The sequence below is a fragment of the Aporhodopirellula aestuarii genome (assembly GCF_023701485.1).
GTDB lineage: Bacteria > Planctomycetota > Planctomycetia > Pirellulales > Pirellulaceae > Rhodopirellula > Rhodopirellula aestuarii.
Window position 1 is genome coordinate 230687 of record NZ_JAMQBK010000039.1, and the last position, 230686, is coordinate 461372.

A 230686-nucleotide genomic window follows, 5' to 3' on the forward strand; every position below is an offset into this window, starting at 1 on the left:
CGACGGTCAGCGATTCTCAAGTGGATGCGTTGTTTCAAGGGGTACCGTTTGTCCGTGTCGATCGTGAGGCGGGCAGCGGAAGTTCGCTCGTCGAAGAGGTTTGGCGAGCGTTCTTGATCGTGATGTTGATCGCGATGATCGGGGAAGCCTGGTTGTGTTTGCCTCGCCAGCGGCCTGTTGAAAATGCGGGTCTTCCGGGAGGTGTCTCGGCATGATTCAAACCAACTCCATTTCTTTTGCGTGGACGCCTTGGACGATTACAATTGCGGTTGCCGCGGTGGTCGTCACCGCGGTCGTCGGCGTGATCGCGTGTCGTCGCACGGGTTGGCGAAGGTCAACGGTTGGATTGGAGTTGTTGCGATTGGCGATGGTGTCGATCGCCGCGTTCCTGTTGGGCGGACCAGAGTGGGTAGAGCAATATCGACCGGATGAGAAACCCGTGGTCGCGGTGTTGTGGGATGATTCGGCGAGTATGCAGACTCGTGACGCATCGGTTGCAGCGGAGTCTCGACACGACGCGATCTTGCCGCTGACGACGACGGAAGCATGGTCGTCGCTGAGTGATCGCGCGGACGTGGTGATCGAGTCGTTCGCGGAGACCAAAGAGGACGTTGCATCACCGGTCGCGGTTCATCCGATCTCCAATACTTCCGCGACGGTTGTGTCAGCGGAAATGCCGAATAGCGAAATTGGTACGGATTTGTCGAGTCCGTTGGTCGACGCGGCGCGGAAACACGAACATCTGCTCGGTGTGGTGTTGGCGTCGGACGGGGATTGGAACCAGGGTGCCGCGCCGGTTCAGGCGGCAGGTCGGTTGCGTTCTCTCGGTATTCCCGTGTTCGTGTTCCCGGTCGGCAGTGATACGCGGTTGCCCGATGTGGAATTGTTGAGCTTCGATGTGCCAACGTTTGCGATTCTCGGCAAGCGGGTTCGTATTGGTTTCTCGATCGACAGTTCGTTGCCACGCGATCATGTTGCGACGGTGACGATGAAGAATGCAGGCGGTGAGGAGATCACGAAAGAGGTGCGGGTTTCCGCGATGGGGCGAACGAACGACTCGATCGACTGGGAGCCCACTTCGCTCGGGGATACTTCGTTGACTTTGTCCGTTTCCTCCCACGCGGGCGAAGTTCGTGACGACAACAATACGATGTCTGCGCCGATTTCGATTCGCGAGGAAAAATTGCGAGTACTCGTGATCGAGTCTTTGCCTCGTTGGGAGTATCGCTATTTACGGAACGCGTTGTCACGTGATCCTGGAGTCGATGTTTCGTGTTTGTTATTCCATCCCGGACTCGATAAACGGGGTGGCGGCAATTCAGATTACATTAGCGAGTTTCCGGCCACCAAAGAAGAATTGGCTCGATACGACGTTGTCTTTCTCGGTGATGTTGGGATCGATGACGGCCAGCTCACGCTAGAACAATGTGAGTGGTTGCGAGGGTTGGTCAGCCAGCAGGCGAGTGGTTTGGTTTTCATGCCTGGTTGGCAGGGGCGACAATTCAGCTTGCTCGATACCGAACTGGCGGATCTTGTCCCGGTGGTGATGGATGAATCGCAGCCTCGTGGTTGGGGATCACGAACGGCGCAACATTTTGAATTGACGGAACTCGGGCGTCGCAGCCTGTTGACCAAGTTATCCGACACCGCGGACGAGAACCTCGAGGTATGGGGCAATTTGCCGGGGTTCCAGTGGCACGCTCCGGTGCTGCGTGCGAAACCGGGGACGGAAACATTGTGCGTCCACCAGGAAACCAGTAACCGGTTCGGTCGCTTGCCGTTGTTGGTGACACGAACGTTTGGCGCCGGGAAGGTGTTGTTCATGGGCACCGATGGTGCATGGCGTTGGCGTAAGGGCGTCGAGGACTTGTACCACTATCGGTTTTGGGGGCAAGTCGTGCGTTGGATGGCGTATCGCCGCAACATGGCCCAGGGCGAGAACATGCGTTTGTATTATTCGCCTGAGCGACCGCAGGTGCGGCAGACTGTAACGGTGAACGCCAACGTGATGGAATCCAGTGGTGAACCGTTGAGTAAGGGTAATGTGACGTTGCGGATCGTATCACCGAGCAATCACATTGAAACGATTCGGATGGAGTCCAGCGGTGAGCAGTGGGGAGCGTTCTCGGGGCGAGTGACGCCACGCGAGCCCGGCACCCATCAGCTCACGTTGTTTTGTAAACAAACCGGTGACACGCTCGAGACGACTGTGTTTGTACAGGGAGCGAGTCTCGAGCAGATCGGCAAACCGGCTCGTCCGGAAGTTTTGGAAGAAATCGCCCGGGTGACGCGTGGCCAAGTACTCGCCGTTGACCGGATCAATGATGTGGTGCAGTGGCTCTCGGCGATGCCCGATCCGCCGCCCTCAGTACGCCGGATCTCGTTGTGGAGTCATCCGGTGATGGTTGGGTGTTTCGTCGCTTTGTTGGCGTTGTTTTGGATCGCACGTAAGGGAGTTGGGTTGATATGAGTGTTGCAACAGAATCAACAGCGTTGCGCGTTCCCGATTCGCTGGAGCATCAATTGCTCGCCTATCGTCGTCGCGTTTGGCAAATCAAGATTGCCGAAGCCGTTTCGATTGCGGTGTTGGGAATCGGTGTCGCGTTTCTGCTGGTGTATGGCTGGGATCGTTTGGCGGACACTCCGCGGGGCGTTCGCGGATTGCTGCTCATCGCTGCGGGGACGCTAACTGCGATCATTCCGTTGTTTGCGTATCGATGGGTTTGGCGGCATCGCAAGCTCGAACCGCTTGCCCGATTGCTCAGTCGCCAGATGCCAGCCGTTGGCGATCAATTGTTGGGCGTTCTCGAGCTGAGTCACAGCGACAGCGAACAGGCACGTTCACCAGCGCTCTGCCAAGCTGCGATGAAACAGGTTGCCGAGGACGCGGAGAAACGTGATCTCAACCAAGCGACACCACCGTCGGCCTATCGTGTTGTTGGCGCTGTGGCGACAATGATCGTGATCGCCGTATTCGCATTAGCGGTTCTCTATCCCGCCGCATCAGCCAACGCGTGGTCACGGTTGATGATGCCATGGAAAAACACACCTCGCTACACCTTCACCCGGATCCAACCGTTGCCTGTTGAGTTGGTCGTACCGCATGGTGAAGCGACCACGCTTCCGATTTCACTCGCTGATTCGACACGTTGGCAACCCGCAACCGCGACGCTGCAGATTGGCGGCCAACCGGTAGCGGAGGCGACGCTGAACGACGGACGATATCTGTTCAATGTTCCTCCGCAAATTACGGTTCAGGAAACGACGTTACGGGTTGGTGATGTGACGCAAACGGTCTCGCTCAATCCCACCCTGCGTCCTGAACTCGCATCGGTTGTGGCGGATGTTCGTTTGCCAGAATATCTCGGACAAGCCAACGTCCGACGCGTCGATTCACGTGGCGGTAGCGTCACGATGGTTCGCGGCAGCGAGGCCGTTTTTACCGCGACGGTGAATCGCAATCTCGCAGCGGGGAAAGTCAATGCGGAGGAACGTGACGTCGTGGGGGCAACTCTCGCGAGTCGTCCGGTTGCCGTCGACGATGTTTCGACGTTGCAATTTCAATGGAAAGATCAGTTCGGATTAACTCCTCGAGAACCGTTTGAGCTCACCGTCAACGCGGTCGATGACGAAGCACCGACGTTGATATGTGACGGTTTGCCTCGTCAGGCGGTGGTGCTCGATAGCGAGACGTTGAAGTTCACCGCTCGAGCCAGCGATGATTTTGGGATTCGCCGCATCGGACTGGCGTGGCGCGGGCTCGACATGGGGTATGTCCAACATCCCGCCAAAGGCGAACGTGCTCTTGCTGCCGGCGATCATGACGCCGCGGATGTCGAGGCGATCGGAACGTTTTGTGCAAAAACGCTCGGCATCGAACCGCAACCGATCGAGCTGTTCGTGTGGGCGGAAGATTACCTGCCGGGCCGAAACCGTATCTATTCACCACCACACGTACTCTATGTGTTGACGCCCGATCAGCACGCCATATGGATGACCGAGCAGCTTAGTAAATGGCATCGTCGAGCACTCGATGTTCGCGATCGAGAACGTCAGCTTTATGAGAAGAACAAGGAACTGCGAGATTTACCTCCCAGTGAACTCGACTCGGAAGAAATCCGCCGTGAGATCGAACGTCAGGCGTCGGCGGAGCAGTCCAACGGTCGTCGGTTAGATCGGCTCGGCATGATCGGGGATGACCTCGTGCGGGCGGCGTCACGCAACCCTGAAATCGGCGTCGGGCATCTCGAACGTTGGGCGGAGATGCTGCAGGTTTTGCGTGATCTGTCGGAGAACCGGATGCCATCGGTCGCCGATTTGCTCGATGGTGCGGCCGAACAACCCACGCAATTGGCGGAATCCAAGAGTGGCAAGCCGTCCGAGAGCAGAGGCGGTCCGAAGGCGGGGCAATCTCGCGCTGGCGGTGCGGGTGCGGGCAACAAACCTTACGAAGGGAAAACTCCACCGCTGCGTAACGCACCGTCACTCGTCGATATGGAATCGTCCGCAAATTCACCTGATGAGGCGATCGCCGAACCGGGCGCACCGAAGAAACCGAGCAGCCCCGCACTGCGGCTTCCCGTCACGACGGTGATGGGAAAGAGCCAGCCTAAGAAGGACGCTCCGCCTGCCAATCAGCAGGACAGCATGCAGCAGGCGGTCGAGGAACAGGAAGGTTTACTCGCCGAATTTGACAAGCTCGCCGATGAACTCAACGCCGTGCTCGCGAATCTCGAAGGCAGCACTTTAGCCAAGCGACTCAAGGCGGCTTCGCGGCAACAGAACGTCGTTGCGGGCCGTTTGACCGATCAATTGCAGCCCGCCTTTGGTGTCGACAGCAAACAGATCGGAAAAGAGGTTCGCGAAGAACTCAGCAAATTGAAAGAGACCGAAGAAGCGTCCGTGACGAACGTTTCCTACATCATGGACGACCTCGCGGCTTACTTCGAACGTCGGCGATTCATGAATTTCAAAGCGACTCTCGATGAGATGAAAGAGTCCGACGTGATCGGCGGATTGAGGCAACTCGCTACTAAAATCGATGAAGAGCAAGGTCTTTCCGTGGCTGAAGCGGAATACTGGTCCGACGCGTTGGACCGGTGGGCAGAGAACCTCGTGGATCCGGCTTGCAGCGGTTCGTGTCCGGGTGGAAAGTCGCCGGAAAGTTTGCCGCCATCGATCGTCTTGGAGGTGTTGCAAATCCTCGAGGCTGAGGTCGATCTGCGCGAGGAGACCCGGGTTGCTGAGCAGGCGAAAACGGCAATGAAGGACGGTGAGCACGCCAAGGTCGCGAGTGGATTGTCGGACACGCAGTCCGGGATCAACGAGCGAGTCGTGAAAGTCATTGCCCGCATCGGTGAACTGCCTGACGCGAAAAAACACTTTGGCAAAGAACTTCAAATGCTCGCTCAAGTCGATGCCGTGATGGGCGAAGCTGCGGGGATTTTGGGGCGTGCCGACACCGGGGCGACGGCGATTGCCGCGGAGACCGAGGCGATCGAGTTGATTCTGCGTTCAAAACGAATCAACCCCAATGGCGGCGGTGGCGGCGGATCGACACCAGGCGGCGGAGGTGGTGGCAACACAACCGATTCGGCGCTCGCGTTGGTCGGTAAGGGACGCAACGAGAAAGCTGTCCGTGAGAGTCGCGATGTCGGCCAAACGACCGGGGACACCGGGGTTGTGTTGCCAGAAGAATTCCGACGCGGACTCGATCAATACTTTAACCGCATCGGAGGTTCGTGATGTGGATTCGTAGCTGGATGTTGATCGTATTGGTCTGCTGCTCGATGCAACTTGCTCGCGGGCAAGAGGAAGAAGTGGTGGAAGTGATCGAGGCTGACATCGAAGCGGCCGTTGAAGCTGTTGTTGTTGAAGAGTTCCTTGCGGTGCCTCCCGCCGCTGCTCCCAAGAACGCGAAGCCGCTGACGTTCATGAAACCGCTCTTCAATTTGGAAATTTCGTTCATCAACCGGGTTTGCGATCCGACCGACGACCAAATGAAGGAGATCGTCAAAGCGGCGACTGTGGCGTACCAAGCGACGGGGGATATGGTGAAGGACGCGGGCGGAGCTCAGATTCAGATTCGAGCCAATGAGATTCAGGTCAGGGGCCCCCGTAACGAACACCTCAGCGTGAACCCCTACGCTCGTGTTCGCGATGACGCGAGGGCATTTCTCAAACCGATTCTTTCAGAGCAGCAATTTGATACTTATGTGAAAGAAGCGGATGCACGAGACCATTTCGAGCGTGCCACCGTCGTCGGCATCGCGATCGGGATGCTGGACGCCAAGGTCGGACTGAGTGAGACGCAGTATGCCGAGTTGACGGATTTGATGATGGAAGGATGGACTGCGATCGACCTCCAGTCGATGATGTCGTACATGCACAACGAGCAGTATTTGCCGCCCATACCGAGTGAGATGCTCAAGAAAGTGCTGTCGGCGAAACAGAAGAAAGTGGTCGATTCCACTCAACAGATCAACCTTACCGTTCACTTCGGAAATCAATTCGGTGCGAATGCCGATTTCGACGAGGAGTGGATCAAATGACGTTCAGTGAACTGAGCAGGTCTCCACGACCACACGGAGCAAGGCAACGAGCGGTTCGTCGAAGCATCCGAGACGTCAATGAGATGTCGCCCAAAGGCTGGTCGCTCCTGTCGAGCGAAGCTTGGTGCCAGGGACGGGATGTTGCCTTTGAGCTGTTTCGAGCGAGGCGTCTCAGAGCCGTTCTTATCTGTCTCGTGTTTTGTTGTGTTTCTCATCCCGCAGTCGCAGACGGGATTGAACTGAGTCAGTTTGAACGATGGATTTTCTCCTCAATGCAGAATGCGGAAAATGCACGTCGCGTTTTGAACGATCGGATCGAAATGGAGATTGATCTGCTTGATCAAGTGACGCCGCTGAAGGAGCCCCAAAAGGAGATGATCCGCCTCGCCGGAAAAGGGGACATAGCACGTTTTTTAAACGAAGTCGATCGTGCGGTCCAAGAGTTCAAAATCCGCGAAGCAAACGGCGCGAACGGTCAGCAAGCAGTGAATGAACTCTATCAGCTCGCAATGCCGCTGCAGCAACGGCTCAATAAAGGGCTATTTAACAAGGATTCATTGTTGCGGAAGGTCGCCCGCACGGCAATCGACGAGCACCAAGCGGTGGAGTTGAGGAAACGTGAGGCCGAGCAAGCGAAACGCAAGGTGGAACTTGCCTACGCGACGTTTGTGGCAAACCTCGGACGACAGGTTCCGATGACGATGCAACAGCGTGACGCGTTGATGGATTTGCTGCGAGACAAAGCGAAGATCAACAACACTTCGGGGCCGTACGTTGCCTATGTCGTGATGGTTAAGTTGAGTGAGATGCCGGAGGCTCAGATCAAGGCGATCTTTGACGAACCTCAATCGAAGGCGATCCAGAGTACGTTCGCGCAAGCCGCAGCGATCAAACAAAGCTTGACGCAGATGGGGGCATGGGATGAGTAAATTTTGGCTGCGTCCGGCGATTCTCTCCGCTCTCGCTGTATTGATGCTGGTGGATTCGACATGGGCCCAGTTTCCCACCGCGCAAATGGGTGAGGTCGTCCCGCGTGATGTTCGCGAGGTTTATGAGAAGGGATTGAAGTACCTCGCCAATTCACAAAGTGAAGAAGGGGATTGGAAGAGCGGACAGACTGGGCCAGGTATCACTGGCATGGCAGTGATGGCATTCCTGGCCTCAGGGGAAGATCCAAATTTTGGTATTTACAGCGGCAACATTCGGCGTGGATTGCGAAGTGTGTTGAGTAGCCAGGACAAGACGACGGGAATCTATGGTGGCAGTCAAGGCCACACGAGTATGTACAATCATGGATTCGCCATGCTGGCGGTCGCGGAAGCGTACGGTGCCGTCGATGATTCCGATTTGTGGAGCGGTGGTTCGGGCAGCACCGGAAGCAATGACTCTCCACTGACGCTAGGTCACTCGCTCGAATTGGCCGTGCGTGGGGCGGTGACCTCGCAGAAAAAGAATCGTTTTGGCGGTTGGCGATATGGTCCCGACGCCAAGGATGCGGATACGTCGGTCAGCGGCGCGGTGATGGTCGGATTGCTCGCCGCCCGCAATGCTGGTATCGAGGTTCCTGACGAGGCGATTGATCGCGGCGTGGCCTATTTCAAATCGATGACCAGTCCCTCGGGGCAAGTGGCTTATTCGGGGGTCGGCGGTTACGACGACTCGATCCCGCGGATGTCGATCGGGGCACTCGTTTATGCGGTTTCCCGCCGAAAGGACATGCCCGAGTTTAAGGCAACGCTCGGTGCGCTGACGAATCGACTTGAGGCGACCACCAGCCATTATCTGCGATATGGCCAATACTATCAGGCACAGGCACTGTTCCAAGGCGATGTCGAAGCGTGGGAGAAATGGAACAAGCAACTCATTCGTGAACTCAAGGCTGATCAACAGGAGGACGGCAGTTTCACCGGATCACTTGGTAAGTCGGCCGACACCTCGATGGCGTTGCTCGCGATGGCTCTCAATTTCCGCTTTCTGCCGATCTACGAACGATGATGAGTATGTTTCGACAACAGATGGTAGATGGAAGGCGTCGATACGACCGTGGATTGCGGTCGTCATCATTTCACAACGCTGCTCGGCGCGGGGACCGACGGTTGGTGGTGTGGCTTCACGTGATGTTTTGCCTTGTCATATACGTATCCACGACGGTTCACGCTCAGTCCACTCCACCGCTCGGATTGTTGCGATTGGTCGGTGGGGATTATCTGCCGGGGACGTTAGCAAATTCTTCTAGAGACTCCGGACAATCTCACCAGTTGGCGTGGCAATATCCTCACTTCGCGGCACCTGTTTCTTTCGATCTGAAATCCGTGGTGACGGCGTCGTTTCCACCTCCAATTCCGTTCAAGCCCGAGGCGGGGGAGTTTGTGATCGATCTCGTTCAGGGGGACCAGTTGTTCGGCACAATCTTGGGCGTTGATGAATGGTCGGTCCACGCATCGCTTCCCGCGTTTGGTGAGATCACGTTGATGAGGTCAGCGGTACGCCGCATCTCCCAATGGCGTGACGGAGAATCGATGCTGTTCGTCGGTCCTGGTCCGATCAACGATTGGATTGTGGATGGCGAGCGAGACGATTGGCAATCGGGAGGCGGTCAAATCCGAACCGAGCGGGCTAACGCGTCGGCGTATCGTGATATTGGTTTATCAAACGTGGTTCAACTGAACGCTGAATTGAGTTGGGAGGGCAATCCAAACTTTGTGTTCGCGATCGGTGTCGACAAGGACAACAGCGATGAATCGGCCGCGAGCGCTTATCGCGTCGAGGTTTGGGACGATCAGGTTGTTCTGGTGCGTGAACTCGCTGAGGTCGCCGACGTGATTCAGCTTGGGGCTCACAAGGACCTCGGAGGTCACCTGAGTTTACTGTTGCAGATTCATCAAAATGACGGTCATGTCGTGGCTTTATCGCCGCAGGGCGGACGGTTGGGAGAATTTGAGTTACCTGCCAACGACTATCCCGATGTTCGTCCTGGTATTCGCTTAACTAACCTCAATGGCAGCGTCAGTTTGGATTCGCTGCACGTACGACAGCTCTCGGATATACCAGCTCAACAAACCGTACCGGACCATGATGTGCTCGTTCTCGAAGATCATACGATCTTGTCGGGAAAACTGATCGGCGTTCACGATGGCCTCTGGGGATTCCGTGCCGACGATACGGTTTATCAGATCGCGACGAAGCAGATTTCGTCGTTTGAGGTTGCCCAACAAACTGGGACAGTTCCGTCCGAACCGAACGTGGCGGTCGAGCAAACACCGGCAACGGGTGAGGATGATCGGACGCAGTTGCAAGTCGTCTCCCATGGCGGTATCCGGTTGACCGGAGCAATTCACTCGATCGCTGACGGTCGACTCGTTTTACGATGTGATGCGATCGCGGAGGAGCTCGAGTTCGATAACGAGCAGATCGGTCGGCTCACGGTTTCTAATTCCACGCGAGCGAGTCGTGGGACGTCTCCGTTTATTCTTGGGCGGATGGAGGTTCCGGGCGGTCGATTCAAAGGACGGTTTGTTGACACGGAAGAGCAGGCGACTCCGACGCCGTTGCGATTTGCTCTTTACGCGGCGGACCCGGTGAATCTCCGCCCCAGTTTTACCGGTCGCATGGTCTACCGGGAAACGCCACCACCTGAAACACAGCAGCAACGACAAATACGAGAGAAACGGGAAGCACTTGCGAGGCGGAATGCTCAGCGACAGGCACAACAAGGCGGCGTGTGGAATGTGCTAACACGTGCGTTTGGCAACAACGCGGCCAACAATGTTAAGCCTGTCACACCTCGTTCGATGCATTTGCGTTCCGGTGAAATCATTCCTTGCGTGGTGGGTTCGATCGATGAATCGGAAATCCGATTTGTATCCGATGTGACAGGCAAGACGCGATTGCCGGCCGATCAAGTCCGAGCGATTCAATTCGTTGCCGATTGTCGTGACCCCGAAATCGAAGTTGCACGGCGTGATCGTTTATTGACCCTGCCGCGGATCCGTAAGAAGAATCGACCCACGCATCTGGTCGTGGCGGTCAACGGAGACATTTTGCGTTGTCGGCTCCTGCGGTTGGATGATGACTCGCTGGTCGTGGAGACGCGTCTTGAGGAGATCGAGATCGATCGTTCCGTTTTGGCTCAAATCATTTGGCTCAATGATGCCGAAGAGGTCGATGCGCAAGACGATCCGGAATCGGATAAAGAATCAACTGAGTTATCGGTGCGGGCGATACTGCGAAATGGAAATCGAATGTCGATGATTGCCCGCGGGCTCGATAAAAGCATTTTGAGTGGCGAGCACCCGTTGTTAGGGGAATCGCGAATCAAGCTCGGTGACGTGAACGAATTATTGATCGGGATTGATATTGATCAGCCGGATGAGAATCAGCCCTACGGCAGTTGGCAACTCAAAGACGCCCCGGAACCGATCATTCCTGAATCGGGTGGTGAGGGTGGCAGTGGTGCGGGAACGCATTCGGCGTTGGTTGGGAAGCAGGCTCCCGATTTCACTTTGGATTTGCTCGAAGGTGGTCAGTTTTCCATTTCAGGACAGCGCGGGAAGGTCACGGTTTTGGATTTTTGGGCGACGTGGTGTGGCCCCTGTTTGCAGGCGATGCCATTGATTGAAGAGACGGTTTCGGAATTCGACGAGAACGACGTTCGATTAGTTGCTGTCAATTTGCAAGAAACCGCCGAACCGATTCGAGACACGCTCGAGCGGTTGAAAATTGCGCCCGAGGTAGCGTTGGATATCGACGGAGTGGCAGCGGCCCGTTATCAGGCAGATGCGATTCCCCAAACGGTGGTGATTGGGCGTGACGGGACGATCACGCATGTCTTTGTGGGCGGAGGTCCAAGTTTGGCGGGTAATCTCCGCGAGGCGATCACCAAAACGCTCGCCGACGCCAATTCGGATTAAAACCGGAGTCTTTGCAGACGGCGGGACTGAATCTAGCGGAGGAGATCATCTCAGGTGGACACCGCGTCCATTGGGATTCCATTCGGTCTCGCTCTAGGGTGGTGTACGCGTTCCGTTAAGAGCGATTTGGCGACAAAGACGTTTCCCTCCGCGCGGTTGGTCTGAATTGGCGAACGGGCGACCATGTCCCCCATCGCCATCACGCCTATAATGCGAGCATGACCGAAATCTCCCTCGAATCTGCTGTTTGTCACTCTCGCGTTTACGCTTCCGGCGGACGCAATCGCGGCACCGTTTTGGCGATGCTGATCGCGATCTGTGCTGGCGTTCTGGGCGGATGGGGATTGTTGGACGCGTCGGTCGGGGGAGCCCAGTCAACCGCAGTGACGGCGTCGGAGGAACCGGTTGACGGTTTTTTGATCGAAGTCCCTCGTCCGCTCACGTCGCGTGATGTTGAACGGATCCTTTCGCAATTGACGCGTCTTTCGTTGGCCGTTCGTCAGTCTTCGCCAGATGCCGAAAATGCGAGCGGGCGACGGGTGAGCGTGGTACTGCATTTTCGTCAATCCGAGGTCGACAGTGGCAGCGGAGAGGACGCCGGTGACGCCAGTGGACGCGTTGGGCAGCAAAACGCTACCTCGTTGGAGGATTCCTTGAAGCTTGCCCGCGCGATCTCGGGCGGTGATCTCAAGCGGATTCGACCGGTGGCATGGATTGACGCCCCGGTTCGCGGCAGCGACGTGTTATTGGTGCTCGCCAGTGAGTCGATTCTAGTATCCCCATCGGGATCGATCGGCGACGCCACGTATGGAGAGACGTCGGGTGACGAAACGACCGAGTTGATCTATCAGTCGATCGCCAAACGTCGGAGCTTACTGGCGCCGGAGATGGTGGCCGCTCTGGCCAATCCCGATATTGCGATCGCAAGGGTCAGGGGCGCCGAAGGACCGACGCGTTTTGCCAGTGGTGAGGAACTCGAGACTCTGCGTCGCGACGGTTTGATCGTTGAAGAAACGATCTGGTCGGATGCCGGCCAGCCGTTGGTGCTGAACGCGGATCGTTTGCGAGAGTTGCGTGCGGCGACGGCAATCGTCGATTCGCAAGACGATGTCGCCGATCGGCTCGGGCTCGCCAGACTGCGGAGCGAGTCAGTCGATGCGGCTAGCGAAGCGGTTGGTGTGCTGTTGCGGATCAACGGGCCGGTTCGTCGTGATCGCGTCCGTCGATGGCAAACCAACTTGTCAGCGACGATCGAGTCAGGAGAAACGAACACTTGGCTTGTCGAGATCGATTCACCTGGCGGGTATCTCGCCGGCAGCGCCTCGATGGCTGCATTCTTAGCGGACCCGGGACCGTCCATCCGCAGCGTGGGCGGTTACGTTTCGCGAGAAGCCCGAGGCGACGCGACCTTGCTCGCGTTGGCGTGCCGACCATTGGCGATGCACAAGGACGCGACGCTCGGTGGTAGCGGCGCCGATGCGATCGGTCCCGAGGATGTGCGCAACCAACGTGAACTGATCGCGTTGATTTCGGCGGCCACGGGACGCAGTGAAACGTTGATGCGTGGATTGCTCGATCCTAGTCTCACGGTTCATCGTTATTCAAATCGTCGTACGGGCCGAATTCGTTATGCCGTGCCAAGCGAGTTGGCAGCGGAAATGCAGGACGGCGATGCGTCGGAATGGAAACGAGAAGAGCGGATCGAGCTGGAAGAAGGCCTGTCGGCGCAAGCTGCGACTGAGTTGGGGTTGGTCGACGAAACGGTGGACTCGTTGCAAGCGGTCGCAAAACGCGTCGGATTAACCGACGTGCCCGAGCAGCTTTCCGATCGCGGTCTGGTTCGCTGGGTTGAACGTCTCGGTCGTAACGACGGGCTGGCGTTCGGGCTGTTATTGCTGGGGTTCATGATGTTATCGACCGAAGCAAGTGCACCCGGTTTGGGCCTGCCCGGGTTTATCGCGATGCTTTGTTTCGCGTTCTTTTTCTGGACGAAATTCTTGGCCGGAACTGCCGAGTGGGCCGAATTGCTCGCGTTCGGATTAGGGATCGCTTGTCTGGCGATCGAAATCTTTGTGCTGCCTGGCTTCGGCGTATTTGGGATCGGGGGCCTCGTGCTGACGGTGTTGGGCGTCGTGTTGATGAGTCAAACTTTTGTGATCCCTCGCAATAGCTACCAAGTCAACGAGTTGGCTCAAGGTGTTTGGATGGCGATCGGCGGGATGGGGGGATTGGTCATCGGGTTCTTGGTGATGCGAGCTTTTTTGCCTCAGGCGGCTAGCGTTGCGGGTTTGGCGATGGACGATCCGCCAACCGATATCGATCGACTCGAACGTGTCGCCGATTACGATCATTTGGACGGCCAAACGGGAGTTGCCGCCACGCGATTGCGTCCGTCAGGGAAAGCTCGTTTCGGGGAACAGTTGGTCGCTGTGGTCAGTGACGGATCAGCGATCGATCCGGGGCAATCGGTACGAGTCGTTGCCGTACACGGAAATCGGATCGTGGTCGAAGCGGTGGACGAGTAATGCCTGCCTTCTATGCGATTGCGTTGCTGATTGCGTTCTATGCACTCGTAGCGGCCGAGGTTCTCATACCCAGCGGCGGAATCCTCGGTTTGGCTGCGGCGGTGGTCGCCGTCACGTCAATCATCATCGGAACCACATACAGCGTTTCGATGGGGATGACGCTGTTGTTGATCTATCTGATCACCACACCGGTCCTGTTTGTGGTGATCATTCGATTGTGGCCGAAGACGCGGATCGGGCGAAAGATGCTCAACCGCGACACGCTTCAATCCGACACAACTCTGCCACCCCCGACCACGCTTGACGGCACACCGCTCGATGAACTCGTGGGTCGGGTTGGGATCGCGGTCTCCAATCTTTTACCCAGCGGGCAGGTCAAAGTTGATGGGCATAAAACCGATGCCGTCAGTACGGGGTTGCCGATCGATGCGCAATCACGGGTAATGGTGGTGCGGGTTTATGGGGGAAAGCTGCAAGTGCGAGCGGCGCACCCGGACGAAATCGAAGCCGAGCGGGCGAGAGTGCGGACGGACACGAATGCGATCGAGGTGCCCGTGTCGGTGGTCGAGCCGTTGTCGGACCGATCACCTGCAACCGGCACATCGGAAGCAACGACATCGGTGGTTTCGCCGCTCGACGACGTTGATTTCGAGGTGCTCGAAATTGAAACACAGCCTGAGAACACTCACGGACGGTCAGAGGCAAACTGATCGCATCGCATCGATACACGCGATCCGTGTCGTTAAATACATTCTGTGTCGTTGCCACTAAAATGGGTGATCGACCGGCGGCGACGATGCGACAATACGACTATCACGCTGACGTCACCGCGTCGTTGACCGTTCTGTTAAAATAAACAACGAGGGTGTTGTCTCAACGAAACACACGTGTTTAAGGAATCGATGATGAAAGTTCTGCTCGCAGTGGATGGATCTGTTCACGCGTTACATGCGTGTAAATATTTGACCGCGTTCCCGTTGCCGCATCCGTTGCAAGTGGAAATTTTGACGGTGGTGAATCCGCCCGAAGTTGTGCTCAGCGCCCAGAGTGAATTGTGGTATCCACAATTTATTGAACATCAAGAAGAGATCGCCAGACAAGCGACAACGGCCAGTCAGCGGGCGATACAAGGAATGGACGCTGAGGTGACGACTCATCAAATGATGGGGCACATCGGTCACTGTATCGTGGAACGTGCCAGGGATGAAAAGTTTGATCTCGTGGTGGTCGCTGCGAAGGGCCATTCTGCGTTTGAGCGTGTGTTGTTGGGTAGCGTTAGTGATTATGTCTCCACGCACGCGACATGCAGTGTTTTGGTCGTGCGGCAAGAGGTCCCCGAGGGTGACAAACCGGTCGATCAATCTCTGCCGCCGCGTCTGCGTCGTGGCATGATCGCGGTCGATGAACGAGGCGTTTCCGACGCGATGATGGGACAGTTATGCCGCTTCGCGTGGACAAAGGAACTCCAACTGACCACGGTAACCGCGTCGGTGAAGCTCGAAGTGTTTCGCGAGGATATCTTAGCGACGACAATGGAAGAGGGCGCCCGGCGACGCGCAGAGGCGAGGCGGTGTGCCGATGCCGCTGCGGCGCGTTTGAACACGTGTGGCGCCAACGCGAGCGGTGCCAGTATCGAGGTCGAGCACGTCGGTTACGGTTTGGTTCAGTATGCCGACGAGATCAAGAGTGATCTCGTCGTCGTCGGAGACAGCGGTCGAGGGCTGATTTCACGCATGCTGCTCGGCAGCACGTCTCGCTACGTATTGCATCATGTTCATTGCAGCGTGCTGGTCGTGCGTAAAGGTCGGGAATCAGCAACGTAGGGGTACGCCGATTCAGGACGCCCCGTCGCTCGAAACTTCACTTCCGCGCCCGTGGCGAACAATGTCACCGCTGACTAGGTAGATCGTTTCCTCGGCGACGTGAGTGGCCATGTCCGCGATCCGCTCGAGGTGTCGGGTGGCGCTGAAGCAGTGCAACCCCGGTTCCACCAACTCGGGATCTTCCCGCATCTTTCCTTCGAGTTCCCGGATCATTTCGACATTCAGGAAATCGACTTCGTCGTCCTTTTTGATAACACGCCGAGCCAATTCGGGATCGTGTTCGAGAAACGAATCGAGTGCCGATCGGACCATGTCGATGACCGCACCGACCATTTTGGTGAGGTCGTCAGGAACGCGAAATAGTGGGTAGTAATCCAATGAGACGCTGCGGTCGGCAATGTTGCACGCCAAGTCGGCCATCCGTTCGAGGTCGCCGTTGATTTTCACCACGGTGATCAACCACCGGAGGTCTTCGGCAACTGGTTGGTGGAGCGCCAGTAGTTTGAGGCAGTCTTCTTCGATCCGAATTTCTTGAGCATCGACTTGATCGTCGGTGTTGATCACCGTATGAGCCAATTCAGGACGGCGTTCGACAAGCGACCGAACCGACAAACCGATCATCTGCTCGACAACGCCAAATTGTTCGACGAGGTCGGATCGTAGTTGCGTCATCGCGCGATCGAGATGCTTGCTCATAAAGGTCAGTCGATGAAAAACAGAATGTGTGTGGAAGCGATAGGTCGAAAATGAATGCTTAGCCGAAACGGCCGCGGACATAGTCGTCCGTTCGTTTCTGCTGTGGTTTGGTAAAGACGTCGTCGGTAGGCCCCGATTCCACGAGCCGGCCTTCAAAGAAGAACGCTGTTCGATTGCTACACCGACTCGCCTGTTGCATGTTGTGAGTCACCATCACGATGGTGTACTGCTCACGCAATTCATAAAGAAGATCTTCAATCGCAAGAGTGCTGGCTGGATCCAATGCGCTGCACGGTTCGTCCATCAACAAGATTTCCGGACCAACCGCGATCGCGCGAGCGATACACAAGCGTTGTTGTTGGCCACCGGACAATCCGAGTGCGGGTGCATGAAGTCGATCTTTGACCTCATCCCAAACCGCAGCTTTGCGCAGCGACCATTCGACCAGTTCGTCGAGTTCGCCTCGTCGCAATTTGAGGTGCAGTCGAGGACCGAAGGCGACATTTTCGTAGATGGATTTCGGGAATGGGTTGGGTTTCTGAAAAACCATGCCGACTTGCCGTCTCAAATGAACGACGTCGGTCGAAGGGCTGAGTACGTCGAGGTCGTGAATCCGCAATGTGCCTTTGCTGTGAGCGGTTGGCACGATGTCGTTCATGCGGTTAATCCACCTCAGCAACGTGCTCTTACCGCATCCACTCGGTCCGATAAACGCGGTGACTTGATTTCGAGGGATCTTCAGGGTGAGGTCGTCAATTGCCTGAAACGACCCGTACCACGCATTGAAATTGGCGATTTCGATGCAAGTTTCATCCGCCAATTGAGGGGCGTTTGATGGGTTGCTCGTCGGATCGCTCGTGACGCTAGCGGATTGAGGCATGTCGCTCGGCAGCTTGATAGGCCGCGTATGTTCGGGGATCGTGGCCGAATGATTGTTGTGGAGAGTCATTGTAATGGTATCAAATCGGCGAATCAGTGGGGGCCCTTTATGAAACACCTGGGCGTCGCGGGGCAAAATACGTGCGGGGTGTTCTCTTTTCCCGGGAGGGGTAAATCGGAATGGACGAGACCGATCACTCAATTCTCATCTTTTGACGCAAGTAGATCGCCACGGAGTTCATGAGCAGCAGGATCAGCAACAGAACGATGATGGCGGCGGCGGCGAGTTGTTGGTAGGTGAACTGAGGGTCTCCCGCCCAGTGGAAAATAAGTACCGGCATGGTGACAACCGTGTCCATTAAGTTTTGCGGACCGGAGTTTTTAGCTACCGTGGCACCCAGGACCACGAGGATCGGGGCTGCTTCGCCGATGGCCCGCCCCATGGCCAAAATCGCTCCGGTCATGATTCCCGGAATGGCTGCCGGCAATGAAACATTGCGAACGGTTTGCCACTTGGTTGCACCGAGCCCGTAGGAGGCTTCCCGGAGCGAAGGCGAAACGCTGCGGAGCGATTCTTGGGAGGCGATGATCACGATGGGCAAAATCACCAGCGACAACGTCAAACCCGCGGCGAGGAAGCTTCGGCCGAACGGCAGTCGGAAATAGTACCAGGACGTTTTGGCGTAGGCTCCGCCGCCCTGCCCTAACCGCACGGTGCGGTGGCGGATTGCCGGATCCGATGGCTTGGGGGTTTCCGATTTCGGATCCCAAACCTCGAGTTGAAAGGTATTGCCCTGACGATCCACCGCCGGCATGGGTTCGGTGATCGTGATGGTCGGCTGTGACAGATCGGATTGCGGAATCAGTACCGAATCGCCACCGCCGGCCAGCGTGAGGACTTGGTAGTACCGCTCGACACCCATGATCTCAGTGCCGCTGGACTCATTCACTTTGATCTGGCCGAACGCGTTGAACATGAACACGAAGAGGCTCAGTCCCAACAATCCGTAAACGATCGACGGCACGCCAGCGAGGTTCGAGATGTTGAGGTTGATGAACCCGTGGAGTCGTCGCAGCCAGATGTTGGTGGGTTGGAATTCTTCGAGAAAAATCGCTGTCCCGATGCCCAGTGGCAAGGCGGAAAGGGCACAGACGAAGCAAATCGCGAGCGAACCGATGATCGCCGGATACATTCCCGAACTCGCGGGCTCGGAAGTGCTGTGTGACCCCGTAAGCAGCGTCGGCGTGAGTCGCGAATGTCCCTGGACCGCGATGGAGATCAACAGCACCACCAACACGAGGACGCTCAAAAGTGAAATCGCGACACATAACCCATAAAAGGCTTTGCTAACGCGTTTGCGATGTCGTGAATTAAGGGTTGATTCCGCGGTCGCTGATGCGCCTTGCCGGATCGCTTCGGGGATTGGTCGCTGAACACCGGGGTCTTGCGGCGCGTCCTGTGAGATTGAATCGATACTCATTGTGCTGTTTTCCTGCGGATCATGAGTAAGACTCTCGATAACGCCGCCGCACCAATTGTCCGATTAGCGTCATTCCGAACGTAATGACAAACAGGGCAATCGCCACTCCATACAGGCTGAAGTATTGAACCGTTCCGTATTCGTTTTCGCTCTTGATCATTTCGACGATAAAACCAGTCATGGTTTGTGACTGTGTCCGCGGGTCCATCGTGTACGTGGCCTGTGTTCCGGCGGCGAGGGCCACGACCATCGTTTCGCCGACGGCGCGACTGAAGGCGAGTAAGAACGCGGAAACGATTCCCGAGAGAGCTGCCGGGATGACCACTTTGACGGAAGTTTCAAATGGCGTGCAGCCGAGTCCGTAGGCGCCTTCGCGTAGGGCTCGCGGAACGGCGTGCAGGGCGTCTTCGGACAAACTGCAAACCATCGGCAGGCACAGAATGCCGACCGCGATCCCCGCACTGGTCGCGTTGAACGCATCGAACCCGCCGTCGGTCAACCATTGCAGCGAAGGTCCGATGACCAGCACGGCGAAATATCCCAACACCACCGTTGGGATTCCCGCGATGACCTCGAGGGTCGGTTTGAGGACCGCACGAACCTTCTTGGAAGCGAATTCACTAAGGTAGACGGCGGTGATCAGACCGCTGGGCAAGGCGATCAACATTGCAATCGCGGTGACGCGAAACGTGCCCGACAATAAGGGCAAAATGCCAAACTTGGCATCGTCGATGTTCTTGCTCTGTAGAGCGGTCCATTCGGTCCCGGTAAAGAACTCTTTAAACGAGACGTGTTCACTGTTGAAGAAGTTCCAGCTTTGTCCAACCAACATCACGATGATGCCAACCGTGATTCCGACCGTGGCCAGGGCGCACATCGCGAGTACGGCGACCATCAGTCGCTCTTGCAATACGCCCGCACCGGTCGATCGGAATTGTCGATTTTCGAGAGCTGCAGGTCGACTCACTTCACTAAGTTCTCATTCTGGAACAACTCGGCGAACGCCCCTTCGCGGCTCTCACCGTCTTCGGTGACGAAGTGCGTGCCGAGTTCGCGGGCGTCGAGGTTTTGTTGAGCATGGTCGATGATCTCTTGTGGCAAGCGAACCGAGTTGGCAGCTTCGCACAGATCGGAAACGTTTTCGATGTAAAATTCGACAAACGTTTGAACTTCCGCACGGTTGAGCGATTCGGAGTTGACGTAGATAAACAGCGGGCGGCTAAAGGGAGCGTATTTGTTCGACGAGATGTTTTCGACCGAAGGTTCGTAGGCGGTGTTGTCTTTCGGGTTGACGATCGGCACGGCACGCAACCGGTCTTTGTTGGCAGCATAGTAAGCAACGCCGAAGAAGCCGATGGAGTACTTATTGCCGGCGACACCTTGCACCAAAATGTTGTCATTTTCGTTGAGGGTCATATCACCGCGGAGTTCGCTGTCGTTTGCCTTGGCGAGCACTTCGTGGAAGTAATCATAGGTACCCGATCCGGTGCCGGGAGCGAAGATCTTGATCGGTTCATTCGGCCAACTTGGGTCAACGTCGCTCCAATTCTTGGCGGCGTCGTCGCCAACAAACATCTTCGTCAGTTGTTCAATCGTCAATTCCTTGACCCAGTCATTTTCTGGGTTCACGGCGATGGTCAATCCGTCGTAGGCGACCGGCAGTTCGATGAACGAGACGCCGTTGGCTTGGCATTTTTCAAATTCGCCGGCTTTGATCGGCCGCGACGCGTCGGAGACATCGGTGCCTTTGTCGTAGAAGCTCCTGAAACCGTTTCCGGTTCCGTTGCCGCTGACGATCACGTTGACCTGCGGGTGCAATTTGATGAACTCTTCTCGTACCGCGTCACTGATCGGTTGGACCGTGCTGCTGCCGTCGATCTTGATTTCACCGACGAGGTTGGATTCGGGAATGGATGCGTCGGCGGCGGGGGCGTCGGAATCCGTCGTCGTGGAACTGCTGCATCCGGCAGCGAAAAGGGCCGCGAAACACGCGAGCCAGAAAATGTTTTTCATCGGAACACGCCTGATGGGGAGGGTCGAGGATGTTGAGTTGTGATAGTTGTTGGCCGTCAGTTTATCTTGCGGCAGCTGAATCCTAAATGGATTCCGTCGCCGTCCGGTTCGACCCTCGCTGACACCGCGATCTGGCCATTTTCCCCGCGTATTCGCAGAAAAACAACGTTCTTATGCGTCTGAGGCAGGACGCCGGAGTGTGAAGATCAGGTTAAAAAAGCGGGGCCGGCGATTCGAGAGGGTCGCGAAGCGGATTTTGACCCATGGCAGGTAGGTCGTCGAATTGGTCATTGCCCGTATAATGCCGCGAAAACTATCTTCCCGAACATGGGCCGGCCGCGAGAAATCGGCAGGCCAGATCGGATTATTTCTTACTTAGCACACCCTTCCTTGCGAGATCCCTATGTCTGCGACGTCAGATGCCCCCCGCCCAGTCGGTAGCGACGGCCCCGAAAAAACCATCATTATCGGTAGTGGGCCGGCCGGCTGGTCTGCAGCGATCTACGCCGCCCGCGCCAACCTCGAACCGGTACTCTACGAGGGCACGTTCAAACAGGACATGATGCCCCTCGGGCAGCTCGCCTACACGACCGAAGTCGAAAATTATGCCGGGTTCCCCGCGGGGAACGTTCAGGCATTCGTGAAATCGGCTGTCGACAAGAGCCGGCACTACAACTTGCCCGAGCCGCCCGCCGGTCACACCAAAGATGACCAGCCACATTATGCCGTTCAGGGCACGGAGCTGATGGAGCTGATGAAACAGCAGGCGTTGAACTTCGGAACACGCGTCGTCAGCGACGATATCGAACGCGTTGATTTTTCAGGTCCACCCCACACGCTGTTTCCCGCTGCGGGCGAACCCGTTCAAGCACAGACGGTGATCATTGCGACCGGAGCACGCGCGAATTACTTGGGATTGCCCAGCGAAGAAGTGTACAAAAACAAAGGTGTCAGCGCGTGTGCCGTGTGCGACGGAGCGTTGCCGATTTTCCGCAGTAAGCCTCTCGCCGTTATCGGTGGTGGTGACTCGGCGGTCGAAGAAGCGACCTACCTCGCCAACCTCAAAGGGGCAGACAAGATTTATCTGATCGTCCGGCGTGACGAGATGCGAGCGAGCAAGGTGATGCAGGACCGTGCTTTGAACCATCCAAAAATTGAGATGAAGTGGAATAGCGTTGTCGAAGAAGTGCTCGGTGATGGAAAAATTGTCACTGGCCTACGTCTCAAGAGTACAGCCGACGGTTCGACGAGTGAGCTCACCGTCGGCGGCATGTTTGTGGCGATCGGCCATACACCGAACACGGCATTCCTCGGCGGTGCGGTCGAAATGAATTCAGCTGGCTATATCCAGTGGACGCGTCCATTCCGGACCAACACCAGCGTGAAAGGTGTGTTTGCCGCAGGCGACGTTGCCGACGACTACTACCGTCAAGCGATCACCTCGGCAGGCACCGGTTGCATGGCGGCTCTCGATTGCGAACGGTTCCTCGTGGATCACGAAGAGATCATTGGTGCTTCGTCCGCTCGCTAGCAACTTGTCTGCTCGTTAGGACAGTTGCCCGCAGAAGCTCAAGCCAAGACGTCGCCCGGTGATTCACTCACCGGGCGACGTATCGTATTCAGGCGGACAGGCGGACTAAGAGCGTTCACGCTCACTCCGTTTCTGACTTAGGCTGCATGAATTTTGGCATCTGCGGTTTCAAGAACCCCGAATTGTCTTCATAGGAGATCGGTTTGGGTTTCATGAAGTCTTGCATCGTACGCCGTCCGGGTGAACTCAATCCGGCGGCGTCGAGCACGTTGTTGATTCGTTGGGTCGTCGAGGCGGTGCCGTCCGCGGATTGCGTTTTTTTCGTCGGCGGGAGATCGTGCAGCAACGAGCGAACGTTGCGATGCATCGTCAGGAGCTCTGTTTTTACGACGTCATAAGACGCTTGGTTGCGAATCGCAGCGATCAACGCATCGTCCACGTCGCCCGGCAATTGAGCGCGTTGTGCTCGACTCTCGATGACGCCGGCAATGGTGAGTCCGAGGCTGTCGCCGGGGCTGTACATCGTCGTCAGGATGTAGGACTTCAGTCCCAATTCCATGAGCGCGGCTGCCGGTTCACCATGTTTTTTTCCGAGGGCACGTGTTGCCGGCGCGAGGTCTTTGAGCAGGTAATGGAGTACGGACGCACCGTATGCGGCGCGGTCGGTATTTTTGGTTGGCAACGCCGGCAATTCGATGTCTAGCGACTTGGCCAGTTGTTGCGATTCCGACATCAAGTTTGAAATCGCTTGCGGGTCGGCGTCGTGAATGGAAGCGGACGCGGCGAGGCCAATTTTTCCCGCCAAAACCCAGGTCGCCTCGCGGGCATTCATGGCCGGCGGCGAGTCTTGCGAATTCGCGGGTTGGGCGGCGGCGAACATCAGCACGCCGATCAAAGGGAAGATCAAATCGTTTCGCATCGGGGCACCTTTGGCTGCGAGTGTGCTGGAATCGCAAGTTTCGATTACGACAAACACGAGATCACCCCGTGTCGCTGTTTATTCTATGACGAAAACAGGACGCGATCGGACAGAAATTCGGCAGCAAAAGATTTGGCCCGTGTGGAACCGACGGCGACGGCGAATGTGTCACCGTCAGGTTACGAGCCTATTGTTTGCTCGGTTGCACGGTATCGGCGGCCGGTTTAGGCACTGCGAAGAACGTGTTGGCCCGCCGTACGCTATCGGGGTCCACTTTCTTGAGTTCTTCCATGGCCTCGGCGGCTTCGGGTTTGGGGCACGCTCGCAGATAGTTAACGACGGGGACGCGAACCCAGTTGTTTTCGGCGTCGGCGTTGAGGAATAGTTCTTTGAGCTTGTCGACTTGGCTCCAATCCTGCCAACGTGCCAAATCGGGGATGACCAAATCGGCGAGGTCTTCGCGATCGAGGATATAGTGCAGTGATTCCACCAAGGCGCTTCTGGCGATGACGCCGCCTTCGGTTCCATGGAATCGAATCGCCATGATGGCCGCGTACGTGTCGGCGTAGGAGGCTTGTTTGTTTACCAGGAACTCTTTGTTGACGAGATCGAGGCCGGGTTCACCGGCCAGGGTCAGGTAACAAGCGATGAGGGCATCGAGTCCCGTGCGAGCGGTCTTCTGCGTACTCATGAGCATCTCTTCGAGCATCGGCAAGTCATCTTTGCTGCCGCACACGCCGAGCATCGTCAGGTACAAACGCTTGCGATCCGGTGAGAGCGTGTCGTCGTTGAGCCACTCGATGAGTTGGTCATGGTCCATTTCCGACTTGATCTTTTGCAATGCCTCGTAGGGAGCGACCGCGAATTCATCGTATGCATCACGTGACAGCATTGAGTCTTCGTCTTGGAGATAATCCATATAGAAACGCAGTCGATCGGCATCGTCCTTTTCAGCGAGTTCCGGAATGCGGACGACGTATTGTTCGGCACGCGGCGTTAGCGGGAGGCATGACCACTGCATGTCGCTCGGGTCGACGCCGGAAAGCAGAAAGCGACGGCCCTTGGCGATATCGCCGAAGTAAACCGCCTTCACGGTTTGGCCGGGTTCGACATGTTTTTCACCTTTAAGAACCATGGCGATTTTCATTTCGACCTCGCCGGTGTCCGCGTTTCGGGTCGCGTCGCTCTGCATCGCCGAGGCGATCACGACGGCATCCATCGCTTCCATTTCCTGTCGCAACGTTTGAGCGACCGCGCTGCAAAACGGACAGGCGGCTGCGTAGCGAATCGACGGCATGCTGAGTAAAGACGCGATCACGGCAACCACGAGCGTAGTGCGGAACCATGGGCGATGCCAAAAGGTCTTCGCGGCGAGTTTCAAGTGCATTGGGATGTTTCGGCTGGGAGGAGGTAGGTGGATGGGCGGCGGGAAGTCGCGATTCGAGGTGGGGGCGGTAAAACTTGCAGACGCATCGCAGTGGGCGAATGTTATGGTGGCGGACACGTTTTGAGGTCGATGCCACGGTGTCGCGTGCATTCGTATTTTGCTCTGCGAACCTCAAGCCTACTACGGGGGATCGATGCTTGAATATCGGATCCGGCGTCGAGGCTGTCGGTCACTCCCCCGGCGGGTTGATTCCGATGCCGCGGCTACGCGTCCTGACGACAAATTGCCACGGAAATTTCGAGACGCCGAGGGGTGGTTTTGTTGCGAACGTCCGCTCCGTTGTCCGAGCAATCAGGCTCTTATGGCTATTCTACGATCTCGACGAGATCTAGTTCCCAAACAGTTTGTCAAATCTTAGCTTTTCGAGGCCCTTGTTGAGGCCCTGTTCGAGTTGTTGTTGGCCGCGGCCGAGTTGTTGTTGCAGAAAATTGCCAGCTGCGTCTTGGGCCGCTTGCTGGGCAGCTTGGACACCGAAGTCAGCGACGACCCGCCGAATCCCCGCCGAATCCAGGCTCGGCCGGCTGAGCGTTCCATCGATCGGGAGTGTCATCGTTTGACCGGCAAGGCCGCGCAGGTCGCTGCCGAGCCATTTGGCGTCGAGCGGAATTTGCGCGATCAGATCGAGCCGCCCGTCAAAGTCGACTTGCCCGCTTGTCACCACGCGGGCGCGGTCGATGTCGAACATCAGTGCCCGGTGGTTGACGACTCCTTGGGCGACTTGAAACTCGACCGATTGAGCCGGGAGCGTGATCAGGGTTCGGCCAGTGCGTGGAGGATTGGCGGCGGACCCGATTGCGGCGAGTGCCTGCAACTGACGAGCGCTCGCGATCACTTGGTCGGCAAGCGGACCGGCGTTCATTTGCACCCGCTCGATGTCGAGGCGGCCACGAATTTCACTGCGTCGCGGATTGTCGATCCAAACCACCGCCTGTTGCAAATCGGCGCTAAAGGTGCCTTCCACCCGGGCGGCATCGGCCGCGATCGGGGCCAGGTATTTCAGCCATTTGCCCGTCATGTCAGGCGTCAACGCGATTCCGCGAGCGATCGGTCCGGGGCGGACATCGATATACAGTTCCGGCCGATAATGGACGTCACCGGCCAGCAAAATTTCGCCGGTCGCGAGGTTGGTCGGTTCGTCGCTGAGTGGTGCGACTTGCGGACCAATCATGCGAGGTGTCAGGCGGCTCGGCCCGAGAACTGGGATGCGGCTCGGATTGATGGTGACGACGCTTTCGGTCATCCGAAACGGCACCTCGGCGGGGCCGAATAGCATTCCCGCCGTATCAACGGTCTCCCAGCCGAGGTTGCCTTTGATGGTGAACGCGTATTCGGAGGAATTGTTTTGGGCGTAGAGAATCTCCAGCGGTGTCTGATGGAGACCTTCGGCAACGATGGTGGTTCCCGAGAGCTTGGTCAAACGCCGAGCGACCTCATCCATTTTAAAACGAGCCGGACCCCGCAACTGCAGATCGACGGCATCGTTGTTCCAGGACGCCGTTCCAGCGAGAGTGGTGCCGCACCAATCGGTCGAGATCTGGACCGAGTCGGTTTTGACTGCCATCGTGGGCAGGTTCACGTCAAAACTGCCTTCGATTTGAATTGCCGGTTCGGACCAAACGACGGTTGAGTTTGCGGGCGTGCCATTGGCGAGCGGTTCGCTCAGCATGACGTCTCGGCCGCTGATTTTGGTATCGATGTGAAACAGCGCGGTGTCCCCGACGACGATCGTATTGCCTTCTAGTTTCCCGGCGACATTCCACTGCGTGGCGGCTGCCGGTGATTGGTTGCGGCTAAACGCGACGGAGCGAGTCTGGGATCCTTGGCCGGCGGATCCGCGGTTGATGGAAGACGTGCGGGTGCGATTTTGTGGATCGGACGCGACGCGTTTGTTGGAGCTTGTTTGCAATCGATCGAGATCCGCCAACCATGCGATCTCGAGGTCCGTTCTGTTGTTGATCCACTCGCCTTGAATTGCGGCGGAAACCGCATCTCCCGTGACGGTCATCGTCCGAATCATGATTTCTTGGCGAGGCCAGAACGCATTGCCGTCAAAGTGCAGCTTGACGAGTTCTTGTTCGAGTTCGTTGCCGCTGATGGGAAGACGCAGTGAACGGAGTTGTCCATCGAGTGCCTGCATCAAAACTTCTCCGGCGCCGTTCACGCTCGCGCGTGCGGTGAACTCAAAACCTCCCCGGCAGTCGCTGAGTGTTTCGGGCATCCAGGGATCCAGCATCTCCGTGATGGATTCGATTCGTCCTTGTCCCTTCAAACGCACGGGGATCATCAAGTTTTGATTCAGTCCTCGGACCGTTTGCACGAGGTCGACGTCGGTTTGCATGCCGTCGCCTTGGATCCGCAGAGATCCGCGTGAAAGCTCATCGAGTGACCAGCCGTTGCCCGTCGTTGACCATCTTCCTTCCACGTCGAGCGTTGAGATTAATTGCTGTTGTTGGAGTCGTTGGTCCGGTGCGAGTTCGATCGCGAGGTTATCGATTCGGCTGTTGCCTTGCAGTCGCCACAATCCGTTAGCTTCCGCATCCCAGCGGACATTGGCTCTGACGTCACCTTGGAGGTCTTGGTTATCGAGTTCAAAAATCGGCTGCAGCATTCTCGCGAGTTTGCCAAAGTTGACGTCGACTTCCGCGGATCCCGATGCGATATCGCCGTGGCCTTTGATTTGAGCGAACGGACTGTTCATTTCAAACTGTTCAGCGGATAGTTGCGTCGCATCGCTGGCGACAATCGCGGTTGCGTCCATGGGGGCGATCTGGACCGGTTTGCCATCGGCGGTCGCTTCGATCGTGTCACTGTGAATGACCAGTCGTCGCCGGCGTTGTCCCGGACGCGAGTTGCGAGAACCGAGTGTTGGGAGCGGTTCGATGGTGGCACGCACGATTCCCCGGTGCAACGTGGCGCTGCGCCGCATCGGCAGCACGCTCGGCATGGCGGCGTGGAGACGTGGCAAGTCGATCAATATGTCCAACGTCGCGTCAACTCGATCCAACCACGCGAGCGGGTTGGAGTTGGAACCGGACAAAGAAAGCGAGTCGGAAAATTCACCGTTCATCGCAACCGTGGCGAAGTCCGTCTTGGCTGACACTTGGCGAGCCACGATGCGGCCGGGTTGCCACATCCAATCGCCATCAAGTTGGGTGAGTTCGTTGCTCCACAATCGTTGATTCGTTTTCGGGTCGAACGCCGCCAGGCCACGCACCTCGATCTTGCGAAGTGAGATGCTCGGATTGCCCGTGACCGGTAGGTCGAGCAGGGTGCTTCCCGAAACGTCGCCGGTGATTTCAGCGGGCACTTGGCTCTCGGGGAACCGACGGGCGACCAAGGTCAAGACGGACAGCGGTAGTGAATCGGCGTCCATCTGCAATTTGACTGGTGTGGTCGCTCCGGTGAGCAGTCCCACCGTGACCTCGCCCTGCAGCGAGCCTTCTCCGCCGCCCGGTTGGCCGAGCACGCCCTGCCATTTCGAACGCAGTTCCGTGGCGTCGAGGATGACCGACGCGTTTGATTGTTTAAGTGACCATGTTGCTTGGGTGACCGCATCGGTAACATCGACCTGCAGGCCTTGAATCTGTACGGATCCTTCCGCCGTCACCTCGGAGGGCGAGTCCGCGGGGGCCAGCAACAGGGCAAGGTCTTTTTCGATCGAACTGGTCGAGGAGTCGACCGAACATGCGATTTGGACATCGCGTAAAACGAGTTCGCCAAAACGTCCGCGTTTGAGTTCGCTGGAAAAGAGCTGTGGCAATGTGAGCGATGTTTGCACTTCGCCGATGTTAATCGTTGATCCGGCGTGGTCACCGACGAGGCGAAGCCCGGTCAAACGAATTGGGGTCACCCATCCGATTTGGATACTCTCCGAATCGACCTGCCATCCATATGGGCTAAGCGACTGAGACAGCAGGGATCGCCCGATCGGCGAGTGACTCACGAGGCTCGGCGCCGCAGCAACCGCCAATGCGATGAAGACAAACGTCATCGCCCCGATCATCCGCCGACGTCGCGATCGATCGGCGCGACGATGCAGGGTGCGTTCGGTTTGCGTACGTTCGCGAACCTGAAGATCGTAACTGTTGACCGTTTTGCGTCGCATCCGTACGTCTCGCTCAATGGGATGGATCGAATCGGCGCCGAAGGATGACAGAAAAGGGGCGCGCGTGGATTCGCTTATAGCTGCAATGCACGAGCTGGCGCAAGAGAGGTTTCTGTCGGCGCATAAAAAAAGCTCCCGGAAAGTACGAGGTCCTAGGGGGGCGGAGGACAACGCGCTTCTGTTCCGGGAGCCGGTGGTCGGTTTCGATTTTTGAGTTTGCGATCGATCGGAGTCTACGTCTCGAAGACGTCTTCAATCTTCGCTGTTTTGCGTTTTGATTTCAAGTCGAATCGGGAAGCAAAAAAATGGTTCGAGGGAGTGCTTCGCATCCATGCTAGCACTTCTCGAACGATCCGAACATAGAGCAACTTGACGATCGTTGCGGAGTCATCCGTGACTCCGATTCAACCGCAATCTTCGCAGTCAAGAAGACGTAAAACGTTTTCCAACCAGTGCAAAGAGCGTCACATCCATGAACATCTTTCGCCGGTTCAGGTTGCCAAGACAACCCGTTCACGACGATGCGGGGAACTTAGCCGGGGTGGCTTTCTTGGGTCAAGCCAAGTTTCGAAAAGTTTTGAAAGCTGGTTTGCAGGTTCGTAGCTTGCGCCGCTGCAATCCCCTGAAAATACGAGTAAACTGGCCGTTAGAAAAAATCAAAATGAATGTCGTTCACATTCAACTTCGTTCCTCTGCGTTGTTCCTCTTCCCGTCGGAATTCTTAGTCATATGCGCGTCAGCTCACTCGTCACGGTCACACTCGGATTTGTTTTGTGTTGCGTCGTCGGATGTCATCCGCCCAAAGAAGAAAGTGGACAACCGAAAGCGGGGACTCCGGCAACGGGCGACCTGTTGCACATCGCGGTGATTCCCAAAGGTGAGAACCACATTTTCTGGCAATCGGTACGAGTGGGAGCGGAGCAAGCCGGGAAAGAAGTCGGTGCGCGGATCACGTTCAAAGGGCCGACAAAGGAAAGCGACCGCAGCGAACAAATCGACGTCTTCCAAGGCTTCCTCAACGCCCAGGTCGACGGAATTTGTCTCTCGCCACTCGACGCCGACGCATTGGTTCGCCCGGTTGAAGAAGCAAAACGCGCCGGTGTGCCGGTGGTGATCTTCGACAGCGGGCTCAACGCCGATCCCGAAGACTATGTCGCGTTTGTTGCAACGGACAATTTTCGTGGCGGACAGCTCGCCGCCGATGCGATGGCTCAGAGTTTGGGAGACGAAGGCGGGAATGTGATCTGTTTGCGTTACCACCAAGGCAGCGACAGCACACATCGACGGGAAGAAGGATTCCTCGACGGGATCGCCAAGTATCCCAATATCGAGGTGATCAGCAGCGATCAGTATTCTGGTACGACCACCGAGTCGGCGGTCAACAAGGCACAGGCGTTATTCAACCGGTTTGGCGACGACGTTGATGGTGTTTTCACCGCGTGCGAACCCAACGCGGAAGGGGTTCTGCGAGCGATCCGAGACCGAGGATTGGCCGGAAAAGTCAAATTGGTCGCGTTTGACAGCAGCGATTCACTTCGCGAGGCCATGTCGACGGGGCATGTTGCGGCAATTATTTTGCAAGATCCGGTGCGGATCGGATATCTCGCCGTCAAAACAGTGGTGTCAGCGATCCGGGGCGAGCCCGTCGAGAAAATGGTAGATACCGGAATTTTTGTCGCGACCCGAGAAAATCAAGAGGATGAAACCATCGCCCGGTTGCTCAATCCCCCGCAATCTTGAGCCTTGTGAAGCATCTGAATTTCACAAATCCCCGAAGAATTGTCGATTGTTAATGAACTGTTAATTTGCGTTGAACTAAAAGGAACCCTTCATTTTTAGCGATTCCCTTGCTCCAGGCATCGTGTTAAATATCCGTTCACTATCTAGTGGTTTGCCTCCGCGACCTTCATCACATCAGTTCATTTGACGCTGCTCAGTGGTGAAACATGTTGGTTTGGAGGGAATCGGCATTTTGGGTCGTTTCTGTTGTTTGCAGGGGTATCGCCCTTGTCACACCTGACTTCATGCGATTCAATCACGCGAAATATTTGAGTAATCAGGTGAGCTTATGCGTTGCATGCCCCGCAGCGTTGTTCACCTGATCGGCGGTCCTGTGGGGGTTATCTTGTGCCCCTTGTGTAACTTCCACAGGCCGCCACTTTTTTTGCCTCGCACATTCATGCATCTGCATGAATAAACTTCTTCAGCGAGCTGGCCGATCTCGCTTAGCATGCTGGCAGTTCACGCGTGCCCCGCATATCTTTTCGCGGTATTGCTTGTTACCACGAACATGATGGCGTAGTAAAAATGTCGAGTCTGGATACCGAAAAGGCTGTCCGCCAACGCTATTCCGGGGCCGCACTGGCGCGAGAATCCGCCCTGTGTTGTCCGGTCGACTATGACGCCAAGTACCTCGACGTAATCCCTCAAGAGGTGATTGATCGAGATTACGGCTGTGGTGACCCGTCCCAACACGTTCGTCCCGGCGAGACCGTTTTGGATTTGGGCAGCGGCGGGGGCAAAATTTGCTTTATCGCGTCGCAGGTCACCGGACCTCACGGCCGCGTGATTGGCGTCGACATGAACGATGAGATGTTGGCTCTGGCGCGTCGATCGCAAGTCCAGGTCGCGATGGCGATCGGGTATGACAACATCACGTTCTACAAAGGCAAAATTCAGGATCTCGCCGTCGACCGGGATGCCGTCGATCGCTTTCTCTCGGGAAATCCCGTAGTAGACGAAGCGAGCCTACGCACGCTGGAGTCGTTTCTTGCGGAGATACGCGCCGAGCAGCCCATGATTGCGGATGAGTCGATCGACATCGTGGTCAGCAATTGCGTTTTGAACCTTGTCGATCCCGACGAGAAAGAACTCTTGTTCGACGAAATTTTTCGCGTGTTGCGGCCCGGCGGGCGGGCCGTGATCAGCGACATCGTTTGCGATGTGGAGGTGCCCGAAGAGATGCAGGCGGATCCAGAGTTGTGGAGTGGTTGCATCTCAGGGGCGTTCGAGCAGTCCGCGTTCGTTGAAGCGTTTGAGCAAGCCGGCTTCGTCGACATCCGTATCGATAGCCTTCAGCAGCAGCCTTGGCAGATCGTCGAGGGGATCGCGTTCCGTTCAGCGACCGTAGTCGCCTATCGACCCCATTTGATCAGCGAAGGAGACGGGGTTATCGAGCAAACGGAGGAATATTTGCAGACGCGTGGCTCGTCGCGACGAGTTTACCGCGGTCCGTTCAAATATGTTGTCGACGACGAAGGGCGGATGTACACGCGTGGGGAAACCTGTCAGGACGCACTGGCTCAGGCGGCGGAACGCGAGTCGATCGCCGAGCATTTCGCGGTATTTGATGACGTCAGCCAGGGCGGTTCGGCGGTGAACGCCGGGGGGAAACCGCTGAGCCTGCCGACGGCCGATGGCGGAGGTTGTTGTTCGAGTGGCGATTGCTGCTAACGCTTTGTCCAACCTCAACTTGGGGTAGGCTCGAACCGGAGGACTCGTGGCCTGCCGCGAAACAGCCTACCGGTCCCGCCCCAAAGGTTCATGCCGGCAAAGCTCTCTTTTTCGTGACCAAGACAGCGCACAGCCTCACTTTTTGTGTCTGGTTTCCCTGCTGGTTTCCCATTTAGCGGGCAGGCGGGAGGCGAACCCAACGCGTGACGGTTTAAGTTGATCCTGCCCCGCCAAAGCTTTAGGATGAAACTGGCTTGCAGAGGGGGGGGTTGTTGTTTGCCTCGTTCTAGTGGCTGCAAGCGACTCCTCTTTCGAAGGGCAAAGTGATGAAATTCGGCGAAAACGTTACTCAAAGGTTTCAGGAGCTAACTTTGGGTTGTTTAGTCGTTGTTGTGATTGGGACGTCGACGTCAGTCGTCGTTGCCAAAAGTCCGTTCCACGCGTTGTTGATCGGAAACAACGCCTATGAAGCAGGAAAACTGAAGAACCCGATCAACGACGTCGAATTGTTGGGCACGGCTCTGCGAGATCTCGGATTTGAAGTCACCATCAAAACAGATCTCGGACATCGCGAAATGGACGATGCTCTGTTCGACTTTACGCAACAGGTTCCCAAAGGCGGACTGGCGTTCTTTTACTTTGCAGGCCATGGCATTGGGTTGCAGGACGATCACTTTTTGATCCCAGTCGATGCACGGCTGCGCGACTCCGCGGCATTGAAATACCAAGCCGTCTCGCAGGATTTTGTACTCGATGCCCTCAACAATTCGGGCGCGAATACAAAAGTCTTGATGATGGATTGTTGCCGCAATAACCCTTTTGAAAGAAGTTGGCACGCGACGCAGCGGAACGCTTCGTCTGACTGGTCGCCCCGCACCGAGGCTCCCGATGGAACTTTGATCGCGTACGCGACGGCCGAAAATCAACCGGCTCTTGATGGCGTGGGTGACAACTCGCCTTTTGCGTTCAATCTATCCGAAAAGCTTCGCGAACGTCCCTCATCGGGTCTGTATTTGCTCGATGCCATTCGGAGTGCCAGTGAAGCTGTCAAGCTGCAGACCGGCCAACGAGCGTGGGTGCACTTCGATTCTTCCATGCCAAGAGTTTGTTTGACAACAAGCCCGTACGCCGAGACGCAGGTCGTCGCTGTCACGACTCAAACGGCCGAGCGGCCGACAGATTTAAAACATGGATTGCCGACACTCAAGCCAAACAGGAAGAAGGCGGGTGTGGAGTCATCGTTGATTTCGCAAGCCCGGATGTATCTCAAGCAAGGGGACTATGACCTTGCGATTGAAGCCTACACGATGGTTGTGTTTGATCCCGAGGTGTCCAAATCGGATCGGACGGCGGCGCTGAGAGATCGAAGTTCTGCTTACATTCGACGCGGCATCGGGAACGACTTGGAGCGGGCTTTGATTGACGCTCAGGCGATTGGTCAACCGGGAATCCAATTGCCGCATCTTGCCGAGTCATCACGGATGCGAATTGAGTCGCAGCAAACGGGCACCATCTACCGTCATGAAATAGCGAGCATTACTTCGGCGTCGGGTGACTTGTTCTACGTGCAGTCTGTCTACGGCGCCCCGGATAAATATGGTTGGGTTGAGAAAACGGCATTCCGCCGCGATCAGTCGACCCAGGTGATTTCGGTGCCCAAGGCGACCCAAGAGCCGCGGGTGAATTCGCAGAATGGGAAAGTCGCGAGTCCGGTGGAGAGTTCGGTTGTGGCGGCCCCGATAGCCCAGCCCGCCAGCGTTTCGAACTTTGCCAGCATTTCGAATTCAGAAAGTGTCCAGCTGACGAGTCCGATTTCGAGCACGCCGAGTCGGTTTGTTCAACCGATGCCAGTCACACCGTCCTACACGTCGACCAACTTCCGCACCCCCTCTGTACTGAATCCTTACCAAAGTCAGTCGAATCGGAATTCGCAATCGGCGTCGTCCAGTATGCAACCCCGTTATCAATTACGGAATTCCAGTGGAGGGTTCGCACCTCGGTCCGGCAGTGGTGGTCGCTCGGGCGGCGGTCTGGGGGGCGGGTGTCCGCATTGCAAGCTGGGACGACGTTAGCGGTGGTCCGGAGCGGTGCCGGGTGAATTGCGGCGATACCGCCTCCAGCTGCACATTTACCCCCGGCTTTGTATTATTCTAGCGAGTGGTTGGCGTGCGAGGTTTGCTTGCCTCCATGCCGATGAGAGTCATTCGGAACCAGGCCACTGGTTTGCCCGATGACGATCAATTCTTCTAACCCGCTCGGCTATGACCAAAAAAAACAACTCCTACGATTTCTTGGAGCCCTCTGAGCACGAAGGTGACTTGGGCATGCTCGGATCGTATCGGATCTTGGGTGAGATGGGTCGTGGCGGGATGGGGTACGTGTTCCGCGCTGAGGACACCGTTCTTGAGAGACCGGTTGCTCTGAAGGTGATGAACAAAAAGATCGCGTCGACGCCCAACAGTCGTGATCGGTTTTTGCAGGAAGCCCGCGCGATGGCGGCGGTGCATCACGACAACGTGGTCGTGATCTTCGAAGTCGGCACGCACAAAGGCACGCCGTTCATGGCGATGGAGTTGTTGCGTGGCGAAACGCTCGAGGCGGTCAACGCTAGAAAGGAAACACGAGATTACGAAAAGGTTATCGATTATGCCCGGCAGATTTGCCGAGGCCTTGCCGCTGCTCACGCGAAAGGGATCGTTCATCGTGACATCAAACCGGCCAACATCTGGGTGGAAGAAGGCAGCGGTCGGATCAAGATTCTCGACTTCGGTTTGGCTCTCGCATCCTCACCCACCAGTGACACTACGGGCGTCGGTTCGGTGTGTGGGACGCCGGGCTATCTGACGCCCGAGCAGGCCCGCAGTGATCCGTTAGATGACCGCAGCGACTTGTATAGCTTGGGCGTTGTTTTGTACGAAATGTGCACAGGGAAACTGCCCACGGCCCAGCCGGCGATTGCCGAGCAGTTGGTTGCCCTGTTGACGCGATCCCCCACCCCGCTGCGCGAACTCAACCCCGATATCCCGCAACCACTCGCCGATTTGATCCATAAGTTGCTCTCAAAGGAGCCGGCGGATCGGCCTGCCAGTGCGCTCGAGTTGGAGAAGCAGCTCAAAAAGGCAGCACAGGAGTGCGAGGCGAAATCGGAAGTTGCCCTTTCGCTCGGTAAGCTGCAAGAGAGCTTGAAGGAGGTCGTCAGCAAGCAAGAGGAAGTCAAGCCTGAGACGGTGGAAGTTGTTGAAATACCCGAGTTTGAATCGTTGGCGTTGCCCGCGCCCGCACCGCTGCCTCCGTCAAGTAATCTCCCCAAACCTGCTGGCGCGGGTGGGCATCTCCGGCCTGGGCATCCGGCGAGACGTCCCAGCCCGGCTCCGGTGCAGAAGCAGGTTAGCCCGATCGTTTGGATGGGAGCGGGCGTGCTGGCAACGTTGTTTCTCGTTCTCGGTATCGTGTGGATGATCATTCCGCGGCAAGGCGAAACCTACGTCGTGACGGCACCGGAAGGTGGCACCCCCACCAACGCGAATCAACCAACAACTTCTCCGCCCGTTACGCCGCGCACGACTGCAACACACAATACGAGTGCCGGTACACGGGGGCCGACGAAGACGGGACAGCCCAAAGGAAAATCGCCTGGGGGCGATAAGCCCAAATCGCCAAGCGGGGCTCAGGCGAATCAAGATCGCAATCCGTCGGGTAATGCCCAAGCCAACGCAAACAACACTCCCACAATCGATGCTAGTTCGAACACGCCTGAGGATCCGACGCGGTCGACGGAGAATTCCATGGCATCAGTGGAAAACAATCCGGCTGAAGTTGACTCGACCGCGCCCGCCGAGAACGTGAATGCAGATCCACCGGTGATGGATGATGTGCCCGCGAGTGCCGACGAAACGATATCCCCTGAAGTCGATGCACCTCCAGTGGTCAGCGTCGTCAAGCACATTTCAAATACGATCGGAATGGGGGCAGACACCACAACACATAAAGGTGATTCGAAAGGGGATAATCAAGGAACAAAAGACTTGTTGATCGTGCAAACGAGAAACGACCAGGACCTAAAACACATTTATGTGCGGTTTGATCTCCGCTCGCCCGAGTTCAAGCGTGACGACGTCCAACGCGTCACGTTGAGTCTGGCGTTCCTGATTGGTCAGAAGATCAACAATACCAACTTGAAGATCTATGGATGGGGTGACCCGGATGCTGGGGCATGGAAAGAAGACGAAAAAGAGCGCTCGCCATTGCTATGGAAAAATTCCCCGTCGCAAAGCGACGTCGCATCGTTGCCTTTGCTGGCGACGTGGTCGAGTGACGCCGTGGATGCCGAGGAGCTAAGACGCAAGCAAGAGTTTGTTGATTTCTCCAGCGACGAACTCATGCAGTTCGTTTTGGATGCGTGGGGAAGATCCGCGAGTTTTGTGATCGCTGGCGGAAACGAACGAGGAATTCCGATTCGTTTTTTGAGCAAAGAACGTGATGCCGAGTTGGCACCTGCGTTGCGGTTCGACGTTGCCGAGTGAACGCGATTTGCCGTGGGGGGAATGCTTGCGGTGCTTCAAGTTTGACGTCGTACCCAAGACATCGCTTCGTCTTGAGTGTGCAGTTCATCGTCGAGTTGCATGCGGCGGATTTGGGTCAACCAATCGCGGAAGTGCGGACCAGGTGTCATGCCTTCCGCGATCAAATCGTCGCCGGTTAACAAAGGGTGGGGATCGAGTGACGACGGATCACGTTGTCGTTCCATGATCGCCCGTCGAACGCCCGAGTCGTCTTCCGCCAGTGCCCCGGCGACGGGAAGGACAACGTCGATGTCACGGTCGATGAGGATGGGTTGCAGACTCGACCATGCCGCGTCCCGACAATCGATGATTTGCGGTGTCAGCCGGATCGCGGCGGTGATCGCACGCTGCTCAGCCGTCGACAGTTTCCAACGCTTCGTTAATCCCTTTAAGTTTTGAAGAGCGTCTTTGGAGCAACGGTGGAGGGTCAATAGTGTCGTCGCCATGCCTGTTTCAAACGACGGATTGGTGAGGCGCTTGAAACGGGTTCGAAGCTCAGGCCACGCGATCTTTTCGAGCTGCGGCCAAACATGGCTGTGGAGCCCCGTTTCCACGAGCAGTCGTAGCCCCCGGACCGCGTTGGGGTGAGTGATCACGCGTCGCATTTCGGCGCCGATCCGCTCACCACTTACCAACGAGATGCTGTCGGCGTGCGCGACAATCGCTGACATAGTGGATGCTTCGACCGACAAACCCAGCGTGGTCACAAAACGGACGGCACGGAGCATCCGCAGCTTGTCTTCGTCGAACCGCCGATGTGCGTTGCCGATCGTGCGCAGGTGCATTGATTTCAGGTCGGTAATACCGTCGACATAGTCCAGTATCTCTTTGGCTGCGGGATCGTAGAAGAGACCATTGATCGTGAAGTCGCGGCGGGCGGCATCGGCTTCCGCGGTGCCGTAGGTCACGTGGTCGGGGCGACGTCCGTCGCTGTAATTGCCATCGGCGCGAAACGTGGCGACCTCGGTTGGAGCACCACCGGTATCGTGGTTATCGCCGCTGCGGGTGTCGCGTTTGGGCGGGAGCACGCCGATCACGCCAAAGGAGGCTCCGAACGCGACCGTTTGGCGGCGACCAAAAACCTGTTGAACCGAGTCGGGTGTAGCGTCCGTGGCGACATCAAAGTCTTTCGGCGTACGGCCGAGCAAGGCGTCACGCACGCAACCACCTGCTAAAACGGCGATGAAACCGGCATGACGCAGTCGGTCGATGATTCGGATGGCTTCACGCCCGGCGGGCGTCTCGAGGGCGATGTCCGGAAATTGCATGACGGTGATGCTAGCACGGGTGAGTCGGGGTTCGCGAGGGGCAGTTTGGTGTTAAGTCCTGTACACCACCGCATCCCCGTACCTCGACGAACGGCGTCCCTGGTCAAACGTGCAGTGGCAGGGCGCCAAAGTGTCACCTTTGGAGGGGGGGAAAACCAGATCAATCCGGGAGGTCATCGTATTTCAGCCTCCAACGGCTTGGACTCGCCCGAAACTGAGTCAACCAACACAAGAAGGTTTGCCAATGACCTGTCTCTCTGAGACGGTCGATTGGACACAATCTGTCCAGAAGTATCGCCCCAGCCCACCGGGTGAGTAAAATGGGAGCCTCAGACTATGCTGGTGACGTAGACCAGAGTAAGGGGCCTGTTCTCGGAATGAAAAAGGTCAAAAATCACTACTGCTTTATCAGCACTGAAAATGGGGTGAGACCGGACGGCTTGCGCGGTTTCGCTAAGTCTTTTAGCGGCAGGACGCGAGGCCTTCGGTTCAGGCAAGACCCCAAGCTCAGGTTTGACGAAGCACTACTCATTCGATCTTTCGGACCACACGAGGACACTGAGATTCGACGTAGGGACTCAGTAAAGGGGGCACTTGAATCGAAAGTCCCGATCAGACCGGTTAGTCCGGCTGAGTCGCTCGACCTGTTCGTGGGGGGGGTGGTGAAGGAGCGTGCTCGGAACGACGATTTGCACCGTATCGGAATGCGTATTGTGACGAACACTTTCGAAGTTGCCCGGAATTCGGGGATCGGAACTCCGTTTTGCGGGAAAACGCGTTCAAAATCCCGTGTTACCTCGATTGATGCCGCAAACAGATCACTTTAAAACGACACTATGAGCTCCCCTCTTACCACAGACGAATTCATCAATCGCGTTGTCTCTGTAGGCGTGGCAGAACGCCTCGAGGTCAACCGCGCCATTGGGGAACTCGGCGTCGGGGAAGTGCCCCTGGTCGACGTGATCGATCAGCTCCAGCGGCGTGGACTGATCACGACGTTGCAAACCGAGAAAGTGTTGCGGGGCGACCGGACCGGATACTTTTACGGCGATTACAAGGTGCTGTATTTGATCGGTGCCGGTACGTTCGCTCGTGTGTATCGGGCCGAGAAAGGCGGTCAAGTTTTTGCGGTCAAGGTACTGCGCAAACGTTTCCGCGATGAACCCAAAGAGCTCGAACAGTTCTTGCGTGAAGGCAAGATGGGTTTGAAGCTCAAGCACCCGAACATCGTCCGGATTTTCGACGTGATTGCGGATCGACACAATCCGTTCTTGGTGATGGAGTTCATTGAGGGGCAAACGCTTCGAGAACTCGTGAAGATTCGTGGCAAGTTGCCCGTCGAATTGTCATTGAAGCTGATTTATGAGATTGCGCAGGGTTTGGCGTTTGCCGCTGACCTCGGAATTTCTCACCGAGACTTGAAGTTGTCGAACGTGTTGATCAGTTCCGACGGCATCGCGAAGTTGGTGGACTTCGGGTTGGCTGCACTCGCCGATCGTGGCAATCCGGAGGCGGTGGCCGACTGCCCGAACGCCCGCGCCATCGATTACGCGGCTCTCGAGCGAGGTACCAATGTTCGCAAGGACGATCCACGCAGTGACGTGTTCTTTGCCGGGAACATGCTTTACCACATGCTCGCCGGAACTCCTGCCCTGACGGAAACTCGCGACCGAATGGCGCGGCTGAACATCTCGCGTTTTCAAGACATTCGCCCGATTCAAGACTACGTTCCTGATATTCCAGGCCTCGTTAACCAACTCTTGCTCAACGCGATGGAGTTCAACCCTGACCGGCGGATTCAGTCGTGCAAGGCTCTCGTGTCTGCGGTCAAAGGTGTGATCGAGGACATGAAGCGGGGGGGACAGGACCGTGTTGACCACCCGAGCATGAAGGTCAATGCAGAAGATGTCGGCGACGACCGTATCATCACGAATGAAGGCGAAGGATACGTGGTGATGTATGTCGAATCGAAAGCCGATCTGCAAAATGCGATCCGCGAGCGGCTCAAGGCGCGTGGCTACCGGGTGCTGATCATTTCTGATCCGCGTCGGGCGTTGGCCCGGTTTGACGACTCTGTCGACCAGCCCGCAGATTGCGTGATCTTTGGGGCGGCGGAGTTAGGCAATGATGCTTTGGATGCCTACAACGCATTTGCCGAGAACGCAGACACGCGAGACATCCCCGCGGTCATGTTGGTCGACCCACGGCAAAAGCACATTGTCGAAAAAGCGGTTCGTGGTTCCAATCGAACACTGCTGCCGTTACCTTTGAGCGTCAAGAATCTTCGCGTCGCATTGATCAAATTGCTCTCGGGTGTCAAACAACGCCCTGCCGGGACGTACTAGAGGCGGGAATCGATCGATTCGTTGTCTTCCAGAAATCGAGCATTGTGCCCCTATTGATATCGGCCCCGTCCTGTGGGAAGACGGTCGCGTGGTGCGATGGTTGTTGGTCGGCACAGCATTCGTCGAATATCGCTCGATCCTTGGGCCAAAGTGATCTCGCCCACCCGCTGTGTATTAGCGAACCGACGTTTCATCCCGATGGTGATTCGTTGGAAATGAATTCTTGGCGTCGACCTCCGCCGGAGCTTGTTCACGCTCCATTGGCCGATTCCGTGCTCCCACTACCCTGCCTACAAACTGATATTTTCCATCTATGAAACTTCCTCAAATGACCGTCGTTGGTGGTGGCCAAATGGCCCGAGCTCTCGTCGGCGGAATGATCGAAAAAGGTATCTTCGACGTCAGCAAGCTGACGATTGTGGATCCTTCATCTCCATCGCTGCAGTGGTGGGTCGAGAATCATCCCGGGTGTCGTGTGATGTCGGGTAGCACGGACGAGTCGGGGGAGAATGCTTTTGCCGCGTCCGAGATCGTGTTGCTGGCGGTGAAGCCGCACATTGTGGCGCCCGTGCTCGCCGATCCGAACGCCGACATGAGCGGAAAACTGGTGATTTCGATTGCCGCCGGGGTTCCACTGTCGAGCATCACGAAAGGGGCCGGGCATGCTCGCGCCGTCCGCGTCATGCCGAACACCCCGAGCCTGGTGGGAGAGGGCGCCGCGGCGTTTTGCACAGGCGAAAGTGTGACCGATGTGGACGTTGAATGCGTGGAACGGATGCTCGGCAGCGTCGGGTACGTGGCCCGGGTGAGTGAAAACCAGCTCGACGCGGTGACCGGGCTGAGCGGTTCGGGGCCGGCGTACGTTTATTTGATGATCGAAGCCCTCGCCGACGGCGGGGTCGCGGCGGGATTGCCACGGAAAACAGCGATGGATCTCGCCGTCCAGACCGTTCGAGGGGCCGCAACCATGGTTCGTGACACCGGTGATCACCCCGGGCTCCTCAAAGACAATGTGTGTAGTCCCGGGGGAACGACTATTGCCGCAATGCGTGTGCTGGAACAGAATGCGGTGAGGGGCGCGTTGATTGACGCGGTCACCACATCCGCAGCCCGCAGTCGCGAATTGGCCAAATAATCGATGAAGAGAGCCTTCGCACGCACGAACATGCGAGACCATTGATGCACAAACCATTGATCAAGATCGACGACAAACACGTTCCCCTGTATCGCATTGTGTGGGTGGCTGACCTTCCGCATTTCTGTGGCGAAGAGGATTGCGTCCGCGAGGGATACTACGAAGTTCGGCTGGACGTCGATGATTCGATCTGGACGCATCATGCCGATCGTGACCGCGTCATCGAGGCGTTGAATCAGTGGTGCGGGGATCCGCGGGATGACGGTGACATGGACGGCGAGGCGGATTTTTAGGCTCGTGAAATTAGCCACTTTGACTCCCCGGCACGACATCGCTACGATTCGCGGGCTATGAACGAGCCTATCACTGTTACCGCGACCACGATCCTCTTCCGATTCACCGGTGAAGACCGACCCGGCCTGACGGCGTCGCTGTCGGACCACTTTGCCCGATTCGGATGCAAAATCATTGACGTTAACCAAGCCGTCATTCACCGGTCACTGTTGCTCGGGTTGATGGTCCGGATCCCCGCAGAGGCGGATCCTGACAAGGTCATCCAGAAAATGCGGAAGCAGGCGGAAAAGCTGGGCCTGAAGTGCAAGCACACCGAAATCGAGGATTCGGCCTACGACGTCTGGGTCAGTGGCGAAGGGAAGTCACGATACATTCTTACGTTGCTCTCCAGAGCGGTGACGGCCGAGCAGTTTGCCGCCGTGAGTCGACTCGTCGCGGACCAAGGTTTGAACATCGACGTGATCACGCGTTTGTCAGGGCGACCCAAACGCGTATCGGACGGAAAACCGACGCGAGCTTGTATCGAATTTTCGCTCCGCGGTGATCCGGAGGATCCCAATCGACTCAAGGCGAGTCTTCTCGATCTATCAAGTCGTCTCGATTTGGATTTAGCATGGCAGCAGGATGATGCGTTTCGCCGAAACCGCCGCGTCGTTGCGCTCGACATGGACTCCACGCTATTGCAAGCCGAAGTCATTGATGAGATTGCGAAAGAGGCCGGCGTCGGCGAACAGGTGTCCGCAATCACGGAAGCGGCCATGCGAGGTGAAATCGATTTTGACGAATCGCTCCGTCGACGCGTCGCGTCGCTTGAGGGGTTGCCGGAATCGGTCCTGCCGAAAATTGCCGAGCGGTTGGAATTGACCGAGGGTGCCGAACGCCTGTTGTCGAACTTGAAGCGGTTCGGATACCGCACCGCGATCATCTCGGGAGGCTTCCGTTACTTCGGTGAGTATCTGCGCTCTCGATTGGACGTGGACGATGTGCACGCCAATGATCTCGAAATCATTGACGGTAAATTGACCGGGCGAGTTGTCGGTGAAATCGTCAACGCGCAACGTAAAGCGGCGCTGCTCGAGCAACTCGCCGCGAGCATTGGCATCGATTGCGAACAAACGATCGCGATCGGCGATGGTGCCAATGATTTGCCGATGCTTTCACGAGCCGGACTCGGGATTGCATTCCATGCCAAACCGATTGTTCGGGAATCAGCTCGCCATCAGGTTTCCACCCTGGGCCTTGATGCGGTGTTGTATCTGCTCGGCGTTCGTGACCGGGATTTGATCTAGCCGATCAGCGCGGGGCCGTTGCGGTGCAGTGACGTCGATCGATGCTAATTGGGGTGCCGACACGCGGATCGTTTCTTTGCGATTGATTTCCGCTTAAGTGACTTTTGCCGTCACATCACGAGCGACCGCGAAGATGAGGTGTTCGCCCTCAAGTGATTTAGCCGTCCATTCGAGCGTGATGTAGTCGCCGCGGGCGGTAATGTATCGGTTGCGAAATCGAATCACGGGGCGACCTCCAGCGAGTGCGGAGACCTGAGCGATTGTCCGTTCAATATCCTCTTCATGAACGAATGAAAGGAACGGTCGCGACAGCAACGTTTCTTTGGAATGCCCAAGTACCTTGCTGAAGTTGTCGTTGATGCGGACGAAGAATCCGTTGTGATCGGCGATGCAGAACATGTCTGGTGAGAGCTCGAAAAAACGATCCATGTCACTGCGGACACTTCGCAGCGTCGACGCTTGGTGAGCCATCATGATTTGAGACAACGCCATCGCATTGATGGGTCGTTTCGACGGGTCAACGTGTAGACAATTGATCGTGAGGCGGACGAGAGCGTCGCCGAAACCACAGGTGCGAAGTCGTTCAAGGCTTTGCAACGTCTCGCCTCGCACGGCAGAGCGATACACCTGTTGAAGATCTTCGCCTTCGTAGGGGGCGTGGCCGCTCAAAATTTCGCAGAGGATCCCGCCGAGGCTAAAGACGTCTGCGCGGGCATCGAGATTTGACCCACGGGCCTGTTCCGGTGACATGTATTCCGGCGTGCCGTTGATATTGTTCTGACGCGTGGTCCAGGGACCCGCTTCGGCCTCGGCACTCGCTAGGGTTTCGTCGTCGCTAGTCGATACCGTCTCCCCGCGTCCGTGCGAGGTTGATTCCGTTGGCAGTGATTGCTCTGGCGGCGATTGCGAGGTGTCATGATGAATGTGCCGGGCCAGTCCCCAGTCCATCACGTTCACTTCACCAAACTCGCCCACCATGATGTTGGAGGGCTTTAGATCGAGATGGATGACGCCTCGTGAATGGGCAAATGCCATCGTTTGGCAGACATCGGTAAAGACGTTTAGCAACTCAGCTTTTTCGGTGTTCTCGTCGTCGAGCATTGCTCGCAGTGTGATTCCGCCGACCAGCTTCATCACATGATACGGTTGTCCATTGACGCAAACCCCCGTTTCATAAATGGGAGCCACTCCCGGGTGCGAGAGGAAGCTCATGATCCGAGCTTCTTTCGCAAAGTCTTCTTGATAGGAATTGGTGGCCCGGTCGCGACGCAGGACTTTGATAGCGACCTCTCGTTCGAGCAGCCGATCAAACGCTTTGTAGATGATTCCCATCCCACCGGTTTCGATCCACTCAAGGATCTCGTATCGCCCGGTGAGCAATCTCGGGTGAGCGGGGATTTCGGTGTTCTTGGCGACGTCAGCCGAGTCGATGCGATCGGATCTGACATCGTCTGCTGTTGTCTTCGATGCGTGGCATTTGTGGGCGGCATCCGATTCCGAGTCAATCGGTATCGTTATGTGTGTCCCGGCTCTCGTTGTCTGCTTGGAACGCTGCATCGAATCGTGATCACTCCGTTCGGCGCGGAAGTGGGCAGACCGCCTACCCACGTAGCGGGATGAAGTTTCATCATAACAATTCCCGTGAACAGATGCGCATCAAAATGGCTGCTGGGCCCCTTCTGCAGGGCGGTTCGTTCTTGGCTCCACTAGTTTCTTACTTTACCGCGGGCTGGCATTGACACTGGGCCAAGAAAATTCATAGGACGGGGGGAATCATTGCGGGACGCGTTCCGTTTTGCCGTCACCGATGCGATTTGGATGGCATCGGTTTGTCAGTCATCCCGATGGCCGAATCTGTAACGAATTTTCAGATTTGACTCGATTTGCGTGTTGAAACGGTCGATCGCAGAGGATGGACGTCAAGATGAATTACGAAGAACCCGCTCCCTTGCCTAAGGATGCGACGATGAAGCGAACGGAAATCGCCGAAAACAAAATCACCCGTTATGCACGCCGTGCAGCGATTGCTGCATGTGTGTTGGCAACGCTCCCGTCTATCGGATGCCGCAGCGGTAAACCAGGTTGGAACATGTTTGGTCGCCGGGGCGAGCCTTCTGCCGAGATGCTCGCCGGCAGTGGTCCGACCACCACTTACCCCACCCCGCCATCGGCTCGAGCCACACCGGAAGCGATCGCATCGATTGCTGGTGGAACCGCGCCGGTCAATTCAAACGCAACTCCGTCAACGCCTAGTCCACCTACCGGAACCAATCCGTACGCGTTGGCTGGCAATCGGATGAAGGGGCCTGAGGACGGAGTCCCGACCGGTTTCCCGACCAGTATGCCGTCGACGTCATCGACGAACCCCACGCCTTCGACTTCGTTGGCGGCGGGCAACCAATCTGTTCCACCGGCCTATGCGCTGCCGGGGCGAACCAGCACGGCACAACCTAGCTACGCAGCGGCAGCATCAAACGGTTACGCCGTCACCGCACCTTCGTCGACGCCATCAACCCCACCATCGGCAACGTCGATGCCATCGGGGTACCAACTCGGAACTAAGTCACCTACGGCTTCATCGACGTCGGTAGCAAATACCACGAGTGTGTCGCCTCAACAAACCAAATCGGCGTTTGCGATGCCGCCTTTGAATGAGATGACACCAACGCGACTTGCAGCGGGAACATCGAGTTCGTCCGGATCCACCGGTTCGAGTTCCGGTGGCTTCACGCTCCCAAGCGGTATCGTGCCATCGGTAACTAGCGCGGTCGCTTCAAATCCAAGTTCATCGTCGCCTGCGGTTTCGAGCCCGAACGCTCCTGCGAATGCTTCCACCGGAGCTTCACAATCCGCGGTCGCTTCGTTAACTCTGCCGCCTTCGAGTGCGGCACCGGCGGGTGCGTCGACACCGATCGACAGCACAAAATCCGGTTATGGAAGTTCGGCTGAATACCAAACCGCGACAGCTGGCAACTCAACGACCAGTAGCACTTCGAGTAGCGGCAGCGTCCAGCCGGCCGGATACATGCCCGGAAGCACGAGCAAGGCGTCCAGCTATCCGACCACGAATTTGATGGTTCGGTAGTCACGTCTAATCGCGACGCGAGTGGCTTTCGTTATAGAACTTCGTGGCCGCGATGCGCCACGCCGACCAGCTGAGCACGATGATCGCGACGAGGTACCAGAATGCCAACGAGGCTTCGTGGTACCTCGAGCCGCTGTGCAGGAGCCCGAAGAGACGGGTGCCTACCGTGGTCACACCCGGTGGCAGTACCGGCAACGCCGCAGGCACATCTCCGCTGGCAACGACAGCGGCGATGATCAATGCCGCCAAGCCGCTCGTCCATATCAGCGGTAGTTCGATGCGAAACAAACGCGTCGCCCAATTGCCGTCGAGTCGGCTCGACTGCCATACCGGTTGGCTGATCTGGCCATAGCCGATTCGCAGGAGGATGTAGGCGATCACGCCGCTGCGGACACCCACAGAGAAGATGGTCGGTATCAACGTTTGTGTTGCCAGCAGCTCGCCGCCTGGTATTCCGGATGCGAACAAATGAACGACTGCCATGGCGACAACCGGTCCCGGGATCAGAAACAACATGGTCATCGCGCAGTCGATGAGCCAGCCGACGCGGGCGTCACCCCGTCCCCATCTCGCCAACGCCCAGGCCAGCGGTGTGACCGCTAACGAGGTAAACAACGCGAGTTGCAGCGTCCACGCGTATTCGCTGGCGAACATTGAGGGCGCGTTCCCGATCGAACGCACACATGCCTGCCACGACCAACTTGCGACAGGGATTCCCCCTTCGACTTCAACGAGATGGCCCGCTTGCACAATCAGTCCCGCCGCGATCGCGCCTTGGCAAACTAGCAGCGACGCGAGCATACCGACGATCGATGCGGCCACTCCAACGCGTTGCCACTTGTTCGCGTCGAATTGCACTTCGCCGTCACTGTCTCGAAAATCGGTTGACGCGCGATCGTGGTGACTTCTACCTGGGGTGTGCAATTGTCGGTGACGCAGTCGCAGCCAGACGATCGCGGGAATGCCACCGACGATCATGGGCAACCAAGTCGTCACGGTGATCGCGGTCATGTTCGGATCGAGGGCGTAGAAAAGATAGAACTGATCGGCAACCGTTCGGACGCTGTGCAGATCGGCGACGCTCATTTCTGTCGCCGCGAGCATCCAGACGATCACGACCGAGGCGAGTACCCAGGGGCGCGCGATTGGTAGTCGCACGCGAAACCACGCCGCCATGTTCCCGTAATCCAATGCGGAATGTTGGATGATTTCGGGGGCGATGTTGCGGGTCGCCCAGAACGTTGCCATCGCGACGATGGCGGCGCCATGAACGCCGTGAATCCAACCAACCCACAGCAGATTGCCGCCGGTCATGGTCTTGACCAACCACCCGAATTTTCCCGCGGTCGATTCCCAAACCGCCGCGTGCAGGATCAGGGGCGTCGCGATGGAAAACATCATCGCCAGGATCCAGGTTGACACCAGTCCTTGGCGGAGTCGGTCGAGGATGCGTGCTTTGGCGCGGAACTGGGCGAGCATCGCGGTGCTCGCGGCGGCTGGAATTCCGATCACGATGGCGATTGTCGATGAGACCAGCATCAACGCGAACGTCGTCCTGATCGCAGCGGTCCAGTCGTCGGCAAACGCGTCCATCGGCAAAATCGATACCTTCCTAAATATGATGAGAATCGCCAGAGTGTAGCCGAGCGGATTCTGCTTTTAACCGTCCCGAAACGACAACCCGGTGGTTAATGTAACGCTAGTGATGAAATTGACCTCCATTCCGAGCCTGTACCGCAATCTACGTCGTGGACGTGAGATTCTGGTGGTGCTGCGCCGCTACGGGTTGGCCGATTGGCTGAGCCGCTCGCAACGGTTGCCGTTTCGAGATTGGATCAAAGATCGATCCGGCGTGCCATTGACTCAGTACTCGCGGGTCGAGCGGATTCGGATGGCGATCACCGAATTAGGTCCGACTTTCATCAAAGTCGGCCAAGTTCTCGCCTCACGTCCCGACTTGGTCGGAGTTGAACTCGCCGATGAGCTCAAACGACTTCGCGGCCGCGTCGAGCCCGACTCGGCCGATCAGGTGCGAGCGACGTTGCGGTCTGAACTCGGCGACGACTTTGAGAAAGACTTCTCGTCGATTTGCTACACACCGCTGGCGACCGCTTCGATCGGTCAAGTTCACCGGGCCGTGCTGCTCGATGGCAGCCGTGTGGTGTTGAAAGTCCAACGGGCCGGGATCGACCGGTTGATGCGACAGGACCTCGAAGTTCTCGAAGGTCTCGCGCAGTTGGCTGCCAGGGTTGACTCCATCGCGGTGTGGGGGCCGAGGGAAATGGTCCGGCAATTACGCCCGATGGTGTTGCACGAACTCGACTTCAATCGCGAACGGGGCAGCTTGAAACAGTTCGCCGAGATGCTTTCTGGGGACCAAGGCGAAGTCGTTGTCCCGACGGTGATCGATCACCTGTGCACGCGACGCGTACTCGTGATGGAAGAAATGATTGGCGCCCCTTTGGCGACGCTTTTTGCCCATCATTTGCCGGCTACGGAGTATCCCGAATCGCCGTCGGAGGAGCGTTCGGACACGCCGCGAATCACGAAAAAAGACCTGCCACCGGACATCGGCTCGCGACTGGCGAAAATCTATTTGAAGATGGTTTTCGAAGATGGGTTCTTTCACGCCGATCCGCATCCGGGGAACCTGATTTTTCTGACAGACGGACGGCTGGGGATTCTTGATTTCGGGATGACCGGCCGGATCGACGAGACGCTGAGAGAGTCAATCGAAGAAATGCTGTTTGCAATCAACTCGGGTGACCGCAGACGATTGACCCGGTTGATACGCGGAGTTGGAAACCCACGTCTGGATCTCGATCAAGCGGCGTTGGAAATCGATGTTGCCGACTTCGTCGATACGTACGGCCGACAAACGCTCGATCGCTTTGATTTAGGTGGGGCGCTGAACGAACTCACCGAGATCTTGCATCGACACGGCATCACGTTACCGAATCAGTCCGCGTTGCTATTGAAGATGCTGATCTCGTTAGAGGGAACGCTGCGTGAACTTGGTGTCGGTTTTGATTCGCTCGACATCGTGCAAACGTACCTGCGGCGGGTGATGCTCAGGCGGCTGACCCCGCGACGCCGGCTCCGTCAAGCTCGACGGATTTATCTAGAAAACGAAGCCTTTCTCGAGGAGGCTCCCGAGCAGATTCTCGCGGTCCTTAATCAGACGCGGCTGGGAAACCTGCAATTGCGACTCGATCCGAAACGGATCACCCCCGCGGTGAACCGGTTGGTGGTCGGGCTGATGGCGAGCGCCGTTTTTCTCGGTTCTTCGTTGCTGCTGGCATACGAGGTGCCTCCGGTCTTATTTCCAGAAACGAAGGTTGCCGGGATCGAGCGACTCAGCGTGTTGGGCCTGATCGGAATTCTCGCCAGCATGTCGGTGATGACGGCGCTATGCATCACGATCTTGAGTAGCGACCGAGATTAGACGGCGATTCTTGGCTGGGCGTTTTCGGTGTCGATGTGATCCTGGAAATGACGCGTTACGCCGCGATTCGCTTGGCCGAGGTGCTGGGGACGATATGGCTACCGAGCGTTTGAATCTCGAGCGAGAGCAATCTCCGCACGACTTCACTGACCGCGGGACGCTGCGCCGGGTCAGCGGCCACCATGTGTTCGATCAGTTCGGCGACCGGTTCAATCGTGCTCTGAGCTACCGGTGCGGTTGCAGAAAGACTCTCCCACAACACACGTCCGAGCGCAAAGACGTCCATCGCGGGAAGTGCGGCGGTTTTTCCGCTCATCAACTCGGGTGAAGCATAATCAGGCGTCCCGCGGAACACGCGGTGCATGGGGCTGTGCGTTTGCGTTGCAAATCCGAGGTCGACGAGTGTCGCGTGGCCTTGGGAATCGATCAGGATATTGTCGGGTTTGACGTCGCAGTGGACCCATCCGGCACTGTGCATCTTCTCCAGCGCCTGGGCAACTTGGCGGGTCCACCAAAGCGCAACCGGCACGGCAAAATGCGGGATTTGGCGTGTCCTTTCGTCCATCGAAACGGCAGCTAATCGCGGCATCACCACGTAAGGTGCATGGGGAGAACCGGATGCATCGAGAATCGCGATCAAGTTCGGATGTGTGATCCCGGAAGCCTGAATGGCTTGCCCGATTTGTCGCTGAGCTTCACGGACCGCGTTCGGGTTGGGTGACTCTGCTTGGCTGGAGGGAACGACGCCCGCGACGGTCTTCAACACGTAGTCGTAACGAGGGTTTCCCTGACTGTCGGCGGGTTGCGCGAGGAAAAGATCGGTTCCCGCTCCGCGAGTCAACCGTGCGCCCAGTCTCCAGATCCCAAGGATTTGTCCTGTTCCTTGTGGGGATTCGGTATCCGGGGACACTGCAGGACGGTCGAACATCGTGACACTCTTGGGCGATTAGTCGGGACGGGTTTCCGATTACGATCATCGTCCCGCTAAGCCGGAGCAGGCAAATCGGCTGCAGCCAACCGAGATAACCGCTACAGCCGTCACAGTCAGGCGATCTCCCAACCGGCGAGATCCACCGGGACGCGTCGGCCCCCTACCCACTAACGAAACGCACACAGGCTTCGAGGGTTTCGGCAGCACATCGCGTCAATGTGATTCCTGCGGGAAGCGGGGCGGGTGATGTTTTGTGCTTCCGTTGGAGGGAGGCGAGGCGATCAAAAAGGACGCACCTACGCGGCGAGCGGTCCCGTTGTGGAAAAAACTAGGTTCTTCCGCTCCCAGTGAGGGGGTTTGGTTGGTGCCGAATGCGGCCTGAGGTGCGATTATGCGGGTTGGGCGGGCAAAGGCCGCAAACACCGGGAACTTTGTGGGCTTCAATCGCGTCGGAAACGTTGCATTTCGTTGACAGCGTAGCGCGCCGAATTAGACTCGCTGATTCGCGGACGTGGATTTAATCAAAATTCGCATCCGGGTTGCTCCAGCCGCCTTGGTAACGCTTACTGGCTGCGAGATGAGAAATTCTGCACCGTTGTCTGCCACTGCTTTTCCTATTCTGGTCCCACGGGCCCCCTCCGCCAGAGACCCTCGATGAATCTTCGTCAGTCCTTCCAAACGTCGTCGGATCGGTCACACTCCTCGACCTCCTCGTCCGATGCCACTGGCCCCTCACAAACTCGTCGATCTCGTCGGCGCGACAAGACGAACACCCGCCGCAAGTCGTCCCGTCGGTTAACGATGGAAGGACTCGAGCGTCGGCAACTGCTCGCGGCAAACTCGCTAATCTCGATTCCCGGAATCGATGACTACGATGGCGCCCGCAACATCGGCAGTGTTTCGTCATTTCGGTACCAAGAAAAAGAATCGCCCCAACTCAACGGGGTGAATGATTTTTACCAGAATGCGGAGTTCGTGCCGTTGGGCAACGGTACGGGCCAGCGTGACACGATCGACATCACCGGTTCGGTGGGCTTCACGCAGTTCGGTACTCAGTTCATCAGCGATATCGACTACTACAGTTTTGATTTGAAAGCGGGTGACATTCTCGATATCGCCACGCTTGGCGCGGTGACGACGTTCGATGTCTTCTTGCCAAGTGCGTTTGATTCAAGCCAAGCGAGCGGACGTTTTTGGTTTGCGCAAGACGACCCTTTTTCGAGTTACCCGATCGATTCGCCACTGCAAACTCTTGGCAACGCCAATGCAGCTCAGGTGGTTCCGTTCGATGGACGTTACACGATCGCCGTTTCGGCAGAGTCGGGACTTTCAAGTTATACAATTGGTCTACGAACTTACCGTCCAGTGACCGAAAGTCTACCGATTGGTCAGGGACAAATTGTGTTCTTGGACTTCGACGGCGGCAGTTTCGCACGCGATGATTTCAACGCCTTTTTGGCAAATCCCGGCATCCCAACGGGAGGACGATTCCGGATTCCGGACATCAGTCAAACGCTCGACGATGCGGGGGTCGTTGTTTCCTCCATTAATCAGTACCAACAAATTGCTGACCGGATCGTCAGTACGGTCGAACAGCAGTTCGCAGACATTGGAGTCTACGGTTCCAATGGATCGTACAGCAGCACGGGCAATCCCGGTGAATATGGCATCACGATTCTCAACAGTTTCGACCATCCCGACCCGGGCGACAATCCGCTGGTAACACGTGTTGTTTTCGGTTCGACAAACTCGTTTGAAGACATTGCTCCCGCGTTGGGACTGGCTCAAACACTCGACGTTGGTAACTTTGATTTAAGTGAGAGCGTACTCGTTTGGTTGGACGAAGAAGTCACTGCTTCCGAAGCTGTCGAAACGAGTGCCGCATTCAGCTTGTTTGATGTCCTTGGACTCGAAATCGGTGCAACGACGACCCACGAACTTGCTCACGTCTTTGGGCTCTACCACACCGACGGTACCAACCTCACTCCATCGTTGATCGATGGTGGTGGCGCACTGAACGAAGAGAACGGACTGGGTGTCGGGCCAGACGGAATCCTCGGCACGATGGATGATATTCCCGTTCGCTTCCGAACGGACTTTGTCGATCCAGGTGGAGTGATCTCGTTTGGAACACTTTATAGTGCAGATGCGATCTCCCACACGCTGGCAACTGGTACCAGAGGCGGTTCGCTCACGGGACGCGTCTTTAATGACCTCAACAGCGACGGCGTGGGCACGAGCGACCCGGGACTTTCCGGCGTTACCGTTTTTGCGGACGCCAATAACAACGGCTTGCTCGACGCGACCGAAGCAAATGCGGTGACAGGCGCAGACGGATCGTATTCACTGAACGTCGCCGCTGGCACCTACACCGTCATTGCGATGACGCCCTCTAACTTCACCGCGACGACTAGCACTTCGCAGACGGTAACAACGACGACAAGTGGCGCCGTCGCACCGACGTTTGGATTTGGACAAGTCAATCCGGACATTACTGGTAAAAAGTTTGCCGACTTAAACGGCAACGGTGCACTCGATGCGGGTGAACCGGGCGTGGAAGGAGCCTATATCTACGCCGACCTCGATGGCGACAACCGGCCCGACCTCGGCGAGCCTTTTGACATTACCGACGCCAACGGTTTTTACACACTCGACCTTCCGATACTTGGTCGTGCCTATGCAATTCGTGAAGTCGAAGAACCCGGCTTCATTCGGACGTTGCCGTCGAACGCCGAAGGTGAATGGGTTATCAACTACACCGGCGGACCACTCGGCAACAACTATCACTTCGGTGGTTTGCCCTCGCGTGACTACGGTGACGCTCCAGACACGTACTCGACCAGCATCGCAGCAGGTGGACCGAGTCACGGGACGCTCACCGGTTTGACGATCGGTACGCAAATCGATCGTGAATCGGACGGCGTTCCGACTGCCGACGCTAGTGGCGACGATGTTGTGAACACCACCACTGGGCAATTCGATGACGAAGACGGCGTCGTGCAAACCGTTGCTCTGCGACCCGGTGCGACAGGAATCATCACTGTCACCTTGACTAACACCACCGGCAGCACCGGCTACCTGCAAGCTTGGCTCGATCTCAATGCCGACGGCGATTTCCTGGATGCCGGCGAGCAGCTTCGTACCGATGCGATTCTGGGAACCGGAACCCACAACATCAACGTGACATTGCCGTCCACGTTTGACGTTAACATTGATGGCACTGCCGATGGCGTGCTCAATACGTTTAGCCGTTTCCGATACAGTCTCACGCCAGGCCTCGGTGTGGGCGGTGGTGCCGACACCGGAGAAGTAGAAGATCATCCGATCCGGATTCTGGCAGCGGGCAACAACGACGATGCGGCAACGGATGATTTTGTCACCGTGCCCCAGAATGCGATCGCATTTCCAATTGACGTCCTCGCCAATGACTTCAGTTTGCCGACGAACCCGTTGACGATTACCAACCTCAACGTGAACGGTACGAAAGGGATCGTGTCGATCTCGGGGTCAGCAGGGAATCAGGTCATCCTGTACTCGCCTCCTTCCAACTTCACTGGGATCGATCGATTCACCTATTTCCTTAGCGACGGCAGTTTCGCAGTCGTGACCGCATCGGTTCAGTTCGCTACGAGTGCCCCGATCGCTGTCGATGATATTTTTGAAGTTGCCAGCAACGAGACGAGCGTCCCGCTCAACCTGCTCGACAACGACATCGCGTCGGTCGCCGGCGGACTGCGAATCACGCAGGTCTCACGCGGTACCGGCGGGGGTATCTTGTCGATCGATCCAGGCAGTCGCGGTGTGCGATACACGCCATTGGATGGATTCGTCGGAACAGAACAATTCTCGTACTCGATCAGCGATGATTCGGGACAGACTTCCGCTCAAGCCGTCGGCACGGTTGTCTTGACCCCGCAGTCGCTGGTCGACGACAAGGCGGAATTCAAGATCGAAATCCTCGACCGTAACAATGACACCGAACTGTTGACGTTGCAGGCTGGTCAAACCTTCCGCGTGCGGGTTTCGGTCGATGACATTTCAAAGGCCGACTCAGAGGCGATTCAAGGGTTGCAATCGGCTTTTATCGATCTGCTCTACACGTCCGAACTCGTTACGCCAGTCGACACGAACACGACTGATGCGTTCCCGTTTGACATCACATTCGGACCTCAGTTCCAAACCGGTGCGTTCCAACTCGGTAACGCATTGACGCCAGGATTGATCGACGAGGTGGGCAGCACTCAATCCTTCAGCGATCTGGATACCATCGGCAGTTCGAACGACCTCGCATCGTTCACCGGGTTTGCCGAAGTCTTTACCTTGACCATGCAAGCAACCGGTTCCGGGCTGGCGATCTTCAAGACCGATCCGACCAATGCCGCAGTCAGTGAGACGACCCTGATTACACCGACGGGTCCGGAAGTTCTCGATTACGACGAAATCCGATACGGATCGACGCAGATTGAAATCGCACCGCTCGGTGACGGGTTCCCGGTCGCGTTGGATGATTCATTCCCGGTTGGCGTGGATTCGCTCGGGGCGACGATTCGGTCCAGCGCCGTAGCTCGATTCAACGTGCTCACTAATGACCTGATCGGTGCCAATGACATCGTTACGGAATTGACGCTGAAAGAATCGGCACTCAACGGTACCGTTCAGCGAGTCGACGTCGGCAATGACAATAATTTTGCCAACGATTATTTCTCCTACACACCAAAGGTCGGTTTTGCCGGGTTTGATCGGTTCTCTTACATCCTAACCGTCGAGAGTCCGCAATTCGGAACCGTCCGCAGTATCGCCGAGGTCACGATGACTGTCGGTGCGGTACAAAATCCGCTCGTGAATTTCGACTTCACGTTTGTGGACGAAGCCGGTAATGCAATCACATCGGTGCCGGTCGGTCAGCGTTTCGGATTGCGAATTGACGCGATCGATTTGGGAACCGGCCGTCCGCCTACGGAAGCCGTTTTCGCCGGCTTCTTGGATATCCTCTACAACACGAACTTCCTTTCGACGATTCCAGTTGACAACGGTGGGAACCCAGACCTGTTCGATTTTGATGTCGAATTTGATCCGCAGTTCTTGCTCGATCCTGCTGTCGGCGTCAACGATCGTCCAGGGTTGATTGATGAGTTCGGTTCGAATCAAGGCAGTTTGGGTGGATCAGGCCTGACCCTGGCTACGATCTACTTCCGCGGCACCGCGGCGGGAACGACGACGGTGACCGGGGGACCTGCGGACAGATTCCCATTCCAAGACACGCTGCTGGACCAGAACGACGATCCTGTGCCGATCGAAAACATCCAGTACGATGCGGCCACGATCACGATCCTTGGATCAGGTGAACCATTGCAGAACACTGCGATGCCAGCCGACGTCAATGGTGACAATCTCGTTACGGCGATCGATGCGTTGATCGTGATCAACGAAATGAGTCGTCGCGAAGCATCCGGTGAGACCGCTTCTTCGAGCGATCGAATTTACTACCACGACGTCAACGGTGATGGATACGTGACCGCAGTCGATGCGTTGCAGGTCATCAACCAACTCAACACTCTGACCAGTCCGAGTGGCGAAGCGATTGCTCCTGCCCCGGTTCAACAACCGGTTACGCAAACGGATGAAACGACTGATCGTGTAATCGTTGATCTGTCCTCGGACGCGAAAGTGATAAGCGAGTCCGGTTCCGATGACACCTCGGTTCAGTCACCAGTTCAATCCGCTGCGGAGTCGACTAGCGGAAGCGATGGCGATGATGACGATTTGCTGTCGTTGTTGGCCGACGATATCGCGAATCAGTGGAGCTAAAGTTTCTTGCTGACGAGGATATCGTCCTCGTTGCTCGAATCTCGGATAAAACCGCGGTGTGAGAACATTTGCAGCATGCGGTGATTGCGAGGATCAACCTCTGCCGTCACCGTGCTGATTCCCCAACCGTCGCAGATCGATAAACACTCATCGGTTAACACCGATCCGAGTCCGCGTCCTTGCCATGGATCGGCAATCATCACGGCGAACTCGGCTTGATCGTGATCGGCGTCTGCCACGAGTCTTCCCACGCCTGCGATCTCGGTTTTCCCATCCTGGTGAGTTTCTGCGACGATGGCGAGTTCACGCTCATAGTCGGTAAAGCAGAACCGGGCGGCCAGATCATGGTTGCTCGATTGCAGGAGATATCGAAACCGCATGCGGATCGATTCCTCTGAACAGGTGGCCAACATCTGACGCCACAATGGTTCGTCTTCGGGCATGATCGGTCGCAAGATGAACTGCGTTCCATCAGTCAACCGGCATCGTCTCACGTATTCGTCTGGATACGGACGGATCGCCAAGTGAGAGAACTCTCCGGGCCTCGAACGGGCATCGGTCGAGGTTGGCATCTCCATATCAATGACGATGTTTGCGTCCAACGCGATTGTCCGTTCGGGAGTGACGAGTAACGGGTTGACGTCCAGTTCGACGATTTCTGGGTGATCGGCGATGAGGTAGGAAACGCGGAGAAGGACGCTGATCAATTGGTCCAAGTCGACGGCTGGTTTTCCACGATAGGCACCGAGCATCGGCCAGCATTGCAAACGTTCGAGCATTCGTCTGGCGAGCCGTTCGTTCAGTGGTGGGAGTTCGAGCGAACGGTCTTGCAACAGTTCAGCGTCGACACCGCCGGCACCCACCAACATCACATCACCAAAAACCGGGTCCCGCCGTACCCCAATTAAGAGTTCACGACCGTCCGGGTCCACAACCATCGGCTGAACGGTCACGCCGCGGAACTCCGCATCAGGTCGTATCGTTTGGCAACGTTCTCGGATGGTTTTGAAAGCGTTTTGCACGCCGGTTTGGTTGCTCACGTTGAGGATCACCCCGCCCACCTCTGTTTTGTGGACGATATCGGGCGAATAGACCTTCACCGCAACCGGGAAACCAACTTGTTCAGCGTACCGAACTGCTTCATCGACGGTAATCGCGACGATCGGTCGTGTAGTGGCGATACCGTAGGCTTCTAAGAGTGCTTTCGAATTTGATTCCGATAGCAATTCCGAATCGCTGAGCATCAACGAAGCGAACGATTCACGCAGCGAAGCGCGGTCGCGATGAAACTCGATCGGCATCGTTCGAGGCGTTTCCTGCAAGACCTCGCGGTTACGTGAGTACCGAACGAGATAGGAGAACGCTCTCACCGCTTTCGCGGGTGTGTCGTAAACGGGGATGCCGGCCTGAGCGAGTCTCGCGGCTCCGTCTTGGATGCGTTGACCGCCCATCCAAACGGCGAGAACCGGTTTGCTGGACCGACGCGCCGCAGCAATCAACGCATCGGCGGTCTCGGTAGGTGCCGTCAGCGCTTGCGGAGTGAGAACGGCAATGGCCGCATCGACGTCGTCGTCAGCAAGCACCGTTGTGATCGCTTCGGCGTACCTTTCGGGAGTCGCGTCGCCGAACAAATCCACGGGGTTGGATATTCGGGGGTCGTCCGATAAAGGTTGCGCATGATTTTCGGAGTTGACGGAGCCAACTGGCATGGACGTCGGACCGTCTACCGGAGAATCTTCCGGGGTTTCGATATGGGCGTGGTGACGTTCCGCTGCAGCAAGTCGATCCGTCGTCTGTTTTGAAAACGTCGCGAGTTTGCATTTGTTTTGTAGGACAGCGTCGGCTGTCATCACGCCGGCCGCACCCGCATTGCTAATGACGGCGAGCCGAGAACCTTTGGGACTTTTTCGATGGGCCAATAACTCGGCACAGTGAATCAGGTCGTCGAATTCCTCCACCCGCACGATGCCTGCCCGAGCGAACGCGGCATCGTAGACCGCATCGACGCCGACCATTGCCCCGGTGTGAAGCGCCGCCGCTTGGGCAGTTGGTGCGAACCGTCCTGACTTGTAAGCAAGAATCGGCTTTTGGCGAGCGAATGCGCGGGCGGCCGACATGAAACTCCGTGCGTGCGGAATCGACTCGATGTACATCACGATCGAATCGGTATGCGGATCTTCGGCGAGGAAATCGATCAAGTCTGCGATCGTGACGTCGATCAGGTTTCCTAGCGAAACGAAATGAGAAAATCCGACTCCCTCCTTTTCCGCCCAATCCAATATCGCCGTACCGAGTGCGCCTGACTGTGACAACAGTGCGATTCGTCCCGGACGTGGGCACGTGTCGGCAAAACTCGCGTTCAAACCCACATGCGTAGAGATGATTCCGAGCGAATTCGGGCCGATGATTCGCATGGTCGGGAAACGTTTGGCTGCGGCGAGCAGTTTCAGTTCGAGTTCTCGGCCGGGGGCACCCGTTTCCCGAAATCCCGCTGCGAGAATCACCACACCGCGAACATTCGCGTGTCCGCACTGGTAGACCAGTTCCGGGGTAGATTCAGCGGGTGTGCAGATCACCGCGAGATCGATCGGACCTTCCACATCGGCGATACTGCCGACGCATCGCACCCCTTCGACTTGGTCATAGTGGCGGTTGATGGCAATGATCTCGCCGCCATAACCCGCACCCAACAAATTGCGGACCACCGTATTGCCGACGCTTCCGACTCGTTGGCTCGCACCGATAACCACCACTCGTTTTGGAGAGAAAAGGCGACGTAAGTTGCGAGTGGGCATGAGGACACTTTCGAAGGATTGAGTCGGTCTATTCGACCATAGCGGAGTCGAAAGTTTCTATCCAGACCGCGGTGGGAGACGCACCATCGAGAAGCCGTTCTTTCGTTCGAATGGGACGAAAGGCCGCACTGCGAAAAGCCGTGAGAGGTCGGACATCTTGTCGCATACCGTCTGACACAACACGTAGACAGGAAAAACGGACGTCCACGCGGATGAACCACCGGGGATCGAAATCTATCGCCGCGATTGCGACTAAGAATCGAAGCAAACCTTGCGCGGTCGTGTTTTCCACGTCCCAGCAAAGATTTGGCCGACCAAGCTAATGCCGAGTACCCGAGGAGATGACGTTCGATCGTGTTCGAAAACTCGCCTTGGGCGAACAGGGCACCTAATCAGTTCACGTGGGGACGGACGAGGCGAGGTGATTAGTGCGACTCTTGATGCCCTAGCAGTGTCATGCCTCAGGATGCGCGAGTTTGAATCGGCTCGACGCTACTTTTCTGTCTGAGGCGGATCGAGTGCCGCTTCGACCTGCTGGTAAGTTTGCATCATTTGATCGAGCTGTTTGAGAAGGCGGTCGATATCTCGGCCGTTGTCGATCGATTCGTTTAGAAGAGGACGCATCCACTCCTGCATCAAATGAAACTGTCCTTTGATCAATTCCGCCATGACTCGTGGAACTTTGTGTTGGACCAACACTTTTTGTTCCACCGGCGTGGTTGCTTGTTGGCGCGTCAATTCTTCAAGTTGATTGCCGGTGTTCTGTATCCGTTGACTCAAAGAATCCCCGATTGCGACGAGCGATTGTCGAAGCGAATCGACGCGGGCGTCCATCCGCTGTTCGGCTGAATGATCTTCCATCGCGATGGCTTTCGCGATCACTTGGCGGATCGATTCGAGACCGTCTCGCATGGACGCGAGTTGCCGCATCACTTGGCCGACTTGATCTTCGCTGTCCATGCCCGCCATCCGGACGCTTTCGACGAACGCATATTTGATCGAGTCCCAACGGGCACTTTCTTCGGGTGTCAAAATCCCCATCAGTTCTTTGAACTTTAGTACGTTGGCTTCGTTGTCGGTCGTCAACGTTTGGGCATCTTGTTCGTAGTTGCTGACGATCAGCGTTTGCAGTTCGGCGTCGTTCATCACCGGTGCAACGCGTTCGGCGATCCGGTTCATGTTCCGATAACTGCCCTGCAATTTGAATGGCGGTTCGGTTCGGTAGGCGTCGGCCTGTGCCGCGGATCGAATATAGGCGCGGTTGACTCGTAACACGACGTCGCGGACCCGCAGCAGTTTGCGTGTCACTTCGAACATATCGCGTACCTGATCGAGCGAGAAATTGCTTTCCAGCTCGATGCCTTCGATCGAATCTCGCTGCGCCGCCATGGCAATCTTTCGGGCGTCCGACAGCGGGGCCGTCGATAGCGGAGCGAGCGTTACGTTGCTCGACAAGCAGTTTTCGAGATAACTCATCTCGAACGCGTCGGCGCGGTCGCCGATGATTTCGCCGAGGTTGTATACATCGGCGCGGTTGGACAACATGTCTGGTATTTGGAACCGGTCTCCACTCTCGGTATACGGGTTGCCCGCCATCACGACGGCAACGCGTCGTCCGCGCAGATCGTACGTCCGGGTTTTGCCTCCACGAACGCCTTCGATCTTGCGGGTGGCATCGCAGAGTGAGATGAACTTCTGCAACAGTTCCGGGTGAGTGTGCTGAATGTCATCGAGATACAGCATCACGTTGTCGCCCATTTCCAAGGCGAGATTGAGACGCTCGATTTCCTCGCGTGCCGCTGCGTTGGGGGCCTCGGCGGGATCGAGTGAAGTGACACCGTGCCCGATCGCGGGACCGTTGATTTTCATGAAGACCAATCCGAGCCGATTGGCGACATACTCCATCAACGTTGTTTTTCCATAACCCGGTGGCGAGATCAACAGTAGCAATCCCATCCGATCGGTTCGTTTGTCTTCGCCCGCCGTTCCCATTTGCTTGGCAAGGTTATCGCCAATGAGCGGAAGATAAACTTCGTCGAGCAATTGGTTGCGGACAAAACTGCTGAGCACCTTTGGCTTGAACTCATCCAATCGCATCGAATCGCGAGCGGCCTTCACCAGGTCCGCTTTGGCTTGGTGCAAGGCGTGGAAACGGGGGACCACGGATTCACGATAATCGCTGAGTCGCTGCTTGAATTCGTGATAATGAACGGTCATCTTTCCATCGACAATCCTTTCGTGGCTGCCGACGAGAGAGGGGACGGAGACAGCGACGGGAACGTCAACGATCTGTAGATGACGATCAATGCCGCGAGCCTTGGCTGCGGCGGTGTCGTCCATCTCGGTACCGGTTTCTTGATCGATCTCACTCAGGACCAACCACGCTAGTTCGTTCCGATATCCTTCTGCCGCGTCGACGTCGGGCTTGGGATTTTCCGCTTCAATCTTTTTAATAAAGGCGTCGCTCCAGTTGCGAGCGAGCACGAAGGATCGAATCGGATCGTCTGAGTTTGGTTTGATTCCTCCGACCAACCATTTTTGCCGATCCGTTTGTGGCAATGCGTTCTTGAAGTCACTGAGCAAGTGCATTGCACGCCCGCTGACGGTGGCTTTGTTCGGCGAGACAAGGAGTTCGTGGAACAGGTAGTCAGCGATTCGAGGTGGCGTGACGGTTTTGCCAAACAGCGGTTTCCAGACAGATTCATCCGCGAGGGCGAGTTGTGCGAGGTGTTCCCGGAATTGCACCGCCGGTTCTGCTTGTGGGTACGCCCGCGCGAGTTTGGCAAACCCGGCGATCCATTGTTTCATCTCCGTTCGGGGTTTCGCCCCAAGAATTCGGGTCCACCAGAATTGGCTGCAGGCTCGCAGCGTCGGTTCGTAGCGGAGGAGGCCGAGTTGACGATCGATCGAGATCAGCGCGTTCAAGATGGCAGCCGTATCGCGATCGTGTACACCCTTGGCATAGCCCTCGTCGAATCGCCCGTTCATCTTCTCGCCAACCCAAGACGCATCGACGGATTGGCGTGTTACCGCTTCGGTGAACAGATCCAAGGCGAGATACTCGGCGCGATAGACGTGCCGGTTTTCGCTAACGAGCGGTTGGTCCCACAATTCGCGTGAGGATTCGAGCCGCGGGTCGTGCATCGGTTCGAAAAACTGCGTTCCGGTCAAATGCAAACACAGTTCTCCGCCACGCAAGACGGTGGTGAGATCGAGAGGTTGCGTATTGACCGCAAACTTGCGTTCACCGAGCCGAATGATATCGCCGCCATCTTCGAAGAGATCTTGGCGATCCTTGAGTCCGCGAGTGGCGTCTTCACGGATGACCTTCAAGCGTCCTTGGAGATCGCCGACACGGACGGCATCGCCGAGATTATCGAGTTCGTCAATGAGGCCGCGGATTTTGCCGACCATCAAATCGCCGGCAAAGTAGGCGGCAATCGCATCGGTCGAGTCCATCGTCGCGACACGGGATGCGATCGCTTTCAGGATTCGATCTGCGGCCGCGGCGAGCGATTCGGCGCGACGGTTCCGCTTCTCAACCAACGCAACTTTGCGAGATTCAAACGCTGTGTAAACCTCTTCGCGTCGTTCGGCGAGGGTTTCGATGAACTCATCAAATTCGGCGAATCGTCCCTCGAGTTCTTCGAGGCTGACCATCACCTTAGTGAGATACTCGTCACAACGTGCCGGGGTGTCACAGACGTCGAGATACCCGGACGTGGACTGCTGAAGCAACTTCATTTGCGAGGCAAATTCGGCACGACCTTCGACGCCGATGAGATCGCGACGACGGTTCTTCAGCCCGCTTCGCACACGATTGACATCGGCAAAAATATCGCCGATTGCGTCGATGATTTGCGTTCGTTGGGTCGCGTCTTCGATCTCGAGATTGCTGACGGTTTCGGTCAGAAGCTCAAGTTCAGAAGCCGCTTGGTCGATTTCCGCTTCGAGTTCTTTGGCAACCGCGACACTGCCGACACCGGCGATCTTGTCTTCGGCAGTAGCGATCGCGGTTCGATACGGGGCCAAGGAGTTATCCGTCAGCAGAAAGTCGACGCAGCGACGGCTTAGCCGCTGTGTGGCTTCGGCAAGGCGTGTTTCCAATGCTTCTGCGAGCGAGAGATCCGCAAACTTCAGATCCCGCAACGTGATTGCGTGCCCACGATGTTCGCGTAGCTCGGTCAGCGAGGAAACGAATTCTTGAATACTCTCAAATCGCGATCGTTCGGTTTCCTTCAGCGTTCGATCGATCGCTGATTTAACTTTCTCGGTCTGTTTCTTCGTCTCGGTGCGGACCCGGACGACTTTTTCGAATTCTTCGACGGCAGCGGACGCGGCGCTACGAATGTCGTTGAGCGGTTTGTCGAGATGGTGGGTCTCGTCTTTTCCGATCCAAAAGTAGCTGTCGAGAATGTCGCCGGATTTTTTAACGAGGTCCTGGTAGAGTCCATCATAACTGTCGTCTTTTTCGATCAGTTGCAGCACTTCGCTGCATTCAGCCATCCCCCGCACGAGATCTTGGTTGCCGATTTTAAAAAGCAACGAGTCGGTTTGGCTCGACGGTAGAAAGTTTTCGCCGACAAAGGGTGTCTGCCAAATTTGGATGGGATGGTGTTTTTGTGGCGTTTCGTGTGCTTTGAAACACACCATCTCGCCGGCTTCGAAGAAGGTTTGACCGTGACACACCAGTGGCGTTTCGACGGTTTGCCGGATTTGGTTGTACCGTAGTTGGACGTACGTCCCGTGTTCGATGTTGCTGAACAGGTACAGGTAATCTTCGCCGTTGGATGACGCGATCGTACGTTCGTAACGCATGTCCGCGAGTCCATGATCGAACCGTTTGAACTCGCCGGATTGCAAGTAGTATCCGCCGGGGAAAATCAAGCCTTGATCACCGGGCAACATCACGCAGGCATGTTGGATTTCGTCGAGCCGAACGGCTTGGTTGATCTTGCCGCTGAAGACGATGTAGCGAAATCCGGTTTCCTGATACGGTTTGATTTTCATCAACACCAAATTGCCGACGATCGCGTAATAGATCTCCGCGTCGTCGAGTTTTTGGTCTGGGTTATCGACTGGCTCGGCGTAGATGCCTTCGCCGCTGCTGGTGTTGTTTTCAACTTTGACTGTCAAGTCGCCGCCGACAGTTTCGACAAAGACTTTGTCTTCGATCGAAATGTGGGGATGGTCGCCGTAGCGGTGCATGTCGCGGGTTGCCCGCTGCCACATGAATGCGTGTTGGGGCGGTTGTTTGACCTCGTGGTCACTTCGGTTGTCGATGTACTCGATTTCAGAACCGGTGATTCGCCATTTGAACGACTTGATGTCGCCCGCCGTTTTCCCGACTTGGAAAACCATGTGCAGGATCGGGCCTTTAACGAAGAACCGCAGAAACGTGGTCCCCTTGTAGAATCGATAAAGTTCTTCGAAGTCTTTAACGAATTGCGGATCGCTGATCAGGTCCAAAGCCGAAGCGTGGAACTCATGGTTTTCCATCCGGTAAACCGAGAACACATCGGGAAGATGGATCTCGGTTTTTAAGCCGAACTGAACGTTGTACCCGAAAACGAAATGATCGCCGATCGACACAATGTCCCGTGGGACACAGTTGTGGTCGGTGGTAATCCGCTGCGTTGCGATCAGCCGAGTTTCGATGTTGCCGAAAACGTCGTTGCGATCGGAGTTGAGTTTGCCGAGCCGATCACGCAAATCTCCCGCAGCGTCGCGAAGACGATTGCGAAGGATTTCGTAGGTCCCGCCGGTGAGTTGGGTGTCACTCATAGAATGGTTGTTGGCGATTGGCAGTGCGGACGCTTCCGTAAATGATGTTCCGGTTGTGATCGCGGTGATACGAGCCAGAACATTTGGCCTTGTGGGACGTGAACGTCCCGCCGCAGCCTCTGTGATCCGCTATCGAATTGCGATGTTGGAAATGCAGGCCTGCGGCATCAGTCATTCATCAAAGGCTCAGCTCTTCGAGGAAGGTTTCACCCGTTTGGCGGCGACAGTCGTCTCGCCGTTTTTACCCGGGCTCGCGAGGAGTCGTCCGGCTTTTTGATCCGTTACGTTGGCGGTCGCGGCGATGCTGAGCAGACTCGTTAGCTGGTTTCTCACATCATCGGTCGATGCCATTCCCATCATTTTGGCGATGAGGGCGGCGATCGAGAGGTCTTTGACACCGTCGGTATCCAGTCCGAACTGACCGATCAGGTCCTGCACTTGGCTGCGGAAATAGTCCGCGTTGCCATCGAAGAACGTGTCCTTAATATCGGTCGCGACCTTGCTGTTGTAAACGAATCGGTCGATCGCCTTGCCGCCCTTGACGGCCGAAGTGATCTGTTCGAAGAACTCACCGTCACCGCCGACGATGTCAATTCGAGCTGCCTTGAGGGCATCGCCGATGACGCTGGCTTGGCTCTCGGCGATTCCACGTTGAGCATCGATCGCGGCGATTTCGACGTCTTTCTCTTTGTTGAGCGAGAGTTTGAATTCTTCGTGCTCTTTGCCGACGCCGTCGAGTTTCTTCATCGCTTCGGCCTTCTCGGTGATACCCGTTGCTTCGGCACTGTATTTCTCGCGTGAAACCTTCGCTTCGGCGAGGCCTTCCTTCTCGAGCGAGGCAGCCTTGGCTTCTTGCACTTGGGCTTCGGCCAATCCGATCGCGGCGGCTTGGGCCGACTCGGCTTCGGCGAGCATCTTGGCCGCTGCGGTTTCTTTCTCCGCCGCGTCGCGTTTCGCTTCGGCTTCGATCCGAATCTTCTGAGCGTACAGTTCGCTGGATTCTTTCTCTGCCTGGGCAAGTTTCGTCTGGCGAATCAATTCCTCTTGTGCGGTCATCTCGGCAGCGGTGACTTGCACCTTCTTGGCCCGGTCGGCCTTGGCGATTTCCACGGTGTCTTTGATCCGTTCCTGCTCTTCGACAACCGCTCGTTCGACGGCAACACGTTCGCGAATCACTTCTTGGATGTTTCGCTTTTCGACTTCGATCGCTTTTTCCTTCTCGACGTCGGCGACGCCAACGACTCGCAAACGTTCGGTCGCTTCGAGGTCGCGATCGCGAGTAACGCGTTCTTGCTCGACGGCATCGGTCTTCTCTTTGTTTCGCTGAGCGACCAAGACTTGGCGCGCTTTATTTTCTTCTGCGATGCCGATTTCTTCTTCGGTCGTAATGCGTGCCCGTTCGGATTCGAGCCGTTGTTCTTCGCGGACCTTGGCAGCAGCGGCTTGTTCGCGAGCGGAAATCTCGGCGATTTCACGTTTTTGCTTCTCGACCGCTTCGACGCGTTGACGTTCCAAGGCGAGAATTGTTTCTTCCGCTTCGACGTCTTGTTTCTTGAGTGTTTTTTCTTTGTCGCGGGTGAACTGGTTTTCCTTCACCTTCTCCATCGACGTCAGTTCGGTGATCTTCTTGATACCTTCGGCGTCGAGAATATTGCTCGGGCTGAGCATTTCCAACGGAGTTTGTTCGAGATAGTCGATCGCCGCATCGTCGAGACGGTATCCGTTCAGGTCGGTACCGATCACCTTGAGGATTTCGTCTTTGAACTTGTCGCGTTGATCGTAGAGGTCGATGAAGTCGAATTGCTTGCCGACCGTCTTCAGGGCTTCACTAAATTTGGCGTCGAACAATTCACGCAACGTTTCGAGTTGACTGCACCGTTTCGCTCCGATCGCCTCGGCGACCTCTTTCATTTCGGCGGGCGAGTTGGCGACGCGAATGAAGAAGGCGACTTTGATGTCGGCTCGGATGTTGTCTTTACAAATCAATCCGGCGCTGCCTTCGCGGTGGATCTCGAAGCTTTTCAGCGTCAGGTCCATGAACTCGTATTGCTGGATCAGTGGAATGACCATCATTCCTTGACCGCATACGGCTTCCACACCGCCACGTCCGGATCGCACGATCGCACGATCGGGGCCGACCTTGATGTAGTACTTCTGCAAAAGGACGACTACAAACAGCAAACAGAGCAGTGCGCCGGCGATCAGCACGATCGCACCGTCCGCCGCATAGCTGTCGGTGATGAAAGCGGAGAGCATGGGAGAGTCCCTTAGTTACAGTGAATCAGAAGGAGGAGTGGGCAAGGAACAGGGCCGACAGGCGAGCGCAACCGGGCGCCAAAACTCTCAAAATTAAGCATTTCAGTGGAAATGGGTCGGGGAGAGCGAGTTGCGGAAGGACGCCAGTCTAATTACAGCCCCGCTCTAGGGTAGAATACGGCTTGCCTGACTGCCGGAACTACTGGCAAGAATTTTCGAATGATCGCGGATCGCGACGCGATTAACAAGAATTTTCGACTGATGCCCTGGCGCGAGCAACACGAGCCAGGGCAATCGAGTCAAACGATCGGGATGCTGTTGTGCCCCAATTTCGCCGGAAGTCGGCGATGATCGAGCTATTGTGACGAGTTTAACTGGGCTCAAACCGCCTCAAAACTCGATGACGACCTTCCCAACGTGTTTTTGTGAGGCAAAGTACTCATACGCCGCAATGGAATCTGCGAACGAGAAGGACCGGTCGATCACCGGTTTGATTCCATTGCCGACGACGGCCGCGACGGTTTGTTCGTGCATCAACCGGCTGCCCACGTAGATGCCACGAATGGTCAGCAGATTAAAAACGCTCAGCAGCGGGCCAACTTTTGCACCCGGAGAATCGAGTACGCCGATCAAATGAATGTACCCGCCGACGCTGGCGGATTTTAATGATCGTTCGAGCGTTCCCGGCCCGCCGACTTCGACGACATGATCAACGCCTTCGCCTTGGGTCAGTTGCTGAACCGCTTTGTGCCATTCCGGGGTCTCGCGGTAGTTGATGCCCTCGTCGGCTCCGAGCGAACGGGCTTGTTCGAGTTTGTCGTCGCTCGACGATGTCACGATGACGTGTGCGCCGGCGGCTTTGGCCAGTTGCAGGGCGAAGATCGAAACTCCACCTGTACCCAACAGCAGTACCGTCTGTCCTGGTTGCAGTTGTCCGCTGGCGAAAAGTGCATGCCAAGCCGTCACGGCCGCACAAGGCAAGGTGGCTGCTTCGGCAAAGGATAATTCGTCCGGGATCGCCACGAGCGATTGTTCGGGAGCGACGATCGTCTCTGCCAACACGCCGTCGATGCCGCCGCCGAGGCTTGTCTTGAGTTTGGCGTTGGTCGCGGGGCCTTCGATCCAGTCACGCACAAAGTTTGGGCTGACCCGATCACCCACTTTCCATCGGGTCACATTTTCACCAACCTCCACCACTTCACCTGCCCCGTCGGACAGGGCCACAACCGGACGGGTGTCGTTACGGAGGTAGCCACCCGACGCGACGCCGAGGTCGCGATAGTTGAGGGACGCCGCACGCATCGAAATCTTGACTTCGCCGGAACCGACGGTGGGTTCGGGGCGGTCGATCAACTCGATCGCTTGAATACCGTCTCCGGATTGGATCGTAAATGCTTTCACTGATTCTCTCGTGACTGAAGTGGGATGGTGGACTATTGGATGGTGTCAACCTCCGCCGAATCGCTTGCTGATGCTATGACGGCGAGGCGTGCTTTTTGACGTCAGTTCACCGGATGAGTGTGCGAGCGGGGGATCGATTCGTTCAATCGAAACGGACGTACCTGCCGGCAGCAGAGGACGTATGATTTCTCTGATTCGATCTTGATCGATTGAGTCGGCTTGGATCGCAACGAGGAGGGACTGGTTGACGGATAACAAAACGGCGTACTCACAGCCGGTTTTTCGCTGAAGAGTTTGTTCGATGGCAAGCGGATGGACTTTGTAGCCGTTTTCGAGAACGATCACATCATCCGCTCGGCCGATGATTTGCAGTTGGCCGTTTGGGGCGGATTCGACGAGGTCACCGGTATCGAGCCAGCCCTCATGGTCAATCTTGAGGGCCGTCGAAGCGGGATCATCGAGATAGCCTAGCATCACCAGCGGACCGCGAACGAAAAGCCGCTGGTCAACAATCCGGGTTTCACAGCCCGCGACCGGCGGCCCCACACATCCAACTGCGGTATCGCCCGGCGATGAGCTACAGATGACTGGTGAAGTTTCCGTGCAACCGTATCCCTGAATCACCTCAATCCCATGGAGTCCGAATCGTTCAAACAGATCAACGCTCATTGCCGCGCCACCACAGCCTAGTACGCGGAGTCGGCTTAGGTTCGGATCGCCCGCGTCCAATCGCTCCACGATCTGTCTCGCCAGCATGGGGACACCGTTAATCATTGTGGGAAGGGATTCGGTGGCGATCCGATCCAGGCCCCTTCGTCCGTAGTCGAGCGTCCACTGGCAACCCGAGAGCAGCCACGTCCCCATATCACATGTTCGTGCGTAAGCATGAGAGAGCGATAAGAGGGTGAGTCGCACGTCGTCGACATTCTGAGGCACGGCAGCTAGTTTTGCGGCGGCGTTGGTGGTTAGGTTACGCTGCGACAACATCACGCCTCGCGGCTTGGCAGTCGTCCCGCTAGTCCACAGAACAAGACTCGCTTGATCAACGTCAACGCTGTCCGCGGATTGCTGGAGTCGTGCGAACGATTCGTCAAAATTGCCGAGCGATTCAAGGGTGGGATTGTTCGTGAGGGTCAACGCGACGCCGCCCGATCGCTCAAACATTTCTTTTCGAGAGTCACACGGTAGTTTCGAATCGATCGGGATCTCAATCGCACCGCAGGCAATGCATGCCAACGCATTGACTACGACGCTGGTGGTGTTCTGGCTTTCATAGACGAATCGTTTTCCGCGTTTGTCGCCGTCCATGTTCGTGGTATCGGGATCCTGCCGTGATGACGAAACCAGGCTCTCCATCGCCGCCGCGGCGTGGTCGACGGCGACGACAAGTTGACGCCATGTCAGCGTGGGCCAACCCGGACAGCGAAGCGCGATCGCATCTGGGCGTTCCTTCGCATGTTGCAACAAAGCGTCTAAAAGGTGCCGTGGCATGGACTAGCGTTTGGTGAGTTCGTAGAGAAAGATCGCACCGGCAACACCCACATTCAAACTGTCGGTCGTCTCAGGCATGGGCAGCGTTGTTCGTACGTGGCAGGCCGCCTGCACGTCGGCGTCGAGTCCTTGTGCTTCATTGCCGAGCAACAGAATCGTGGGAGCACCTGCCAAGTGTTCTTGCAAGTGTTCGATCGCGATTGAATCGGGTGCAAGTGTTGTCGCGGCAAAACGAAATTCACCCGCCTGCAAACTTGCGATCTGTTTAAGTGGTTGATCAAAACGATAGAATCGATGATGAAACACAGACGCCATGCTGACTCGGATTACCCGCCGCACGTACGGGAAGATGGTCGCTGGTCCGATCAGGATGTCGTGGACTCCCATCGCGGCGGCGGACCTGAGCAGGCTGCCCACGTTCTCGGGATCGCTGATGCCGACCAAGCCGAGGGCGAGGTTAGGACGTCGGGTCTGCAGCGTCTCGCAATCTAGCCAGGGTGGACAATCGCCATGGGCGAGCACGCCGCGATGAAAATCGTAGCCCGCGATCGCTTCTCCAATTTCCGGCTCAACGACGAAAGCAGGCACGGAGTCGGGAAGCAAGTCGATGTACTTGTGTTCCTGCCCTTTGTGAATCAGTAACGATCGTATCGATAATTCACTTTGTAGCAGCCGTTTCACAACGAGGGACCCCTCGGCGATGAATCCGTCCCCTGGATCTCGCAGACGAACGTTTCGGTAGGCAGAAATACGAGGATCAGCCGGATCGGACAGTGTAATGATCACGCGGATTAGCAAGGATCGAAGGCGGGAAGGGTGACGAACGGCCCATCTGAACCAGATCTAATAAGTTTTAACGCCTATGCGGCCTGTGCCCGTGATGCACCGTGAACAATGACGGTTTCGCGGTCTGGAGGTCGATTCGTCGTGTTGGTTCAGACGATTAAACCGGCTGTCGGGAATTCCCGGCATGTGCTTTTCGATCCGCAAATCACGTCAAGGAAGACGCACCACGATGTCACATTCAATCTGGGATTGGTGGTTCGGCGACGGACAAACGCAACACTCGACTACCAACTACTGGCGCGTGCGACGTATCGAACGTATGCTTCATCGGGCGAATGGTTCCGCCGCTCGTCGTCGATTGGGCGTCTTCCTCGCGGCTCTCGGCGTTACGTGTGTGGGGGGAATTGCCTCCACGGTTGCCGCCGAACTCGGAACAGGAAATACGAGTCTGGATTGGGGGGCGTCGACGACGTTTGCGATGATTATCGCCGATGAAGAGAGCGACGAGAAGTCGCCTGTTGTCGAGAAAAATGATGCCGCGAATGCAGCGGAAGGTCTGCAAGAAGACGAACTGCGACGCAAACGCTTGCGAGACCTGCTCGGTGAGGACGACGACCCGACCAGCCGCGGTGATGAAATCAACAATGATGCCCCGGTAATGGATCGCGGTAGGGATCAACCAATGCTCCCGTCCGAACTCGATGAGGACGGTGATTTTGCCAAACCGTTCATCGAAGAGCGATTGCCGGAAATTGATGGGGGGCGGTTTGTGTTACCTCCCATCCGTGCCGTTTCGATTGACCAAGCACCGATCGGTAACGGCAGGCTGCCCGACGGGCTCGTGGCGGGTAAGGATCTGCAACTCGTGCCATTGCCCGAAGACGGCTATTCACGGTTGGCTCTGACGGGAGGCGGCGCGTGGCCTCAACTGATTCGTCCTTGGGCGGCACCGAATACGTTTTCGCACCCGCTGTACTTTGAAGACAGAATGCTCGAGCGTCACGGTCACGAGCGTTGGGGTTGTTTCCAACCGCTCGCCTCGGGTGCCCGATTCTTCACGACTTTCCCGATGCTGCCATATCTCGCAACGGTGCAAGAACCGTGCGATATCGTTTACAGCAAAGGTTACTACCGGGCGGGTTCACCTGTCCCGAAATTTTATCAGCGTCCACCCCTGGAAGCTCGGGCGGTTGTCGTCGAATCCGCTGTGGTTTCGGGAACGTTCATCGCGTTGCCCTGACCTCACGAATCGAATCGTCAACGTTCGTCAATTCCTGTACTCAGACCCCCGCGTCTGACATTTAAGAAAATCGCCCGCTCGCACAAGCTCCTCAATTCGACACGGATGTCGATTGTTTTGAGCTCTCGGCCTTACCCTCGTAAAGTTATTGAGATCAGCCATGGATCGGCAGTTCATTCACGACGTTAGCGTCGAATCGATCGAAAAGAAATCGAGCGGTCGTCGCGGTGGTTCGCGTCTGCGACGAAGACTATTAGCGTCGCTGGTTTGTGGATGCGTGGGCACACTCGCGACGGTTGGTTGTGGCCTGACACAAAAGATCCCCGATAGTCCCTACGACACGAAGACGTCCTACCATGACCACTCAGCCATGCGGATCGAGTATCCGCAAGTGCAAGAGTGTGCGACGCCTTCGTCCATCGCGGCCTCGTCGGCGATGGCACCTAACTCGTTGCAAGATCCCGCGTCGATTCCGGCGATCGAACTGGAATTGCAAGATGCCATCCGGCAGGCTTTGCGGAGTAGTCCAGTGCTGCGTTCGATCGGCGGCACCGTGGTGACAAGTCCGGCGGCGGTCTCGACTTCGTACGACCCTGCCCTCGCTCACGCCAACCCGTCACTCGGTGTGGAAGCGGCTCTTTCCGCTTTCGACGCCCAGTATTCACAGTCGCTCTATTGGAACAAGGTTGATCAGCCGCGGAACTTCAACGCGGCCGCTCTTGGTGGCGGTGTGGGAACCGTTTTCCCGTCATTCGCGAATCAAACCCTCGCGACGTACAGCAATGAGATCTCCAAGAGAACAGCGACAGGAGCCTCGTTCGCATTACGTAACAACGTCGGATACACCCGGACCGATGACCCGAGTCGTGCCAGCCAATTGTTTCCGAGCGTGTTCACCGGATTCCTCGAAGCTGAATATCGGCAACCTTTGATGAAGGGCTCCGGTACGACGTACAACCGGATCGCCGGAACGAGTGGTGCGGTGGGTGTGTACAACGGCGTTTTGATCGCTCGTGTCAACGAAGACGTCGCGTTAGCTGATTTCGAAGCCGCCGTGATTTCGTTGATCGCGGATGTGGAGCAAGCTTATTGGGATCTTACCGCTGCGTACCGGGTTCTCGAAGCTGTCGCGAAAGGGCGTGAATCGGCCTTGCAGACGTTCCAGTATCAACAGGTGCGTTTGGAGGTTGGTACCGGCCGTCGTGACGAAGAGGCCCAGGCCCGGTCGCAGTACTACCAATTCGAAGCGCAGTTGCAGTCGGCTCTCGCCGGCGATACCGGGCTCTATCCGGCCGAACAAAGATTGCGATATCTGATCGGAATGCCGGCCAGCGATGGGACGTTGCTCAAGCCGGTGACGTCACCCGTGGACGCCAAAGTGGTCTTCGACTGGGACAGTGCACTCGGCCAAGCTTTGGTGCGACGGGTCGAAGTCCGACGCCAGCAATACAACGTCAAACGACGCGAGATGGAATTGACCGCGGCGAGATTGAACCGTCGACCTCAAGCTGACTTTGTCGGTCAATATCGCTGGCGTGGTCTGGGTGACCACTTGATCGGTGACGGCAACGACACCAATCCGAACGATAACTTGTTCGATTCGATCACCGATGGGGATTATCAAGAGTGGACGGCTGGGGTCGAGTTCACTGCACCGATCGGTTTGCGTTCCGCCAGTAGTGCGGTTGCTCACGCGAAACTGAATCTGCAACGCGAACGGGCGCTGCTCAGTGAAACCGAATTGCGGATCAGTCACGACCTCGCAGGCGCCGCTCGTGCGATCGATCTGACCTACCAACTCGTTGAAACGAACTACAACCGTTACCTCGCCGACTTGAGGCAAGTGGATGTGCTCCGCCGTCGTTATCGCGACGGAACGGACAACATTAACTTCCTGTTGCAGGCACAGCGTGACGTGGTCACGAGCGAAGTCGCGTTCTATCAATCAATCTCGAACTACAACTTGGCAATTCGCGATTTCCATCGTCAGAAGGGATCGCTGCTGGCTTACGCGGAAGTCAATCTGGCCGAAGGAGCTTGGTGTCCGGGTGCCGAACGGGACGCGTACGAACTCGGGCGGTACCTGGAACCACGATGCCGGCCAGAGAGCGTTTCTGTGCCATGCCCGGTCAGCGCGGGGCCGTTTGACCCCTCAGCGCCACAGGGAACCGTCGGTGCGGTTACTACTCAGTGGCAAATGATCGACCAAGGCATCAGCTCGCCGGGCGACGTCATCGTCTCGCCCTACATGTCGGACGCTCCGGTTCAGTAACGGGAGTTGAAATTTCAGCGGCGTGAACCGTCGGAAATCCATCGGGGGATCTTAGGCGGCGCGGGACGATTGGTTTTGTGCCGGGTCGCTATTGACGGTATTCATGCGGGCGACCGCCCGTTTTTGCCGAACCATCGCGAGTGCCGCTTCGCCGATCCAGGTGTCGATGCGGTCGCGATCGGGCGGTTCGGCGCCGCGTAAATAGCGTCGACCTGAGTAGGTTGATGCGTACTCCTGGATCGCTTGAGAAAGCGCTTCGACGTTCGACTTTGCGATGCTGTCAGCGGTCGTGAAACCCGAACCGACGAGGAGTTGGGTCTCGCGGGCCAACATGTCGGGCAATTGACACATCAAGATCGCCTGACAACGCCATGCGCGAAGCGTGTCGTGGGTGATCCAGCGGGTGGCGAGTTTCGCGGCGAGATCCACCGGATCGGCTGCCAAAAAGTCTCCGACCGAGTGAATCCCGAGCTTGGCGAACCGTGCAGCGGTCTTGGATCCGATCGACGGAGCGTCCACGAGTGGATCTTCGACACGCAATCGGACGTTTTCCGACTGCGGAGAAACAAATGGGATCGTGATCGGTGCCGAATCGGTCTCGTCGCGTTGTGGAGTCGCTGTTGCCTGAATGGTTGGTTTGTTGATCTTTTTGACGTCCGCGTCGCCCTCTTGCAGGATTTGGATCGTCGAGCCAGTTTGACGCTCGGCCCGGAGCCGATTGTATTCACGCTCTTTCGTATAAATGTGCCGCACCTTTTCCATGACTCGCAGCTCGCTGGGCAGGTTTTTGCTCAGTGTTCCGGTCGCTTCGAATTCGTCGATCAGTGCGGTGATCTTTTTTTGTTCGATTTTGTGTTCAATCCGCCGGATCCAGTGTTGGTGCGGCGTCCGGATGCCGGCTAACACGATTGCCAGAGTCGTCCCCTGTTGCGGGATCGGTTGGTTGCGGGATGATTCCGCCTCGAGAGCGGCTCGTTCGATCACGCGTGCCCAGCCTGTGACGCACAACCCGATCAGCTGCGCGAGGCATCCTCGGGAAACGCTGTCGAGGCCCGCCGGTGGGTTGCTGCGGCCGGCCTTGAGATCGTAGTGGTTGAGGAGAGTTTCGTAGTGTTGGTGGGCGACGCGGGCCGAGGACAAAATCGCCTCGCCGAGCCATCCGGGGCTGTCCGACAGTTGAAAAACGATTCGCGAAGGATCATTTTGCCACTGGGCGAAAAGGGCCGGGTAGGATTTCGTGACGCTCCACTCGATCGGCCGGTGCAGAACCTTCTCGACGGGAGTTTGTGCCGTGTGCAGCGGCTGAATCGGGTCGGTGAAGTAGTGGCTCAGGACTCCCGCGGCATGGGCGGCGTCGCTCCAACGATTCGTCCGCATGTAGCGTTGCAGCCGGTCATACCACTGGTGGGCTACCCGAGGTGCCCCTCCCCAGTACCCGTCATCGACGTGGATGACGTGGTTTTGGAAATCCCGAAATCGCACGTCAGGATCTTTGGCACCCGCCAAATAGCGGTGATGGTGCCGAAGGAGATGCCCAACGAATCGCTCGCCAGCGGGGGTCCCGACGAGCGGTATTGCGTCGATGGCAAAATGGTGGTGCGTGCTGCGGCAGTGGGCAGCACGCAGGATCGAAAGCAGCAGATTGGTTGACGTTTTAGTCACCGGTATTACTCCGTAAACGGATATTGCCGATGAATTTCGGCGTTGTCATCGAATCGCTGGTTCGCGAAGGCGATAGCGATTTAGGCCGCGCGCTTGGTAGAGGTCACTTTGGAAACCTTCACCCCGTAGGCAGCTGCCTGACGTGCCAGCCGGTTTCGCAATGAGCGTCCGATCTGGCCGCCGTCCAGGGAGTCATAGTGCAGGACCCGCTGCGTGAAGCCTTCCCGACTGAGCGGTCGGAAGACGCAGTGGCCGACCGGAGGCGGCACCTCACCGTAAAGTGATTGCAGCCGAAAGGCATGATCTTTTTCTGCAACTGCGTAGTAGAGGTCGTAAAGTTGGTCGACGGTGAACGAGGTAACGTCGACGAGAGGTCCAATGGCCACGGGAGCATCCTTGCTTGGAACGATTGAGAGGGACCAGACGAGTGGAGTATTTCACACCCAGCTTCGTACTGGCAAGATGGAAATTTGAGTACGTGAACGACGAGCGGACTGCTTAATCGGCAAAGTTTACCGAGCGGCGCAGACGAAACCGTATTTCTAGGTAAGTTCCAATCCTCCTATGAGACGGATTGTGCCGAACAATAGCGAATAGCCGGCGCGGTCAACCAAGTGGAGGACCCGACGCCAGGCCGAAGAGGTCGGTTCATTGATTCGTCGTGGTGTGGGATTGCGACATCGATCATTGGATTGAAAGCTTCTCGTAGTTGATAAAGAGACGGCGGGGCGACGTTTGGGCACGTGGCATCCGCCGTTTTTTTTTCATCACGCTGGCGTCTTGAGCCGACAGCACGTGTCAGACTCGAAACACCCATCTGATCGTTCGCTCTCCGTGTTTGGCCGCGTCGTTAGGCAGCCGGGTTGAGGTACGACGACAAACGTTCGGCACGCGAAGGGCTTTGCAGTTTCGCGACCGCTTTGGCTTCGATTTGTCGAACCCGTTCGCGAGTCACTTTGAAGATGCGTCCGCACTCTTCGAGCGTGTAGCTGTAGCCATCGACGAGGCCATAACGCAAACGAATGATTTCGCGTTCGCGGAACGTCAGCGTCTTGAGCAAATCATCGATTTTATTTCGCAACATGCCGCTGGCAGCCATGCGGACGGGGTTGTCGTTCTCGTTGTCTTGAATGAATTCACCAAAACTGCTGTCTTCGCCTTCGCCGACGGGGCGGTCGAGGCTGACGGGATGGCGGCCGATGTCCATGACGCGACGGACTTCTTCGATCGGCACTTCGGTGTCTTCGGCGATCTCTTCGTAGGTCGGCTCGCGGCGGAGGGTTTGCGTGAGGCGTTTTTGTGCCTGACGCAGTTTGCTGAGGACGTCGATCATGTGCACAGGAATGCGGATCGTACGAGCTTGGTCAGCGATCGCACGGGTGATCGCCTGGCGAATCCACCACGTCGCGTATGTGCTGAATTTAAAGCCTCGGCGATATTCGTATTTGTCGACTGCCCGCATCAAGCCGGTGTTGCCTTCTTGGATCAGGTCCAAGAAAGACAGGCCGCGGTTGCGATACTTTTTAGCGATCGAAACTACGAGCCGAAGATTACCGGCGCTGAGTTCTCGTTTGGTGGCTTCGTACTGGTCAAAGAACTTGCGGGTTCGGACCATGCGGTTGTGCAGACTTCGCGGGCTCTCTTGGGTGACGAGCATCAGTTCGCGAAGTTCCTGACGCAGGTCGGCGGCTTCGTCGCGACTGATGGCGTCCTTTCCAAGCGTGGTCAAGCGATCACGGATATAGTTCATGCGTCCCGAGATTTTCTCGAGTTGATGCAGCAGCGGAGTCACGCGGCGGCTGCGGAGGCTCAGTTCTTCGACCAGTTCGAGGCATTTGCGACGACGGCGGAGGAAACGGTTGCGGACTTCGGCTTTGAGACGCGGTGAGACGCTGCGGCGGACCAAAATTTCAAAGTCGGCTTGGTTTTGTTCGAGCAACGGCTCGAGCGTTCGCAAGTTGTGTGGCATCCGCTGCGAGATTTGTTCTTTGGTCAAGCGCTCGGTAAGCGAGACCTTGATCGTGCGATCAAACGGAAGTTCGCCGCTGTGTACTTTCTTGAGCACATCCACGGTCGCACGCATCGCGTAGTCGGTTTCGAGCAGCGAGCGACGGTACTGCTTGCGGGTGATTTCAATCTTCTTAGCCAGCGAAATTTCTTGCTCACGGGTGAGCAATGGAATCTCGGCCATTTGGCTCAAGTACATGCGGATCGGATCTTCGCTCGCCTTCGGCAGGTCGGCGGACGTACCCAGTACTGGTCCGCCGGTGTCTTCAACTCCGGTCAACTCGTCATTGGCTTCCGCGGATACTTCGTCGTCAACGTCGGCATCATCGATCGAAACTTCGAGTTCTTCGTCAAAGACACGCATCTCGCCGGAGAGGTCATCGCCTTCACGCAGGCCGGGAACATTGGGTTCGGAAGGGCGGCGTGGTTTCTTGACCGCGGCGGCCACGCGTGCTTGTTTTTCGGTTGATTCGATCAGCGAGATGCCACGCCGTTCGAGTGCGAGCAGCAATGTGTTGAGCTTCTCTGGGTTGACGTCTTCGTCGGGCAGATAAGCGTTGACCTCATCGTAAGTCAGGTAGCCGTCCTTGGCTCCACGGGCGATGAGTTGCGAGAGGTTTTGGTCCATCAATTGCATGTTTCTAACTTCGTGTTAAAAGGGTCACGTCCCATCGTAGGACGGTGAGCCCGCATCGGCTTGATTGGCATGACACCCTGCGGATGTCAGTTCGATCACTGGGAGTGACTTGCCCGAGAGCGGGAACGCTCGTGTAAGTCAACCGACGTGGGCTCGAAAGCGGGAGGGTAAAAGTGGTCAGGTTCGTTTCGAGGGAATCTCGGGGTTAAAACCTCGCGGCTCGAGTGTGGAAACAGAATTTGGTTTCGATTGGTGATCGGAGTGTGTTAACGCGGGCTGTGGCGAATGCGTTCGGCGGCGATGATCGCTTGCAGAACGGCGAGTTCTTCATCTTCGGGTAGCGTTGCCGATTCCAATTGGACGATTTTGCGTGACTTCTCTGCTTCGAATTCACGCTCATGGAACCGCGTGAGGATCGTTGCGTAACGTTCGTGTGGGCTATCAACGAGGCGATCGGCCCGACTGTCAACGCGTTGTTGTAACGTGATGATTTGGTTTTTGAGAAACTCGTTCTCGAGGAGTGTCAGCAGCGAGTCGGCGTTGAGCTCATGACCTTGCAGGTCGAGTTCTTGGTACGCCGAGAGCAACATTTTGGCGGTGGTCGATTGCAACCAATCGGGGTCGATTGCTTCGATTGCCATTGCCGCCACTTCAGGGCTCTCCAACAGCGTTTCAAACAGTTCGCGGTCCACACCGGTGAGCGGTTGCGACTGCGAATCGTCGACCCGCCGTGCCTGCGGGGCATTTCGTGAGGATGTCTGGCTGGCGTGTACCGGCATGGAATCGTCGATACCGAACATCGCCGCATCTTCCATCGCTGCCGAAGCGAACGGATCGTCGAAGCCGAAGTTCGCGTAGTCGTCTTGGTAACCCATGTCGGGTGAGCCCGCCCCGGATGAGGTCGCGCCGGGCGATGGTTGCTGTGGTGGGCGAGAGGCTTTTTCGGCGTCAGCTTTTGCCTGCTGCTGATACCGAGCCTTTTTGGATTCGCTTGCTTTTCGATCCGCCCGCAGGACTTCCAGTCGACGTGACAATCGTTCGAGCGGCAATTCAAACGTGCGGCTCATCCGCATCAGCAACTGGTCGACCTTGAGTGATGCACGGTCGTCGCTCTGTGGAACCTTCACGAACAATCCGAGCAAGGTTTCGATCGCGGAGGTGACGCGGTGGGTGTCACGTGTGAGGTCGACCCCGTCGGTCAATCGAGCGATCTTGTGGTCGACCGCATCGGGCGAGTTGGCAGCCATTTCGAGCAACGCCGATGCAGGATGGGCGGCAAGGAAATCGGCGGGGTCGGCGTTGTCGGGGAGCGTCAGGATGCGCAGATCGGCATCGGCGGTAACAAACAGTTCAAGGACTTCTTCGGCACGTCGGCGTCCTGCGTCATCGCCATCGAGAACGAGCACCACGCGGGGAGCGTACCGCTTGAGCATGCGAACGTGTTGGGCGGTTAACGCGGTGCCGAGAACGGCGACGGCGTTTTCGATGCCGGACATGCGAGTCGCCACCACGTCGGTGTAACCTTCCATGACCAACACTTCGCCCGCGGTGCGAATCGCGTCACGCGCGAGATCGAGGCCGTACAACTCGGCCGACTTGCGATAGAGAAGGGTTTCAGGCCCGTTGAAATACTTGGCCCCCGCGGTTGCTTTCCCACCCGAGGCGGCTACCGTCCGTTCGGCGATCGCGGGGATGATCCGGCCACCAAGCGAGATGACTTTGCCGTGGGCGTTGTTGATCGGAAACATCAACCGGCCGCGGAAAAAGTCGTAGCAACCATCGCTACCCGATGACTGACCCCGTGATGAGTTGCTCCGCGGCTTTGCCACGCCACAGGCCACGGCGACTTGTTCGGAATAGTTCTTACGTTTGAGCAGATTGACGGCGAAGTCCCACGAGTCGGGAGCGAAGCCGATGCGAAATCGTTGACGGTTTTCGTCGTCGATTCCACGCGATGCGAGATAGTCCCAGGCCGCTTTTGCGTCATCGGACTTGCGACCATCGAGTTGTTCGTAGTACGCCTGGGCGACCTCCTCAATCGCTGCGGCGAGAGTGGCCTTGTCGTCGGGATCACCCGGTTTAGTTTTGGGCCCTTTTCGATATTCAGGGAGCTCAATTCCGGCGCGTTCGGCGAGCATTCGCAACGCCCCGGGGAAATCAACTCCTTCCCGCTGCATCACAAAACTGAAAACATCACCGCCAATGTCGCAGACCCAGCATTTCCAAGACTGTCGTTCTTGGTTGACCGTCATCGACGGTTTGGTGTCATTATGGAAAGGACAGCGGGCGACGAAGTTGCGCCCCTGGGGACGTAGTTCGAGATCGCGACCGATGACATCAACGATGTCGGACGCGTTGCGCACTCGTTCTTTTACGTCGAAGTCCGTCTGGAATGACAAACCAGCGCTCCTGCCAGTAACGTCGTCAACAATTGAAAACGAATTCCAAAAATGGAAATGGGCTTTCGATTGTCTCCGACACGATTGCGGTGTGGCGTCTGCCCTCGTGTGAATGTGCGGATGAGAGTCAACACGAATGACGTGTTCGTCTCACCGGCCATCACGCTCAAAGCAGATGCCGTTAGTGAATCGGTCAACCTGTTCAATCACGACTGCGATTGATGCATCACCCTTCCTAAGTGACCGGCCCCGCCCGCATCATTGACAAATTCCAGAAGAGGCCGAAGCAAACTTCCTGTGCGTCGTGATACGAACGAATTGCCGAGGCAAATTTCGATTCGGTACGTCCCTGTAGCGTCGTGTCTCAACCGGGTTGGGGTGGTGTCCCGCTAGATGTCGCCGGTTAGCCGCTTCGTTACAAGCAAGACATGAGTTTGGTGACCTTTGGAATACCAGTCAATAGCAATCGAATGGCAAACTTGAGCCGAAATCGAAAAATTGCCGCCAAGATTTTTTCGCCCACAATCGCGTCGGCAAGCGTGATGGCGGCGTCATGCTGACGGCTTAAAACGACCGTTTTTCCCGTTGAGAGCGGCCCGTTCGAACGGCCGGGCAAGGACGCAGAGAATGCCGGAGCGGCAAAAACGGAGGCACCTCCAAATCAAACCTGTTCGGATTCAAAATCTCACGTCACGCCCGCGGCTTCGGCAATTCCGCCGTCTGCTCCACTCAGACTGCCAAACCACGCATCTTCAAAATGCGCCTCCGACGCAGCAGACTGCCGCAACGGCGGTGCGTTTGGGAGGAAGCAACGAGACGGGAGATGTCGTTGCCCGTCGTGTGATGGAAACGAAAAACCCTGCGGTGGTGATCTTCGGTTGAAGAATCACCGCCACAGGGTTGAGGAGTCGTCTTGATAGCGAACGCCGCAAATCCATGGGCGTCTGAGGTGTGTCTCAGTTGCCGCCACCGCCACCGCCACCACCGGTTTCACCGGTAACGAAGTTGAAGGTCGTCACGTCGCCGATCTGGATGAACTGCGGCGAAGGGCTGATCCGCACGTAACGGCGGTCCGCAGAGATAATCGCCAACGCGAACAACGAGGCACCTTCAGGGATCGTCGTAATTTCAGGTCGATACCCCACGGCTCCTTGTGGAAAGAATCCGCGGTTGTTGCCACCTTGAAAACGTGGATCGATTGACGAATCGGACGACCCGGAGTAGCTCAGCGAAGGGTAGTCCCGCAAGAACTCTTGGATGATCTCTCCGTTTGTCACTCCGCCGCCGGCATCCGGACCGGCAAATTGACCGAGGACTTCACGGCCCGCTTTGCGACCGAAGTCTTGCAGGTGGGCGAGCTGAGCTTCGGCGAGCTCTTCTTTTCGCTGGCCCGATTTGACTTCGAAGATCACCAGGGCGTTCTTTTCCATCAGCGGAACTTGCTGGCGGATGAACCTTTGGGTTGGCCGGCCGACATCAGTCAAGATTTCGACGGTCGCTTTACCCGTTGCCACGTTGCCCCAAATGCGTCGCAACATCACGCGGTATTCACCGCTGAAGCCGCGTGGGCACAAATAGGTTTCACAGACTTGACCGGTCGGGTCATCGCCCGCCCCCGGGAAGGCATCGCCGAGTAGCGTGCCGCCACCAGGACTGGTCGGTGTTTCCAACGAGCAAACGGTTCCGGCAGGTTCTTCAACGGACAGATCGATGTCGGCGTCGCCGGTCCAGCAAACCCGAACGATCACATCATGCGAAGACGCGCGACGGAGAGCTTCGCTGAAATGGGCGGCACCTTCGGTGTCTCCTTTTTCGACCAGCTCTTGATGTGTCGCACGCGCCAGCAGTCGGGCCTCTTCAACAAGCGGCTGCATTTTCTGTTGCCAGGCTTGGCCGAGCACGCCTTCGCAGGCCCATGCCAAATCTTCGGCGTTGCCGAGCCGTTTGGCCAAACGCAGTCCGGTGACGTACGGTTCACGTCGGTCGGGATCAGCTGCCGACAATTGACGGCACAATTTCATCGCAGCCGCATCGCAGCGGATCGCTTCGAGACGACCGATCACGTTCAGCACGTCTTCGGGGGTCTCGGCAAAGTCAACTGCCGACAACAACGCGCGTTCGACTTCGGAATCAGGGGCATTGGTCGCGGCAAGCGCGATCGCGTAAGCCTGATACATCCACGGTTGGATGTGTCCGGCCGATATCGCCCCACCGATCACAGCTCGAATTTCTTCGAACTTCTGACGGGCTTCGGATTCCTTGCCTGCTTCTTGCAATGACGAAGCCTTGATGTTGAGTTCACCCACCGTCGCTTTGACGCGGCGGTCCAACACGGTGAGTTGCTCTACCGAGTCGATTGCCAGGCCGGCAAAGTAGTCACGCCATCGATCTTCGAAGGACTCGCCGTCCTTGGCCGTTAAACGGATCGGGCCGTAATCGTTGGGGTCCTGGGAAAGTGCCGGTGCGGTCGCCGCGGCAGCATCCTTCGTGTGGGAAGGTTGAGCTTGAGGAGCATTCGGTTGGGGCTGACGGGCTTTGTCTTTGAGCGAGATGTCGTCAGGCACGACGAACATACCGCCGCCCATACCGCCGCCGCCCATACCGCCACCGCCCATGCCGCCCATTCCGCCGCCCATGCCGCCGCCACCCATGCCGCCGCCCATGCCGCCACCCATGCCACCGCCCATGCCACCGCCCATGCCGCCACCACCCATGGAGATCACGGGAACGACAAGGTCACCGACCGGATAAACTTTTGTGACGAGATTGGAATTGGCATCGTCTTCGGTCGTGATGTTGAGCACTTCGTCTTGGATCATGTAGGTGAGTTCCAAGTCACGCAGCATCAGACGCAAGAACGAACGTAGGGAAACGTTGTCGAGCGAAATGTCGACGGGGGTATCTTCGGTCAGACCGATCGCTTCAATCGCCGTTCGGTTGATTCGAATAGGAATGTCGTGAGCTTCCGAGAGCACGCGGATCGCTTCGTTGAGTGGCGTCTCAGGGAAACGTTGGGACGTTTCGTCGTCAAGCGACGCTTCGATTCGACGTTCGGTTTCGCTATCGCCGACCAACTCGATCGCACCATAACGTTCGATCCGGCGACGGCTGAGGCGTTGCCAAACGTCTGCATCGGGATAAACGATTGGTGGCTCATCGACGAATGGGATCGCAGATTTGAGAACCAACGAGAATGCGTCGATAAAGTTACGTTCACGCAGTTCGCGATAACGTCGGTCACGAGCATAGGTTTGCAACCAGAGAGTTTGGTCGGTCACGTGTCGGCCGAGCACGCTGTCGTCGGTGATCGTATCACCAGCGATGCGAGCGATTTCCAACGAAACGCCGCCGTCAGCCTCGGTGTATCGGCCTTCGTCGATCAACGCGTTCATTTGCGCCGACAACGTTTTCAAGCGGGCTTCTCGACGGAATGTTTCGTCGAGCAGTCGTGCCGAAGCGGTGGCACCGGCCGAGATCGCTTGCAGGTTGACCTGTTGAGCCAAGAACTCGGCTTCACGTGCCGAGGCGACTTGGATCGACGCACGCACTTCACCGATCAGTTCACGACGTAGTTGTGGGTCGATATCGGGCGTCGATTCCACGCGAGCGAGCAGACTCTTCAGACTGCCGGCAACTCCGATGGGGTCCTGGCGAATCAATCGACGGGCCTCACGCAATTGAGCTCGCACTTCGGCACGCAAACGGCCTTCGGCACGCGAACGCAAGTTGTCAACGCGGTCCATCAACTCGCCACCCGTTTCTCGCAGTTCATCGTCGCCGACGGGCATTCCGAATGCACCGCCAGGGGCGAGCATCGACGGTTGCGCGGGTGCCGTGAACGGCTGCGGTGCACCGAAAGGTTCCGCGGGGGCTGTGTCGCGGCTTGGTTGTGGATCAACGGTTGGTTCACCGACAGCACCGAATGCATCTCCGGCACCGAACGGATCGTCGGCAACCGAGGGGGCCGCCGTATTATCGGTCATCGGAGCGGCTGGCTCGGACGAACCGAATGGATCATCGCTAGATGCAGGCGCTTCTGCGGGTGCATCGAATGCGGGCTCATCGGCCATCGCATCGCCGAATGGATCCTCTGCGTCCGCGGCGGGTTCGGAACCGGCGGCCGGTTCGTCACTGCCGAATGGGTCGTCGTCCATTGCACCCCCGTCTCCGCCGAAGAGATCGTCGAACGGGTTCTCATCATTCGGGTTTTGAAGGATGAGCGTTTGTTCGGAAGGGTCCGACATCTTCAGGATGGCCTTGGCGCCTTGGTTGTTCGGGTCATCCCGGAGCGCTTGCTCGGCGACGGCTTTGGCACCGCGTTTGTTGCCTTGCTGCAACGCCATGCTGCTCGCTTCGGTTAACGCCTCGGCGCGTCGGGCGAGCATTTGCGCCGTCTCACGCAGCATCGGCGATCCGGCGGTGGGAAGCATCAAACCGCGATTGACCGAGTGCTCGGAAATCAAACCGGGCAAGAACGCCATGTCAGGATTATTTGCTTCGACTTCCCCATCGAGACCGAGGCTGATCGATCGGCCTGCGACCAAGCCGCGGATCGTCAAAGACAGTTCTTTGGTGGCCGCGGCCACGCTGCCGATCAGGATCGAATCACGATCCAATCGCAGCGGTGGATAACGGTCGCCATGTACCCAAGTCACCGAATCGGTGTCGGAATCGGCAGATGTGATTTCGTCGATCCAAATTGGGCTCATCAAAGCCGAATCGGCCACACCGCGAGCGATCACCGCTGGACCACCGACGGCAGGATCGTCACCGACAACGCCGAGGACGCCACCGGTTTGGTTTGCCAGAATCGCAATCGTTTCGAGGTTCTTGGTTGGTCCGATGGCGATCGAGTGAACGCTGATCCGGTCGGCCCGCAACGCATCGATCAATCGCTCGAAGCGAGCCGCGTTTTGAGTCGCATCGAGTGATGTCCCGTCACCGATGTAAACGATCGAGCGTGAATGGCTCTTGTCTTGTGCCGATAGTGGTGCTCGCACGTTGTCGAGAATCTTGACGAGGTTGGTGTTTCCCAATGGCAAACGCCGATCGAGTTGACGAACCGCTGTGATGACCTCGGGGGCAAGTGCCGTGGTGAATTGGTTCGTCAGGGCGAGCGAATCGACGTCAGCGGCGAACAGTTGCACGTGCGTGTTCTCACCGTCGAGGCGACGCAACAACATTTTCACTGCGGTCATCGCGTCGGTGCGGAACGCACCCACCTGGCTCGCCGATGTGTCCACCACCACGACCACGTCGGACGGCTGGTTCGTCACGGCAGCCAAGATGGCATCATCGGCTCCGGGCTGGACCGAAATTGCAATCGCCGGTGCTTCTTGCTTGCCGGTGTAGCTGACGATCCGTGCCGAGGTTGCCCCCGACAAGACGGCGTCTGAAGACGCGGCCGGTTGGTCGCCCGCTAACGCTGAGGGGCCACTGATGGCGACCGCGGAAACCGCGAACGTCAGGCAGGCCATCAGTAAAGACGAGGATTTTGCAAATTGCCAACGCTTACGCTGGTAAGGAATGTCAGGGAGGGCCGGTACGGCACGTAGCGTCATCATCGGTGGCTCGAGATGGGGAAGAGAAGTGAGGCGATACGCTCGCGATTTCATGCGAATCACTCGTAAGTTGGGACAAGGTGTGACGAGAAAGCGTGCGGAATGGATTCAGTTTATTTGTCGAAAACTGAGATTCCACGAAAAAACCCCCGTTCCAGGCGAGCGAGGGCAGAATTGGGTTCCGGTTGTAGGGTGTAGCATTTTGCAACAGGTGCTTCAAAATACTACAGCGTTCCGCTGCACTCGCTCGCTGAGAGCTTTCAAAGTGTAGATAACGCTATTTCAGTGCCAAACGGCGATCGATTCAGGTCACTTTGTCTTGTGCGTTCGGGTTCGCCTCCAGCCAACGAGCCATCGCGGGCCCGACAGTGCTCATCGGGACCCACCGTTGACGAGTCTTGTGGCTCTGCACCAACGTCTCTGGTTGAATCTTCCCTGCGTCAATCCGCTGGAGTAGGTCCTGCTCGCTAATGGGGCCCACCCGCTTCGCTTTGTGGAACCAGCCACTGCTCATGTAGAACCAGTCTGCGCTCATGGTTGGAAAACTCCATCGGTTACGGCCGTGGTAGCAACGATGCCCGCTCGGTTGGCATCGATCGTTGGACGGAAAATTTGGAGCCATGCGTTTACTTTTTTGAAAGTAGTATTTCATGACACCAAACGATGGTAGCGTAAGACAGGCCCCCGTTGCAAGGAAATATGGTGGCTTTCGTCATCAATCTGAAGGCTGGAAACCCGTTTCTTTCGATGTGGTGGCCTGCCCATAGTACCCCTCTTTTGGTGACGGTTGTTCACCTGCTCTTGATCCGCAAATAGGAAATGCCAAAGGGTACAAATGTAGACGGTAGGGCTGCGTCTCAACTGAAGCTCGAAGGACGTTGACGCACACGATCAGGCAAATCCGGATTTTTACAGGTGTTTACGTTCTGACTTGCCGCTGTCGCCCGCCTGGAAGGGGGTGAGCGATGGATCAGCCGACGCTGCGACCCTCGGGGCGGTTTGTTGTCCCCCGGATGGCGGTGTCGGCGGTCGCGTGTGGCGATCATTTTGTCGACGATCGGGGAAGCGGAGCGTCGTGGGGCACCCCGATTAAACCCCGTCCGGGCCACCGATCACCGTCTGTCTCGCCCCCCCACCCATGCCAAGCCGGGGGGTTGGGTTTCTTCGTTGATCTTTTTGCAGATGTCAGGACCCTCGCGTCCACATCGCATTTCTGTGCCGGAAAATGGAGATTCCGTCGGCTCAGATGCAGATTTTGACCTAGGTTTGCCAATGAACGGTTTGCTGGCGCGGTGGGCCGGTCGCGTATTAGATTGCGACCGTCAGTTGAGCAAGCCATTGTCCCCGCCACGCAGCGCTCGTTCGTTTCGAGGAAACGGACTCTCGCTACAGACAAGGATCCTTGCTTATGACACTCTCTCCGGCTTTTTCTGATTTCCCTGGTTCTTCCGACTGCAGTAGTGGTCTGAGTTCGGGATCGAGTATTGCACACGATCGCGCCACCGCATCATCCATGGGTTTGCTTCCTACGATCCCCGAGTCGACAAATTCAACTCAGCCGTCGTCTGAGCCGGGGCCCCTGCGGGACCGCCGCAGTTCTGGTCGATCGGGGGCGGCGGGACGTGCAGGCGTCGAACGTCGCCAATTCGGGAGCAGCCATTCAGGGTTGTCCGCCGAGGGACGTGACCTCGCATCTGCGATTGATGCCTACAAGCTAAAACATCACCGTCGCTACATTACCTGTGACGAAATGTTGGTTGTCTTGCGGTCGCTCGGATATGAGAAATCGTCGGCCGTGAGCGATTAGCAGCGAGTGACTGTCGGAGTGGTCCTTAGCGCACGACGGTTTCGGGATCCGGATCGATCTCATTGGCGATCATCGGTGGCAAGTCGTCGCCAGGAACTAAACCTGTTCCCGGAAGCATCCCACGTCCCATGCCATCGGACCCGGAGTCGAGTACCGGCCAACCCTCATCGAAGCGTGTTTCCGCGGTGTAATCCACCGGGGGACGGTCGAACGATTTCGGCGGTGAACCGGTATGCGATCTTCCGAATTTGAGCAGTTTGCTGCCTGCCAAACGTGTTTCCGATCGAATGGAACCGGCTTGGAATGGCCCGATTCCCATGACCCACGTGTCGCGTGCGGTGGAGCGTGATTGACTGATTCCCGATTGCCAAATCGCTTGGCGGGTCTCGCGGTCGTAGGCGAACGCGGCGATCTTGGCGGCTCCCTCGCGGGCGTCTCGTCGGGCGAGCGCGATTTCAGGAACCTGAGTGATCGTGGGCGAGCTTGGTATCAACGACGCTGCCGAACCGATCGAATTGTTTTCTGGGATACCGAATGTCACGCGGTGGTCGTCTGCGCCGAGCGTTCCGATTCGGGCTTCGATCACGATGTCGGCGTCTTTGACGCTGTCTTGAATCAAACATCCCGCCGCCATGATCTGCTGGCGTAGCGCGCTGGTGACATAGTCTGCGTTGACGAACGAGTCGCTTTTGACAGAGCGTAGGTAACTCGTGTCGAGAAAAACCTTCTCCCCGCCGAGGGGCCGAAAGTCGATGGTGGAAACACTGCGGTCAACGGCGTCGGACAGAAGCAATTGTTCGGTGGCTTGGTGGTCGCGGGTGGTTCCGCAGCCGATAACCAAAGCGAGCAAGGCATGCCACAGCACCCGTTGAAACCCGTTGCCACGGGCTCGCCCGGTGGGAGAGGCACTCGGTTGTGAAAGAGAATACGAACGCACGGGTAGTATCGTGAACGCCAGCGGTTCTATGGAAAGGCAGGATGTGAGGCAGGCGACCGGGACCTGGCGAGTGAGGCTCTTTGAAGAGCGAAACTTCGCGCGGCGGCGTGGTCGGTTGGAACGAATCTCAACGAGACGGTGAATACCAAACCGTCGCCTGTGGCGACAAGACGGGTCGATAAACGACCATGTCTCCGCATTCTGCCACGGCTGCGTGGTTTGCCTGGCTTGCCGGCGTGTCGCTGCGCGGCTCGACTCTCGAGCGGATTGTGAGTTGCCGACCTGAGCGAACGATCGTATATTTGCGAGCGAGTTTCCCGCTGAGATGTGCAAATGAATGCGCTGACGAGGCTGGGCGGCGCCTCCCGTGTGTTTCGATGATGAGATAGGCGGTTGGCAATCGCGTTTCGCACCCACAACCGTTGTTGTGGGTTGTCGATAAGCGTGCATTTTAAGTTCTACCGGTATCTCCGGTGGCGCTGTCCGTCGTTCACATCGTTTAGGCAGGGAGGCTTTCGGTAATGTTAGTTTTATCGCGTCGTGCTCAGCAGCAGATTTCTTTTCCCAATCTCGGGGTCACGCTCAGTATCCTTCAGGTGAAGGGACGGATCGTCAAAGTCGGCATCCAAGCGCCGCCGGAGATCACGGTCTTAAGGCAAGAATCGCTTGAGAATGCTCCTCCCGAACAGCCAAAATCGGGAGCCTATGATGCGGTGAAACCGAAACGGAGTACGTCTTCGACAGACGATGCTGAGCACTGGCGTCGCAATCAGCTCAATACGCTTGGTCTGTATCTCGACGTGATTCAAATGAGATTGGATCAGGGGCAAACCGAGGACGCGAAGTCGGTTCTGGAAACCTTGATTTCCAATTTAGGCAAGGACAACCGTAAGTTCGCGCCGGCAATGTTGAGCGAGACGCCATCGTCCGCGCCTTCGCAGGACGAATCGCCAGTGCATGTCTTGGTCGTCGAGGACAGTGACAACGAACGCGGACTGTTGACGTTGTTGTTGGCGAAATATGGGTTTGTTGTCCATGTCGCGCGCGACGGCGCCGAAGCATTGGAGCAACTGCAGCAATGGACGATCTTGCCGGACGTCATTTTGATGGACATGCAGATGCCGATGTTCAACGGTCTGCAAGCGTTGCTGCGGATACGTGAAAACGAACGGATGCGGGACGTCATCGTCTACGCGGTGACCGGTTCACGTCGTGTTCGTGATCACGAACCCGTTGGTCGCAGTTGGGATCGCTGGTTCGCCAAACCCGTCGACGTCGAACAACTCGTTCACGCGATTACAGAGGATTGTGCGAGAATGCGTTCGGGACAATCCGAAGTGCAGGACGACGGTAATCAAGGTGATGGCGGGGAGACGCCCGGTGAGAAAATCGGCAGTGCCCGATCGCTTGATGGAAACAACCTTGCTGAAAACGGGGTCGGTGGAAACGGAGTCGGCTCATGTCGTTTTTCATGATCGATCGTCACGACCGTTCGTGGTCGGCCCTCGGTTGCCGCTACGGAACCGCCATCCTTAGCACTGGCGTCATGATCTGGGTGCGGTCGCTGCTGCAACCATGGCTCAAGGAGGAGTGTCCGTTTAGCCTGTTTTATCTTAGCGTTTTACTGACCGCGTGGATTGCCGGTATCGGGCCCGCTGTTCTCGCCATCGCGCTGGGCACCTTTGCGGCGGCTTACTTTTTTATCTTGCCTACAGCGAATTTGTGGGTGCACCACTTACCGGATCTGGTGCAGTTGGTCATTTATGTGTTCGTCAACTGTGTGGCAATCTTCCTGTTCGAACGGGCGGAGCGGGAGCGGCGATTGGCGGAGACTCGTTCGGAGGAGAATCAACGACTCAGTGACGACCTGCGTCGCGCCGACATTCGCAAAGATGAGTTTTTGGCGCTGCTCGCACACGAACTACGCAACCCGCTCGCGCCGATCCGATCGAGCCTCGTTCTGTTGGAACGGAAGGTGGATTCGCCCGATGTCGTTCGACGCGTTCGCGACGTGATACACCGCCAAACGCTGCATTTGATTCGGCTCACCGAAGATCTGCTCGACGTGTCACGATTCTGTCAGGGAAAGGTCGAACTGCAGGTTTGCCGGATGGATCTGCGGAAGGCGGTGCGTGACGCGATTGAGATGGTCGAGAGTTCATTTGAATCCAAGGCTCAGCGATTCGAAGCATTGCTACCCGAACAACCGGTATGGATCGAAGGGGACCGCGTTCGGTTGGCACAATTGACCGCGAATCTGTTGTGCAACGCGTCCAAGTACACGCCCGAAACCGGACGCGTTGTGCTCCATCTTGAACAGATTGATGACGCCATTTCGCTTGTTGTGACCGATAACGGAATCGGTTTTGATCCGGATCAAGCGGACCGAATTTTGGAGCCGTTTGTGCAGATGGACGGCAGTCGGACGCGTGAATACGGTGGACTCGGCGTCGGTTTGACGATCGTCAATCGGTTGGTTGCCTTGCACCACGGGCAGCTCTCGGCGCACAGCCGCGGTCCTGGGATGGGCAGTTGTTTTTCGGTGACGTTGCCTGTTGCTGAGAGCTCGGCGGACGAAGATTCCGATGCCAATCTGTTTGAGCCGGCGGAGCAAGCTTTTGACGTTGCCACGCAGGACTTAGCGGTCGATGAGGCGAAGCGTCAGTCGTTGTTGTTGGTCGATGATAATGCTGATGCCACAGCAATTTTGGCCGAGCTGTTTCGGTTCGAAGGGTTCCAGGTGGAGATCGCCAGCGATGGATTCGAAGCGGTTCAGCTCGCCCGGAGTTCTCGACCAGACGTCATCGTGATGGACATCGGTTTGCCGGGGATGGACGGCTACGAAACGGCTCGCCGGATCTTACGTTCTCAACCGAGCGATAACTTGCGGATGATCGCGTTGACGGGCTGGGGGCGGCCGGCGGACCGGGTTCTCGCCGCGGAAGCCGGGTTCCATCTGCACCTGATCAAGCCGGTCGCGTTCCGTGAATTGCTGGGGCACGTCAGACACGTGATGGCACAGCAAGAGAGTTCGAAAGCCGAACGGCCGTTGGTTTCGACGTAGTTGCCGGCCGTAAAACGGCTAGCAACGTGGGGCCTAATAGCGGCCTCGGTTTGGCGCCGAAACACGGCTGCTGATTTGAGGTGCCACCGGAACTTGCGTTAGGTTCTGCGAAGCCTTGCCGCGGAATTCGACAAACATCAACGCGTCGGCCCGGCCGGCCGTGGTGCCCGTGATCGCACCGAAATCGAGGAACGGTACCGCCGATTGGGTTCGATCGGGGCTGGCCACGACTCCACAGGAGAGCAACAGCACCATGTCCGATGGCCAGCGGAATCGTTCGTGCAAACGCCAGCTGACGAGCTGCGGCACTTCGATTTTGGTTCGGTGTACTTGTTGGTTTGGTAACGGAAGGTCGAGCTCGACGGGGACAAATTTGTCGACTTGGTCGATGTTCGCGTTGATCACGCAATCGAGTGTCCGGCCGTCGACGCTCAACAGTGGGCTGAGTTCGAGTTGATAGCCTTCTTGGATTTCGCCCGTTTCGGGTTCGTAAGGAGGCCATCCGGCGGGTGATGGTTTCACGTTGATGACGTAATTGCGTCCCCGGGTGCTGGCGAGTTTTTCGGTTTGTCCGTTGTACATGATCAAGTCAACGGCCTGCACTTGCCTGACGTCGGTCCGTTGACGCAGCAGGTTCATCACGAGGGCGGCGTTTTCTTTGGTGAGCAACCAAGCTTGAATGCCCGGCGACTGCACGTTGACGTGCTGCATCAACGCGTGGGCGCGGGACCGCCAGTTCGGGTTGCCGACGGTCATGACTTTGAGGTTCATCACTTGTGGGTCTTTGTCGCCGGCGACAAAACGGTCGACGATTCCTGCGATGACTTGGTGCATTTCGTTGGTATGGTAGACCGTCAATTCATCGCGGTCGGCGCTCATGAACCCGAACGGTTCGGTGTGCCAGACGTCGGTGCCTGTTTCGCGAACGATCCAGTCCACGACGGCTTGGTGGGGCCGATCGTGGGAGGTGAGGTAGCCGGTGTAGGAACGCAAATCGTAGACGCGGTGTTCTTGACCGGCGCCGCGAGGCAATTGTCCTCCCGAGCTGAGTTGTCCACCGGGACCGCCCACTCCAGTATTTTGGTTGGGGACGGCTTGGAGGCTCGGTGGCGTGTCGGCGGCGCGGGGCATGAAGCCGCCTTGTCCGCCTTGGGGCTGCGTCGACGGCGGCTGGGATCGGGAAACCGAACTCGGTGGCAATGCCATCCCCTGGGCAAAAATCGACTCCGTTGAAATCAACATGGCGATGGTCGCGATGGCGATGATCGCAGTCGTTCGGACCCCGCCCGGAGTGGCCGCAGGGGCGGATGCGAATAGGGGTGGATTGCGTCGCATGGTGTGTTTTGGGAGCAAGAGGAACGGCGTCAAATTGCCGGTGACGAGCATGCGTGCCTGTCGCCATCCGTTGCAGCAGCTATAAGAATTTTGCGTGTCATCTCGCAAGATGAATCGCGAGAAAAACTGCCCGCCGCGCCTACCCGCTAGGGTTTTTCGGCTTCCGCCAACAGCTTTTCCGCATTGGCCAACGCGATCTCCGCATCGGTCGGTTCTTGGGCTGTCGATTCGGGAGCCGCGTTCTCGTCGATCTCCGGTTCTTCGATTCGTCGTTTGGTTTCAATCATCGACTGAATTTGAACGGCTTTCTTGCCTTTGTACGCGCCTGCGGAGGCATTGAATTTCGGGACATCTTGGATCGCCAATTCGAGCGCCTGGTTGACTTCCTGTTCTGTGGTGATGATGTCGCCCACCGACAGATCGAGCAGGTCGCTGGTCTTGATTCGGCTGCGGGCGAGCGTGACGACGACGTCGACCGATGCGGTATCGATGCTGTCGGTGATCTTGCGACGTGTGGTCTCGGTCGGTTTGCCTTTGCCATAGCCGACCCAACCGTTGCGAGAGAGTTTCGCGTTGTGCTTTTCAATCGTGTTAAACGGGATGCACAGATTCATCATGCCCCGGATCTTGCCGAGCAGGACTTCAAACCCGATCAGGATCGCAACTTCATTGGGTGGGACGATTTGCGCCAGTTGTGGGTTGCTTTCCGTGGTTTCAATCGTGGGTTCGAGTTTGATCACATTTTCCCAAGCCGGGACGATCTGTTCCAAAAACAGATCAACAACGCGGCACATCAGCCGGGTCTCGATTTCGGTGAGCGGTCGGCGAATGGTTTCGCCGGGGACGGGATCGCCGCCGAGCATCCGGTCAATGATGGCGAACGCGAGCGAAGGGGCAATGTCGAGCACCCAGTGGCCCTCGAGGGGCGTCGGTTTGATGATGTTGAAGCAGCTGGGGTTGTCGAGCGAAAAAACGAATTCGCTATACGTCAACTGATCCACGCTGATCAATTTGACTTCGAGCATCGTCCGCAACAGCCCCGAAATCGAAGCTCCAAAATTACGGGCGATCGATTCGTGCAGGGATTGCATCGCCCGCATCTGGTCTTTTCCAACCCGCTCGGGACGTTTGAAGTCGTAGGCGGTGATGCGGGCGCCCGGCAGAACGCCAGGCGAATACGGCTTGCTTTCCGGGCCTCGCGCTTTGGTGCCCGAAATCATGGGGCCGCGATCGTCAGTCGGTTTGGCGGCCGTTTGGGATGAGCTTTCTTCCGACGAAGGATCGGCCGCCGCAGGTTCACCGTCCGAGGGGGTGGTTTGCGAATCGGCGGCCTCGTCGTCCAAATTGGCCGTTTCCATTGCTTTGAGCAGATTTTCGACTTGGTTTTGGCTTAGTGATTCGTCGGACATAAAAAATCTCAGCTTCGCAGATGACCGTTCCCACGTACGATGTACTTGTAGCTGGTCAATTCTCGCAACCCGCATGGACCACGAGCGTGGAACTTATCGGTGGAAATCCCGATTTCGGCCCCCAATCCGAACATTCCGCCGTCGTTAAAGCGGGTACTGGCGTTGACCATGACGGCGGCACTATCGACTAAATCCGTGAATCGTTCGGCCGCGGCCAGGTCGTTGGTGATGATCGCTTCGGTGTGACCGGACCCGTAACGGGCGATGTGATCCGCGGCTTCTTCCAGCGAATCGACGACCGCGATGCTGATGGTGGGGCCGAGATATTCGGTCCCAAAGTCCTCTTCGGTCGCCGGCACGCCGCCCGGGACATGGGCAGCGGCCCGTTTGTCGACACGCATTTCGATCCCTCGCGACGCCAGCCGCTCGGCGATCGCGGGGAGGGCGTCGGCCATGATTTGCTCATGGATCAACAGCGATTCACACGCGTTGCAGACGCCCAAACGTTGGCATTTCGAGTTTTCAATGACGTTGACGGCCATGTCGACGTCGGCGCTGGCGTCGACATAAACGTGGCAGTTGCCGTCGTAGTGCTTGATCACCGGCATCGTCGCCTCCGCGGCAACCCGGCGGATCAGACCTTCGCCCCCGCGTGGAATGGTGACATCGATTTGTTCGTGCATCTTGAGGAAATGGCCCACCGCGGCCCGGTCGGTCGTGCCCACCAGTTGGACGGCGTTTTCGGGGACTCCGACCTTCGCCGCGACCCGGCCGAGGATGTCGACGATCGCGCGGCTGCTGTGCATGGCCTCTTTGCCGCCACGCAAAATGACAGCATTGCCGCTCTTGACGCAGATGCCCGCGGCATCGGCGGTCACGTTGGGGCGACTTTCGTAGATGAAAAACACCACACCCAAGGGCACGCGGCGTTTTTCGATTCGCATCCCACCCGGCCGGGTGAAACCTTCGAGCACCTCGCCAATCGGATCTTTCAAAGCGGCAATTTCTCGCAGACCGGTCGCAATGCCCTCAATCCGCCCGGCATCGAGTCGGAGCCGATCGATGCTCGCATCGCTCAGCCCGTAGCCCGACGCAGCTGCGAGATCCTGTTCGTTGGCAGCGATGATCTCGTCGGTCGCCTCAATCAAGGCGTCCGCCGATTCGAGCAGCCAGCGGTCTTTGATCGTCGTGTCGAGGGAGGCGAGCTCCCGCGATGCGGCTTTGGCGGAGGTGGCAATTTTCAGACAGGAGTCGGACAGCTCGGCGGACATACAATTCGTTTATCGAGGATACGGTGGGTGTCGTGTTTGGGACGTGCAGCTTAGGACAAGAACGCTTTTGCGTGCAAGGAGCGTCGGATATCTCCAGCCATTTGCGGATAAACTCTCCGCCCAGCGTTATCGAGCGAGTCTCGCAGCGGCGAGGTGAAATTGGATGCCAATTGCGAATCCTCGTCATCGAAACGCGAGCGATCGGCGACTCCGTTCGCCACCCAACACGCGAATCCGGTCTGCTAGGCTGAGTGAAAGCATAGCGACGCGTTAAGTGTTGCTTTTGGTTTGTTCTCTTTCACGGAAGGTGCGACGAAACCAAGTTGCTGGGAAGTCGTTATGCGAGCGAATGAGTGCTTCACTTTGACGCATTCGCTTTACATCGAGAGATCACGCCGCAGAATGGGCCCATCTTCACTGATGCAAATGCTCACAAGACGCCTCTTATCACCGCCGAAAAGGAAAAGGCAATGAAACCGGTTCAATCTCTTAATCACATCGGAATCGCAGTTCGTTCACTCGACGACCAAAAAGCCTTTTACGCCGACACGCTCGGCGCCGAGTTTGAAGGCGTCGAAGAAGTCCCCAGTCAAAAGGTTCGCGTCGCGTTTTATAAGATCAACGACGTTCGTTTGGAATTGCTCGAACCGACTGATCCGGAAAGTCCGATCGCGAAGTTTATCGAGAAACGTGGTGAAGGAATGCATCACATGGCGTTCACCGTGGATGACCTTCCCGCACGTATCGCCGAATTGCAAGCTGAAGGGCTGCGGATGATCGACGAAACACCGCGCCCCGGAGCCCACCACATGAAGATCGCCTTCATTCATCCCAAGAGTAGCTGCGGCGTATTGACCGAGTTGTGCCAACCACCCCAGTAAACAGTTGAAGCGGCGCGTCATTTGGCAGTATCAACGATTAGCCGCTGTCATAAGCAATCACCACAAGAGACGAAAGCATGTCAACGATACCCGAACTCACAATCGCGGATGATTTTCCGCCTGTTGATTACGACACCTGGCGGGCGACAGTCGAGGAGGACCTGAAAGGGGCGCCGTTCGAGCGAAAACTTGTTTCGCATACGTACGAGGGCATCGACATTCAGCCCGTGTATACGTTGCGTGATGATCTCGGTGAGGACGCCGCGGGGATGCCCGGTTTCGCTCCCTTCCTGCGAGGTCCGCATCCGCAGGGCAAAGTCATGTGTGGCGTGGACCTGCGTCAAGAACACGCCCACCCGGATATCAAAGCCGCCAACAAATCGATCATTGGTGACCTCGAAGGTGGCGTGACTTCGCTGGTTTTGCGATTGGATCGGGCTGCACGAAACGGCTTCGGTGTCGATGATCCGCAGTACGCCCACCTCGGTGGCGACGACGGTGTGATGGTCGGCGGCGTTGAAGATCTCGACGCGACGTTGGCGGGCGTTCATCTCGATCTGCTCGACGTTGCGATCGATGCCGGTGCGGCGTTCCTGCCCGCCGCCGCCACGCTTGCGGCCGTTTGGAAAAAACGTGGTATCGCCACCGAAAAAGCACGCGGCGCGTTCAACGCCGACCCGTTGGCGACGCTCGCCCGCGACGGAGAACTTCCCGTTGCACCGGAGAGAGCACTCGAAGACATGGCCGCTTTGGCCGCCTGGACCAGCGAAAATTTCCCCAACGTCACCAGCGTCGTTGTCGATACTTCGCCTTACCACGATTCGGGAGCCACCGCGGCACAAGACATCGCGATGGCGATGGCGACGGCGGTGGAATATTTGCGTGCGATGGTGGCAGCGGGCATGTCGACTGAAGACGCCGCCCGGCAAATCTATTTTCGAATGAGTTTGGGAACACACCACTTCCTGGCGATCGCCAAGATCCGAGCGGCACGCATGCTCTGGTCACGCGTTCTGGAGGCATCCGGTTGTTCACCCGTCGGCATGCGTATTCACGCCCGGACGAGTAACCGCGTCATGACTCAGCGGGACCCGTATGTGAACTTGTTGCGAAACAGCGTCAGCATGTTTGCGGCGATTGTTGGTGGTGTAGACAGTGTTACGTCGCTGCCGTTCGATCACGCTTCACGGCTACCGGACGACTTCAGCCGCCGGATCGCACGTAATACCGTGTTGGTCTTGCAAGAAGAGTCCCACCTGCACCGCGTGCTCGACCCGGCTGGTGGCAGTTGGTTCCTTGAAAAACTCACTCGTGATGTTGCGGAAAAAGGATGGGAGGTCTTCCAGGAGATCGAACGCAAAGGTGGCATGTTAGCGGCCTTGATGAGTGATCTGATTCGCAATCAACTCGATACCGCCTACGCACCGAGGGCCAAAGACATTGCCACTCGCAAAGAAGGCATCACCGGCGTGAGTGAATTTCCAAACCTGACCGAACAACGCGTCGAAAGCGTTCCGCCAGACCTCGATGCTCTCCGCAGCGAGTCGGCGACTCGGTTGGCCGCCCGAGATAAATCCGGCGTCGCCCTTGAACAGCTCGCGGGGATTTCTTCGCGGGTTGAAATGGCATTCGAAGCGGCCGCAATGGGAGCCACGATTTCTCAGATCGCTGATGCTCTCGGCTTTGAGGAAGAGGCCACGACGATCCCTCCGATCGAACCACATGCGTTTGCACAGCCTTTTGAAGAGCTTCGTGACGCGAGTGATCGATGGATGGAAAAAACCGGTCATCGACCTCGGATATTCCTAGCCAATATCGGTCCGGTTGCTCACTTCACCGCACGAGCCACGTTCTCCAAGAACTTTTTCGAGGCGGGCGGATTCGACACGATCGCGAGTGAATCGTGTGCCGACGAAGCTGCTGCGGCAGCGGCGTTCAAGGCCAGTGAAGCGAACATCGCCGTGATCTGTTCGTCGGACAAACTTTACGCTGACAAGGCCGCTCCAGTCGCCCAGGCTCTCAAGGCCGCCGGCGCGCGTACGGTCATTCTCGCCGGATTCCCCGGTGCTAACGAAGAGACATGGCGAGAAGCCGGTGTCGACCGATTTATCTTTATGAAGTGCGACGTGCTCGGCACGCTCCGCGAGTTACTTGCACAAGAAGGGGTTCTGTGATCATGAATACGACCAACGCTACCAAACTGCCAAACTTCGCTGACGTCCCGCTGCAATCCGACGCGGCGGCTGATTCATCCGCAGCGGAACGTTGGGTCGACGCCATCGGCGGTGATCCGACTCGTCTCGATTGGAAAACAAACGAGCAAATTCCGATCAAAGGTTTGTACAATTCGTCCGATCTGGAGGGCGTCGACCACCTCGAAACGATGCCCGGGTTCGCACCTTTTCTGCGTGGCCCCTATCCGACGATGTATGTGATGCGTCCGTGGACGGTTCGGCAGTACGCCGGATTTTCGACCGCGAAGGAATCCAACGCGTTCTATCGCCGGAACCTCTCCGCCGGTCAAAAAGGGTTGTCGATCGCATTCGATCTGGCGACGCACCGTGGTTACGATTCCGATCACCCCCGCGTCGCCGGTGATGTCGGAATGGCGGGAGTCGCGATCGACAGTATCTACGACATGCGGACATTGTTCGACGGCATCCCGCTCGACGAAATGAGCGTCTCGATGACCATGAACGGCGCCGTTCTGCCCGTGATGGCGTTGTACATCGTCGCCGCCGAGGAGCAAGGCGTTGCACCGGAGAAGCTTTCGGGAACGATTCAGAATGATATTCTGAAAGAGTTCATGGTACGCAACACCTATATCTATCCGCCCGAGCCGAGTATTCGGATCATCGCGGATATTTTTGACTACACCAGCCGATTGATGCCGCGATTCAATAGCATCAGTATCAGCGGTTACCACATGCAGGAAGCCGGTGCGACCGCCGACTTGGAACTCGCCTACACGCTCGCCGACGGATTGGAATACGTGCGAACGGGGATCAAGGCGAACCTCAATGTCGATGCGTTTTGCCCCCGATTGTCGTTCTTCTGGGGCATCGGTATGAACTATTACATGGAGGTCGCGAAACTGCGTGCGGCTCGGATGATTTGGGCCAAGCTGATCAAACAGTTCAACCCGAAACAGCAGAAGAGCCTCTCATTGCGGACGCACAGCCAAACGAGCGGTTGGAGCCTCGTCGCTCAAGACGTCTACAACAACGTGGTTCGCACTTGCGTCGAAGCCATGGCGGCAACGCACGGTCACACGCAATCGTTGCACACTAACGCACTCGACGAAGCGATCGCGCTGCCGACCGATTTCTCTGCCCGGATTGCTCGCAATACGCAGTTGTTCTTGCAACAAGAAACGGACACGTGTGACGTCGTCGACGCTTGGGCGGGCAGCTATTACGTCGAGAAGCTCACACATGATCTCGCGCAGCGGGCATGGGAGCACCTCGCCGAAGTCGAAGCGGCTGGCGGGATGACCAAGGCTATCCAAGCTGGCATTCCAAAAATGCGGATCGAAGAAGCGGCTGCACGCACGCAAGCTCGGATCGATTCGGGCCAGCAGACCGTGATCGGAATGAACAAATACCGTCTCGCCAAAGAAGACGACTTGAAGGTGCTCTCGGTTGATAACACCGCGGTGCGAGAGGCACAGATTGCGAGCTTGAAAAAGTTGCGGGAAGACCGTGACCAGAGCGAAGTCGATCAACGGCTCGCCGACTTGCGTGCCGCGGCAACGGATTCCTCCATGAACCTGCTCGAGATCGCGGTCGCAGCGGCTCGGGCGAAAGCGACGGTTGGCGAAATGAGTGAAGCACTTGAATCCGCGTACGGGCGATACGAAGCGCCCGTCCAAGCCGTTCGCGGCGTGTACGCGAGCGAAACCGAAGGAAACGCGTCCGTTCAAAAGGTGCAACGTTTGGTTACCGCGTTCGAGAAAGCCGAAGGGCGTCGTCCACGAATCCTCGTTGCTAAAATGGGACAAGACGGACACGACCGTGGCCAAAAAGTGATCGCGTCAGCGTTCGCCGATCTCGGTTTCGACGTTGACATCGGTTCCTTGTTCCGCACGCCTGCTGAAACCGCAAAACAAGCGGTTGAAAACGACGTGCACATCGTTGGAGTCAGTTCGCTCGCCGCGGGCCACTTAACGCTCGTCCCGCAATTGCGTGACGAGTTGGCCAAGCTCGAACGGGATGACATCATGGTCGTCGCCGGTGGCGTGATCCCGCCTCAAGATTATCAAGCGTTGTATGACGCGGGAGCTGCCGCCGTGTTCGGTCCCGGCACCGTGATCAGTGAAGCCGCCGCGGCGTTGTTGAAACGATTGGCAGAGGAACTCGAACTGGATATCAAACTCGAGGACGAAACCCCCGCATGAGTCCTCGCCGTGTGCTGACTGCTGATGATTATTTTGACGGAGTTCGCGGTCAAAACGTGTCGATGCTCGCGCGGGCGTTCACTCTGGTTGAATCGAGCAGCCAGCGACATATACCGATTGCCGAAGAGTTGCTCACACGGCTGATGCCATTTACCGGTGGCGGATTGCGGATCGGGATTACCGGTGCGCCAGGTGCCGGTAAAAGCACGTTCATCGAAGCCCTCGGGTTGCTGCTAGTGGCCAAAGGGCTCCGGGTCGCGGTCCTTGCGGTCGATCCGTCGAGTGGGGTGACCGGTGGCAGTATCCTCGGTGACAAAACCCGCATGGCGAAACTCGCCGCGGAGGACAACGCGTTCATTCGTCCTTCTCCGTCGGCGGGAACGCTTGGCGGTGTCGCGAATAAAACCCGCGAGATCATGCTGGTCGCCGAAGCCGCGGGATACGACGTGATCCTCGTCGAGACGGTGGGGGTGGGCCAAAGTGAAACGATGGTTGCCGAGATGACTGACTGCTTTCTGGCGTTGATGTTGCCCGGTGCGGGTGATGAACTTCAAGGCATCAAACGAGGCTTGCTCGAACTCGTCGATGTGATTGCCGTCAACAAAGCCGACGGTGCGAATCGGAAGCCCGCCTTGCTCGCCGCTCAGCAGTACCACAACGCACTCGATTCGATTTCCGGACACGCCAGCGACGCGGCACCGGCGATTTTGACTTGCAGTGCACTTCATCAAGAAGGCGTTGATGACGTTTGGGATGCGATCACGAAACGCTGTGAGTCGAGTAAACAATCCAAAAAGTTTGAACACCGCCGCAGACAACAGAACCTGCGCTGGTTGTGGTCGATCGTGGAAGATCGATTGCGTCAAACGTTGCACACCCATCCCGGTGTGCAAGAAATATGCGATGATGTCGAAAGCCGTGTGCTCGTGGGGGAAATGCCCCCCGCCGCTGGCGCACGGCAGTTGTTTGCCGCCCTGAAGTTAGACCACGAGTAACCCGATGCCGATTATTAGACCCGTTCGCGGATTCACACCTCAATTCGGAGAGAACTGCTTCTTTGCTGAAAACGCAGTCGTGGTCGGCGACGTCATCATGGGTGACGATTGTTCGGCTTGGTTCAGTACCGTGATTCGAGGTGATGTGAACTCAATCCGGATCGGAAACAAGGTCAACATCCAAGACGGCGCGGTGCTGCATACGCTCTACCAAAAATCCGTGATCGAGATCGCAGACAACGTTTCGATCGGACACAACGTGTGTGTGCACGGTGCCAAGATCGATCAAAATTGCTTGATCGGTATCAACTCCGTGATCCTCGATCACGCGCACATCGGTGAGGGATCGATTATCGGTGCCGGTTCGGTTGTCTTGCAAGGAACCGTTGTCGAACCAGGAAGCCTGTACGCCGGCACGCCCGCTCGGAGGATCAAGGATGTGGATCCTGAACAGGCAAAAGAGATGATCGAGAAGATCGCCAACAACTACATGATGTACGCGAGTTGGTTCCAAGATGAAGCGTCCACCTCGGATCGCTAAGCCGACGATTGATCGAGGCTCTGTTAGTTCTCGCCGGCAATCGTGACGCCTCGCGGCTAATTGCTAGCGGTTTATTCCGGCGTCCCAAAAAGCACACAGATCGGTGTCGGGACGTCTTGCGTCTCCCGGACAAACATCAGCTCGCCGGACTCTTGGTCGATCGAAAATACCGTCGCGGTGTTACTCTCTTGACCGGCAACGATCAACCATCGGCCGGTCGGATCCATGCCGAAATTGCGAGGCCAACCGCCTCGAATCGGTTCGACTTCCGTCAGCGACAATTGGCCGGAATCGTCCACGCGGAACGCGCTGATGCTGTCATTACCGCGGTTCGCCGTGAAAATGAATCGACCGCTGGGGTGAACGCGGATTTCGGAAGCACTGTTGAATGTTTCTTTTGCTTTGGTCTCTTCTGACAGCGTGGGGATGGTTTGTCCGGGAGTCATCGTGCCTGCCTCGGCGTCGTAGTCAAAAACGGTGACCGAGAGGGCGAGTTCATTGAGCACATAGATTCGCGATCCGTCAGGGCTGAACTTCATATGCCGGGGACCACCACCTGGCGGACAGATGCCGAAACCGTGATGCGTTAGCGAAGGTTTGTCGGCGTCGAGTTTCCAGATGACCACGCGGTCCATGCCGAGATCGGGGACAAACACAAATCGATCGTCAGGCGACGTTCCGGTCCAGTGAGCGTGCGGGGCATCTTGCCGATTGCCCACCACCCCCGAAACCGCTTTGGGCAACAACTCGGAGTGTTCTTTGACTTCGGTCAGACCAATGATCGAGCCGTCGTCTGCGAGATCGTACAGCGACGTCGACCCGCCGCCGTACTGAGCCGAGAACAGCACCTTCCCGGCGCGGTCCGTCGCGACGTGGGCGGCACCGCCATCACCGGTCGCGGCCGATCCGAGGTACTCGAGTTTCTTTTTGCCGACCTCACCGGTGACCCGAAATGCCGAAACGGAATCGCCCGCCGAAGCCGCTTGGTTCGCCGGAGCCCCGGTTGCGTAGAGCGTCTTGCCGTCTGGATGGATCGCGATGAATCCGGGATTTTGGATTTCAGCAGCGAGCGAGGAGCGAGTCAGTTTTCCTGTCTTGATGTCGAAGGTCGAGTGATAGATTCCTCGGCTCTCGCCTCCACGGGGCGTCGAGGTCCCGAACCAAACGTCGACGATTTGCCCGTACGAGCTGGACGCTGAAGCGAAGCAGTATGCGGCCGAAAAGAATGCAATACACAGCGTGCGAATCATGGACAGAAGCCTCTCTGGGGGTCGGACGAAGTCAGTTATCGCCGACAGTTTAAGTGCTTTGCCGCTACGGATGGGCTTTTTTGACCGGGTGAAATGAAATTATCACCGGTTCGGTCTGCGAGTCTTGCTCACGAGGTTGATCCGCCCGTTTCGCGGTCGTTGGTCCAGCGGTGCGACGGCTGTCCGTGTCGCTGCTGCTAAATGAATCACCCTCCGCCAACAATCAGGTTGGCGGAGGGCAATGATTCAGTCGAGGCGGCTCGGGGGTTTCTCCCAAGCGTCGCGATATCGGCAACCGGAAGCGGCAGATGCCTAGCCGGCCATCCGCGTGATGCGGTTGTGAGGTTGAGCGAGTTCTTCGGCGGTGGGTTGATAGCGGAACTGCATCAGGTAAGCGTCTTCGGTGGCGTCGTCGTAGAAGTCACGCAGGACCGAGATGGCTTTGAAGCCGAGGTTCTTAAAGAACAGTTGTGCTTCCAAGTTGGTTTCCCGCACTTCAAGCATGATGCGATTGCGGCGTTCCAAGGAGAGTTTGCCGAGCAGTTTTTGCATCATCACGTTGCCAATGCCTTGACGACGGTAGGCACTGTGAACTGCAAAGTTGAGGATGTGCAGTCGGTTCTTGTGCAATTCATAGATCATGAAGCCGACGACGCGATCATCGCACTCTGCCACCATGCCGATGCAATTGCGTTGGCGAAGGCAGCGGATGAAGTCGTCTTCGGTCCACGAGAATTCGAAACAATCACTTTCGATGCCCAACACGTCGGGCATATCACGACGGATCATCCAGCGGATGTGTGCGGTTTTGGTCGCTTGTTTGATTTGTTCCACGTCGGACTCCCTTCCGGTGCAATGAAGTTTTTTTCGTCGGTTTCGGAAACCATCCTGGTGTCCCCCGGCGAGGAAACGGAAATTAGCAGATCACCCCGATGGCACCAAGACAGAAATGGAAAAAGGCAGCCGGCTTCTTGAAGATGCCGACTGCCCTAATTTGCTGGCTCAATATGCGAGTTTGATCGCGTTAATGACGTAGTTTACGCAGTCTGAGTGGATTCGGTGGTTGACGCCTCATTCGGCGGTCACGCTCCCCAAACCTCCCTCTGTGTTCACGTATCAACCGGCTCCCAATTCGACATCGATTTTCGCTTCTCGCGCTGCGTCTCGCAGTTTGCTGAGGGCGCGAGCTTCGAGTTGACGGACGCGTTCTTTTGTGACGCCCATCTCCGCTCCGACCTCTTTAAGCGTCAGCGGTTCAGCACCGCGTTGCAGACCGAAGCGAGCCGAGATGATCTTTTGCTCGCGTTCATCCAAACGATCGAGGATCCGGGCCAGTTCGCGTTGACGCTGACGCTGCACGGTTTCTTCGGTGTATGGGTCGAGACGTTCGTCTTGATGACCGACAAACACTTCTTCGCCACTGGTGCGGAAGCGGTCGCGATGACGGAATTCCTTCGGAATCGTGCGTGCGAAGTTCTTCATGATCGCCCACGTGGCGTACGTGCTGAACTTGTTGCCACGCGAGTAGTCGAACTTCTCGACCGCGCGGATCAACGACATGTTCCCGTCGCTGATCAGCGAGAAGAAATCTTCGGTGCTGGCAACGTGACGTTTGGCGATCGAAACCACCAATCGCAGGTTCGCTTGGACGATTTTGTTCTTCACCCGCACAGCGTCTTCGTACAGCGATTGGATTTTGTCCATCGTTTCGCTGTTGCTTTGGCCGCTGGCGATCAGTTCGTCACGCAACACCCCGGCACGATGCTTGAGGTAATTCATTTTGCGGAACAAATGACCTTCCTGTTCGCGGGTCAACAACGCCACGTCGTAAAGTGCGGCGAGGTAGCTAGGCAGATCCGCGGGCGGACGTACTTTGCGAGCAGCCGAGGCTTCCGGCATTTCGGCAAGATATTCCGCTTCGCGACTGACGTCCTCGAAGTCTTCGTTGTAGATGTGATCGAGCGGCAGTTCGGCCAATTGTTGCATCCGCACTTCGTCGAGGATGCGGCGAATGCTCGAACGGGTCCGTTTGAAACGTTTGCATAACTGAGGAATCGTGGCACCGTGCGAATGCAACTGAGCGACGACGCGTTTGTCCTCTTCGGTCAACGATTCGCGGTGATGCGGGAAAATGGCCAGTTTTTGATTCTGGGCGTCGAAGTTCTTCAGCGTGTAGCGGATCGTTTCAGGTGAACGGCTCATTTGCTGGGCCAATTGCACCGTCACTTCAGAGAGACTCGCGCCGCCCTCGGCCAATTGCCGAGCCCGTTCGATCATTTCCGTCTTCTCGTCGCTGCTGAGCTGGCTAAACCGTTCGCCACGACGGACTTTGTCACGGTTGGCCGCGATAAATCGCTCCACGCTGCTGTGCAGGAATCCAACGCGTTTGCGTTTGCCGAACAGAAATTTGCGGCTGACCAGACCGGCTTCGCGCCAGCGACTGATTGTTTTCGTGGAGACCCGGAATTGCTTCGCCAGATCGTTCACCGTATGAACCCGCTCTCCAGCGGATTGGGAATCGATATCTGCCGAATCAGCGAGGTCCTCGATCAAAAGACGCAGGTCATGCTGCAAGTCCTCCGATCGAATCGTTTGACGTAGCTTCGATTCGGGGCGGTAGTTCGTGATCCGGAAGCAAACGTAGTCGATCACGTAATCGCGATCGGGTACGAGTTCGCTGAGCAGTTTTTCTGCCAGCAGTCCTTGTTCGATTTTCTTGTTACGAGGTGCGAATCGAGTGAGTTGGTCGCGTAGTTCGATCAATCCGACGTGACGATAGCTGGTATGCATTGTCTCTAGTTCCCAGTGCGTGATCGTGCGTGTCCGATTTTCCTTGCAACCCCGGCGGGTCGCCGACACGATAATCTGATTTGCCCGGGGATCGCCTAATCCATAAGGCGATTTAGGGTGCTGACTCACAGGCAAAATGACGGCCAATCGATGGCCGAAAGTCTACCAAACGAGTCAAGTGTTTTCGTGCGGCTCCATGCCGCGCGAAATCGGATCCTGTCTTGATCTAACCCCGACACGCTACCTTTGTTGCGTGCCCGAAATTCTCGACGTTGACGGGGATCTCTGTCTTCATGGTGACCGTTGAAGTGGCGGGAGAGTTCAGCGAAATGCTCAAATTTCCCGAAAATCGTTGGTTCCAAAGATTCCTGCTTACCTGAATTACCTGGTCGGAAACGGACGACGTTCGTTTCGTCTTGCAGCTTGATTGGCAGAGTCATCTTTCTGGTCCCCAAACGATTGCCCCTTCTGGCGGCACCCAATTGGACGGGAACCACTAGTGAAAATTTCAGGCCAAAAAGAACAATACCGCCAAATTATCAAGTCTTGACTTCGGAAGTGTCCCGTAAATTGCGGAGTTTTCGGTCCAAGAAATATTTCTGAATCGCGACCAAGTGTCCTGTTCATGAATGCGGAATTGTCACTTTTACAATCACTTTGCAACTTTAGCCGTCTCAAAACGAGAATATGGGCAATTCCCGGACAACCATTCAATCGCTTGACGGGTTCCTGCCGATTCTGACGGAGGAGCGGCATTCTTTTGCCGTTTTTGAAGGTGTTTCGATTCGCTTTTTCGAAGTTTGAGTTTGTCCCTATGAGCCATCGCCCGGTGAGTGAAAGCCTAGTCCGTCGAACTCTCGTTAGCGGGGGGGCGGTCACCCAAACCGCAACCGACCCGGTCCCAAGTGCTGCGGCCTCTCGACGAGGATTTTTGACGTCGGTGATCGCCGGCGCGTGTGCCGCCGGCGGGCTGCTGCCGGCGACTCCGGCCAATGCCGCCGGGACCGGGGAAACACGGCTGGCGATTTCCAACGACCACGACCTCTTCCGCGTGCGGATGCAGATGGATGTCAAAGGGAACGTGGTCCTGGTGGAAGACCCGCTGTTACCGGATGGCAAGAAAAAGATGCTGCCGATCACGGCGGATCTGAATCTCGACTACGAAGAACGCTTTCTTCGTCCCGAGGGGGCGACCAAAGAATCCGAGGTGATTGCCGTCGAGCGGCATTTTCACGATGCGGTCGAAACTAGCCGCTTAAGCCGCACGGACCAGAAAACAGAGCTGCGAGGTAACGTCGCTGACGTGATCGCACGGCGTGACCAATTACCCGAGACGATTTATTCCGACAGCGATTACTTGACGCACAGCGAAATCGATTTGCTCCGGGCTCCGATCTCCAGCGTCGCCGTCGACCGCCTGGTGCCTCAGCAGATGATGCGGATCGGCGAGAAGACCCCCATTCCATCGCGAGACATCGCTTCGTTCTTCAATCTTTCCGCGGTCGCGCAAAACGACGTCGAGATCGAATTGGTTTCAGCGGATGCGTCAGAAGCGAAGCTGCAAATGCGTGGCAAGATCGACGGCTCGGTGTCGGGCGTGCCTACCCGACTGCAGGTGATCGGAAAACTGACGCTCGATCGCAAAGCCGGTGTCGTGTCATGGGCGGCCGTTGCGATCCACGAAACACGGGAAATCGGCAAAGCGGCACCCGGATTTGACGTCACCGCGACGGTTCGCATGGTTCGTAAGCCGCTTGCCCGCGTGCAATTGCTGCCCGTCACCCCGGCCGAGATTGCATTCGACGAGCCGCCACCACCGGAACGCTTGCTCGTCGCCATTTCAAGCAAACACGTGGGTGTGGAAGGTTTGATGGACCGCCGTTGGCGGATGATGCAGGACGTCCCCGGTGAGTCGGTCCTGCGGATGATCGAAAATGATGAGTCGATCGCTCAGTTGAATTTGCGGCCGTTGCCCCGATTGCCCGAAGGCCAGCAGTGGACACTCGCGGCGTTTGAGAATGACGTCCGCAAGACCCTCGGCAATCGCTTTGGCGAACTGATCGAGAGCCACGAGGGGATGACGGACGGCGGCTTGCGGTTGCTGCGGGTGGTCGCAGGGGGGCGCGTTGAAGGGGTTCCGATCCAGTGGATTATGCTGCACATCAGCGACAACACCCGAAACCGCGTTTTGGCCACGTGGACGATGGATGGCGAGAGTGTTCCGCGGCTGGCGGGATCGGATATTCAGCTCGCCGCCTCGATGCGATTGCTCGACCGAGCGAGCCAGACGGCCCAAAACGATTCTGATACCACGAAAACCGGTGAAAAACGCGATTTATCACTCGTCGATTCAACTGACGAAGTAGAATCGGTGGCGTCGACCGCAGAGGTGCTTTCGCCGAGTGACGTGAAACGACGATAAGACCGTTTCGTCGGTGGTACGGGAGGTGTCGCCGCGAGCCTCCCGATCCGTTTTGTCAGGCTATGCGTCTCATACGAATGTGTCCTCGCTTCCGGTCGACAACTCACTCGAACGCTATTCTTGACGAAACCCATGCAAATATCTGGCAACGAATGTCCAAATCGTCTTCGATTTGGACGCCTCATCCGCGTGAAGACACTCACCCTCACGCTGGCGATCGGTCTGACCTCGATACTCTCGAATTCCACCGTCACCGCCCAAGAGGCCCGCGCGGATGCGTCGAGTCAGGTGCAGACGCAGTTTGCCCCCGGTGTGGTCACCGTCATCCCACCAGCTCCGGATCCGAAGGAGACCTTCGACGGACCTCTGACGCTGCAGTCCATGATTGACGCCCACCCTGAGATTCAGTGGGAAAACACTGGGAATCACGAGGGTGGCAAGCCGCATTTTGATCCCCGCAGCCGCACGCTGCAGGAAATGCTCAAACAGGTGATCCTCCGCCGAGAAATCTACAGCTTCGAATTTTCCTTCAAGCCGCTGCGTCAGATTTACCTCGATATCCCACGTCCGGACGGCCGGATGCAGCGAAAACTGGTCCAGTACATGGTTTACCGGGTGCGTTACCGCGGTGGAGACATGCGTCCGGCGGCCGATGATCTGAACCAACCCATTTACCGCAGGATTGAATCGGTCAGCTACAACTCACGTCGGGTGTTCCCGATGATGGTGCTCGAAGACCACGAATCGGGGAAACAGTTTGTCGATCGGATTTTGCCGACGGCGGTCGATCGGATCGCGATTCGCGAGCAAATCACGGCTCCGCTGTATAACAACGTCGAAATCTCACGGGTGAAAATCCCGCGAACCAAAGACGAGGACGCGCCGGGTGTTTGGGGCGTGGCCACTTGGGTCGATGTCGATCCGCGGCTGGATTTCTTTTCCGTCAATGTTTTCGGTCTGACCAACGCCTTTGAACAGGACGGGGAGGGTGTCGACGCCCCCTATCGGCGAAAGGCTCTGATGCTGAATTTCTACCGTCCGGGCGATTCGATGGACCAAATTTCCGACCGCGTGCGGTTTGGGGTCCCCGCCTATGAGAACGAAGAGGACCAATCCTACGTGCTGAAAAAATATGGTCTCGATAAACGGCTTGATTACCGGTGGGTGTTCCGGTAACTTTCTCCCCTCTCACATCGAACATCTACGCGTCGCTCTAGGGTGACGCTTCCCCCATCAACTCAACGACCGGCCATGGTGCCGGTTTCGAGATTAGCAAGCGAAGAGACAATGGCACACAAAAAGGGTCAGGGCAGTAGCCGCAACGGTCGCGACAGCAACGCACAACGTCGTGGAGTGAAGCGTTTCGGTGGCGAAGCGGTTCAACCAGGTAGCATTCTCGTCCGCCAGGTTGGCACGAAATTCCACCCCGGAAAGGGCGTCGGAATGGGTAATGACTACACGCTGTTCGCACTGGTCGCGGGCAAGGTCCGTTTCGACCGTGAAGGTCGTCGCATCAACGTCGACGTCGCCTGAGCATCTACTATTGAATGGATTCAGCGTTGAGGGGCTCAACCCTCCGCAAGCCGAAGCGGTCCAGACATTGTCGGGGCCGCTGTTGGTGTTGGCCGGTGCGGGAACCGGAAAAACCCGTGTGGTGACGTTTCGCATTGCGAACCTGATTAAGCACGGCGTCGCGCCGGAGCGGATTCTCGCGGTGACGTTCACCAACAAAGCCGCCGGTGAGATGCAGGAACGCGTGGGCGAATTGCTCGGCCACGGCAAAAAACGCCGCCGCAAAGGTGAGCCTGCTCCACCCAAACCCACGATCAGCACGTTCCACTCCCAGTGTGTCCGCATTCTTCGCGAACACGCCAACGTGCTCGGGTTTCCAAAGAAGTTCACGATCTACGATCGCAGCGATCAAGAATCGCTGGCCCGTGCCGTGCTCCGCGAGTTGCGGTTGCCCAACACGGCTTTGAAGCCTTCGGACATGCTGTCGATTATCGGTTCGTGGAAAAACGAATCGATCACGCCCGACCAAGCCATCGGTCATGCCAGCACCGACAAAGAACACTTTGCCGCCGCCGGATACCGTCGCTATCAGAACGCATTGCGGGCACGTGGCGCGATGGACTTCGACGATCTCCTATTGCACACCGAGGTCCTGCTCACCCAGCACGAGGAAGTGCGTGAGGTCGAAGCGGCAAAGTACGATCACGTTTTGGTGGATGAGTATCAGGACACCAACGGCAGCCAGTACCGGATCACGCAAGCACTGACCAAAGAGCACCGTAACTTTTGCGTCGTCGGTGACGATGATCAGTCGATCTACGCGTGGCGCGGTGCCGACGTGACCCACATTCTGAGCTTCTCGAAAGACTGGCCGGACGCCAAGATCGTGTGGCTCGAGGATAACTATCGCTCCACCGGCGCGATCCTCGAAATGGCTAATCGGTTGATCGCGTTTAACACCGAACGGCACGACAAAATCCTCAAGCCCGACCGTCCGGTGGGCAAACGTCCGCGAATCGTCCAGCATAAAGACGAAACGACGGAAGCCGAGGTTGTCGTGCGTGAGATCCGGCACCTGATCGACAACGTCCATGTCCAACCCCGCGACATCGCGATTCTGTTCCGCACCAACGAGCAACCGCGGTTGTTCGAAACCGAACTTCGCAAAGCAGATGTGCCCTACGTGATGCTCGGTAGCCAATCGTTTTTTGATCGCCGTGAAGTTCGAGACTTGATCGCGTACTTAAAGTGGATCGATCAGCCGGACGATGAGATCTCGTTGCTGCGAGTGATCAACACGCCCGCGCGAGGGCTGAGCAACAAGACCACGAAGCTGTTGATCGAACGCGCCGTCCAGCGCGGCGTTCCGATTTGGCAGGTGATGCAAAACAACGCCGCCACGGAAGACTTACCGCCGGCAGCAAAACGCGGCATTGAACAACTCCGTCAGCTTTGTGCTGACGTCCAATCGCGAGCCGAGAATGACTCACTCGTCGATGCGATGGAAACGTTGATGCAGCGAACCGGCTACGCGGACGAGATCACAAAGTTGTACGATCAACCCGATGAACGCGAAGCTCGGATGGCCTCGATTGGTGAATTCACCAACGCGATTGCCGCCTACCAAGACAAGAGTGAAAAGCCAGAACTGTCCGGTTTCCTGAGCGATATCGCTTTGTCGGGACGTGAGATGGGCAGCGAGAAGGATAAGCTCGCGATGAAGAACGCCGTGTGGCTGTTAACGATGCACGCGGCCAAGGGTCTCGAATTTCCGGTCGTTTACATGGTCGGGATGGAAGACGGTTTTCTGCCACACAGCCGCAGCGTCAAGAGTGGGCGCGAGGAAGACATCGCCGAAGAGCGGCGGTTGTGCTACGTCGGGATCACGCGTGCCCAGGAAACGTTGACGATGTCGCTGGCGTTGACCCGTCGCAAATGGGGTAAGCCGCGTCCGACTCAGCCGAGCCGTTTCCTTTACGAGATCACCGGCAAAGCCGACAATCCGAATAAGTATCGGAAGCAAGGCGTGCGAGGCGCCCGTGTTCAACGCTGAACCAAGCAGCGTGTGGGTGTGTCTCGACATGTGAGATTGAGTGTTGGCACCGGGGCCGATGCGAGACAGTTGGATTGGCAGTGTTGGTAACCAGGGCGAGGGAGTTTCCAATTGGTCACAAAAACAAAGACGGGCGGGCGCGGGCGTCGTGCGAAAACCCGATCGCAGTGTCAACGAATCTTCTGCGGTTGGGACACGCCGTTGTTGCAAGTCGCAACGAAGTGGTTGATTGAAAACGCTGGGCAATGCGATTCGACGAATCGTGACGCTGAAGCGATGCCGCTACTCGCCGATCAGCTCGATGCGGACGACGAAGCCGGCGACGCGGATGCTGTTGAAATGCCGGCGGGTGACGCGTCGGCACTGATGATCGATCTGAGCTCGCTCGACGTTGTTTTGCCATCGAGTCGGGCCGTTACGCGGTTGCAAGAAAAGCTGCGGATGGCCGCCCAAGCCGCCGGGGCTGCATATCGTCCGCCACGGTTTTATCTCGTCGGTCGGCTGCCGAGTTTGTTGTATCGTCGGCCCGCCGAATGGGCGTCAGATTTTGAACAGACGCTCGCGTGGGCTCGTGTCTTGGCCGCTTCCGAACCGGCGAGTTTGCAAACGCTCGTTCCCCGCCTTCCCGAGGCTGACGCGACCACGGGTTGGCTCGATCTGGCGACGACCGCGCGGAGGTTGTGGACCAAGACGTCGGCGGAGAATTGGACGTTTTCCGATGTGGCGGGCAAAGTCGAAAACCATTCTGAGCGACGACGCTGGGAGTTTTTGTTACAGGTTCACCACGATTATTTGGCCGAACTCAAGGCCGCCGAACGCTGCGATCCGAACGCCGCGGCGCTCGACGCAATCGCTGACAAACGCTGCCGCGCATTACGCCCTCTCGTCCTCATCGGCGCCTCGGATCTGCCCGAGATGGTCAAGGTGATGCTGTCGCAAATCGAAACGCCCGTCACGTCACTCGTGGCCGCGCCCGATGAGATGGCAAATCATTTCGATTCGCTGGGATGTCTCGTTCCCGAGAAATGGAAAGACCACGTCCTGCCCGTCCGTGATGACCAATTGATTCCCGCCGCGGGCATCGAAGATCAGTCTCACTGTGTCAGCGAAGTGTTGGCTGAGTTCGGTGAAACTTATAGCGTCGATGCGATCACGATCGGGGTGACGGATGAATCGCAAATCGAACCGATCGAGAATCAGTGCCGCTTGTTAAAAGTGGACACATATCGACATCTCGGATGGACCGTATCGGAAACATCGGTCGGTCGACTGATCGACTTGATCGTCACCTATCGACAGCGGCGTACGTGGCGATCCCTCGCGGCCTTGGTCAGGCATGCGGCGGTTTACGCGATGATCGAGGATTATTTCCGTGCCGCCGCTAGCGAAGACGATTCGAAGAAATCGAAGCCGAATTGGTTGACGACGTTGGACCAGTTGATGTCCGAAGCGTTTCCCCGCAGCGTCGATCAGCCGCTGCCGACGGTGAGGTTTGAATCTAAGCTCGCCGGCGAAATTCGAGATTGCGTCGAAGAGTGGCTCACGCCGTTAAGCCAGAAACGCCAAACGATCCGCAAATGGAGCAAGGTTCTTGCGGAGATGCTGACGCGTGTTTTTCCTCAGGCCGACGAGCAGGACGCCAAGGGCACGTGCGGCGAGCCCAGTCGCACGTCCAAAGCGATCGAAGCGGCGTGTCAAACTCTGCATGGTTTTGAGGAACTCAGCGTGCCTCTCGATACACCCGTCGATTCGATCACCGCGATCGAGTTGTTATCCGCACGCATCGCCGAGATCAATTTGCCCGATACGCCGGCGCCCGACAAAATTGAAATCCTCGGTTGGCTCGACTTGGTGCTCGATGACGCACCCGCGCTCGTATTGTGCGGGCTGAATCATCCGTTCGTGCCCGAAGCGTCATCGGGTGATCCGTTTTTGCCGTCGTCGTTGCAGAAGTCGCTCAATCAGCGGATCAATGATCGTCGGTACGCCCGCGACGTTCATGCGATGCAGCAGATGCTATGTGGTCGCGAACAAACCCGCTTTCTCGTCGGCACGCATTCCGCAGACGGTTCTCCGACACCGCCCAGTCGCTTGTTGGCGGCGGCGACGGCGGACGATGCAGCCCGTCGTGTGTGTGGATTACTGACCGGGCATCGCCCGTCCGTACAAGTCGTTCTTGATTCGAGTTCGGTTGCTAGCCTTGATCAAAGTAAGACCGAACGCATGGATTATTTTCGTCCTCCACCGCCGCAGCCCGGTCGGACGATCGAGACTTTGAGTGTTACCGCGTTCTCGGCGTATCTGGCGTGCCCATATCGGTTCTATCTCCGGTACGTGCTCCGGTTGCGGCCGCTCGACGATTCGGCGCTCGAACTCGCGGCCAATCAGTTTGGCGATTTGGTGCACGGTGCACTTGAATACTTTGGCGAAAGCGACGCCAAAGACGAGTCCGATCCGACCGTGATTGAAGCGGAGTTGATCGAGCAATTGCATCGCTTCGCCGAAGAACGTTATGGAACCAACACGGCATCGACGGTTGCTTTGCAGGTGCGTCAAGCGGAACGACGATTGAAGACGGTGGCGTTGCGCCAGGCCGAAAGGATTGCTCAAGGTTGGCGGATTCACGCGGTGGAGGCATCCGTCGACGAACTTGACATCGACCGGAAAACAAGAAAGCCGAAGAAACCCACCGGCATTCTGCTCGATGGCCAATTCACCGGACTCCGTGGCCGGTTTGATCGCATCGACTTCCACCCCGAAACGAATCGATGGGCGATCCTCGATTACAAAACGCACGGGCATCTTCCTGAAAAGAAACATCTCAAAAAGCTGCCTGATGGTTCGACGACGTGGGTCGATTTGCAACTCCCGTTGTACCGACGTTTTATCCCCGATCTCGGGATTCCCGCGGATCCCGTTGATGTGGAGTTGGGATATTTCAACGTGGCCGAGAAAGATGCTGAAACGAAGGTCAATGTGGCGACGTTCACCGAAGCCCAGTTCGCTCAAGCGGATGAACTGATTCATCACTGTGTGCGGCAGATCCGCAATTGTCATTTCGAACCCAACGAAGCCGGCGTTGAATACGACGACTATGAAATGATGTTCAACGAAGCCACCACGACGATCGCGGTCGACGACGAAGATGAGTTCAGCGGTAACGAGGTGACACGATGAGCGGACGGAAAGCAGCTGTGGCGAAAACGGAGAACGTGGAGTTCGTGTTCGTCGATGACGATGCCAACGATGCGTTTGATGAGTTGTTGCTCGAACGGGAAATGTTGTCGCCAGAACTGTTGCGTAGCGCGTTCGAGCCGACGCTCGTGCGTGCTTCGGCGGGTACGGGCAAAACCTATCAGTTGACTGCGAGGTTGTTGAAAATCTTGTTGACCGGTGCGCCGCCGGAATCGGTGCTGGCTACGACGTTTACGCGCAAGGCGGCAGGCGAAATTCTCACGCGTGTGCTCGTCACGCTCGGCACGGCGGCGGATCCGGAAAACCCCAAGGCTCTCGATGCGCTCCGGCAACAGGTCGGATTGCCTGGATTGCCGCGCCGCGTTTGTGGCGATTTGTTTCATCGTTTGTTGCGGAACATCCACCGTCTTCGCATTTGCACGCTCGACAGTCTGTTTTCGCAACTCGCCCGCGCGTTGCCGTTTGAGTTAGAGCTGCCGCCGGGGTGGCGACTCACCGACGAAGTCGAAGAGGTTTGGCTTCGCCAACTCGCCGTCGGCAACATGATCGATTCGCTGCATTCGTCTGAGATCGAGTCGCTGATCTCGATGCTCGGCCGTGGTGACGTGAAACGCAATATCGCTCGCGAGTTGATTCAGGTTGTCGAGACGACGTATGCGATGTCGCGGCAGGCCGGCGTCGAAGCCTGGGATCAGATCACGGTGCCTAGCCGGCCGGAGTCGCCGCGCATCACCGCAGCGTCGGGTTCGTTTCGGATGGCTGAAATCAAACAGAAATCCTTGCGAGAGCTGCTCGAGAAGATGGCCGATCACCTCGACGCTCGCGACTTCGGTCCGCTCGTCGAGCAAACGCTTCTCAAGAATATTCACAAATCACGCGTGGCCGATGAAGAGGTCAAATACGGACGCAGCAAGTTTCCACCCGAATTGGATAGCGATTTCGACGTTCTGTATCAGTCCGTTCAGTGTGAATCGCTGTCGTTGTTGAGAAGCCAAAACCAGGCCACTGGCAGTGTGGCGGTCTACTACGACGGGGCAATCAACGAAGTCAAGCAAGCTCAGCGTGCGTTCGCGTTTGATGACATTTCGGTTCGGTTGGCGAGTGTCTTCCGCAACCTCGATGCGGCGACGATTCAGAACCGTCTTGATTCCAAAATCGACCATCTGTTGCTCGATGAGTTTCAGGACACGGCTCCGGTGCAGTGGCAGGTACTCAAGGTTCTCGCCCAATCGGTTGTTTCCACACCTGAGCCGCAGGGCGACGGGGCCGAAAACGGTGCTGCCAATGTGCGGGCGGTTGATCCTCGACGAAGCCAATCGTTTTTTTGTGTGGGGGATACCAAACAAGCGATTTACGGTTGGCGGGGTGGCGTGGCGGAAATCTTCGACGCCGTTGATCGGCAGGTCGAAGGGATCGTCAGTCGGTCGCAGGACGAGAGTTTCCGAAGTTCTCACGTTGTTCTCGACGGCGTCACGTTAGCGTTTCAAAACTTAACGCGGCATCCCTTAGCGGAGCCGCCCGAGTTCAACGACCCGTCGGATAAGTCCGTCTACGAGTCGATCGCTCTGCAGAGGTTTGCCAAAAAGTTCCCGACGCACACGGCAGCGAAGAAACTGCCGGGTTTCGTTCGTTTTGCCACCGGTCCACTCGTTCCGCCCAAGGTGGATCCCGAAAACCCGGATGCGAAGCCGGTCAAACCGACGGCCAAAGAAATCACCGCTGCGCTGATGGACGAGACCGCGACGCAGATTCAAACCTTGCATCAATCGGCACCTCATTTGACGATCGGTGTGTTGACGCGGACCAATGCGACGGTGGCGATGTTGATCGATCGATTGGAGACGCTTGGAGTGGACGTCAGTGCTGAGGGGGGCAATCCGTTGACGGATTCCGTACCCGTGCGATGGGTGATGTCGGCGTTGATGATGGTCGAGCATCCGGGCGACGGCCGTTGGCGCTTTCATATCGCCCATTCCCCGTTGGCTGACCATCTCCCTCTCGCCGATTCGGATCCGGTCGACGCGGCGGCGAACCTTTTGCGAGAAATGATCGACGACCGTGGGCTCGCCGAGACGGTGATTTTTCTCAGCGAGTCACTGCGTCCTGCCTGCGATGCACGCGATGGAATCCGACTGCATCAACTCGTCGAATTGGCCACCTTGTATCGAGAAACCGCACGGTCGCGTTTGAGAGATTTTGTCGATCTGGTGAATGTGAAACGGGTCCAGCGTCCGCGGGCCGCGGCGGTGCGAGTGATGACGGTTCACCAATCCAAGGGGCTCGAATTCGATGCAGTCTTTTTGCCAGAGATTCACAAAGAGCTGATCGGGCAGCCGCCTCAGTGCATCGCCGATTTGCCGGATCTCGGCCAACCACCGGCGGGGATGAGTCGCAGCGTCAGCGAAAAACAATGGCATTATTTGCCGGAGCGTTGGCAGCGGACGTTTGGCTCCAATGTGACGGCGCGGATGACCGAAGCGTTGTGTTTGCTGTACGTGGCGATGACTCGTTCCCGCCAAGGTCTGTATATCCTGACCCCGCCGAGTAGCAAGCGAGACTTCAACAACAAGAACGCCGCTTCGCTGTTGTTTCATGCGTGGAATGTCGCGTCCGGAGAAGATGTCGCCGACCCTACGGCTGGGAACGCGGTTCTGTATGAGTCGGGCGACCCGCGGTGGTGGAGCAACGGTGAGGATGCAGGTGAGACTGTCGTCGAGAACACCGAAGAGGCGGCGGAAGTGCCGCAGCGGGTGCTCCGGTTCCGGCCGATCAGCGGTACACCGCGGCGCAGCGCCGTGGCCGTCTGAGCAGTGTGGCAGCCAACGCTCGCGAAACGGCGTAGCGGCCGGTGGGCGTCGGAACCGGCGTGATGATTGAGATCGAGTCCGCCTTCGGAATCCGTCCCGGCCCCCTGTAGCGTCCGTTGTGAGACGGTTAATCTTTGACGCATGCCGACGCATTGCCTTATCAGTTTTGGATCCAATTTGGGCGATCGCGATACCGTCGTCGCCCGAGCGGCGAGGTTGGTCGATCAGTCTGGCGTGGTCGCGCGCCCGTTGGATTGCCCAACGACATCACCGCGGGCAGGATTGCGGGCGAGCCGATTGTTTGAAACGCCGCCGATCGGTGGCCCAGGCGGGCAGTCACCATTTCTCAATGCCGTCGCCGCGTTTGCGACAGAGGCTTCCGCCGCCGAGGTGCTCGACGTGTTGCAACACGCCGAACAGCAGCTCGGGCGAGAGCGGAATGATCGTTGGGGAGCGAGGTCGATCGATCTCGATGTGGTATTGCATGGGCGATTGTGCGGCGAGGCACCGGCCGGGCGGCGAGGATTGATTGGCGGACGCGGGCCGGTCGGCTCGGCGGGCGCACTCGTGGTGCCCCATCCTCGCTATACCGCACGGAAATTCGTTGTCGTGCCCGCCTGTGACGTGGCTGCTGACTTTTGTGACCCACGGTTTGGGTGGACGATCGCCGATTTGGCCGTTCACCTGGATGCCGCCCCGCCGTCGATGGCTCTCGCCGGCGGTGATGAATCGCTGCGACGTACGATTTGCGAACGATTGGCCGCAGAGCATTCGATTCAAATCATCGATGCCGATGCCGTGGCTACCGGGGTTCCCATCGCCGATGCGTTGTTGACCGAACGGCCGTGGAACGACGCGCTGCCTTGGGTTTCACCGACGGTGCCCCGATCACTCCGCGATAACCAGTCACCGCGTGAGAACATGGGTGATCGCGATGACGAACGGAGTGCGGCAAAGGAGGAGTCGGCCTGTTCGCTGGCCCTGCCGCGTTTGATCGCCAGGATCGAGCGAACTACGGAGCAAACTCGCTGGCCGGCGCCGCACCGGATGTGGCCGTCTGGTTGGCGATGGCCTGAATATCGCCTGGAGGTGGATGATCTCGAGTGGGCGGTTGGTGAGATGGCGTCGGCTCTCGATTCGATGTGCTGTCCGGTGCGACCGGTTACCGATGATGGAGACTGGTGGTGAACGCCGGCGACGGCCGGTTCGATCGCCAAGTGGCCGTCATCGTAGAATGGTTTTCTCTTACGTTGAATGAAACATGTTTGATTTAGTGCTCGGAACGAACAACGCCAAGAAGTTGGTGGAACTGCAAATGATGATGCCCGCCGGAATGGCTCGGCTGACTACGCTTGCAGACATCAAAGGCTCGATCGATGTGGTCGAAGACGGCACCACGTTCGCTGAAAACGCGGCCAAGAAAGCGACCGAGCAAGCCTTGCATCTGGGACGCTGGGTGCTTGCCGAGGACAGCGGGTTAACGGTCGACGCGCTCAAGGGTGCGCCGGGAGTTTATTCCGCACGTTACGCCGGTGAGCACGGCAACGACGCCGCGAACAACGAGAAACTGCTCGACGAATTGAAGGGGTTGCCCGCTGAAAAACGGGACGCGCAGTTCAACTGTCATTTGTGTTTGTCCGATCCCGAGGGGCAGGTCCGATTAACCGCGTCGGGGATTTGTCGCGGGCGGATTGGCGAGTCGTTGTCTGGTGCGGCCGGTTTTGGTTATGACCCGTTGTTCATCATTCGTGAGTACCACCGCACGTTCGGTGAACTCGACTTGGCGGTAAAACGGGCGATCAGTCATCGATCGCGAGGGCTGCGAATCCTCATTCCCAAACTATCTGCGCTGATTGCGAACGTTGGCGGCTGAGCAGGGCCTGAGCCGCTGCACACCGCTGGACGGGCTCAACTACAGAGGCGAGCCGAATACAGGCCGAGTGGGGACGGGATGGAAGCGCGGCCAAGGCACCTCGGGTGCTTTTTCCTTCGGCTTGATCGCGCACCCGGTCTTGGGACTGACGTCCAGGGGCGAGACCTCGGAGCAGAACAGCCCGTCGTCTGGCGTGACCAGCACGACACCTTCATGCACGAGTTCTTGGCCGATTTCTGTCGGGCCGTAGGGGACGTCGCTATTCCAATCGCCCAACAATCCGCCACGATCGGCGGGGTCATGGAGACGTTCGCTGGGGATTCCGAGCGCTAAGCAGCCGGTCGAGCAGATGCAAACGCACGACCACAGGCAGAGCCAGCAGAGCGAGAAAATCGGTCGATGAAAGCGAGTGAATCCCATGTTCTCGTTACATCGGCCGTTGCACTCGGATTCTTTAGAAAAAATGGAATAGCCGTTTTAAATTGCCTAAATTGCCAGTCCGAGATCCCGCGTCAGCGAGCGTTTTTAATGCCCATGAGGGTTGTGCCGACGTGTTTGACCACGAATCGAAAACTTGTCTCAATGTGCTCCCGGCCTCATTCGGGTGTGCACTTGAAGTGTACGTGTGATCGGTGTGCGAGGCATGCTCATCTCGAAACGAGATGAAGGGAGGATGTGACGTGATCGCACATTTTTGAACTCCGATGGATTGCGTCGCTGCGAATGTATAACGATCGAACGGTTGATAAAGGGGACACGAAGAACTCAACGAGCACACCTCCCAATCACACGATGACGGCACCTGTAAGCCTGCGTTGTGGTACGTCCCTCGCCGGGCGGACCGTCGGCGAGACGGTAATCACCAATAACGGAACAGGAGATTCAACGGTGACACGGACTTATCGAAGAGGTTTATTGCTTGCGACGCTGGTGTGTGGACTTTTCAGTGGGATTGGTGCGAGCGTTCAGGCGAGCGGAGCGTGGTTAGGTGATTGCTGCGGCGAATCATCTTCTTGCTGCGATGACGTGTGTTGCGATGATCCATGTGTGACGCAGTGTGATTGCGGGAACGTCGGATGCGATTCCCTCGCGTGCTGCGATGCCGCCGGATGTGCCGAGTCCTGTTTGCCAAAGCTCGATAGCTTTGCGCAAAAACTTGGTTGTGGCGGATGCATTCAAAAGAGCGATCAATGCTTTGACGACTTCATCAGCCCGATGATCGACTTTGTGCACTTCGAGGACCCACGCAACGTGACAGAGCTGCGTCCGATCTTTGCGCACCATCGGTTCCCCAATCAGCTCGGCCCCGGCGGTGTTCCGGCGGGCGGCAGTTTGCAGCTCTTTGCGTTGCAATTTCGCATCGCGTTGACGGAGCGGTTGAGTCTGATCGCGGTAAAAGATGGTTATGTGATCGACAGCAGCGAAGGAGCGCTCGATGGTTTGCTCGATTCGGGATGGGCCGACGTGACAGCCGGTTTGAAATACAATCTCGTTCGCAATGTCAAAACGGGAACGTTGCTTTCGGCCGGATTCACCTATGAGATTCCGATGGGTAGCGAACAAACCCTGCAATCGGTCGGCGATGGTGAGTTCCACTTCTTTGCCACCGGTGGTCAGAGATTGTTCGATGGCAATGCCCACGTGCTCAGCTCGTTTGGATGGCAATTGCCGGTCGATCAGTCGGTGCAAAGCACGACGGTTCACTGGAACAATCACATTGACGTTCGCTGCCACGACAAAGTCTATCTGTTCACCGAAAACGCATGGTGGCACTGGACCGACGACGCGGATACGGGAAGCGCGTTCGGCGTCTCCGGATTGGATTTGTTGAATCTCGGTGACACTGCCGTCGAAGGCAACGATGTCGTGACGCAGAACGTCGGTATGAAGCTCAAACCGAAACGCAACATGGAACTCGGAATGGCCTACGAATTTCCTCTCACGGATTTCGAAGACATCATCCGCGATCGTTGGACTTTTGACGCGATCGTTCGGTACTAGGTCTGGCGGCGGACCGTCGACCCATCTCGCTCACAAGGAGCGTGAACTCGATTTGCCCTGCGGCTCGGAGTGGAAACACTTCGGGCCGTTTTTTGTTCTGCGGCGTACGTTCATCGGGGTAGAGAGTTCCTTTCATCTCGAGGTGATTGTTCTGCCCGAGAGATCTTGAGTTGGCGAATCGGGCGTGAACAAAAATTCCGGTCGATGAAGTCGCCCTTTTTTTGGAAAAAACACCTCGTTTGCTGGCCGCTTTGGAAGCGTCTTTCACCGCTGGCACGCATTGGTCGTTTGGTGGCGCTCTTCTGCACATGACCGTGTCATCGTGTTAGACTTTGCGGACGTGGCTTTGCCCACGCAAAAATGCTATTTTTCATTTTGGCTCTCACCTTTGGCGTTTATTCATGTCCACTGTCGAAACGATGCAGGCCGACGCAGAGGAATTCCGCACGCGATATTCCGCCGTGCGGGAAATGATCGGCCGTGTGATTGTGGGCCATACCGAGATCGTTGACGGTGTTTTGACCGCGATGTTGTGCCGAGGCCATTGCCTGCTCGAAGGCGTTCCGGGGCTGGGCAAAACGATGCTGGTGCGGACGCTCGCCGAAGTCCTCGAATTGCAATTCAGTCGCATTCAGTTCACCCCCGACCTGATGCCCGCTGACATCTTGGGCACCAACATGATCGTGGAAGATGAGAGCGGTCGGCGGAAATTTGAGTTCCAACGCGGCCCGGTATTCACCCAGATTTTGCTCGCTGACGAGATCAACCGGGCGACTCCCAAGACGCAATCCGCGATGCTCGAAACGATGCAGGAAGGCACTGTCACGGCGGCCGGAATGCGTTTCGAATTATCACAGCCGTTTTTTGTTCTTGCGACGCAGAACCCGATCGAGCAGGAAGGCACCTATCCGCTTCCCGAAGCTCAAATGGACCGGTTTCTATTCAAACTCGTGGTGGGTTATTCCTCACGCGAGGAGCTCGGTACGATCGTCGATCGAACCACACGCGGGGAGCATCCCGTGATCGAAAAGGTGATGGACGGCAACGAGATCATTCGTTGGCAAAAGCTCGTCCGCGAAGTCATTCTTGCTCCCCATGTTCAGGATTACTTAGTGCGGTTGACGATGGCGACGCACCCGCAGGGGGCCCACAGCGTGCCGATCACGAATGAATACGTGCGTTGGGGCAGCAGCCCCCGTGGTGCCCAAACGCTGGCTCTTACCGCGAAGGTTCGGGCCTTGCTCGACGGGCGGTTCAATGTTTCCTTTGAAGACATCCGCCGCGTGTTCTTGCCAGCCATGCGGCATCGTGTGTTGCTCAATTTCGAAGCGCAAGCCGAAGGCATTGAGACCGACACCGTGTTGCTCGATATTCTCGAAAAAGTTCCCGAAAAAGCGGAGTGATTCTTTCCTCCAAAATCCAATCTCCCATCTGTTGAAAATTAATGGCTGCTCCCGCTTCGATCGAAATCTCATCGCAGTTACTTCGCAAACTGCACCGAATCCACCAACAGCGTTCGGATTTGGCAGGCCAAGCCCGACGGGGACCGATGCAAATCAAAGCCGTTGAGGCATCGGTTGAAACGGCCCAAGCCGAAGTCGATAAGGAAATCGCTGTTTTAAAGAAGACGCGAATGTTGTCGGATGAAAAGCATCTGCAACTGCAGACCCGCGAGGCCCACGTTCGGGACCTTCAGCGGAGGCTCAATGAAGCGGCCAGCAACAAAGAGTTCTCGCTGCTCAAGGAGCAAATCGCAGCGGACGAGCAAGCCAACAGCGTGCAGAATGACGAGATTTTCGAAATTCTCGAACGCATCGATTCACTCGAAGCCCGCTTGGCCGAAACCAAAGAAAAACTCGCCGCCGCGGAAGCGGAGCGTGACCAACGGATCGCAGAAATTCAAGAGCGACAAAAGCGAATTGCGTTGGATCTCGAACGCGTCGAAATTCAACTCGAAGAAGCCGAAACGTTGATTCCGGTTGCGGTCAAAGCCGATTACAAACGGTTGCTCGAGGCTCGTGGCGACGAAGCCCTCGCGCCGATTGAGGACGAGTCCTGTGGCGGGTGTTATCAAACGCTCACCACGCAGGTGGTCAGCCAAATCATGTTGTCGAAATTGACGTTCTGCCCTAACTGCAACGCGATCCTGTATCTCGCCGAAGATCGGTACGTCTAAACCTACCGAGCGACTTCTGCCGGCGCGCCGTCCGGCACCAAACCTGCAAGGCATTCACTGCGTAGAGCTGGTTTTGGTAAGTAGAAATTCTCAATCGAGAGGTGTTCGTCAGGGTCTGCCATGCAATTTGTTTCATTCTGCCATCAATTGCATCCGCGTCTTTTCAACCCTCTTCTGGGTGCCGTTCTGACGTTGGTCGCCGTTTCGCAGGGCTTTCTCGCTACGCCGGGCGTTGCGGCGGCTGAATTGAGGGCGAGATTGTCGACTCGTGAGGCCTATGTCGGCGATCCCTTCGTTTTGCAAGTTGTCGTTGAAGATGTCGACGATGTTCGACAACTGTCAATTCCCGACGTGGATGGGGTGAGCATCCGGTCCCTCGGGGTACCGGCTCGGCACTCGCAGCAGATGTATATCAACGGCAGAGTCTCAAGCTCGATGTCGCTTATTTACAAATATGCGGTGACGGCAGAGCGTCCAGGCGAGTTTGAGATTCCTTCCATAAGACTGAATGTGAACGGCCAGAATCTCTCCACCGATCCGCTGAGTTTTGTTGCGACGGTGAGCGAAACGGGAGATCTGCTCTTTGTTGAGATTGAAGGTAAACAGGATCACGTTTACGTGGGACAACCGCTCGACCTGACGCTCAAAATATGGGTGCGTCCATTTCGCGATCGGCAGTTTGAAGTCACGCTCGATGAAGCCGACATGTGGTCCATGATCTCGCCGCGGACATCGTGGGGCAGTTTTGCGTTGAAGATGCAAGACCTCGACGAACATCGCCAACGTCCGGGCGGCACCGAGGTGCTGCGAAAGGACGCTGAAGGGACGCAGCGAAGCTACTATCTTTACGAGATCGAGGCGACGATCTATCCCAAGCGACCAGGACAAATTGACGCCAGCGACGTCCGTGTTGTCATGGACTATCCCGTTGCTTTGGAACGTACCCGCGATCCGATGGAATCGTTCTTCAGTAATTCACCGCTCTCACGGATGTTGAATGATGATCGTTTCGGTTCGGCATTTGGCCCACGTTTGAGGATCACCAAAACACGACCGATCGACGCCAATGCGAGCGTTGACGCGACTCAGGTGTTGCCGATTCCGACGGACGGGCGTCCTGAATCCTACCAAGGTGCAGTCGGGAATTACGAAATCACAGCACGCACGAATACCCGGCAAGTTGATGCGGGGGACCCGATCACGTTGCAGATCACGATTCGTGGCGATGGACCATTGGAACTGGTGCAAGCACCACGGTTGGACATCTTGAATCTTGATTTTCGCGTCGATCAACAACCGTTGGCAGGGTTCGTCCAGGACGGAGCGAAATATTTTACGACAACGGTGCGGCCACGAAACACATCCGTCAAAGAGATACCCGCGATCGAAATGAGCTTCTTCGACCCCGAATCGGAAACATTTCAGACGGTTGCGAGCGAAGCAATTCCGATCGTGGTTAGCGAATCCGAAACGTTGGGATTGGATGCAATCGTGAGTGATGCGGGAGTTCGTAATCGCGCCAGTGAGTCAAACGAATCGCAAGCCACCGCGTCACAATCGATCTCTCCCGCCGCGTACTTGTTTCGAAATCAAACGTCGGAGTCCGTGTTGGCTCACGATCAGCCCCGCTCGATATTGCGTCCCGCGTTGATGCTCTTGCTGATCCCACCGTGTTGCTTTCTGGGCATTTGGACGGTCGTCAATCGGTCGCGTTTGCGTTCACCAAAAAACTGGCTTGGTTCACGCCGGCACCGTGCGGTCACTGCGCTGAAGTCCGTTTCGACCAGCAATGAGATTCCTGCGGTCCTCACTTCCTATTTGAATTCGCTACGCGGTGTTTCGGGATCATCGAGCGATGCCGATTGGCTCGAAGGGCTGGGGTTTTTGCGACGCAACGGTCAGTCACAGTTGGCGGCCGAGCTCGAAACGTTGTCGCACGAATGCCGAAACAGTTCCCGGTCGTTCGAAGCGTTGTTGCGGCAGTCGATTGACTGGGTCGAGCGGACGGACGCGGCGAGGAAGTCGTGGTGGCGAACCGTTGGAACGCGCCGCGCAAGCTTAGATCCGTCTGGAAAACGTGAATCGGTGATCCGGCAATCGGCCATCGGGATGATCCTGATGTTGTTCTGCTCGCTCAGTCCGGTGTCTGCGTTTGCTAGCGGGGAAGAGGTTGAGGTGGTCGCCGAGGACGTGCAAACCGCATCTCCGACGATTTCCCTCGACGCATCGCAGCGGTCCGCGTTGCTCGCCGAAGCGGGGGAAATCTACGCCGAAGCGTTTGGGAGTGACGGTGACGAGTCCGCGGAGAAATTCAAAATCGCGGCTGCCAAGTATCAACAAATCGTCGATAGTGGAGTCAGCAATGGCGGCTTGTTCTTGAATTTAGGCAATGCGTATTTCAATAGCGGGCAGGTTGGCCGAGCGATCGCGAATTATCTTCGGGCTCAACGCTATGCCCCCTTGAGTTTTCGGGCGCAGACAAACGGTCTGCTCGCCCAGGTCGATGCCGGGGTGGCGGTTTCTCAATGGCGGTTGCCCCTGCTGTGGATCGTCGTTTTGGGCGTGGGTTCGGTGGTGGGCTGGGCCCTGCTGATCGCTCGGATTTACTCCAAACGCAGATCGTTTGGGTGGCTCAGGGGCGTCATGTTGATGCTGGCTGTACTGGGTTTCACGATGGTTTTGCGCGAGATCGCATGGGAAGGCCGAGATCACGCCATCGCCGTTGTTTCGGAGTTGACGCTGCGTTCCGGGGACGGGGAATCGTTTGAAATTGTGGAAACCGTTCCCGCGGCGGAGGGCCGAGCATTCGATGTCGGCCGGACGAGAGGTGAGTGGATCCAGGTGCGAATTGACGAATCCCGGCAGGGATGGACGCGACTCGACGACGTCGAATTCGTCCGGTGAGAAAATAAGTCTTAGGAAGGACTTGCGGTCGGGGGGGAATATTTGTTAACGCTGAACGTGAAATACTCAGGTAGAGATTCGTCCAAAAGGCGGCGGTTTAAAAAACTACCTTGAAATGTCTGATTTCTCGCCATGGAAGGCTCGTCAGGAATGTTTACAGGACGAAATTTAACGCTTTTTGCCGTCATCGTGGTCGGCATTGCTTCGCCGTTGGGGTTGGGACTCTCGCTCTCGACGCAGTGGCCAGCCGGTTCGGTAGCTTCGGCAACTGAGGCTCAATGGATTTGGGCAGGCGGCACGGCGCGGGATCAAGCGATCGAGGTCGGCGAAACTTGCTGGTTCCGCAAAGTCCTCAATCTGCGTCAGCGTGGCGAAGGGATCCTCGAAATCGCTGCCGATGACGATTACGAAGTCCGGGTGAACGGACGAGTGATCGGAAACGGCAAGTCGTATCGCCAAATGCAGGAGTTTGAAATCTCCGACTATTTGGAAATTGGCCGAAACGTCGTGGCCATTCGAGTCAAGAACACTCATGGTGACACCGCCGCTCTCGTCGCACGCGTTTCGATCCAGCCGGAAGGCGACGAAAAATGGTACACGTTCAGTACCGACGATAGCTGGCGAACCAGCCTCACCGAAGAGAGCAGCTGGGACAACCCGATGCTCAACGATCGGACATGGGACACGGCGGTTTCGTTTGGCGTGTTAGGTGAAACGGTTCCTTGGGATCGCCAACAAACCGTGGCCGTCGAAACCGAAAAAGAACAAAGCGAACGTTTCCAAATTCAACGCGGATTCGGTGTCCAACGCGTCCTCAATGACGAGCAAGTCGGATCGGTGATCGCGATGGCGTTCGATGAATTCGGACACGTGGTTCTGTCGCAGGAGCAAGGGCCGCTGTTGATCGTTGTCGATCGCGATGAGGACGGCATTCCCGAAGACGTCCGGACTTACTGCGACCAAGTTGAATCGGTTCAAGGCATTCTGCCGCTCAATGGCGAAGTCTTCGTTACCGGAAAAGGCCCCGAGGGTACGGCACTCTATCGCTTGACCGACTCCAACCGTGACGGAACTCTCGAGACCGTCAAAACGATTCTGAAATTCCGAGGGGAAGGTGGCGAGCATGGACCTCATGGTCTCCGCCTCGGGCCTGATGGAATGATCTACGTATCACTGGGAAGTCACGTTCAACCCATCGGCAAAACGGGCAAAGGCGAAACGCTGCGTGATATTTACGAAGGCGACTTGCTGCCACGATTCGAAGATCCGGGTGGACACGGTCGCGGTGTCAAAGCCCCTGGTGGAACCATCATCCGGACCGACATCGATGGCGATGTCGTCGAACGGGTTGCTGGCGGTCTGCGAAACACTTACGACTTGGCGTTCCATCCCAGCGGCAGCCTATTCGTGCACGATGCCGACATGGAAGCCGATGTGGAAACTCCCTGGTACCGTCCGACGGTATTGCTGGAAGTCACCGAGGCCGCCGAGTTCGGCTGGCGAACCGGATGGGCAAAATGGCCTGAGTACTACTACGATCGCAATCCAGTTTTGCTCGACACCGGACGAGGCAGCCCGACCGGAATTGAATGTTACGAACACCACATGTTCCCGGTCCGCTATCACGACAGCGTTTTCTTGGCCGACTGGTCTGAAGGTCGCATCTTGAACGTGCGGCTCAAACCGGGCGGCAGTGGTTACTCCGCTGACAGCGAAGTTTTCTTAAAGGGAACACCGCTTAATGTGACGGACTTGTCTGTCGGACCTGATGGAGCACTGTATTTCTGCACGGGTGGACGCGGAACCGCCGGCGGTGTGTACCGTGTCGTCTATCAAGGGAAGATTCCAGATGCGATGAAACAGATCGGCAACGGCATCGCTGCCGCTGTGCGTCAACCGCAACTCGACGCCGCCTGGTCGCGCCAGGAGATCGCAACCATTCGTCATGAACTCGGCGACGATTGGAGTCAACAGGTTGCCGGTGTGGCATACAGCGAAGACAACCCGGCGTCGTATCGCATCCGTGCGTTGAATCTGATGCAAATGTACGGGCCGACCCCGAGCGAAGAATTGCTCGTTGAACTTTCCAAAACTGAAAACGAAGCCGTGCGTCGCCGAGCAGCAATGCAGTTGGGGTTGTCGCCCTCACGGGGTGCTGCGGCCCGTTTGCAAGAACTGCTTTCTGACGGTGATGTGCGAGTCGTGCGGACGGCATGCGAAGCGATTCTTCGCAGCGGCCAATTCCCTCGCGATACCGATCCATTGATCACCCTGCTGTCGTCACAAGATCGCACCGTGGCCTATCTCGCTCGCCAAGTGTTGCAGCGGATGCCAGTGGATGATTGGAAAGAAGAAGTGATGGCGTCCGACGATACTCGCACCTCGCTCGTCGGGATGCTCGGTCTCGTTGCGGCCGACCCGACACCCGTGACCGGCGCCGAAGTGCTGCAACGGGCAGGCAAAATGATGGAAGGGTTCCTCAGCGATAAAGACTTTGTCGATACGCTGCGGTTGTGCCAAGTCACGTTGTCGCGATGCAAAATTCCACCGACCGCTGTGCCATGGCTCCGCGACCGGATCGCTCAAGAATTCCCTTCGGGTGATTCACGGATCAATCATGAGTTGATTCGACTGGCCGCCTACCTCCAAGCCGAATCCATGATTCCCCGGGCGATGGAATACATCGATTCCGACGCGCCAAAACTCGATCGCGTACTGACCGCAATGTGTCTGCAGCGGATCGATCGAAACTGGACCGCTCAAGAACGGTTCGCAATGTTGAAGATGTATGAACGGATTGCCGCCGAAGATTCGGAAGGTTCGCTGCCGATGTACATGGTCGCGGTCACGCGTGATTTTGCTCGGCATCTCTCCGATGACGATGTGCAAGCGATCTTGGACGAAGGCGGGCGTTGGCGAAACGCGGCTCTCGGAGCCATCTTCCGCTTAAAGCGTCCGGTCGACGACGCCACCGCCGAGAAACTACGAAAACTCGACGACGAACTCGTTGCTGAGCCGACGATTGATGACGTCAATCGTCGTTTGCGAACCGGCATCATCGCGATGTTGTCGACGGCAACGGATGAAGAGTCTGCCGATCATCTTCGCAAGATCTGGCGAACCGAACCCCAACGTCGTGCGGTGGTATCGCTCGCGTTGGCTCAGAAGCCGGACGGCGAGAACTGGGATTACCTCGTTCGCAGTCTGAATATTCTCGACGGTCCGTCCGCTGAGGAAGTCGTTTCCAAACTACGTACCGTTCCGATCGCGACCGACGATCCGATGGCGTTGCGGGCACTCATTCTGATGGGTCTGCGGCAAGAGAAGGATGGCGGATCGTTTGAGAACGTGGAGCGGCTGCTCGAGCACTGGACCGGCATGACTCGTCCCGAAGGTGCGGCACGAACGATGGCTCTTTGGCAGCGATGGTATTCCAAAACATTCCCCGATCGCCCGGCCGCGGACTTGCCGCGTGAAGATGAATCGAAGTGGGATCTGGATCAATTGTTGACCTTCCTCGAATCGTCCGAAGGCGAGTCCGGGGATCTGCATGCGGGCATGTCCCTCTTCCAGAGTGCACAATGTGCGAGTTGTCACCGGCACCAAGGCACAGGCACCCCGGTTGGACCCGATCTGACCAACATGGCCAAACGGTTCACCCGTCGCGAAATCTTAGAATCGATCCTGCATCCGTCTCATGTTGTGAGCAGCCAATACGCCAGCAAGAAAGTCTTGACGGTTTCTGGTCAAGTGTATGTGGGGATGGTCAGCACGATCGGTGACGAGCTCCAAATTCGTGATTCACGCAACGAAATCACCATGATCCCGAATGACGAAGTGGACTCGATCCAACCAAGTGGTATGAGCATCATGCCGAGTGGATTGATTGATGATCTGACTCTTACCGAGGTGCGTGATTTGATGGCCTACCTCGGTCTGATTCGTCCGATCGAAATCGCGACGCGACCGTAAGAAATTGTCACGCCATCGGAACGGGCAGATGCGTCTGCTCGTTCGGCGGGATTACGTTACGGATTGCTGACCGCTCGCCACGCTCTGACGTCGTTGGGACCGCAGAACTGCACCAAGATTGCTCCGCGTGCGGCGTGTCGGTCAAAGACGAGTTCATGAAATTCGTCTTCACCAGGCCACGGATAGCTATACACGACGGCAAAGTCATCCAGTTCCAATCCGAGTTTTCGATACGCGTTCTCGGTGTCGTGACCAAGGCTCGGTAGCGTCGGATCGTCGGCCAGCGATTCTGAGCCCGTTGGCAGGAAATTGCCCCGCACGAGTTCGGGGACCGCCGACAACGTAGCGGTGTGGTTGGATGTCACGTCATCATTACTACGCAGCGTTTGACACCAATCCGCAACCGTTTGGTGTCCATGCGTCAACAGCGTTGATTCGGATTCGATCCCGATGCAATCCCATCCGAGGCTATCGGCGATCAGGGTCACTGCGGCGAACCCGCATCCCCATTCCAAGAAGCGATTGCCGATCATCATTTGCGATTCTCGCAACCAGTCCAGCGTTTGATAAACCAATTCGTAGTCTGCGGCAACGAATTGCTCGATCTGAGGCACGTCCCATCGATCTTGGAACGCTTCAATGCGACATCGTAGGTCATGCACCATCGCGTGAATTGTGGTAGGAATCGGACGTGCGTCGAGGTTGCGCGGCAGTGAGATGGGTTGCAACATAAGGTTTGATCACAAAGAAGTCGGGAACCGAGATCATGTCGACCGCAAGATCGCAGCGGTTCGCGCGCGGCAAGACTGCAGATAGCTTGTCCCGAAAAGATTCAGATGATTGAGTAAATGGTAGAGGACGTAAATGTCGACGCGGCGTCTCCATCCATCGGGCAGCGGCCACCGCGCGAGATACGCCTCGTGGAAAACACCGGGGCATCCTCCAAACAGTTCGATCATTCCGAATTCCGCCTCGCGGCATCCACGATACACAGCCGGATCGATCCAAACAGGGGCTCCGTCTGGATCCGACCAAAAGTTGCCGCTCCAAAGATCACCGTGCAAGAGGGACGACAGATCTTCGCGACCGGCCAACCATTGGTCCATTCCCCGAATGATGTCTCCCAGATCCTTTTTCAACGTCGTGTCGAGTAATCCTGCATCCGACGCCATGCGTGTTTGATGTTCGATACGTCGGCTGGCAAAGAAATCGGGCCATGATCCGGTGTCGCTTGTCCAGCGATTGGGTTGAACCGTCGAACCCAAGAAATTGTCGGTAGGCCATCCGATCGAGTCGCCCGCGGTGGCGAGATGGTGCTGTGCGAGCGAATCACCAAAACGTTGGTAATCAATGCCGCTGCGTCCGCGTTCGATGAACTCGAGCAAGAGGTGAGATTGTCCCCCTGACACACCGAGACCTAGCACCGCGGGGGTGCGGATGATGCCGGCGTCCCGAAGGTTTTGCAGGCCGTTGGCTTCGCAGCGGAAGTTTTCCAGAAAACCCACGTTGTTCTTTTTCCAGAACAACACCCGCCGCGACGATCCGTCTCGATCGTCGGGGTGTTCAATCGTCAGGCGTTCGGCGTCGCTGATGCAGCCACCCGCCAGTTTTTCGCGTGCGACGAATCGGCAGCGAGAGCCAACCGGGAGGAGATCGTCGAGGAGTTCAGGGAGGAACGCGTCAGGGAACATTGCCAACGTAAATTGCGGGAAAAAGGCGTTCGCCATCGCCGAGAGACGTCCTCGCGGGGCGGAGATCGAGAATAGCGTGGGCGAGTCGGGCCGGCTACCGAGCGAAACTCATGTATTCCTCCTCGCGTTGCCGCGTTACTCTATTTGATGAATTTCTGGTCCTAGATTGTGGAAGATGTGATGTCTCTGTTTGATTGCGATGTCCGCCGTATTCGCGTTTGTGCCGCGACGCTGTTCGTGTTTGGTTATTTGGTAGCGGGTGGGAGCCACGTGCATGCCGATTCGGTCGCCAGCGACGTGCGATTGTCTCGCTTCGAACTCAAGAACTCTCTTGGAGCGAACATCACCGACGCCGACCTCGAAGAAGGTTCGTGCGTCGTCATCGCCTTCTTAGGCACCGAATGCCCGCTCGCAAAATTGTACGCGGCCACGTTGAGCGACTTGCACGAACGTTACCAATCCCGCGGGGTCTCGTTTCTCGCCGTGATGAGTAATCGTCAAGATTCACTCGAAGAAATTGCTGCGTTCGAGCGTCGGACTGAATTGCCGTTTCCGGTCGGTAAAGATCTCGGCAACCGCTTTGCCGATGCTCTGGCAGCGCAGCGAACTCCCGAGGTGTTCCTGTTCGATTCGCAGCGGGGGTTGCGGTATCGAGGGCGTATCGACGACCAATATGGTATCGGCACGATTCTCGATCGTCCGAGACGTAACGATCTGCGTGAAGCGATCGACGAAGTGTTGGCAGGAAAGCCGGTCTCCGTCCCGCAGACCGACGCGGTCGGTTGTTTGATCGGACGACGCAAATCGCTGGAAAAAATTTCTAGCGATTCGGCGGTCCAAAAAGAGGGACAAGCAATCACTTATCATGAGCATATCGCTCCGATTCTAAGTGCACATTGTGTTGACTGTCACCGTGAGGGTGAGATCGGTCCGTTCGTGCTTAACGACTACGATGAAGTCGCCGGGTGGGCCGACATGATCGTGGAAACAACACGCGAGGGTCGTATGCCTCCTTGGCATGCCGGGCCATTGTCGACGGCCACATTTCGTAATGAAAGAAAACTCAGTGATGAGGAACTCGGTCTGCTTGAGAGATGGGCGGACAGCGGAGCAGAGGAAGGCGAGGCTCCTGTGAAAGCCAACGTTTCCAACCCGGCAGAATTGGCCGTGATTGAAGACGTCCGTGACGAGAACGGACGCATTTGGGAGTTGCCTCGCCAACCGGACTATGTGTTTCCGATTACCGACAAACCCGTTTCGATCCCCGCCAGCGGCGAGGTGAAGTATCGATATTTTCGCGTCGACCCCGGATTTGAGGAAGACGTTTGGGTCTCTGCGATGCAACTGCGTCCGGGCAACCGAAGTGTGGTTCATCACATCCTCGTTTTCGCCCGCCAACCGGGAACACGTACCGGGCTCCACGCACAACGCGGCTTCCTGGATGGTTACGTGCCCGGGTATCGCGTCGAACCCTTCGCACCGGGCTACGCCAAACGAATTCCCGCAGGCAGTGAATTGATTTTTCAAGTCCACTACACACCTACCGGTTCACCGCAGGAGGACTTGAGTGAGTTCGCGATCGTGAGGGCAACGGAATCGGAGATCACGCATGAAGTTCGAACCGATAGTGTATTGCAGACGAAATTGGCGATTCCGCCGGGTGAGTCAAACTATCAGGTGACCGCGTACGGTTCGCGTCTGCCCAAAGACGCCGAGCTGCTCGCGCTGATGCCTCACATGCATGTCCGCGGCAAGTCGTTTCGCTATGAGTTGCAGTCCGCGCGGTCGTGGTGGTCGTCAAACGAATCTGCCAGCATTCTGCTCGACGTGCCGCACTACGATTTCAATTGGCAAACGTCCTACGTTCTCGCCGAACCGCTGAAGCTGCCCAATGGCGGACGGTTTATTGCTCATGCCACATACGACAACAGCGAGAAAAATCTCAGTAACCCTGATCCCACCCAAACCGTCCGCTGGGGCGATCAAACTTGGGAAGAAATGATGATCGGATATTACCACTATGCCGTTCGTCGATAGCCGCGAGATGTGCCGGGCAACCTCATGTCAAAGAATGTCTTTCACGGCAGCGTAGAGTTGATGCCAGCTTGCGATCGTGCATTTTGCATCAGGCTGTTAGGCAAGCAGTTGCAGCCGGTCGTCGGTTGAATGTTCTTTCGAATCCAACTCATCGTTTTCATAATCGGTGAGGAAATCGTCGTGCAGGTTCCTCCAGCGGGTTGAGTTTGACGTTGCGTTTTGCCCTTTGACATGAACCGGCGTGGTTTCAAGGGATTCGATGTGAGTGACCGGCAAGACATCGGTGCGTTCGTCGGCGGGTGATTCCCATTCCAGGAACGCGACATCGATTAGGGACGTTCGTCGCACCGATGAATTGGTTGGTTCGGATGGTGAATCAGACGACTGCAATTCAGGTGTTTGTGGTGAGGCGGTGAAGCCTGCCGCCGCGTAAGCGACCGTGGTGGTGGCGTCCGCTAAACCGATCGCGTCGGAGCCGAAGGCACGCCCGACCGTTCCGGATGCCAGCAGGTTGCGAAGCTCGCTGCTGGTTAGGTCTGGATTGCTCGATAGCGTTAATGCCGCTAGGCCCGCGATATGGGGGCTCGCCATGCTGGTGCCTGACAAGGTCGCGTAGCCACCGCCGACGTAAGTGCTGAAGATGCCAACCCCAGGGGCATCCACCTGGACCGCGCCGCTGTTACCCACGTTGTTGCTGAATCCGGCGATCGCGCCTGAGGACGTGTAGGCTCCGACGGAAATCACGTTGTCGTGGTTGGCGCTAAAACGAGCGGGATAACCTGGGACGATGGCCGACTCATTGCCTGCCGCGGCGACGACGAGTGATCCGAGTGAGCGGGCGTACTGAATCGCCGCATCGATGGAGCGGCTGTATCCGCCACCGAGGCTTAAGTTGATGATGTCGGCGCCCAAACTAGCCGCGTAGCGGATCCCAGCGGCGACGTCGCCAACGGTGCCTGTGCCGTCAGCACCCAGGACGCGCACGGGTAGGATCGTCACGTCAGGGGCGATTCCGGTTGCACCGATGCCGTCGTTCGCCGCTCCGATCGTACCGGCAACGTGCGTGCCATGGCCGCTGACATCGTCGGGAATGTTGTCGTTGTCCGCGAAATCAAAACCGCTCACGTCATCAACGAAACCGTTCTGCTCGTCGTCGATTCCGTTGCCTGCAATTTCTCCCGGGTTCACGAACAGATTGGAAACGAGGTCGGGGTGATCCAAATCGACGCCGGTATCGACTACGGAAACGATGACGTCGCGTCCGGTGTATCCCGCCGCCCAGGCTTCGGGGGCTCCGATGGCGTTGACGTTCCACTCACGCGTTCCACCGAAGTAAGCGACATCTGGCAGTGGGGAAACGCGGTTCGGATCACCCGTGAGTTGAGAGTCTGGCGTTGTGGGAGAGGACTCGGGACGCAACTCAGCCGCAAACGTCAGCAGATACTGCGTCGTATAGAGCGACGTGGAAGTGACCGCGAGCCAATAATCGCCGGCATCGAGTGAGATGTTGATGACGTCGTTTTGCCGGCCGGGATTGGTCGAGCGGCCGATCAAGTTCCCGGTCGAATCGATCAGGAACAGGTTTGCGTTGCGGTTCAGTTGCGAGAGGGTGATTTGAACGTCGCCGCTGCGTTGGAGCGAAAATTGAACCACGTCACTTTGGTCGTGCCAGCCGAGTCGGCCGAGAAACGATCGCTCACCATCAATCGCACCGATGTTCCTGGCGGTGTCACGAGTCGATCCAGCGTCTTTTGCGGAAAGCAAATTTGTTGACGCCGCGATGGACACCTCCGCTTGAGAAGTCTCCATGTTGTCTGAGTTGGATTCACTCGCTGCCGATTGGCAGTCCCATCCGTCGGCGGCGAGCAACCGCCGACCTTCGAGCGTCTCGATACGAAGGGACCGGTTCTGCCGCCGTAATGCCTGGTAACGCATAGCACGTAATCCTTTCCGTGTAGGCTGGTGGAGCCATGTTCGCTTTCCGGTGAGATTCTACGCATCGGAGGAACCGGGGGAAGGAAATCGAATTCATCGAGCGAGGAGACGATGGATTGGAACCTGTCGACTGCCGGGTGCCTGCGTACCGCTCACTAGGATTGGGTGCATTTCAGTCCGGGCTGTTTTCATTCGTCGTCGTCGACGATACTAGCCCGGTCGACGAGTTTGCTTTCACTTCGTTATTTTCGGTTTGTTTGGCGCCTATGTGTGGAATCACTGGTTCGGTTTGGATGCGGGAAGATCAGCGTGTGGACGATACGCTGATCGGCCGAATGACCGATGTTGTCTCGCATCGTGGGCCGGACGACGCTCAGATCTGGACCGATCCCGACCATCGTGATGCTCGCGGGAATCCGATGGGAGTCGCATTGGGGTTTCGGCGATTGTCGATTATCGATGTCGAAGGTGCTCGGCAGCCGATGCCCAACGAAGACGGCCGCGTGCGGATGGTTTTCAATGGCGAGATTTATAACTATCTCGACCTTCGTCGGCGGCTTGAGGGAGCCGGCCATCGGTTCGCGACGCAGGGTGATGGCGAATCGATTTTGCACCTCTATGAAGACATCGGCACGGATTGTTTTTCGCAACTCAACGGCATGTTTGCGATCGCGATCTGGGACGCAACGAAGAATCGCTTGGTGCTCGCGCGAGATCGGATCGGTCAAAAACCGCTTCATTACGCATTCAAGAATGGTCGCTTGGTTTTCGGTAGCGAACTGAAGTCATTGGCTTGCGTGCCCGGCATTTGTGAGGAGATCGAACCGGCGGCGATTGATGAGTTTTTAACTTATCAATACATCCCGCATCCCGGCACGATTTGGAAAGGCGTGCACAAGTTACCGCCGGGACATTTCGCCGTTCTCGACAGTCAAGGGTTTCGGGTTGAACGGTATTGGAACTACGACCCGTCCGTTGAGGTCGAAATCAGTCATGGCGACGCGGTCGATCGACTGCGTGAATTACTGAGCGATTCGGTGCGACTGCGAATGCGGAGTGATGTGCCGTTGGGGTCGTTTTTGTCAGGCGGTATCGATTCGTCGCTCATCACTGCGCTGGCGGGAGATCATACTGACAAGCCACTGCGGACATTTAGTATCGGGTTTCCGATTGCGGATTTTGATGAAACCACCTTCGCCGCTCAGGTGGCCGAACATCTCAAAACGGATCATACGCGGTTTGAGGTCACGCCCGATGCGATCGGGATTCTTGAAAAATTGGTTTGGCATTACGACGAACCGTTTGGTGATTCATCTGCCGTTCCGACGTGGTATCTGTCCGAACTGACGCGGCAGAGCGTGACGGTCGCGTTGTCCGGAGACGGCGGCGACGAGTTATTCGCCGGTTACGAACGCTACCGTGCCTTGTGGCTGAGTCAAAAGATTCAACGCATGTTTCCGATCCATGCGATGCCGGGGATCGGACTGATACAGAAACTCCCGGATTCGAATAGGCGGCGTAGTTTGATCCGACGAGGGAAGCGGTTTCTCGAAGCGATCGGCCAACCTGCGGTACGCCGCTATCTGAATTGGTTGCAGATTTTCCCGGAGTCCTTACGTGCGTCGATGTACACAGACGAATTCGTCGGGCAATTGCCGGACGAGGATCCGTTTGCGTTTTTGGAGTCTGTTTGGGATCGGAGCGAGGGGCGAGATTTGGTCACACGGGCATCCAGTTCGGACGTGCTATCGTATTTGCCTTGTGATTTAATGACCAAGGTGGACATTGCGTCCATGGCTCACGGGCTTGAGGTGCGCCAACCGATGTTGGACTATCGGGTGGTCGAGTTCGCCGCGACTTTGCCGGTGCGGTACAAATTTCGTGGCAGGCGAGGAAAATTGTTGCTGCAAGACGCATTCGGTGACCGCATTCCGCCGAATATTTTCACGCGACCGAAGATGGGCTTTGGAATCCCTATTGGAAGTTGGTTTCGTAACGAATTTCGGCCATTAGTGCATGACACCATGATGGCGAAAGACGCTTGCATTCACCGTTTCTTCCGCCCCGAGTCGATCGAAGAGTTAGTGACTGCCCACGAAAGTGGCGAGCAAAATCACGGATACCGCTTGTGGAATCTGTTAATCTTGGAGACGTGGATGAGAAGTGTCACTCGCTAGCCATCGCCCGATGGAAAGATGCTCGTCAACGCACTAGCATGGTGATACGAAAATCCATGCCTTTTCCTTCTACATTCTGCCTCGCTTCAAAAAGTTATTCATGGCCCAGCGCAGCGCATTTGATATTTGCAAACTGCTCCGCGACAACATCGCGAAGGTTGTCCTCGGTAAAGACGAGCTCATCGATTTGCTGATTCTGGCCACAATGGCGGGCGAACACGTTCTGCTGGAGGACGTGCCAGGGGTCGGAAAAACGTTGGCCGCAAAGGCTCTTGCCCATAGTCTGGACGCGCAGTTTTCACGTCTTCAATTCACACCCGACTTGCTGCCGAGCGATATCACAGGCAGCATGATTTATCGCTCGGCAACGGGCGAGTTCGAGTTCTCGCCTGGGCCGATTTTCGCCAACGTTGTTTTGGCTGACGAGATCAACCGAGCCCCACCTCGGACCCAATCCGCATTGCTCGAGGCAATGAGCGAGGGGCAGGTGACGGTGGACGGGGTGACTCACGAACTGCCAAAGCCATTTATCGTGATCGCGACGCAAAACCCGTTCGAATACGAGGGCACGTACGCGTTGCCTGAGAGTCAGCTCGACCGTTTCTTGTTGCGAACATCGATCGGATACCCGGTTCGAGAAATCGAACGCCAGGTTCTCCAAACTCACCAGGCCGGCGAGCCGGTCAATTGGTTGGAAAGCGTCGTCTCACCCGCCGAAATCATTTCGGTGCAAGAAGAGGTTGGTCGGGTCCGGTTTGATGATTCGCTCACCGGATACCTGTTGGACATTGTCGCTGCCACGCGCCAACACGAGGCGTTCCAGGTGGGGGTGAGCACGCGGGGAGCGATCAGCTTCTATCGTGGCTGCCAATCGCTCGCCCTGTTGCGTGGCCGTGATTATGTCGTTCCCGATGACCTCAAATTACTCGCCGTTCCCGCACTCGCTCACCGAGTCCTGCCCGAAGGCATTTTCCAAGGCGGCAGTCGTACGGTTGTTGAGCAGCAGTTGGCGGATTTGATCGAGCCGATTGCAGTGCCCGTATAGTTTACCATTGACCCTCAATCTCACACGCCGCGATCTGGGCGTGGGGCGGATATAGCAAACTCATTCATGGAACGACGCAGTACCCGCCACCGTATGACCCGACTGGGCGTCCAAGTGATGCTGATTGGCGTCTTTGGCATCCTGGGAGGGTCGCTCAATGGGCTCAACTTGCTGGTGGTCGTCGCGGCGATCACGCTGGGGGGGGTGATGGTGCAGTGGCGGATCAGCCGTTCGATGATTAACTCGCTGCGGGTCGACCGGCGGATGCCCGCCGAAGCGTTTGCCGGTAAGCCGATGCGGGTCCGTTACCAAATCCATAACGAGCATCGTCTGATGCCGATCTGGTTGATCAGCCTGGTCGATATTCTAGAAAAGATGCGACGTTCCGACGATGACCTTTTGCCGCCGTCCAAGCGACCAGCAAAAGCATCCCCGAGCGGTCTGCAGACGCTCACGGGCGTCGGTCTGCTGATGCCAGGTCAGACTACCAGCGCGTATTTTGATCTCGTTGCGCACCACCGTGGCAGGTATCGGTTTGGCCGATGGACGGCGTCGACGCTGGCCCCACTCGCGTTGTCGACGGCGTATCGAGAATCCATCCGTGAACAGGATTACGTTGACGTTTATCCGCGACTGTATCGTCTGCAGCGTTCCTGGCAGCGAATGTTGCCCAGCCGCATCGGGAACGTTTCGACCACGGTGCATCGTCAAGGGCCTTCCAACGACGTGTTTTTTGGATTGCGAGAATATCGCCATGGGGACAGTCCACGGCATATCCATTGGCGGACGACGGCCCGCTTGGGCGAACCGGCCGTGAGGCAATTTGAACAGCAGAAACGATTCGATTTATGTCTGTTGATCGATGCTTGGTCACCGCACGCGGAGACGAACACGAGTGACAGTCTGCGGCAATCCAGTTCGTCGACACTGCGGGACCGAATCAAATCGCTCGCTCCCAAATCCGCCGCATCCAAGCGGGAGGCCGAGGACCGCGCGTCGCTGGGTTACGCGGTTGACGAGCACGTCGAGAGGGCGATCAGTTTGGCGGCGACTGTCGTCGTGGAGCTCACCCACGGTAGCGAAAATCGAGTGCTGTTAGTGGTTGCCGGCCAAGAGGTCGGAGTCGTTGCCAGCGGTGCGTCGCTGCTTGGTCGGAAACGAATGCTACAGGCGTTGGCTCGGATGAATCCGAGTTCGCAGGTTCCATTTGCCGACGCCTTGGTCAAGGCGTCCAATGCGGCGACCCGTTTGCCCGATCTCGTTGTCATTAGCTCGAGATCGCAAACACGTGCGGCTGCCGCTGACGCGGCCACAGCTCTGTCGCTGCGACGTTGGAAAGCTCGCAGCCAAGTGAATTGGATCGACGTCTCGAGCAAAGATGTCAATCAATGGGTCGCATCGGAGAGCCTTTGATATGAGCGCAGCAGTATCACCAGCAAATGCGTCGCAGTCCGATCGCGGTGGAGCCGCCCACGAGGCTGTGCCGTGGCACCAGCCGGATACTCCGCTACGACTCCGGACGAAGTTCGCGTTCGCGTTGGTCACCGGGCTCGGGGGGATGTTGTTAGGCACCGCATCGGATACCGAGTCGCTGTCTATCATCATCGTTACGTTTTCGCTGATCGGTTTTATTTGCGTCGATTGGCAGAAGCTGTTTGCCCTTCCGTCTTTGGTGGCATATGCCGCCATGGCGTTGACCGCGTTCGTATGCGTCGCGGAATTCATGCAAGATTCCGATCAATTGGGGCGGAAGATGGTCGCCGTCGCGCAGCTTCTCGCGGTTGCGCAGGCGATTCTGATGCTGCAGGAAAAGACGCACCGGCTGTTTGAGCAGTTGCTGATTTTTGCATTGTTGAACTGTGTCGTTGCCGCCGTGTTTAATGATGCCTTTAACTACGCGATCTGGTTTATACCGCTGACGATCATGACGGGGCTCGCGCTTGCGTTCCTCGCTGCCGACGAGACCGCGACACGCGCCGTTGACGTGGGCAAAGCGGCGAATACTCCGGTGACGACGGACGGGCGGACGCAGAGGTTGTATGCGTTGGACAATGGGGCCGCGACACGTTCGATCACGAGAGTCGCTCTGGGGCTGCCGTGGACCAGTGTGATCTTGCTCGTGCCAGCGGTGACGGTGATTGCGGCAACGATCTTTTTCGCGTTACCGAGACGCATCGATGCGCGGCGGGGGGCGTCCACCGAGGCACTCGTTGGTTTCAGCGGAAGCGTTCAGCTCGGGCAGATCGGTCGGATGCAAATGAGCAAACAGCGGGCGTTGCGGGTCAAGTTTGTTGAACCCGATAAGAACCAGCCGTATTCGGTGGTGGGCGGGATTTATCTCCGTGGTCGGACGCTCGAACAATACGTTGCCGATAGAGAAGTCGCCGATGGGGGTGGGACATGGCAGACCGTCCCCGTCGCACTCGCCGGGCCCACGCAGGCTTTGCCGGTCCGTTACGTCCCCAATCGGACGAGCGATCAGATGTTTTTCGATCGTGTCCACGTGGAGGTGCACTGCGAATCCATGCGGACTCCCGACCTGTTCGCGGTTGCACCCTATCACCGAATCATCGGCAGCGAGGGGGTCGTCAATCTTCCTAACCAATGGTGCATCACGCGGCTAGAAAAACAACCTTCGACGAATGGGGGCGGGAGATTTCCTAGAAAGGAATACTTCTTCGGCACGCAAGCGTTTCGAGACGGGGTGCAGTCGGCGTGGATTCATGACTTGTCGCTCTCGCCGATCGATCCGCTCGCCGCCGCGGGACGACAAAGCATCATGAAGGACGAGGACTTGGACGCACCCGACGCGGAGGTTTTGGTCGCCAATCAGCTCGAATATCTTGATCGGTTGCTCCAGTACTCAGAGCAGATCATGCCGTCGGCGCGTCAGATCTCAGATGAAATCATCAGCAAAATTCCGGCGAAGAAACGTACGCCCGTTGAAATTGCGAGGCAGCTCGAACGCGATCTTCAGCTCAACTCTCATTATGAGTATACGTTGGATGGCGGCATCCAGCCGATTTTGGGGATGGACCCGATCGAGCAGTTCTTGAGTATCGATCGCCGTGGACATTGTCAATATTTTGCCTCAGCGTTGGCGATGATGCTTCGCAGTCAAGGGATCCCTGCCAGATTAGTGGTGGGGTACCACTGCGACGAATTTAGTGAACTCGGGCAGTATTTCATTGTGCGTCAAAGCCACGCGCATGCTTGGGTGGAGGCGTTAATCGACGCCAAAGATCTCCCGTTCGGGCAGAACGTATACGGGCAGCCTCGATCGCGACGGTATTGGCTCCGTTTGGATCCAACGCCGGGAGGAGGGGGAGTTATCGATGACGGCAATATCGGTGGCGGTCGACAGCTTGCGGATTTAGCTCAGAACCTCTGGACCGACTACATCATCGAAATGGATCCTGCCACCCAGGAGACCACGTTGTTGTCGACTCCCGCGTTCGCGCCGATGACAAACTCCTACCGAACTTGGATTGAGCAAGCGAAATCACTCGCGTTGAAGATCAACGCTGGCGAGGTACAGGGGATCGGCGGAGGAAAACTGTTTTCGACGAACGGGGCGATTATTGCGATCGCGATCGGCTTTGCAGCGGTCATCTTTGTCAAGCTGCAGTTTCCCAATTTGTATGGACGGAGGCGGCGAGCGACGCAAGCTCAGCGGGCCGCGCGGCCGTCGATCCCGTTCTATGCCGAGGCTCTCGAATTGCTCGAGCAAGCCGGTTATGCTCGGAGCCCTGGGCAGACCCCTGCGGAGCTGACGGCGAGTCTCCCCGCAGATGGGCTCAGGAGTCCGACCGATGTCTTGACGCAATTGTTTTACCGAATTCGATATGGCTCCGGTTCGTCCGCAGATTCGAGGGGCGGACTTGGGGGTGACCGGTCCGAGTCCAAGACGATGATCGAGCAGTCACTGGATCAAATCCGGCGGGCGCTCCCGCAGCATCGCAAGCCCAAACCTACTGAGAAATAGCATCGCACCCGCATGATCGTGACCATTGATGGGCCTGCCGGAGCGGGCAAAAGTAGTATCGCTCGTGATGTCGCAGAGGAGCTCGGTTTCGCATTCTTGGACACCGGTGCGATGTACCGGGCGATCACGTTCGGAGCAATGCGAGCAGGTGTGCCGCTCGATGATGTCGAGGCGCTCGTTGCGTTTGCCACCGACGCTGAATTGACTTGGAATGATGATCGGATTGACCTCGATGGACAGGATGTCTCTGAGGAGATTCGAACGCCGGCGGTCACGTCCAACATCCGGTTCGTTGCCGATCCGTCAGAGATCCGCGGTTGCTTGACCGAGCAGCAACGTCGCATCGCCAGGGGGCGGGACATCGTCACCGAGGGACGCGATCAAGGCACCGAGGTGTTCCCTGACGCAGACTGTAAAATTTTTCTGACCGCGTCACCAGAAGAGCGGGCCCGGAGGCGTCAGTTGCAGCTTGCCGCGGCGGGGCGAGCCGTCAGTTTGGACGAAGTGCTCGCCGCACAAAATCAGCGAGACCAAGAGGATCAGTTGCGAGAGGTTGGCCGGTTGCGGGCAGCCGACGATGCCATCGTGATTCAAACCGATGGGATGGATCCCGATCAAGTCAAGCAAGCGGTGCTCGACGCGGTCCGTAGCTGCCTCGCTTAATCCGCGTCGCCCATCAATTGGCTTCGCCCCGCTTCGCCCCAGCGTCGCCTTTCACATTTGCAGCATTTGTATGGTTTGCCGTAGCCACCGTCGCCAGACGGTGGGCCACGTTCTGGCGAACGTATCGACGTCTCAAGAGCCTATTATCTTATTCAACAAAGCTCCATCTAAGAACTACCGAGAGGTCCGCGTTTTGATACGTGTGATTCCGAGACCTCTGGCTTCATTCCGGCCAAGCGGAAACGCGGTGGCGCAAGAAGCTTTGCGAGGGCTCCTCGGGATACGGAATTCCGCGGAGTCCCACCACCAAATCGGTTTGCCGTTTCCCGCTCGATCGTTAGAACTGAAAGCTCTCGGCGTCTTCTTTGGGTGCCACTTGGTAGCCGTAAGGTTCCATGCTGCTGCCCGCTCGGCCTTGGCTGAGGCTGCGGATGGCGCTGCTGTACCCGAACATTTCTTTGAGCGGTGCGTGAGCGGTGATGACCGTCATTGCTCCTCGCGATTCGGTTGACGCGATGATAGCGCGGCGTTGCTGAAGGTCACCAACGATCTCGCCCATGTAATCATCTGGCGTCGTTACCTCGACCCGCATGATTGGTTCGAGCAAGACCGGTCCGGCAGCCTCGAGGCCCGATTCAAACGCATCTCCCGCCGCGATCCGGAACGCCACTTCGTCGCTGCCTTCGTCGTGCACCTCGGCGTCGTAGACTTCGAAGCGAACGCCCGAGAGCGGGAATCCAGCGATCATGCCGCCGCCAACGGCGCGCTCACGCATCTCCTCAATCGCGGCGGTTCGGACGGCATTGGGCAAACCGCAATCCGGTGGCAATCGATCGAATACAACGACCGGTGCCGAGGGATCTTCGGTTGGCATCACTCGTGTTTTCAATCTCGCGAACATTTGTGTCGCCCCAACAACGCGGTTGCACTGACCCACGACGTCCGCCGTTCCGCTGATCGTTTCGCGGTAGTTAACTCGCGGTTTGTAGAACTTGACGTTGAGGTTGAAATCGCGAGTCAATCGGTGCTGGATCACTTCGAGGTGAAGTTCTCCCATGCCGCTGATAATCGTCTGTCCGATCTCTTCGTTCTCGACCGCGCGGAACGTGGGGTCTTGCCGACGGAGCATGTTCAGCGTTTCTTCGAGTTTCTTTCGGTCCGCCGTGCTCTCGGGTTCGATCGCCATGGAAAGGACGGTTTCGGCGAACTTAATGCTAGGCAGTTCGATCGGAGCTTTGGTGTCGCAAAGGGTGTCTCCGGTGATGGCGAATCGGGGCCCGATCACGCAGCAGATGTCGCCGGCGACAACCGAGTCGCTCTGTCCGTCGCGGTCTTTTTTGGTTGCGTGGATTTGCCAGATCTGGGCGACATTCTCTTTTTTGTCCCTGTTTGGGCAGAACACACGCGAGTTCTGATCGAGTTTGCCGCTGTAGACGCGGATCCAGTAGTTGTCACCCGTCTTGGCGGGCAGGATCTTGAAAACCAACCCGCAGAATGGCTCTTTGACGTCCGGCTTTCTCGTTTGCTGTTTGTCCTCTTTCCCCGGGGTGATACCGACGACAGGTGGGCGGTCGAGGGGGCTTGGGAGGAAGTTGCCAACGCCGGTCATCAGCGGTTGGACACCGATTCCGTGCAGTGCCGAGCCGCAGAACACCGGTTGGATGGTTCGTTCGATGCAACCTTTGCGAAGGGCAGCAAGAATCATCTCACGCGGGACTTCCTTTTCTTCCAGGGCGAGTGTCATCGCCTCCTCGCTAAGCTCGTAAACGACTTCCATCAACTGCTCTCGCCAGAACGCGGCGTCGTCGGCGAGTTCTTCGGGCAGCTCGATTTCTGTGATCGTCTTGCCTTCCGTTTCGGGATCGAACTGAAGGAACTTCATGTTGACCAAGTCGATCACACCGCGGAATGGGTCGCTGACGTGGGTTGGGCCTTGTCCGACCGGGATTTCGACCGCAACGGGGCGTCCACCCAGACGCGGGCCGATGTCATTGAAGACGTCGTCAAAACTGGCGCCCTCTCGGTCCATCTTGTTGATGAAGACGATTCGAGGGACTTCGTATCGGTCGGCCTGTCGCCAGACCGTTTCGCTTTGTGCTTCGACGCCTTCCCGGGCCGAGAAGACGACCACGGCGCCGTCGAGGACGCGGAGGCAGCGTTCGACTTCCGCGGTGAAGTCGACGTGGCCAGGGGTGTCGAGCAGGTTGACGTTGTACTCGCCCCATTTGTACTTGACGCAGGCGCTGAAAATCGTGATCCCCCGATCCTGTTCTTCGGGGTCGTCGTCGGTGTCTGTCGTTCCATGGTCAACGCGGCCGACGCGATGCTTCTCGCCACTGAGATACAGCATCCTTTCGGTGACTGTCGTTTTTCCGGCATCGATATGGGCGATGATGCCAATGTTACGGATCTTGGATATGTCGGCGGCCATAGGTGTTAATCAAGGAACTGGTAGGCGAGCGGCGTGTGGCAGGGGCCGGAGGTGCGCAAAAAAAAATCGCGATTCGGAAGCGACCGAATCGCGAGTAATTGTGATGTGTTTTGACTTCTTCGGATAGGCGGTTCAGACGCTCCGAAGATCGGAGCGACGATTTTACCGACTCGAGAAGAGCAAGGCTTTTACCACGCGAAGTGGGCGAATGCCTTGTTAGCGTCGGCCATGCGGTGAGTGTTCTCACGGCGGGTGTAAGCGGCACCTTCCTTCTTGAAACCGGCCAACAATTCGTCGGCGAGTTTGAGGTGCATCGGGCGACCCTTCTTCTCACGAACGGCACCCAGGATCCAGCGGATCGCAAGGCTTTGTTGACGTGATTTGTTCACCTGCATTGGCACCTGGTAGCTCGCACCACCGACCCGCTTGCTGCGGACTTCGATGTACGGCTTGACGTTTTCCAGTGCGGTCTCGAACACTTCAAAGGGAGTTTCTTCGCCTTCGTGTCGCTTGCCGATTTCTTCGAGTGCATCATAAAACACCCGCTGAGCGGTCGTTTTCTTGCCATCGAGCATGAGGCAGTTGATGAATTTGCTGGCGAGCAAAGACTGGTGCCGTGGATCGCCTTTAAGTTGCGAGCGACTGGAAGTGATTCGTCCCATGAAAGTACGTCGGTAGAGTGAGAGATTGTGTGAGGTTGAATGAGGTGGTTAGGTGGCGTTTGTAACGGAAAGTTACTTTTTCGCACCGTAGCGACTGCGGGATTGCTTGCGACCGTCGACACCCAACGCGTCGCGGGATCCGCGGACAACTTGGTATCGAACACCCGGCAAGTCGCGAACACGACCACCGCGGACGAGCACGATCGAGTGCTCCTGCAGGTTGTGACCTTCGCCGGGGATGTACACGGTGACTTCCTTGCCGTTGCTCAACCGAACACGCGTGATTTTCCGCAGAGCGGAGTTTGGTTTTTTCGGCGTCATCGTCCGAACTTGAAGGCAAACGCCCTGCTTTTGGGGGCATTTTTCGAGCACTGGCGATTTGCTTTGGCTCTTCTTTAGCTTTCGGTTCTTGCGGATGAGTTGGTTGATTGTGGGCATAAATGGAGATCTAGACGAAAAAACCGCTCAGGAAGACGAAACCACCACAGCGATTGACAACGAAAGGGTGAGTCACTGGAAGTCGCGAAGTATCGCGAGTGAGGCGGATTTGTCAAGGCCGAACACCGGCCTGAGTTTTTCGCTCCTTACCGAGCGTGTTTAGCCCTCGTGAAACATGGGTTTGAGCCGTTACACTGAAACCGATCTTGGAAACGAAATTGGGCGAGAGGCCCAGGCCGGCGAAAATGCCTTCGTTGGGGGGATTTGCCAGCCGAACGGGACGCACAGGCGATCCGCCCTGGATGGCGTCTAGCGGGAATCCGTCTCGGACGCGATCTTTCCTCGCCCGGTAATGCGTTTCCATTGCCGGGGATGTAGGTCGTAGGGATCCCATCGACCACTTCCCCAACCGCTATCTTGCCTATCCAGAAAAAACACCTAATCGATCCCCCTCCAGACGAGAGAAAGACCACCCGCAGATGAATCAACGAAAAGGGAGCCAGTTCGCCGGATTGGCCGTCGCTATTATTACGCCGTTCCGCGATGGCAATTTGGACGTCGCACGGCTTCGCGAACAAATTGAATTTCAAATTGACGCCGGAACGAACTGTATCGTCCCAGCCGGAACGACCGGGGAGTCACCGACGCTCTCGCACGACGAACACGAGCGGGTGATCGCCGAAACGATCGCGTGCGTGGCCGGACGCGTGAAAGTCATGGCGGGAACGGGCAGCAACAGTACCGCTGAGGCTCTGCGATTAACCCGCCGGGCCGCTGCCGAAGGTGCCGACGCGACCCTCCAAGTCGCACCGTATTACAACAAGCCGACGCAAGAAGGCATGTATCAGCACTTCCGGGCGATCGCCGAAGACATCGACATTCCGGTCTGCGTCTACAACATTCCCGGTCGAACCGGGAAAAACATCGAAGTCGAAACGATCCAACGGCTCGCCGAATTGCCCGGTATCACGATGGTCAAGGAAGCGACCGGTTCGCTCGACCAGTGCTCGGCAATTTTGGGAACAACGGATTTGACGGTGCTCTCGGGCGATGACTCGTTGACCTTGCCGATGATGAGCGTCGGCGCCGAAGGTGTGATCTCGGTCGCGGGTAACGTCGTTCCTGGCGTGATGCTCGAGTTGGTTCGTGCGGCAGCGTCGGGGGACTACACCACCGCCGCGGCACTACACCATCGGCTGTATGCGTTCTGCAGCATCATGCTCGGGTTGTCGACCAATCCGATTCCCGTCAAGGCGGCCATGCAAATGCTCGGCCGTGATACCGGCGAACTCCGTCTGCCGATGGTTGCACTCGATGACCGCGAGCGAGCCATCTTGCAGGAAACCTTGCAGAAGTTCGGTATCGAATCGACGGTCGGCTAAACGTTAATGCCGATGGGCGATTGGCCCGGATCGGGGCTGCCTCGCGGCACGCCCCGGTTGATCAGCCCCGTTTGCCCGGTTGATGTGTTACCCAGCGTCGTCTGACGCTGAGGTTTGGTGGCGGCCGTTACCAGCCCAAGACATGGGCGAACACGAGCGGCGCGCAAATGGACGCGTCGCTTTGGATCATGAATTTCGGCGATTCCGGATCCAGCTTGTACCAAGTGATTTTTTCGTTTGGCACCGCGCCGCTGTATCCCCCGTAGCTCGTCACGGCGTCGCTGATTTGGCAGAAGTAGCCCCACAGTCGCACGTCTTTTTCGAGATCCTGTTTCAGCAGCGGAACCACGCAAATCGGAAAGTCGCCTGCGATTCCGCCTCCGATTTGGAACATCCCGATCGGGGCGTCGGCACTGGTCGCTTCGTACCACTCGATCAGACGTCCCATCTGTTCGGTTCCCGTGGCGAAGGCGGTGTGATTGGGAACCGTGCCGTCGTAAACGCGGGCGGCGTAAATGTTGCCGAGGGTGGAGTCTTCGATCCCCGGGGTATACACCGGGATCCCCTTGTCTTTGGCCGCAGCCATCCAGCTGTTTTCTCGCGGAACTTGATAGTGTTCGGCGAAAGTCGGGTCATCGAGCAGGGCGAACATGAAATCGGCAGGCATCCAGGTTTCATCGCTTGACGCCTGCTGCACCCAAAGTTTCGTGAGCCGGTGTTCGAGGTGCCGCATCACGGTTTCGGGGATGCAAGTGTCGGTAACACGGTTGAAACCGGCATCCCGCAAGCGAACTTCGTCTTCGACCGACAGCGCCCGCCAGTCCTGGATGGTCTGGTATTCGTCGTGGGCGACCAAGTTGAAAAGGTCTTCCTCTAGGTTGGCGGCGGTACAGGTAATCGCGTGGACTTTGTCTTGGCGGATCATTTCAGCGAGTGATAGCCCGAGTTCGCCCGTGCTCATGGCGCCTGCGAGTGTCACCATCATTTTGCCACCGCTGTTGACGAATTCACCATACGAGCGAGCGGCGTCACGCAACTCGCGGGCATTGAAGTGGCGGAAATGCGTTTCAAGAAAATCGGTGACTTTCATTCGATAACTCTTCGATTGCGATCATGGAGGCTGATGGGGCGGAAGCCAATTTGGTAGTGTTTTCTTGTCTCTGCGTCGATACGCCCTTCAAAAAGCGAGAGCTTTTTGCAGAACAATTGTCCGCCTGTTAGGTTAGTACAGGGGCAGCCCTTCTTCCCCAGCATCGTTTTGACATGTCGGATTGCTCCTCCTGAAGTTGCCCATGGTTTCGTCCTCTCACCGCGCCCCCATGCCGGCGTCCGTCGAACAGAGTCGCCGGATCGCCCGTTCATTGGTCGTCGGATTGATCTTCCTTTTGTGGTTGGGTTGGATGACCGTGCCACGCACGATGTCGACTTCCGAGGCCATTTGGTTTATGCCGACGCCGACGTCGGGTGAGTTTGGTAATCAGCTGGCGGACCCCGACTCGCCAATGCATCGGAGTTACTCCTTCTTTTCCAATGTTCGGAACGGATGGAGCGTGGGTGGATTTCCGGTGGATGCCTACCATGTCCTGCAGAATCGATCAGTCACTCGCGTGTCGTTCCATCCGTTGGCGATGCTGGTGAATTTGCTTGCCATCAGTGTGATGTTGGGCGGAGCCGTTTTTTTCTCATACTTGGATTCGCCTCAACGCGAATTGCTGTCGGTATTCCGATTGCGAGGCGGGCCACGCAACCGCGGGGCGATCGTGTTGATCGCAGCAACGGTGCTGTTGTCGCTTGTTGCCGCGTACCATTTTCGACGTTGTGAACGATTGAATCGAATGGCGTACCATGCGCGCGAGGCGGGTGTGGTCCGGTCGGTGAATCACCCCTTCATGACGCACATGCCGGCGTGGTTTCAGTCCGCGTGGACGCATGTCCATAGGATCGAAGTTTATACGTCGATTTGGGACCCGAATGCTGAGCAGCGTCCCGTTGATGAAGCATCGTTGGACGCGATGAACCTAAGTCTTAATGACTACCCGGCGATTCAGTCGGTGGGCCTCATCGGCGAATTGTCTCCGGAAATTATCGCAGACGTTACGAAACTACCTCTGATGCAATCGGTCTCGGTGCATCGTCCAAAAGACTTAGAGCAGGTTCAAGAACTGCTCTGTCAGTTGCCGCCGCTTGATTCGCTCGAAATTCAAATGTCGAGGCCTTACCGTTCTCGGCGTCATGGCGGAATGAGGAGAGGCTACGATTTCGACGACGGGTACGGGGACCGTCGCGACCGCGATCGTTGGCAGCGAGAATTTTATAATCCGCAAGCCCGCGAAATTGTGAACTCCGATGTTGTCTTGGATCTAAGTCATCTCGCCACGCTGAGGATCTTGCGTCTAGGTTACGTGCCCACGTCGGCAGTGGATTTGGAGGCCGTTTCAGCCTCCTCAAAGTCATTGCAAGAATTCGACTGGCAAGTCGCTGGAAGGATCCAAAAACGTTTTGAATTGCGTGACTTGCCCACGTTGCAAGTATTGTCGCTCAGTTCGACGGAGCCCGATGAGTCGCTGGTCACGATTGATCTGAGAAGGATGCCGCAACTGCATTCGCTGACCTTGCCACGGGAGCAAAAGTTCGACTTGTCATTGGTCGAGTTGCCTGTTTTGAATTCCATCGAATCACGCTCGTATTCTTATATGGGAGACGAGGACGAGATTGAAAGCTTGCCAACGATTCAAGGCTTAACGATTGATAATGCACCGAGTTTGACATCGCTCGATCTTGTTGCCGACAACTTGAAACGATGGGATGTCAAGCGATGTCCTTCGTTACGAACCATCTCAATCACGGGTCTGCGTCCGGAATATGTGTGGGATCCTGACGTGTCGGATCCCTTTAATCCGGAGGAGGCTCCGGACGCCAACGAGAAAATGGATGCGTTGTGGCAATGGCTTGCCGGTGAACAGGGGATCAATACTCTTTACCTCTCCAATCTCAATCTTCATGACGTCGATTTTTCGCAGTTCGGCAAGCTCAAGTATTTGAAGGCGGTGTGGTTCTCCGATTGTGCGGTGGCGGTGGAGCAACTCGAGTTGTTGGCTGCGCTGCCTTCGATGCGTGAGTTGCATGCGCCCCAAACTCCAATGACTGAAAAGAGCGTCGGTCGTTTGCTCGCAGCAAATTCAAACTGGGAAGTCTTGAAGGTCGATTGGTCGGAGTTATCTAAGATTGAAATTCGCAATCAACCCCATCTCAGAAGCGCGTTGGGGAACGTTGAGCTTCGAGCAAACTCGATCGATCTGGAAAATCTCCCACGCCTACGAGATCACGTCTTCACCTCGGGCGGAGTTCAGGCATTGAGCCTTCAGAATGTTCCGCAACTTCAAGGCTTATTCGTCAGCGGGAAAATACCGGGAGACTCCGAACTGAGTGGTTTATTAGCGTTGGAACACTTTTGTATTTCAGGGTGCAAGTTTTCGCTGGGGCATCTTGAGGCGTTGAAAAAATGCAGCCAATTACAAACGCTATGTCTGCCCGGTTGCGTCGTGCCTGCTGAGCTATTTGATGAGTTGCCACGCTGGCGCAAGCTCGCTGCCCTCGATTTGAAGTTGTTGCGCGTCGCCACGCCGTCAGGTCCACCGGTATGGTTGTCCGACTCCCACACCGCACCGCTCGGTGCGATGCGCTCCCTGAGCCGGATCAATTTGGACCGGACCGAGATTACCGGACGGTCAATCAGCATCCTTTCCAACTGCAAGGAATTGCAGGCGATTTCGCTTCGTGGTTGCGGGCTCTCTGAGGAAGACCTCACTCCGCTGGTAGGGAATCGCGTGCTCACCGAGTTGAACGTGACCTCGCGAACCAAAGTACCCGAATTGCTCGAAAGCGTCGTCGTGCGCGGAAGTTGGGTCGCTGACCCCGATGACATGAGTACATTTGACATGTCATGGAACTCAATCTTTACCGGTGAGCCACGCCCACGAGAACGGAGTCGATCGTTGCAGCGTGGGACTTCTGGTCGGAGAGGTGGCGGCGGGGGGGCGATGTCGCGACGTGCCCCAGTGCCTCAGAGTGAACCCACACAGTGACCGTCAGTCCTGACAATGTGAACAGGTACGTGTGGACCATCTCGATGATGCTGACGTCGTGGAACATCCCGTTGCAGAAATAGCCAGACAGGATGCCGATCGCCAGCATTCCGATCTGGCGTTGAGGTGAACCGTCGGGGTGTGTTCTCGCCAGTTGCCACCCCATGCAGAGGATGCTGAAGACGAACAGGACGTGAAGGGTCAGGCCAATCAGTCCGATGTCCACCAAGAGCGATAGGAACACATTGTGTTGCACATACGGGCGGACGTTCTCCAGGGGAATGCCGTGCGAGCGGATTGCGTGATAAGGTTCCGCGGCCGTTAAATACTGGCCGAACCCGTGCCCGGCGAGTGGTCGGTCGAGAAACATTTCCCATGCGACCGTCGCGAGTAGGGGACGCAGTTCAACGCTCTTTGCCGCTTCGCTCGCGCTGAGTGCTTTATCTCGCTTGAACGAAAGCAATTGCTCTTTCAGGCCGAGTGTCATCGCGCCCGCGAATAGGATGGTCATCACGAAAGCGACGACTCGCACTTTCATTGGTACATAGAGCATGCCCAGGATGGCCAGCGACAGGGCGGCGCCGCACCAAACGCTGCGCGTCAGTGTGGCATAGCAACCGGCAAGTGCGATTACCGCGAGGAGTCCATAAGCGACCTTTCCATAGCGTCCCGATGAGAAAAATCGGATCACGCAGGCGGTCAGTCCGAGTGTCATCAGGATGCCGTTGCCGGCCGGATTCAACAGCGGCCCTCGGCCCCGCCCGTAAAATTCCCACACGTCCGGGTCATTGATAAAGCGAGGAAACACCAGCGAGCGGATATCCATAACTTCGAAAACGGCGGTAATCGATAGATAGGTGCCCAAGACAACCAGGACGGTGACGAGAGCATTGATCGCACTGGTGAGCCCCTGCCCGTCTGATCCGAAGCCCGTGCGGGCGACCATGTACAGCGTCGCGGGCATTGCAATGTAAAACAGCCAACGAGCGACAGGAGGCGGGTCAGGGCTGAACAAGCCGAATCTCAGACAGCTCAACAGGACCCAGATGACCAGGCCGATGGCCACGAAATCGAGGCGGTGGAAGTGATCAATAGATTCGCTGCGCCGAATCAACCGCAACGTGAGTATCAACATCACGCCGGCCCACGCGATGCGGTCCAGGCTCAGCGAAATCGGTCCCTGAATCGCAAAAAACGCCGGGCCAAAGACAGTCCCGAGTACCAATATGGCAATGACCGCAGATAGCACGCGGACTCGCATGAGAACGGGTAATGCCCATGGCAGGGCAGCAATCAAGAATAAAAAGGCAAGCCAGAACATGCCCAATCCTAGGTCATGATTTCTGCACTAGGCCATAAAAATGTCCTTCAATTTGCCTTTGCTCGTTTTGCGGCCCACGGATTACCCGGTTGAACGGCCAACAGGCGACTGACTCCCAATGTGTTGGGATGCTGCTTCGTGGTAAAAGACTGGCGCGGCGCGTCTCGCTCTTTTGATACCACGGAAAAAACATGACTCAGCACAGCCCCACGTACGCCATCACGATTCGTTTACGTTACGTCGACGCTCCCGGAGCGATGGGCCAAATCACCACCGCGATCGGTGACGCCGACGGGGCAATCGGAGCGGTCGATATTGTTAACATCGATGGCCACTCAATCTCTCGTGACTTCACCGTCAACGCAAAAGATGTGGACCACGGAAAACGGATCGTCGATTGCTTGCGGAAGGTCAAAGGGCTCGAAGTCGTCCACGTCTCCGATCGCGTCTTCCTGATGCACCTGGGCGGCAAGGTTGAGGTGCTCTCCAAATCTCCGATAAAGACTCGTGACGACCTGTCGATGGCATACACGCCCGGCGTTGCTCGCGTTTGCAAGTCCATTGCAGCGGATCCCGATGCGTCCTTCGCGTTGACAATCCGGCAAAACACCGTGGCGGTTGTGAGCGACGGTTCGGCCGTCTTGGGACTTGGCAATATCGGGCCCCGTGCCGCCATGCCGGTAATGGAAGGCAAGGCGATGTTGTTCAAGGAATTCGCCGGCGTCGATGCGTTTCCGATTTGCCTGGATACGCAGGACACCGAAGAGATCATCCGGATCGTCCAGTGTCTCGCGCCGACGTTTGGAGGTGTCAACTTGGAAGATATCTCGGCACCTCGCTGTATCGAGATTGAGGAACGCCTCGATAAGCAACTCGAGATCCCCGTGTTCCACGACGATCAGCACGGTACCGCAATCGTTGTGCTCGCCGGGTTGATGAATTCGCTACGTCGGATCGGCAAGGACATGTCTCAGATTCGAATCGTGATCAACGGGGCCGGTGCGGCCGGAACCGCGATTTGCAAGCTGTTGATCACGTCGGGTGCTACCAACATTATCGCATGTGACCGCAGGGGGGCGCTGCATGCAGGCGAAACCGAGTCTGATGCGACGAAGCAGTGGCTGGCCCAGAACACGAATCCGCACGCGGTTTCGGGATCGCTCAGCGAAGTCATTCGAGGCGCAGACGTATTCATCGGCGTTTCGGCCGCCGACGTATTGAAGGTTGAAGACATCAAGAGCATGAACGACGATCCGATCGTGTTCGCCCTGGCCAATCCTGATCCCGAGATCGAACCGTCTCTGGCGGGGCCTCACGCGCGGATCATCGCGACCGGCCGCAGCGATTTCCCCAATCAAATTAACAACGTGTTGTGTTTTCCCGGCTTGTTCCGCGGCGTGCTGAACGTCCGCGCCACCACGGTCAACAATGAGATGAAAATTGCCGCGGCGCATGCGATCGCGGACGTGATCCCGCCGTCGGATCTGCTCGACGACTACATCATTCCGAGTGTGTTCGATCGGCGAGTCGCGAAGGTTGTCGCGCAAGCGGTTTCGACCGCGGCATTGGAAACGGGCGTCGCACGTAGGAAGACGAAGGCTGCTTATGACATCACTTGATCGGGAAAAGGTGATTTGCGGGTGAGTGACGTCGCGTTCTGGTAGAATTCGAAGTCGCCAGAGTTGGATTGGATTGCGGTCGGCGAGTGCTACCGCGATACGTCTCTCGGCTCCCGCCAAATCCCCACCCATTGAGGTTCTGATGTCTTTACTTGGTACGCATGAGACTGCCCGAATCGATCGCCACTTGTCGCTGTGTAGGCGTTTCCCGAGTTTGTCGCGATGGTGCCACGGGCTAGGGCTGATGGCGGCAGCTGTCCTTGCCATCGGCGGAGGCATCGCACGGGGGCATGAGGGCGTGCATTCGTCTGATCATCAACATGCCACTGAGGGGGCTGCGACCAACGCCGTTTCAACTTCGCGTGCTAATGCAAAAGTATTGCCGTCACCGCCGTCGGGTGACGATGTCTTTCACTTCGTGATCTATGGTGATCGAACCGGTGGTGTGCCGGCTGGATTAAAAGTACTCGAACAAGCCGTCGTCGATACCAATCTGCTCGATCCCGATCTCGTCATGACGGTCGGAGACCTAGTGCAAGGTTACAACGAAACGGACCAATGGCTCGAGCAGATGCAAGAGTTCAAAGACATCGTCAATCGATTGAACATGAAGTGGTATCCCGTTGCCGGCAATCACGACGTCTACTGGCGTGGGCAGTCGCCGGCGCCCCCGGGGCAGCACGAGTCCAATTACGAAAAGCACTTCGGCCCGCTCTGGTACAGCTTCGCTCACAAGAACTCCGGGTTCATCGTGCTTTATTCCGATGAAGGTGACCCGGCTACGAATCTCAAAGCGTTCAATGTGGCTGCCTTGCAGAACATGAGCGAGGGGCAGATCAAATTCTTGGAATCGGCGCTGAAGGAAATGCAAGACAAAGATCACGTCTTCGTTTTCTTGCATCATCCGCGTTGGATTGGCGGTGGTTATGAAGGTAGCAATTGGCCACGAGTGCACGAGAAACTCGTTGCCGCAAAAAACGTGACGGCTGTTTTCGCGGGGCATATTCACCACATGCGATATGATGGCGAACAAGACGGGATTGCCTATTATGCACTGGCAACGACCGGCGGTGCGCTTCAAGCGGAGATTCCCGATGCCGGGTACCTGCACCATCTGAACGTCGTCACTGTTCGTGAAAAACGCATCTCCGTTTCCGCGATTCCAGTCGGTGCGGTGATCGATCCGAAGCAATTCACGCCTGAGTTTTTGGCGGAAGTCGACGCGGCGAGAAAAGTCCGGTGTGTGCAAACATCGCCCGCTCTCGTGCTCGACGTCGATGGCGCCTGCCAAGGTTCGGTGACGATGAAAATCAAAAACCCCGGTACCCGTGATGTCGACATCACGTTGATGCACGAGACGGAAACGTCCCGTAGCGGTTGGCAATCGACACTTGATCACAGCCACTTCGTCGTTGCCGCAGGTGCCGACAAGGAGATCGCGTTTGAGATCGTCAGAAATGCCGGTTCGATGGGTGCGGTTGTGGTGCCCGCGGTTCGGATGGAGATTGACGTGCTGGCGTCGTCGGCACGGGTGCGCCTGCCCGCGGTCGATGCTCCGCTGCGGGTCACGCCCGGCCAAGTGCCTGCCGAGTATTTTTCGGGCGTGTCGGATCATTGTCTCTTGATGACGGACGACAGTTCGGCGATCCGAGTTGACTCCAAAGATCTCGAATTGCCTGATGGTCCGATGACGGTCGAAGCTTGGGTGCGGCCATCCAGCGTTCTCGGCTACCGTGGCGTCTTGGCGAAAACGGAGAGTTCCGAGTTCGCGATTTTCAGCGATGAGGGGGTGCCGGAGTTTTCCATCTATGTTGGTGGTCGTTATGTCACCGCGAAGGCAGTCAAACCGATGGTCGTCAACCAGTGGGCGCACTTGGCCGGAGTTTACAATGGCAGCGAAGTGAAGCTTTTTGTGGACGGTGAATTGGTAGGTGCGAAACAAGTTGGGTCTGAGAGCGTGAATGGGAAGGCAATCATTGCGAAACGTAAACGCAATCAATTGCCTCTGTTTATCGGTGCCGACACGGATGCTCGCGGAGCACCGACGCGCGGGATTCGTGGAATGATCGACGAGGTGCGTGTGTCCAAGGCTGCTGTTTACTCGGCCCCATTCACGCCAGTCCCACGGCACACGCCGACATCCGAAACCGTACTGCTGATGCACCTCGACCGATCGATCGGCCCGTTCGTCCTTGATCACAGTGACGCAGCAGCGCAGGGATTGCTTGGCGCTGAGAGCGTTTTGGTCGAGAGCCCGCCGAAGAACTAGTCCGCACCAACTTCGAGTAGACGTTCGATGCGCCCACCGGCAGGAGTGGTCGGGCGGGGGCGGGCATGGTCGGGTTGCCTGATACTAATTTCGAGACCACGATTGAGTCATGGAACCGTCTTCTTCGCAATCCGTTGTTGCTTTTGAGTCGTCGCACCGAGCACCTTGTCAGGAGGTCGGCTTGGTGCTCCAGGCGATCGGCATTCCGTCTGAAGTTGTCCACGATGGTTCTCTGTGGTGCGTCGCAGTCGATGCGCGGCATCATTCTGCTGCGGTCGAGGAGATCGAAGACTATCTGCGAGACAAATCTGCGGAACTGCCACGCGTGGAATCACGCGTGAAGTTATTCGGGGGCGCGATCCTCGGGGGGGTGTTCTATGTTTCAATTCTCGTCTCCGTCGCGATCCTCGACAATATTTCCGCCTATGGGATGCAGTGGGGCGAAGCGGGCTCGATGCGCGCCGGCGCGGTCATGTCCGGGCAGATCTGGCGAACCGTCACCGCCTTAACGTTGCATGCTGATACTCTTCATCTGATGTCCAACCTAGTCTTTGGTGGATTTTTTGGCCTTTTGGCCGGGCGGATTTTTGGAGGCGGCGTCGCTTGGTTGGCGATTCTCATCGCCGGAGCGATGGGGAATGGACTGAATGCGGCGCTGCGGGAGGCTGCTCACACATCGATTGGTGCTTCGACGGCAGTGTTCGCCGCGTTGGGGATTCTCGTTGCACATGCTTTGCGACCGCGGGCGGGAGATGCATCCACGCCGATGCAAAGATGGAGTCCGCTGATCGCGGGCGTTCTGATGTTCGCGTTTCTTGGTTTGGAGGGCGAACGCACCGATGTGCTGGCGCATACGACCGGGTTTGTTTCCGGACTCATCATCGGCGGGCTGGGCAGCCGTTTGCCCGAGCGGGTACTCGCCAGTGAGCGGTTTCAGTTCGCCGCGGCGGGGATGGCTTTGGCGATCCTGGTGGTGTCATGGGGAATCGCAGCGATTGCCAGGTAGTTGGCGTTCCCGCCTTTCGGGTGAGCGGCCGGATCGGGGCGGTAATCGCGAATTACGCATCGCGGTAACTGCACAGGCAAAACCGAGTCGAGAACATCCACGACCGTTTTTGGGGGCCACAAAGAAGCCAGAATCGAAACGTGTTCTGGGGTGGCAAGAGAGTTTGGGAGGGAGCGATTCGCCTGAAATCATTCGCAAGAACTTCGTCCTGACGACCGCTCAACATCCTCACGCGGCAGGTTGTTTCGGTTTGTAATAAACCGTTTGCCGCGTTTTTCTAATTCTTCACTTCTGTATTTTATTCAACGAGCGGTGCGAGTGGCCTTTTCGATCCGAGACGAATCGAACAGGTCAACGTCCGCTGAGAATCAAACTAGTCAGCCAGTGAGACGTTCTCAGCGCAAGGTCCCTTAGGGCCTCGACCTTCGGTGTAAGTCACACGTTGTCCTTCGCGGAGGTCATCGAAATTAACCCCTTGAAGACTTGACGAGTGAAAAAACAAGTCTTTGCTACTTCCAGTGTCGATGAATCCAAATCCCTTATCGGTGACTCGTTTGATCGTACCCTCTGCCATCTGTTCATTCCTAAAAGGTGTCTTGTAGCCGAACCCAAAAACAGTGTGCCTTCGGTGAACGACTACTGGGGGAAAGTGTATCGCCCCAGTGGCGTTTTGGCGATGCGAGACGGGAATCTCGGTCTGCGATTTTGTGTATCCAAAACGCGTTGGCCCCGCGAATCGTTGTGAATGAGACCTCCAAAGAAGTTTGGTGAATTCTTTCACACGGGAGACAATTTGCGGTTTTTTGTGCCGAATTGGGGCTCATCGGCACTCATTTGCGTGCTCGGGCAATATCGATTGCCGCCGGCCAGTAGACCGAGTTCAGATCTGAAACGGGCGGGGGCGGGCTGCAAAATGAGCCGGCCTGCAACGCAAGACGTGCTCGATCACGATGCAAAACGCGGCGTGTCGCGGGCGAAAGTCTGGCGGCAATAAGTGGGATGCACTAAATTTCGAATTCGCGAAGCCACTCACTTCATAGAACCGTCTCGATCCACGAAGGAAACGAATTGATAAGCGCGATAGCAGGGACCCTCAGCCACGTCGGAGAAACGAGCGTAACGATTCAGGCCGGGCCGTTTGACTATGAGGTCTTCGTAGGCGATTTCACGCGGCGACAATTACAACCAAAACTTAATGACGATATCCGCTTGCACACGCTCGATTACATCGAGGGTAATACGACGGGCGGACGGCTAACGCCTCGTCTGGTGGGATTTCTGACGCTTCCCGAACGCCAGTTTTTTGATTTATTCTGCAGCGTTGACGGCGTCGGTGCGAAGAAAGCGTTACGGGCGATGGTCCGGCCGGTACGCGAACTCGCTGTCCTGATCGAAGAGCAGGACACGAAAGCATTGTCGACCCTGCCGGGGATCGGAGCGGCGACGAGCGAGCGAATCATTGCCAAACTGCGTCGGAAAATGCCTCGGTTTGCCCTCATGGTCGCCGGGGAAGATCTGGCCGAAGGCGGAACTTCGCAAACTTCGCCGGTGATCGAAGAAACGTACGAGGCTCTCGTTTTGCTAGGACATAGTGAAGCAGATGCCCGACACCTGATTGATGAAGCGATCGCAACTGGTAAAAAATTCAAAGATACCGAGTCGTTGTTGACCGCTATCTACCAGAAATCGAAGTGACCACCCCGGTTGCCCGGAACCTGATACAATCGCAAATGACCCCGTCGCGTTGTCGACGGAGGGGGACACCCCTAAATCGTTGATTTTTTGACCGATTCAACTGTCGCGAATGAAACATGCCCGAACCTACCCTCGTCCTAGCCGTCGACGACAGCATCACTCAGGTCACTGGCATGCAGATTCTGCTGCAGCAACACGGTTACGAGGTGATGACGGCGGCTAACGGGCGATTGGCCCTGGAGTCAATCCGGGAACGCCGACCGGCACTCGTTGTCACCGATTTGCAGATGCCCGAAATGGACGGTCTGCAACTCGTCGCCGCTTTGCGGCAAGAGTTCGCGGGACTACCGATTATCTTGACCACGGCCAAGGGAAGTGAAGAGATTGCGGCCAAGGCGCTGCGACTCGGTGCCTCCAGCTACGTTCCGAAACGAACGCTCAACGAAGACCTCGTTCCGACGATCGAGCGAATGTTGTCGATGGTCGACGTTGCCGACCATCACACCAAACCTTCGTCTCTGTTGAAATCTGTTCGGCTTGAGATGACACTCGGCAACAACGACGTTGAGGTCCCGAGTGTGATCGCGAGGTTGGAACAACCGTTGGCGGAACTCGGGTTGCTCGACGACACGATGCAGATGCAAATTTCGACAGCGTTGGATGAAGCGTTGATCAATGCGATCATTCATGGCAACCTCGGAATTTCGACGGAGCTGCGATACCAAGGGACCGATGAGCAGTTCCGTGAAGTGGTTCGAGAGAGACAGAAACAGGAGCCTTATCGTGACCGCAACGTGACGATCGTGATGCTCGCCAACCGAAGTGAGGTGACGTTCACGATCCGCGATGAGGGTGGCGGATTTGATGTCGGCGCGCTCCCTGATCCGACGGACTTTAGCAACCTCGGTGAATGCGGAGGTCGAGGGCTGTTGCTGATCAACGCGTTCATGGACAAGGTCACCCATAACGCGGAAGGTACCGAAATCGTGATGCTCAAGCGGAAGGTGGACGCGTCGCTTGAGAATGATTGAGGTCTTTGAGATAGGCCTGCGTGCATCGCACGAGTTCATCGAGCATCCATCCTGCGGCGGTAACGTCGCCCGTGTGGGCCTGTTTCTCGAGCCGTTGTGCCGAACCGGTAACCGCATCGGCACCGAGGCATCCGGCGGCCCCTTTGAGAGTATGGGCGCTACGGTGCAGCGCGACCGCGTCGGCTGAGTTGAGCTGATCACGCATCATGGGGAGTAATTGCTCGGCTTCCTCGATGAACGCGATTGCCAATTGGCTCGCCATTTCTTCATCGCCCCTCGTTTTGTCAACGATCGTTTCCCATGCCGACGGTCGTTTCTGGTCTGTGGCGGGCTGCGTTTCTTCCGCTGGAAGTAACACTTGCGGCTTAAGCGTGGCGGGGGCGTGCCGTTCCACCGCAGCCGGTTTGGCGGGAGCTTTCGCCACTGGTTCAGGCTCGGGCGGTTTTTCGCGAGGCCGTTTCGGAGGCGTTTTCAATTCCTCGCTCGCCCCGTCATCGCACGGCGGTTCGAGGGCGTCGATTAACAGTGGCGCTTTCGTCACCTTTTCCGGCGCTGTCTTTGCTTCGGCAGTGGGAAGTAAACCGGCCGTTCGGCTGGCGGCGAACTGTTGTTCGTGCTCCGCGGCCAATTCGTTGAATTTCGACGCTTCATTCGATTCCACCGCGTCTTTGGGATTAAGCGATTCGATGTCGGTGTTGAGCGAGTTCGGTGCGTCCGCGAGCACACGCTGCAAATCGGCTACGTCGAACGGTTTGGAAATGTAGTCGTCCATGCCCGCGGCGAGGCAGTGTTCGCGATCGCCCTTCATGGCTTCGGCGGTCATCGCAACGATGAATTGGTGGTTGCCTGTTTGAGCTTCGCGTTCACGAATGATCGCGGTGGCTTCGAAGCCGTTCATCTCGGGCATCTGAATGTCCATCAAGACAATGTCAAACGTTTCGCGTTCGAGAGCCTCGACGGCTTCGCGACCGTTGACCGCCAATTCCACCTGGTGTCCCCATTTGTTAAGAAAACCCAACGCCACGCGTTGGTTGACGATCCCATCTTCGACCAGCAGGATTTTTCGAGGTGCGATCTTTGGTAAGGCATTTGGTAGGGGCGGATGCAAACGTTTCTCATGGTCAACGCCCATTACCTCAAGCACAACGTCACGCAGTTCCGACGCGATCACCGGTTTGGTCAGATACCGATTGATGCCGAGTTCACGCATGCGTGGCGAACTGAGGCCCGCAAACGACGACGAGAGCATCACGATCGGTCCGTGACGGAGTTCGTCGGCGCGTTTGGCGAGTTGCTCAGCAAATCCGACTCCGTCGAGATTGGGCATGTGGTAATCGAGCAGAATTAGTCCAAACGGGTCGTCTTCAGATATCGACTCGGCGATCAAGTCGAGTGCCCTTTCGCCATCGTCCGCCATGACGGGTTTGAGATTCCAGAGTTGGAGGATTTCCTGCAGGATCCTGCGGTTGGTCGCGTTGTCGTCCACGACGAGAACGCGGGTGCCGGCGATCTTTGAGAAGGCCGCCGGACGACGCGGCGTTTGGTCAGGTGAGATGCCCAAGCGGACAAAGAAGTGGAACGTCGTGCCCACGCCGAGTTCGCTCTCCACCCACACCCGACCATCCATCATCTGGATCAGCCGGGCAGAGATTGTCAGTCCCAGGCCGGTGCCGCCGAACCGCCGCGTCGTTGACGCGTCGGCCTGCGAAAATGCCTCAAAAATCTTTTCTTGTTTCTCTCTGGCAATGCCGATGCCGGTGTCCCGCACGGTAACGTGCAACACCGCTTCGTCATCATCGAGAGTCTCGGGATTCACGTCGACAACGACTTCGCCGCTGTTGGTGAACTTGATCGCGTTGCCGACGAAGTTAACGACGATCTGACGCAAACGGCCGGGGTCACCAATCAATTCGTTGGGGATCCGGGGGTCGATTCGGCCGGCGAGTTCGAGACCTTTCTCGTTCGCTTTGAGCGTCAGCAGTTTGATCGCTTTGCCGATGCAATCTCTCAAGTTGAACGTGACCGTGTCGAGTTCCAAACGGCCAGCTTCAATCTTCGAGAAGTCGAGGATGTCGTTAAGCAGACGCAACAGAGAGTCCGCAGATTGCTGGACGAGCGTGAGGAACTCACGTTGTTCGGCAGTCATTTCGGTGCCCGAGAGCAGTTCGGTCATCCCCAGGATACCGTTCATCGGGGTGCGGATTTCGTGGCTCATGTTCGCCAAAAATTCGCTCTTGGCGGAGTTCGCTGCGTCGGCAATCTCTTTCGCCGCCAGCAGTTCTTCGGCGGCCATGCGACGGGCCGTGATGTCTCGGCTGATGCCCACCATCCCCATGACCTTGCCGTCTTTGCCGAACAACGGAACCTTGGTGGTCAAAAGCCAAGTGGACCTGCGGTCCGCGGCCTGGCAGATCGTCTCTTCTTGATCAATGAGCGGCTCGCCCGATCGCATGACGACTTGATCGTCGGCGACAAAGTTGCATGCCAATTCCGGTGGCGAGAAGTCGTAATCCGTTTTGCCGACCAATTCGCTAATGTCGTCCACACCGAACATGTTCAACATCGCTTGGTTGCCGGTCATGAAACGGCTGTAGCGGTCCTTGACATAGATGATGTCCGGGATGTTGTTCATGATCGTCTTGAGAAGATCACGTTCCCGAGCCAGTTCCGTTTCGGCGCGCACCTGCGCGGTCACATTGCGGGAAATACCGAATGTGCCGATTATTTCTCCACTGTCATCACGCAGCGGCATCTTGGTGGTCGCGCACCACGAGTCGGGCTTGCCGTCTCGCGTTTCTTTTTCCACTTTGCCGACGATTGATTCGCCCGTGCGGATGATCCAGCGTTCGTCCTCGAGTGCCTCCGTTGCGTGTTCGTCGCCGAAGAAATCCGCGTCGGTTTTTCCGATCGCATCTTCCGCTTTGGCCAGCCCGAACATTTCCGCCAACGCTTGGCTGATGCGGATAAACCGACTCTTGCGGTCTTTGAAGTAAACCGCGTCGGGAATGTTGTCAAACCATGCGTCGATCAGAAAACGCGCGTGTTTGAGTTCAGCGTCCTTCTTCTTCTGATGGGTGACGTCCCAACAGATGACCTCCACTCCGATAACGTCACCATCCGAACCGTAGGTTGGAAGCCGAATGACTTCGAGGAAGCAGGCCCCACTCAATTCGCCTTTGAGCAGTTCGAATTCACGTTGATCCCGATCACGGACCGACGGGATGTACTCTTCGATCACGTGATCCGGTTTGCCGGATTTCATCACCCTTTGTTCGATTTCCCAGCCGACTTGGGCGACTTCGGACGAAAACAGGTCGAAATCAGTCTTCCCGATGATTTCCTCGCGGTCCATCGCAACGGCGTCGCAGAAGGCATCATTCACCTCCAAAATTCGACCCGCGCGATCCTTGCGAATCACACAAAGATCGAGTTGTTCGCTGCGACTCTGACGAGTGCTAGCTGCCTTCTGATAGAGGCTGTGATACACACAATGCGCAGCCGCACCATTCTCGCTGACAGAAGACCGACCGGATTTCGACGAGGAGTAGTTCATGAGTTCGGCTCGGGTGGGGAGATGTTAGGAACATTGTACCCCGCTCACGGGAAATTAACAGAAAACAATTCGGCCGCTGCGCGATCGCGCCGAGGCCCGTCCGGCTGGTCGGTTTATCCGGGGGGTGACGATATCCGGGCGTGACGAGTTGTGCGTCCGGGCCATTGATTAGTTACCTTAGATGTCAGCACCGGAGCACAGCCGGATCGATTCGCAATGGGTTCATTTCGGCATCGAGTGTGTTTTCGGCTCCTGACGCTATGTTATCCCCCGCCTGCTATCCCGCCTCTTTCAATCGCACGCAATGGCAACTTTTTTCAAAATCTCCTGTCCCGGATGCGGCAAAGCTCTCAAAGTTTCCGACAACCTGTGCGGAAAAAGTCGTGCGTGCCCCTATTGCCGTGCGACCGTGCGGATTCCGGATGTGCCGCCCGCCGAACCTGAGGGAACACCGCCCGAAATCAAAATCGACCTCCGTCCGCCCGGCGAACGTGGCGGCGATGACGCGACCGCATCGGCACCTGGCACCAAGCCGTCTCAACCACCCACGAAGCCTGCCGCAGTTTCGAGTGCCGTCGTTTCGCCAAGCGTCAGCACGACACCGACCGTGGCCGTTGAGGCGCCAAAACGCCGCAAAACCGTCCGGCGAAAACGAGCGGAAAAGAGCTGGTTCCGATCGAGCAGCGATTCCGCCAGCAGCGATGTCAGTCTCGTGCTGTCCGGGTTGATCGCCGCAGCGGTATCGGCGGTCTGGTTCGCCGCACTTTACCCGTTTCGCGAAAGCTATCTCGGGGCCCTGTTTTGGATGCGTGGACCGGTTCCGTTTCCCACGACATTCCTGATGTTCTGGGCCGTCGCGATCCTTGTCCTGAAATGGATCAGGCTACAAGAACAACGCGACGCGATGCTGTTGGATGTCTTGCCCACCGAAGTCTCTCGTGAAATCACCATTGATTCGATCGATGGTTTTATCGAACACATCAATGAACTTCCCGGCGCGAGCAGTGATAGTTTTCTGATCAACCGAGTCGTCCGCGGCATCGAACACTTCCGCGTCCGCAAAAGTGCGGCGGAAACGGTCACGATGATGGAGTCGCAGTCGGAAATCGACGCGAACAATGTTGCGGGCAGCTACACGGTATTGAAAGTCTTTATTTGGGCACTGCCGATTCTCGGTTTTATCGGCACCGTGATGGGCGTCAGTAGTGCCGTCGCTAGCCTAGCGGGAAGCCTCAGCAGTGGTGGCAGCATGGACGCGATGAAAGGGGCGCTGCAAGAAGTCTTTGGCGGACTGGGCACCGCGTTTGATACCACGCTGCTCGCGCTGATCATGAGCATGCTTGTCAAGATTCCCGCGTCAGCGCTTCAAAAAGGCGAAGAAGATCTAATCACGCGCGTCGACGAATACTGCAATGAGAATCTATTGCGGAGGCTCAATGACGGTCGCGAAGGGGGGGCCGAACGTGGTTTGGCGGGAGGCGGAGGCGCAGCCGATACGAAGGTATTTCGTGATGCCGTCGAACAGGCGCTCGGGACCCAGCACGCCGAAATGGAACGCTGGCTCTCGAAACTCGATGCGATCGGCGGACGCTTGACCTCACAGGTCTCTAAAGGCTGGGACGAAGTCAACGCTCGAATCGAAGAGCAACAGCAAAAACATGTGGAGGTTTTGCATCAACAGCAACTCGATCAACAAGCACGTTTGCAGGCTCAGCTTGATCAGATGGCGAATGCAGCGGACAAAATCCAAACGGCATTGACCAAGCTTGCAGATCAAACCGAGTCGCTGCAAAACAAGGTTAACGAAACCTATTCGCAAACCGGCGAGACACTCACCCAGCATCTCGATGGAGTGCAAACGGGACTCTCCAGCCTCAGTAGCGTGCTCAACAAACTCGGCGATCAACAGGTCGTCGTGCAACAAGTCGCGGCCGCCCCCGAAGCGAAGAAGGGCTGGTTCAGTCGTAACAGTCGGTCTTCCCGGCGCGGGGGCAAGAGGTCCTAATCATGGCGCGTCGACGAAACAGCTCCGACGACGACATCTCGTTGTTCCCGTTTCTCAGCATCATTGCGTCGGTCATCGGTGTCTTGACGATGATGATCGCGACGCTCGCACTGGCGCAAACCGACACGCCCGACGTCGCGCAGATCGAAGAATTCGAGCAAAAATCCAAGCAACTCAAGCAGACCAATCAGGAGATCGAAGAACTCCGTCGCGAAATTTCTGTTTCCGACTCGTCATCGCTGCAGCTCCGAGAGCAAAAGAAAACACTCGACATCACGGTTGCCGAGCTAGAGGACTTGCTTGCCGAACTCGAGCAAGTCGAATCCGAACTTGCCGAACAGCAAGCGATCAAGGTTGTCATTCCGCCTGTCGACGAGAACTTGCGAGAAACGGCGGCAGACATGCAAAGTCAAGCGGAATCGCTCCGCGAAGAAATCGCTCAGCTCGAAAAAGAACTCACCACACGCATCGATGCGAGCGAAGCAAACGTAACCGTATTGCCCCAGGGTAGCGGATTGGATTTCATCCCCCATTTCGTCGAGTGTGCAGCTGACTCGATCGTCTTGCACGCTTCCGATCCTCCCAAACGGATCCGGACAGCGAACATCACCACGGACGAAGATTTCTTGGCGTTGCTCGAAACAGTCGCCAATGGAACTCGTGATTCGATCGTGTTCATGGTCCGCAGCGACGGGCTGGGAACTTGGCGATTGTGCAAAAAATTGTGTGATGATCGTAGTATCCGCAACGGAAAGATCCCGATCGTGGGCCAGGGCCGTATCGATTTGAGTCGATTCCGGTCGCCGGAGAACCGCGAATAGTTCCAATCCGAATGGCATCACCCTGAGAGTGACCCAAGGTCGGCATTCTCTGTAATTCTTGTTCCCTTTTTAAATTCATCTACTCTTTCCCTTTTGCCTGCCAATCATGCGACGCAAAGTTGATGACGATGACGACGGCGGCCTCGATTCGCTGCTCGACACGATGACGAACGTGGTGGGCATCTTGGTGCTTGTCTTGATCGTCACCCAGATCAGCGTGGCGGACGTCGTCACCAAACTGACGACTGAAAATCAGATCGATGATGAAACGCTCGCGGAACTTACCCAGCAGTTGGTCGCTCGCAGGCAAGAGCAGGACGAGCTCAAACGCGTCCTGATCGATCCGCTCAATATTGATCCCGAGCAGCAGCGTCGAGAACTCGAATTGAAACGTGATTTGCTTGAACGGCGTCGGAAAGAGCTCGCCAAGAAACAGGAAGAGAAAAACCAATACGCGATGAAGATCGAGGCGGACCGCGAGCAAGCCGAGAAGAATCGCAAACTGGTCGCTGACACGAAAGCCCAACGTGACGAACTACAGGTCGAGTTGGCACAGTCTCTTGAGCGAAAAGCGGAACTTCAGGCAAAGCTCGACTCGACACCGAAAACGGCGGCCCCGGCCGATATCGAAGTGAGCATTCCGAATCCGCGTCCGGCGCCTTCGGGAGCCAAACAGTTGGTTTTGATCTGTGCTCACAACGAACTCTATCCGCTCCGGCTCGACGATTTTCGCGAACGTGCCGAGGCGCAGGCCCGCCACATCATCGCCCGGTTCAAACTCGATCGCGATCCGGCGGCGGGCATTGATCCGAAGCGGTTCACCGAATATTGGGAGCGGCTCAGCGACAAGGATGAGTTCTTTGACGTGGAGTATTTCGTCGCGGGAGAACGGTTCCCGCGATTGCGGTTCATTCCGCGGCCCGATGATGGGGCGAGCGAGAAAGAGATTGTTAACCCGCGTTCACGCATCCGCTCGCCAAAGCTGCTCGGTGCGATCAATCCAGAAAAAATGTATGCCCGCTTCTTTGTTCTTCCAGATAGTTTTGGCGTGTACGTGACCGCTCGACGCTTTTTTAGTGAAGCCGGGGTGCTCGCCGGATGGGAGCCGCAACCGGAAGATTGGCGCTATCAAACCGGGGTTCCCGGGGGCATCGAACTCGGACCGCCCCGTCCACCCAAACCGACTCCGCCGCCCGACCCTGACGCGAAACCCAAACGGCCTAACTTGATCGACTGAGACGTCGTGGATCGAGATCTATGGATTAGCCTCGGTAATTCGGCCTTGTTGAATTGGATTGCCCGCGGGTTGGAGTTTCGGGGCGACAGATCGTCCTGTCGACAAAATTCTGGCCAATGCGGCGGTGGCATTGGGAGCAAGGACGTCTAGAATGGGGCACGGACAAGTGAAATCACTACTCCCCCCCGCCTTGCTGTTTACCCACCTTTCTCCTCCCGCAACCCGATTTCGGGGCTCTTCCCAATGCCTTTGAACAAACATCACAAGACGCTGAACTTGACGAATCTGTTGGCGTGGTTGGTCGGTCTGACCCCCATGCTCGCACTTTCATCAACCGGATTTGCCGATGCCGCCACGACGCAAACGTCCGTGGGCATCGCGACTGAAAAACCTGCCGAGGGACCCTTTGTGGCGTTGGATGATGGGACCTTTATGGTGCCCTACACACAACGCATTCCTGGGACCGATATCGAGTTTGAGATGATCCCGGTTCCCGGTGGTGCATTCACTCTCGGTACTCCCGAAAATGCCGATTACTTCGTTGATGATGAAGGGCCGACGATCCCGTTGAAGGTCAAGCCGATGTGGGTGGCTAAGACCGAAACACGCTGGGACATGTACAAAGAATACATGCGGATGTACGGCGTCTTTAAAGAGTTCGAGTCGCAGGGAATCCGAGTCGTCGACGAGTCCAATGTCGCCGATGCGGTCACCGCACCAACGGAACTCTACGACCCGTCGTTCACGTTCGAGTACGGTTCCAAGGCGACGCAGCCGGCCGTGACGATGACACAGTACGCCGCGCAGCAGTTCACCAAGTGGCTCTCTCGCATGTCGGGTGTTCAGTACCGCTTGCCGACAGAAGCCGAATGGGAATACGCCGCACGAGCCGGAACAACGACTGCTTACAGTTGGGGCGACGATCCCGATGAGATCGAAGACTACGCGTGGTACTTTGACAACTCGCTCGACGGGCCTGGTGATGTCGCAACAAAGAAACCAAACGCGTTCGGCTTGTACGACATGCACGGCAACGCCGCCGAGTGGACCGTCAACGAGTACACCGAGGACGGCTACGAATGGATGAAAGAAGCCAATCCCGGCGACGCAACCAGTGCAACTCGCTGGCCTGAAAACCCATGGCCGTGCGTCGCACGTGGCGGAAGTTGGGAGATGGATCCACCGGACTTGCGAAGTGCCGCTCGATTGGCATCTGACGATGAAGAGTGGAAATCAGAAGACCCGAACTTCCCGCGTAGCCCATGGTGGTTCACCAGCGATCCGTCGCGTGGCGTCGGTTTTCGTATGTTCCGATCGTATGAAACGTTACCGGAAGAAGTCATCACGAAGTTCTGGGAAGCATCGTCTCAGGAAACCCTCGATGACGTCGAAAGCCGCGTGAGCGAAGGCCGTAGCGGATACGGATACGTCGACGAAGAGCTCAGCGAAGCGATGAAGAAATTGGCTGAGTAAGCCTCTCCGGCTTTTTTGATATCCGAGGATTCAACAGAAGGATCGAACTCCGTTGAACACGCAAGCAGGCGGGGCAGCGATGCCTTCGGTGGACACGAAAACGCCGATCGGATGGATCGGCACGGGCGTGATGGGACACAGCATGGTCGGTCACCTGTTGGCCGCCGGTTATCCCGTCACCGTGACAACCCGAACGCGATCCAAAGCGGAATCGCTGCTCGACGCCGGGGCCGTTTGGGCGGACTCACCCAACGAGGTGGCCGCGCAATCTGAGATCGTGTTTGGCATCGTCGGTTATCCGGCCGACGTGCGAGACGTCTTTCTGAATCCTGAAGTCGGCGTCATTGCGGGATTGAAGCCCGGCGGAATTCTCGTCGATATGACGACGAGCGAACCATCACTCGCCGTTGAAATTCACCAAGCGGCTTCGCAGCGTGGTTTACACGCACTCGATGCACCTGTGTCGGGAGGTGACCGGGGGGCAAAAGACGGCACGTTGTCGATCATGATCGGCGGTGACGAGGAGGCGGTTCACCGCGTGATGCCGTGCTTCGAATGTTTCGGAAAAACGATTGTGTACCAAGGCGGACCCGGTGCGGGACAACACACGAAGATGGTCAACCAGACGTTGATTGCTACCGGGATGATCGGCGTTTGTGAAGCGCTCGTCTACGCGTCGCGCGCCGGGCTCGATTTACCAACCGTTCTCAAGTCGGTGTCATCGGGAGCGGCGGGCAGTTGGTCACTGAGCAATCTCGCTCCGAGAATGATCGAGCGAGATTTCGACCCAGGTTTCTATGTCGAGCATTTTGTCAAAGACATGGGCATTGCACTTGCCGAAGCAAAACGGATGAAGCTGGCGTTGCCCGGTTTAGCCCTCGCAGAGCAGTTGTACCTGTCTTTGATGGCCAAAGGTGGCGAGCGTGACGGCACTCAAGCACTCGTCCGTGCGGTCGCAGGCCTATCGGGAATGGATTGGAATTGAACAGTCGAACTCGATACGGTCTGGCGATGTGCTTGCTCGCGATCATCGCCGTGATGGCGGTTCGAGGTGGATTCATCGTTGCCAGATCCACGGCTCTCAGTGATGATCCCGACGCTTACCGAGTAATCGCCGAAACGCTCTCAAAGACCGGCGTGTTCGGATTACCGGTCGGTGACGCAAACGCACGCCCTACTGCGTTTCGTCCGCCACTTTACCCGTGGCTCCTGTCATGGTTCGTGGGTGAGGACGGGAAACTATCCAACTCGGCGCCTGCCGTTTTGAATTTTCTGCTTGGCGTCATTGCCGTTGGATTGACGTGGGACATTGCTCGACGATTGGTCTCGCCGCGTGCTGCGTTGGTTGCGGCGGGGCTCGTGTTGATCGATCCAATATTGCTATGGCAGTCCACGCTCGTCATGACGGAAACCATCGCGACGACTCTTGCGGTAATGGTTTGGTGGTGGTGGGTGGTGCGAATCTGTCATACGCCAATGGCTGAATCGGACGAATCGTGCGAAACCGCGAAGATGCCCGTGTACGTGAATGCTACGGTCCTGGGTGGATTGCTTTTGCTGACGATTCTCTGTCGGCCGACTTTTTTGGTTTGGTCCGTCTTGATTCTGCCTGTGATGTGGTTGGCCGGACCGGCTTGCCGCATTCGTCGTTCGGTATTCATTGCGACAGCCGTGTTGGTGATCGCAACCGGTGTCGGTACTTGGACGATCCGCAATATGTCGGCCGTTGGGAAGCCAGTTTGGGGCACGACGCATGGCGGTTATACGTTGTTGTTGGCCAACAACGATTCGTTTTACGACTATCTCGAAAACAAACCCTGGCAACTGCCTTGGCGATCCGAAGCGTGGGAGCCCAGCGAATTTTTTGCAGCGTACGAGGCACTGCCTCGCAGCGGTGATGAATGTGCAGATGACCGCGTGGCGTACGATGCGGCCAAGTCGGTGATTAGCAAACGACGCGAGATGTTCTGGTATTCGTGTTGGATACGTCTTGCCCGATTGTGGCAACCTTTTCCTCATGCAACCGGCGATCGATCAACCGCTTCGATCGTCGTCGTCGGTTTGTACCACTCTGCGGTGTACTTATTGATCTTGATTGCGATTTGGCGATTACGAGATTGGTTGCATCCGCGGCGTTGGCGAGCTTGGGTTCGATGGTGGCCAGCAATCGCATTAGTGATCACGCTCAGCGGAGTGCACGCGGTCTATTGGAGCAATCCGCGAATGAGATCCCCTGCCATTCCCGTGCTTGCGATCGCTGCCTCCGGTGCGTTCAAGCGACGGAGCGACCAGCCCGGCTGAGAAGGCGAAGGGGCATTGAGTAGTGGACGCTATTCAGTCGGGATTGCGTGGATGGTCCAGTAAACCTCTTCGCTGAAAGGAATTCCCTGGGCGTCGGTCACATCGAGTTTGAGATGCAATTGGTGGACAGGCCGAATTCCTTCGGAGTGAAGGGTGAGCGTCTTGCGGTCTTCGCTTAACACCGCCTTCTGGATGACGAGTTGTTGTTTGCCTTCCTCTCCTGTTTCGGGATGAAAGCTGGGTGAGCCGTAGCTCCGAGTCCATTGGTAGTTCCACTGCTCGGCGACATACGAACGAACGTCGGAGGCGGATTGAGGATCCAGCGGAAAGTTGAATGTCAGATGCAGCGTACTCGGGTGCACCTCGCATTGTGTGATCATTCGCATCGGCTTTCCGGTGTAGCGGACACGATAAATGCCACCGTCCGCCAACCCAGCACGACCGTTTTCGTTCCACCCGTCGAGCCCGGTCACATACACTTGACCGTCCTGTGGATTGACGTTGCCACGCATGATTCCGGTGCCAAAATCATGTGGGCATTTCACGATCGCCGCTTGCGTAATCACATCGCCGTCTTTCGTCGTCACCTCTTGAGGCATCAGATAAAACAGCCATCCTTTGCCGAAACTGGTGTGCAGTAGTCGTCCGGAGAGAGGGCCAAATCGTTCATCATCGACGAATACTTGACCGCCCGACGAGTTGTCGACTTCTTGGGGCATCCAAATGACGGGTTGGTCAAACGTCTCGGGCGGGATGACTTTCGTGTGGTCGATTTTTCCGCCGTCAGGTGCCCATGCTGCACTCCGTTGGGTTTGCGAATACCCGTAGAATCCGCCGGGCTTCACAAAACTAATCTTCGAAGCCGGCATCCAAGTGCCTTGGTTATCGCTGACGGTGATGCGATCGTTGGGGAGGATCCCCATGCCGTTTGGCGTGCGAAATCCGGTGCAAACGACCTCTCGCGTCTTCCCATCGGGAGACACTTTGATGACGGCACCCGGCAGTTTGTAGTCGGTGTATTGCCCGCTCTTGGCGTAGTATAAGTTACCCTTCGAGTCGACTTGGAGATCAAAGTTAAACGCGTGGAAAAATGTCGATACGTCCGTGTCGGCGCTAAAACTCTCGTAGAAATCAGCTTCGCCGTCCCCATTGAAATCGTGCAGTCGAGTGAGTCGGTCTTTACACGTAACGTAGACCAGCCCATCGACGACTTTGATGCCAAACGGTTCGTACAGCCCACCGGCAAAACGTTTCCATTCCAAACTCAATAGGTCGTCGTCGATTCCGGAAACAATCCAAACATCACCGCCCACCGTGGCAACCACCATCCTGCCGTCGGGATAGAAGTCGAGTGCCGATGTGCGAAACCATGTGTTCCACGGAGTCTCTTTGGGCATAGTGATCGTATCAACCGCATACGCACCGGTCTCGAGGCCGCGATAGCCAACTGTCTTGAATGTCTCAGGCCATCGCAATTTACCGCCCTGTGTCATCGTCGCGGGATCAATGGGCGTCAGTGGTTGCAGGGTTCCGGTGTTGGAAGGAAATGCGAACCGAACGATGTCGATCAGGCGTGTTTGTTGGTCCGCGGGAATGCGTATCACCCGCCGTCGTTGGGCATCCGACTTGATGATGACGCCATCGATATCGCCGGAAATCATTGGAGGCTGGTTTTCCGAGTCCGAAGACCCGACCGCCAGTACGAGCGTTTTACCGCCGCCGATCTTCAGCGTATGTCGAATCGCATTTTCGTCTTGGAGGCTCGAAGGCGTTTCCAGGATTTCGCGACCATCGATGGCGTAGGACAACACCACTTGATCGCCGTGGAGATAGTGTCCGTGGTAGTCGAACCATTGATTCGGGAGTGGACCGCGCGGCAACAGGTCTTCCGTGGGATATTCGAGAGATCCGTCGTGTCCCCATTTCCAAATCGAGAGCTCGTCGATCAGCCTTCCTTTGGGTTTGGGGAGCCCTTCGCCGCGACCACGCTTATGTTGCGTTTGGTCCAGGTCCAGGAATCCACCCGACCAAACCGAGGCTTGATCCATCGTGTGCAGATCATACGAGATTGTTTGATTTTTGAGTGCTATGGTTAGGGCGCTGTTGACCTCGCGGCCGAGTTGGGAGGCCAGTGCGGGGCCGTAGTCTCGATCCGGATCCGGCTTGAATTCGCCCATCTCGGTGCCCTTCGGCAACGACGCGAGGTATTCGTCCGTGACCGGTTGGTAATCCGGATTAGATCCCTTCATAAAGTGGTGACGGATATAGCCGACGACTTCATATCGCTCGCGTGGTGACAACGTCGTGACAGCGGCCATGAGTCCGTTGCCGTGAGAAAGCGTTCGAAACATGCTGTGGGGGTCAGCGCCGAACTTCAACGGTTCGCGTCCAAACGCGCGAGCTGTCGCGAGCGACGGAGTGTTCCCATCGCTTCCGTGACAATGCACGCAGGATGCGTCATAGATCATTTTGCCACGACCCTGCCTTCCCGATTCGACTTGCCGGATGATCTTTTCATGGTCAAGATTCGCCGTGTCGTCTTTGGTGATCAGTAGTTCGGGGGCCGGTTTGAGTTGCTCGGCGCGGTCAGGCCCGCCTTCATGGATCGCAAACAGATAGCTGAGCAAGTCCAAGACATCTCGCTGGGAGGAGAAAGTCGCCATCAATCCTTCCGGCATCATCGACGTCGACGCGTTGCTTCTAACGTCGATCTCTTCCTTGTCGATCGAGATTTCTGATTGCAGGTTAGCCGCATCACGCAAAACGATCGTTTCGTCGTCTTCTCGGACCAGCATTCCCGACACGATCTCGCCATCGTACGTGACCAATTGGACCGTCTCGTAACCTTTGCGGATTGACTGAGAAGGATGCAGTAACGCCTCCACCAAATGCACGTCGGTGACATCGTTTCCGAGACGAGCTAGGTCTGGGCCCAGCGGCGAAGATCCATTTTCGTCCTCATGACACGCCACACAGGCCGCCGCCGATTTGTAGTAGACAAGGGCACCGTCTTCAGGGTTACCACGCAGTCGAGCCTCGCTGGCGACGACCGCCGGATCGGCTTCTTCGAACAGTTGTTGTAACGATTTGCTTTCCGAAGCCGCCGCTTGGTGAGTCATCACGATCGAAAGCCAAGCAAACAACACGACGCAAAGTCGCGTGACCAACAGTGGGATCTTCATCAAACAGCTTTCCTTCGAATACCAAACAACAACCCGCCATCGCCCAGCCTCCACCACCCCGTGCCCATCCAAGTCACAACACGGCAAAGACCCAACGCATCAACATCACAGTTGTACCATCTCCACCCGTCACGCGAGCGGTAAGAGCCATCTTTGTCTCAATCAAGTCGCCGACGTAGATCCTCGTCCGTGCGGCTCGCAGATATGTCTTGCCATCTTGACAATTTTGAGTACGAGGTGGGTGGTGTCTTGCTTGGTTCAGACCGTTGCGTTTTCATTGAGTTGCCATTGTGCACCTGGATTTCATCGGCTGCTCGCGGGTGCCCGCCAGATCAATTGGGCTAGCCCGTGTGTATGCCTTTTGCGGCGATGAGTTGGCGAAATCCATAGCAAGACAAGATCAGAAATCAGGTTGGCCAGTTTGGGATTGTTTTTGTCGGTCGCGCGGGCAAGAGATTACGCACAACAGCCCCATGTCATTTTCTGTTGTTGGTGCTTAATGCGATAGCGTCATCCTAATGGATTCCCCAACATTTCCGGTGTTGAACGTGTGCCCCGTCTATGCCGGGTGGGAGTACGTGATGGGCAATAACCTGTGAAAACGCCGAGAGTGAACAGATTGTTAGGTGTTGAGGATTTGTTTGGGATCCTTGGTTTCGAGGTGAAATGCGGGTTTGGGAGTGGTTATACTTTTCGCGTCTGGCTCGTTTGTTTCTTTCCAGCGATGAGTTGTTTGGCTCATGCGGAACTGAACCGTGACGCGGTTGCAGACTGGATCTTGTGTTCGCGTTGAGCGAGGACGACGCTTCGTTCGTTGGGCGGCGTTTGTTCTGATCCATGTTCGTTCACTTTCACCAGGACCCATTTAAAATGCCTATGCCATCTGCCAGTCGACTCACTCTGCTACCGGTTTTCATGCTTGCGGTTATCGGCGTTCCGTCTGTCAATGCGGATGAAGCTTCGGTCTCAGACGCCCCCGAAACGGAGCAGTGGATCTCGCTGTTTGACGGCGAATCGATGGATGGATGGGAAAAAGTTGGCAAGAAAGATAGTCACTGGGAAGTGAAGGACGGTGCACTCGCAGGTTCGGGCACGCAGTCGATGCTCGTGTGCACGAAGGGACCTTTCAAGAACTTTCGTTACCGCGCCGAAGTCAAAATTAACGATGGTGGCAATTCGGGAGTCTACTTCCGCACGACTCGCAAACCCGGTTTCTCAGATGGTTACGAGGCCCAAGTCGACAGCACCCACCGCGACCCGATTCGCACCGGCTCGCTGTATGGTTTTTGTCACGTGTACCCGCAACTCGTTAAACCCGATACTTGGTTCACCTACGAAATCGAAGTTCGTGACGACGTGTGGCGTGGCCGCGAAATGACGCGGATCAAGGTCACCGTCGACGGGAATGAACTGTACGAATACCTGGATTTTGCCAAAACCTATCCGGCGGGTCACTTCGCATTTCAGCAACATGATCCGGGAAGCAAAGTGCACATCCGCAAGGTCGAAGTTCTGCCGTTGGCAGATTGATCTGCAACGGGATTTCGAAACGAGAGTCGAGAAAAACGCGATCGGGAAGCACGCCTGCGTTCACCGGAACGATCGACGAAGAATCGCATCTATTCTCATGAACGCCGATTGAAGATCAGCCGGGTTTCGTTGGCGGGGATCCAGCATCGGCGTCCGTCGGCGAGTTCGATCTCCAACCAATCGTCGCGTTTCGATTGAACGTGGAATTCTAAGCCGTCGTGCAGTGGTTCGTTGAAAGCGGGGTTATACGTGTACGCGGGGCCTTTGCGACCGTAAACCTCGCCGACGACCACGACGCCTTCGCTGCCCGAGTGAAGCATCGCACTGAGTCCGATGAGCCCGGCCACCAAAATGATTGCTGCGATTCCTACGGCGGAAACGCGTGTTAGCGTGTTTCGATATCGCTCGTGAACCAGCAGCACGCCCAGTAGCAGGAACCACAACGGCACCATCGCGGCGCAGATCCATCGCAGCGGCAGGGAACTCAATCGCATACGATGTGGTTCGTCCAGCACATCGACCGTCAGCGCACGAGCAGCACGCAGGTTCTCTCGCACAATCGGATCGAACGGACGGTAAATTTGAGATTGGCGATAGCAGGCAATTGCTCGTCCCAATTCACCCGATTGAAACCAAGCGTTGCCGGCGTTGAACCATGCGACACCTTGCAGTCCTTCTGTCGTCGCGGCACTTTCGTACTTCAACGCGGCCTGTGAGTACAACGCGTTAGTTTCCGGTAAACCTGGCGTCGTGTCGAGTGCTTGCTCGAACAACGACTCCGCTTCGCTCCACTCAGACGCGGCAGCGTTTCCGGCCAATAGTGTCAATGTCAGCAGCAGTGCCATCGTCGACGCGTTTCGGAATTTCGCAAGTAGCCTTCCCGCGAGTTCATTAAGTGGCGGCACCGATGGTGTTGGTTTCTCAGCGGAGAATTCAAACCGATCGGCTTCCAAGTTAGCCTGCTCGATCGAACGAATGTCTTGCTCGGACAGGTCGAGTTTTCGCAGACGTTGCTGCGCGTCGCCGCTGGTCCAGGCACCGTCGGGCATCGAGAATCCTGTAGCCAAAAATTTTCGAAACGCCTGCCATTTCTGGATCGTGCCTTCGGGAGTCTTTTTCAGTTCATGAAACGCCCGCGATTGCGCACGGTAGACCGGGTTGATTGCCCGGCGTCGGCGTTCGCGAACCCATGGAAACGCAAACGCGAAAGCGACCACCCCGCACGCCATCCACAACAAAACGTGTTCGGCCAAAATTCCGGTCATTTGGTTCATGAATTCAGTCATCTTTGTTGGCCGTGCGTTGTGCCAGATTCCATCGGGTTGATCGGTAAGCGTCGGTTCAGCGGTCAGGTTTCGTATATCAAAAAAGCGGCTGCCATCATGTGGTTTTACCGTCAACGAAACCGCTTGAGTTTGCAGGTCGTGATAGGAACCGGACTGAGGATCGAACACCGGTATCCGAAGTGACGGGAAGGCGGAGATATCGGTGGTGAGCGGCCGCACGCGGGCGCGGAATCCGGTTCCATCGGGATACCAGGTGCGACCGAACTCTGGCGAAACGTGAAACCGTCCACGGAGACTTCGTTGCAACGTGAGCGGTTTCAGGTCGAGCATTCCGTGAGGAGCGTTACTGTGAACGCGCAGGTCGACTTCTAAGACTTGCCCGACTTCCAATTCGTCCGTTGCGATCGAAACTTCGATCTCGCACGGTGTAAACAGATTGCTGAATAGCTCAGAGCGATTTTCGCGTGGTAGCGGCAGCACCTCGATCGATATCGGATCGGATTCGGCATAGACGCGCTCGTACGACGTCAGCGAAGAAAGCGGCTCAAATAATCCATTGTTGTAGTACGCCGCGTAAGGAGCGAAGGCACTCCCGTTTCCGTTTCGCAGGGCGCACTCGAGCCGTACCGCGGGAATTTCTACCAAGCCAGGTTCGTGGAAACGAATGAACATAGGAAAACGGACGATGCCAAACTGATTGGGGTTTTCATCCGGCGGTACTCTTTCCGCGATGATTCGACGGCCACCAAAGGGCATGCCCATTTGTCTTTCTTCGGGTGCGGTGCACCGGGGAATGACAATCTCTAAATCGTCATCATTGAAGAACGGAGGAAAACACTTGAGCGATCGGAATCGGTTGGTGGTTTCATGACTTGACCACGTAACGTCTACCCGCAGAGGCTCGCCGGCGTAGACGGTTGTTGATGCCGGGGACAGTTCAAACTGCATCTCGTCGGATCGCTGGGGAGCACTGACGATGAATTGCGTCGGCGGAGAGCGGTACGCGTGGGTGTCCGATAGAAATTCAAGAGCCGGAAAAACGGACAATCCGGTGCGCCGCGGAAGAAATCGGATGACTGCTTCGTGCGCATCTCCACTACGAGCTTTGGCCCTGACTTCGATGTCAAAAATCGAGACATCGTCATCGATCGGGATCTCTGAAGGTTGTTCGACGGCCTCAGGGAATTTGACCGTGGCCGTGGCGACCACATCGGTAAACCAAGTCTCCTGCTCGAGTTGGAGGGCAACGTCCTGCACCTCTCGCTGAATCGCAGGCGGCTCGGCGGGATCGCTTTCGCTTTCCGTTTGTGCGTGCAGCGTCGCAGAGTCCTGTGCGACCATGAGCATGCAAAACAGGGCAATCAAACGCACGGTTTTCCATACGGCGTGATGGCGATGTTTCGTCAAGTCGGAGAGGATGGATTGATCGGCCATTACCAGTCCTTCTCCACGTTTCCCTGATTGCCCTTGGCTCTTTGCTGTTGGCGGAACTGCAAACTGCCCTGCTCTTCCATCAGGATGTCATCGACGCTGTAGTTAGGTACGGGCAGCGATTGCATTTCCGATCCGCTGGCGAAGTCTCCTTGTCCTTGCATCGAAGACATCATGGCTTCTTCCGAGTCGCTCGCTTCCATCATTTCGTCGTATTCAGCGTCTTCGTCCCAGTCGCCTTCGTCTGATTCGCCGGAATCATTGCTGGCGAGCAGATCTAAGATCTCCTGAATCTTCTTGATCGCGACGAGTTGTTGATCGCGACCTTCGGGCCATGTATTCCATTGTTGGAGTTTTCCGGCTGCTTGTTCTTGCGCGACGACGACTTGATCCATCAGCTGCAGCGGTTCTTGCAGCACGCTTACCGGTGGAGCAGGATCCGGTGCCGAATGAACGGTTGTCGATTGAGATTCATCGCCAAAGTCCGCCGGCAACGAAGGTGGTTCCGCGGTCACTTCCGAGATGGTTTGGTCGAGATCCTTCATGATCTGACGGATCGACACGCCCTCGTTATGTAGCGTGCGTTGGGATTGAGCGAAGCGTTTCGAATCCTCGGCAGCCGAGTCCGGTGGGCTAGGCGGCTCGGGAGGAGGTTGTCCTCGACGTGGCCGGTTGTTGCGGTTGGAGTGGTCGGGAACGTTATCGCGAAGTTCACTCTGCTTGGTTTGTAATTCCTGCAGCAGTTTGATCAGGTCCTGCATTTGTTCTTGAAGTTGACGCTCACGTTCGTCTTCTTCCTCGATCAGTCTGACGTAGTCGGCGATCAGCTCGGCGGTCGGGTCTAAACGCCGTGCCGCTCGTTCGAAGCGAGGGTTCATCCGACACGCTTCTAGAAAGCGGTTTTGAGCGAACCGAGCTTGTGACAACGCTTGCCGAGGTTCCGCTTCGGCTTGTGCTTCAGCAAGCGAGAGATGGCACAAGCCTTGGTTGAAGCGAATTGCTGCGATTTGCGACGGCGTCAATGCGTCGGACGGAAACTCGGAGTCAATGACGCTGTAAGCGTCCAATGCTTCGGCGGCCTTGCCCTCGTTTTGCATTTGCACGGCTGCCGTGAATTGTCGTCCAAGCTTGGGCGGGTCGGCGCCGGCGGTTTGAATCCCGGCGATTATCAACAGGGGAATCCACAGCAAACGTGTCACCGCGTTTGCAGGCCCACGTCGCGGTGACAAACCGCTGGCAGCGCCGCGTCCGCTGAACTCGGCGAAGAGCAGAAGCAGCAGTGCCACGGTGATCAGCGGGAAGCTGAGTTCACGATAAACGACGTAGGTCTCGCCACCAGCGGTACCGGCGATGGGTTTGTTGAGTGCGAATTGCGCGTACATGCCGGCAAGATCAAATGCGGACGTTCCCGCGGCCAGATAGGTTGCATCATCAGAAAGACGCGACAGCTCACGCAGTCCTTCGTCGTTCAATTTCGTTGTAACGATTTGGCCGTCATGTTTGAGGAAGTCGGGCTTTCCGTCTTCGGTTTCGATCGGGATTCGTGATCCGGCCGTGGGGTCGCCCAAGCCGACCACCAGCAATCCGGTTTCGTTTTCCTTGAGCAATTCGGCGACTCGTTCGGTTTGGTCGCCGTGTTCTTCGCCATCGGTCAGAACGATGAGATCTTGCATGCCGGATCGGTCCGGATCGAGCACATTGTCGACGCACTTTTCGATCGCCGATAAGAGTGTCGTGCCACCGAAATCGACGACCCGCGGCGTGGCCTGATCGAGCATGTAGCGAACGAATTCATGATCGTGTGTCAGGGGGCAGAGGATATTCGCGCTACCGGCGTAAACGACCAATGCCACCCTTTGCGAACGAAAGCTGTCTAACGCATCTCGGATGCCGTCCTTCGCCGCTTCGAGTCGCGACGGGTAGGCATCCTCCGCGAGCATGCTTTGTGAAACGTCGAGCACAAATACCACGTCCCGGCCGCTCTGGGTGACAGAATGTCGTCGCGGTTGATCGCCCGGGCGAGCCAATGCCAACAGCAGGAGCAGCAACGCGGCTATCCGTAAACCGTCACGCCGAGTCGACGAAACCGGTACGCCACCGCCCATCTGATCCCGTACCGCCGCACGACGTTGTCTTGCTCGGTGGAGCAGCCACGCCACCGGGAGCAAAAGAAATATCAGCAGCAACATGCCAGGATATTGAAATGCAAATGGACTCATGGAACCGTCCGCAACCAAGTGGCTTCGAGCATCAGTGCGGGAAACAAAAACAGCAACGCCACCGCAAGTGGCAGCCAATACAATTCGGCAACCCGGGTGTAGTTACGAGTCACGATCCGCGATCGTTCGAGTTGGTCCACTTCCGCGTAGACAGACAGCAGCGAATCGTAATCGTATGCGGTGCGAAACAAGCCTCCGGTTTCTAATGCGATGTGTTCAAGCACGCGTTCGGCTTCGGAAAGAGGCGGTTCCGCATCAGGTGTTTGCGGATTGGGCGGAGCGTGGTCCCCGAGGCTGATGCAGTAGATCCGGCAGCCCCATTCGCGGGCCAACCCGGCTGCCTCGATTGGCAAGTGTTGCCCGGAGTTGTTTTCGCCGTCGGTCAGCAGAATAATCACGCGGCTCGAGATCTCGCCTTCCAGGCTTCGCCGCTGGCGGACCTCCGGATCATCGAGTTGTTCTAAACGGGCGGCTGCGACCGCCAACGCGTCTCCGTAGGCGGTGCCGTCTTCGTTTGGCCGTTCTTGAATCTCAAGGGATCGCACCAATTGCAGCAACGCCTCGTGCCCAAACGTTAACGGGCTGCGTGTGTCGGCGTAGCGGGCGAACGTAACCAAGCCTATTAGATCACCGCCGCGGCCTTGCAGTTCTTCTCCATCACCCGCGATGAAACGCTCGACTAATTCTTTGGCAACTTCCATCCTCGTCGTTTGTTTTTGATCGGATAATTGGATGTTCATCGCCATGCTGCTGCTGACGTCCACCAATAGCTCAATCGCGATCCCTTCGGAAACCTGTGTCGAGTGAGTCGAGCCGGCTTGGGGGCGCGCGAGTGCGATGATTAACAGCGTCGCCGCGATGACCCGCGCGGTCGGCGGTATCCAAAGAAAGCGTGCTCGACCCGTGTCGGCATGCTGCCAAAGTTGCAAGGACGGGACCGCCATGGTTGGCCGATTATGGCGGCGGATCAGAGCGATGACCAACGGCACGGGCAGCAGCAATAGGAGCCAAGGGAATGCGAAATTCATGTCCGCAGCTCCTTCTGTAACCGGGCCACGAGCTGCGCCGCCTGCACGTCGTTGGCGTATACAGCCCGTTCCACCTCGACGCGTGTTTCCTGAGAGACCGGACAATCGGGATCGTTGAGCAATCGTTCCAAAGCGTCTTTGGGGATCGATCCTGACTGTAATTCTTGGATCAACTCGGTGGGCTGGAATTTTGGCGTCGCGGACGCGGCGATGGGTTCTGGTCTTCGTCGCCGCGACAATTGGCCGCCGATGAAAACCAACAAACACAGGACGGCCAACAATGCGAAGCCCCAAGCTTCCGGTGATGATTCCAAGCGGTTTGTATCTTCGGGAGGCAATGGTTCGGGCGCGTCGCTAATTTCCGAAGCGTCAAACGGGCTCACTTCCAAACTCAACTCAGGCAGTTCGACCTCATGAGGGCCGTCGGCCGTTGAGAGCATGACGCGGGCATCACCGATCGTGTGAGTGCCCGATGAGACCGGTTGAAAAAAGAGACTTTCGCGTTGGTGATACTGCCCATTTGCGTACTCAAGCGGGACACGCTCGACCGCAATCGAGTGGAGTGTCGGCTGCGAGGGCACTTGTAATTCAAAGCTTCCCCATTGCTTTCGGTTCATTTCGACACGTAACTCGACAATCTCCCCCGGATTCGCTCGAGCGGGGATGAACCGGGCGGTGATACCGTGCGAGTCGTCGACCGCAGGTCTCGTTGCCTGCACGATCGTTGTCTCTGATTGGGCGATCACGCTGATACCGCCGAGCGACTCGGCACGGACGGAAACGTCTTTACCAATTGCGACCAAGCAGCAGACTGAAGCGAGGACAACGCGAACGAACGGGAGCATGTCGAACATTCAGCCTCCCGTCTCGTCAGCGATGCGTCGTTGACGGGATTGAAAGAATCCGGCAAGAGCGGTGACGCAATCTTCACCGACAGCAACCTCCATCAAGCTGATCCCGGCTTGCAGCATTTGTTCTTGCAGATCCACGTGGTGAGGACGGACTTGTCGTGCGGCGCGAGACAAATCGACAAACCGGTGGTCGCCGGTTTCGGTGTCTCGCATGTGAATCAGCTCGGTAATGCCCGAAGTGCTTTGAACAGCGTCGAGTATGTTGATCGCATTGACATCATGACGGCCCGCCAAGGCGCGCAGTTCGTCTAAGTAGTCGGCCGCGAGGAAATCCGATAACACGAAAACGACCGAATGCTTCCGTGCCATGTGCCCGAATCGATTCAGCACCGATTCGAAATGGGTTGTGCGGCCTTGGGGGCGGAAGTTCAGTAGCGAGTCCATGATCCGCAACGCGTGCCGACGGCCCTTTCCCGGAGGAATCACCAATTCGACGCGATCGGAAAACAAGATCAGCCCCACGCGATCGTTGTTGCGAATCGCCGCCATCGTCAACAATGACGCCAGTTCGACGATCGTGGCGTGTTTGCGCCCTGAGGGGGATTCCAAAATGGAGGCGGAAACATCCACCAACAGATAAAGAAATTGTTCGCGTTGTTCGATGTAGCGTTTGATGTGAGGTTCGCCGGTCCTCGCCGTTACCTTCCAGTCCATGGAACGGACGTCGTCACCGGGTTGGTAGCGGCGAACGTCTTCGAACTCGATGCCTTGGCCGCGGAAGATCGAACGGTATTCGCCGGCTAACAAATGTTCTACCGGGCGTCGGCATTGCAATTCCAAGAGCGAGAGCCGCGAATCAGAATCAGCAATGGGTTCGGGCATCATGACTCAACCACCGGCACCGCTGCGAGCATGCGGTCAAGCAAATCGTCCGAAGTGATCGAGTCAGCCTCGGCGCGGTAGGTGATTGCAAGTCGATGTCGTAGCACATCGTGGGCAACGTCTTTGACATCTTGCGGGATGGTGTAATCGCGACCGTTCATCATCGCGTTGCCTCGCGCCGCCAACGACAAGTAAATCGATGCTCGCGGTGACGCGCCAAAACGCACATAGCGTTCGATGTCCAGCTCGTATTTGCTTGGGTGCCGGGTGCAGTCGACCAAGCGGACGATGTAGCGTTGGATCTTTTCGTCAAGAAAGGTTTCGTCCAACACCTGACGCATGAGCTTGAGTTCGTCGAGCGACAGCACCGATTCGATATCGATCGTTGCGTCCGTCTTTGCCATCCGCTGCATGATTACCAATTCGTCGTCCATGGATGGATAGCCGACTTTGAGTTTAAACATGAACCGGTCAACTTGTGCTTCCGGCAAGGCGTAGGTGCCTTCTTGCTCGATCGGGTTTTGAGTGGCGAGCACCAAGAACGGTGATGGCAGATCGAAGGTCTCTTTGCCGAGCGTGACCTGTTTTTCTTGCATCGCTTCGAGCAATGCCGATTGCACCTTTGCGGGAGCGCGGTTGATTTCGTCTGCCAGCAGCAAGTTGGCAAACACTGGCCCCTTTTCGGGGGTGAAGGTGTGGCTGCGCGGGTCGTATACTAAAGTTCCCGTCAGGTCGCCGGGGAGCAGATCGGGGGTGAACTGAATGCGACTGAATTGGGCGTGGATGGCGTTGGCAAGACAATTGACCGTCAACGTTTTGGCGATTCCAGGAACGCCTTCGAGCAACACGTGGCCGTTGCATAACATCGCCAGCAACAGGCGATCGATCAGCGTTTGCTGGCCGACGACGTAGCGTGAGACTTCGGTCCTTATCTGCTCCAGTTTCTTGCTGGAATCGATCATCTGCATGGCCAATCGCGTTGTAATTTCAAAGGTCAAATAGCGGCCGTCGTTGGGCGGATCGCAAACGGAGCGACTCTCTAATTGACCACGTTTTGTGGATTTGTGCCACATGGCGGCCGCCACCCGATTGCGTTCTCAACGAATAAAACGCTCGGCATAACCGCAACCTCCCCGCACCCATGGCGACGAGTTTTTGGGCGGTGAACGAAGCCCGTTCTTATCGACGTTCGTGGACGCGAAATCGCTTCAAAAGCATGACGTGGCCCGGCCGAGCAGCTATCCTTTGTCTGCCGCTCTGTTGCCCTGCCGCTTTGCCCCGATCCGTAAAGCCGAATCGGCTCGGGAGGGCTTGTTTCGATTCCCCACTCAAACTAGTCAGACGAGTTCAAGACATGAAGCCTCTCGAATCCATGGTTTTGCTGATCTGTTTCTTGTTGATTGTCAGCTGTTTGGGACAGGGCGATTGTCGGGCGGATGAAGTGACGCGGCCCAACGTCGTGCTGGTGATGGCCGACGACATGGGGTGGGGGCAAACGGGCTACTATCAGCATCCGATTCTCAAGACTCCTCATCTCAATGAGATGGCCGCTAATGGGTTGAGGCTGGATCGGTTTTACGCGGCCGGTCCGGTCTGTTCACCGACACGAGCGAGTGTGCTGACAGGACGAACGCATAATCGCACGGGCGTTTTGTCACATGGGTACGCACTGCATCGCCAAGAACGCTCGCTCGCATCGGCAATGCAAGCGGCGGGGTACGCGACGAGCCATTTCGGGAAATGGCATCTCAATGGTATACGCGGACCCGGGGTGCCTGTGTTGGCATCGGACGATCATCATCCCGGCCATTTCGGATTCGATCATTGGTTGACCGTCACGAACTTTTTTGACGTCAATCCGATCATGAGCCGCATGGGTGAATTCGAAGAGTTCGAAGGCGATTCATCGGAGATTGTGGTCGCGGAAGCGTTGAAACATATCGGCGAAATCGTCAGCGACGATCGGGAGTTCTTCACGGTGATTTGGTACGGTTCACCTCATAGTCCCTGGGAAGCCTTGCCGCAGGATCAAATCCCCGGTGAGCAAGTAAAGTCCGCACACCACCATGGTGAACTGGTCGCGATGGATCGCAGTATCGGTACCCTTCGCTCGGGTTTGAAGCAGCTCGGTGTTGATCAAAACACACTCATTTGGTTCTGTAGCGACAATGGCGGCCTTGCCGGTGTCGGACATGACTCCGTCGGCGGCCTCCGTGGTCACAAGGGGACGGTTTGGGAGGGAGGAATCCGGGTTCCCGCGATCGTTGAGTGGCCTGCCGCAATCAGCCCACGTGTAACGTCTTATCCGGCGTCAACGATGGATATCTTTCCGACGCTCGTGGATCTGCTCGGTCTGCCGAGTGAGTCGATGTTAGATCTCGTCGATGGGATGAGTATCAAGCCGTTGTTCTTTGGCGAGATCGGAGCACGCACGAAACTGATTCCGTTTCGTTACCAAGACAAAGCTGCAATCGTCGACAACAACTTGAAGATTGTTCAGGAGAACATTGGTCGCGATAAGTATCTGCTCTTTGACCTGGACGCCGACAAGACCGAGTCCAACGATCTGTTCTCGGAGCGGCCAGCGGATGCACAGCGACTACGACAGCAGTTGGACGAGATGGTCGAGTCGATTGCCAACAGTCAATCCGGTGTCGATTATGCCGAGGGCAAAGTGACTCGTGAGGGGCCGCACGGCCGGTATTGGCGTGAAATCCCTGAGTACCAACCCTATCTTGCCGACTGGGCTCAGCGGCCAGAGTACAAGGGACAGACTGTTCGAAAAGCGAATCGGAAAGCCAAATCAGGGCAATAGCTCATTCTGATATTATGGTTTTCTTTGCTAAATGAGCGTGACCGAGCGAAGGTGTGCGCAATTACCTACAGGCCTTTTGAATGAAGGCCGTTCGCTATGTTTGTTTGCCGGCGTGTGTCGTTTGCTGTTGGGGATGGCTTTACATGCCCTTCGAAAGTTCGATCGACAGAACGCTCTGGCATCTCTTGGCTGACATGCAGGAGACGACGCTGACGTCCTCGTGATGTGAACCGTATTTGTTGTTCGCGTGTTCGCGATGTGTCCTGCACTGGATCGCAGACGTTGTCTTCTGTTTCCACCGTCGTCCATACAGCGTAGCGATGGGGCTACAATGGTTTCGATCCGTTGTCGTGGCTTGTGTCGACTGTTCCACGTTGAATGGACGGCGCGAGCGATCTGAGAGATTTCCCGTCATCACGTTTTATCCCTTTCCAAGTCTCTGTCAGGATTTACCTATGAACCAACAGTCTCCGGACGCAAGCCGTCGGAATTTCATTAAGCAGTCAGCCGGGGCTGCTGCAGCGGCCACCACCATCGGGCTCTCTGCCCAAAGAGCAAACGCTGCGGCGGGGGCCAACGAGCGGATGCGGATCGGATTCATCGGGCCCGGTGGTCGGGGTTTCGGGGCGCACGTGAAATCGCTGTGTGAATTGCACGGCGAAGGTCGCAAGATTGAGTTGGTGGCTGTCGCGGAAGTTTATAAAACTCAGCGGGATCGCGTCGCGGATTACATCAAAGAAAAGACGGGAACCGATCCCGGTCGATATGTCGACTACAACGACATGATCGAGAAGGAAAACCTCGATGCAGTTTGCATTGGCACCCCAGACCATTGGCATCACAAGCAAACGGTTGATTCGCTCAAAGCGGGGCTGAACGTTTACTGCGAAAAGCCGATGACAAAGACGGTGGAAGAAGCCTTCAGTGTCGAGAAGCACTGGAAGGAAAGTGGCAAGGTGATGCAGGTTGGTGTGCAATCAACCAGCCTTCCCGTTTGGGACGAGGTTCGCGCGTTGCTGCAGGACGGGAAGCTCGGCAAGGTCCTGGGCTTCCAAACCGAGTATTTTCGAAACAGTGACGTCGGACAATGGCGTTACTACAAGCTCGAAAAAGACATGAGCCCCGCCACGATCGATTGGAATCGGTGGTTGGGGGTTAATGAAGGATTGGCACCCGATCAACCTTTCGATCGTGAAGTCTACAAACAGTGGAGACGATTCTGGTCGTTCGGCAGCGGCATGTTCACGGACTTGTTCGTGCACCGCACCACCTCGATGCTCAAAGCCACCGGGTTGAGACTTCCGGGCCGCGTCACCGGCGCGGGCGGCATTTTTCTTGAATACGACGGTCGGGATGTTCCCGATGTGGCGACCGTGGTCGCTGACTTCAACGAGGGGGTTCAAGGACTCGTCACCGCGACGATGTGCAATCAGGAATCGCGTATCAATCAGTTGATCCGTGGCCACTTCGGCACGTTCACCTTTGGCAACGGCGAGCAGTTTGACGGTTTTGATTTCATTCCCGAACGCTCGCCCGTGACTCACGTTCGCCAGCAGGCCGAGCGGATCAAGACGACGCCGGTCAAGAACACCACGCTGGCTCACTTTACGAACTGGCTCGATGCCTGCGAGGCGGCCGATCCGATGAAGTGCAATAATCCTCCGGACCTGGGGGCGTCCGCAATTGCGGTCGTAAACTTGGGTGCACAGAGCTATCGCAACGGCAAGGTGTATTTTGTGGACGGCGACAAGCGTGAAGTCTCTACCGAGGATCCCGGTTGGGCGAGTCGGTGGGAGAAGCTCTCGTCAACACGTGGCAAACCCAATCACATCCCCGGTTGGAAAGCGGGTGATTACGGTAGCGAGCTGATCGATCCCGAATACATGAAATTCGCGGGACCTTGGACCAATGGTGAGGATCCCGCGAAAGGTTAGGCCCGCTCGACGCGCTTGGTATTTCGACACCGCCGGATCTCAGATTCGGCGGTGTTTTTTATTCCCAGCCGAGTCGCATCAGAGGCGGCGACTTAGCAGCCTCGACGTCGCCAGATGGTGGGCCGGTTCCTACGGCCAAATCAAGGCCGTACGGCGGGAAGTGAACCTACGTCGTTTACAAAAATGCTCAAGCGGGACAGCGCTACTTTTCACGTAGGTCGGTCTCTCGGGATGTCGATTGTTTTGGTGTTCTTTTTAGCGGAACGTCGCGAGCCGTCCGGTCCCGCGTTACCAGACGGCTCGCGCCGTTCCGCTACTTTTGAAATCCCGCAGTAATTACATCGACGTCTCTCAGAGACCGAGAATTGCGGGCGTGACCCGCTTCCGGAGCTTCGGAAAAGCTCCGTTACGTGAGACGCGAAAACGCCAATGCGTCTGCCTGAAAGTGATGCGGCGCGGCTTAAAAGCGAGGGCGATTGAGGATCTCGCGGACTAAGAATGCCTGGCGCACTCCGCCGGGGCGTTGAAACATCGCCCTGATCTCGCTCGCGGTGCTGGGGCGAGTTTTTACGGGACCGCCACTGGCGTGGGGGATGCCTGCCGAGTGTTCGCTTGGGGCGAGGCCGGTGCTCCTGTCACTAAGCTCTCGTTCGAGTGTTTCCTCCTCGAGGATCTCAATCCCGACAACGTGTTCATCCTCCTCTTCGTCGTCATAGCCGAATTGTGCGGCATCGACGCGACGCTCATGCAGTGCGCTGGTGTACTGGCGTGGTCGCGAGCGAGTTTCTTGTTCCGCCTGTCGTTGAGCTTCGGCACGTATCTCCAGCGACTTTTGCTGTCGAATGGCGGCGGCACGGCGAAGGAACTCTTCGAGATCGTTGGGCATCGTGGGTGACCTACGTACGGAGATTATTGGTGAGCATTGATGCTGGCCGATTCAGGTCGTTCGCCTGACAGCGAGCGACGCATCTCGGTATCTGCGATCACGTTCTGCATGCGGTAGTAATCCATGATCATCAATTTGCCGCTCCGGAAGGCTTCGGCCATCGCACGAGGCACAGCCGCTTCCGCTTCGACCACTTCGGCTCGGCTCTTTTCGATCTTGGCTTGCATCTCTTGTTCTTCGGCGACCGCGGCGGCCCGTTTGCTTTCGGCGTTGGCTCGGGCGACAGCCGTGTCGGCTTCGGCTTGGTCGGCTTGCAAGCGGGCACCGATGTTTGCACCGACATCGATGTCAGCGATGTCGATCGATACGATTTCGAACGCGGTTTGCGAATCGAGTTTCTTCGCGAGCACCGCTTTGCTGATCACGTCGGGGTTTTCCAAGACCGCTTTGTGGTTGTCGGCGCTACCGATCGCACTGACGATGCCCTCGCCGACCCGCGCGATGATCGTCTCCTCGGTGGCACCGCCGATCAGTTGTTGCAAGTTCGCACGTACGGTCACACGGGCTTTGACCTTCAATTGGATCCCGTCTTTGGCGACGGCATCGAGCGACGGTTTGACCGAGCCGCGGGGTGGGCAATCGATGACTTTCGGATAGACGCTCGTTTGAACCGATTCGAGCACATCGCGTCCTGCCAAATCGATCGCGGTCGCTTCACGGAAGGTCAGCGAGATCGTTTTGGCTTTCTTTGCCGCGATCAGGGCGCGGATGACTTGTTGAACATTTCCGCCGGCGAGGTAGTGAGCCTCCAGAGCCCCGCCGGTCAGTTCCGGGTCGTCGAGACCGGCTTGGGTCGCCATGATTTTGCTGCGGACGATCGCACGTGCGTTCACTTTGCGAAACGTCATCGCGATCAAATTTGAGAAGCCGATGTTCGACTTCGTCAGCACGGACTGAATCCACAGCCCGAAATAGTTCGCGAATACGAAAAAGATGACCACGATGGCGACAAAAATCACCAACGCACCGATCAGCGCGATCATGCTCCCGTTTGAGATCGCGGCAGCAATTCGCGGAACGGAGGCCAATGTTTCGTGAAGCTGGTTCATAGGTCTTATCGAGGAGAATGGTGCAGACGATCACGGAAGGGGTGATTTATCGGTTGTCTCGGTATTGTAGCAGCGTCGACACGGTTGGTGTGTGGGCGAGATGGCAATCTGGGGCACGATACTAGGGAGCGTCACTATGGAAGTCAGGCGTGTTCAGTTAAACTGGGGCCTTGTCACCGTTTGCCATTCCGTTTAGCTGACGGGGATCGCATCAAAGTACCCCGTGCGGCCCAGATTTTCGGGAAGGACGCTCACACGCCTTTGCCTCACGCCCTTTGGGACGGTGACATTCCATTTCCAGACGTCGTGCAGTTTCCGCTCGCTGATTGACGTTTGTTTTATCCACCCTCTGATCAAATTTACTTCTGATGGCAACTCAACGACTGACGAAACACAACGCAGCGATGATCCGCGCGGGCGTTACGTTGTTGGCCGATCGTGGGGCGGATGCCCTGTTGTTGCTGTTGGACGGTGGGACCGATTGGAAACGCGTTGCGGAATTGACGGAGGCGACGAAACACACGGTGATCATTGCCGTCGACACACTCGAGGATCTTGACGGGGCTGCCGAAGCGGGACTGCGTCCACTGGCACTGAACAAGGAAAAGGCGCCTTTTCTCGAGCGACTTCAGGAAGCACTGCTTGAATCGGCTGCCGACGAGCTGATTCGCACCAATGGCGAGGTGGTCGCCGTGTACAGCGGTTTTCAGCAGGGGCGGCTCGACTCGATCAGTCACCTGCAGTTGGACGAGCGGATGCGGAGGTTCACCGTCCGCGACCTGCAAACGCTCGAAAGCAGCGTCCCGCTGAAAACGATCAAGGCCGTCGTCGACTTGGCGTCACAAATCGGTCGGGAAGGCCGCGAAGGCAAACCGGTGGGCACGATGTTTGTCGTCGGTGATACCCGCAAAGTGCTCGAGCACGCCAACGACAGCGGCGTGGATCCGTTTCGTGGGTACAACAAAAAGCACCGCAACCTGCTCGACCCGAAGGTTCAAGAGGACGCCAAGGAAGTCGCCCAGCTCGATGGGGCCTTCGTCGTCACCAGCGAAGGGATCATCGAACGCAGCCGTCAGATGCTCGAGGTCTCTCACGAAGACCTCAAAATGACCAAAGGACTGGGGTCGCGACATTGGGCCGCAGCCGCGATCACGAGGAAAACGAAAGCCGTTTCGGTCGTCATCAGCCAGTCCACCGGGACCGTGCGATTGTACCAAAATGGCTTTTTAATCCTGCAAATCGTGCCGATGGACAAGGCCGTCAAGTGGCAAGAATTTGCCTTCGAACCGCCTCCGCAGTCCAGCGAAGACTGAGTCGGGTGACGCGCGTCTGGTCGTTCGCGCCCTGCCTCGGATTTGTTAGCTTCATCGTGTAATGAGGAACCCCACGTCGGGGCTCGCTTTTTCCGTAGCCAACCAATCCGATTCATCCACCATGACGAAGACACGAACCGAACGCGACTCGATGGGCGAGGTTCACGTTCCCGCAGACGCTTATTACGGCGCTCAGACCCAACGCGCGGTCGAGAACTTCCCCGTCAGTGGCTGGCAGTTGCCGCCGTCGATGATCTCGGCGATGGGACGTGTCAAATTAGCCTGCGGAATCGCCAACCGTGATCTCGGTAAGCTCACCGGCACCGGAAAGAACCCGCTCACGGACAAACAGGTCGAGTCGATGCTCGCCGCGGCCACCGAAGTCGCCGAAGGGAAACTCACCGGCCAATACCCGGTCGACGTTTTCCAGACCGGCAGCGGGACGAGCAGCAACATGAACGTCAACGAGGTGATCAGCAATCGTGCGATCGAAATTGACGGCGGCGACCGCATGGCCGAAGTCAAGCCGATCCATCCCAATGACCACGTCAACATGGGACAGAGCACCAATGACACGTTCCCCACTGCGATTCACGTCGCCACGGCGGTCGAAATTCAAAACGAATTGATCCCCACGCTCCAGCGGATGCTCGCGTCGCTGCAAGAGAAAGTCAAAGCCTGGGACAAGATCATCAAGATCGGACGAACGCACTTGATGGACGCCACGCCATTGCGGCTCGGCCAAGAATTCAGCGGCTTCGCTCGTCAAATTGAAATGTCGATCGGCCGCGCCGAACGTGCCCGCGACGCCGTTTTGGAATTGCCCGTCGGTGGCACCGCGGTCGGCAGCGGTATCAACACGCATCCTGAATTTGGGTCTCGCGTCGCCGCCAACCTGGCTGAGCAAACCGGGATCGCGTTCGTCGAAGCGGTCAATCATTTCGAAGGTAACGCCAACCGTGACGGATTGGTCGAAGCCCATGGCCAGTTGAAGTGCATCGCCCAAACTCTGCTGGGGATGGCCAACAACATCCGTTGGCTCGGAAGCGGTCCACGGTGCGGGTACTACGAAGTCAAATTGCCGACCCGCCAACCCGGCAGCTCGATCATGCCCGGCAAGGTCAACCCGGTCATGTGCGAATCGTTGATGCAGATCGCCGCACGCGTGATCGGTAACGACGCGACGATGACGATCAGCGGCGGATGCGGCGGTAATTTCCAGCTCAATATCATGATGCCCGTCATGGCCCACACGGTGCTGGAATCGATCCGGTTGCTCGATGGCGGATGCTCAGCATTCATCGACTTCTGCCTCGACGGGATGGAAGCCAACGAAGAATCCTGTAACGCTGCCGTTGAACAATCCTTGTCGATGTGCACAAGTCTGAATCCGTTGATCGGATACGAGCAAGCGGCGGCATTGGCCAAGGAAGCATTCAAGACCGGACAAACGATCCGCGAGCTATGCGTGCAGAAGAACATTCTTCCCGAAGATCAGCTCACCGAAGCACTGGATCCTTGGAAGATGACCGAACCGCAAGCGTGATGAGATTGTCGTGAGGAGTGAACCTTTCGTTTCGGTCCAAATCATCGGTCGACACAACACATCACTCCATCATGAACACGAATCTCACCCGGACGAGCAAATTCCTCAGTCTGGTGCTGCGGCATCGGCCTGAGGTGATCGGGTTGCGGCTCGATGCTGAAGGTTGGCTCGACATCAATGAATTGATCGCCAGCGCGAACCAGCGTGGCACCGCGATCACGTTGGAACAGCTTCACGAAGTCGTTGCCACGTGTGAGAAGAGGCGTTTTGCTCTCAGCGACGATGGGCTTCGCGTTCGCGCCAATCAAGGGCATTCGGTCGCAGACGTTGAGCTGAACCTTCCATCAACCCAGCCGCCTGACCAGCTGTTTCATGGCACCGTCGCGGTGTTTCTTGACAGCATTCGCGAGCAGGGTTTGCGGCGGCGTTCTCGCAATCACGTGCATTTGTCGGCGGATCGCGAAACGGCCACCAAGGTCGGTTCGCGTCGCGGCGTCCCTGTCATCCTTGCCGTGAATGCAGGTGAAATGAATGATGCCGGGCACGTGTTCTACCGCTCGGCAAACGGCGTCTGGCTGACCAATCACGTGCCACCTCGATTTCTCGCGTTCCCCGAAAATTGAACCGAGACGTCATGCAGCGATCCAAAGTCGCTTGGCGTTTTCTAGTCAGACTTGGAATCTTCTGCGGCGTATCGCTTGAGCTTGCGATCGAGCGTGCTGCGTTCGATGCCGAGTATCGTGGCCGACTGGCTCTTATTGCCGCCGGTGCTGTTGAGCACCCGCTCGATATGTTTTCGTTCGAGTTCGGCGAGCGAAATGGCGGGAGTGGATCCGTTTGGTCCAGTGGGTGAACTAGTCGCGGCCATCGAAATTGACCCGGCACCCGTTGGCGATGGCGTCGGGCTTCCATGAACAGCCCGCGTGAGCATCAACTCGTCAGGTCCGATTTCATGCAACCCACGCACATCGAGCGGCGCCATTACGACAGCACGTTCGATCACGTTACGTAGTTCGCGGACGTTACCCGGCCATGAATACTCCAGCAACTTCTGGCTCGCCTCGCGTGTCAACTTCATCGGGCCGCGACCCATCGTTTGCACAAACGTGTTGACGAAGTGTTCGGCCAAAAGCACGACGTCGCGGCCCCGCTCTCGCAGCGGTGGGACGATGATCTCGATCACGTTGAGTCGGTAGAAAAGGTCTTGTCGAAACGTGCCGGCCTGCACCATCGCTTGCAAGTCACGGTGTGTCGCCGCGATCACCCTCACATCGACGTGAACCGCCGTATGGCCACCAACTCGTTCAAAAGGATGCCCTTCGAGAACCCGCAGCAGTTTGGCTTGTAGGTCCAAATTCATTTCGCCGATTTCGTCGAGCATCAGCGTGCCACCGGACGCGGCTTCGAATTTGCCTTTCTTCTGTTCGGTTGCACCCGTGAAGGCGCCCTTCTCGTGACCAAACAACTCACTTTCGAGTAGATCCTTCGACAGTGCCGCGCAATTCAAACAAACCATCGGCTCGTCCGCGCGGGGACTCGCAAAGTGAATCGCTGACGCAACGAGTTCCTTCCCCGTGCCCGATTCTCCACGCAACAAAACCGCTGCACCGGAGCGAGCGACTTGCGCGATCTGATATTGCACGTCCGCGATCTTGTCGCTCCGGCCCAGTATCTCCACCCGACCGGCGAGTTGTTTTCGTAGTCGGCGGATCGTCTCGCGAGATTGATGCAGGGTCTGTTCGAGTTGTTGCCGCCGTACGAGCGATCGGCAGGCTTCACAAAAAATCTCGCACGCCGTGACGATCATTGCCAAGTCGCGTTCGCCCAACGAAGGATCGCCCGCCGTTGTGATCACGTGTAACAATCCACCTGCCCTCGACGAGCCATTGTCCGAATCGTCCTGTTCCGAAGTCGGCAGGCTCAACGGCACCAAAACGATTGATTCCACATCGATCTCGCCGCGGGTGTCCTCCGTCGCGAGCCGGCGATCGCCGACGACGTTGCGGGCGAGCAGTGCGGACGCGCCGGGGAAGCGAATTTGGCGTACCAGTGATTCGGGTGGGCGACGATAGCGATGCCCTTCTCGCTGGTGAACGTGGCGAGGCATCGGCAGCTCGCGATCGGAATCGAAAAAGTACAGCCCGATCTCCGCGGCTGGCAATTGTCCGGCGAGCGTTTGGATCAAGAGTTCTGCTGCCGGATCAAAATCGTCTGCGGGACTCTCCAGGCGTCCCATCGCAAACGCCATCTGCAACAGCGATAGGTCTGACGAAGACCCGTCGGAGCGTTGCAACGAGGTTCGGCTGTCTGGCCGGCTTGTTTCGCCAGGCGATCTAGGTTGACCGGTCTGCCCCGCTCTCTTTGTTTTGCCAGACTCGCCAGTTTCTGTCCCTGAGTTTCTCTGGCCGGACATGCCCAGCGTGCTTGCGGGTGATCGCGACACGATGTCCAGCCATTCGGCGTCCGCCTCACTTGCGAAATCGTCTCCGAGCATCAAATCGTCTTGCGTCGCATCGTCTTCGTGATTTTGCCCGAGGCGTTCGCTCGACGACGGTCCCGATCCCGACCAATGCGTTAAATCATGTGTGAATCGCATTTCGAACCCGGCGACTTGTAAACGGTCGCCTTCGCTAAGCCGGGTGGCTTGGGCAATTCGGGAGTCATTGACGAAGACGCCGTTACGGCTGCCGAGGTCCTCGATAAACCAGCTTGTTTCATCGCAGGCCAACCTGGCATGACGACGACTCGCACGTCCGCTACGCAAAACGACCTGGTTTTCTGACGATCTCCCTAGCACAACCTCCGACGGAGGGGCTAAACGGTACACGTCAGTCCAGCGTGAGCCTCGATGGAGCACCAAATAGGCATCCATTATCGAGGAAACGGCGGGTGGCGAGGAAGGCTTGCTTGTCACTGGAAAACACCACAACTATTCTACACGGTTGCTTATACTATCAATCGTAGTCCCGATCCTACGAAACTTTTCACCTGAGCAGGAATCTGTCTCGATGCGTTCTCTCTTCCGACGCCCGTTTAACACCACCTCCCGTCAATCTTCAGTGAATTCGCGTCGATTCGATCTGCCGAGGTTGGCTGGTCTGACGTGCTTGATGTTCGTTTTGTCCATGACGGTTGTGACGACGACCGCAAACGCAGGACTCGGACTCGGAAACCAGGGGGCGGTCGGCGGGGTCATGATTGATCCTGGCGGCAATGTGCGAGCCGCCACCTTGCAAGAACAAAAAGAGATGGCCGAAACGGTGCGGGCCGCGATCCAAGGACCCACCGGTGACTTGGCCGATGCGACCGGCAAACGCGTCGTGTCGCTCGCGAAATTGCAGCAGGCTCTTCGCGAAATGCACGAAACCGGCGGACGGTTGGATGACGAGACCGCATTCCTCGCCGGGCTCCAACGAATCGAATACGTCGTTGTTGATGAAGAAAACAACGACATTCTGCTCGTCGGCCCCGCCGAACCGTGGGAAGTGCGTGCAGATGGTGCCGTCGTCGGCAAGCAATCTGGCGGCTCGGTACTACGTCTCGATGATCTCGTCGCGGCGTTTCGTAGCGTCGAAGAGGCCCGTCGTGAGGGCGGCATCCGCTGCTCGATCGAGCCGACCGCTGAAGGTCGTCAACGTCTCCGCGGATTTCTCAAAAACGTCAAGCTGCGCCCCGGCCAAAATCCCGCTTTCCTCGAAGCTGGAATGCGGGAAGCCTTTGGTCCCCAAATGGTCACGCTCGCCGGGGTTGCTCCGGACAGCCGTTTTGCCCGGACACTCGTCGCGGCCGACTTCGAGATGAAGCGAATCGCGATGGCACTCACCGAGTCGCCCGTCAAAGGGTTGCCGAGTTATCTCGAAATGGCCAAAAACAAACGTCAATCGGCCGCTCAAAGTCCACGGTGGTGGATGGCATGTAACTACGACGCCGTCGCCCGTGATGCGGATGGCCAGGTCTGGAAGATCAGCGGCCAAGGCGTCAAAACCATGACCGAAGAGGACATCGTCGCCGCTGACGGCAGCGTGGAATCCGACGGACGCAAAGATCCGCTGGCGGTCAAATGGGCAGATACGATGACCGAAAAGTACGATGCGTTGTCGAAAGAACGGCCCGTTTTCCGCGATTTGCGTAACGTGATGGACCTCGCCGTCATCGCCACCTTGATCACCCAGGAACAGCTCGATCAACGCAGCGGAATCGATCTCAATGTCTTGCGTGGTGGCGATTCGTTGATCGAAACTGCCCACTACGTTCTGCCTCAATCACTCGCGCCCCAGTGCAGTTTCATCCATGGACGCGCCGGTTGGACCGTGACGGCGTCGGGAGGGGTGAATATCAACGCGTTCGGAATCGTCGAAAACCAAGTCGAGCAACCCGAACTGCAAACGCTCGTTTCGGTGCGTGATGCGGACCACTCGAGTCGTTGGTGGTGGGACGGCAAGTAAGCGGAGGTAGCTTTTCTCGTCTTGATTTTGCTGCCGGGCAATCGGTAAACCAGGGAGGTTTCGCAGTCGACACTGAAGTCGCTGCGACCGTTTCGTCCTTCTTGTTTTTGTACCGGCATGAATCAATCGCAGAATTTCCCCATCAATGCGGGAACCGTCGTTACCGAACCAGCCGCGGTGCAAACCGCCGCTGAAAACACGCCGATTGTCGATCCACCAGGGATCGCGGATGCCACTTCCGCGTTGATTTCCAACATGACCAACGGGGATTTCTCCGGCGTGGCTGCTTACGCGACCACGCATCTCGCCCCCGCGGTTCTTTCTGCTGGGATCGGACTATTTGTCATCTTCCTGGGGTATCTCGTTGCGAAATACCTGATGCGAATCGTTAGCCAACCGGTATGCCGCCGTGTCGATGAAACGCTCGGCAAATTCGTTGGCAAGATGGTTTTCTATCTCACGATGTTCGGCGTCGTCGGTGCCGTGCTCAGCAAACTCGGGGCACCGTTGGGCGGTCTTGCCGCGATGTTGGCCGCCGCCGGTTTTGCGATCGGTTTGGCCTTCCAAGGCACGCTCAGTAATTTCGCAGCAGGCGTGCTGATGCTCGTCTTCCGGCCCTTCAAAGTCGGCGACGTCGTGACCGCGGCGTCGGTGACCGGCAAAGTCAACGAGATCGATCTGTTCACGACCACTCTCGATACGCCCGACAACCGCCGCATTATCGTCCCCAACAGTTCGATCGCGGGTGGCACCATCGAGAACATGACTCACCACGCCCACCGACGCGTCGAAGTTTGTGTGGGCGTCGATTACACCGCCGATTTGCAAACGACTCGCGAGGCATTGCAGCGGGCGATCGACAATCTCGCCTCGTACACGATTCCCGGCGAAGGACGCGGTGGCGCCGTGATTTTGGCTGGACTCGGTGATAGCGCCGTTGAATGGAAAGTTCGGTTGTGGGTTTCCGCCAAAGATTACTGGCCGGTAAACGAAATGCTGATCGGCGAAGTCAAAACCCAGCTCGATTCGGCTGGCGTTTCGATTCCGTTCCCACAAATGGATGTCCACGTGAAAACAGGGACAGATGCCATTCTCACGGCATCCCAATCTTCGCGAGTTCGGCCTGCCCGCCGCGCCGCCGATCGGCTCGCAAGCTAAACGCATTTCTATTGTTGCTGCAGCCACCGTCGCCAGGCGGTGGGCTATTTTTCTGTAGCCACCGTCGCCAGACGGTGGACTATTTTTCTGTAGTAGCCACCGTCGCCAGACGGTGGACGCGTTTTGGCTTTTCGAGTCACCACCCTGGGCCGCAGTCGCTGTGCTGCCAATCTTCTCTGTCACTGATGACAAGCCCCCCAATCATTCGCCGTTAGTCATCAGACCGTAGGCTTCGCGTCGCTCCCTCGTGTTTGGTGCTTCCGCGTTGGCGGCGGAGTCGCGAGGGGCGCCCGAGCGTTCAAAGCCTGCGAAGAACACCCTGCAGCCAATGCCTCCCTCGGTGTTCAAACGGTCACAACCGACTATCCTGTAATGCCGACGCGACGCAAACTTGCGGCAACGGCATTCCGTGCAAAAGGGCGAACGATGTGGCACACGAGCGACGGTGATCGAACTCTGGTCGACGACGAAGCGATCTTGGTCCGCAGCGCGATCGACTCCCTCGTTGACCATTTGCTTGATCGGCTCAATCACGAGTCTCGCGATCGAGAACAGGTGGCTTCCCAGCGATTCGATTTCGAAATCGGTGTCTATCTTTTCGACGTGTTGACGCCAAACCAGCAGATCGGATTGCTGCACACGGTGGCCAAGTATTTGCTCGAACCCACCGACGATGTGCTTGAACTCACCGCGGCGAGCGAGTCTGCTGTCGCGGCGATCTACGCTCACGCCTTGCGTCAAATTGAGATCGAAATCGAGATCTCGGAATTCGCCCTCAGTGACTCCCCGAGGAGCGAATTCGATCAGGAGGCCGCGACGGAAGCCTTACTCGATCCGGTTCATGCTGACTTTCTTGATTTCGATGCACTCAGTTCTGGTTTCTCGCAATTTGCCTACGAAACAGATCCCTTCTACTGGCGACGGCTCGCCCGGAATGCCTACACCGGCGCGGGAGAATTCGAGTTGGTGAACGAGGCGGCGGACGTCGACATGGGGCCCGATCTCCACTGCACCGATATCGAACAGTGGCGGTTTCTCGTTGACTGCCTCTGTGATTGGGTGCTATGGGATCGAGATTTTGAAATGGCCGCCTGTTTTCTCGATGCCGATCCCGCGCGTGCCTCAGAAACCAGATCCATCATGGGGATTGAAGATGACTATTTTACCTGCATCGTGCGGGATCCCAAGACGGCCGAAATTCCAAACCTCGTGTCGGCAACCCGCGACATTGTCCGACGCAAGCCACGCTAGGAAGAGCTCGCGACATCAATTGTGAATTGGCCCTTCAGCGGTGACCGATTCGTCAGCCTTGCCTGCGTTGAACCCTATCTCGTTAGGGCGGCTGTCTTGGTCTCGGTATGAGATTGGGCGGTTCGGTAAATTGCCTCGCCTTGACGAAAGGCACTTATTTTTCAGTTCCAGCCAACATTAAAATGAACGGCATGCATTTTCTGATCACCAACGATGATGGGATCGACGCTCCCGGCCTCCAGTCGCTCTACGACGCGTTGTTGATTTACCTGACCGATCGCGGGTATGACGACGCCGAATTGATGGTTGTTGCACCCGATCGCGGCCGGAGTGAATGTGGCCATAGCGTCACGAGCACCCGGGACCTAACTGTTCGTCAGGCCCGGCCGGGTTGGATCAGCGTGGACGGAACACCAGTCGATTGTGTCCGCGTGGCCCTGACTTGTCTCTGTCCCGATGCCGTTGCAGTCTTTTCTGGTGTCAATGCGGGAGCGAATGTGGGGGTGGATTTAATGGTCAGCGGTACGTTCGCAGCTGCCCGCGAAGCGGCGATCCATGGAAAACCCGCGATGGCGATTTCCCACTACCGTCGTCCAGACATCCCCAAAACATGGGACCATGTCGGACGCTGGATCGAATCAACCCTCGACGATTTTTTCGCAGAGCAAGTTTCGTTGCCTGCCGGGAACCAGGAAAGTGGGGCGTCGTTCACTCAGGTGAACGGTTTTGACGACAAGTTCAAGACGAATCGACCGGTTTGGAACGTCAACTTGCCCGCGATCCCGCCTGAAACTGAGCAAACGCCACCGGTGGTCCGATGCTTTGTCGACACCACGTCCATGGTACGACGTGGACCTGAGCTCAGGCCTTTGTTGCAGCCGGACGTCGACAATGTTGCGTCCGATCTGCCCGTGAATGCCACGGTCAGGCTTGTTTCAGAATTTCACGACCGTCCCCGCATGAGGGGCTCGGATGTCGAGCAGTGTTTTGCCGGGAAAGTCACCGTTAGCTACGTGGATGCCCACGTTACGTCACAGGACTGCTAACGATCCATTTGGCCAGCGACGGCTACGCCGCGTTCCAACATCGATGCGACGGCTGACGGTGTGCCGCCGTCCGCCTTGGTCGATTTGGTGATTTGAGGGGCGAGTTCGCCACGCACGATCGAGATTTCACGGGGGGCTTCAATTCCGATCGCCACCCGGTTGCCCGCGATGCGGTTAACCGTGATCACGATGTTGTCACCGATTACGAGTTGTTCGCCTTCTTTGCGACTGAGAACCAACATGTTGAATCCTTTCAGGTATTCGTTGCTAAGTGGAGTTAAGGGAACGCTTTCTATCACTGCAAGCGGGAGCAAATTCTGAGCCTTGACATCGTCTGCGGCACTATTTTTATGCGTAAATTGAGTGTGTTTCAAAGAAAACTTAGTATTCTTCGAGTTTTAGCTGAATTTTGAAAATAAAAATGCCGAAGGTGGGGGATTCAGAATGAGCCGGTTTGCGTGACAAAAAGGGCGTTCTTTGGTCAAAACGAGACCAAGTCTCACGTTGAGACGATTCTTGGGAAGTGTGTCCCGTCTGACACAAGTACTATCAGCTGTCCCAGTGACACGTTTGGTCCACGGATTTCGGGTAGGGGTGAAATTTCAGGAAGAAATGTTTTGCCAACAGCGAAGACCCATCTTGAAGCCATGGGGCGACGTAGTTAACATCCCGTCCTCACAAGTGAGAGACGGATTGCAAGATCCAGCTCACGCTCCCAATCCCCTGTAGCTCAGTTGGTAGAGCAGGCGGCTGTTAACCGCCTTGTCGCAGGTTCGAGTCCTGCCGGGGGAGCTTTCTGGACGGTCGTTCGAACAGAACGTCGTCAGAGGTTAACACGGCGATGGCGTCCTCTTGGGCTCCATCGCCGTTTTTCGTTGCCGGAGCTGGCATGGGGTAGAATTCGCTCGGATCGCTCTCATTCCAAGCGAAATCTCGGTCAGGGCGTACTTCGGGAAAGAGTCGTAGGGCATAGGTGCCTGTTCGGCCCTTGGGGTCCGTCGAATGCAGTTCAATGACCTCGATGTAATGCTGGAGCAGTTCCCGGCACTCTTCCGCCGTGGCTGCGTCAATCAGCTCACCAATGTCTTCCCAATTCCTGACGAAACTCCGTGCTTGGTCAGTGATTTGCTCAACCGGGGCTTGTTGCTGTGACAGGTCCTTCAATTGATGCTTGAGGTCCGTTGCTTCGCTTTCCAATCGCTCCAATTCGTCTTGGACACTGACGAGCCCCTTGGCACCCATAGACTTCAGTACCTCGATCAACCGGCCGATCTCAGCTTTGTTGGTGCCAAGACGCTTACGAATCAGTTGTTCCCCATCTTGGAGTCGCTCAGATTCACCCTCCAGGTGAGAAATGGCTTCATGAACAATTCGTTCGCGGTCTTCGAGCACTTGGCCAAGTTCCTTGATCCGATCAATTACCGCCTGTTCCAGAGCCAATGCCGGCAGTCGGGGCGCATCACAGCTGTACTTGCCACCTTCGTGCGTTTGGCGAGTGCAGACATAGTAATATGCCTTTGCCTTCGAGCCATGAGCACAGGCACCGACCAAATGGGCACCGCATGAACATCGGAGGAGCCCGGACAGGAGATAGGTTCGGGCATTTGGCTGCTTGACGTTAATGCGTCGTTTCACCATCTCACCAAGCGAAGCCTGTACACGCTGGAACTGTTCTTCATCGATCAAGCCCGGGTGATTGCCCTGATGTTCGGCATCGCCCCAGCGAATCTTCCCGATATACACCGGATTTCGCAGAATGCCGATAATCTTCTGCTTCGAAAAGAGTTTCCCGCCGCGAATCTTTCCTGAGCGAGTTTCATATTGCGGGTAGCGGATACCCAGATCACTCAACTCGCGGGTCACCGCACCGGCAGATCCGTGTCGCTCGTATGATTCAAAAATACGTCGGACGATCTCGGCACCCTCTTCGTCAATTTCCAGATTTCCGGGCTCGTCTTTGACCGACCGATACCCCAGAACATGTCCGCCGTTCCATAATCCTCGCTCGACACGATCGCGCATGATGGAATAGGTGCGTTCTGCCGTCATCTTCCTCTCAAGCTGGGCAAACACGATGATGAGTTGAATCATCGCTTGGCCAGTCGGCATAGACGTATCAAACTTTTCCCGCAGCGAAATGACGTCGACCTCGTGTTCTTCAAAGAGCGCCCACAAATCCACAAAGTCCTTGAGGCTGCGTGTGATGCGATCGAGTTTGAAACAGATCACCAAGTCGATGTTGCCTGCCGCGATGTCGCGTTTGAGTCGTTGTAGCTGCGGTCGGTTCTGGTCTTTGGCGGAACGCCCAGCATCGATATAGAACTCCAGCGATTCAATGTCCCAGCCTTCGCGGCGCTTGCGGAACTCAACTTCCTGCTCAATTTCATGCTGCTGGGCGATTAAGCTATCGCCTTCCGTCGCTTGGCGCTGCGACGAAACCCGAACATAACCTGCGATTCGCAGCGGACGACTTGTTTTCTTTGTGTTCTTGCGTCGCATTGGTTGCACCCTTCAACTTCGGCTCTGATCAATCAATTACTTATTGTTCCCTTGGAAGTCGATTCCGGGAAGCGAGGACTTCCGGATTTCGTCGACGAAGACGCGATTCTCGCAAGAATCTCGCCAATCAATTTGTGTCGTTTCTTACCACGCTTGTCGGGGGCAACGCGAAAGAGCGGATGCTCCTTGTTTTCCAAAATGGCATGGTTAAGGTGCAAAACAGTTCGTTGTGGCGTTGGTGTTTTCGTGCGTCGGCGATGAGGTTCCACTGACCGCTGCAATGTGGTTGCCTTGTCCATTGATTTCTCCGCACGATTGATGTGTAGAAATAAAAAAAGGCACGCCCCATGACGAGACGTGCCTCGAAAAATCGTCAACAGTTGATCATCAGTCACTGTTCATCGCTTTTTGCTCCGGTGGATACCGCTGCATTATCGCGGCGGCAGTTTCGGAGAAATGACTCAAGATCGGCTTGCGATAAACGGATTGTTCCGCGTCCTATCCCAATCCTGTGACACTTCAACTTGCCCGCTTCGATCAGTGAGTAGACCAATGATCTGCTGACCCGTAGCTGGGATGCGACCTGTTCTACCGTCAGCACTGAGGTTCTCCGTATCAGGGAATCGATCATCCAGTTCCTCCGCGATCATCGAGAGTAAAGCGAGTTTTTCGTCGGCGGTCAGGCGTGGCTTCCTGCCAAGCACATTACGCCGATGCTGAACGTTGACTTTGATGTGAACATCACCGTCTTCGTATATCCATGTATGAACGCTAATCACTGGGCTGCTCCTTTGCCTTCTGTTTGAAGTCGAGCAGTTTCTTCAAGTTGGTCCAGGAAAGAAATTTGTTATTCACCGAGCCATCGGCGAAGGTGACGCGTGCTCCGTCAGCCTCTTTACCGCTCCATGAACACGTGCCATGGCCGGCCTCGAAAATCATGCAAATAGGTCTTTGTTCAGTCATTTGAGTCTCATTGCCTCACTGAGCTTGTAACGGAGCCGTGAATCGTTCCATGACGGCTCCGCGTTGGTTTGATTCCATCGCCTTAGTTCATCCAAGGCGATATTGAAGGGAAGCCCGAACTTCTGAATCAGCACACACGCAACGCGAAACAAGTTGCGGTCGCCGCCTTGTCCGGAAACAGAAAACATTCGCCCGATGTACTTCCGTGCTCGAATGCGAATTCGATCGTTGTCGCATCGATCATCAATGATGATGCGGTCAGGTTTGTCATTCCGTCTGATGATCCATGACGGATCGAAGAGCGGGGGTGGTGATGACCAGTCGCCAAGCTTTTCGTATCGCCTGCCGGAATGGTGTCGTGATGGTGGAGCGACGACGTAACCGCCGTCTGCCCGAAGATCGAGGTTCAAGCCATGTAGTTTGGCCCCGTTGCGAATAACGGGTCCGGGATGTGTGTAAAACAGGTGGCAACCTGATCCAGTGCGAGCCATCATCGGCGTGTCAGCAAGGTGATGCTGACACCAATGAACAGCGTGTTCGTCATCACAATCAACGGCAACAATGCCGCTGATTCGACCGGTCACAATTCCGAGATTGTGCGAAGTGTCGGTAAACCAACCATCGATCTCATTCTGTGTCGCTCTGCGACTTTGGAATGCTTTCCAAGGGATCAATGGTTTCTTGCCGGACTTCGGATCACCGTCCGCCGCTGGTGCCAGCGGGATAATCGAAAACCGGCGTTCCAGATAACCGGAAGCCTCATCGAGCATCTCACCGGACGGAATGACTCGCGTATTCACGAGCCACATTGCATCCATCCTCGTCAAGCCGCAGCCCAGATTAGGAAGAGAATGAAGATGACGACGCCGATGACGGCACCAACACCGTCCACCGGGTCGGGACCTTTCGTCATTCCCATGCGGCGATTGATATTGATCTGTTTCATTGAAAGTCTCCGGTATGCAGTGAATACAAAGTGGTGAAAATGCCAAACAGGGCACCGACCGCGAAGCCAAGCCAGAATGCCATGGCAATCGCGAAGTACCCTGCTTGGTTACGTTGAGGACGAAGTTCTGTCGTTCGTTTAACGTGGATGTACGGGCTCAAGTGTCACCCCCGCTTGCTGCAACAGCATCGCGATGACCACCGCGAACGTCAGAACGATCACAGCGAATCCGAAGTTCTCGCAGAACTCCCAGAAGCGACTGCGCTTTTTGTCCGGTGCGTCGACCGCACACTTACGTTGAACATGGATTTGTGTCATTGGGTACCTGCTACTCCTGTGATAATGGCCAGAATGATGAGGAAGCACGCCGTGAAGATGATGCTGAAGCCGAGAGCTTCACAAACATCTTCGAACTTGCTTCGTTCGACTTTCTTTCCGGTTTCCACCGAGATCTTTCGCTGCACGTGCATCTTGCGATCCGAGACCTCAGGGAAGACGATCTCTGCTTTCTTAATGTGATTCACATATTCCTCCAGACGTATTCGATGATGAGAATGACCATGACGATCCCAAGACCTTTGAGAACGCCTCCGATTCCGCCCATGGCATGGGCGTGGCTAACGCGTTTCATTCTTACTCCTCAATGGTGATGACCAGGTTCTCCTCGATCGTGCCGTAATAGATGCCCTCTTCAGCAAGTTGCGAAAAGAGCTGTTGAGCCATGTAGTTGGGGTCCGCCATCATCGGTGCAATCGCATTGCTCAAAAATTGCGCCTGACCTTGCATGACCGATAGCTGGTTCTGCACCTCTGCCTGCATGGAAGCGATTTGCATCATCATTTGCTGCTGCATCACTTGGCTTGCCTGAGCCATCTGGTTCTGCGGAGCTTGACTCACCACCATAGGTAACGAGCTTGGAGCCGTACTCATTGCCTGAGAAGGCGGCACACCATTCTGTGTTGGGTCACGAGCCTGTGAGTCATTACCCATCTGTTGCAGACGATCTGCGAGTTTCATCAAACACCTCCTTATCATTGGGTGGGCTGTTGGTGGCCCTCGGGGAAACAAAAAACAAGGTGAGCCCCGAGGGGCTCACCAAGAAGACTCACCGGATAATTTTGGTATCCGGCACGAGTTGTGATAGCCTTGGCATCAAGGCGTACAACCAGAACAAGCCACAGGCTTGGATCTGGAAGAGAATAACCATCGCGACCATGATGGGTTTGGGGGAAGGAAGTAATGCCTTCCCTCAAGCAGCGCCGGTCAAGTCCTTGCGACTTGACAAGCTGCTATGATGCGGAGGCACTTCCTGCCCCGGCACGGTGACAGGGTGGGCGGGTCGGAAAGTTGCTTCACGTGAAGTAATAGCCGGGGGACCGCGGGGGTGGAACAAGCACCGTCCTACAGGACTTTTTCACCAGTGGAAAAACTCTTTTTCACAGGAATTTCGACACGTTCCACAGTGAGAACAAGTGGTGAGAATAAGGGCAAACATCCTTTATCCCATCCAACCGCTTTTCCGTGAGACAAACCCAGACAACTGGGTCCGTGCAGTTTTGGTACACCGCCATTCTTTGTCTCACTTGTTCGTGCGACTCCGATCCAGTGTCCAATTCAACGAAGAGCAAACCGTCTTCAAAATGTAGTTCGGCATCCGGTCGAAGCGATGCGTCGACATCTGCGTAACGCACAACGTAATCGGCTTCCTGATTCAGCAGCCATTTGGTCAGATACAGTTCATGACGTACGCGATCAGGGCGAATATCCTGCGTACAGAAGACTTTGTTCTTCCTTCCGGTATCCTTGAGCAACACCGTTCCGACTTCTTTCACTGATCCTCGTTTGCAGAGCGTCGCCATTCGCCGTGCGGCCGTCTTGTAGCTTTCGAACCCGATTTCGCGTTGGATGTCGTCGATCGTGCAGGCATGGTAACAGAGCTTTGCGATGGACTGATCGCGTGCCTTGTAGTCCAGTTGTTGACGTGTTGCCATGCGTTCTCCTCACTGATTCCGAACGAGAAACGTGGTCTATACAGATCAAAGGTTTCAAGGAACACGTTGTTTCCTTCTTTAACGTAACGCTCATTCTGCTTGAGATTCATGAGCTCTTTGGCGAACAAGCGAATTTGATTGTCGAGCGATTGGTAGTGCGTTCGCTGGTCGTCCATAACGCGATACTGACTGAGATAGCTGACGCGTTCGGTTTCCCGATCGACAATGGATTCGTACCCGTCGTGAACTTGACGCGGAACGTATTCCTCGTAATGCACTTCCATCGGATTGAGCGTCGGTGTCTTCAGGAGTTGTGCAAATCGAATTGCCAATCCGCCGTCATCAACGCCGTATATCTCTTTGCGTCCACAGTTCTGCCAAATGCGAGGCGTGAGGAGTCCGTAATCACCCGTTTGATCGAGCAGGTGAATAAACAAGCCGTACTTCCTCATTTCCTCAATGGCAGCAGTTTCATAACTACCGATAATCTTTGACGCTTCATCAATGACCAAGGTGATCGGTCGCTGAAACATCCCTCGCTTCGCTGCGGTAATCAACGAGAGCGACACGGCTCCCATCACCATGCGTGTTGAATCGATGCTGAGGCCGTTACCATCGATAACAAAGACGCCACCGTCGTTAAGGAACGACACAAAATCCCAGCCAACGTTGTGACAACGAGCCTTGAAAGCCGGTGACATCCGTGACAACATTCGCTTGGCCGCGCCGACTTCCTGTCGCTGTTGGTACACATTCATGAAAGCCAGAGGTTCCAGTTCCTCGGAATCAATCATGCGGAACTCTTCGCTCATTGGGTCGAGTACGCGATGAAGCTGCGTTAGTGGCACCACCGGGTTGCGGTGCCAGGCAGTCAACGCTTTTATCAGCCATTCTTCAATCAGCGGGTTGGCACGAATTCCGTCTCGCTGTTGATCTCTGGCCACAATGTCGGCAAACGCATAGTTGACTTCATTGCGAAGCAGGTCAGCTTGATAGTCATTGCCATCGATCGGTATCAAGAACTGCCAAGGAACAACGAGATCAGTCCTAGCCAAGCAATCGATCACGCAGGGAATATTCTCATCCGAGCACTTTATCGCAGCGACATCGGCAAGCGATCCATGAGGATCGAGAGTTACCGTGGCGGGTCCAATCCGGGAACCTTCCCCCGTCGACTTTCCGCTTCCGGTCGGTCCCACGCCTTGCAAATGGTTACCGTTCATCCGATCCACTCCTTGATCTGGGCCAAGTATCGAGCGTAAAGCTCTTGTTCAGCGAGTCGGCGATGAACGGGGTCGGGGATAGCACGCTGTAGCAGGGCCAGTTTTCGTTGGTAATCAGTCTGAAGTGACGCGAGTCGTTGTTCGGGCGTGTGTTGGTGTTGTATTGGACGGCGACGCGGAATCGCCGGTGGCTTTATCGGTTGTTGTTTTGGAACTGAGCGTGTCTTCGGCTCATGGCTCTTGATGGCCATAAATGCGAGTACGACGAAGAGGATCAGGAACCAGACGCCAGCAGTAGTAAACATAAGATGAATACTCCAATCCAGAATGGTTCGTTGTCCCAAATACTGTCGGCCTTGCTGGCAACGCTTGCCGTAATCCACGACCCGCCGGCCCAATGAATCGGAAACACGAATCCATAAACGATTTTCTGATATGGGTTCATGTCTTCGTATTTTGCAAACACCAATATGCCGGTGATGAAGTAGGTCAGCAGGATGAACATCAGGAACTCCGTGATGAAAATGCTGTTGTCGATAATGAGCAACAACCGTTGTCCATGAATTACACGCCTCTACCCTTAAGCGCATGCGCTGCGCGAATCGCAAACGGCGCAAGAAAAAAGCCTCCCGAGTTAACGGGAGGCTTGAGAGCGAGGCATCTGCATCAGTGATCCTACAGTTGGATGGTCATGTCACGTCGTAAGTCATAGATGAATTGCTGATGCTCAGCGGTACCGATCTCCATCGCAAGATCGCGATCGGAAACAAGAATCTGCACATCCATGAACGTCTTGGCGGTTCTACGACAGCGATAGCCGCCGAGATAGGTTGGACGTAACTCCCCGGTCTCCTCGCAAAGGTATGGAGCACAGAGAAGGTTCCAAGCATTCCCGATGAAACGGCTCCACGCACCGTGATCAGGAATATCGTCGACGGTGCGCTCGGAGTTTTGCAAGCTGACAGCAAATGCATCAGCTTCAGTGACCAAGTCCGCAGTTTGCGGCGACACTGTGAAACCGAAGGAATTGCGAATGCTCCATGCAGCGACGTCCGCAAGGACGTGAACTCGAAGTCGCTCTTCGTATCGCGCAAGCCGTCTGCAAACCGTTCCGGGATGCCCACCGAACACCTCGGACAGATCCCGCACCGACCATCCATCAAAACGAGACCGCTCCAACATCAGTGCCTCGGTTGGGTACTTCTTCGAATACGACCGTATGGCTCGAAGCTTAACGTCTCGAATGTTTGAGCCGTCGAAGTGCCAGTCGTCTTCTGACGTGGTCGCAACAATTGGCACGTCAGGCGGTACATAACCAGCACCACTGATCAGCGGTGATTGGGGGTCCGCGTAAATCGTTCTCATCTCAGCGTCTCCTTTAGCGGTGACCAAAGTGCGTACCGCGAGCGCAAACCGAACACCGGTCTTATTGAATTCGCTGCGGGCCGCGCGGCGAGAGAGAACTGGCCAAAGGTAAACAAACCGACCGAGTACGGAGCATTCGATCGTGCAGGCCGCCGAAGAATTTGTTACCGTAGAGATGTTAGGTTTACGGAGCCGGTGGCAGGCACGGCGAAGCCCGGTCGGTCACCGGTTTCTCTTCGCTTCAATCTGTGCAATGTTACACAGATTATGAGGCTAGTCAACCCTGGCCGAATGTCAGCCGGTCATTTTTCCTGAATAGGCTGCACAGAAAGTGCCGGAAACCGAGTCTTCGTGTAAAGCCGCGGAGCGGGCCGTTCGCGTAATCCGTAGACCTGAAGCGAGCCAGATTTGGCCCCCGTTCCAGTAGACGTTGTCAGTGAAGCGGGACGTCCCCCAAAAAGCAACTCGCACCCGGCGCTGGCAACGACGTAGCGGATTTCCGAGACGACACTGGAAGCTTGCTCGGGTGAGTACGTTTTTCCCTCAAGAGAAGCAAGCCAAGCGTTCAATTTGCGAATTATTGGTTCCTGAACTGCTCGAATATCTTTGAGGATCTCGCTGCCGGTCGGCGCGATTGCTTCGCGTGACACATCAGTGTCGGTGTCCTCCTGAGGCTCCATTGGCGGGATACGAAATCGACTACGAAACTCTTCGAGAGTTTCAGCTTTCGAAATGCTGCCAGTATCCGGTTTCTTCCTCAAGAAGATTGCAGACATTTCACGCGGTGGCTCTTCAGTTTGAGTAGCCTTACCCACTTCAGGATCAAGTAGAAAGACTTCGCAAACGTCCCCCTCGCTGAGTTCAGCCAAGTCTCGTTCAGGAACAACCGCCGTTACCTTGCGATCTTCCGATGGAATATTGAAGACCGCATGCTTAATTCGATCGCTGTAATCGGCACGTTCGAACACCGCGACTCGTCTAGATGCTTCATCTCTCCGTCTGTCCGCCACCGTGTACGCGATCACCTGGCCATCTTCGCGCCAGGCCACTGGAAATTCCAGCCGCAGTGGCTTCGACGCATGCAGCTTTGTCCGCGGAAGTTGTTTAATGATCAGTTCGAGTTGCAGTTCGAGTTGGCACTTATCCCCAGCTCTGCGATTTTTTACTTGGTCGACAGGTTCCGACAGATCGATTTCAGATTGCAACTCTGGAACGAAGTACTGTGAACGACTTGTTGTGGAATCGATGGGGACGCTGCGGAGGAACGTTGCGGCGAACTTTCGACGTAAACCAGTCGGCTCATCAGCAACCTGGTTGCTTGTCCGTTCTTTATCCTGTGGGGTTTGTCGAGTCATGGCCGCTTTTGGTTGTGTTTTTCTTTTCTTCACCGCTTCATCCATCTTGCAAGCAAGGCAATAAGGCATTCTACACAAGTTTTGACTTAAACGCATTGCAGCTAAAGTGGCTTTACGGTGAGGATTTTGTCTTCAGCCATCGATACAGTGTCGAGCGTGAACATCGTAGCGTCGAGCAGATTTCGTCGATGGACAGTGTTTGAACGCGGTGGAGCGACCTTGCGGTTGCGATGCGTGGATCACTCGGGTCGAGTTTCGGTCGGCCGCCGAGTCGGCCTCGGGCACGAGCGGCCATCAATCCGGCTTTGGTGCGTTCAGCGATCAGGCGGCGTTCAAAGTGGGCGAGTGCAGAGAACACATGGAAGATCAGTTCGCCGCTGGCCGACGTTGTGTCAATGGCTCCGTCGCAAATCGACCGGAAGCCAACGCCACGCTGCTGGAGGTCATCAATCAGGGTGACCAGATGTCGGATTGAGCGGCCAAGTCGATCCAGCCGCCAAACAAGAAGCGCATCGCCCGGCTGGAGTTCTGACAAACACGAATCCAGTCCTTTGCGACTTTCTTTCGCCCCTGAAGCCTTGTCGGTGAAGATTAGTTCCCTCGGAACACCGTTTTGTTTCAACGCGTCAAGCTGGAGTCGCAGATCCTGCTCAGAAGTTGACACACGAGCGTATCCGATGGTCCGACCGCTGATGTTCCCGTTTTCGTTCGTCATGGACGAGTTTACGGTACGCTGATTTACGACACCAGAAAACAAGACTCGTTTGACGGGAAAGGGGACTGTGTTCCGGTCGCGGCTGTCGTGTCTCGAAAAACGACCGTTAAACGGGACCGAAAATTCGCATCCCATGCAAGCATGGTGACTCGCCGCACTTCGACCATTGAGTCAGTCAACGGCACAGAGCGGTATCCAAGTCACTGACTAAATATCCGTCACCTTGAAGCAGCGGATTCCAATCAATTCAATCGCCAGATCGCATAATTCAACACACTGGCAAAGCTCACCCAGACCAAATATGGAACCATCAACCAGCCGGCGAGTTTGCTGCTCCTGAAAAATGCGACTGTCGTTGCCACGATCGCGGACCACAATACGACAATCTCAGCGAACGCCCATCCCGATTGATGCTGGCTGAAGAAGATCCACGACCAAGCGACGTTCAGAATTAGCTGCACGCCGAACAACATCAGCGGGATCTTCGCTGGCTTGAATCCGGCCGGTTTCCACACCAGCCACGCGGCGACCGCCATCATGATGTACAGCGTCGTCCATACCGGGCCAAACACGTAGCCTGGAGGATTCCACGAGGGCTTCTCGATGGTCTTGTACCAATTTCCAATTTCGGGAGTCGTTGCGATCGCGCCAAGGCCGCCCGCGCCGAGGCAGATGGCGATAAAAACGGCCAATCCAAACCAGCGATAGCGATTCGTCACCTATTGCTCCTGTAAGTTTTCTTTTTCATCGCCGTCAGCCGGCCAGAGTACACCGAGGAAATGAACTTCTGGTACTTGAAATGGAAGATCGAAGTCGACCATCCGTTTTTCGATTTCATCCGTCCCTCTTCGAACCATATCGTCCAGTTCGTTAGCTGTCTTTGGCTTGGGCATTGCTTCATCACGCCGAAGCGTTCTTTTGTCAAGCAGCTTGTTCAGCAATAGCAACGTCTCCCAGTCACGGTGGATCTTGAACCCACCACTCTCGAATTCTACGGCTGCAACGAAAGCCCGTACGTTTGATGTTTGCGAGGTGACTTTGTCGATGACGCGGTACACCAGAAGTGGATTAGGAAGCGTATTTCCCGGCAGCGCCGCTACGCTTGATGTATTTGCCCTCGCTTGCCGCACGGCCTGGTCCAAGATCGCATGTCCTACGCCCAGAATTCTCTCACTCGGAATCGATTTGTCGGCCGTCCGCTCGAAAATGACGTTCTTGTAGTTGGTTCTGATTGCAGGTGAATTCAGCCAGCGTTCTGGGGTTTTAAACGACACGCCTTCATCGGATTCCTCGTAATTGCGGTTGTTGAGTTTGACCATTGCAAGAAAAAACTGACGCAGGGCAGGTAGGTCAAGTTTGGGGATCTTGTCAGACATTGCCTGGAAATCGAAATGGGAACAGTGTCCGATGAGATCTCTGACTGTGTCAATCACATCCTCTCCGCCAAACTTAGCAGTCTTCTCGTCAAACCACTTGGAGAGCGAACCAGGAGGCACATCGTTTGCCTCTGTAAAGACCTCGCGAAACATTGAGGGCGACGACATTCCCAGGACGAGCTCTAATAGGTCTTCGGGTTCGTCCATGACGTTACCCAATGATTGCATGATGTTGTCAATCTTCTCGTTTAGCTTGTCCCAGATGCGAGACTCGACCGTGCTCGGGTTGCGCAGAGTCATCACTTCAACCTGCTTTTTCTGTCCGTAGCGATTCAGTCTTCCAACTCGCTGGTGAAGGCGCATTGGATTCCATGGCAGATCGACGTGAATCAACGTGTTTGAGTTGTTTTGGAGATCAATGCCTTCGCCGGCCGCTTCCGTCGAAACCAAGAACTGAACCTGGCCCGAGTTGAACTTTGCAGCCGCCGTGTCGCGAGTCTCTGTAATGGACCTCGTGCTACCGTCCGAATGTACGACGCCGTCGGCTCTGGCATCGCCGTTGATAAATCCGACGCACTTATCGCCATACTTCTTCATCAATGCCGACATCAGCAGCGATTGCGTAGCTTTGTATTCAGTAAAAAACAAAACGGCACGACCGGGATAGCATTCATCCAGCACCGACAGAATCTTCTCGATCTTGGTTTCTGTCTGAACAGCGTCAGCGGCTTCGATGAGCTCCGCTATCCTTGGTTCTTCATCCTCCATCAAACTCAACGCCAAGGTTTTTTCAGCAAGTTGTTCGTCAAGGCGATTCAATTCATCCAAATCGTTTGTGCTTTCAAGTTCGTCATACGAGCGCAGCGTCTCTTTCTGTTCTTGTAGCTTGGCAAGTTCTTTTCGAGTGGAATGAATGCGACCATGTCGATTCTTAAGTGCTCGCCGGATCGCTGCCACCGAACTAGATGCGAGCTTTTGCATAGCGATTAGTACGAGTATTGCAGTACGTTGGTCATTGGAGCTGAGAGTTGACGCGTATGCTTTGCCGGTTGCAATGAACTCGGTCAACATGTCATAGAATCGATCCTCATCAGTAGAATACGTGTACGTGTCGGATGTGACCTTTGGCGGATAGAACAGACGGTTACCCTTTAGGTCTGTAACATTCTGTTTGTTGTTGCGAATCACGACTTGTCGCAGAAATGGCAGTTGTTCGTGCAACGGCTGTTTCGGGTCAAACAAGTCGGGACGAAGCAATTTTAACAGCGAAAGGAACCCATAATTCTTGCCGCGGTGGGGCGTACCCGTAAAGAACACCATGGACTCTACGTGGTTGGCTTGGACGAGTTTTTCAACAAACCGATAGCCCAGTGTTGGTCCACCTTGTTCATCGGCGTTTAAGTGATGCGCTTCGTCTACGAGGATTAAGTCCCACGGTGGTGACTCAAGCATGCGGTCGTGTCGGTTATTACTGTCTTTGCGCAGCGTCTGCATCGACGCAACAACCTGCGGATGGGTGTGCCAAAAGTCGGATTTCTCGGTATCCGCTTCGGAAACATAGAGTGCGACACGAATGTCGAACATATCCCGCAGGCGAGCCTGCCACTGGTCCACCAGCGATGCCGGGCAAATGATCAACAGGCGATTCACGTTTTCGCGGGAAAGTAGCGGCCACAGGATCAACCCAGCTTCAATTGTTTTGCCAAGTCCCACGTCATCGGCGACGAGCCATCGGGCGGGCCATGCTTCGAGGACACGACGGCACACCCATAGCTGGTGCGGCAACAGTGCGATGCGAGACTTCGACAATACTCCCCAAGTATCGTTGACTGACTGGATCGCCTCGGCCTGGAATCGTGTTACGACTTCAAGAGGGATATCCCACGTTTCTTTTCGTAACGACTTCTGTGGGCTATCGACCTGGACCAGTTCGTCAATCTTGCATTGCTCAATACCGTGCTCGAATTTGACGACGGCAGTCTGGTCATCGACGACGAGAACATGCCCGATACCAAACTTATTGCTGCGAACGTGATCGCTCTTTTCAAACATTCCGCTGAATCCTGTCTCTTTGACCATCTAAAAGATCGGTTCTTCCCGGTCAGTTTCATCTTCGCCACCATCATCGACAACATCTTGATGGAAAAACATTTGCCTGAGGTCCACATCTTCAGCGATGAATTGGAACGGGATGTCGAAGTCATTCATGAAAGTCGCCTGTTCCGCTCCCAGGTGTTCTTCAACAAAGCAATACAGGTGTCTCGCCATATCCCATCGTTGTACTTGGAGGTCCAGTCCTTCGCATCCAAGTTGTTGGAAGATGTCTCGCACGCGCTTCACGGGAACGTATCCGTGCCGAATCGCGTGTGGGTTGCTGAGGACGTTGAGACGAATCAACTCGCGAACAACGAAACACGACCCGAGACCGAGCACTCGTGAGAGAGGAGGTACGCTTACGCCACCGCCTTGAAAAAGGCTACTGGATCGAGAATGAAGCACTTCTACGAGTTGGAATGGCCTGTCAATTCTGCCAATCGCGAGGAACAACTCGGCGTATCCATCCAGGTATTTCGACATCTGAAAGATTCCGACGAACTGGCGCATCCAGTGAAAATATTCCGCCTCGTCAATTTGACGTTCCAAATAATCGCTCACGAACTGCATCCATCGTTCGCTCTCCGGCTCAGATGCCGCAAACATGTCGAGCCAGCCTTCGCTCCCACACTTAGCGATGAACTTTCGATGCTGCTCTGGCTGCGCGCGCCCGATCGTGTGCATGAGCGCGAGTAGGAAGACTGTTATCCATTCGACGCGACGGTTATTTTCGTTGTCTGATTCTAAGTTCGTCGGAGTCCCGAAGGGATATGTGCGACGCGCGTATTCTTCCAGGAACGACCGTCCATCGAATTTGTCTTGTGGGAGAGTTCGGCTTTCGGACCACCACTCGTGAATATCGTTCAATGTTGCTTCAGGATCGACTTCATGGTCGTCTTCTTCCCGGTTTGAATGCTCATCCCAATTGAAGTTCTGCCGTTGATCGGCTGGCAATAAGAAAAAGAGACGATCTTTCGTATCATCGTCCAGAGATGCAAATGCTTCGCTATGCACCGGATTCGCAAACCAAGTGCCTTTACAGCCGCGACGCTTAAGTTCACCAAACAGTGGTTGGGCCAATTGCCCTCGGGCTAGATACTCCAAAGCTGCTCGCTGATGGTCAAAGTCCATTGCTTCGACAACCCACTCGGCCATAAGCCGTGCATCTGCTTTTAGCGTGTCACGGCAAACGTCGAAGAAGGCCATCGCATCGCCTATGTACTCGTCACTCAGCACACGCGCCGCTGGCGCAAATCGTGCGCGGAATCGTTCATCATCGCGGCGGTCGTCTCGTTCCAAATCGGTCTCGTGTCCGATAAGCAGTACCTTCGCTGGGTGATATTGGTTGTCTTGTCCCTTAAACTCGACTTGCTCAAGTAACTCGCGTGTTGCTCGATATTCCAAATCCGCCATCAACTCCAAAGACTTCTTCGTGATGGTTGCTCCAAGTTTCAGCGCGACGTCCGAGGGCGCGAAACATCCATAGTGAAATTCCCAGGCCAGAACTGAGGGGACATTCAGAATCTTGATATGCGCCGCGGAGAAATTGGACACGGATGCAATTTGCTTCAGCGACTCAAACACGTGTGAATTAGAGACGACCGTGCCGGCGGGCGCATGTTGCTCAAACGCTTCCCACTTCGAGACAGCAGCGAACACGTCCGGGTCGTCGGCCAAGATGCCGTCCAGCGCGTACTTGATCTGCGACGTCGAAATCAGCGTTTGATAGTTGCCACGGAGCCTAGTTGGGACTGCTTGGCACTCTCGGTACAGCTTGGCCGCGCCGCGATCGTGATCTGCCCAAAAGACCTCCCGAATCAACGAGTCTGCCGGAGATTCCTGTTTCGCCCGATGAGCGATGCCAGTTCCAATCAAGCTGAATAGAGAATCCCAAAAATCATACCTCGATGCGTCACTTGCAAGCCCTAAGTCGGCGCGAAGCCGCTCCCATCCATCGTTCGATGTTGTGGCCTCGAAAACCTGGCAGAGTTGATCGCCAAGGGCTGACCCCAGGCTGGCTGCAGTCTGCCTGTTCTGAGCAAACTCACGAGCGAGCTGTGCTCGGCCGACATCCAAAGCGAATGGTCCATTCAACAGAAAACCAAGCTCCATGGTTTCTCGTGTTGGGGCGGTTACCCAAATCGTCGGAATGTCGTCCTCGAATTCATCGAATTCGCGAGGGCCTAACGCCAGAAGAAGCGATCCAAAGTCCGATTCCAGCTGTAGTGTTCGCAACGGCTGCGGAATGATTCCATCCGATCCGAGCAACGGCGATAGGGTTCCGGTATAGCAACGATTCGCTGCCGTGACCTTCTTAGGTAGCCACTCGGTTTCACTTTGCCCTGCATTCACAATGCAGCGTTTGATCTGTCGAGCAAACACGACTGCAATGTGGGCAAGTCTCTTGAAGTCATGGAGTACCTGATCGGCTGTCGTCGACGTAAGCTGTAGTTGCACGACAGTTGATTGGGTGTTCCCGTCGAGAAGATCGTTGCGGCAACTATCCAACGAAAGTCGTTCGTCTCCGATCAGTCGTCGAGGATACATGGCGCCGGTCACCTCAAATGCCAACCTTCCGCTCAGCAGTTGGGGACGATCGCAAATGAGGTACGAGCTCTTGAAGCCGAGCCCAAATTTCCCCGTCACTGCACGGGAGGTGTCGCTTTCACCATGGCCCTTGTTCGACAGCGAAAGTACAAGCATCTTCCAGAGATCATTGTCAAAGCCCATCGTTGCATCACGCTGTTCCAGCGGATACTGGTTAATTCGACGGCCAAAGTGCGCGAGTGTGATGCAAGTTTCGTCGGTTACGACATGAAATGTTTGAGAGTCCGCAGTTTCATCATCCGAAAGGCTCCAGTTTTGAACGAGTTCGATAGCGGCATCATCAGCGTTTTGAAAGATTTCAAACGGGACAGCGGCTTCCGTGTACTGGTAGTATTCTGCAACACGCTGTTTGATGGCTTCCAGAATACGCGTTTGAACGTCCTGATTGTTTTCGAGAACTTCACGAAGCGCATTCTTTGCCTCGCGCAGTTCAACATCTGGATTGCGCCGACCATCCCTCGATCGTCCTTCAGCTCCCGACCGTTGTTCCGCGAGAAGACGATCGGCTGCGTCCCAACTGTCCAGGATCGCTGAGACTTGCGGATCACTTCGTAGCCCCAGTTGATCGAGAATCAGAAATCCATGCTCAATGATTCGTTCTTGGGCGATGCTGATATCGAGTTGGTCACTTTCCGAGAGTTCATCCCACGCAGTTCCAAAAGACGTCTGATGTTCGTAGCTGTTGTAGGCGTTGACGATGAACTTGACTGCCGAGTCCTTTAGTAGCGTGCTCAGGTCCGATTCCGTCTGGTGACGAGGATCAATTTCATTTAGTCGAAAACACAACACGCGAGCGCCGTTCACCACTGCGTGTGGGAAAGGATAGTGACGCTTGCCGTACCCAACAAAGATGTTCCTTGGCGTTGTATTGCGCGGAACGAGAATCTGGTCACCGAAAAGATTCATGACCTTCACATTGGCGTCGGTGACAGTTTCCACAACGATACGCTGCTTTGACATCATCGTCAGGCCGTCTTCCAGCTCTCCTCCCGCGGTCATTTCCAGCAATCCAAATTTCCGTCGCGTTTCCTCCAGCGTTCGGTTCTTTCCTAAATATTGTTCGGCCAACTCAGCAATGGTGGGATCATCACCGAGTAGAGAAAGGAAACCTCCGATCTGTTCATTCGGCACAATGTCACGCCAAGGCTCGAAGTAGTCGCGTAGCCTTGTTCCGGCCTCATCAAGGTCGGGCTGAATTTTCGACCATTCAGGCTCGCGACCATCGTCAAGGCCGTTGTATAAAGACGGAATGCCGGTTGAAGTCAAAGTGACTGGCATGAACGGAGCAAGTGTGCTTTCCGTCGACGCGTTGAGCACACTGGAAACCGCTATCCCATCGTTGTGACAACAAAGTTCGTTCGCAGATTCCCAGTTTCCTTCCTCGTTCGGTAGTAACTGATCGGTCAGGGCACGCTGGTAGCCGCGGATGTTGACGGCGAGTCTTAGATAGTCGTTGAACATGGCAATGAGATTGTCGCGGCGGCGAGCGCTTTGCTCACGATCATGCCGCTGTTGCAAATGGTCGAGGAACGCCTTGATTCGCCCCTCAGAAATCGCAACATCGGCCTTGGCAAGCTGATTGAAAATTTGTTGCGTCGACGATGGGTAATGATCTGCGGCGTTCCCAATAAGGTCTCCGCAAGCGAATAGGTCCTCCGGCATCCCGGACACGACGCTTTTCCAGTGCAGGAAGACCTCCGCGTTTAGTGGACCGACGTGATTCCTTTCATCCTCATTCAATAGCTCGCCGAGCATCGACAATGCTGTTTCTGTGCTCGGGAAGAAACTGCGTCCCAGGCTTGCGTACTCTGGGTGCTCCCGCAACTCGCTTTCCAGCATCCCTGGTTCGTAAAATATTTCAGGGAACTCGGATGTCAGCCTGGCGACGTCATTCGCAATCAGCGGCAAGTCGATGACGTCGACCGGAGAAATCGGCGGACCACTTCGCCGGGGAAGCCAGGGTTTTGCCTTTAGCTGTTGACGGCAATCTTCAGAAAGGTCTGATGCGTCGGCCAAAGAATCCAAAATGATCTTCCAGTGACTGGCCAACTCACTTTGAGCGAGCACGATCTCGATGACAGCGGTCGCGTCCAGCACTCGCGTGAATTCCAGCTGTCGGCGCCAGGTGGCCTCATCGCCACTCCTGCACAGGATCTTGATCGAATCGACTAAACCGCTTGGCAGCGAAACATCGCTTTCCCAATAGCAGTGCTCTTCTATCGAGACGAATATTCCGTTGCGGTCCTGGTGAATCGGCATCCGTTTGCAAAGGTCATTGTCGTCGATCTCTTTCAGCAGAGTTGCGTACTCGTCGGGGGAAGGCTCAAGTCCGACGAACGCGGCGGGGCCGATCTCGCCTATGAGCGGAATGGTGCTTTCGGCACCGATGAATTTAATCGAAAAAGCTGTCAAATGGTCACCGGAAAGCAATGGCATGAACACCGGGTTCAACAGACGCCATTCTGAGTTCTGGCCTCCAAGCGATGTGTGAGTGATTCTTCGCCAAATATCAGACTCGTCAGCGAAGGTGATCAACAGCGGAGCGCCAGCCTCAAACTGCGCCGCCTCACCGTGCAACAAATATCGGACGACTTTTCGATGGGCATCGGACTGGCCAGATTCCGGCCGGAACCCAAGCAGCGTTTTCAATACTTCGACTCGGTCTCCGGGTCTCGTCAGGTTTGGTGTGCTCTGTCGCGTGATCGTTTCAACGATCTCTCTCTGCGTACACTGGGAGGGGGGCGCGTCGGGGAGAATCGCCTCGAAACATTCTTTGGACACTAACAGGACCGATTCGCCGGCGATGGCTTTCTGAAGTGAGTATGCCCGTGGCGATGGCGTGACGAAAAGCGTTTTATTCTGCCGGTGTTTCTCCAGCTTGTTCCAACTGACCAGGACGTCCTGTCTGTCACGACAATCTCTGGCCGTAAACAAGGTCAAATCGGCTACCGTAGCGAGGACCTCATCGAGATTCGCAACCTTGTGAAGCAGTTGCGCCGCTAGTATCGCGACGGCCTCCCGTTCCCCAGAATCACGTGCTGATTGCTGCCGCTTAGCCAGAGCGTTCAGGATCTGCACCGCGCCCTTTGAGTTCAGTCGAACTCGCTCGGAGTTTACTGTCAGGCTTAGGTTAAGCGGGACGAAAACGACGCCAACGTCGTACTGATTCATTTCGCGGATTAACGTGTCGGCGAATGCCTCAGGTAAATCCAGCGAAAGGAACCGATCTGCCGGAATGAATGAAAGCAGGCGCCCCACATCAGCGCCCTGCTTTCGAACTTCGACGAAACCGCAATCATGGAATCCCTGGCGAAAAACCCTTACCAGTCCATCCGCGTGTGAATCAAGTTCGCCACCTTCTGCGAGCAAGTCCAGGAAGTCACAGAGATAGTCCACTTGTTTCGATGATCGGATTGTCTCGCTGGGGCTGACACTCTCGATAAGCTGATCGACGTCTGCCGGTTGCCATGAAGTTTCAACGCCATCGTTCAAAAGGGTGGGGCAGCCGACTGCTGTCACATTCGTGCGCGAAAGGGTCCTCGACAGCGCAGGGAATAAATCCGATGGCAAGGACCGATCTGGCGTGTCCGGCATTAAACAAATACGCGAACTCGAATCGAACAACCGCCACGACCGACTACCGTCCGCGTTCCACAAAAGTCCCCAGTTGTTGACACTGCATACTTGGTTGCGAAATTCTTTAAAGAACTCTGAGGTTGAGATCGCTCGTGTGATCACCAACAGTTCATCGTCATTCAGTCCCGACTTCCCACGACCGGCCAGCGCGCCGAGCGAATTGGGCATCAAGGGGAGCGTACCGATGTCGGCGAGTCGCTGATTCCACCGGTGACGCAGCTGTTCATCGTCACGAAGTCCATCACCTGTGTTGCGAGATTCATGAAGGCCAATGGGTCGGTTGCGCCCGGCGTCCACAAAGAAATAGCCGTGGAGAAAAAGGGAAAGGTCGACGTTGGTGTCTGGAATCGGAATAACCTCCGGCTCTCCCAGCGGCAAGAATACAGCCCAGCTGATGGAAAGACTTCCCGGTATCTTTGGCGACCTGCGGAATGACGCACAAACTGCCGCATGCTGCCTTGCCTTTTCTCGAATGTTCCGCGGATTACCTGTTTCGGGATCGCGTCCCAGGTCACTCGGCCAATGCTCATCACTTTCGAGATCGTCTAATTTCTTATCAAAAGGATTCAGCTCGGTGGTAGCGAACTCAATTGTGCAGGTTGCGGTTGCCCCTTGCTTCACACGAACATTGCCGTGAAATGAAGTAGGCATTGCGGCATCCAATTGATCAAAGTCTGCCCTTCGTCCGCTTTCCTCCGTTAGTGCTATCTCGAATTCTTGAGTTGCACTTTCGCCGATCCCGCTCCAACCGCGAATAGATTGCAGGTTTTCGAGCATTGGAATCAGCTTGCCGATCTCAGGCGACAACTCACTTGTGGAAAGCCATGTGGGCAGACTGTCACCAGGATAAAACTTGATGACTGGTTCGCTATCTATGACCTGGTCGCGTTGGCGCAGCGGTATCCAGAGACAAAAACATTTTTTGCCTCCAAAGTGCTTCAACATCGCTGTGAGCAGCAGTCTTTTGTCGCCATCTGAAAACTCGTCCCACTCTGGATGAAACCCATCAGTCTGATCGGACCAGGGATTCAACACATCAGCGACATACTTCGTGCTCTCTCCGTCAGACGCTTGCCCGAAGAAGAAAAACGCCTCGCAAAGGTGGAAGATGCTCTTTAGTCCAAGACCGAACTTCCCAATCTTGGCCGCATCCATGGACTTCGTGTTTTCACCAAAACGTCGGATGTTGGCGCCATCGTTTCGCTCGAATTTTCCGTCATTGATGACAAACATGCCTGGCGATTGAAGAAGCGGATGAGCGGCTCCGGCCGGTGGATCGCAGATGCCGATATGTAGGTTTTTCGCGCCGGCATCATCTGCGTTCTGAACCAACTCTTTGATGAGCGGAAAACCGGTTTCCCCAATTGCGTACCGCCCCTCGCTCAGATTCTGACGAATCTGTCGAATGAATGCCGCAGCGGATGGGATGAAACCTTTGTTTGCCATGGATCGCTTCGAGCCTTCCTCAGATGTAGAACTTGAAGTTAGGCTTTCGCTCCTCGACCGTTGGATTAGAGATAAGTATCTCGCCCACGGCGTCCGAAAAACCGACTGTTACCGGCTTGCTTTCGCCCAGCCGGCAGGCGTTGTAATTGAGCTTGGTAAGCCCCAGTATGTCCTGCGCAACTTGTGTAATATCTGCATTCCCATGTTGAATGTCGATTTGCAGTGGCACGGGTGTTTCCCACCCGTCGTAAGTTGCTAGTCTCGGTTTGAATCCAGACGTGTATAGGTAGCCCGTGCGATGGCTCACGCGTCGAAAAGTGCCGCGAACAACAGGCATGCTTACTGTGCCAGAAATGCCGACGCCACGAAATAAGCGAGTTCCGAATCGGTCCGATTGCACTCTGATTCCGGTGAGCTTGCAGCTGTCAGGGCATGCTTCCTTATATCCATCAAATTCGTCTTTGCTAATCTCGGATCTTGAATGCAGGAACACCTCGGTCAATGGTTTTCCATCCAATTGCGAGTAGGTTTCCAGCACGCCCTTGAGAAGCCCTTTTGCAGCTTCCTTTTTCAGATGGAATTGACCGGTATCCGTTGAATACCACGGACCATACTCCCCAAGAAATACAACCCCGTCGCCCGAATCCAAGAACATTTGCGCAGCACAGCATGCAGTGGAGCCATGTTCATCACTTCGACGAAATGCAATCCCCACATAACACACACCTTCTCTCGCTGACGACAACTTCCAGGGTTTCCCACCACACTTGTAGTAGAACGCTGTGCCCAAGTTCCACATTCGATCTGAAAGTGGTGTTAGACCCCGCTCTCCGAATGCATTGTCGTCCGAAAGCCGCAATGTCGATTCCTGAATGATTTGCAATGGCACCCCCAGCTTCATTGCCCGAGCCTTGATCTGTCGGCGGAAGTCAGGCGCGAGTAAGTATTGCTCACGGTTGTATTCGTCAAACAACTCGAACTGGCCTCGCTTGCGAGCCTTCTTGGATTTCGCGTCAATCCCCTCGTCACTCGGGTTTGCAATCACAGATTTTGGTCGACAGTTTTGCTTGACCTCGTCAGGTACAACACAGACGATCACTCCGAGGTTTTTATCGAGACGTTCGGCCTTACTTGCTGCCCTTTCAATCTGCTCCAGGTAAAGGTTAGCAACGGAAAAACTTCGTTCATGGTGATCTTTCTTGCGCGAAGCCTCGACAACGATCGGCTCGTCTAGAAGATAGGTACCATCCGGTTCATCGCTCCACGTCGCCGCAAACGCGACGTCAAACCCCGGATAAGGTGGCCAAAGTCGATGCCTGCTCGGATCGGCAACAGCATGTGGCCGTTTCATCGCCCGCGACCATGCCCCCATTAACGCAATGCCCTTGGCGGTACCGACAACGGCAAAATTCGGTGATTCGGGATGATTCGGGGCACCGCACGAATAGGGTCCAAACAAACCGAGGCCATCACGAGGGTCAATTGCAGACTGACCGCCGGCAAATTCGAGCGAAGGCTCATCGAAAACAATAACTTCCGGTTGATCAGTCATCTTCGGTGCCCTCGTCTTCGTCGTCATTGATGCTCTTGAAGGCCACTTCGTCTCTCAACTTCTTTGCATCCTTCAATGCGATTTCGTCAATCCCACAGTTGACGGTCCAATGCTGGGCTGAGCTGCTGACGATGACGGAGTCGTCGTTGGTGTTCCCCACGACAATCTCGTCACCCTCTGCCAAGAACTGCATCAACCCGACGATCCGATTCAGCCAATCGTTGTTCCACCACGTTCCGCCTATGTCCTTGCGCCTTGACAGTGCCGGTCGTGGCTCAAGCAACCTTCCTTTTGTATCCGTGATTCGCAGGCGGGGCCTGACAGTAATTTCATACCCTGATCCCCGCCATCTTGCGGAAAACTTCGGTGCTAGCGCGTACCGGTATTTAGCCTTGGAGAGGCCACTTCCGAATGTTCTCTCGCCGGCGATTCCAACGCGCGTAGACCGCCCATCGAAGGTGACGATGGGCAGCATCTCGTTGCGAATCAAGCCATGTGGAAAATAGAACAAGTCTCGATCGGCGCAATACGAGAGTCCGCGGTTTACACAAGCAACATCCATCGAGCGGCGCAAGAGTTCCTTGACGATATTGAACACCGATATGGAATCCATCTCGCCATCCTGGGCAGATTCCCAAACACAACCGCCTTTAGATTCGAGATTGAATTGCTTTGACAGGTCGACAGGTGGTGGGCAAAAACTAATCAATCGCTTACCTGAAACTTTCCTAAACGCCCAGTCGTTCCTCATGAGTTGTATGTCGGTCGAACGAATGGTGCTCGGACTAACGAAACGCAGTAAAACTTTCGGAACTTCTTTGACGGAGAATACATTTGCGACGAGTGTTTCCTGCTGCTCAACCAGAACGCATTCAGGCATGTACGAATCAAGGACAATCGAAGTAGCGCCTTCACTCTTAGGGCACTGAAACGATTCAAGAACTTTCCGAAGTTGACGTAGTCCGCTCGCCCAGCCTTCGTGAAAGTTGACGGACTCCATATCGGACGTCGCCTTATCCAACAGCTCATTTGAAACAGGTTCTGAACAAACAGGCACAACGAGATGTGTGCCACGTTCTTCCGCTACTGCATGAGCAAGATTGCGACGTGCTGTGAGCTCGGGGTGTGCAACGGACTCTGGTGAGACGATCGGGATGTATCGCACAGCACGTTTACGAATAAGTCCTTTAATGGTTTCTGAAAGAGAATTCCCAGCGATTGGTGAAAGATGCCGACACCACACGTTGTAGCCCGCAAGCATCAAGCGTCTGGCAAGCCAAGTCGCCAGGGCCGTGTCCGAATCGGCCTCGTCAATCACGATGTAGTCATAGCGTGGAGCGAGAGAGAGTCCGCCCGCCATCGAAAAGAATGGGTAGCAGAAGATACTCGGATGCTCTGCGATCACTTCCTTGTGAGTTGTGCTAAGCAACGTCCTGAATCGTTCAATTCCGTAGAGATCGACGTCCCATTTGTACTTTTCCTTGACGAGCTTGATCGCGTCGTCCCGCTCGTTTGCGCTAATCTTCGCTGTTGACAAGAATACCCATTGGTCGCATGTGTGTTTGTGCTTAACAATCTTTTTGGCGTCTTCTTTTAGCTTCGTAAACCAGTCTTCACGAACGCTGTATGCGAAGATCGTCGTTCTGCCGCCATTCATTTTGTCGACATGAATTGCGTCGCGCCCCTTGTCGCCTGAGCCACCGATCGGTTCGAGGTTGTGGTAGCCATCCAACGCAAGGATGTCATGGCAAAGACGCTCAAACTGCA

Annotated in this window: 149 protein-coding genes, 1 tRNA gene and 2 pseudogenes (2 of these 152 cut by a window edge); 76 read left to right on the plus strand and 76 right to left on the minus strand. The window is 56.4% G+C overall.

The window, feature by feature from the left end; genetic code table 11:
• The 10 genes from NB063_RS15165 to NB063_RS15210 form a co-directional block, all read left to right on the plus strand.
• Positions 1-215, plus strand: the 3' end of a protein-coding gene (locus NB063_RS15165; RefSeq protein WP_250929576.1) for a BatA domain-containing protein. Its footprint begins 1867 nt before the window's first position; the window shows 215 of its 2082 coding nt (coding positions 1868-2082); its start codon lies beyond the left edge, outside the window; its stop codon occupies positions 213-215.
• Positions 212-2470, plus strand: coding sequence for a hypothetical protein (locus tag NB063_RS15170; protein WP_250929577.1), 2259 nt, complete (start codon positions 212-214; stop codon positions 2468-2470). The genes NB063_RS15165 and NB063_RS15170 overlap by 4 nt, the downstream gene beginning before the upstream one ends.
• Positions 2467-5745 carry a hypothetical protein gene (locus tag NB063_RS15175; RefSeq protein WP_250929578.1) on the plus strand — a complete coding sequence of 1093 codons (3279 nt, stop codon included), beginning with the start codon at positions 2467-2469 and terminating at the stop codon, positions 5743-5745. Before NB063_RS15170 ends, NB063_RS15175 begins: the two co-directional genes overlap by 4 nt.
• Positions 5745-6551, plus strand: coding sequence for a hypothetical protein (locus NB063_RS15180; protein ID WP_250929579.1), 807 nt, complete (start codon positions 5745-5747; stop codon positions 6549-6551). Before NB063_RS15175 ends, NB063_RS15180 begins: the two co-directional genes overlap by 1 nt.
• Before the next feature lie 272 nt (positions 6552-6823).
• Positions 6824-7480 carry a hypothetical protein gene (locus NB063_RS15185; RefSeq protein ID WP_250929580.1) on the plus strand — a complete coding sequence of 219 codons (657 nt, stop codon included), beginning with the start codon at positions 6824-6826 and terminating at the stop codon, positions 7478-7480.
• Between the two features lie 43 nt (positions 7481-7523).
• Entirely contained in the window at positions 7524-8546 is a 1023-nt protein-coding gene (locus NB063_RS15190) for a prenyltransferase/squalene oxidase repeat-containing protein (protein ID WP_250929737.1), read from the plus strand.
• A gap of 122 nt (positions 8547-8668) precedes the next feature.
• A complete protein-coding gene (locus NB063_RS15195; protein ID WP_250929581.1) occupies positions 8669-11461 on the plus strand; it encodes a TlpA family protein disulfide reductase in 2793 nt (930 codons plus the stop codon).
• Between the two features lie 218 nt (positions 11462-11679).
• Positions 11680-13986 (plus strand): NfeD family protein, encoded by a 2307-nt coding sequence (locus tag NB063_RS15200; RefSeq protein ID WP_250929582.1) that lies wholly within the window; start codon positions 11680-11682, stop codon positions 13984-13986.
• A complete protein-coding gene (locus tag NB063_RS15205) occupies positions 13986-14696 on the plus strand; it encodes an NfeD family protein (RefSeq protein WP_250929583.1) in 711 nt (236 codons plus the stop codon). The genes NB063_RS15200 and NB063_RS15205 overlap by 1 nt, the downstream gene beginning before the upstream one ends.
• Before the next feature lie 195 nt (positions 14697-14891).
• Complete coding sequence (locus tag NB063_RS15210; RefSeq protein WP_250929584.1) at positions 14892-15809, plus strand: universal stress protein; 918 nt, start codon at positions 14892-14894, stop codon at positions 15807-15809.
• 12 nt (positions 15810-15821) lie between these two features.
• Here NB063_RS15210 and phoU read toward each other — a convergent pair whose 3' ends face one another.
• The 5 genes from phoU to NB063_RS15235 form a co-directional block, all read right to left on the minus strand.
• Complete coding sequence (gene phoU / locus NB063_RS15215) at positions 15822-16505, minus strand: phosphate signaling complex protein PhoU (protein ID WP_250929585.1); 684 nt, start codon at positions 16503-16505, stop codon at positions 15822-15824.
• A gap of 58 nt (positions 16506-16563) precedes the next feature.
• Positions 16564-17385 carry a phosphate ABC transporter ATP-binding protein PstB gene (gene pstB / locus NB063_RS15220; RefSeq protein WP_407652644.1) on the minus strand — a complete coding sequence of 274 codons (822 nt, stop codon included), beginning with the start codon at positions 17383-17385 and terminating at the stop codon, positions 16564-16566.
• A gap of 193 nt (positions 17386-17578) precedes the next feature.
• Positions 17579-18865: a PstA family ABC transporter permease gene (locus tag NB063_RS15225; protein ID WP_250929587.1), complete on the minus strand. Its 1287-nt coding sequence runs from the start codon at positions 18863-18865 to the stop codon at positions 17579-17581.
• A 19-nt stretch (positions 18866-18884) separates the two neighbouring features.
• Complete coding sequence (pstC, locus tag NB063_RS15230; protein WP_250929588.1) at positions 18885-19832, minus strand: phosphate ABC transporter permease subunit PstC; 948 nt, start codon at positions 19830-19832, stop codon at positions 18885-18887.
• On the minus strand, positions 19829-20878 hold the full coding sequence (locus NB063_RS15235; RefSeq protein WP_250929589.1) for a PstS family phosphate ABC transporter substrate-binding protein: 1050 nt from the start codon (positions 20876-20878) through the stop codon (positions 19829-19831). Before NB063_RS15235 ends, pstC begins: the two co-directional genes overlap by 4 nt.
• A gap of 403 nt (positions 20879-21281) precedes the next feature.
• Here NB063_RS15235 and NB063_RS15240 point away from each other — a divergent pair, with 403 nt between their 5' ends.
• On the plus strand, positions 21282-22409 hold the full coding sequence (locus NB063_RS15240; protein WP_250929590.1) for an FAD-dependent oxidoreductase: 1128 nt from the start codon (positions 21282-21284) through the stop codon (positions 22407-22409).
• A gap of 121 nt (positions 22410-22530) precedes the next feature.
• On the opposite strand, the gene NB063_RS15245 is transcribed toward NB063_RS15240, so the two are convergent.
• From NB063_RS15245 to NB063_RS15255, 3 genes are all read right to left on the minus strand, one after another.
• Complete coding sequence (locus tag NB063_RS15245; protein ID WP_250929591.1) at positions 22531-23328, minus strand: hypothetical protein; 798 nt, start codon at positions 23326-23328, stop codon at positions 22531-22533.
• A gap of 187 nt (positions 23329-23515) precedes the next feature.
• Positions 23516-24715 carry a hypothetical protein gene (locus tag NB063_RS15250; RefSeq protein WP_250929592.1) on the minus strand — a complete coding sequence of 400 codons (1200 nt, stop codon included), beginning with the start codon at positions 24713-24715 and terminating at the stop codon, positions 23516-23518.
• A gap of 388 nt (positions 24716-25103) precedes the next feature.
• On the minus strand, positions 25104-28880 hold the full coding sequence (locus NB063_RS15255; RefSeq protein ID WP_250929593.1) for an AsmA family protein: 3777 nt from the start codon (positions 28878-28880) through the stop codon (positions 25104-25106).
• 729 nt (positions 28881-29609) lie between these two features.
• On the opposite strand from NB063_RS15255, the gene NB063_RS15260 reads away from it, so the two are divergent.
• From NB063_RS15260 to NB063_RS15275, 4 genes are all read left to right on the plus strand, one after another.
• A complete protein-coding gene (locus NB063_RS15260) occupies positions 29610-30620 on the plus strand; it encodes an ABC transporter substrate-binding protein (RefSeq protein WP_250929594.1) in 1011 nt (336 codons plus the stop codon).
• A 567-nt stretch (positions 30621-31187) separates the two neighbouring features.
• Positions 31188-32333, plus strand: a complete 1146-nt coding sequence (locus NB063_RS15265) for a methyltransferase domain-containing protein (protein WP_250929595.1) — start codon at positions 31188-31190, stop codon at positions 32331-32333.
• A 326-nt stretch (positions 32334-32659) separates the two neighbouring features.
• On the plus strand, positions 32660-34405 hold the full coding sequence (locus NB063_RS15270) for a caspase family protein (RefSeq protein ID WP_250929596.1): 1746 nt from the start codon (positions 32660-32662) through the stop codon (positions 34403-34405).
• 189 nt (positions 34406-34594) lie between these two features.
• Complete coding sequence (locus tag NB063_RS15275) at positions 34595-36856, plus strand: serine/threonine-protein kinase (protein ID WP_250929597.1); 2262 nt, start codon at positions 34595-34597, stop codon at positions 36854-36856.
• Between the two features lie 35 nt (positions 36857-36891).
• Here the strand turns inward: NB063_RS15275 and NB063_RS15280 are convergent, their stop codons facing one another.
• Complete coding sequence (locus NB063_RS15280) at positions 36892-38163, minus strand: CCA tRNA nucleotidyltransferase (RefSeq protein WP_250929598.1); 1272 nt, start codon at positions 38161-38163, stop codon at positions 36892-36894.
• 836 nt (positions 38164-38999) lie between these two features.
• Between NB063_RS15280 and NB063_RS15285 the strand changes: the two genes are divergently transcribed.
• From NB063_RS15285 to serB, 4 genes are all read left to right on the plus strand, one after another.
• Positions 39000-40508 (plus strand): serine/threonine-protein kinase, encoded by a 1509-nt coding sequence (locus NB063_RS15285; RefSeq protein ID WP_250929599.1) that lies wholly within the window; start codon positions 39000-39002, stop codon positions 40506-40508.
• A 313-nt stretch (positions 40509-40821) separates the two neighbouring features.
• Entirely contained in the window at positions 40822-41643 is an 822-nt protein-coding gene (gene proC, locus NB063_RS15290) for a pyrroline-5-carboxylate reductase (RefSeq protein WP_250929600.1), read from the plus strand.
• 44 nt (positions 41644-41687) lie between these two features.
• Positions 41688-41936: a hypothetical protein gene (locus NB063_RS15295; RefSeq protein WP_250929601.1), complete on the plus strand. Its 249-nt coding sequence runs from the start codon at positions 41688-41690 to the stop codon at positions 41934-41936.
• Positions 41937-41993: 57 nt separating this feature from the next.
• Positions 41994-43226 (plus strand): phosphoserine phosphatase SerB, encoded by a 1233-nt coding sequence (serB, locus tag NB063_RS15300; RefSeq protein ID WP_250929602.1) that lies wholly within the window; start codon positions 41994-41996, stop codon positions 43224-43226.
• A gap of 93 nt (positions 43227-43319) precedes the next feature.
• Here serB and NB063_RS15305 read toward each other — a convergent pair whose 3' ends face one another.
• From NB063_RS15305 to NB063_RS15320, 5 genes are all read right to left on the minus strand, one after another.
• Positions 43320-44783 (minus strand): protein kinase domain-containing protein, encoded by a 1464-nt coding sequence (locus NB063_RS15305; RefSeq protein ID WP_250929603.1) that lies wholly within the window; start codon positions 44781-44783, stop codon positions 43320-43322.
• Positions 44784-45377: 594 nt separating this feature from the next.
• Positions 45378-45623 (minus strand): hypothetical protein, encoded by a 246-nt coding sequence (locus tag NB063_RS15310; protein WP_250929604.1) that lies wholly within the window; start codon positions 45621-45623, stop codon positions 45378-45380.
• Positions 45624-45704: 81 nt separating this feature from the next.
• Positions 45705-45827 carry a hypothetical protein gene (locus tag NB063_RS32275; RefSeq protein ID WP_261367392.1) on the minus strand — a complete coding sequence of 41 codons (123 nt, stop codon included), beginning with the start codon at positions 45825-45827 and terminating at the stop codon, positions 45705-45707.
• Between the two features lie 12 nt (positions 45828-45839).
• Positions 45840-46148, minus strand: a complete 309-nt coding sequence (locus NB063_RS15315; RefSeq protein ID WP_250929605.1) for a hypothetical protein — start codon at positions 46146-46148, stop codon at positions 45840-45842.
• 169 nt (positions 46149-46317) lie between these two features.
• A complete protein-coding gene (locus NB063_RS15320; RefSeq protein WP_250929606.1) occupies positions 46318-47904 on the minus strand; it encodes an ABC transporter permease family protein in 1587 nt (528 codons plus the stop codon).
• A gap of 112 nt (positions 47905-48016) precedes the next feature.
• Between NB063_RS15320 and NB063_RS15325 the strand changes: the two genes are divergently transcribed.
• Positions 48017-49756 (plus strand): ABC1 kinase family protein, encoded by a 1740-nt coding sequence (locus NB063_RS15325; protein WP_250929607.1) that lies wholly within the window; start codon positions 48017-48019, stop codon positions 49754-49756.
• 55 nt (positions 49757-49811) lie between these two features.
• On the opposite strand, the gene NB063_RS15330 is transcribed toward NB063_RS15325, so the two are convergent.
• Positions 49812-50684, minus strand: coding sequence for a protein kinase family protein (locus NB063_RS15330; protein WP_250929608.1), 873 nt, complete (start codon positions 50682-50684; stop codon positions 49812-49814).
• A gap of 657 nt (positions 50685-51341) precedes the next feature.
• Here NB063_RS15330 and NB063_RS15335 point away from each other — a divergent pair.
• Positions 51342-56495 carry an Ig-like domain-containing protein gene (locus tag NB063_RS15335; protein WP_250929609.1) on the plus strand — a complete coding sequence of 1718 codons (5154 nt, stop codon included), beginning with the start codon at positions 51342-51344 and terminating at the stop codon, positions 56493-56495.
• Here NB063_RS15335 and NB063_RS15340 read toward each other — a convergent pair.
• The 6 genes from NB063_RS15340 to NB063_RS15365 all read right to left on the minus strand — a co-directional run bounded on the left by NB063_RS15340 (position 56492) and on the right by NB063_RS15365 (position 71008).
• Entirely contained in the window at positions 56492-59290 is a 2799-nt protein-coding gene (locus NB063_RS15340; RefSeq protein ID WP_250929610.1) for a bifunctional acetate--CoA ligase family protein/GNAT family N-acetyltransferase, read from the minus strand. The two genes, NB063_RS15335 and NB063_RS15340, sit on opposite strands and share 4 nt — an antisense overlap.
• A 492-nt stretch (positions 59291-59782) precedes the next feature.
• Positions 59783-65074 (minus strand): DNA repair ATPase, encoded by a 5292-nt coding sequence (locus NB063_RS15345; protein ID WP_250929611.1) that lies wholly within the window; start codon positions 65072-65074, stop codon positions 59783-59785.
• A gap of 186 nt (positions 65075-65260) precedes the next feature.
• Entirely contained in the window at positions 65261-67330 is a 2070-nt protein-coding gene (locus tag NB063_RS15350; RefSeq protein ID WP_250929612.1) for a flotillin family protein, read from the minus strand.
• A 390-nt stretch (positions 67331-67720) separates the two neighbouring features.
• Positions 67721-68731: a zinc-dependent alcohol dehydrogenase family protein gene (locus NB063_RS15355; protein ID WP_250929613.1), complete on the minus strand. Its 1011-nt coding sequence runs from the start codon at positions 68729-68731 to the stop codon at positions 67721-67723.
• A 45-nt stretch (positions 68732-68776) separates the two neighbouring features.
• Positions 68777-70222 (minus strand): class I adenylate-forming enzyme family protein, encoded by a 1446-nt coding sequence (locus tag NB063_RS15360; RefSeq protein WP_250929614.1) that lies wholly within the window; start codon positions 70220-70222, stop codon positions 68777-68779.
• A gap of 3 nt (positions 70223-70225) precedes the next feature.
• The gene (locus NB063_RS15365; protein ID WP_250929615.1) at positions 70226-71008 is read right to left on the minus strand and encodes a TrmH family RNA methyltransferase; all 783 of its coding nucleotides are present in this window, start codon (positions 71006-71008) and stop codon (positions 70226-70228) included.
• A gap of 184 nt (positions 71009-71192) precedes the next feature.
• Here NB063_RS15365 and NB063_RS15370 point away from each other — a divergent pair, with 184 nt between their 5' ends.
• Positions 71193-72248, plus strand: coding sequence for a hypothetical protein (locus tag NB063_RS15370; RefSeq protein WP_407652637.1), 1056 nt, complete (start codon positions 71193-71195; stop codon positions 72246-72248).
• Between the two features lie 160 nt (positions 72249-72408).
• Positions 72409-74520 carry a TolC family protein gene (locus NB063_RS15375; protein WP_250929617.1) on the plus strand — a complete coding sequence of 704 codons (2112 nt, stop codon included), beginning with the start codon at positions 72409-72411 and terminating at the stop codon, positions 74518-74520.
• A gap of 51 nt (positions 74521-74571) precedes the next feature.
• Here NB063_RS15375 and NB063_RS15380 read toward each other — a convergent pair whose 3' ends face one another.
• From NB063_RS15380 to NB063_RS15405, 6 genes are all read right to left on the minus strand, one after another.
• Positions 74572-76182: a DUF4332 domain-containing protein gene (locus NB063_RS15380; protein ID WP_250929618.1), complete on the minus strand. Its 1611-nt coding sequence runs from the start codon at positions 76180-76182 to the stop codon at positions 74572-74574.
• Positions 76183-76262: 80 nt separating this feature from the next.
• Positions 76263-76568: a hypothetical protein gene (locus NB063_RS15385; RefSeq protein WP_250929619.1), complete on the minus strand. Its 306-nt coding sequence runs from the start codon at positions 76566-76568 to the stop codon at positions 76263-76265.
• A gap of 464 nt (positions 76569-77032) precedes the next feature.
• On the minus strand, positions 77033-78826 hold the full coding sequence (locus NB063_RS15390; RefSeq protein ID WP_250929620.1) for a sigma-70 family RNA polymerase sigma factor: 1794 nt from the start codon (positions 78824-78826) through the stop codon (positions 77033-77035).
• 266 nt (positions 78827-79092) lie between these two features.
• Complete coding sequence (gene dnaG, locus NB063_RS15395; RefSeq protein ID WP_407652645.1) at positions 79093-81189, minus strand: DNA primase; 2097 nt, start codon at positions 81187-81189, stop codon at positions 79093-79095.
• A gap of 992 nt (positions 81190-82181) precedes the next feature.
• The gene (locus tag NB063_RS15400; RefSeq protein WP_250929622.1) at positions 82182-86840 is read right to left on the minus strand and encodes a VWA domain-containing protein; all 4659 of its coding nucleotides are present in this window, start codon (positions 86838-86840) and stop codon (positions 82182-82184) included.
• A 250-nt stretch (positions 86841-87090) separates the two neighbouring features.
• On the minus strand, positions 87091-87321 hold the full coding sequence (locus tag NB063_RS15405; RefSeq protein ID WP_250929623.1) for a GYF domain-containing protein: 231 nt from the start codon (positions 87319-87321) through the stop codon (positions 87091-87093).
• 978 nt (positions 87322-88299) lie between these two features.
• Here NB063_RS15405 and NB063_RS15410 point away from each other — a divergent pair.
• Positions 88300-88593 (plus strand): hypothetical protein, encoded by a 294-nt coding sequence (locus NB063_RS15410; RefSeq protein WP_250929624.1) that lies wholly within the window; start codon positions 88300-88302, stop codon positions 88591-88593.
• A 25-nt stretch (positions 88594-88618) separates the two neighbouring features.
• Here NB063_RS15410 and NB063_RS15415 read toward each other — a convergent pair whose 3' ends face one another.
• On the minus strand, positions 88619-89530 hold the full coding sequence (locus NB063_RS15415) for a DUF6655 family protein (protein ID WP_250929625.1): 912 nt from the start codon (positions 89528-89530) through the stop codon (positions 88619-88621).
• A gap of 521 nt (positions 89531-90051) precedes the next feature.
• Between NB063_RS15415 and NB063_RS15420 the strand changes: the two genes are divergently transcribed.
• Positions 90052-91005, plus strand: coding sequence for a response regulator (locus NB063_RS15420; RefSeq protein ID WP_250929626.1), 954 nt, complete (start codon positions 90052-90054; stop codon positions 91003-91005).
• A complete protein-coding gene (locus tag NB063_RS15425) occupies positions 90990-92594 on the plus strand; it encodes an ATP-binding response regulator (RefSeq protein ID WP_250929627.1) in 1605 nt (534 codons plus the stop codon). Before NB063_RS15420 ends, NB063_RS15425 begins: the two co-directional genes overlap by 16 nt.
• Positions 92595-92627: 33 nt before the next feature.
• Here the strand turns inward: NB063_RS15425 and NB063_RS15430 are convergent, their stop codons facing one another.
• From NB063_RS15430 to NB063_RS15440, 3 genes are all read right to left on the minus strand, one after another.
• On the minus strand, positions 92628-93836 hold the full coding sequence (locus NB063_RS15430) for a hypothetical protein (RefSeq protein WP_322975231.1): 1209 nt from the start codon (positions 93834-93836) through the stop codon (positions 92628-92630).
• 239 nt (positions 93837-94075) lie between these two features.
• Positions 94076-95338, minus strand: a complete 1263-nt coding sequence (gene fliM, locus NB063_RS15435) for a flagellar motor switch protein FliM (protein WP_250929629.1) — start codon at positions 95336-95338, stop codon at positions 94076-94078.
• Positions 95339-95346: 8 nt separating this feature from the next.
• A complete protein-coding gene (locus tag NB063_RS15440; RefSeq protein ID WP_250929630.1) occupies positions 95347-96609 on the minus strand; it encodes a glutamate-5-semialdehyde dehydrogenase in 1263 nt (420 codons plus the stop codon).
• A 470-nt stretch (positions 96610-97079) separates the two neighbouring features.
• Here NB063_RS15440 and mce point away from each other — a divergent pair, with 470 nt between their 5' ends.
• From mce to NB063_RS15465, 5 genes are all read left to right on the plus strand, one after another.
• Positions 97080-97490 (plus strand): methylmalonyl-CoA epimerase, encoded by a 411-nt coding sequence (mce, locus tag NB063_RS15445; protein WP_009097272.1) that lies wholly within the window; start codon positions 97080-97082, stop codon positions 97488-97490.
• A gap of 77 nt (positions 97491-97567) precedes the next feature.
• On the plus strand, positions 97568-99664 hold the full coding sequence (locus NB063_RS15450; protein ID WP_250929631.1) for a methylmalonyl-CoA mutase family protein: 2097 nt from the start codon (positions 97568-97570) through the stop codon (positions 99662-99664).
• Positions 99665-99666: 2 nt separating this feature from the next.
• Positions 99667-101886, plus strand: coding sequence for a methylmalonyl-CoA mutase (scpA, locus tag NB063_RS15455; protein WP_250929632.1), 2220 nt, complete (start codon positions 99667-99669; stop codon positions 101884-101886).
• Positions 101883-102881 carry a methylmalonyl Co-A mutase-associated GTPase MeaB gene (gene meaB, locus NB063_RS15460; RefSeq protein WP_250929633.1) on the plus strand — a complete coding sequence of 333 codons (999 nt, stop codon included), beginning with the start codon at positions 101883-101885 and terminating at the stop codon, positions 102879-102881. The genes scpA and meaB overlap by 4 nt, the downstream gene beginning before the upstream one ends.
• A 4-nt stretch (positions 102882-102885) precedes the next feature.
• Complete coding sequence (locus NB063_RS15465) at positions 102886-103422, plus strand: gamma carbonic anhydrase family protein (RefSeq protein WP_250929634.1); 537 nt, start codon at positions 102886-102888, stop codon at positions 103420-103422.
• A 71-nt stretch (positions 103423-103493) separates the two neighbouring features.
• Here the strand turns inward: NB063_RS15465 and NB063_RS15470 are convergent, their stop codons facing one another.
• The 3 genes from NB063_RS15470 to NB063_RS15480 form a co-directional block, all read right to left on the minus strand.
• Positions 103494-104672, minus strand: a complete 1179-nt coding sequence (locus NB063_RS15470; protein WP_250929635.1) for a lactonase family protein — start codon at positions 104670-104672, stop codon at positions 103494-103496.
• Between the two features lie 312 nt (positions 104673-104984).
• Positions 104985-105461 (minus strand): ribosomal protein S18-alanine N-acetyltransferase, encoded by a 477-nt coding sequence (rimI, locus tag NB063_RS15475; protein WP_322975232.1) that lies wholly within the window; start codon positions 105459-105461, stop codon positions 104985-104987.
• A gap of 327 nt (positions 105462-105788) precedes the next feature.
• The gene (locus tag NB063_RS15480) at positions 105789-107462 is read right to left on the minus strand and encodes a sigma-70 family RNA polymerase sigma factor (protein WP_250929637.1); all 1674 of its coding nucleotides are present in this window, start codon (positions 107460-107462) and stop codon (positions 105789-105791) included.
• An 814-nt stretch (positions 107463-108276) separates the two neighbouring features.
• Between NB063_RS15480 and NB063_RS15485 the strand changes: the two genes are divergently transcribed.
• From NB063_RS15485 to rdgB, 8 genes are all read left to right on the plus strand, one after another.
• A complete protein-coding gene (locus tag NB063_RS15485; protein WP_250929638.1) occupies positions 108277-109884 on the plus strand; it encodes a hypothetical protein in 1608 nt (535 codons plus the stop codon).
• 189 nt (positions 109885-110073) lie between these two features.
• A complete protein-coding gene (locus tag NB063_RS15490) occupies positions 110074-111060 on the plus strand; it encodes a hypothetical protein (RefSeq protein WP_250929639.1) in 987 nt (328 codons plus the stop codon).
• Between the two features lie 111 nt (positions 111061-111171).
• The gene (rpmA, locus tag NB063_RS15495) at positions 111172-111417 is read left to right on the plus strand and encodes a 50S ribosomal protein L27 (protein WP_250929640.1); all 246 of its coding nucleotides are present in this window, start codon (positions 111172-111174) and stop codon (positions 111415-111417) included.
• A gap of 10 nt (positions 111418-111427) precedes the next feature.
• Positions 111428-113449, plus strand: a complete 2022-nt coding sequence (locus tag NB063_RS15500) for an ATP-dependent helicase (protein WP_250929641.1) — start codon at positions 111428-111430, stop codon at positions 113447-113449.
• Positions 113450-113560: 111 nt separating this feature from the next.
• Entirely contained in the window at positions 113561-116626 is a 3066-nt protein-coding gene (locus NB063_RS15505) for a PD-(D/E)XK nuclease family protein (protein WP_250929642.1), read from the plus strand.
• Positions 116623-119451, plus strand: a complete 2829-nt coding sequence (locus NB063_RS15510) for a UvrD-helicase domain-containing protein (RefSeq protein ID WP_250929643.1) — start codon at positions 116623-116625, stop codon at positions 119449-119451. The genes NB063_RS15505 and NB063_RS15510 overlap by 4 nt, the downstream gene beginning before the upstream one ends.
• Positions 119452-119592: 141 nt before the next feature.
• Entirely contained in the window at positions 119593-120639 is a 1047-nt protein-coding gene (gene folK / locus NB063_RS15515) for a 2-amino-4-hydroxy-6-hydroxymethyldihydropteridine diphosphokinase (protein ID WP_250929644.1), read from the plus strand.
• Between the two features lie 73 nt (positions 120640-120712).
• Positions 120713-121324, plus strand: coding sequence for an RdgB/HAM1 family non-canonical purine NTP pyrophosphatase (rdgB, locus tag NB063_RS15520; protein ID WP_250929645.1), 612 nt, complete (start codon positions 120713-120715; stop codon positions 121322-121324).
• 39 nt (positions 121325-121363) lie between these two features.
• On the opposite strand, the gene NB063_RS15525 is transcribed toward rdgB, so the two are convergent.
• Complete coding sequence (locus NB063_RS15525; RefSeq protein WP_250929646.1) at positions 121364-121744, minus strand: hypothetical protein; 381 nt, start codon at positions 121742-121744, stop codon at positions 121364-121366.
• A 372-nt stretch (positions 121745-122116) separates the two neighbouring features.
• Between NB063_RS15525 and NB063_RS15530 the strand changes: the two genes are divergently transcribed.
• The 5 genes from NB063_RS15530 (at position 122117) to NB063_RS15550 (ending at position 132377) form a co-directional block, all read left to right on the plus strand.
• Positions 122117-123325, plus strand: coding sequence for a hypothetical protein (locus NB063_RS15530; RefSeq protein WP_250929647.1), 1209 nt, complete (start codon positions 122117-122119; stop codon positions 123323-123325).
• A gap of 401 nt (positions 123326-123726) precedes the next feature.
• Positions 123727-124728, plus strand: coding sequence for an AAA family ATPase (locus NB063_RS15535; protein WP_250929648.1), 1002 nt, complete (start codon positions 123727-123729; stop codon positions 124726-124728).
• Between the two features lie 41 nt (positions 124729-124769).
• Positions 124770-125501, plus strand: coding sequence for a zinc ribbon domain-containing protein (locus NB063_RS15540; protein ID WP_250929649.1), 732 nt, complete (start codon positions 124770-124772; stop codon positions 125499-125501).
• A 120-nt stretch (positions 125502-125621) separates the two neighbouring features.
• Positions 125622-128405, plus strand: a complete 2784-nt coding sequence (locus tag NB063_RS15545; protein WP_250929650.1) for a BatD family protein — start codon at positions 125622-125624, stop codon at positions 128403-128405.
• A gap of 150 nt (positions 128406-128555) precedes the next feature.
• On the plus strand, positions 128556-132377 hold the full coding sequence (locus tag NB063_RS15550; protein ID WP_250929651.1) for a DUF7133 domain-containing protein: 3822 nt from the start codon (positions 128556-128558) through the stop codon (positions 132375-132377).
• A 56-nt stretch (positions 132378-132433) separates the two neighbouring features.
• Here NB063_RS15550 and NB063_RS15555 read toward each other — a convergent pair whose 3' ends face one another.
• Both NB063_RS15555 and NB063_RS15560 read right to left on the minus strand, forming a co-directional pair.
• On the minus strand, positions 132434-133108 hold the full coding sequence (locus NB063_RS15555) for a class I SAM-dependent methyltransferase (RefSeq protein WP_250929652.1): 675 nt from the start codon (positions 133106-133108) through the stop codon (positions 132434-132436).
• Positions 133109-133141: 33 nt separating this feature from the next.
• On the minus strand, positions 133142-134104 hold the full coding sequence (locus tag NB063_RS15560) for a fructosamine kinase family protein (protein WP_250929653.1): 963 nt from the start codon (positions 134102-134104) through the stop codon (positions 133142-133144).
• A 144-nt stretch (positions 134105-134248) separates the two neighbouring features.
• Between NB063_RS15560 and NB063_RS15565 the strand changes: the two genes are divergently transcribed.
• Positions 134249-136105 carry a redoxin domain-containing protein gene (locus NB063_RS15565; protein WP_250929654.1) on the plus strand — a complete coding sequence of 619 codons (1857 nt, stop codon included), beginning with the start codon at positions 134249-134251 and terminating at the stop codon, positions 136103-136105.
• A 96-nt stretch (positions 136106-136201) separates the two neighbouring features.
• Here NB063_RS15565 and NB063_RS15570 read toward each other — a convergent pair whose 3' ends face one another.
• Positions 136202-138040 (minus strand): S8 family peptidase, encoded by a 1839-nt coding sequence (locus NB063_RS15570; RefSeq protein ID WP_250929655.1) that lies wholly within the window; start codon positions 138038-138040, stop codon positions 136202-136204.
• 266 nt (positions 138041-138306) lie between these two features.
• Here NB063_RS15570 and asnB point away from each other — a divergent pair, with 266 nt between their 5' ends.
• The 5 genes from asnB to cmk all read left to right on the plus strand — a co-directional run bounded on the left by asnB (position 138307) and on the right by cmk (position 145910).
• Positions 138307-140217, plus strand: coding sequence for an asparagine synthase (glutamine-hydrolyzing) (asnB, locus tag NB063_RS15575; protein ID WP_250929656.1), 1911 nt, complete (start codon positions 138307-138309; stop codon positions 140215-140217).
• A gap of 100 nt (positions 140218-140317) precedes the next feature.
• Positions 140318-141262 carry an AAA family ATPase gene (locus NB063_RS15580; RefSeq protein WP_250929657.1) on the plus strand — a complete coding sequence of 315 codons (945 nt, stop codon included), beginning with the start codon at positions 140318-140320 and terminating at the stop codon, positions 141260-141262.
• A gap of 66 nt (positions 141263-141328) precedes the next feature.
• The gene (locus NB063_RS15585) at positions 141329-142675 is read left to right on the plus strand and encodes a DUF58 domain-containing protein (protein WP_250929658.1); all 1347 of its coding nucleotides are present in this window, start codon (positions 141329-141331) and stop codon (positions 142673-142675) included.
• A 1-nt stretch (position 142676) separates the two neighbouring features.
• The gene (locus NB063_RS15590; protein WP_250929659.1) at positions 142677-145247 is read left to right on the plus strand and encodes a transglutaminase TgpA family protein; all 2571 of its coding nucleotides are present in this window, start codon (positions 142677-142679) and stop codon (positions 145245-145247) included.
• Positions 145248-145259: 12 nt separating this feature from the next.
• The gene (gene cmk, locus NB063_RS15595; RefSeq protein ID WP_250929660.1) at positions 145260-145910 is read left to right on the plus strand and encodes a (d)CMP kinase; all 651 of its coding nucleotides are present in this window, start codon (positions 145260-145262) and stop codon (positions 145908-145910) included.
• Between the two features lie 337 nt (positions 145911-146247).
• Here cmk and fusA read toward each other — a convergent pair whose 3' ends face one another.
• From fusA to rpsL, 3 genes are all read right to left on the minus strand, one after another.
• Positions 146248-148341 (minus strand): elongation factor G, encoded by a 2094-nt coding sequence (fusA, locus tag NB063_RS15600; protein ID WP_250929661.1) that lies wholly within the window; start codon positions 148339-148341, stop codon positions 146248-146250.
• 188 nt (positions 148342-148529) lie between these two features.
• Positions 148530-149003, minus strand: coding sequence for a 30S ribosomal protein S7 (gene rpsG, locus NB063_RS15605; RefSeq protein WP_250929662.1), 474 nt, complete (start codon positions 149001-149003; stop codon positions 148530-148532).
• 72 nt (positions 149004-149075) lie between these two features.
• Positions 149076-149441, minus strand: a complete 366-nt coding sequence (gene rpsL / locus NB063_RS15610) for a 30S ribosomal protein S12 (protein ID WP_250929663.1) — start codon at positions 149439-149441, stop codon at positions 149076-149078.
• A gap of 479 nt (positions 149442-149920) precedes the next feature.
• On the opposite strand from rpsL, the gene dapA reads away from it, so the two are divergent.
• On the plus strand, positions 149921-150823 hold the full coding sequence (dapA, locus tag NB063_RS15615; RefSeq protein WP_250929664.1) for a 4-hydroxy-tetrahydrodipicolinate synthase: 903 nt from the start codon (positions 149921-149923) through the stop codon (positions 150821-150823).
• A gap of 127 nt (positions 150824-150950) precedes the next feature.
• Here the strand turns inward: dapA and NB063_RS15620 are convergent, their stop codons facing one another.
• Positions 150951-151913 (minus strand): deoxyhypusine synthase family protein, encoded by a 963-nt coding sequence (locus NB063_RS15620; RefSeq protein WP_250929665.1) that lies wholly within the window; start codon positions 151911-151913, stop codon positions 150951-150953.
• 202 nt (positions 151914-152115) lie between these two features.
• Between NB063_RS15620 and NB063_RS32625 the strand changes: the two genes are divergently transcribed.
• Positions 152116-154908 carry a leucine-rich repeat domain-containing protein gene (locus NB063_RS32625; protein WP_407652639.1) on the plus strand — a complete coding sequence of 931 codons (2793 nt, stop codon included), beginning with the start codon at positions 152116-152118 and terminating at the stop codon, positions 154906-154908.
• A gap of 205 nt (positions 154909-155113) precedes the next feature.
• Here NB063_RS32625 and NB063_RS15625 read toward each other — a convergent pair.
• Positions 155114-156169: pseudogene (locus NB063_RS15625) on the minus strand (O-antigen ligase family protein); the annotation flags it as partial.
• Between the two features lie 251 nt (positions 156170-156420).
• Here NB063_RS15625 and NB063_RS15630 point away from each other — a divergent pair.
• The 3 genes from NB063_RS15630 to NB063_RS15640 all read left to right on the plus strand — a co-directional run bounded on the left by NB063_RS15630 (position 156421) and on the right by NB063_RS15640 (position 161123).
• Positions 156421-157848: an NAD-dependent malic enzyme gene (locus NB063_RS15630; RefSeq protein WP_250929667.1), complete on the plus strand. Its 1428-nt coding sequence runs from the start codon at positions 156421-156423 to the stop codon at positions 157846-157848.
• 142 nt (positions 157849-157990) lie between these two features.
• Positions 157991-160117 (plus strand): LamG-like jellyroll fold domain-containing protein, encoded by a 2127-nt coding sequence (locus NB063_RS15635; RefSeq protein ID WP_250929668.1) that lies wholly within the window; start codon positions 157991-157993, stop codon positions 160115-160117.
• A gap of 109 nt (positions 160118-160226) precedes the next feature.
• Positions 160227-161123, plus strand: coding sequence for a rhomboid family intramembrane serine protease (locus tag NB063_RS15640; RefSeq protein ID WP_250929669.1), 897 nt, complete (start codon positions 160227-160229; stop codon positions 161121-161123).
• Between the two features lie 373 nt (positions 161124-161496).
• Here NB063_RS15640 and NB063_RS15645 read toward each other — a convergent pair whose 3' ends face one another.
• Complete coding sequence (locus NB063_RS15645) at positions 161497-161697, minus strand: cold-shock protein (RefSeq protein ID WP_250929670.1); 201 nt, start codon at positions 161695-161697, stop codon at positions 161497-161499.
• 171 nt (positions 161698-161868) lie between these two features.
• On the opposite strand from NB063_RS15645, the gene NB063_RS15650 reads away from it, so the two are divergent.
• The 3 genes from NB063_RS15650 (at position 161869) to NB063_RS15660 (ending at position 163849) form a co-directional block, all read left to right on the plus strand.
• Positions 161869-162117, plus strand: coding sequence for a hypothetical protein (locus NB063_RS15650; RefSeq protein WP_250929671.1), 249 nt, complete (start codon positions 161869-161871; stop codon positions 162115-162117).
• A 74-nt stretch (positions 162118-162191) separates the two neighbouring features.
• Entirely contained in the window at positions 162192-162818 is a 627-nt protein-coding gene (gene ruvA / locus NB063_RS15655) for a Holliday junction branch migration protein RuvA (protein WP_250929672.1), read from the plus strand.
• A 116-nt stretch (positions 162819-162934) separates the two neighbouring features.
• On the plus strand, positions 162935-163849 hold the full coding sequence (locus NB063_RS15660; RefSeq protein WP_250929673.1) for a response regulator: 915 nt from the start codon (positions 162935-162937) through the stop codon (positions 163847-163849).
• Here NB063_RS15660 and NB063_RS15665 read toward each other — a convergent pair.
• Positions 163812-167402, minus strand: coding sequence for a PAS domain-containing protein (locus NB063_RS15665; protein WP_250929674.1), 3591 nt, complete (start codon positions 167400-167402; stop codon positions 163812-163814). The genes NB063_RS15660 and NB063_RS15665 overlap by 38 nt on opposite strands.
• A 304-nt stretch (positions 167403-167706) precedes the next feature.
• Between NB063_RS15665 and NB063_RS15670 the strand changes: the two genes are divergently transcribed.
• The 6 genes from NB063_RS15670 to NB063_RS15695 all read left to right on the plus strand — a co-directional run bounded on the left by NB063_RS15670 (position 167707) and on the right by NB063_RS15695 (position 175239).
• Positions 167707-169407: a MotA/TolQ/ExbB proton channel family protein gene (locus NB063_RS15670; RefSeq protein WP_250929675.1), complete on the plus strand. Its 1701-nt coding sequence runs from the start codon at positions 167707-167709 to the stop codon at positions 169405-169407.
• A gap of 2 nt (positions 169408-169409) precedes the next feature.
• Positions 169410-170228 carry a coiled-coil domain-containing protein gene (locus tag NB063_RS15675; RefSeq protein WP_250929676.1) on the plus strand — a complete coding sequence of 273 codons (819 nt, stop codon included), beginning with the start codon at positions 169410-169412 and terminating at the stop codon, positions 170226-170228.
• 106 nt (positions 170229-170334) lie between these two features.
• Positions 170335-171465 carry a coiled-coil domain-containing protein gene (locus NB063_RS15680; RefSeq protein WP_250929677.1) on the plus strand — a complete coding sequence of 377 codons (1131 nt, stop codon included), beginning with the start codon at positions 170335-170337 and terminating at the stop codon, positions 171463-171465.
• 315 nt (positions 171466-171780) lie between these two features.
• Entirely contained in the window at positions 171781-172938 is a 1158-nt protein-coding gene (locus tag NB063_RS15685; protein WP_322975233.1) for a formylglycine-generating enzyme family protein, read from the plus strand.
• A 79-nt stretch (positions 172939-173017) separates the two neighbouring features.
• Positions 173018-173923 (plus strand): NAD(P)-dependent oxidoreductase, encoded by a 906-nt coding sequence (locus NB063_RS15690; protein ID WP_250929738.1) that lies wholly within the window; start codon positions 173018-173020, stop codon positions 173921-173923.
• On the plus strand, positions 173920-175239 hold the full coding sequence (locus tag NB063_RS15695; RefSeq protein ID WP_322975229.1) for a glycosyltransferase family 39 protein: 1320 nt from the start codon (positions 173920-173922) through the stop codon (positions 175237-175239). Before NB063_RS15690 ends, NB063_RS15695 begins: the two co-directional genes overlap by 4 nt.
• A gap of 29 nt (positions 175240-175268) precedes the next feature.
• Here the strand turns inward: NB063_RS15695 and NB063_RS15700 are convergent, their stop codons facing one another.
• Positions 175269-178421 carry a DUF6797 domain-containing protein gene (locus NB063_RS15700; protein WP_250929679.1) on the minus strand — a complete coding sequence of 1051 codons (3153 nt, stop codon included), beginning with the start codon at positions 178419-178421 and terminating at the stop codon, positions 175269-175271.
• 870 nt (positions 178422-179291) lie between these two features.
• Between NB063_RS15700 and NB063_RS15705 the strand changes: the two genes are divergently transcribed.
• Positions 179292-179951: a 3-keto-disaccharide hydrolase gene (locus tag NB063_RS15705; protein ID WP_250929680.1), complete on the plus strand. Its 660-nt coding sequence runs from the start codon at positions 179292-179294 to the stop codon at positions 179949-179951.
• A gap of 95 nt (positions 179952-180046) precedes the next feature.
• On the opposite strand, the gene NB063_RS15710 is transcribed toward NB063_RS15705, so the two are convergent.
• Genes NB063_RS15710 through NB063_RS15735 form a run of 6 tightly spaced genes read right to left on the minus strand, consistent with a single transcriptional unit; the run spans position 180047 to position 188721 of the window.
• Positions 180047-182671 carry a tetratricopeptide repeat protein gene (locus NB063_RS15710; protein WP_250929681.1) on the minus strand — a complete coding sequence of 875 codons (2625 nt, stop codon included), beginning with the start codon at positions 182669-182671 and terminating at the stop codon, positions 180047-180049.
• Positions 182671-184887 carry a vWA domain-containing protein gene (locus NB063_RS15715; protein WP_250929682.1) on the minus strand — a complete coding sequence of 739 codons (2217 nt, stop codon included), beginning with the start codon at positions 184885-184887 and terminating at the stop codon, positions 182671-182673. The genes NB063_RS15710 and NB063_RS15715 overlap by 1 nt, the downstream gene beginning before the upstream one ends.
• Positions 184884-185915 carry a vWA domain-containing protein gene (locus tag NB063_RS15720; protein WP_250929683.1) on the minus strand — a complete coding sequence of 344 codons (1032 nt, stop codon included), beginning with the start codon at positions 185913-185915 and terminating at the stop codon, positions 184884-184886. The genes NB063_RS15715 and NB063_RS15720 overlap by 4 nt, the downstream gene beginning before the upstream one ends.
• Positions 185912-186769 carry a hypothetical protein gene (locus NB063_RS15725; RefSeq protein WP_250929684.1) on the minus strand — a complete coding sequence of 286 codons (858 nt, stop codon included), beginning with the start codon at positions 186767-186769 and terminating at the stop codon, positions 185912-185914. The genes NB063_RS15720 and NB063_RS15725 overlap by 4 nt, the downstream gene beginning before the upstream one ends.
• A complete protein-coding gene (locus tag NB063_RS15730) occupies positions 186770-187648 on the minus strand; it encodes a DUF58 domain-containing protein (RefSeq protein ID WP_250929685.1) in 879 nt (292 codons plus the stop codon).
• Complete coding sequence (locus NB063_RS15735; protein WP_250929686.1) at positions 187648-188721, minus strand: AAA family ATPase; 1074 nt, start codon at positions 188719-188721, stop codon at positions 187648-187650. The genes NB063_RS15730 and NB063_RS15735 overlap by 1 nt, the downstream gene beginning before the upstream one ends.
• Before the next feature lie 281 nt (positions 188722-189002).
• Between NB063_RS15735 and NB063_RS15740 the strand changes: the two genes are divergently transcribed.
• Both NB063_RS15740 and NB063_RS15745 read left to right on the plus strand, forming a co-directional pair.
• Positions 189003-190463 carry a sulfatase family protein gene (locus tag NB063_RS15740; protein WP_250929687.1) on the plus strand — a complete coding sequence of 487 codons (1461 nt, stop codon included), beginning with the start codon at positions 189003-189005 and terminating at the stop codon, positions 190461-190463.
• Positions 190464-190918: 455 nt separating this feature from the next.
• Complete coding sequence (locus NB063_RS15745; RefSeq protein ID WP_250929688.1) at positions 190919-192397, plus strand: Gfo/Idh/MocA family protein; 1479 nt, start codon at positions 190919-190921, stop codon at positions 192395-192397.
• A gap of 460 nt (positions 192398-192857) precedes the next feature.
• On the opposite strand, the gene NB063_RS15750 is transcribed toward NB063_RS15745, so the two are convergent.
• Both NB063_RS15750 and floA read right to left on the minus strand, forming a co-directional pair.
• Positions 192858-193283 carry a hypothetical protein gene (locus tag NB063_RS15750; protein WP_250929689.1) on the minus strand — a complete coding sequence of 142 codons (426 nt, stop codon included), beginning with the start codon at positions 193281-193283 and terminating at the stop codon, positions 192858-192860.
• A 23-nt stretch (positions 193284-193306) separates the two neighbouring features.
• Positions 193307-194326, minus strand: a complete 1020-nt coding sequence (gene floA, locus NB063_RS15755) for a flotillin-like protein FloA (RefSeq protein WP_407652646.1) — start codon at positions 194324-194326, stop codon at positions 193307-193309.
• A gap of 434 nt (positions 194327-194760) precedes the next feature.
• Between floA and NB063_RS15760 the strand changes: the two genes are divergently transcribed.
• The 3 genes from NB063_RS15760 to NB063_RS15770 all read left to right on the plus strand — a co-directional run bounded on the left by NB063_RS15760 (position 194761) and on the right by NB063_RS15770 (position 197874).
• Positions 194761-195705 carry a DNA integrity scanning protein DisA nucleotide-binding domain protein gene (locus NB063_RS15760; protein WP_250929691.1) on the plus strand — a complete coding sequence of 315 codons (945 nt, stop codon included), beginning with the start codon at positions 194761-194763 and terminating at the stop codon, positions 195703-195705.
• A 121-nt stretch (positions 195706-195826) separates the two neighbouring features.
• Positions 195827-197251, plus strand: coding sequence for a class II fumarate hydratase (locus NB063_RS15765; protein ID WP_250929692.1), 1425 nt, complete (start codon positions 195827-195829; stop codon positions 197249-197251).
• Between the two features lie 71 nt (positions 197252-197322).
• Positions 197323-197874: an RNA 2'-phosphotransferase gene (locus NB063_RS15770; RefSeq protein WP_250929693.1), complete on the plus strand. Its 552-nt coding sequence runs from the start codon at positions 197323-197325 to the stop codon at positions 197872-197874.
• 41 nt (positions 197875-197915) lie between these two features.
• Here NB063_RS15770 and NB063_RS15775 read toward each other — a convergent pair whose 3' ends face one another.
• The gene (locus NB063_RS15775; protein ID WP_250929740.1) at positions 197916-200123 is read right to left on the minus strand and encodes a sigma 54-interacting transcriptional regulator; all 2208 of its coding nucleotides are present in this window, start codon (positions 200121-200123) and stop codon (positions 197916-197918) included.
• Between the two features lie 136 nt (positions 200124-200259).
• Between NB063_RS15775 and NB063_RS15780 the strand changes: the two genes are divergently transcribed.
• The 4 genes from NB063_RS15780 to surE all read left to right on the plus strand — a co-directional run bounded on the left by NB063_RS15780 (position 200260) and on the right by surE (position 205151).
• A complete protein-coding gene (locus tag NB063_RS15780) occupies positions 200260-201696 on the plus strand; it encodes a DUF1598 domain-containing protein (RefSeq protein WP_250929694.1) in 1437 nt (478 codons plus the stop codon).
• A gap of 117 nt (positions 201697-201813) precedes the next feature.
• The gene (locus tag NB063_RS15785; protein WP_250929695.1) at positions 201814-202854 is read left to right on the plus strand and encodes a mechanosensitive ion channel family protein; all 1041 of its coding nucleotides are present in this window, start codon (positions 201814-201816) and stop codon (positions 202852-202854) included.
• 426 nt (positions 202855-203280) lie between these two features.
• A complete protein-coding gene (locus tag NB063_RS15790; protein ID WP_250929696.1) occupies positions 203281-204105 on the plus strand; it encodes a hypothetical protein in 825 nt (274 codons plus the stop codon).
• A gap of 191 nt (positions 204106-204296) precedes the next feature.
• The gene (surE, locus tag NB063_RS15795; protein WP_250929697.1) at positions 204297-205151 is read left to right on the plus strand and encodes a 5'/3'-nucleotidase SurE; all 855 of its coding nucleotides are present in this window, start codon (positions 204297-204299) and stop codon (positions 205149-205151) included.
• On the opposite strand, the gene NB063_RS15800 is transcribed toward surE, so the two are convergent.
• Positions 205148-205393: a carbon storage regulator gene (locus NB063_RS15800; RefSeq protein ID WP_250929698.1), complete on the minus strand. Its 246-nt coding sequence runs from the start codon at positions 205391-205393 to the stop codon at positions 205148-205150. The two genes, surE and NB063_RS15800, sit on opposite strands and share 4 nt — an antisense overlap.
• 477 nt (positions 205394-205870) lie before the next feature.
• Here NB063_RS15800 and NB063_RS15805 point away from each other — a divergent pair.
• A tRNA-Asn gene (locus NB063_RS15805) sits at positions 205871-205943 on the plus strand.
• 210 nt (positions 205944-206153) lie between these two features.
• A complete protein-coding gene (locus NB063_RS15810; protein ID WP_250929699.1) occupies positions 206154-206303 on the plus strand; it encodes a hypothetical protein in 150 nt (49 codons plus the stop codon).
• 264 nt (positions 206304-206567) lie between these two features.
• Here the strand turns inward: NB063_RS15810 and NB063_RS32630 are convergent.
• From NB063_RS32630 to NB063_RS15895, 20 genes and pseudogenes are all read right to left on the minus strand, one after another.
• A pseudogene (locus NB063_RS32630) lies at positions 206568-207650 on the minus strand (recombinase family protein); the annotation flags it as partial.
• A 391-nt stretch (positions 207651-208041) separates the two neighbouring features.
• Positions 208042-208281, minus strand: coding sequence for a helix-turn-helix domain-containing protein (locus tag NB063_RS32635; RefSeq protein ID WP_407652641.1), 240 nt, complete (start codon positions 208279-208281; stop codon positions 208042-208044).
• A 140-nt stretch (positions 208282-208421) separates the two neighbouring features.
• Entirely contained in the window at positions 208422-208613 is a 192-nt protein-coding gene (locus NB063_RS15820) for a hypothetical protein (protein ID WP_250929701.1), read from the minus strand.
• On the minus strand, positions 208610-209422 hold the full coding sequence (locus tag NB063_RS15825) for a bifunctional DNA primase/polymerase (protein ID WP_250929702.1): 813 nt from the start codon (positions 209420-209422) through the stop codon (positions 208610-208612). The genes NB063_RS15820 and NB063_RS15825 overlap by 4 nt, the downstream gene beginning before the upstream one ends.
• 14 nt (positions 209423-209436) lie before the next feature.
• On the minus strand, positions 209437-209559 hold the full coding sequence (locus NB063_RS32280) for a hypothetical protein (protein WP_261367394.1): 123 nt from the start codon (positions 209557-209559) through the stop codon (positions 209437-209439).
• Between the two features lie 138 nt (positions 209560-209697).
• Positions 209698-209877: a hypothetical protein gene (locus tag NB063_RS15830; protein WP_250929703.1), complete on the minus strand. Its 180-nt coding sequence runs from the start codon at positions 209875-209877 to the stop codon at positions 209698-209700.
• The gene (locus NB063_RS15835) at positions 209874-210083 is read right to left on the minus strand and encodes a hypothetical protein (protein WP_250929704.1); all 210 of its coding nucleotides are present in this window, start codon (positions 210081-210083) and stop codon (positions 209874-209876) included. Before NB063_RS15835 ends, NB063_RS15830 begins: the two co-directional genes overlap by 4 nt.
• Before the next feature lie 109 nt (positions 210084-210192).
• Positions 210193-210576 carry a hypothetical protein gene (locus NB063_RS15840; RefSeq protein WP_250929705.1) on the minus strand — a complete coding sequence of 128 codons (384 nt, stop codon included), beginning with the start codon at positions 210574-210576 and terminating at the stop codon, positions 210193-210195.
• A gap of 419 nt (positions 210577-210995) precedes the next feature.
• Positions 210996-211418 (minus strand): replication-relaxation family protein, encoded by a 423-nt coding sequence (locus NB063_RS32640; RefSeq protein WP_407652642.1) that lies wholly within the window; start codon positions 211416-211418, stop codon positions 210996-210998.
• Positions 211388-212773: a hypothetical protein gene (locus NB063_RS15845; RefSeq protein ID WP_250929706.1), complete on the minus strand. Its 1386-nt coding sequence runs from the start codon at positions 212771-212773 to the stop codon at positions 211388-211390. The genes NB063_RS32640 and NB063_RS15845 overlap by 31 nt, the downstream gene beginning before the upstream one ends.
• Positions 212770-213078: a hypothetical protein gene (locus NB063_RS15850; RefSeq protein ID WP_250929707.1), complete on the minus strand. Its 309-nt coding sequence runs from the start codon at positions 213076-213078 to the stop codon at positions 212770-212772. The genes NB063_RS15845 and NB063_RS15850 overlap by 4 nt, the downstream gene beginning before the upstream one ends.
• Positions 213048-213323, minus strand: a complete 276-nt coding sequence (locus tag NB063_RS15855; RefSeq protein ID WP_250929708.1) for a hypothetical protein — start codon at positions 213321-213323, stop codon at positions 213048-213050. Before NB063_RS15855 ends, NB063_RS15850 begins: the two co-directional genes overlap by 31 nt.
• Positions 213324-213448: 125 nt before the next feature.
• A complete protein-coding gene (locus tag NB063_RS15860; protein WP_250929709.1) occupies positions 213449-214138 on the minus strand; it encodes a hypothetical protein in 690 nt (229 codons plus the stop codon).
• A gap of 302 nt (positions 214139-214440) precedes the next feature.
• Positions 214441-215538 (minus strand): hypothetical protein, encoded by a 1098-nt coding sequence (locus NB063_RS15865; RefSeq protein ID WP_250929710.1) that lies wholly within the window; start codon positions 215536-215538, stop codon positions 214441-214443.
• A gap of 67 nt (positions 215539-215605) precedes the next feature.
• Positions 215606-216208, minus strand: a complete 603-nt coding sequence (locus NB063_RS15870; protein WP_250929711.1) for a recombinase family protein — start codon at positions 216206-216208, stop codon at positions 215606-215608.
• Positions 216209-216450: 242 nt separating this feature from the next.
• The gene (locus tag NB063_RS15875; protein WP_250929712.1) at positions 216451-216927 is read right to left on the minus strand and encodes a TspO/MBR family protein; all 477 of its coding nucleotides are present in this window, start codon (positions 216925-216927) and stop codon (positions 216451-216453) included.
• On the minus strand, positions 216928-219663 hold the full coding sequence (locus tag NB063_RS15880) for a DEAD/DEAH box helicase (RefSeq protein ID WP_250929713.1): 2736 nt from the start codon (positions 219661-219663) through the stop codon (positions 216928-216930).
• Positions 219664-227367 (minus strand): sacsin N-terminal ATP-binding-like domain-containing protein, encoded by a 7704-nt coding sequence (locus NB063_RS15885; protein ID WP_250929714.1) that lies wholly within the window; start codon positions 227365-227367, stop codon positions 219664-219666.
• 19 nt (positions 227368-227386) lie between these two features.
• Positions 227387-228718 (minus strand): argonaute/piwi family protein, encoded by a 1332-nt coding sequence (locus NB063_RS15890; protein ID WP_250929715.1) that lies wholly within the window; start codon positions 228716-228718, stop codon positions 227387-227389.
• A gap of 193 nt (positions 228719-228911) precedes the next feature.
• On the minus strand, positions 228912-230686 hold the 3' portion of the coding sequence (locus NB063_RS15895; protein WP_250929716.1) for a TIR domain-containing protein. 49 nt of this gene lie beyond the right edge of the window; the window shows 1775 of its 1824 coding nt (coding positions 50-1824); its start codon lies off the right edge, out of view; it ends in the stop codon at positions 228912-228914.

Bases quoted from the DNA above. Each gene is read 5' to 3' on its own strand.
- proC (WP_250929600.1), top strand. From the start codon at position 40,822: ATGAAACTTCCTCAAATGACCGTCGTTGGTGGTGGCCAAATGGCCCGA.
- NB063_RS15535 (WP_250929648.1), top strand. From the start codon at position 123,727: ATGTCCACTGTCGAAACGATGCAGGCCGACGCAGAGGAATTCCGCACG.
- NB063_RS15335 (WP_250929609.1), top strand. From the start codon at position 51,342: ATGAATCTTCGTCAGTCCTTCCAAACGTCGTCGGATCGGTCACACTCC.
- NB063_RS15645 (WP_250929670.1), bottom strand. From the start codon at position 161,697: ATGGCAGAGGGTACGATCAAACGAGTCACCGATAAGGGATTTGGATTC.
- NB063_RS15720 (WP_250929683.1), bottom strand. From the start codon at position 185,915: ATGAATTTCGCATTCCCTTGGCTCCTATTGCTGCTGCCCGTGCCGTTG.
- NB063_RS15190 (WP_250929737.1), top strand. From the start codon at position 7,524: ATGCTGGTGGATTCGACATGGGCCCAGTTTCCCACCGCGCAAATGGGT.
- serB (WP_250929602.1), top strand. From the start codon at position 41,994: ATGAACGAGCCTATCACTGTTACCGCGACCACGATCCTCTTCCGATTC.
- NB063_RS15685 (WP_322975233.1), top strand. From the start codon at position 171,781: ATGCTCGCACTTTCATCAACCGGATTTGCCGATGCCGCCACGACGCAA.
- NB063_RS15850 (WP_250929707.1), bottom strand. From the start codon at position 213,078: ATGTTTACTACTGCTGGCGTCTGGTTCCTGATCCTCTTCGTCGTACTC.
- NB063_RS15525 (WP_250929646.1), bottom strand. From the start codon at position 121,744: ATGGGATTCACTCGCTTTCATCGACCGATTTTCTCGCTCTGCTGGCTC.
- NB063_RS15785 (WP_250929695.1), top strand. From the start codon at position 201,814: ATGAATCAATCGCAGAATTTCCCCATCAATGCGGGAACCGTCGTTACC.
- NB063_RS15790 (WP_250929696.1), top strand. From the start codon at position 203,281: ATGTGGCACACGAGCGACGGTGATCGAACTCTGGTCGACGACGAAGCG.
- cmk (WP_250929660.1), top strand. From the start codon at position 145,260: ATGATCGTGACCATTGATGGGCCTGCCGGAGCGGGCAAAAGTAGTATC.
- phoU (WP_250929585.1), bottom strand. From the start codon at position 16,505: ATGAGCAAGCATCTCGATCGCGCGATGACGCAACTACGATCCGACCTC.
- NB063_RS15225 (WP_250929587.1), bottom strand. From the start codon at position 18,865: ATGAGTATCGATTCAATCTCACAGGACGCGCCGCAAGACCCCGGTGTT.
- NB063_RS15705 (WP_250929680.1), top strand. From the start codon at position 179,292: ATGCCTATGCCATCTGCCAGTCGACTCACTCTGCTACCGGTTTTCATG.
- NB063_RS15825 (WP_250929702.1), bottom strand. From the start codon at position 209,422: ATGTGGCTCGTGAATACGCGAGTCATTCCGTCCGGTGAGATGCTCGAT.
- NB063_RS15715 (WP_250929682.1), bottom strand. From the start codon at position 184,887: ATGAGTCCATTTGCATTTCAATATCCTGGCATGTTGCTGCTGATATTT.
- dapA (WP_250929664.1), top strand. From the start codon at position 149,921: ATGAATCAACGAAAAGGGAGCCAGTTCGCCGGATTGGCCGTCGCTATT.
- NB063_RS15245 (WP_250929591.1), bottom strand. From the start codon at position 23,328: ATGCGAAACGATTTGATCTTCCCTTTGATCGGCGTGCTGATGTTCGCC.
- NB063_RS15345 (WP_250929611.1), bottom strand. From the start codon at position 65,074: ATGAGTGACACCCAACTCACCGGCGGGACCTACGAAATCCTTCGCAAT.
- NB063_RS15260 (WP_250929594.1), top strand. From the start codon at position 29,610: ATGCGCGTCAGCTCACTCGTCACGGTCACACTCGGATTTGTTTTGTGT.
- NB063_RS15320 (WP_250929606.1), bottom strand. From the start codon at position 47,904: ATGGACGCGTTTGCCGACGACTGGACCGCTGCGATCAGGACGACGTTC.
- NB063_RS15485 (WP_250929638.1), top strand. From the start codon at position 108,277: ATGAGCCATCGCCCGGTGAGTGAAAGCCTAGTCCGTCGAACTCTCGTT.
- NB063_RS15255 (WP_250929593.1), bottom strand. From the start codon at position 28,880: ATGCGACGCAAAACGGTCAACAGTTACGATCTTCAGGTTCGCGAACGT.
- NB063_RS15200 (WP_250929582.1), top strand. From the start codon at position 11,680: ATGACCGAAATCTCCCTCGAATCTGCTGTTTGTCACTCTCGCGTTTAC.
- NB063_RS15545 (WP_250929650.1), top strand. From the start codon at position 125,622: ATGCAATTTGTTTCATTCTGCCATCAATTGCATCCGCGTCTTTTCAAC.
- rimI (WP_322975232.1), bottom strand. From the start codon at position 105,461: ATGATCCGTCGTGATATGCCCGACGTGTTGGGCATCGAAAGTGATTGT.
- NB063_RS15280 (WP_250929598.1), bottom strand. From the start codon at position 38,163: ATGCAATTTCCGGACATCGCCCTCGAGACGCCCGCCGGGCGTGAAGCC.
- floA (WP_407652646.1), bottom strand. From the start codon at position 194,326: ATGATCGCGCTGATCGGTGCGTTGGTGATTTTTGTCGCCATCGTGGTC.
- NB063_RS15195 (WP_250929581.1), top strand. From the start codon at position 8,669: ATGTTTTGCCTTGTCATATACGTATCCACGACGGTTCACGCTCAGTCC.
- meaB (WP_250929633.1), top strand. From the start codon at position 101,883: ATGAGTCCTCGCCGTGTGCTGACTGCTGATGATTATTTTGACGGAGTT.
- NB063_RS15840 (WP_250929705.1), bottom strand. From the start codon at position 210,576: ATGAAACTCGCAGATCGTCTGCAACAGATGGGTAATGACTCACAGGCT.
- NB063_RS15635 (WP_250929668.1), top strand. From the start codon at position 157,991: ATGTCTTTACTTGGTACGCATGAGACTGCCCGAATCGATCGCCACTTG.
- NB063_RS15800 (WP_250929698.1), bottom strand. From the start codon at position 205,393: ATGTTGGTTCTCAGTCGCAAAGAAGGCGAACAACTCGTAATCGGTGAC.
- NB063_RS15175 (WP_250929578.1), top strand. From the start codon at position 2,467: ATGAGTGTTGCAACAGAATCAACAGCGTTGCGCGTTCCCGATTCGCTG.
- NB063_RS15780 (WP_250929694.1), top strand. From the start codon at position 200,260: ATGCGTTCTCTCTTCCGACGCCCGTTTAACACCACCTCCCGTCAATCT.
- NB063_RS15730 (WP_250929685.1), bottom strand. From the start codon at position 187,648: ATGCCCGAACCCATTGCTGATTCTGATTCGCGGCTCTCGCTCTTGGAA.
- NB063_RS15775 (WP_250929740.1), bottom strand. From the start codon at position 200,123: ATGGATGCCTATTTGGTGCTCCATCGAGGCTCACGCTGGACTGACGTG.
- NB063_RS15285 (WP_250929599.1), top strand. From the start codon at position 39,000: ATGAGCTCCCCTCTTACCACAGACGAATTCATCAATCGCGTTGTCTCT.
- NB063_RS15570 (WP_250929655.1), bottom strand. From the start codon at position 138,040: ATGCGTTACCAGGCATTACGGCGGCAGAACCGGTCCCTTCGTATCGAG.
- NB063_RS15860 (WP_250929709.1), bottom strand. From the start codon at position 214,138: ATGAGAACGATTTACGCGGACCCCCAATCACCGCTGATCAGTGGTGCT.
- NB063_RS15410 (WP_250929624.1), top strand. From the start codon at position 88,300: ATGGGTTTGCTTCCTACGATCCCCGAGTCGACAAATTCAACTCAGCCG.
- NB063_RS32625 (WP_407652639.1), top strand. From the start codon at position 152,116: ATGGTTTCGTCCTCTCACCGCGCCCCCATGCCGGCGTCCGTCGAACAG.
- NB063_RS32635 (WP_407652641.1), bottom strand. From the start codon at position 208,281: ATGATCGATTCCCTGATACGGAGAACCTCAGTGCTGACGGTAGAACAG.
- NB063_RS15700 (WP_250929679.1), bottom strand. From the start codon at position 178,421: ATGAAGATCCCACTGTTGGTCACGCGACTTTGCGTCGTGTTGTTTGCT.
- NB063_RS15865 (WP_250929710.1), bottom strand. From the start codon at position 215,538: ATGGATGAAGCGGTGAAGAAAAGAAAAACACAACCAAAAGCGGCCATG.
- NB063_RS15470 (WP_250929635.1), bottom strand. From the start codon at position 104,672: ATGATTCGCACGCTGTGTATTGCATTCTTTTCGGCCGCATACTGCTTC.
- NB063_RS15185 (WP_250929580.1), top strand. From the start codon at position 6,824: ATGCAGAATGCGGAAAATGCACGTCGCGTTTTGAACGATCGGATCGAA.
- NB063_RS15745 (WP_250929688.1), top strand. From the start codon at position 190,919: ATGAACCAACAGTCTCCGGACGCAAGCCGTCGGAATTTCATTAAGCAG.
- NB063_RS32640 (WP_407652642.1), bottom strand. From the start codon at position 211,418: ATGGCGACGCTCTGCAAACGAGGATCAGTGAAAGAAGTCGGAACGGTG.
- NB063_RS15670 (WP_250929675.1), top strand. From the start codon at position 167,707: ATGGCAACTTTTTTCAAAATCTCCTGTCCCGGATGCGGCAAAGCTCTC.
- NB063_RS15820 (WP_250929701.1), bottom strand. From the start codon at position 208,613: ATGACTGAACAAAGACCTATTTGCATGATTTTCGAGGCCGGCCATGGC.
- NB063_RS15870 (WP_250929711.1), bottom strand. From the start codon at position 216,208: ATGACGAACGAAAACGGGAACATCAGCGGTCGGACCATCGGATACGCT.
- NB063_RS15405 (WP_250929623.1), bottom strand. From the start codon at position 87,321: ATGAGCGCAGACTGGTTCTACATGAGCAGTGGCTGGTTCCACAAAGCG.
- NB063_RS15680 (WP_250929677.1), top strand. From the start codon at position 170,335: ATGCGACGCAAAGTTGATGACGATGACGACGGCGGCCTCGATTCGCTG.
- NB063_RS15765 (WP_250929692.1), top strand. From the start codon at position 195,827: ATGACGAAGACACGAACCGAACGCGACTCGATGGGCGAGGTTCACGTT.
- NB063_RS15580 (WP_250929657.1), top strand. From the start codon at position 140,318: ATGGCCCAGCGCAGCGCATTTGATATTTGCAAACTGCTCCGCGACAAC.
- NB063_RS15675 (WP_250929676.1), top strand. From the start codon at position 169,410: ATGGCGCGTCGACGAAACAGCTCCGACGACGACATCTCGTTGTTCCCG.
- NB063_RS15810 (WP_250929699.1), top strand. From the start codon at position 206,154: ATGCAGTTCAATGACCTCGATGTAATGCTGGAGCAGTTCCCGGCACTC.
- NB063_RS15270 (WP_250929596.1), top strand. From the start codon at position 32,660: ATGAAATTCGGCGAAAACGTTACTCAAAGGTTTCAGGAGCTAACTTTG.
- NB063_RS15760 (WP_250929691.1), top strand. From the start codon at position 194,761: ATGGCAACTCAACGACTGACGAAACACAACGCAGCGATGATCCGCGCG.
- NB063_RS15630 (WP_250929667.1), top strand. From the start codon at position 156,421: ATGACTCAGCACAGCCCCACGTACGCCATCACGATTCGTTTACGTTAC.
- NB063_RS15885 (WP_250929714.1), bottom strand. From the start codon at position 227,367: ATGGCAAACAAAGGTTTCATCCCATCCGCTGCGGCATTCATTCGACAG.
- NB063_RS15330 (WP_250929608.1), bottom strand. From the start codon at position 50,684: ATGTTCGACCGTCCTGCAGTGTCCCCGGATACCGAATCCCCACAAGGA.
- mce (WP_009097272.1), top strand. From the start codon at position 97,080: ATGAAACCGGTTCAATCTCTTAATCACATCGGAATCGCAGTTCGTTCA.
- surE (WP_250929697.1), top strand. From the start codon at position 204,297: ATGCATTTTCTGATCACCAACGATGATGGGATCGACGCTCCCGGCCTC.
- NB063_RS15205 (WP_250929583.1), top strand. From the start codon at position 13,986: ATGCCTGCCTTCTATGCGATTGCGTTGCTGATTGCGTTCTATGCACTC.
- NB063_RS15400 (WP_250929622.1), bottom strand. From the start codon at position 86,840: ATGAAATCGCGAGCGTATCGCCTCACTTCTCTTCCCCATCTCGAGCCA.
- NB063_RS15510 (WP_250929643.1), top strand. From the start codon at position 116,623: ATGAGCGGACGGAAAGCAGCTGTGGCGAAAACGGAGAACGTGGAGTTC.
- NB063_RS15830 (WP_250929703.1), bottom strand. From the start codon at position 209,877: ATGACACAAATCCATGTTCAACGTAAGTGTGCGGTCGACGCACCGGAC.
- NB063_RS15565 (WP_250929654.1), top strand. From the start codon at position 134,249: ATGTCTCTGTTTGATTGCGATGTCCGCCGTATTCGCGTTTGTGCCGCG.
- NB063_RS15590 (WP_250929659.1), top strand. From the start codon at position 142,677: ATGAGCGCAGCAGTATCACCAGCAAATGCGTCGCAGTCCGATCGCGGT.
- NB063_RS15550 (WP_250929651.1), top strand. From the start codon at position 128,556: ATGTTTACAGGACGAAATTTAACGCTTTTTGCCGTCATCGTGGTCGGC.
- NB063_RS15530 (WP_250929647.1), top strand. From the start codon at position 122,117: ATGACGGCACCTGTAAGCCTGCGTTGTGGTACGTCCCTCGCCGGGCGG.
- NB063_RS15420 (WP_250929626.1), top strand. From the start codon at position 90,052: ATGTTAGTTTTATCGCGTCGTGCTCAGCAGCAGATTTCTTTTCCCAAT.
- NB063_RS15480 (WP_250929637.1), bottom strand. From the start codon at position 107,462: ATGCATACCAGCTATCGTCACGTCGGATTGATCGAACTACGCGACCAA.
- NB063_RS15750 (WP_250929689.1), bottom strand. From the start codon at position 193,283: ATGCCCAACGATCTCGAAGAGTTCCTTCGCCGTGCCGCCGCCATTCGA.
- NB063_RS32280 (WP_261367394.1), bottom strand. From the start codon at position 209,559: ATGAAACAGATCAATATCAATCGCCGCATGGGAATGACGAAAGGTCCC.
- NB063_RS15250 (WP_250929592.1), bottom strand. From the start codon at position 24,715: ATGCACTTGAAACTCGCCGCGAAGACCTTTTGGCATCGCCCATGGTTC.
- NB063_RS15340 (WP_250929610.1), bottom strand. From the start codon at position 59,290: ATGCCCACTCGCAACTTACGTCGCCTTTTCTCTCCAAAACGAGTGGTG.
- NB063_RS15665 (WP_250929674.1), bottom strand. From the start codon at position 167,402: ATGAACTACTCCTCGTCGAAATCCGGTCGGTCTTCTGTCAGCGAGAAT.
- NB063_RS15170 (WP_250929577.1), top strand. From the start codon at position 212: ATGATTCAAACCAACTCCATTTCTTTTGCGTGGACGCCTTGGACGATT.
- rpsG (WP_250929662.1), bottom strand. From the start codon at position 149,003: ATGGGACGAATCACTTCCAGTCGCTCGCAACTTAAAGGCGATCCACGG.
- NB063_RS15540 (WP_250929649.1), top strand. From the start codon at position 124,770: ATGGCTGCTCCCGCTTCGATCGAAATCTCATCGCAGTTACTTCGCAAA.
- asnB (WP_250929656.1), top strand. From the start codon at position 138,307: ATGTGTGGAATCACTGGTTCGGTTTGGATGCGGGAAGATCAGCGTGTG.
- NB063_RS15240 (WP_250929590.1), top strand. From the start codon at position 21,282: ATGTCTGCGACGTCAGATGCCCCCCGCCCAGTCGGTAGCGACGGCCCC.
- NB063_RS15560 (WP_250929653.1), bottom strand. From the start codon at position 134,104: ATGGCGAACGCCTTTTTCCCGCAATTTACGTTGGCAATGTTCCCTGAC.
- rpmA (WP_250929640.1), top strand. From the start codon at position 111,172: ATGGCACACAAAAAGGGTCAGGGCAGTAGCCGCAACGGTCGCGACAGC.
- NB063_RS15370 (WP_407652637.1), top strand. From the start codon at position 71,193: ATGTGCTTTTCGATCCGCAAATCACGTCAAGGAAGACGCACCACGATG.
- NB063_RS15880 (WP_250929713.1), bottom strand. From the start codon at position 219,663: ATGGTCAAAGAGACAGGATTCAGCGGAATGTTTGAAAAGAGCGATCAC.
- NB063_RS15555 (WP_250929652.1), bottom strand. From the start codon at position 133,108: ATGTTGCAACCCATCTCACTGCCGCGCAACCTCGACGCACGTCCGATT.
- pstB (WP_407652644.1), bottom strand. From the start codon at position 17,385: ATGCCTCAATCCGCTAGCGTCACGAGCGATCCGACGAGCAACCCATCA.
- NB063_RS15710 (WP_250929681.1), bottom strand. From the start codon at position 182,671: ATGGCCGATCAATCCATCCTCTCCGACTTGACGAAACATCGCCATCAC.
- NB063_RS15735 (WP_250929686.1), bottom strand. From the start codon at position 188,721: ATGTGGCACAAATCCACAAAACGTGGTCAATTAGAGAGTCGCTCCGTT.
- rdgB (WP_250929645.1), top strand. From the start codon at position 120,713: ATGTTTGATTTAGTGCTCGGAACGAACAACGCCAAGAAGTTGGTGGAA.
- NB063_RS15275 (WP_250929597.1), top strand. From the start codon at position 34,595: ATGACCAAAAAAAACAACTCCTACGATTTCTTGGAGCCCTCTGAGCAC.
- NB063_RS15660 (WP_250929673.1), top strand. From the start codon at position 162,935: ATGCCCGAACCTACCCTCGTCCTAGCCGTCGACGACAGCATCACTCAG.
- NB063_RS15690 (WP_250929738.1), top strand. From the start codon at position 173,018: ATGCCTTCGGTGGACACGAAAACGCCGATCGGATGGATCGGCACGGGC.
- NB063_RS15620 (WP_250929665.1), bottom strand. From the start codon at position 151,913: ATGAAAGTCACCGATTTTCTTGAAACGCATTTCCGCCACTTCAATGCC.
- NB063_RS15640 (WP_250929669.1), top strand. From the start codon at position 160,227: ATGGAACCGTCTTCTTCGCAATCCGTTGTTGCTTTTGAGTCGTCGCAC.
- NB063_RS15585 (WP_250929658.1), top strand. From the start codon at position 141,329: ATGGAACGACGCAGTACCCGCCACCGTATGACCCGACTGGGCGTCCAA.
- NB063_RS15295 (WP_250929601.1), top strand. From the start codon at position 41,688: ATGCACAAACCATTGATCAAGATCGACGACAAACACGTTCCCCTGTAT.
- NB063_RS15350 (WP_250929612.1), bottom strand. From the start codon at position 67,330: ATGCTCTCCGCTTTCATCACCGACAGCTATGCGGCGGACGGTGCGATC.
- fliM (WP_250929629.1), bottom strand. From the start codon at position 95,338: ATGTCCGACGAATCACTAAGCCAAAACCAAGTCGAAAATCTGCTCAAA.
- NB063_RS15845 (WP_250929706.1), bottom strand. From the start codon at position 212,773: ATGAACGGTAACCATTTGCAAGGCGTGGGACCGACCGGAAGCGGAAAG.
- fusA (WP_250929661.1), bottom strand. From the start codon at position 148,341: ATGGCCGCCGACATATCCAAGATCCGTAACATTGGCATCATCGCCCAT.
- folK (WP_250929644.1), top strand. From the start codon at position 119,593: ATGCCGACGCATTGCCTTATCAGTTTTGGATCCAATTTGGGCGATCGC.
- NB063_RS15360 (WP_250929614.1), bottom strand. From the start codon at position 70,222: ATGCCACGGCACCTTTTAGACGCTTTGTTGCAACATGCGAAGGAACGC.
- rpsL (WP_250929663.1), bottom strand. From the start codon at position 149,441: ATGCCCACAATCAACCAACTCATCCGCAAGAACCGAAAGCTAAAGAAG.
- NB063_RS15265 (WP_250929595.1), top strand. From the start codon at position 31,188: ATGTCGAGTCTGGATACCGAAAAGGCTGTCCGCCAACGCTATTCCGGG.
- NB063_RS15390 (WP_250929620.1), bottom strand. From the start codon at position 78,826: ATGCAATTGATGGACCAAAACCTCTCGCAACTCATCGCCCGTGGAGCC.
- NB063_RS15210 (WP_250929584.1), top strand. From the start codon at position 14,892: ATGAAAGTTCTGCTCGCAGTGGATGGATCTGTTCACGCGTTACATGCG.
- NB063_RS15465 (WP_250929634.1), top strand. From the start codon at position 102,886: ATGCCGATTATTAGACCCGTTCGCGGATTCACACCTCAATTCGGAGAG.
- NB063_RS15450 (WP_250929631.1), top strand. From the start codon at position 97,568: ATGTCAACGATACCCGAACTCACAATCGCGGATGATTTTCCGCCTGTT.
- NB063_RS15890 (WP_250929715.1), bottom strand. From the start codon at position 228,718: ATGAAACGGCCACATGCTGTTGCCGATCCGAGCAGGCATCGACTTTGG.
- scpA (WP_250929632.1), top strand. From the start codon at position 99,667: ATGAATACGACCAACGCTACCAAACTGCCAAACTTCGCTGACGTCCCG.
- NB063_RS15375 (WP_250929617.1), top strand. From the start codon at position 72,409: ATGGATCGGCAGTTCATTCACGACGTTAGCGTCGAATCGATCGAAAAG.
- NB063_RS15180 (WP_250929579.1), top strand. From the start codon at position 5,745: ATGTGGATTCGTAGCTGGATGTTGATCGTATTGGTCTGCTGCTCGATG.
- NB063_RS15740 (WP_250929687.1), top strand. From the start codon at position 189,003: ATGAAGCCTCTCGAATCCATGGTTTTGCTGATCTGTTTCTTGTTGATT.
- NB063_RS15235 (WP_250929589.1), bottom strand. From the start codon at position 20,878: ATGAAAAACATTTTCTGGCTCGCGTGTTTCGCGGCCCTTTTCGCTGCC.
- NB063_RS15725 (WP_250929684.1), bottom strand. From the start codon at position 186,769: ATGTTCGACATGCTCCCGTTCGTTCGCGTTGTCCTCGCTTCAGTCTGC.
- NB063_RS15770 (WP_250929693.1), top strand. From the start codon at position 197,323: ATGAACACGAATCTCACCCGGACGAGCAAATTCCTCAGTCTGGTGCTG.
- NB063_RS15430 (WP_322975231.1), bottom strand. From the start codon at position 93,836: ATGTTGATTTCAACGGAGTCGATTTTTGCCCAGGGGATGGCATTGCCA.
- NB063_RS15440 (WP_250929630.1), bottom strand. From the start codon at position 96,609: ATGTCCGCCGAGCTGTCCGACTCCTGTCTGAAAATTGCCACCTCCGCC.
- NB063_RS15425 (WP_250929627.1), top strand. From the start codon at position 90,990: ATGTCGTTTTTCATGATCGATCGTCACGACCGTTCGTGGTCGGCCCTC.
- NB063_RS15650 (WP_250929671.1), top strand. From the start codon at position 161,869: ATGAGACCTCCAAAGAAGTTTGGTGAATTCTTTCACACGGGAGACAAT.
- NB063_RS15305 (WP_250929603.1), bottom strand. From the start codon at position 44,783: ATGCAGCGTTCCAAGCAGACAACGAGAGCCGGGACACACATAACGATA.
- NB063_RS15325 (WP_250929607.1), top strand. From the start codon at position 48,017: ATGAAATTGACCTCCATTCCGAGCCTGTACCGCAATCTACGTCGTGGA.